Raw genomic sequence first — 229,185 nt, 5'->3', positions numbered from 1 at the left:
TGCTCAAACTGCGGGCCGGCGGAGTGGAGACCGACGAGAGCGCGATCGGCGCGCTGGAGCTGCGGGTGGACACCCGCGACCCGTCCTTCCCCGCGCTGTGGGAGGCCGTCCGCGACCGCCGCGCCGTCCGCTTCGACTACCGTACGGCCGGCAGCGGCACCGTGCGGACCCGCACCCTGGAGCCGTGGGGCGTGGTCAGCCGCCGCGGCAGATGGTACGTCGTGGGCCACGACCGCGACCGGGGGGAGTCGAGGGTCTTCCGGCTGAGCAGGATCGCCGGTCCGGTGAGCCCGATCGGCCGTCCCGGAGTGGTCGAGGTGCCCGAGGCGGTCGACCTGCGCGCCCTGGTCGGCTATCGCGACGACCTCGCCCTGCCGGAGCGCCCGGCGCTGCTGCGGGTCCGTGCGGGCACCTGCGAGGGCCTGCGCCAGCTCGCCCAGGCGGTACGGCCGGGCGCGGACGGATGGGACGAGGTGGAGCTGGTCTTCGCCGACCCGGAGCGGCTGGCGGGCTGGATCGCCAGCCTGGGCGCCGACGTCGAGGTGGTCGAGCCGTCCGACGCGCGCGACTCGGTGATCCGCCGTCTCAAGGGAGCGCTGGCATGAGTACGGCCGACCGTCTGCCGAGGCTGCTCGCCCTGGTGCCCTACCTGATGTCGCACCAGGGGGCCACGGTGCCCGAGGTCGCGAAGATCTTCGGGCTCAGTGAGAAGCAGCTCATCGACGACCTTCAGCTCGTGTGGATGTGCGGACTGCCCGGGCACACGCCGGGCGACCTCATCGACGTCTCCTGGGACGGCGGCGAGATCCTCATCGACAACGCCGAGACCATCGCCAGGCCGCTGCGCCTGGCGACCGACGAGGCCAGCGCGCTGCTGGTGGCGCTGCGGATGCTGCAGGAGTTCCCCGAGTTCGCCGAGGTGGGCGATCGTGACGCGCTGGCCCGGGTGATCGCGAAGCTGGAGCGCGCCGCGGGCGAGGGCGCGGCGGCCGTCAGCAGCCAGGTGGCCGTGGAGATGGACGCGGCCCCCGGTGCGCTGGCGGCGGTCAACGAGGGGTTGAGGACCCGCCGGCGGCTGTCGCTGACCTACTACGTCCCCGGCCGGGACGAGGTGACCCCGCGTGACGTCGACCCGATGCGCCTGGTCGTCGCCGACGGGCGCTCCTACCTGGAGGGCTGGTGCTACCGGGCCGAGGCGGTGCGGCTGTTCAGGCTCGACCGGATGCTCGACGTCCGCATCCTCGACGTGGCCGCCGAGCCGCCCGAGGACGCGGAGCCGCTCGACGTCGCCCAGGGCGTCTTCCGCCCCTCGCCCACCGACGAGCTCGTCGAGCTGGAGGTGACCCCGGCCGGCCGCTGGGTGACGGAGTACTACCCGTGCGAGGAGGTCGTGGAGCTCGGCGACGGGCGGATGCGCGTTTCGCTGCGGGCCCGTGACCAGGGCTGGCTGGTACGGCTGGCGCTGCGCCTCGGCGACACGGGACGAGTGGTCTCGCCGCCCTCACTGGCCGGTGCGGTCCGCGAGCAGGCGTCGGAGGCACTGGCGCGATACGAGGAGTGCACGGGGTGAACAACGGCTCCACCTGGGCATTCCTCCTGGCCGGGCTGGGCGTCGCGGGGCTGGTGCCACTGGCGGTGCTGTCGGTCAGAGTGGTGACGGCCGCGCGGCTTCTCGGACGTGAACTGGAGAGAACCCGATCCTGTCTGGCAGTCAAACGGGACGCGTTGGGGCAAAATGAGAAAGAGATCAAGGTGCCGCGGGGGTGAGAGCACGCCTCTGGCAGCGTACGATCGGTCAAGGAAAGCACGTCGTTCGGCGTAAAGGATGAGACATGCCTAACTTGGGACCCACAGAGCTGATCATCATTGCGGTGGTCCTGGTGATGCTCTTCGGGGCGAAGAAGCTGCCCGAGGCCGCTCGTGGCATCGGCCGTTCGCTGCGCATCTTCAAGTCCGAGACCGCGAAGCTCCGCGACGACAATGACGACCCCAACGCACAGCAGGTGAACACCACCGTCGCTCCCGCGACGCCGCAGCCGGCCCCCGCGCCGGCGCCGCAGCTCCAGCAGGCAGTGGTGCTGACCCCCGAGGAGCAGGACAAGATCCTTCGGGACCGTGAGCAGACCCGCGTCCGCGCCGACGCCGGGGTGCAGCAGGACAAGCTGAACTGAGCGAAGCCACGCCCCTCCCCACTGTCCGCCTCGCCAGATCAGGGATCCCCAGATGGCTCTGCTCAAATGGCCCAAGCCGAGTGCGAACGGGTCGGCTCCAGCCGCCGACTCGGAGGGCCGGATGCCGCTCATGGCCCACCTCCGCGAGTTGCGGAACCGGCTGGTCGTCGCGGTGCTCGCGCTGGTCGTCGGGGTGGTCATCGGATTCCTGTTCTTCGATCCGGTCTGGGACTTCATCAAGGCGCCCTACTGCGAGACCGCCGCGGCGCAGCAGCTGAAGCCGGGGGAGTGCAGCCTCGCGATCGGCGGCATCTTCCAGTCCTTCTTCCTGACCCTGCAGGTCGCGGCGATGGTGGGCGTCATGCTGTCCTCGCCTGTCTGGCTCTACCAGATCTGGGCGTTCGTCACCCCTGGGCTCTACCGCAACGAGAAGCGCTACACGGTCGCCTTCATGGCGCTGTCCATCCCGCTCTTCCTCGTCGGCGGGCTGCTCGCCTATCTCGTCATGGACACGAGCCTGGCCATCCTGCTGGGCTTCGCGCCCGAGGACACCGTCGCCCTGATCCAGATCGACGAATATCTCAACTACACGCTGATCATGCTGCTCGTCTTCGGCATCTCCTTCGAGCTGCCGTTGTTCCTCGTGTTCCTCAACATGATCGGCGTGATCTCGCATGCCTCGGTCAAGAAGCACCGGCGCATGGTCATCTTCATCATGTTCGTGTTCGGCGCAGTCGCCACCCCCGGCGGCGATCCCTTCACGATGATCGCGCTGGCCATCCCCATGGTGCTGCTGTTCATGCTGGCCGAGGGGTTCATGTATCTGCGCGAGAAGCGGAACCCGTCCGAGGACTTCTCGTCGCTGTCCGACGACGAGGCCTCACCTCTCGATTTGGGCACGACGGACGCCGACGCTCCGAAATAGCTGGATAGCAGGATAAGTTCCGGGTTGTGCCCGCTGGTGAGATCGCCCTGCTCGTGAATCCGGCCGCTCGCGGAGGCCGTTCCCTGCGCCTGCTGGCGCCCGCACTACGGCGCCTGCGGGCCGGCGGCCGGGAGGTGTCCGTGCTGGCCGCCACCACCGCGGGCGAGGCGCTCGAACTGGCCTGCACCGCGGTCGCCGAAGATCCCGCCGCGCTGGTGGCCTTCGGCGGCGACGGGCTCGTCCACCTGGCCGTGCAGGCGACCGCGGGCACGGCCGTGCCGCTCGGGATCATCCCCGCGGGCACCGGCAACGACATCGCCACGGCGCTCGGCATCCCGGCACGCGACCCGGCCGCCGCGGCGGCCACCGTGCTGCGCGGCATGACGCGCACGATCGACGCCGTCCTCATCGACGGGACGGAGTGGTTCGCCGGCGTGCTGGCCTGCGGCTTCGACTCCCGGGTCAACGAGAGGGCCAACGCGCGCACCTGGCCGCCGGGAATGGCCAAGTATCTGGTGGCCGTGGTCCAGGAACTGCGGGCGTTCCGGCCGATCCCGTTCACGATCACGCTCGAGTCGCCGGCCGGGCGCGAGGTGATCGAGCGGGAGGCGATGCTGGTGGCGGTGGGCAACACCGGCGCGTACGGCGCGGGGATGCGGGTCTGCCCGGCGGCCGACCCGGGCGACGGGCTGCTCGACGTGATGGTCCTCGGCGCGATCCCCAGGGGCGAGTTCCTGCGCACCTTCCCACGTGTCTACCGGGGCACCCATGTCACCCATCCGGCGGTGACGGTCCGCACCGCGACCCGGGTGGAGATCTCGGCCCCCGGCGTGGTGGCCTACGCCGACGGCGAGCGAATCGGTCCGGCCCCGATCACCTGCGAGCTCGTCCCCGGGGCGCTCCACGTCCTCACCTGATCTACTTTGTAAAGGGCCGCACCTGCGAGTGCCGGCCGTACGCGCACACCGCCACGACGGATGACCGGCAGCAGGAAGCGGCTCCGGCGGCCCGGATCCGAAACGGCCGGGACCGTCGGCAGGACCGACCGGAATCCCGATATCGGTAGGCTGAAGGGCATGACCACCCCAGCGGAACGCTACGCGGCCTTCCGTCAGAGCCTCACCGACGACGGGCCCGCCATCAGGTCGTTCCGTGAGCTGTACGACTTCTCCCTCGACGAGTTCCAGATCGACGCCTGCCGCGCGCTGGAGGCGGGCGACGGCGTGCTCGTGGCCGCGCCGACCGGCTCGGGCAAGACCGTGGTGGGGGAGTTCGCCGTCCACCTGGCCCTGGAGCAGGGCCGCAAGTGCTTCTACACCACCCCGATCAAGGCGCTGTCCAACCAGAAGTACAACGACCTGGTCAAGCGGTACGGCACCAAGAGCGTGGGCCTGCTGACGGGCGACAACAGCGTCAACGGCGAGGCGCCCATCGTGGTGATGACCACCGAGGTGCTCCGCAACATGCTCTACGCCGGGTCCGGCACCCTCGCCGGCCTGGGTCACGTGGTGATGGACGAGGTCCACTACCTGGCCGACCGCTTCCGCGGCGCGGTCTGGGAAGAGGTCATCATCCACCTGCCCGAGTCGGTACGGCTGGCCGCGCTGTCCGCCACGGTCAGCAACGCCGAGGAGTTCGGCGAATGGCTGGGCGAGGTCCGCGGCGACACCACCGTCATCGTCGACGAGCACCGCCCCGTCCCGCTCTGGCAGCACATGATGGTCGGCAACCGGCTCTACGACCTCTTCGTGGCCGAGGACGACGGCGACCGGCCCCGCGTGAACCCCTCCCTGGTCCGCATCGCCCGCGACGAGGTACGGCTGGCCACCACGCGCGGCAAGCGCGGCTACACCCGCCCCCGCGGCTTCCGGCCGCCCAACCGGGCCGACGTGATCGAGCGGCTCGACTCCGAAGGGCTGCTGCCCGCGATCACCTTCATCTTCTCCCGCGCCGGGTGCGACGCCGCGGTGATGCAGTGCCTGTACTCCGGGCTCCGCCTGACCACCGACCGCGAGCAGCACGAGATCCGCCAGATCGTCGACGAGCGCACCGCCCACCTGCCCGACGAGGACCTGGCCGTGCTCGGCTTCCTGGAGTGGCGCGACTGCCTGGAGCGCGGCCTGGCCGCCCACCACGCGGGCATGCTGCCGACCTTCAAGGAGGTCGTCGAGGAGCTGTTCACCCGGAACCTGGTCAAGGCCGTCTTCGCCACTGAGACGCTCGCGCTGGGCATCAACATGCCGGCTCGCTCGGTGGTGATCGAGCGGCTCGACAAGTGGAACGGCGAGTCCCACGCCGATCTCACCCCGGGCGAGTACACCCAGCTCACCGGGCGGGCCGGGCGGCGCGGCATCGACGTCGAAGGCCACGCCACGGTCATCTGGCAGCCGGGCATGGACCCGGTCTCGGTCGCCGGCCTGGCCAGCACCCGCACCTACCCGCTGCGCTCCAGCTTCCGGCCCTCCTACAACATGGCCGTCAACCTGGTGGGCCAGGTCGGCCGGGGCCGCGCCCGCACCCTGCTGGAATCGTCCTTCGCCCAGTTCCAGGCGGATCGGGCGGTGGTCGGCCTCGCCCGCGAGCTGCGCCGCCACGAGGAGGCCCTCGACGGCTACCGCGAGGCGATGACCTGCCACCTCGGCGACTTCCCCGAGTACGCCGCGCTGCGCAGGCGGCTGTCCGACAGGGAGTCCGAGTTGTCGCGCCAGCGCGGTGCGGCCCGTCGCGCCCAGGCGTTGCGGTCGCTGGAGGCGCTGAAGCCGGGAGACGTCATCCGGGTGCCGGGCGGACGCAGGGCCGGTCTCGCGGTCGTGCTCGATCCCGGGCTCAACTCGCGCGGCGAGGGTCCCTCGCCGCTGGTGCTCACCATCGGCAAGCAGGTCAAGCGGCTCTCCACGGGCGACTTCCCGGTGCCGATCGAGCCGGTGGATCACCTGCGCATCCCCAAGAACTTCAACGCGCGCTCGCCGAAGGAGCGTGCCAACCTCGTCTCCACCCTGCACGCCAAGCTCGGCGACCGCGACCTGGGCAAGCCCCCCAGGGCCCGTGACCACGCGGTCGAGGACGAGGAGATCGCCGAGCTGCGGCGGCAGCTTCGCCAGCACCCCTGCCACGGCTGCGACGAACGGGAGGACCACGCTCGCTGGGCCGAGCGCTACTACAAGCTGCTGCGCGAGACCGACGGGCTGCGCCGCCGCGTCGAGAGCCGGTCCCACGTCATCGCCCGCACCTTCGACAAGGTGTGCGGCGTGCTCGACCAGCTGGGCTACCTCGACGGCGAGACCGTCACCCCGCTGGGCCGCCGCCTGGCACAGCTCTACACCGAGCTCGACCTGCTCACCTCCGAGTGCCTGCGGGCCGGTCTGTGGGACGCGCTGGATCCGGCGGAGCTCGCCGCGTGCGTCTCCTCGCTGGTGTTCGAGTCGCGGCAGGCCGACGAGGCCAGGAGGCCGAAGATCCCCGCGGGCGAGGCCACCCAGGCGCTGGCCGCGATGGTCCGGCTGTGGAGTGAGCTGGAGGGCGTCGAGGAGCAGCACGGCCTGTCCTTCATCCGCGAGCCCGACTTCGGCTTCGCCTGGGCGGCCTTCCGCTGGGCCAGGGGCCACAACCTCGACGCGGTGCTGCTCGACGGCGTCAACGGGGGCGAGCTCGCCGCCGGCGACTTCGTGCGCTGGACCAAGCAGCTGCTCGACCTGCTCGGCCAGATCGGCGACGCCGCGCCTCCGGGCAGCCCCGTGAAGCAGAACGCCGGCAAGGCGATGGACGCGATCAGGAGAGGCGTGGTCGCCTACACCTCGGTGACCTGACCTGACCTGGGCACGCCCCGACAGAGGGGGCGGCGGACCTGGCTCAGGCGAGGGTGAAGCGGACCTCGCGGGTGGCCGGGTCCGCTTTCGCCAGCCGTACCCTGACCTGTTCGCCCAGGGGGAGCCGGTCGCCTGCGCAGTGCGCGATCACGGCGGGCTCGGCGAGCTGGACCTGCCCGCCTCCGTCGTGCTCGTGCGCGTCGATCACGACCGCGTCGAAGTCGTGGCCGATCCGGCGGCGCAGCACGAACGCCTCGACCAGGTCGACGCAGGCCCGTTCGACCGCGTTCGCCCGGCGGCCGGTGACGGCCATCGCCTCGGGGAGCCCGGCGAGCGCGTCGTGGACGGGGTCGGGCACCGGCTCGCCCGCCGCCACGGCCAGGCACACCTCCGTGGCGTATCTGTCGGCCAGGCGCCGCAGCGGCGCGGTGACGTGCGCGTACGGCCCGCCGACGGCGGCGTGCACGGCGAGGGAGGGCGGCGCGCCGTCGAAGGCGGTGTAGCCCGCGCCGCGCAGCAGCACCGTCGACTCGTGCAGGAACGCGGCGTGGGCGGGGAGCTTCGGGTCGAGGGCGTGCACGACCTCGCCGTACCCCGCGCCCGTCGGCCAGGGAACGCCGAGGGCCGCGGCGACCCGGCGGACTCGTTCGATCCTCTGCTGGGAGGCGGGCGGCAGCACCCGCAGCACGCCGATCTCCGCGTCGAGCATCAGCGTGGCCGCCGCCATCCCGGTGAGCAGCGAGATCTGCGCGTTCCACGCCTCGACGGGCAACGGGGTGCGATATTCGACCTGGTGGCCGTCCGCGCCGGGGACGATCTCCTGCTCGGGGATGGGCAGCGTGACGCCGCCGCGCTCACGTTCCAGGGCGAGGCGCAGTTCGCCGATCACGGGCAGCAGCCGCAGCGTGCCGTGGGCGGTGCCGGTGTCGACGGCCGCCTGCGCGTAGTCGTGGTCGAGCCGTTCACGGCTGCGCACCAGGGCTCTTGTCACGTCGACCCCGGCGATGCCGCCCTCCTCGTCGAGGTCGACGCGCCACAGGGCGGCGGGCCTGGTCTCGCCCGGCAGCAGGCTGGCCGCGCCTTCGGACAGGATCGTGGGGTGCAGCGGCACCCGGCCGCCCGGCATGTAGATCGTCTCGCCCCGGCGCCGGGCCTCGGCGTCGATCGCCCCGCCGGGTCGCACGAACGCGCCCACGTCGGCGATGGCGTACCACACCCGGTAGCCGTCCGGCCGGCGCTCGAGGTGCATGGCCTGGTCGAGGTCCAGCGAACCCGGTGGGTCGATGGTGACGAGCGGCAGGTCGGTCCGGTCCTCGCGCGGTGAGAGGGGCCCCGCGGCCATCCGGGCGGCCTCCGCCAGCGCCGCCTCGGGGAACGGTCCCGGCAGGTCGAACTCCTGCCCGATCCGCTCGAACCCGTCGATCAGCCGGGGATCGAGGTCTCCGGGAACGCGGATGGTTGTGTGCGGCACCCGCTCAACCTATCGGTCGCCAGACCAGTCGCCGAGGCGGCCGCCCGGCGGGCCACAGCCGACGACGTCGACGACTTGCGCCGGCCGCTCGACGAGATGGTGCAGGCCAGCGGGCAGGGCGACGACCAGCGGTCGGCCGAGGCCGACCTGGAGTTCCACCGCCGGCTGTTCGTCATCGTCGACAACCCGATCTTCACGGACCTGTACGACGGGCTGAGTCACGCGTTGCGCAGCGAGATCGTCGAGCGCCGCCGGCTCGCCATCGAACGTCCCGCGTCCGCGCCGGGGCAGAGCCGGGTCTTCGACACCGTGCATTACGGCATCGTCGAGGCGATCGGCGAACGCGACGCCGACGGCGCCCGTACGGCAATGAACCGGCATTTCACCGTGTGGTCCTCGCTGGTCACCAACCCCTAGCACGACCTGGCGGACCTCGCTTCACCTGGGCCGGGCGGCGGATCGCCGCGCAGCGCGGGCGGTCACTGTCCGGGTCCTCCAGGCAGGCAGATCAGCGTCTGCTGGCCGGTCGCGATGAGGTCGCGCTGAGCGTCGGCGACGCCGAAGACGTCGAGCCGGCACACCGTGAGGGTTCGCCCTGCCTTGACGACCGTCCCTACGGCCTCAAGGTGATCACCTGCGGCGGGTGCAAGGAGGTTGATCTTGTACTCGACAGTCAGCACCTCTGCCGTCCCCGGGAACAGGGTGAGTGCCGCGTAGCCGCCTGCGCTGTCGGCGATGGCGCTGGTGGCTCCCGCGTGGATGTAGCCGTGCTGCTGGGTGACTTCCGGCCTGCTGGGCAGAACGATCTGAACGTGTCCCGCTCTGATCTCCGACAGGCGGGCGCCGAGGTGGCGCATCAGTCCCTGGCGTTCGAAGCTGGCACGGATGCGGGCCTCGATCTCGGCGGTCACCTGTTCGGGCTGTGTCTCTTCTTTCATGTGTCCTCTATCGTGCTCACTGCCGGTACCAGGACATTCCGCTCCCCTGGCGACATCTCCAGGCTCCCCTGCTGGGGTGCGCGGTTAACCGACCGCCTGCTCTACCAGCAGCAGCACACCGATCGTCACCATCGCGGCGCCGGAGATGCGGCTCACCATCCGTGCCGCCGCGGGATGCGCTCGCAGCACTCGCCGGGCCCCTGCGCCCACTCCTGTGTAGACCACGGCGCAACTGGCCACGTGAACCAGCCCCAGCACCGCGATCTGCACCGCGACCGGGCACGCCGCGTCCGGGTCGGCGAACTGCGGCAGCAGCGCCAAGAACAGCAGGAACACCTTGGGGTTGAGCCCGCTGATCCCCGCGCCTTTCACCAACTGCCGCATCCACGAGTCGGCGGCCGGCTCCGCGCCGGCTCGCGGAGCCGAGGGTCGAGCGAGCGTGCTGATCCCCAGCCACACCAGATAGGCCGCGCCCGCCACGGTCAGCGCGGTCATCACCAGCGGCGAGCGGGCCACCAAGGTGGCCACGCCGACGCCGGGCTCCCCGTGTCGATCGTCGGTGATGACAGGCGACGCCGGTGCCGGCGGCTAGCGGGTGGACAGGACTTCGAGCAGGCGGTTGAGGGGGTTGTCCAGACCGTAGCGGTCGGCGAGGGCGACGAGAGCGGCGGGGTCGCGGGGTTTGGCGGGGATGGTGGGGTCGTGGGCCGGCAACGGCGCGTCGAGGGCGACCTGCACGACGGTGGGGGCGACCGACAGGTAGTCGCGGGCCGCGGCGAGCTTGTTGCGACTGCCCGCGGGGAAGCCGTCGGTCTGGCCGGCGTCGAGGGCGGTGAGCAGGGCGTCGAGGGTGCCGAACCTGGTGATCAGCGCGGCGGCGGTCTTGTCGCCGACCCCGGACACTCCGGGCAGGCCGTCGCTCGGGTCGCCGCGCAGCGTGGCGAAGTCGGCGTAGGCACGGCCGGGGATGCCGTACTTGGCGGTCACCGCCGCCTCGTCGACGATCTGGATGTTGCGGATTCCCCTTACTGTGTAAAGGACGCGGGCCCGGCGTGCGTCGTCCACGAGCTGGAACAGGTCCCGGTCTCCGGTCACGATGTCGACCGGGCCGCTCGCGTGCGCCGCGAAGGTGCCGATGACGTCGTCGGCCTCGTAGCCCGCGACGCCGACCCTGGCGATGCCCACCGCGTCGAGCACCTGCTCGATGATCGGCACCTGGGGGACCAGCGTGTCGGGCACCTCCTCCTCATGGCCGTGGGCCACCCGGTGCGCCTTGTAGCTGGGCAGCGCGGCCACCCGGAAGGCCGGGCGCCAGTCGGCGTCCATGCAGGCGACCAACTCGTCGGGGGAGTGGGTGCGGACCAGTGTGGCGATCATGTCGACCAGCCCGCGCACGGCGTTGACCGGCATGCCGTCGGGGGCGGTCATCGACTCGGGTACGCCGTAGTAGGCGCGGAAGTAGAGCGAGGCGGTGTCGAGAAGCATCAGGCCTGGCATGTGACCCATCCTGGCAGACCGCGCGGCCCGGCAGGTCCGTCATCCACGGGTCACGCGCCCATGCGCACCGCGAGCAGGCAGGTGTCGTCTTCCGGGTTGGGGCCGCCGATCGCCTCCAGGAGGCGGTCGAGGCCCGTTTCGAGACTGTCGGGGCCGAGGTCGCCGGCGGCCGCCAGGGTCATGGCCAGGCCCTCGTCGATGTCGCGGTGCCGGCGCTCGACCAGGCCGTCGGTGAACAGCAGGAGCAGGTCGTCGGCACGCAGGGTGAGGGTCGCCAGGCCGTAGGGCCACTCGCCGGCGCCGAGCAGCACCCCCTCGGGCGGGTCGAGCCGGCGGGCCAGGCCGTCGCGGACCAGGATCGGCGGCAGGTGCCCGGCCTGGCTCCAGGCGAACTCGCCGGTCACCGGGTCGAGATGACCGACCACGGCGGTCGCGGTGGTGCCGTCGAGGCGGTGCAGCACCAGGTCGTTGAGCCAGGCGAGCAGGCGGTCGGCGGGCTCGCCGGTCATCGACAGGCCGAGCAGGGCGTGCCGGAGTTGGGTCATCTGGGCGATCGCCTCCAGGCCGTGCCCCGCCACGTCGCCGATGGCCAGCAGCACCCGGCCGCCGGGCAGCGGAGCCGCTTCGTACCAGTCGCCGCCGAGGCTGGCCAGCTTCTCGGCGGGCACGTGCCGCACCGCGATACGGGTGCGCGGCAGCTCGGCCGCGGTGCCGGGCTCCGGCAGGATGGCGTCGCGCAGGGCCACCGTGACGTGGTGCTCCTCGGCGGCCTGCTCGCGGACCTCCAGCAGCTGCCTGCGCGACTCCGACATGATGTGCTCGGCCCGGCGGCGGTCGGTGATGTCCTGGATCAGCCCGTGCATGCCGACCGCTCCCAGCTCGTCCGCGACGGGTTCGAGCACGGCGCGGACGTGCCGGATCTCGCCGTCGCGGCGGACCCGGAACTCGGCGTTCACCGGATCGTCGCCCTGGGGGACGCGCCCGAGCAGGTGGTCGAGCACAGGCAGGTCGCCGGGCTCGACGTGGGCGGGCAGTTCGGGCAGCGCGATCGGGCCCTGGGCGGGCGAGCGGCCGAAGATGACGTAGACCTGGTCCGACCAGAACGCCTCACCGGTGCGCAGGTCCCACTCCGCCCATCCCATGTCGCCCAGCCGCTGGGCGTGGGCGAGCAGGTCGAAGGCCCGTCCCGGGTCGGCGCGCCGGTCGGGGCCGTGGGTCAGCCGCCGGACCATCTCGGCGGCGTAGGTCGTGTCGGGAGGAGCGTCGGTCAACGGGTCGTGCGCGGGATCGTTCGGCGAGGGGAAGGGCGATTGGTCCAGGACGACCATGGTTCTCGCTCTCGAATGGGATATTTGGGGCATATGCACAACGGCATGTGATTGACCTGAAACGGAGTGTAGCGGTGTCGTGAGTGTGTGGGAGAGCCTTTTCGGGAACCCGTGACCGCCGGACCGGGGAACGTTTCCCTGCCCACTCCGGCGGCAGCCCGTAGATTGGCCCCGTGACCTCTGACCTGTATCCCGTGAACCGCCTGGCCGCCGTCCGCGAGGCGACCGCCGCCGCCGGGCTCGACGCCCTGCTGCTCACCCCCGGACCCGACCTGCGCTATGTCACCGGCTACGAGGCGCTGCCGCTGGAACGGCTCACCTGCCTGGTGGTGCCCGCCGCGGGCGACGCCTTCCTGATGGTCCCCCGGTTGGAGCTGGCCGCCGCGGAGCACTCGCCCGCGTCGCGGCTCGGCATCGAGTTCGTGCCGTGGGACGAGACGGACGACCCCTACGCCCACGTCGCCAAGCGGCTGGGCCAGGTCGCGACCGTGGGGCTGGCCGACCGCATGTGGGCGATGGCCTCGCTCCGTTTCCGCGACGCGCTGCCCGCCGCCGGGCAGGTGCTCGCCGGCCGGGTGCTGCGAGGGTTGCGGATACGCAAGAGCGCCGCCGAGGTCGCCGCGTTGCGCGAGGCGGGAGCCGCGATCGACGCCGTGCACGCCCAGGTGCCCGATCTGCTGCGTGCGGGCCGTACCGAGCGGGAGGTCGGCAGGGACATCGCCGACGCGATCATCGCGGCCGGTCACCGTACCGTCGACTTCGTCATCGTCGGGTCGGGGCCCAACGGCGCCAGCCCGCACCACGAGCTGTCCGAGCGCGTCATCCAGCCGGGGGATCCCGTCGTCGTCGACATCGGCGGCCAGATGCCGAGCGGCTACTGCTCCGACTCCACCCGCGTCTACTCCGTCGGCGAGCCGCCGCCGGCGTTCGCCGCCTACTACGAGGTGCTGCGCCGTGCCCAGGAGGCCGCGTGCGCCGCCGTACGGCCGGGCGTCACGTGCGAGTCGGTGGACGCCGCCGCGCGCGAGGTGATCACCGAGGCGGGTTACGGCGAGCGCTTCATCCACCGCACCGGCCACGGCATCGGCCTGGAGACCCACGAGGAGCCCTACATCGTGGCCGGCAACACCGAGCCCCTCGCGCCCGGTTTCGCCTTCTCCGTCGAGCCCGGCATCTACTTCCCCGGTGACCACGGCGCCCGCATCGAGGACATCGTCATCTGCACCGAGGACGGCGGCCGGCGCGTCAACGACCGGCCGCGCGAGCTGATCGTCGTCTGACCTCGGGCCGCCCGCCAGACGCCGCCGAGTGGGAGGATTGCCGCATGACGGTTGACCGGATGTTGCCCTCGGACGAGGCGCGGGAGCTGATGGGGCTGGTCGGGGAACTGACCGCCAAGGAGGTCGCACCACGGGCGGCGGGCGAGGAGTCGGCCGGGCGCTTCCCCCGCGAGGTCTTCAGGACCCTCGGGGCGGCCGGCCTGCTCGGCCTGCCCTACCCGCAGGAGTACGGCGGCGCGGCGCAGCCGCAGGAGGTCTACCTTCAGGTCGTCGAGGAGCTGGCCGGGGCCTGGCTGGCCGTGGGACTGGGCGTCTCGGTGCACACCCTGTCCTGCTTCCCGGTGGCCGCGTACGGCACGCCGGAGCAGCGGGAGGAACTGCTGCCCGGCATGCTCGGCGGCGACCTGCTCGGCGCGTACTGCCTGTCCGAGCCGCAGTCGGGCTCCGACGCCGCGGCGCTCTCCACCAGGGCCGCGGAGGACTCCGGCGGTTTCCTGGTGGACGGGGTGAAGGCGTGGATCACCCACGGCGGGGTCGCCGACTTCTACACCCTGATGGCGCGCACCGCGGACGACGGCGCGAGAGGCGTCTCGTGCCTGCACGTGCCCGCCGGGGCGGCGGGCCTCTCGGCCGGCGTCCCCGAGCGGAAGATGGGGATGCGCTCCTCGCCGACCGCCCAGGTCAGGTTCGACGGCGTACGGCTGCCGCCCGAGGCGCTGGTCGGCGAGCGCGGCGAGGGGTTCAGGATCGCGATGGCCGCCCTCGACGGCGGCAGGCTCGGCATCGCCGCGTGCGCGGTCGGCGTGGCCCAGGCCGCGTTCGACGTGGCCGTCGGCTATGCGGGGGAGCGGCGGCAGTTCGGGTCCAGGATCGCCGACTTCCAGGGGATGAGCTTCATGCTCGCCGACATGGCCACCCAGATCGCCGCCGCCCGTGCCCTCTACCTCGACGCCGCCCGGATGCGTGACGCGGGCCTGCCGTACGGGACGAAGGCGGCGATGGCCAAGCTGTTCGCCACCGACATGTGCATGCGGGTCACCACGGACGCGGTCCAGGTGCTCGGCGGGTACGGCTACGTGGAGGACTTCCCGGTGGAGAGGTACATGCGGGAGGCCAAGGTGCTGCAGATCGTCGAGGGCACCAACCAGATCCAGCGGCTGGTGATCGGCCGCGCCGTCACCAAGCCCGACCCGGCGTGAGACCCCGTCACCAAGCCCGATCCGGCGTGAGACCCCGTCACCAAGCCCGATCCGGCGTGAGATCTCCGCACGTCGGCGGGCGGGCGGCAGCGTGATCGATCCGCCTGCCGGTCGTTCCCGGCCGGTCTCCGTTCTTTCGGGGATCGGCCGGGAACGCCGCGGCGTGCGGTGCGGTCACTGCCAGGGCGCGGTGGGGAACCAGCCGTAGCCGAAGCGGGCGGGCAGCCGCAGGTCCCAGTAGAGGAAGGTGAAGGCGCCGACGACCAGGAAGGCCACGGCCGTGATCGTCGTGACCCGGGACGGCGTGGCGGTCATCCAGCGGGTGAACCGGCCTCCGGTCGCGTGGATGAGGACGAGGAAGAGCAGCGCCACCAGCGTGATGTTGCCGATCGACTGCAGGATGAAGACGGCGCCGCCGTAGAACGGGTTGTGGGTCTGGGCGGCGTACTCGAACAGCTTGCGGAACAGCGGGAACGGCCGGCCGACGAGGAACCCGCCGATCAGCGCGCCGAGGACGACCAGGCGGGCGTGCGGCAGCCGGCGCGACAGGCGGGCGAAGGGGTCGGGCACCACCCGCAGCGCGGCCAGGCCGAGGTAGACGAAGGCCAGCCCGATCACGCCGAAGACGATCGACGCCTGGATCAGCCGCGGGGACAGACCCGCGCCGGTCGCGGTGGAGAGCTGGGGCAGCCGTTCGCCGAGCAGGGCGCCGACGGCGCCGTAGACTCCGGACACCACGATCATGCCGAGCGCGAGCCAGCCGAGGGGCCGCAGGGTCGCCCTGATCCCGCCGGCGCGGACGCCGCCCTTCGTGCCGGCCATCGGCGCGATCGCGCCGAACGCGGCGATGTTGCACGCGGTGAAGGTGCCGGCCAGGCCCGAGACGAACGCGAAGACGGTCCCCGCGATCAGGCCGCCGATCTCCGTCTCCTTGGCGTCCCGGCCGAGCAGCGTGTTGGCGACGTTGTCACCGATCACACCGTCGACGAACTCGAAGGACCACAGCGCGGCGATCACCGCCCCGGCCAGCACGCTGAGGAGGACGACGAGGCCGCGCCGCCGGGGCAGATCGGCGGGGTGAACATCGGGCGGGGAGGCGGGGACAGGAGCGGTTCGAGCCATACGACGCCTTTCTCGAAACGGCCACACGGGCCCGGCACCGATGATCGGTGACCACGGTGGAGCGATCGGCCCGACAATCGCTGATGATCGTTGTGCGGTCGCCCGCTGTCAACGGCCGATCGTGCTGAGAGCTCGCCCGCCACGGCGGCGCCCGGCCGGCGGTGAACGGCCGGATGACGAGAAAGGGCGCCCCTGGAGGGGGCGCCCTTTCCCGGGATTCCTAGGGGGCCGTGTTCGTGGCCAGGGCGACCGGTGTGGAGCCGCCGCCGAAGGCGAGGTCGGCGTCGCTGAAGATCGGGTGGGACGGGTTGATGTCCGCTTCGCCCGCGCCGCCGTCGCAGCGGCGATCGGGGTTGAAGATCAGGTACGTCCCCGCGCCGCACGCCGTGGACGGTTCGGCGTCGCCGCCGATGACCACGCTGCCGCTGAGGTTGGCCCCGCCCTGGACCAGGGCGCTGTTCTTCACGACGGCGTTGCCGGTGACGGTCGCGCCGCTGTTGACCCAGGCCAGGTCTTCGATGCGGGCGTTGCCGCTGACCGTGCTGTTGCCGTACACGGCGGCTCTGGGGCCGACGTAGGCGGTGGCGGCGACGTTGGCCCGGTTGTCGACCCAGCCGCCGCCGTTGGAGTGCCAGCGACCGTTGCCCGGTGCGGCCGGCCGTACGTGGCCCGGCTCGAAGCCCCACGCGGTGGCACCCTGCAGGCGGAACTGGTAGGGGTAGCGGTGGTTGCGCGGGTAACCCTCGAGGAAGGCGTACTTGTGCACGGTCCCCGGTGCTCCGGTGACCACGAGGTAGACGTCCTTCTCGCCCGGCTGCGTCTGGAAGGTCACCTCACCGTTCGAGGAGTTGTGGATGGCGCTGTACCGGGGTGTCCCGTTCCGCACCGCGACGAACCCGTACGACCATCCCGACTGCGCCGCGGCGTTGACATGGCCGCGGAACCGCATCCGGATGAGGGCGCCGTCGCTGCTCGGGACGAGCCGGATCTTGTTGTAGCCGTAGTCGGAGGGAGCCAGGGCGTCGGAGATGCGGAAGTGGCCGGCCGCGGTGTTGACCGGTACCGGCGCCACCCCGTTGTAGGCCGTGACGAAGGGATAGAGGCTGTTGATGAACGGCATGAAGTCGGCGCGGTTGCTGTAGTCCCACGTGACGTTGCGCTGGGCGTACTCGCCCAGCCGCCGGTTGAGCTCCGCCTGGTCGATGCCGGCGACGCGGCGGTAGACCTCCAGCGGGTGTTCGGTGTTCCGCGCCTCGTTCCAGATCCGGTTGACCATGGCCAGGCCGTCGCGGTCCTTGATGTACTGCAGCAGCATCCAGGCCCCGTAGTGGTGCCGGCTGCTGCTGTAGGCCAGGTTCTCCGTGCGGATGAACCGGGTGAGGTCGCCCGCCGCGGTCCGTGGATAGACCTGCATCGCCATGAACTCGGCGGTCGCCTCCCAGAAGGTCCCGGAGCTCGGATGGGTGAAGCCGTAGCCGGGTCTGCCGAGGAAGGTGTAGTTCTGGAACACGTGACCGAGCTCGTGCGCCAGGCCCCAGGAGCCGGGCAGCGCGGCCGCGGGGGCGATGTTGATGACGCCGACTCTGCCGTCGGTCGAGCCGCCCGTGGCCCACGCGTCGAGCGGTGCGTTCGACCACGTCCGGGTGATGATCACGATGATCTTGTGCTGTGCCAGCAGGCCGGTCTCAGGGGTGAACCGCATGGTGTTCACGTAGAAGGAGTAGAGGTTCTCCAGCTGGCCGAGCACGTTGTCGGGGTCGAATCGGTACTGCGAGGGCGCGTTCCTGGGGTCGGTGCCCGACCGGTCGCCCCATAACAGGATGAAGTTGGCGGATTCCTTCGTGCGGGCGCTGACCCACGGCACCTCGCCGGTGCTCGCCCAGCGCGACGGGATGTAGACGGTCTTGGCGGCCGCGACCGCGGGAGACGCCGCGAACAGCGTGCAGAGAAGGCAGAGGACCGCCACGATTCTAGCGATCATGACGCCTCATCAAGTGGCTGCGGGTGTCGTCCTTGATCGCCGTGACGCCTCCCGGGGGCGAGGTGCGGGACGGCGCCGGCAGCGCGGTGCGGGCCGGGTCGCCGGCTCCCGCCGCTGGTGCCGGTGACGTGGGGAGGAGCGGAAGGGGGGCGGTCGCCGCCCACTGTCGTCTCATTCGGGTTCCTCCGGTGATCGGGCGACTGTGACGGTCGCGGGTGTGTGGCGCGGCCGGAGGCCGGTGTCACCTGCGACCGGCGCGGCGGGTCGGCGGTGAGACGGCCTCGGCCTGATCCTCGTGATCGCGCCACCTGCTCCAGCCGCGCTCCGGGCCGTGACCACCAACGACGACACCTCTGCAGCCATTGTTAGCGCTAACGTTCTGCGGCGGGATCAGGTGACATGTCACATGGCCCAGAGTGTCGGCGGGGCCACCGCCCATGTCAAGACTCGATTCGCCGCCGGCAAGGATCGCGGTCAACGACCTGCGGGCCGCCACCGCCGCGGCTGAAAGTTACACGTCCGGGGCCGTACGGCAGGCGCCGCCGCCTGCCAGCCGTCGCGCACTTTCCGCGGCGGCCCGCTGGGAGGCCGGCAGGCTCACCGGCGCGGCGGCCCGCTGGGAGGCCGGCAGGCTCACCGGCGCGGCGGCCCGCTGGGAGGCCGGCAGGCTCACCGGCGCGGCGGCCCGCTGGGAGGCCGGCAGGCTCACCGGCGCGGCGGCCCGCCAGGAGGCCGGCAGGCTCACCGGCGCGGCGAGCCTGCCGTACGGCCCGGGTGGCGGGTAGGCCTCCGGGTTCGTCTCGGGCCGTGGCCGTCTTCAGAGTGCGGGCCGAGTTCGGCACCGTCACGCCAGGTGTGTGGTCAGGCGTGCCGGGCCAGCCACCGGGCACGGTGCCGTTCCGCCGTCGCCCTGGCCCAGGAGCGGGCCTCGGCGGGGACCGGTTCGCCGCCCCAGTCTTCGAGGACCTCCAGCATGCCCTGCGCGAACAGCCGTCCCGTGTGCGTGAAGCGGCCGGCGGCCAGCAGCCGGCGTACCGCGTCGAGCGTCACCCGCCGCCAGAGGGCGAACCGGGCGGCGGCCGCCGGATCGTGCCCGAGCCTGCGTCGCCAGAAGGCGGTCACGCCCAGGTGGGCGTACGCGCCGTGGAAGAGGGCGGTGAAGGGCCGGGGATCGGGCCGCCACGGGGCGTAGTAGAGCTCGCCCGGTGCGGGCTCGGCCAGGTCGAACATCGTCATCAGGGCGTTGAGCTTCAGGTGCTGGGTCTCGTGGACCAGCGTCACGGCCGCCACCGCCGCGTCGCCGGGGGTGGACAGCGCCACACACCCGAAGGCGGCGCCGGCGCTGGCGCTCGCGCCCCCGGAGACCTTGGGCATGATCGGGGTCAGCATGGTGACGGCGGCGCGCACCTCCTCGGCGGCCTCCGCGTGGCCCTCGGCCAGGATGCCCCAGCCCGCGTCCAGCCGGTCGCGCAGCCTGGCCAGTTCGGCCCGGTCCAGCCTGGGCCGTCGGCCGGCCTCGCGCGGGAACCGGTAGGGATCGACGTCGTCGAGGGCGACCCGCCACTGCCCCGGCCCGGGGCCGAACCGCCATCTCCGCACCCCCCGCCACGCCCGCCGGCCGGGTGCGTCCCCGGCGACCTCGACCCGACCCTCGCGGGCCCGGACGGCGACGGGGGTGCGGTCCGGCGCGCCGGGCAGCCACAGCCCTCCGACGGAAGGGACGGTGACCCTGCCACGTTCGCTGAACAACGTCAGGGTGAGGTCCTCCCGGGCGTGGACGCAGATGGCGAGCGCGAGTGCCGCCATCCGTTCGGGCCGGGCGCCCGCCAGGTCGCCGGCGCGCAGCGAGCGGAGCGTGGTGAGCGCCCACAGGCCGACGGCCGGGTAGCGCACCACGTGCTCCGCCGCCCGTGGCGCGGCGCGGCCGAGCCGCCTGACGTGGTCGTATCCCACCTCGGCGGCCTCGGCGGCCGGGCCGCCGAGGCGGGCGCTCTCCGCCATCAGCCCGTGCAGGAGCAGCAGGTGCTTGCTGCGTTCGACCGCGGCGAGCGCGTGGACGGCCTCGGCGCCGCCGCCTCCTCTGGACAGGTCGCGGAACAGGCCGGCCGGCAGCGTGTGCGGGCTCGGGGTCACCGGGCGACGCCCTTCAGGGCGACCAGATCGGCCCGCACCCGCCGCCTGACATGGCTGATCAGCCGGTAGAGGTCGGGGCAGTAGACGGAGGCGTTGGCGAAGCCGGCGCCTGCCCGGTACCGGTGGGCGTACTGCCCTCCGCCGCAGGCACGGCGCAGCGTGCAGGCCCGGCACGGCGGCGCGAGCGCGGCGGGGCCGAGCTGCTGGGCGACGATCTGCGGGCGGAGCAGCGCCCGGTCGAACGGATCGGCGGCGACGTTGAGACGGCTCCGCCGCACGCTCCCCCGGGAGGTCTTCAGGACGTCGCCCTGCTCGATGCCGCCGTCGGTCTCCACCACGACGGTCTGGACGGGGGCCAGCCCGGCGCCCTGGACCGCCGACGTGCCGCCGAGCAGCAACTCCAGGAGGTTGTCGAACATCCGCACGCGCGCGGGCGTGCGGGCCGCGCCGTACCAGAGGTCGAAGATCGTGATCAGCCAGTCCGCGTACGGCGTGGCCGGGTCGTCCGCGAGGCGGGCGGGCGGCGGGCTCGACCAGTGCCCGTGCGGAAGCAGGAAGTCGATCATGGGAGGTTCGAGGTCGAGCAACGCCCGGTAGACGGCGGCCGGGTCGGAACGGGGGTCGACCACGCACAGCAGCCCGCCGTACAGGTGCCGGTAGCGGGGGGAGCCCAGCCGCCGCACCGCGCGGGTCACGGCGGTGTGGCTGCCGGCGCCCCGCGCGGTGCGGCGGTGCCGGTCATGGGTGGCGGCGTCGCCGTCGAGGCTGATCCCGACGGTGACGCCGAGCCGGTCGAACCGGTCGAGGTAGGCGTCGCCGAGGCGCAGGCCGTTGGTCTGGACGCTCACCTCGACTCGGGTGCCGTCGCCGGCGGCCCGCCGGATCGCGGTCACGGTGCGGGCGAGGTCGTCGGGCGGGCACAGGAGCGGCTCGCCGCCGTGCAGCACGACCCGGACGCGATCCAGTCTGTGCAGCCGGGCGTGCTCGGCGATGCGGGCGGCGGCCAGTTCGGTCACCGCGGGTGACATGGCCCGGGGGAGGTCACGCCAGCGCTGGTCGGCGAAGCGGTAGACGTAGCAGTAGTCGCAGGCGAGGTCGCACCGGCCGTGCACCTTGAGGACGAATTCCCGAAAAGGGAAGGGCTGCCAGCCGTCCGCCAGCAGGGCTGAGATGTCTAGATTGTCCGGCCATTCCGGTTCGGCTTCCCCGTCCGATCGATTATGACCGATATTCAAGGACCCTCCTGGTAAGAGCCGTGCACACACCGGGAAAGCGTCGTCCTCCCCGAAATAGGGCGGCAATCCGCTCTACAACGAAAACCAGAGGATTACGGGTTGTCAACAGATCGCGCTTTCGTATCATGTAAACGGTGGTCGCGCCCCGGTGCTCGCACGCGGCCAGGCGACCCGCCGGCGCCGATCGGACACGGCGTGGGCGGCGGGCACACGGGCGAGTGCCGACACGGAGGCGGGCGGACCGCGATGGAGGACGAACGCGACGATCTCGTCGCCGAACTGGTCGACCTGTCCAAACTGAGGCCCGGCGAACTCGACGCACTGCCCTCCGAGGCGCTCGCGCGGGCGCTGCGGCGTCTGGTGGAGGTCGACGGCAATGCGGAACCCCGCTGGGTGGGCCATCAGGACAGCACGTGACACCATTATGGTGAAGAGGCCAGGTGTTCGGGCTGAATAACGGTGCGCGACCTTTTTGTGATGTTTCATCGCATCTATACTTCCAACCCTCTCGTGTGCAGCCACTGGATATCTTCCGGATCGCACGGGAGGATCTGTCACAGGCGTGGCGACAGCGAAACGGAGCGCAATGGGCGACGTATCCCCGGTTCCCACTCCGGCCACCGTCATCGCGTGGCACTCCCGCAGAGACGGTGTGGGCCGTACCACCACACTGTGCAACGTCGCCCTGCTCCTCGCGGCCGACGGGCATCGCGTGCTCGTGTTCGACGCCGCCCCCGGCACCCCCAGTGCCCTCTCCTACCTCGACGGATTCCTCCCCGCCGGGGCTGTTCCGGGGGACGGCCCGGCCGGCGCGGTGCGGCTGGACCTGGGCATGCGGGGGAGCGTCGACGTCGCGCGGCCGGCGGCCGAAGGCGACGAGGACCCCGCCCGGCTGCGCGCGGAACTGGCCGCGTACGACTACGTCATGCTGGACGGCCCCGCGGCAGGGGGCCGGGAGTTCGTCGCCGCCGTGGCCGACACGGTCGTGCTGTGCTACTCCATGTCCCCCAGGTCGGTCGAGGAGGCCGCCGCGGAGATCGTCCTGCTCCACGAGGCCGCCGCGGCCCATCCCGTCATCGTGCCCCTCGCCATGCGGGTCGACCTCGCGGGCGGCAGCGGCCTCGAACAGGCCAGAACCCTGGCACGGACGCGTTTCGGCGCGCTCAGACCGGGCCTGGAGATCCCCTACCGGGCGGAGTACTCGGTGTCCGAGACGCTCGCGGTGCTCCGCGAGCCGCCCGGTTGGGCCGGCGGGCTGCGCGACTCGTGCGAGCGGCTCGCCGGAGTGCTCACCGAGGGCCGGGTCACCCCGCTCCGCCGGGTGTCGATCGTGCACGCGCCGCGCCGCCGCGCCTGGGCCGAATGGCTCGCCGCCCAGAGCACCCGGTACGGCACGCGCGCCGACCTGGTGACGCAGGACCGTCTGGGCAGCCTGCCCCCCGCGACCGGGCACCGCATCCTCGTGCTGTCCCCCGGCGACCTCGACGAGCCGTCCCTGCGCCGGTTGGACCGCCTGACCGGCGCCGTCGTGGTGAAGGTCGGGGCGGCGGATCCGGGCGGCCACGGGACACCGGGCACGCCCGGCGGGAAAGCGGCCGAGACACCCGGCCGGAGCGACCGCGCGACCGTCGGCCTGAGCGGGCACGAGGTGCTCGATCTGACCGGGCTGAGCGAGGAGGACGCCTTCGGTGCGCTCCGTTCGACGCTCGGCGCCGGGCCGGTCCCCGTGCCCTGGCGGGCCGGCACCGCCCGTTTCCCCGGCGTCCCGCCCGCCGTCGTCGCACTGCCGTCCCGCGAGCGCCCCTTCCTCGGCCGCGACCCCGTCCTCGACGGCCTGCGCGCCGTACTCGGGCCGAACAACAGCGGGCGGGCCGTGCTCACCGGTTCGGGGGGCATCGGCAAGACGCAGGCGGCGCTGGAGTACGCCACCCGGTTCCTGCCCGCCTATGACCTGGTCTGGTGGCTGGACGGCTCCGGCGCGGACGCGATCGGCACCGGCCTCGTGCTGCTGGCCGAGCGGCTCCGCCTGCCGCCCGGCGGTGACCCCCTCTCCGCCGTGCAGGCCCATCTGGTCTCGGGTCAGGTGCCACGCTGGCTGCTGATCTGCGACGACGTGACCGACGCGAGCGCCGTGGCCGACCTGATCCCGATCCCCGCCCAGGAGTCGGCCTGCACCGGGCATGTGCTGGCCACCACCAGGGAGAGCGGGCTGCTCGCCGGTTTCCGGCCGATCGAGCTGGGGCCGATGGACGTCGCGGAGGCCGCCGGGCTGCTCCGCACCCGGGCGCCGTGGGTCACCGGGCCGGCCGCCACCGCGGTGGTGGAGACGACCGGCCGGCTCCCGCTGGCGGTCGACCTGGCCGGCGCGTGGCTGGCGCGAGAACTCGGGGAGTCCGGCGCGGCGCGCGGATCGGCGACCGCCGACTCGGGCGACGACACGGTGACCGCCTTCACCACTCTCTTCGCCAGGGCTCCGCGTGCGCATGCCGGAACCCCCCGGGACGATTCCCAGATCTACGGCGTCATGGTGGAGCTCGCGTTACAGAAGCTGATCGCCGGAGCGGCGGGCCGGGCCGGGCCGTGGCTGGTGGAGGCGTGCGCGTTCCTGTCGCCGCGGGGAATCGGTCTCGCCCTGCTGCGGTCGCCTCCCATGATCCGCGAGATCGAGCGGGCCCAGCAGGCCGGCGAGGCGGCGACGATCGAGCCGACGCTGATCGACGCGGCCGTCCGTGAGGCCGCCGGGTACGCGCTGATCCAGGCGGAGCTCGGCAGGCCCACCCACCCGGTGCGGATGCACCGGGCGATCCAGGACGTCCTGCGCGGGCGGATGCGCCGCGCGCAGACCTTCGACACGCGCCGCACATCGGTCTCCCGCGCGCTGGCGGCCTGGGCTCCCCGTTACTTCGAGGGGATGGACGAGTCGGCCCGGGCGGCGATGGTGGAGCTCGACCGGCACCTGGAGCCGTCGGGGAACATCGTTTCCCCGGCCTCGCCCCAGGTCCGCCACTGGGTGCTCGACCAGCTCCGCTTCCTGCTCTCCGCCGGCCACCGCAGCGCCTTCGAACGCGCGGGCCGGCTGGCGGAGCAGGCGTACGAGCTGACCGGCAAGCCCGACAGCGAGTGGGCCCTGAACCCGGGGACCGTGCGTGAGGAACTCCTCATGGTGATGGCCCGGATGCATCTCCGGCTCGGTGACGGCAGGAAGGTCGTCGAGCTGTCGGAGGCCGCGATGCCCGGGTTGACCAGGGAGCTGGGCACGAGGCATCCGATGGTGCTCGAAGGCACCGGGGTGCACGCCGCCGGGCTGCGGGCGACGGGCGAGTTCGAGCTGGCCCACGACCGCTCCGACGCCGCGCTCCAGGGCCTGCGGGCGCTGTTCGGCGCCAACCATCCGCAGACGGGCCGGGCGATGAACAACTACGCCGTGTCCGCGGCCCTGATGGGTCACCTCGGCGACGCGCTCAGGGTCGCCGAGGACCGCTTCAGACGGCGCACCGACCTCTACGGCAAGGACGACAGGCACGCCTGGGGCACGGCCTGCAACATCGCCTACTACCTGCGGGAGCTCGGCGAGCTCGACCGGTCCCGCGAGCTGCTGAAGGAGGCCGTGCAGCGGCTGACCTATCTGGAGCGGTCCAGCGGGATCGAGCTGCCGATGGCGCAGCTCGGGCTCGCGATCACGGATCGGCGGCTGGGCCGCCTGGTCACGCTGCTCGACCGTGACCGGCAGACCCACGCGGCGCTCACGGCCGGGTACGGCCCGGCGAACATCGTCACGATGAGTTGCGCGGTGAGCCTGGACGCCGACCACTACGCGTTGCGCGAGTTCCACGAGGCCGCCGAAGGAGGACGCAGGACACTCGCCGACTTCGAACGTGAGATGGGTCCCGATCACCCGTTCGCACACATCTGCCGGATGAACCTCGGCGTCTACCTCCGTGCGGCGGGCGACCCCGCGGCGGCGGCCGGGCACGGCGAGCGGGCCATGACCGCGCTGCTGGACCGGCTCGGCCCGCTGCACCCGCTGTCGCTGGCGGCGACCGCCAACCACGCGGGCACGCTCGCCAGGCTCGACCGCCGCGTGGAGGCGCTCACCCTGGAACAACAGGCACTCGGCGGGCTGAACACCCTTTTCGGCCCCGAGCACCCGAATACGCTGACGGTCGCCGCGAACATTCAGATCACCCAGTCCGGCGATGAGAACCTGAGAAAAGCGATAGACGTCGAGATTCCGAGCTACTGACAGTAGAAAGGCAGCACGCAGATGGCTCCAGAGAGCGTCTCGGGCAACGCATGGGAGACGTCGCCGGAGGCACGCGGCCACCCGCTCGCCGAGCACCTGGTCATAACCAGGGCGGACCACTCCCAGCCGCCGTCGCACAACGTGATGATCGGGCACTGCGCCCGAGCTTTCGCGGACCTGTCCGGACCGCACTGCCTCGCGCACTTCGAACGGGGTTTCCGTGACTTCACCGTGGACGTCCTGGACGATCCCCGTGTCTCCGGCCGCGGCGCGGGGCCGGCCGACCGGGAGGCCTACGCGCGCTCGTTCCGCCAGTTCATCCTCGGCACGGAGCGTTCCGGCCGGGCCCTGGACGCGCTGCAGAGCGGCGAGCTGATGCGGACCGTCCTGGAGACTCCGGACGGCGCGGTCCACTGCGGGCGGGTCCGCCCCGGGCAGTACGTCGTGGGGTCCGTCACGGGCGTGGAGAGCGTGGACGTGATGGACGAGCGGATCTCGTTCCTGGTGAGCGACCTCCGCGTCAAGGTGTACCGGCTGTCCGACCAGGATCCGGGCGGCTACCACCAGGTGGTGGCCGTCGGCGGCGGCGACCGCGTCTACAGCCATCGCAAGGGCGCCGCGCCGCGGGACGTCCGCCTCGAACTGCTGAGGGCGTTGTTCGAATCCCACCTGAGCCTGGACGACCTGCACTACGTCGCCCTCTACCAGGGGTGGCGGTTCGCCGGCTCCACCGATCTCTTCGACAGCGAGAACCTGGGCCCCTGGTTCTACGGCATCTCGGCGAACCGGCGCAGGGATCTCTACGAGGGCATCTCCCAGTATCTCCGGGCCGAGCTGGCCCAGCTCGGCCGGGCCGTACAGCGGCTGATCGGCGGCCCGCCGCGGCGGCTGGTCCTGGACGTCGAGGCGGGGGCCGTGTACCTGCACTTCCTGGGCGGCGACGGCGACTTCCTGCTCGGCGTGACGCTCGACCAGTCCGCGGTCTTCACCGCGGAACAGCGGCTGCGGAAGATCGTCGGCTCGGTCCGGGAACTGCTCCAGCAGAATTGAGAAGCCCCACATTTGCCGCGCACGGAACCATCGGGTAATAGCGGTCGCGAGATATAAACAATGACTTCCTCGTCCCTTGGTTCTCGTTTATGATGCCTGCGGGTAATCAGTAATCCCGCGAGCGTTCCGTGCAGCACCGCCACCTATGGACGACGCTCACCCGACGCAGGGAGGCTCGTTGATTACCGTGGCGACGGGGAGGTCCGCTCTGGGGCCTCCGGTCCGGCGGTTGCTGTTCGCCCTCGCCGCCGCCGCGGCGGGGTTGCTCCTCTCGGCGCTGTTCGACCTGCACGCCCTCACGGACTCCTCCGCCTACATCGCCGGAGTCACGCTCCTGCTGGCCGTCGGCCTGTACGGCAGCGCCGCCGGCATCCCCGCCGACGCGGTGCGCGACGTGCGCCGGGTCGTAGTCGCGGTCACGATCGGCGTGCTGCTCAAGGCGGCGCTCATCGCGGCCGTCATGTTCCTCTTCTACCCGGGCCCCGCGTCGCTCATCCTGGGTGTGGCGGTGGCCCAGATCGACCCGCTGTCGGTCGCCGCCATGATGGCGCATTCCCACATGTCGCGGCGGGCCAAGGGGCTCCTGCTCGCCTGGGCGTCCTTCGACGACCCGATCACCGCGCTGCTGACGATCTACCTGTCGGTCTTCGCGCTCACCGGACCGGGTGACGGCGCCTCCGTGGTACGGCTGGAGCCGAGCCTCGGGCCCTACCTGGCCGGCCTCGGTCTCAACCTGCTGTTCGCGCTGGGGGCCTGGCTGCTGTGGCAGGCGCTGAACCGGCTGCCGATCAGCAGGACGCTCTTCCAGGTGCTCGCCGTGACCGGACTGGTAGGGCTCGGTGCGCTCGCGGTGTGGCAGTTCCTCATGCTCGGCGTGGCGCTGCTCGGCCTCTTCTACCGGCCCGCGCTGGGGCGGATCATGGACGGGTTGATCACCGTTGCCTTCTACCTGGCCGCGGTGGCGCTCGGCGTGCTGCTGATGGGCGGTGTGCAGCTCGCGGCGGGCGTCGTTCTGGGGGTGGCGGCCTTCGCCGCCCAGGTGGTCGTCGGAGGACTGCTCATCGCGCCGCGCCGGGCCGGCATCACCGACCGGGTCTACCTGGCGCTGGGGCAGCAGAACGGGATCACCGCGATCCTGCTCGCGCTCAGCCTGCAGCCGGTGTTTCCGGAGGCGATCCAGATCGTGGCCCCGGCGATTCTGGTGATCAACGTCCTGCACATCGTGACCAACGCCGTCTGGGATCGGCGGGCGGCCCTGCCCCGCCTGCTCAGCAGCGTCGGCACGTCGCCGGAACGCCCCGCCCTCGGCAAGGTGGCCCAGGTGTCCGGCGTCGCCGACATCGCGCGGCGCAGCTCCAAGCGGTTGGAGGCCGCGCTGGAGAAGGAGGCCGGCGGGTCACCGGAGTGGTGAGCGCACCTGGTCGAGCAGGTCCGACTCCACCTTGACGCCGAGTCCGTCGAGCGCCTCGACGAGTTCTCGCTGCTGCGCCGAGGCCACCACCTGATCGGTCAGCGCGGAGGACTCGCCACCTCCGCTCCCGTCGACGAGCCGGAACAGCGGGAAGTAGTCGGCGTTGATCTCATAGCGCTCGCAGATGACTTCGAGTTCGTGGATCTGGGGCGGGGTCAGGTCGCCCCGCTCGCGGGGGCCGACCTGGTCATACCAGCGGATCACCGCCTCCATGAAGGTCTCCACCAGCCGCTGGAACACGATCGCGATGCCGACGGTCTGGAACAGGTCGCGGGAGAGCCCGGGTTGCGTGTTCAGGGCGGGCAGCGGCGAGGTCGCGAAGACCCCGTCGTAGAGGGATTCGACGCCGCTCAGCGTCCTGAGCGCGGACAGGGCCCGGTCGAACCGGCGGCGAACCCGTTCGGGCAGCCTGTCCATGGCGCGCGACCGCTCCGCCGCCTCGCCGCCGGGCGCCGCTTGAGCCCGGCCGACGTTCCCGGCCAGCCGTTCGAGCATGCTGTGGGTGTAGCTCTGCTGGACGCTGACGCGGAGCACCTCGTCGCGGATGCTGTCCAACACCCCCTCGCGGCCGGCGTCGTCGAGCCGCCGGCGGGCCTCGATCATCTGTTCCCGCAGCCGTTCGCGGAAGCCGTGATGATCGAAGGTGAGCGGCTGCCGGGAGATTCGGCCGGCGACCTGCCGGCGGTCGGCGGGATGCAGGTAGCCGTTGACGACCAGGATCACCTCCTGGCCGCCCTTTCGCGCGAGGACGGCGTCGATCCGCCGGAGGATCCGCCGGGTGTCCTCGTTGCCCAGCAGCGAGTCGGTGACGATCACCGTGACCGCCGCGCCGTCGGCCGCCGCGGGTACCCGGAAGGCGTCGTCGTCCTCCGGGAGGTGCACCCAGCCGCCGGTCTCCAGCACCTGACGGACCTCGCCCAGGACCAGGGACGTCCGGGACATCTCGAACTTGGCCCGGATCGCCGCCCGGACCGTCGCCGCCTCGACCTCGGTCCGGGCGCCCGGCCGGAAGGTCGACTTCCAGCTGCCGTCGCACAGTTCGAGGATGAGCCGGGGATTGCCGTTGCTGAGCTCGACGATGGTCTTGACCACGTCGTTCGGGAACACCACGGGCGAGTCGGCGGGAAGGTACTGCTCGATTAGGGCTTTCGCCTGGTCCGCGTTGAATGGGTCGAGGGAGAGCACCCGCAGCCGCTGGTGGAACCCGGCGGAGAACCGGCGCAGGCTCTCCGGCAGCGCGCAGAAGACCACCAGCCCGCCCGTGTCGATGAACACGTTGACCAGTTTCTCCAGCGCCTGGAGGTTCTCGGTGCGCCAGGAGGCCGAATTCACGGGATCCTGGAGGAGCTTCTCCACCTCGTCGATCAGGAGCACGAACGGCTCGCCGGCCCTGCCGTACAGGAAGGTGAGGGTGGCGAAGGCGTTGAAGGCCTTGATGTCGTCGTCGATGGGCTCGTCGATGCCGCGCTCGACCAGTGTCTGGTCGGGGAACTTGCCGCTCAGCCACTCCCACACGGCGTGGGGTTTCTCGGTCAGGTCGAGGAGGGCGAGGTGGGTGGCCACGTCGTCGGAGTAGGTGACCCGGCGGAGCTCCTCGCGCATGGCGCGGCTGATGTCGTGCTCGGAGAGCCGGTAGTGGCTCGCCACCTCCGCCGCCGCCACCGTTCCCTCGCGCACCGCGGAGATCAGGTCCTCGGGGGCGTTGAGACCGGTGAGGACCTGGGCGGTGGCCGCGGCCAGGTGGAACTCGACGACCTTGGGGAACCGCTGGACGTCGAGCTCGCCGATGAGCTGCTGCCGGTACACGCTGAGGAAGCGGACCGGGGAGCTGACGGTGGAGAAGACGTGTGGCACGAAGGCGCCGGACGTGGGCGGGGGGAGGTGGGCCACGTCGCCGGTCAGGATCCGCAGCAGGTGGCTCTTGCCGGCGCCGAACTCCCCGCTGACGGCCACGCAGATGCCGCTGCCGCCGGACCGCAGATCCGTACGGGTCCGGGCGCCGCCCGCCTGAAGGTAGGCCTGGACGTAGGTGCGGCTCACGTTCAGCGCGTCGGTCCAGACCGTTTTGAGCCGGCGGAAGTCGTCGGGGACCACCACCGGAGTGGGCGGGAAGGGGTTCTTCGGGTCGTTCACACGACATCACCGTCCGGCCGCTGTAACGCTTTCCACGTTTGGTCCCCGTTGAGGAGATAAGGCGCGAAATGCTCGTGCTGAAGCCTGTCCAGATCCGCCGACTCGAAGATCTCGTTGAGGATGTCGCGCCACTTTCCAATGCTAGCCAGGTCGGGGCGCTGGTCGCGGAAATCGTTCACCGCATTCTCGTCCACTTGCACGGAACTTTTGGCCTTGCGCAGCTTCTGCCGTATGTAGCGGAGGTAGTCGTCGGGTTTCAGGGGCCCCACGTGCATATGGAAGAAGTACCGGTCGGGAAAATCCGTCAGGTCCTTGGGCAGCGCCGCGCCGATCTGCCGTGGATCGTCGCCGGCCGTCGTGGTCAGCTTCTCCAGGAGGGCGGGGGAGCTCTCGGCCAGGAACACGATCCTCCTTCGCGCGAATCGCATGTGGTCGCTGAGGCGCTGGAGCGTGTCGATGGGCGGCAGCAGCACCACCACGTAGTTGTTGTACTTCTGAAGATCGTTGCTGAGGGCCGCGTATCCCTCGGCCGCGTCGGCGGCCACCCGGCTCCCCGCGGAGAGCTTCACCCCCCTGTTCATCAGGTAGCCGGTCACCTCCCTGTAGCGTTCCCGGTCGTCGGCGTTGTCGAACCTGAGCCCGCCGACGGTGATGACCCAGACCCGCGGCAGCGGGCGGGGGCGGGGCCCTCCCGCCGCCCTGATCCGAAGGATCTCCAGGTCGGCCCGTCGTTGCAGATAGGCGGCACAACCACCGAGCAGGGTGGACTTGCCGTGGTTCTTCCTGCCGGTGACCAGGACGAGGTGGCCCGCGTGGTCGAGGTCGCCGAGGTCGCTGAAGTTCCTGCAGAAGGTCGCGTACATCCGGACCATGTCGTCGACCAGCACGTAGGCGTTCCGGTGACCGGGGAACCGCCACGGGCGGAGCGGGTCGCCCTGATGGACGAAGCGGCCGCCGCCGGGGTAGCCGAAGGGGTTCATGGCGCCGGATCACCCGAACCCTCCTTCGCCGGCCATCTCGGCACCAGCCGTTCCACCGTGGCCGCCAGGTCGTTCGCCCGATCCGCGACCCGGCCGATCGCCTCGGCGCACCTGGTCCTGAATCCCTCCCTGCCGCCGGTCTCGTCCGTGGCGGCGTGCCACTCGCCGGCCGTTCCCCAGGGCACCTCCCGCTGCCCTCTCAGCTCGCCGAGCAGCCGCCGGCTCCGCGCCGCGCCGCGCAGGCGCATCGCGCAGACCAGGGAGAGCTGTGTTTCAAGATCCAATAGGGCGCTCCTGACCTGTGTGTCGACCGGCTGATCCCCCTCGTCGGCCAGCCATTCGTCCATGTACTCGCCCGCGGCCCTGCGGTAGGCGACCGCCGCGGTCCGCAACTCCGCGGCCACCTTGGCGGTACGGTCCCTGCGCACGTGCCAGGAGGTCGCGGCCAGCGTGAGCAGCCCGCCGATCACCACCGGCACCATCCCGCCCACGATCCCCGGCCACGGCCCGGCCGGCTCCTTCAGCTGACTCGGCACCGCGCCGATCAGCGCGGCGCAGGCCCGGGCGAACGCCGAAGGGCTGGCCGTGCTCCACACCTGCGCGGGCACGGGCGTGCCCGACATCATGACGTGCCCGTCGAACGACGGCGACGGGGCTGGAGAGGGGGACGGCGACGGGGACGGCCGGGCGGGGGAGGCGGGACGTGGCGCGGGGCTGGGCCGCGGCGGCGGGCTGGGTGCGGGCGACGCGAGCCGGAGCGCGGCCGCCGCCTGGATCAGGTCGGCGCGGTGTTTGGCCTGCAGGCAGTAAACCGTGCGCGCGTCTTCCAGTCTCCGGTCGTCGTCGGCGTGTGCCGTGCCGGCCCCGGTCAGTGCGATACCGGTGACCCACACACCGAGAGCCAGCAGTCTGGCGACCCAATCGACCATGCCACCTTCCCGAGTGCACCGCAGGTGACCCTAGCCCAATGGCACCATATAAAACGTACCCTTCACATCACGCTATGTCATCGAATCCATTCGCGCCCTTTGTGCGCGGAAAGATGGGCGGCGATATTCACTTCGGTCCTTCCGAAAACGGGTTATCCGACCGTCACCGTTACGCTGCTTTCCCCGATGTCCGGCGATCGTGATCAGGCCGTCCGCCTGCGGGCCGGGCAGTAGGAACGATCCGGGGCGTCGCGGGTGGTGGCCGGTGGCGCTACCTTGTCTCAGGTGGAGGAGATCGATCGCAGGATAGTGACGCTGCTGGCGCTGGACGGCCGGATGAGCTTCACCGATCTGGCCAGGGAGACCGGGCTGTCGGTGTCGGCGGTGCACCAGCGGGTCCGGCGGCTGGAGAAGCGCGGGGTGATCCGGAGCTACGCGGCGGTCGTCGACCACGACGCGGTCGGGCTGCCGCTGACCGCCTTCATCTCGATCAAGCCGATCGACCCGGCCGCCCCCGACGACGCCCCCGAACGACTGGCCCACCTCGGCGCGATCGAGGCGTGCCACAGCGTGGCGGGCGAGGAGAGCTACATCCTGAAGGTGCGCGTCGCCAGCCCCGCGGAGCTGGAGGAGTTGCTGCAGCAGATCCGCGCCGCCGCCAACGTGTCCACCCGCACCACGGTCGTCCTCAGCACCCCCTACGAGCACCGGGCCCCGAACTTGACTCCGGAAGAAGCCCCGCCAGGCGGCAGCCCCTGAGCGGGCGTCCTCAAACCGGATGCCGGGGTGGTTCACCCGGCCGGGCCAGCAGGGTGCGCACCCTGGCCTTGGCCGCCTCGGGCGCGCCCAGGTGGTCCAGGCCGAGGACGGCGGCGCCGACGATCGGCGGCACGTCCGCCAGCACGGTCTTGGCCTGCGGCGCCCGCTGTGCCAGCCCGTCCTCCACGAGGCGGGTCAGCAGCGGGTCGCGGGCGGTGAGCACCCCGCCGCCGAGCACCACCTCCGTCGCGACGCCGAGCAGGTCCAGGCGGCGCATCGCGACCTCGGCCAGCACGACGACCTCCTCGGCGAGCCGTTCCACCAGGGAGGTCGCCACCGCGTCGCCGTCCGCCGCGGCCCGCAGCACCCAGGGCGCCAGCTCGTGCAGCCGGGTGGGCGACAGGTCGCCGAAGTGCACGGCCAGCACGACCTCCTCGACGGTCGCGGTGCCGAAACACGAGCACACCGAGTCCGCCAGGGCGGTGGCGGGCCCGCGCCCGTCCATCGCCCGTACGGCGTGCCAGAGGGCCTCCTCGCCCAGGCCGATTCCGCCTCCCCAGTCACCGCTGAGCCTGCCCAGCGCCAGGAAACGGGTGATCCGCCCCGAAGGCGACACCCCGACCGCGTTGATGCCCGCCCCGCAGACCACCGCCACCCCCCACGGCCCGGAGCCCCCGGCTCGCAGCGTCGCGAACGTGTCGTTGCCGACGACGACGTCCGGCGCGAAGGCGCGTCCGAGCAGCTCCTGCCGGAGCCGCTCCTCCTCCACGGGCAGGTCCGCGCCCGCCAGATAGGCGGCCACGTGGTCGGCGTACGGCGGGGCGGCCCGTTCGCCGAGCGCTCGCCGTACGGTCTCGGCCACCACGTCCACGGCGGTGGCCACACCCGCGCTCTGCGGCTGGAAGGGCCCGCCACGGCCGCCGGCCAGCACCGATCCGTCCACGCCGACCAGTGCCACATCGGTCTTGCTGTTGCCCGCGTCGATCGCCAGCACGGTCTTCACGCCTGCTCCTCGCGACGGCGCGGGGTCTCCTCGTCCAGTGGCGGGACCTGCTCGCGACGGTCCGGCGCCTCAGGCATGGGTCTCGTGGTGCCGGCGCTGGTCCGGGCCCAGGGCAGGTGGGCGCGGTTCGCCTCGACCAGGCGGGTGGCGAGGCCGGCGGCGAGCGTGGCCTGGCCGACGAGGGGGTGGGCGAGCAGGGCGTTCTCGACCCGGTCGACGCCGCCGTGCAGGGCGGCGTCGAGGGCGAGCCGCTCGTAGGCGCCGACGTGTGCGATCAGGCCGGCGTACAGCGGCTCGACCTCCCGGACGGGCAGCGGGACCGCGCCCGCGGCGGTGACGGTGGCCGGTACCTCGATCACCGCGTCGTCGGGCAGGAACGGCAGTGTGCCCGCGTTGCGCAGGTTGACCACCTGCGGGCCGGTCGGACGACCGTCGCCGAGCAGCGCGGCGATCAACGCGACGGCCGCCTCGGAGTAGAACGCGCCGCCGCGGCGCCCCAGAAGATCGGGCTTGGTGTCCACGGCCGGGTCGGCGTACATGGCGAGCAGCCGGGCCTCCATGGCGGCGACCTCGGCGGCCCGCGACGGTTTGGACCGCTGCTCGGCCACCACAGCATCATGCTCGTAGAAGAAGCGCAGGTAGTAGGAGGGCACCGTGCCGAGGCGGTGGAGCAGCGACGGGTGCAGGCCGACCTCGGCGGCGATCTCCTCGCCGTGTGCCGCCAGCAGGCCGGGCAGCACGTCGCGCCCGTCGAGGTGGACGGACCGCTCCCACGTCAGGTGGTTCAGCCCGACGTGCCCGAGGGAGATCCGCCCGGGGTCGACGCCGAGCTTCGCCGCGAAGCGCCGCTGGAAGCCGATCGCCACGTTGCACAGGCCGATGGCGCGGTGCCCGGCGTCCAGCAGCGCCTTGGTGACGATGCCGACCGGGTTGGTGAAGTCGACGATCCACGCCCGGGGCGACGCCCGGGCGATCCGCTCGGCGAGGTCGAGGACCACGGGAACCGTCCGCAGCGCCTTGGCCAGGCCACCCGCCCCGGTCGTCTCCTGCCCGACACAACCGCACTCCAGCGGCAACGTCTCGTCCACCGCGCGGGCGGCCTGCCCGCCGACGCGGAGTTGCAGGAGCACGGCCTGCGCGCCGGCCACGCCGTCTTCGACCCGGCTCGCCGTACTCACCTTGGCCGGGTGTCCCGATCTGGCCAGCATGCGGGTGGACATGCCCGCGACGAGGGCCAGCCGGTGCGCGTCCGGGTCGATGAGGGCGATCTCGGTGAGGGGCAGCACGTCGCGGAGCCGGGTGAACCCGTCGATCAGCTCCGGCGTGTACGTCGAGCCGCCCCCTACTACGGCGAGTTTCACCCGTCGGCTCCCTTCGGAGTGGCGCCCTTGGTCGGTCGGTGCACCGCCGGCGCCTTGTGTTAGGAAAGTTTCCTAATTCGTGTCGAAGGTAAGGACTCCCTTCGAACGCCGTCAAGAGGGGCGGCCAACCTGTGACGCCGCCCGCTGGTGAGAGGGGCGAGACGGCGGACATGGTCTCTCCTGCTCGGATGGGCGGCAGAAGAGACCGTGACAGATGGTGGTGGACGATCCTTTGGTCCTACTTCTGGTCCTACTTCGCCGACTGGCGTGCTCGCCGTACCGGCTTGGGGGCGTCGACCGGAGTGGCCAGATCCCCGGCGGCCAGGCGGTTCATGACTCGCAGGAACACCTCCCGCTCGTCCGCGGAAAGCGCCGCCAGCGCCTCCCTGTGGACGCGGTCGACGACCTTCTGGCTTTGGGCCGCGACCCGTGCGCCCTCCTCGGTGACCGCGATGATCCGGGCCCGCCGGTCCTTCTCGGAGGGGCGGCGTTCGGCGAGGCCGGCTCTTTCCAGGGCGTCGACCGTCACGACCATCGTGGTCTTGTCCATGTCGCCGATCTCGGCGAGCTGGATCTGGGTGCGCTCCTCCTCCAGGGCGTGCACCAGCACACAGTGCATACGCGCGGTGAGCCCGTTCTCCGCGAGCGCCGCCGACATGCGGGTCCGGAGCACGTGGCTGGTGTGGTCGAGCAGGTAGGACAGGTCCGGTTCGCTGCGGGTGGGCGTCAGAGCGGTCATGGCAGCAGCATAACAATTTGGTTCGTGACGGATTATCTGGAAGCGATCTGAATGTGGCGCGATGGGCTGGGCCGGTTCGAGGTGCCGTCATGCCCGTCCGGGCTGGCTGGGGGCCTTCGGTGGCGGGCGACCCTCGCTGCTCTCGGGTCTGGTCATGCCAAGCCCGGTTCAATTCCTTTTTGTCCGGTTTATGTCTGATTATGTTTTTGTGTCTGATTGTCGGGCATGGGTGCGTACGGCAGGCACGTCAGCTCTCGTCGGTGACTCCCGTGTGCCTGATGGGTCTCGAGGCGGGGGGATCCGGACAGGGGACGATGATCATGAAAAGCGGAGCGAAGGTGGCGCTGGCCGTCGCGGCCGGCTACTACCTCGGCCGACGCCACAAGCTGCGGCTGGCGGCTGCGATGGCGGTCGCCGGAGTGGTCAGCCGGCGGGGGAAAGACAAGGGCGGACTGCTTCAGCAGGGGGTCAAGGCGCTCGGATCGCCGGAGTTGGAGGAGATCACGGGTCGTCTTCGCGGCGATCTGGCCGCGGCGGGTAAGACGGCCGCGGTGGCCGCGACGAGCAAGCAGATCAACGCGATCAGCGACAGGCTTCACGAGCGGACCGAGATGTTGCGGAACCGCGACGCCGCGGTCGATGGCGCGGAAGGTGCGGATCAGGATGCCGGTGCGCCGGAGGGCGCGAAGGAGAACGGCGGTGACTCGGAGGGCTCGGAGCCCAAAGGCGGCGACAGTTCGGAGGGTTCGGAGTCGAACGACGGAGACCGGCAGGACGATTCACCGCGGCGGGAGACGCCTGAGGCTGCCGCTCAGGAACGGAGGTGACGGGGGATGGGTGACGACTCGAAGGTCAAGCCGGTGCGGGCGGTCGTCGGCGCGTTGCCTCTTGACCGGCTGGCGAAGGAAAGCCGAAGTCTGGTCGGGGCCATGATGGAAAAGGCGCTTTCCGCCATGGCGGAGAAGGCCGGTTCGATGACCGGCCGGCTCACCGAATACGCCGAGAACGGCAGCGGCAAGACGGGTTCGGCGGAAGAGACGAAGCCGGAAGAGGCGAAGTCGGACGCCAACGATTCAGGAGGCCAGTCTCACGGGCTTCTGGACCGGGCGGGAGAAAAGGCGAAGAAGGCGGTCGGCGGTGGGCGCGGTAAAAGCAGCGATAAGGGGGGTAAGAGCAGCGGTAAGGGGGGACAGAAGACACGAGTGACCAATGTGGTCGAGTCGATCGACATCGGGGCTCCGATCCGCATCGTCTACGACCAGTGGACGAGGTTCGAGGATTTCCCGACTTTCATGAAGAAGGTCGAGAACGTGGAGCAGGAATCGGAAGAACAGCTCAAGTGGACGGCGCAGATCTTCTGGTCACATCGCAGCTGGACGGCGGACATCGTGGAGCAGGTGCCCGACGAGCGGATCGTATGGCGCTCGGAGGGAGAGAAAGGGCACGTCGACGGCGCGGTGACCTTCCACGAGCTGACTCCCAATCTCACCCGGGTGATAGTCGTGCTGGAATATCATCCCAAGGGGTTCTTCGAGCACGTGGGCAACATGTGGCGTGCCCAGGGCCGGCGTGTTCGCCTGGAGTTGAAACACTTCGGACGTCACGTCGTGACGCACTCCGTGCTCCATCCGGATGAGACCGAAGGATGGCGTGGCGAGATCCACGACGGCGAGGTTGCCGAGGGAAAGGAACCCGCTGAAGAAGGAGAGAAGTCGCAGGATGATGCGCGCGCGGCCGAAGAAAAGCCGGTCGAGTCGCCATGAGGGCTCCCGGTGCCGTCGTGTGAGAACCGCTTGATGTTTGTGCGGCGATCACGGTCGCCTTCGTGTTCGGAGTTGTGTTAATAAACTCCGCACTCCATTTGTAGCTTTCTGAGTACCGTTTTCTTGAACCCCTTCGACTGGGGGAGAGGGAAGGACGGCGGAATGGCCGATGAACTGCCGGAGACGGCTGCGAACCATCCTGGCTCGCCGCCCCGCGAAGATGACGATGGTCGCCGGGCCGCTGGGCATCTTGACCCTGACGTCTATCTCGACGTGCCGGTCGTCAAGGTCGACAAGATCAGCTTGGATGTGGAGGACCTCCGGGCGCGCGTCTCGCTGGAGGCCGACGTGCTGGATCTGCTGAGGCTGCATGTCGGTGTGGACGTGGCGCTGGGAAGGGTGAACCTGGAGATCACGGGTGTGGAGGCTCAGGCACTGCTGAAGGTCCGGCTCGACAACGTCGCAGTGATCATCGCGAATGTGCTGAGAACGATCGACAACAACCCTCAGATCTTGGAGAACGTCACCAGGAATGTGGGGGCGGCGGTCCGAGACGTGGGTGCGGGCGCCGGCAGGGCCGTCGAGGGTCTGGCCGGGGACGCGGGCACCGCGCTCAAGGACACCACCGGCGCGGTGGGGGATGTCGCCCGCGAAGTGGTCCCGCAGGTACCGGCCGTGGCCGGGGAGGTCACCCGGAGCGCGGGCGCCGTGGCCCGGGACGCCACGGAGCAAACAGGTGCTGTGGCCCGGGAGGCCACTGGACAAACGGGCGCTGTGGCCCGGGAGGCCACTGGACAAACGGGCGCCGTTGCTCAGGAGGCCACTGGACAAGCAGGTGCCGTGGCCCGGGGCGCCACTGGACAAACGGGTGCCGTGGCCCGGGACGCCACGGAGCAAACGGGCGCTGTCGCCAGGGACGCCACTGGACGAACAGGCGCCGTCGCACGCGGGGCGGGCCCGGCGGAGCCCGGCACGCACCCCGAAGCCGCGCCGGCCGCCGAGCCACGACCGGCCGCCGAAGCCGTCCGGTCACCCGAACCGGACGCCGGTCGGCGACCTGGGCCGGAGGCCACCGAGCCTCGCGAACGTGAGGCCGGGCAGCGGTCCGAAGCGGAGACCACACCCGAGCGTGACGCCGTGCAGCCTCCCGAACCGGGGACTGCTGAGCCTCGCGAACGTGACGCCGGCGAGCGGCGCGAAGCGGAGACCACGCCCGAGCGTGAGGCCGGGCAGCCTCCCGAACCGGAGACCGCTGAGCCTCGCGAACGTGACGCCGGCGAGCGGCGCGAAGCGGAGACCACGCCCGAGCGTGAGGCCGGGCAGCCTCCCGAACCGGACACCACCGAGTCTCCCGAGCGTGACGCCGGGCAGCGGCCCGAAGCCGATGGCGACCAGCCCTCCGACGAGGACACCGGCCAGAAGGCCGGCGACGGCGAGACGAAACCGGAGAAGCCCGCGGACTCGGGGAAGGTGACCGGTCGCGACCTCGGCAGAGCCGTACGTGACCTGGGCAGGGCCGCACGGCAGGCCGGCATGCGCCGGTTGCGGGACAAGCTGAACGAACGCCGCCGGCACTAGGTCGAGGAGAGGGCGGGCATGAGCGACAGGCGTCCCGAGGCGCGGCTGACGAACTCCGCGGACATCGTGATCTCCGCGACGGTGCGGGCCGAGAAGACGCGGCTCGCGGCGGGGTCTCCCACGCGGGTCACGTTTCGCGGGATCCCCGGTGAGGAGTCCGCGTCGGGCAGTCGCCGTATCGGCCTCCCGGATCGCGTGCGAGAAGGAGTCGTCTACCGCGAGGTCCAGATCGATTACGTCGTGGCGTCCAGGCTGGTCGCGCCGGACGCCGGTGAAGTCCCCGGCCCGGGTTCCCGTGCGCGGGAGCACCCGGGGAGCGGCGTGAAGGTGAGCGGCGGTCGTGGCACCAGGGTGCTGACCCGGCGAGACCGAACAGGAGCGTGGCGGGCGAGGTGTCTCCGGGCGGAGTCGGATGGCCGAATGGGGGCGTACGGCGGGCGGCGGCGCGGATGAGGGCTCGCCGGACACCGCAGACCGGCAGTCGGCGACCGGCGCGTTGCCCGGCGAGACCTCAGGAGGAACCACAGGCCCGGAGGGCGTCGGCGACCCGCCGAAGTAGCCGCATCACCGACGACTTGGAGCTGTTAGGCGCAGTTAACATTGGATGTCTGGGACCCGTCAAGGCCCCAAATCGCGACGGTGAGGAAACCGCCGGGCGTTCCGTCGCAGACCGTAGGCCAGGTCTCTCTTCGAAGCGGCTTCGTCAGACCTCGGATGTCTAAGGGCGCGCCCCAACGCTCTCCTGGCGACAGGGGCCGGCCGAATCCGACCTGTTGACTCTTTCGACTACCAGTGTCATTCTTTCGGCATCTGAAGGCAAAAGTACCGTCAGATCTCGCAGAAGTTTCACCGGTGCGGCGGCGCGCTCCTCTCTCTCCCCAAGGGGTGACGCCTTCCATGTCCCGGTATCCCGCGTTACTTCGGATCGCCCTCGCACTCGCTCTCGCGTGCTCGGCGATCCTCGCTCTCCCGGTCACGGTCTCCGCCGCGCCGTTGACCAAGATCCTCGTCTTCACCAAGACGGCCGGTTTCCGGCACTCCTCCATCCCGCTCGGCATAGCGGCGATCCAGCGGCTGGGCTCGGCCAACGGGTTCACCGTCGTCGCCACCGAGGACGCGACGGCGTTCACCACCGCCAACCTCGCGCAGTACCAGGCCGTCGTCTGGTTGTCGACCACGGGCGACGTGCTGAACGACGCCCAGCAGGCCGCGTTCCAGTCGTACGTGGCCGCGGGCGGCGGTTACGCCGGTGTGCACGCGGCGGCGGACACGGAATACGGCTGGCAGTGGTACGGCGAGCTGGTGGGCGCGTACTTCGACTCCCACCCGGCCACCCAGCAGGCCACCGTACGGGTCGAGGACAGGGCGGGCGCGTCCACCTCGCACCTGCCGGCGGCCTGGACCCGCACCGACGAGTGGTACAACTACCGGGCCAACCCGCGCGCGAGGGTCAAGGTCCTCGCCAGTCTCGACGAGTCGTCCTACTCCGGCGGCAACATGGGCGACCATCCGATCACCTGGTGCCACGACCGCGCCGGCAGCCGGGCCTGGTACACCGGGCTCGGGCACACCGAGGAGTCCTACGCCGACCCCGCCTTCACCAGGATGCTGCTCGGCGGCATCCAGATCGCCGCGCGCGCCAAGCCGGCCGACTGCCGTCCGGAAACGGGTTACACGCCGCTGTTCGACGGCACCCAGACCAGTCTCGCGAAGTGGCGTCAGGCGGGTCCCGGCGGGTTCACCCTGGCGGACGGGACTCTGACCTCCGTGGGCGGGATGGGCCTGCTGTGGTATCCGGGCGCCACCTTCGGCGACTACTCGCTCAAGCTCGACTGGATGATGCCGGGCGATGACAACGGCGGCGTGTTCATCGGTTTCCCCGATCCGCAGGGCGACCCCTGGAAGCCGGTCGACCAGGGCCACGAGATCCAGATCGACGCCACCGACGCCGACCCGTCCCGCACCACCGGCAGCGTCTACGGGTTCAAGGCGCCCGACCCCGCTCTGCGCGCGGCGGCGCTCAAGCCGCCGGGTGAGTGGAACACCTACGAGATCGCGGTGCACGGACGACTCGTCGAGGTCCACCTGAACGGCGTGAAGATCAACGACTATACGAGCACCCGGGACATCGCGAACGGCCACATCGGCGTCCAGAACGACGGTGCCGGCATGGACATCCACTACCGGAACATCCGGATCAGGCAGGACTCGACCGCCGTGACCGACCTCGCCCTGCGCCGGCCGGTCACCGTCTCCAGCGTCGAGAACGGCCAGCACCCCGGCCCCAACGCCGTCGACGGGAACCCGGGCACCCGCTGGAGCAGCGCCTACGCCGATCCGCAGTGGATCACGGTCGACCTGGGCGCCGCCCGGTCGATCAGCCGCGTGAAGCTGACCTGGGAGACCGCGTACGCCAGGGCGTACCAGATCCAGACGTCGGCGGACGGCGCCACCTGGACGACGGTCCACGCCACCACCACCTCCGACGGCGGCGTGGACGACATCGCCGTCGCCGGGACCGGCCGTTACGTGCGCGTTCACGGCACCCAGCGCGCGACCGGCTGGGGTTACTCCCTCTGGGACCTCAACATCTACGGACGCTGAACACCCGCGCCCCACGTTCCGGCCGCGGCACCCCCCTGCCAGGAGACCCCCCATGATCCGTTTCGCGCGCCTCCGCACGTTCGCCGGCACGATCGTGCTCACCCTCATCGCGACCGCCGCGCCCGCCGCCCAGGCGGCCGCGGTCCACCAGGCCCCGCCCGTGGCCCGCCCCGCCCTGTCCGCGCAGGCCGCGGCGCCGCCCCCGGCCAGCGCCTTCGAGAAGGTCAAGCTGGACGGCGGACTGTCGATGGGCGAACCCATCGAGCTGTCCGTGCTGCCCGACGGCAAGGTCCTCTACATCAACCGGGGCACCAGCACGGGAGGCGGCCAGGTCCGCCTCTACAACCCGTCGACCAAGTCCACCACGGTGGCGCTGACGCTGCAGCTCGACGCCCGGTTCGAGGACGGGCTCATCGGCATCACCGCGCATCCCCGGTTCGCCGCGAACCACTGGGTGTTCCTGTTCTACTCGCCGAAGGTGACGCCGCTGGTCAATCGCATCTCCAGGTTCACCTTCAACACCGCTGCCAACGTCCTCGACCCGTCCAGCGAGGACATGATCGTCGAATGGCCGACCGAACGTGACCTGTGCTGTCACTCGGCGGGCTCGATGACGTGGGACAGCGACGAGAACCTGTACTTCGCGGTGGGCGACAACACCAACTCCGGCGGCGACTCGGCCGGGATGGCGCCCATCGACGAACGTCCCGCCCGAAACCCGCAGTACGACGCGCAGCGCACGTCGGGCAACACCGCCGACCTGCGCGGCAAGATCAACCGAATCCACCCCGAGGACAACGGCACGTACACCATCCCGGCGGGCAACCTCTTCCCCGCGGGCACGGCTGCCACCCGGCCCGAGATCTACATCATGGGCAACCGCAACCCGTACCGCGTCTGGGTCGACAAGAAGGCCGGCGACACCCTCTACTGGGGTGAGGTCGGGCCGGACGCCGGAGCGACCATCGCCAACCGGGGCCCGGCGGCCTATGACGAGTTCAACCGCGCCACGGGTCCCGGCAATTACGGCTGGCCGTACTGCGGTGGCCCCAACGTGGCCTACAACGACTGGGACTTCGCGGCGAACGCGCCGCGCGGCTGGTTCCCCTGCGGCGGCTCGGCGGGCCCGGTGAACAACTCGCCGCGTAACACGGGCCTCCAGCAGCTTCCGCCCACCAAACCGGCGCTGGTCTGGGAGCAGCACGGCGGCAGCAAGGAGTGGCCGGCCCTGGACACCCCGGGAGGCTGCGGCTCGCCCAACCACACCGAGGTCTACCACTACGACGCGACCCTCGACTCCCCGAACAAGTGGCCGGCCTACTACGACAACAAGTGGTTGATCTCGGAGTACTGCCGCAACTGGATCAAAGAGGTGCAGTTCGGCAACGGCGACCCCGCCACCGGCTCCCCGACCGTCATCGAGCCGGTCCTGGCGGGGATGACCCTGGTGCACCCCATCGACATGGAGTTCGGCCCGGACGGCTCGCTGTATCTGCTGGAGTACGGCAGCGGCTACTTCTCCGGGGCCGCGGACGCCGGCCTCTACAAGATCAACTATGTGCAGGGCGGGCGGTCACCCGTCGCCAAGGCGACCGTCGACAAGGACAACGGCCTGGCCCCGCTGACCGTCGCGTTCACCAGCGTGGGCAGCTCGGACCCCGACGGCGACCCGCTCACCTACGCCTGGGACTTCGACGGCAACGGCACCACCGACGCGACGACCGCGAACGCGGTGTTCACCTACACCACCAACGGCGACAAGCGGGCCCGGCTCACCGTGAACGACGGCACCGGCCGGAGCGGCACCACGGTGATCCCCATCGTCGTGGGGAACGACCGCCCCACGCTGACCCTGTCGGGCCTGCCCGACGGCGGCGTATTCGGCTGGGGCGAGAACCTCACGGCGACCGCCGGCGCGACCGACCCGCAGGACGGCGCCGTCGCCTGCGGCGGCGTCGTGATCCGCGCGGCGCTCGGGCACCAGGACCACGCGCACGAGCAGGGGCAGGGGATCGGCTGCGGCGCGACCTTCAACACCGGCCCCGTCCACTCCGGGCCGGACGCGGTGCAGTTCTTCGTGCTGCGCTCCAGCTACACCGACAAGGGCGCGCCGGGAACGGTGCCGCTGACCGGCGAGAAGGAGATCACCCTCTGGCCCAAGCAGTGGCAGGCGGAGCACTACGTCCAGCTCAACGGCCCGAAGGTGATCGACCAGGCGCAGGCGACCGGAGGCAGACGGCTGGGCGACATCCAGAGCGGCGAATGGGTGCGGCACCACGCCGTCAGCCTCAAGGGTGTCACCGGGGTCAGGGTGCGCGTCTCCTCCGCCAACTCCGGCGGCACGCTGTCCTTCCGGTTCAACTCGCCGTCCGGTCCCGAGGTCGCCCGGGTCGCCGTCCCCGGCACCGGCGGCTGGGACGCCTACACCGAGGTGACGGCCCCGGTCACCAGGCCGGATGACGGCACGCACGACCTCTACCTCGCCTTCAGCGGGACGGGCGCCGGCGCCCTCTACGACGTCGACGAGTACACCTTCACCGGCGCCGGCGTCAGCACGCCGCCCGTGGCCAGGACCGGCGAGATCAAGGCACTGGGCAAGTGCGCCGACATCTCCGCGAGCGGCACCGCCGACGGAACCAGGATCCAGACCTACGACTGCAACGGGACGGCCGCCCAGCGCTGGAGCATCCAGGCCGACGGCACCATCAGGGGCCTCGGGAAGTGCATGGACGTCAAGTCCAGCGGTATGACCAACGGCACCCCGATCCACCTGTGGACCTGCAACGGGACCGGAGCCCAGCAGTGGACGATCCAGGGTGCCGGCCAGGGTGTGGGCAGCCTGCGCAACCCGCAGTCCGGCCGCTGCCTGGACATCCCCGACGCCAACCCGGCCAACGGCACCCAGTTACGCATCTACGACTGCGACGGCAGGGCGGCCCAGACCTGGACCCTGCCGTCACCGAACCCCGCGACCACACCGTGAGGACACGTATGCGCACGCCGGTAAGACGACTCGGGGCCGCCCTCGCGGCCGCCGTCACCCTCCTCACCTGCCTGCACGGACAGCAGGCCGCACCGGCGCAGGCCGCCGCCGCGCCCGACGACCTGACCCTCTGGTACGACAAGCCGGCCACCGACTGGGAGACCCAGACGTTGCCCATCGGCAACGGGGCCCTCGGCGCGAGCGTGTTCGGCGGGGTGACCACAGAGCAGATCCAGTTCAACGAGAAGTCGCTGTGGACCGGCGGTCCCGGATCGCCCGGCTACAACGCGGGGAACTGGACCAGCCCCCGGCCGAACGCCATCGCCGAGGTCCAGGCGCAGATCGACCGGGACGCGCGGATGACGCCGCAGGCCGTCGCGGCCAAACTGGGCCAGCCGAAGACCGGCTTCGGCGCCTACCAGACCTTCGGCGACCTGTGGCTGGACATGCCCGGCGGCACCGTCACCGGCTACCGGCGCGAACTGAGCCTGCGCGAGGCGGTGGCCAGGGTCGGCTACACGGCCGGCGGCGTCGTCCACTCCCGTGAGTACTTCGCCAGCCACCCGGGCAACGTCGTCGTCGGACGGATCTCCGCGAGCCAGGCGGGCAAGGTCTCCTTCACCCTGCGGACCACCTCGCCCCGGAACGACAGGCAGGTGACGGTCTCGGGCGGCCGGCTGCGGATCCGGGGCACGCTCGCCGACAACGGCATGCGGTTCGAGGCCCAGGTACAGGTGATCACGCAAGGCGGCAGCCGTACGGATGGGGGTGATCGGATCACCGTGAGCGGTGCGGACAGTGCCGTGTTCGTGCTCTCCGCGGGTACCGACTACTCCCCGGCGTACCCGTCCTACCGGGGCGCCGACCCGCGGGCGAAGGTGACCGCGGCGGTCGACCAGGCGGCCGGCAGGTCCTTCGACCAGCTCAAGCAGGCCCACCTGGACGACTACCGCGCCCTGTTCGACCGGGTGCGGCTGAACATCGGGCAGCAGACGCCGACGATCCCGACCGACCAGCTCAGACGGGCCTACACGGCGGGCTCCTCCGCGCAGGACCGGGCGCTGGAGGCGATGTACTTCGCCTACGGCCGCTACCTGCTGATCGCCTCCTCCCGGGCGGGCTCGCTGCCGGCCAACCTGCAGGGCGTGTGGAACAACTCCACCAGCCCGCCCTGGTCGGCCGACTACCACGTCAACATCAACCTGCAGATGAACTACTGGCCGGCCGAGCAGACCAACCTCGCCGAGACCACCGTGCCCTACGACCGTTACGTGCAGTCGATGGTCGCGCCGGGCAGGAAGACCGCCCAGGAGATGTTCGGCTCACGCGGCTGGGTGGTGCACAACGAGACCAACCCGTTCGGGTTCACCGGCGTGCACGACTGGGCGACCTCGTTCTGGTTCCCCGAGGCCGGAGCGTGGCTGGCCCAGCAGATGTACGATCACTACCGCTTCGGCGGCGACGTCGCCTACCTCAGGGACGTCGCCTACCCCGTGATGAAGGGGGCGGCGGAGTTCTGGCTGGACAACCTGCACACCGACCCGCGTGACGGGAAACTCGTCGTCTCACCCAGCTACTCTCCCGAACAGGGCGACTTCTCCGCCGGCGCCTCGATGTCGCAGCAGATCGTCTTCGAGATCCTGACCGACAGCCTGGCCGCGGCCCGGACGCTCGGTGTCGACACGGGTTTCCAGACCGAGGTGCAGACCGCGCTGTCCAGGCTCGACACGGGGCTGCGAGTCGGCTCCTGGGGCCAGTTGCAGGAGTGGAAGACCGACTGGGACGTCCAGAACAACGACCACCGGCACGTCTCGCACCTGTTCGCCCTGCACCCGGGGCGGCAGATCGCGACCGGGACCGCCTTCGCCGCCGCGGCCAAGGTGTCGCTGACCGCGCGCGGCGACGGCGGCACCGGCTGGAGCAAGGCGTGGAAGATCAACTTCTGGGCCCGGCTGCTCGACGGCGACCACGCGCACAAGATGCTGGGCGAGCAGTTGAAGTCCTCCACGCTCGACAACCTGTGGGACACCCACCCGCCGTTCCAGATCGACGGCAACTTCGGCGCGACCAGTGGCGTCGCCGAGATGCTGCTGCAGAGCCAGCACGACGTCGTGCACGTGCTGCCCGCCCTGCCGGCCGCGTGGCCGTCCGGCTCGGTCACCGGGCTGCGCGCCAGGGGAAACGTGACGGCCGACGTGTCCTGGCGTGATCGCAAGGCCGATCGGATCACGCTGCGTGCCGGTACGGCGGGCACGCTGAGGGTACGCACCGAACTGGCCACGCGCGGTCATCGCGTGCAGGACGACCAGGGCGCGACCATCACGCCGGCCCGCCAGGGCGACACCCTGACCTGGAGCGCGCAGGCCGGCCGGACCTACTCGATCATCGCCGACGGAGGCACCGGACCATGCGCCGCGCCGCCGTCCGACCGCCCGGTCGTCGCCTGGGATCCGGTCTCGGGCACGACCGTCGCCGACGCCTCCGGCAGCGGCCGGCCGGCCACCGTCACGGGCGGCGCCTCCTACGACTCCACCGCCCCGACCGGCAGCGGGCTCGTGCTGACCGGGTCCACCTATCTGTCGACCGCCAACACCACCCTCGGCCACCTGCGTGAGGCGACGTTCGCGGCCGAGGTCAAGATCGCGGGCAGCGGGTACCGGCGGCTGTTCGACTCCCAGCCGTCGGGCGACCCGGGCACCGACGGGGTCCTCATCGACGTCACACCGTCGGGCAACCTGCGGTTCATCGGGGCGGGACGCGGGGTGACCACCGACGCCGTGCTGCCGACCGGCCGCTATCTCGACCTCGTCGTCACGCTGGCGCAGAACGGGACCATCACCGTCTACGTGGACGACGTCAGGGCCGGCGGCGGCACCGCGACCTCCACCGGAATCGTTGCCTGCACCGCCCGCCCGCTGCGCTTCGCCGTGGACCAGAACGGCGGGCAGCGCCTCACCGGAGCCGTCGACCGGATGGCCGTCCTCCCTCGTGCCCTCACCGCCACGGAGGTCCGCACCTGGCAGGACATGGCCTTCTGAACCGATTCCCCGGCGGGCCACCCGCCCGCCGGGGATACGTGAGTCACGATGATCAACAGGGTGGACGCGCCGTTCACCTGGACGGAAAAAATAGGCATGCTATATCTGTATATGTCGGTTTTGTCATGCTAAGAGCGTTTTAATGAGACTCAAGGGCTCTTTTACCTCTATTGGATTGCCTGCACCGTTAAATGCGGGTCTACTAGTCAATGTCAGCCTTCAACCGCTAAGGCTGGCGACATATCCGATATCAACAGGAAAGAGCTGAAATGCTCAAGCAGCTTATAGTCGGCGGCACCCTGATCGCAGGGTTCACCGGCCTCGGCCTGAACGCTCCGGCCCATGCGGACGGCCCTTGGCCGGGGTGGCCGCCCGGCTTCAACAACGTGAACAATGCCATGCAGTCCAACATCGTGAATGCTTGTGGGAACAGCGGTATTGGCGACATCGGCCTCAATCTCCTCAACGTTGCTTCGCCGATCACCAGCGCTCACAGCGAATCCGTGGGTTGCAATTCCTTGATTTCGCAGGAGTAGCTAAACCACGAGCTTCTCTAACTCCTGATCCCGTTCGGGCGGGCGTCGTGGCCAACGGCCACGGCGCCCGCTCTTCGTTGTCCAGCACCTCGCCGCCGCATTCGGCGGCTGGGGACACGTTCGGTTGCGACATGAGGTCGCACGCTTTGAGTGATTACGTGTAAGGAGGCTGGACAATGTCGATCCTGGTAGGCGAGCACTCCGGAGTTGCATCTCAGGGAACGACGCAACGGGGTGCGGCCCGCTCGGCCGCACCCCGTCCGGGTGGTCGTCAGGCGACGTAGACGCTGTTGCCGAACTCTTGGGTGGTGTGTCCGCCGGGCGGGACGACAGCGATCACCGGGCCCGTGCAGTAGGGCCCGCTGTAGACGAGCGCGTATTCGTTGGTGTCGTTGTGCAGGATCAACGGCCGCAGGTGTGGCTCAACGCAGCCGGAGGGATTCTCGACGACCTGACCCCCGCCGAACACGAACCGCCCGTACGCGGCCTCGGCGGTGGCGGCGGGCAGAAGGATCAGTGCTGCCGCGGTGAGAGTGGTGAGTATGTGGACGCTACGTCGCATGATGGGCTCCCTGTTCGAGACGAGGCGGTGTTCCGCCGTTGCGATAACCCGATCATGCACTCTCGGTAATCGTGAGACTACTTATTGTGTCGGCATGTTGGTGTAGCCGTAGCCGGTATCGCGTCGGCCCCGGGCACGCGGTTAGAAGATGTCCGCGCCGGTGAGCTGCGCGTGGCGGCGCTCGGCCTGGTCGCGGCGCGCCGATATACCGGATCGTGCGCGAATAACCGGTTGGTACGGCGTCGCCGGATTCGCTAGAACGGACGGCATGCTCCGCAAGTATCCACGAACCCGCCATCTCGCCGGCTCCCGGCTGCAACCGGGTGACTCCGACCTCGCGGCCGTGCCGTACGAAGAGGTCGCCGGGCGGTTTCTGGTGGTGGAGGAGAAGCTGGACGGGGCGAACGCGGCGATCAGCTTCTCGGCCGACGGGGAGTTGCGGTTGCAGAGCCGTGGTCACTATCTGGCCGGTGGCCCGCGGGAGCGTCAGTTCGGGCCGCTGAAGGCGTGGGCGGCGGCGGTCCGGCAGCAGTTGTGGCGGTGCCTGGGCAGCCGGTACGTGATGTACGGGGAATGGATGTACGCCAAGCACACCGTCTTCTACGACGCGCTTCCGCACTATTTCTGCGAGTTCGACATCCTGGACCGGCAAGGGGAGGTCTTCCTGTCGACGGCGCGCCGCCGGGAACTGCTGACCGGCGCTCCGGTGGTCTCCGTGCCGGTGCTGCACACCGGGACGATCGCGCGACTGGACGGGCTGACCTCGCTGCTGGGCCCGTCGGCCTGCCGTACGGCCGGCTGGCGGGAGGCGCTGGCCGAGGCGGCGGGGGACAGCGGGGCCGATCCGGCGCGGGTGCTGGCCGAGACCGACCAGTCGGAGGAGATGGAAGGGCTCTACGTCAAGGTGGAGGAGGGCGGCGAGACCGTCGGGCGGTACAAGTGGGTCCGGCCGAGTTTCCACACCGCGGTGCTCGACTCCGGCAGTCACTGGCTGGATCGGCCGATCGTGCCGAACCGGCTGACCGATCCGGGAGTCCTCTATGCAGCTGTTCGATGACCTTTGCCCGGCTCCGCCGCGGTGGGTCGTGCCGTGGCCGGAGATCGAGTCGGCGTTCGGCTGGGTGCGGAGGCTGGCCGGTGTCCCGCAGGACGCGGTCCACCATGGCGAAGGTGACGTCGCCGTGCACACCAGGATGGCCTGCGAGGTGCTCGCGGAGCTGCCGGAGTGGCGGGAACGGCCGGCGGCCGAACGGGTGCGGCTGTTCGCGGCCGTGCTCCTGCACGACGTGGCCAAACCCGACTGCACGAAGGAGGACGCGGAGGGGCGGATCACGGCGCACGGCCATTCGCGGCGCGGTGATCTGATCGCCCGCCGGGTGCTGTGGGAGCTGGGCGCGCCGCCGGCCTGGCGGGAGCACGTGGCCGCGCTGGTCCGGCATCACCAGGTGCCGTTCTGGGCGCTGGAACGGCCCGACCTGCGGGAGATCGCGTTCCGGGTGAGTCTGCTGGCCCGCAACGACGATCTCGCGGTACTGGCGACGGCCGACATCCTCGGCCGGATCTGCGGTGACGCGGCGGAGGTGCTGGAGAACATCGCCCTGTTCCGGGAGTACTGCGCCGACCAGGACTGCCTGGACGCGCCCCGCGTCTTCCCCTCCGACCACGCCCGCTACTGGTACTTCCGCAAGCCAGGCAGGGACCCCGGCTACGCGGCGTACGACGACACCCGGATGACGGTGACCGTGATGTCGGGGCTGCCGGGTGCGGGCAAGGACCACTGGATCGCCGGGAACCGGCCGGGTCTCCCCGTGGTCAGTCTGGACGCGCTGCGCGCCGAGCTCGGCGTACGGCCGGCCGGCGACCAGAGGCCGGTGGTGGCCGCGGCGCACCGGCTGGCCCGCGAGCACCTGAGAGCGGGACGGCCGTTCGTGTGGAACGCCACGAATGTGACCCGGCAGGTGCGCGAGCAGTGCGTCGGCCTGGCGGCCGGCTACCACGCCAGGGTCGAGTTGATCGCGCTGGAGGCGCCGCCGCGGATATTGCGGGAGCGCAACCTGGCCCGGTCGCATCCCGTGCCGGACGCCGTCGTCGACCGGTTGATCGGCCGCTGGGAGGCCCCGGACCCGACCGAGGCCCACAGCGTGACCTGGATCGACAACGGCTGAGCCGGATCTGCCACCGGCAGCCGGGGGTGACGATCCGCCGGAGCGGACCCCGGATGGCCGCTGACCTCCTTCCCTTATGCCAGAGCATCCCTTATGTCTTGTTGTTTCGCCTGGGTTCGCGGGCTAGTTACGCCAAATGTTACGGAACTTCTGCTTGACCGTCGTCATAAGTCATTTTACGATCCCGAAATATGGAGGAAACAGGCCGCGAGCCGGCGGATCCCGACCGTCCACTTCGATCAGGCGTCGTCGGTACCGGCTTCACAGGCACCGTGCACGCCCACGCCGGTGTCGCCGGCTCGACCCTCGAACGCGCCCGCCAGGCCGCGCCGGTCCTGAACTCCCGGGTCGATCCGCTGGATCTGCGGCCCGGCGGCCCGAGCCGCGTGGTGGGGCCGGTATGACGCTCCTCGGCATGCGGGGGATCGGCAAGCGGTTCCTCGGCGTACGGGTCCTGTCCGGCGTCGACCTCGACACGGCGGCGGGCGAGGTGCACGCGGTGGTCGGCGAGAACGGCGCCGGCAAGTCGACCCTGATGAAGATCCTCGCCGGGGTGCACGTCCCCGACGAGGGCACGATCGAGATCGACGGCAGGCCCGTGGCGTTCGGCCATCCGCTTGAGGCCCAGCGGGCCGGGGTGGCGATCATCTACCAGGAGTTCAACCTGCTGCCCGACCGCTCGGTGGCGGAGAACGTCTTCCTCGGCCGTGAGCCGGCCCGCCGCGGCCTCGTCGACCGGGCGGCGATGGAGGCCGAGACCCGGCGGCTGCTCGACGAACTCGGCGAGACCTCGTTCGGGCCGCGTGACGCGGTGCGTCGCCTCAGCGTCGCCCAGCAGCAGGTCGTGGAGATCGTCAAGGCGCTCTCGGTCGACGCGCGCATCATCGTGATGGACGAGCCCACCGCCTCGCTCGCCGAGCACGAGGTGGAACTGCTCTACACCCTGGTGCGCCGGCTCCAGCGGCGTGGTCTCGCGGTCCTCTACATCTCCCACCGGCTCCGCGAGGTGTTCGACCTGGCGCAGCGCGTCACGGTCCTCAAGGACGGCGCCCGCGTCACGACGGTGCCCACCGCCGAGGTCGGGCCGGACGAACTGGTGAGACTGATGGTCGGCAGGGAACTCCGCGACTACTTCCCGCCCCGCGCGGCCCCGGGCGAGATCGGCGAGGTGCGCCTGAGCGTGCGGGGCGGAGGCAACGGCAGGCTGCGCGGAATCGACCTCGACCTGCGGGCCGGCGAGATCACCGGCCTGGCCGGGCTGCAAGGCTCCGGCCGTACCGAGCTGGTCAAGGCCCTGTTCGGCGCGGAGCCGTTCGCCGAGGGCCGGATGGAGCCGCGCCGCCCCCGTTCGGTGCGCGACGGCGTGGCCGCGGGCATCGGCCTCGTCACCGAGGACCGCAAGGCCGAAGGGCTCGCGCTGCGGCAGTCGGTACGCGACAACGCCCTGCTGGTCGCGCGGGCCACGGCAGGGCGCCAGGCGCGCGGCGACGTCCGGGCCCTCCTGGAGCGCGTACGGCTGTCGCCACCGGACCCCGAGCAGGAGGTCAGGTACCTCTCCGGCGGCAACCAGCAGAAGGTCGTGCTGGCCAAGTGGATGACGGTAGGGCCCGCCGTGCTGCTGCTCGACGAACCGACCCGGGGCGTGGACGTGGGCGCGAAGGCCGCCATCCACGACCTGATGCGGCAGCTCGCCCGGGACGGCACGGCCATCCTGATGATCTCCTCAGAACTGCCCGAGCTGATCGGGATGAGCGACCGCGTCGTCGTCATGCGCGACGGCCGGATCGCCGGCGAACTCCCCGCCGGTTCGTCCGAGGAGGCCATCATGCGGCTGGCCGCGAGCGGGGAGGCGACATGAACGGGCAGAGCCTGAAGCAGGCGGGCAGACCGGCGCGGCCGGCCGTGGCCGCCCTCAGGGAGATCGACCCCACCAAGGTGATCTATCTCGCGCTGGCCGCCACCCTCGTGATCGGCTGGGTGCTCGTCGCCGTGGACGGCGGCGACTTCCTCACGGTCGAGACCATCGTCGGCATCCAGCAGCGCTCCGCCGCGCTCGGCATCGTCGCCGTCGGCCAGACGCTGGCCATCCTGGCCGGATCGCTCGACCTCTCGGTCGCCTACCTCATCAGCCTCTGCTCGCTCGTCGCGGCCGAGACCATGGCCGGGCGGGACGGCGGGATCGCCGCGGGCGTCGCCGCCGTGCTGGCGGTCAGCGCCCTGGTCGGGTTGGTCAACGGGATGGTCATCACCCGCCTGCGGGTGCACGCGTTCATCGCCACGCTCGGCACAGCGCTGATCATCAAGGGTGTCGTCGACCACCTCTACGACGGCCCGGCCGGCAGCGTGCCCGACTCCTTCCAGCGTCTGGGCTACGACCGGATCGGCCCGGTGCCGGTCTCGGCGTTGCTGTGGGCCGCCGTCGCCGCCGCCGCGTGGTTCCTGCTCCGCCGTACGCGCCTCGGTCACCGGATCTACGCGGTCGGCGGGGACGAGGAGGTGGCCAGGCTGTCGGGGGTGCGGACCGACCGGGTGGTGGTGCTCACCCATGTGCTGTGCTCGGTCTGCGCGGGTGTCGCCGGACTGCTGCTGGCCGCCCGGCTGGGCGCGGGCGCGCCGACGGTGGGCACGGACGGCGGTTACGACCTGGAGTCGATCGCCGCCGTGGTGCTCGGCGGCACCGCCCTGGCCGGGGGCAAAGGCGGCGTGGCGGGGACCGTCGGCGGCGTGCTGCTGCTGGCCGTACTCGACAGTGTCTTCAACCAGCTCGAAGTGAACTCCTTCTTCAAGGACGTGGTCAGAGGCCTGGTGATCGTCATCGCGGTCGCCGTCTACGCCCGCCGCAGGAAGGGGCGACAGATATGAAGAGGACGCTCCCGATTCTGGTGGTGCTGGCCGTACTGCTGGCCGCCATCGCGCTCGTCAATCCGTTCTTCCTGGAGCCCGCGGGTTTCCTGGCCTTCGTCAAACGCGCCGCGCCGCTGGTCATCCTGGCGGCCGGGCAGTACTTCGTCATCGTCTCGGGTGAGTTCGACCTGTCGGTCGGCTCCCTGGTGACGGTGGAGGTGGTCGTCGCCGCCCGCCTGATCGACGGGCAGGAGTCGGCCACCTGGTGGGTGCTCCTCCTCCTGATCGCCGTCGGGCTGCTCGTCGGCCTGCTCAACGGGGTCGTCACCACCGCCCTTCGCGTGCCCTCGTTCATCACCACGCTCGGCATGATGCTCATCCTGTCCGGTGCGGTGTTCCTGTGGACGGGCGGCGCTCCGCGCGGCGCGCTCTCCGAGGCGTTCCGCACCTTCGGCAGGGGCAACCTCGGCCCCGTGCCGTGGTCGGTGCTCATCCTGCTGGCAGCCGGCGCGGCGGCGATCCTGCTGATGCGCTCCGACTTCGGCAGGAGACTCGTCGCCACGGGTGACAACGAGCGCGCCGCGGCACTGTCGGGCGTCAGGGTCGCAAGGACCCGGATCCTCGCGTTCGTGCTGTCCGGCGCGGCGGCGGCGATCACCGGCATCCTGCTCGGCGGCTTCGCGGGCGTCTCGGCCCAGGTCGGGCAGGGGCTGGAGTTCTCCGCGATCACCGCGGTCGTTCTCGGCGGGGTGGCGCTCGGCGGCGGCCGGGGCTCCGTAGTCGCCGCGATGGCCGGGGCGCTCACCCTTGAGGCGCTGTTCACGCTGCTCAACCTGTACGGGATCTCGGGGGCGCTGGAGTTCACCGTGCAGGGCGTCATCATCATCGCCGCGGTCGCGGTGGGCGCGTTGCGTCTCCCCGCGTGGCTCGCGAAACACCCCCCAAGGAAGCAAGGAGACACCCATGTCGCGTAACCGGCCACTCGTGGCCCTCGTGGTGACCTCGACCATCGTGTTCGCCGCCGGGTGCACCAGTGACAAGCCGCCCGCCGCCACCGGACAGTCCGCGTCCGCGTCCGCCGCGCCCGCCGCGACCGGCGCGGGCACCGGCGAGCAGTCGAAGTTCTTCGTCCAGGCCGACTTCGACGCCCAGCTCGCCATGCGGACCAAGACCCCGCAGGGCGACGCGAGCAGACCGTGGGAGCAGGCCATCGATCCGCAGATGGTGAGCACGGCGAAGTACAAGAAGGACGGCGGCGTCCACCTGTGCTTCTCCAACGCGGCCGTGAACAACCCCTGGCGGCAGGTCGGCTGGAAGAGCATGCAGGCCGAGGTCGCGCTGCACAAGGAGATCACCAAGTTCACCGCGCTCGACGCGGAGGGCAAGGACGACAAGCAGATCTCCGACATCGCCGAGCTGCAGGGCCAGGGCTGTGACGCGCTCATCGTCTCGCCCAACACCACCGCCACGCTGACCCCGGCCGTGAAGGCGGCGTGCGGCAAGGTGCCGGTCATCGTCTTCGACCGCGGCGTCGACACCGACTGCCCGGTGACGTTCATCAACCCCATCGGCGGTTACGCCTTCGGCGCGGACGGCGCGGAGTTCCTGGTCGAGAAGGTGCCGGCGGGCGGCAAGGTGCTGGCCCTGCGCATCCTGCCCGGCGTCGACGTACTGGAGACCCGCTGGTCGGCCGCCAAGGCGACCTTCGACAAGAGCCAGGTCCAGGTGGTCGGCGTCGAGTTCACCGACGGCGACGCCGCCAAGACCAAGAGCGTCGTGAGCGACTACATCCAGCGTCACGGCAAGATCGACGGGGTCTGGATGGACGCCGGGGCCACCGCGGTCGCGGCCGTCGAGGCCTTCGAGGACGCCGGCCAGCCGGTGCCCGCCATGGTCGGCGAGGACCAGCAGGACTTCCTGCAGAAGTGGAAGGACGGCGGCCTCACCGCGATCGCGCCGACGTACCCCACCTACCAGTGGCGCACCCCGGTCATCGCCGCCCTGAAGATCCTTGCGGGCGAAGAGGTGCCCAAGACCTGGAAGCTGCCCCAGCCGAAGATCACTTCCGACACGCTCGACACCTACCTCCGGCCGAACATGCCGCCGCTGCACTACGCCCTCTGCGGCTGCGAGGAGATGCCCGGCTTCCCCGAGAACTGGGGCGGCAAGAAGAGCTGACGGTTCCCCCGGCGGCGGCCCCGCACCGCCGCCGGCAACCCCCGCACGAGAGGAGCGAGACATGTGGCCGATCGGCGTGAACACCTGGGTGTGGACCTCCCCGCTCACCGACGACGACCTCGTACGGCTGGCGCCGCGGATCGCGGCCTGGGGCTTCGACGTCATCGAGCTGCCCATCGAGCGGCCCGGCGACTGGGAGCCGCGCAAGGGCGCGGCCGTGCTGGCCGAGGCCGGGCTGCAGGCGTCGGTGGTGCTGGTCATGCCGCCCGGCAGGGATCTGGTCGCCGCCTCCCCGCAGACGGTGGCGGACACGCAGGAGTATCTGCGCACCTGCGTTGACGTGGCGGCGATCGTGGGCTCGCCGGTCATCGGCGGGCCCGCCTACGCGTCGGTCGGCAGGACCTGGCGGATGTCGGCGGCGGAACGGCTGCGCCTGTACGCCGAACTGCGCGAGAACCTCGCCCCGGTCGCCGACTACGCCGCCGCGCGTGGCGTGCGGATCGCCGTCGAGCCGCTCAACCGCTACGAGACCAGCCTCCTCAACACCGTCGAGCAGGCGCTGGAGGCGCTCGACGGACTGCCTGACGAGGGCTGCGGCCTGGCCCTGGACACCTACCACCTGAACATCGAGGAGAAGGACCCGGCCGCCGCCCTGCGCATGGCGGGGGAGCGGGTGGCGCACGTGCAGGTCTGCGGCACCGACAGGGGGGCGCCGGGCGCCGACCACTTCGGCTGGCCGGGCTTCGCCGACGCGCTGCGTGACATCTCCTACACCGGCCCGCTCATCATCGAGTCGTTCACCGCGGAGAACCAGGCCATCGCCACCGCGGCCTCCATCTGGCGTCCGCTCGCCCCGAGCCAGGACGCTCTCGCCACCGACGGGCTCGCCTTCCTGCGAACCCTCTGACACCCATCCGCCGACCGGGTCCCCATCGGGGGCGGCCCGGCCATCTCCGCATGCCTCTCACCCCAACGGAGAAACTCCATGCGACGCCTGATCGCTCTCGTCCTCCTCCCGATCCTGCTGTTAGCCGCCGGTCTGAGCCAGGCTCAAGCCGCCGCCACCCGGGCCGCCCCCGCCTTCCGCGCCCTGCTGTTCACCGAGACGGCCGGCTACGTCCACGACTCGATCCCCGCGGGGATCACGATGGTCCAGAGTCTGGCCGCGGCCAACAACTTCGAAGTCGTCCAGTCGGCGAACTCCAGCTCGTTCACCGACGCCAACCTCGCCACGTTCGACGTCGTGATCATGCTGCAGAACTCCGGCATGGTGTGGGACAACGACGCCCAGCGCCAGGCGATGCAGCGCTACGTCAACGGCGGCGGCGGGATCGTGGCCGTCCACAACACCACCGACATGAACATCGAGGCCGACTTCCCCTGGTGGGACCAGCTCATCCAGGGTGGCGCGCACATGACCGCGCACTCCTCGATCGTGCAGGGCACCGCCAAGGTCGCCGACCGCAAGCACCCCTCGACGGCCGGTCTGCCCGAGCGCTGGACCCGGTCGGAGGAGTGGTACAACTTCGACAAGAACCTGCGCGGCGACGTGCACGTACTGGTCACGGCCGACGAGACCACCTATGACGCGGGTCCCAGCAAGATGGGCGCCGACCACCCGATCTCCTGGTGCCGCGACGCCGAGGGCGGGCGCGTGTGGGCGACCGCGATGGGCCACCAGGCCTCCTCCTACACCGAGACGAACTTCCGCAACCACGTGCTCGGAGGCGTCAGGTGGGCGGCCGGCGACGCCCAGGGCGACTGCGGCGGCACCGTGTGGAACAGGTTCCAGAAGGTGACCCTCGACAGCGCCCCCGACCAGCCGATGCAGCTCGACGTGGCAGCGGACGGGCACGTCTACTACATCACCCGCACCGGCAAGCTGATGGCCATCCACGAGGACGGCGAGATCGTCACCACCGGCACGCTCAACGTCTACACCGGCGGTGAGGACGGCCTCATCGGCATGGTGCTGGATCCGGGCTTCGCGACCAACCACTGGGTCTATCTCAACTACTCCCCGGCGGGCGGCCAGTCGATCAACCAGGTGTCCCGCTTCACGCTCAACGATCACACGCTCGACCTGGCGAGTGAGAAGAAACTGCTGGCCATCCCCGCCACCAGAGTCGACGAACCGGGGCACACCGGCGGCCAGCTCGCCTTCGGCCCCGGCGGCAACCTCTACATCGGCGTCGGCGACGACATCAACCCCTTCTCCTCCGACGGCTACGCGCCGATCGACGAGCGGGCCGGCCGGGCGAACTTCGACGCCCAGAAGACCAGCGCCAACACCAACGACCTGCGGGGCAAGATCCTGCGCATCCACCCGGAGAGCAACGGCACCTACACCGTCCCCGCCGGGAACCTCTTCGCGCCCGGCACCGCGCAGACCCGGCCGGAGATCTACGCCATGGGGTTCCGCAACCCGTTCAGGTTCGCGGTCGACAGCGAGACCGGCTGGATCTCGATGGCCGACTACGGCCCCGACGCCGGCGGTCCCAACGCCAACCGCGGTCCTGAGGGCACCGTCGAGTGGAACCTCATCAAGACGCCGGGCAACTACGGCTGGCCGTACTGCGTCGGCAACAACACCCCCTACAACGACTACAACTTCGCCACGTCCACCTCCGGAGCGAAGTTCAACTGCGCCGCGCCGGTGAACAACTCGCCCAACAACACCGGCCTCACCAACCTCCCCGCGGTCAAGGCCGCGACCGTCTGGTACACCTACCACCTCACGCCCGAATGGCCCGAGATGGGCAGCACCGGCGGCGCGGCCCCGATGGGCGGCCCGTTCTACCACTACGACGCCGCCAGCCAGTCGGAGACGAAGTTCCCCGCCTACTTCGACGACACCCCGTTCTTCTACGAGTGGAGCCGCAACTACCTCGGGGAGATGCGGCTCGACAGCGGCGGCAACGTGCTCAAGGTCAACAGGTTCCTGTCCAACCTGGGCTTCAAATCGCCGATGCACATGAAGTTCGGGCCCAACGGCTCGATGTACCTCATCGAGTGGGGCGCGGGGTACGGCGGAGCCAACCCCGACGACGGCGTCTACCGCATCGACTACGTCAGCGGCTCGCGTGCGCCCGTCGCCAAGGCGAGCGCCACGCCCAGCTCGGGCAAGGCCCCGCTGGCCGTACAGTTCTCCTCGGCCGGTTCCAGCGACCCCGACGGCGATCCGATCAGCTACGCGTGGGACTTCACCGGCGACGGCAGCACCGACTCCACCGCCGCCAACCCGAGCTTCACCTACACCGCGAACGGCAACTTCACCGCCAAGCTGACCGTCACCGACTCCCGTGACAAGTCGGGCACGGCGACGGTGCCGATCGTGGTGGGCAACACGGCCCCCGTGGTGCGGTTCAGCTCACCGTCCAACGGCGGGGCGATCCAGTTCGGCGACACCGTCGACTACACCGTGCAGATCACCGACCCGGAGGACGGGACGGTGGACTGTTCGAAGGTGCACGTGGTCTCCGCGCTCGGGCACGACACGCACAGCCACGACACCGGTCAGTACACCGGCTGCACCGGCAGCGTGACCACCACGGCCTCGGGACATGACGCCGACGCCAACACCTACTACGTGCTGACGGCGACCTACACCGACAACGGCGGCCTCGCGGCCAGCGCGAACGTGATCCTGCAACCCAAGCAGAAGCAGGCGGAGTACTTCACGGGCTCCTCAGGCGTGCGGATCATCGAGCAGGCCGGGGCGCAGAACGGCAGGCGCGTCGGCGACATCTCCAACAACGACTGGGTCTCCTTCACCCCGGCGAGCGTGCAGGGAATCAACTCGATCTCCTACCGGGTCTCCTCACCGGTGGGCGGCGGCACGATCGAGCTGCGCGCCGACTCGCCGACCGGGCAACTGCTGGCCACCACCAGCGTGCCGAACACCGGCGGGTGGGACACCTATCAGCAACTCGCCGCGACCAACGTGGCCACGCTGACCGGCAGCCATCCGCTGTTCCTCGTGTTCAAGCACCCGACGGCCAACCAGTTCGACCTCGACTCGTTCACGCTGAACGGCCAGGGCGTCACCGTCCCCGGCGGTGTGCAGGCCGGCGGCGTCTACACGCTCGCCGCGGTCCACAGCGGCAAGGTGGCCGACGTCGAGGGCCAGTCCTCCGCCGACAACGCCAAGATCGTCCAGTGGGGCGCGAACAACGGCACCAACCAGCAGTGGAGGGCGGTCGACAAGGGCAACGGCGCGTTCGCCCTGACCTCGGTGCAGAGCGGCAAGTGCCTGGACGTGCCCGGGGCCTCCACCGCCGGCGGGGTCCTGCTCGTCCAGTGGACCTGCAACAACGCAACGAACCAGCAGTGGAGGTTCACCCCGGCCGGCACCGCCTACAAGATCACCGCCGTGCACAGCGGACTGTGCCTGGAGGTGCCGGGCTCCTCGGCAGCCGACGGCGCGCAACTCGCCCAGGCGACCTGCGGCTCGGGCGCCAACCAGCAGTGGCGGCTCACCCGCCTGCAGTGAGGCTCTCCGACAGTACGGCGGAGCCATCGTCGCTCCCCGTCTGAGAGCGTGATCGGGAGGATTCGAGGCGCACCGGCGACGGCCTCGGATCCTCCCGTCCGCCCCCTGCCGTGGACGGTCACCACGTGCTCCGGCGTTCACGCCGGAGGTGAAGCGGGCTCTCTCGGGTAGCGGGGCGGGAACAGCCGTCTCGCCGCCAAGGCGGAACGGCGCCTGGTACATGGATCGCGTCAGGTACCGCCGGACGGGCGGGAACGGGGCCGGAAGGCTCGAAAGCCTGTGGAGACCCGGTAAGACCATCTCGGTGGCTCGGGGTCGGTGCAGCAGGAAGCCGCAGAAGTGCCGCATGTGCCCTTCGGCATTCATGCCGGAGAGCGCGTCGATCAGTGCCCGGTCCGGTGGGATGGCCCCCGACGACGTGTGGGACGCCGGGTCGTTCCCACCGGAGGGCGGCCGGATCAACGCCTCGCCGGACGGCGCGTCAGCAGGTGGCCAGCAGGGCGGTGATGACGAGGCAGCGCTTCACGGCGTCGTCGTTGGCGGCGTTCGGGTCGGCGGGGGTCGAGGTGGTCCGGGTGGCGGTGGTGGTGACCGTACCGAGGCTGAGGAGGGACACCCACACGCGGAAGGTCTTGGCGGCGCCGGCGCCGCTGTTGATGGAGCCGTAGGTGCAGGTGACCTTGGCGCCGGCGGCGGTGCAGCCGCTGCTGAGGCTGTGCGCGACGACGCCGGGGGGCAGGGTGGCGGTGAGGGTGGTGGCGCCGGCGGTGGCGGGGCCGTTGTTGGTCGCCGTCATGGTGTACCGGATGTAGGCCGGGATCGACAGGAACGGGGAAGCGGTGAGGCCGACGGCGATGTCGGCGGAGGCCGCGACGGCGGCGGGACCGAAGGCCACTCCCTGCGGGGCCGTGCCGACCGTGACCGTGGCGGTGACGGCGCCGGTGGCGGTGTCGATCACGGTCGTCCCACCGTCGTTCGTGGTCGTGGTGTACACCTGGGTGGCGTCCGGGCTGACGGCGATGCCGTAGGGAGCGTCGCCCACGGCGATGGTGGCGGTGACGGTGCCGGTCGCGGTGTCGATCACGGACACCGAGTCGCCGCCGAAGTCGGCGGTGTAGGCCCGGCTGCCGGCGGGATCGATCGCGATGTCGCGCGGCGCGTCGCCCACGGCGATGGTGGCGGTGACGGTGTTCGTGGTGGTGTCGATCACCGACACCGAGTCGTCACCGACGTTCGCCGTGTAGACACGGCTCCCGGCTGGATTCACGGCGAGGCCGAAGGGCGCGTCGCCGACGGGGATGGTGGCGGTGACGGTGTTCGTGGTGGTGTCGATCACCGATACCGCGTCGTCGTTGAAGGTGGCCACGTAGACGCGTGTCCCGGCCGGGTCGACCGCGACGCTGACCGGTGTGTCGCCTACGGGAACGGTGGCGGTGACGGTGTTCGTGGTGGCGTCGATCACCGACACGGCGTCGTCGTTGAAGGTGGCCACGTAGACGCGTGTCCCGGCCGGGTCGACCGCGATGCCGGCCGGAGCGTGCCCGACGGCGACGGTGGCGGCGACCGTGTGGGTGCTGGTGTCGATCACCGACACCGAGGCGTCATTGGTGTTGGCGGTGTAGGCACGCGTCCCGGCCTGGTCGACGGCGATCCCTGACGGGGCGTTCCCGACGGGGATGGTGGTGGTGACGGTGCCGGTCGCGGTGTCGATCACCGATACCGAGTCGTCGGTGTTGTTGGCCACGTAGGCGAGGCCGTCGGCGCCCGCCGCATGAGCGGGTAACGGGGTGAGCGTCGCCACGATGAGTAAGGACCCGGCGATCGATGTGAGAGTCGCGCGTCGTCGCCGCGTCCGCGCAGGCAGGTAAGGCATGAGCGTCCCTGGGGTTCGGTGGGTGACTTGAGGCCGAAAGCTGGATATTTAAGTCTTTCGGCTGGAAGGACTTAAATGTCGGTCATATGTCCTCCGCATGGAGGATAGCGGCGGGCCTAAGTCACGTCAGCCGCCATCGATGTCCAAAAGTGGACACTGCCTGCGAAATTTCATCTTTTAGCATGACATTGGATGTTATAGAGATCTGCGGCCGATATTGACGGTTAATGATTCAGATATGCCTGCCCGGGACCGTAAGCGGGAATCCGTCGACTCGGACCGCCGGGGTGGCCCCCGGGGGGAGGCCGTCATCGGGCGACCCCGGGAGCGGCATCCCGCCGTACGGGACTCGGTCAACGTCACCATCAAGGAGCCGTCGGGCACGACGTGGGGCTGAGCCGTCCCGCCATGGCCCTTCGCCATGGTGGCCCGCGAGAGGAAACCCCGACGGGGTGGATGTCACATTTCGCGGCCGTCATCCGTCATCTGATGGGTAACACAAGCGATGCGAAAGAGGAGACACGTTGACCTCCGAACTGAACGACCTGGCGACCCGGCTCCGTGACCTTCACACGCCCGGCACGCCGCTGCTCCTGCCCAACGTCTGGGACGCCGGGACCGCGACCGTCGTCGTGGAGGCCGGGTACCCCGCGCTCGCCACGGCCAGCGCCTCGATCGCCGCGATGCTCGGCTACCCGGACCACGAGGGCGCGCCGGTCGACGAGATGCTGGCCGCCGCGGGCCGTGTCATCCGCGCCGTACAGGTGCCGGTCACCGTGGACGCCGAGGCGGGGTACGGCCTGCCCGCGGGAGACCTCGTCGAACGGCTGATCGCCATCGGTGCGGCCGGATGCAACCTAGAGGACAGCGCCATCGGGGGGAAAGGCCTGGTCAGCGTCGGCGACCAGGCCAAACGCATCGCCGACGTGCGAAGTGCGGCGACGGAGGCCGGCGTCGACCTGGTGATCAACGCCCGGGTCGACGTGTTCACCGGCGGAGCGCAGCCCGCCGACGTGCTCGACGAAGCCCTTGAGCGCGGAACGCGCTACCTGGAGGCGGGCGCCGACTGCATTTATCCGATCATGGTCGCCTCCGAGGACGCGATCTCCGCGCTCGTCTCAGGGCTGGCCGGTCCGATCAACGCGAACTGCCTTCCCGGCGGGCCGAGCCTCGGCCGGTTGGCCGAACTGGGAGTCGCCCGTGTCTCCTTCGGGCCCATGCCGTACATCACCGCGCTCGACGCCGTGAAGAGGATGGCAGGGCGGATCCTCGCCCACGAGGACCCGTACGGGTCCTGACCCCGGGTGCGACCCGGTCGCATGTCGTGGCCAGGCGGGGTTCGTCGGAGAACCGGCGCAAGAAGGCTGAGGCGGGCCCAACCGAGGGCCGCCTCAGCCTTCTGCGCGGTGACCGCGCCGATGCGAGCGCCGACCTCGGCGGACTTCTGCGGCCGGTCCGAGCGGAGGGAGAACGGTCCCGGCCAGGCGCGCCGCGTTCGGCCGAAGCCCTGATCTCCTTGTGGTTCGACCTGGCGGGCCGGACGGCGTCCGTCGTGACGATCCACGCCGGCCCGGCTGTGCATGCCGACACCTTCGCCAGGATCACGGAAGGGCGAATGCAAGGGATAGGTCGTGCTTTCCCTCGTATATGCACGACTGTGCTAACTATTTGGCCGCTTCTGCGTGTGGAACGGCAAACGGTGGGCAATATGTGATGGGCGGCCCCCCGAGGGGCCGCCCAGGCGAAGGAGGCCTGGATGCCGCACACGTCCATCGAAGTCTCCACGGTGGCTGCCGGGCGGATCCGGCTCGCCGGGGATCTGAGCGCGCCGAAAGTGATCAGTGTCGACGAGTTGCGGGCGCTGCCGCGTCACGAGGTCGAGGTGACCTTCGCCTGCCGCGTCACGGGGACGCGGCGGCACCGGTTCGCGGGGCCGCTGCTGGTGGATGTCGCGCGCTCCGCCGAACCGGCCTTCGACCCCGCCGCGCGCAAGGACCGGTTACGGTTCCTGGTGTCGGTGCTCGGCCGTGACGGCCATCACGCCGTGTTGTCGTGGGGGGAGATCGATCCGGAGTTCGGCAACGTCGGGGCTCTGGTGGGGGTCTGGATGGACGGGTTCGAGCTGGACGATCTGGCGCCGCACCTGGTGGTGCCGGGGGACCGGTGCGGTGGGCGGCACATCAGCCGCGTCGCGGAGATCTGCGTCTGGGCTGACGACCGCCTGTGGGCCGTCGACCGCCTGTGGGAGCGGGCAGGGTGACGGCGGATCGGCCCGCTGCCGGTGTCCGGTTGCGGTCAGGTGAGCCCGCCACCGCCATCACCAGCAGAGGTTGCGAGCGTTCTCGCGACCGACCTTCGGCCACGCACACCTCTTCGCCTGCCGTACCAGGTCACGCGTGTCTGAGCCCGGAGTGGCAGGCGTCTCGTGGGCGGCGACGGGCTTGTGACACGGTGGCACGGCGCTCCCCGGGCACTGTGCTCGTGCCCAGACGGCGGCCGGACATCGCAAATGTGATCTAGGCGCGGAGGGGCTCTGACCGGTAAGTTTCGCAGCAGTCGACGAGGACTTGTCACGGGGAACTCGTCGCGTCGGGGTGTGCCCCGGCACGGCGCAGGCCCGCACCATACTGGTGCGGGCCTGCGTCGCGTGGGCCCCGCGACCTGCGGATCGCCGGGCGATGAGCGAGCCCATGGGACAAGGGATAGGGTCACCGCATGTCTGATCTGCAGAAGACCGCCCTTGTCGTGATCGACCTGATGCCCCGGATCGTCGAGCTGGACACCGCGCCGTATCCGGGAGCAGAAGTCGTACGGCAGTGCACTCGTCTCGTAGAGGCGTTTCACAAGGCGGGATCGCTTGTCGTGCAGGTGCGCGTCGAGCGGCCGGGCACGGTGGAGCAACCTGCGGGGAGCGTCTTCGTTCCCGAGATGGAACCGCAGGACGGTGACCTGGAGGTCGTGAAGCGGGCGATCAGCGCCTTCCACGAGACCGGGCTGCACGCGACGCTGCGGGAGCGCGGAATCACCCGCCTCGTGGTGGCCGGGATCGCGACGAACTGGGGGGTGGAGGGGACGGCTCGGACGGCGTCCGACTACGGCTACGACGTGGTGTTCGCCGAGGACGCCATGACCGGGCTGAGCGTGGACCAGCACCGATTCGCCGTCGAGCACATCTTTCCGAGGCTTGGCACGATCACCAAGGTGGACGAACTGCTCACCGAGTTCTGAGCAGGGCAGCTCCGGACGGCGGCTCGCTCCGAGCGTAGGCCCGCTCCGGATGGCGGCGCGCTCCGGATGGCGGCGCGCTCCGGATGGCGGCGCGCTCCGGATGGCGGCGCGCTCCGGATGGCGGCGCGCTCCGGATGGCGGCGCGGCCGGTGGCTACCGCGCTCGCGGCTGACGATCTTCGAGGTGGCGGGCGGTCTGCCCACTGTCGCCCGATGCCGCGTCGATCACTTCGTCCAGGACGTCCCGGGAGCGGATGAGGTCGGTCATCATGCGGCTGATGCGATCCCGTTCCGTGGCGAGCTCGGTGACCAGCCGCGGGGTGGCGAGCTCGGACGGGCCGCCGTCGGCGTCTCGCATGCAGGGCAGCAGCCGCGCGATCTTCGAGCTGGAGAGCCCCGCCGCGAAGAGTTCCTGGATGCGGATGACCCGGTCGACCGCGCCGTCGCGGTAGTCACGATGGCCGCCGGCCGTGCGCTCGGCCGTCAGCAGCCCCTGCTGCTCGTAGTAACGCAGCGAACGCTCGCTCACTCCGGTGCGCTGAGCCAGTTCACCGATTCGCATTTCCCACCTCGTATGCCCACCCAGGACTTGAACCTGACATTGATGGCAACTCCTACCGTACCGGCATGACGAACCCGTCACCTCGACGATTCACCGACATGCCCCGGGGAGCTCATGTCCATCCCAGCGTCGTCCGCGAACATGCCGCATCGGCCTCGTCGCCTGGGGTGGATCCTGGCCCTGCTGGCATTCGCCCAGTTCATCATCGCCGTCGACTACAACATCGTGTACGTGGCGCTGCCCGAGATCGGGCAGGACCTGGACTTCTCCGGCCAGACCCTGCAGTGGGTGGTCAGTGCGTACGCGGTCGCGCTCGGCGGCTTCATGTTGCTGGGCGGGCGGGCCGCCGACCTGCTGGGGCGGCGTCGGATGTTCATCCTCGCCCTCGTCCTGTACGCCGTCTCCTCGCTGGTCGGCGGGCTGGCCGAGAGCCCAGGACTGCTGGTCGCGGTGCGTGCCGTACAGGGATTGGGCGCGGCGCTGCTGTTCCCCGCCACGCTGTCCCTGATCGGCACCACCTTCGCCGAAGGGCCTGAGCGCAACCGTGCGCTCGCGGTGTGGGCCGCCATGGGAGGCAGCGGTCTCGCCGGGGGCGCGCTGCTCGGCGGGGTGCTCACCGAGGTCTTCGGCTGGGAGTCGACCTTCTACATCTTCGTGCTGCTCGCCTGCGTCGCCCTGCTGGCGGCTTTCCCCCTCCTTCCCGCCGACGGGGCCCGAGCGGGCGCCGCCGTACCGGGACGCCGCTTCGATCTTCCCGGTGCGCTGACCGCGACGGCCGGAATCACGCTGCTGGTCTTCGTGTTCGCGCAAGGTCCCGAGTGGGGATGGACCTCCGCGCCCATTCTGACCGCCTTCGGCCTCGGCGTCGCGCTGCTCGTGCTGTTCGCGGTGATCGAATCCCGTAGCCGGGACCCGCTCATGCCCCTGCGGATGTTCGCCAACTCCAGCCTGGTCGCGGCCATGGCGATCACGGCGGTGTTCGGGGCCGGCCTCGGCGCCCACTACTACCTGCTCACCGTCTACCTCCAGGACATCCTCGGCTACGACCCCCTGCGGACGGGCCTGGCGTACCTGCCGCTGACACTGCTCAACATCGTCGGCACCAAGGTCGCCGAGCGCCTGGTCACCCGTGCGGGCATGCGGACCGCCCTGTCCATCGGCCTGCTGATCGGTACGGCCGGCCTGGTCCTGCTGGCCCTCGCCGTTTCCCCGGACACCCCGTTCATCGTCGTGTTGCCCGGCATCATGGTGACCGGTTTCGGGATGGGCATCGTCTGGACCTCGATGTGGATCGCCGCCGGAAACGGCGTCGCGGCGGCCGAGCAGGGCGTCGCCTCCGGGATGGCGTCCGTGACCCACCAGACCGGGCTGGCGATCGGCACCGCCCTGATGGTGGCCATCGCCAACGCCGGAATCGGCGGTCTGAACGGCGACGCGTTGCGGCGGGAACTCACCCAGGGCCTGAGCACGGCGTACTACATGGCCGCCGGCGTGACCCTCCTCGGCGTCCTGGTCGCCGGCCTCGCCCTCGGCCGGCGCCGGCCGTACCGGACCCCCGCCCGGCCCCTCCGCGAGACCACGGTCGCGCCGGCCGACGACGTGTGACGGCTCCCCTCTTCCTGCAACGGACGGAAACGCATCGGGCGCGGGGGAGCCCTTCGTCCATGTGGCGACGGGCTTCTTCGTCCGCGTGGTGGCCGACGAGAGTCCGACGCGGATCGAGGCTGATCGCGTATCCGGGATGGTGGGCGTCCAGATTCCGGGCGCCGGGGAGGAGGATGGGACCGACCTTTGGGGTGCCGAGCGGGTCGTTCTTCGGCCTGGTCGGTCCCAACGGAGGGGCAAAACACCTCGTTGGCGATGGCGGTGGGATGGACGTCCCGGGGCCGGAGCCCGCCACGGCACTCCGGTGGTTTGCTGGGCTTCGGGACCTCACATGTGGTCCATTGACGAAATCGCCACTGCCATATCCCCGGCGCGCTGCCTAACTTGGGAGGGGTCCGGCAATCAGGCGAGGAGTGATCCATGGCTGTCCCGCGAGCGAGTCGCCGCGGCCGGGACCCCCGGACCGCTCACCGGCTGAGCCGTTCCGGCACCACGTCCTCCATCCCATCCTTCGGCTCCAGTTCCCACCGAGGAATCCAGACATGTCACTACATCGCCTTGTCTCCGTCACCATGGGAGTCCCGGACGTCGCCGAGACGGCGTCCTACTACACCGAGTTCGGTCTGCGTCCCGAGGCGGACGGATGGCTCAGCACCCGCGACGGGGGACGCCAACTGCGGATCGTCCCGGCCGCCACCCGCCGGCTGGTCGAGGTGCGGATCGGCGTCGACACCCCCGACGACCTCGCCGCCGCCGCATCCCGGCTGCACCGCCAGGACATCGCCGCCGAGAACACCGGCACCGCGCTGACCGCCTGCGAGAAGGCGACCGGCGTCCGCGCCGTCCTGGAGGTCGCTCCCCGGGTCGTCCAGGAGCCGGCGCCGACCGCCCCCTGCAACGGTCCCGGGCGCGACGAGCGGATCGACGCCCGCGCCGCCGCCGTCCTGCGCTCCGGGCCGGTACGGCCCCGCAAGCTCGGCCACGTCGTCGTCGGCACGCCCGACTTCGCCGTCACCACCGCCTTCTTCCGCGACGGTCTGGGGTTCAAGACCAGCGACCTGATCAAGGACGCCGGGGTCTTCCTGCGCTGCTCGACCGACCACCACAACCTGCTCGTCCTGGCGGCGCCGGTCGCGTACCTGCACCACACCTCGTGGCAGGTCGACGACATCGACGAGGTCGGGCGGGGCGCCGGCGCGATGCTGGACGGCCGGCCCGAACGCCATGTATGGGGGCTCGGCCGTCACCACGCCGGTTCGAACTTCTTCTGGTACCTGAAGGACCCGGCGGGCAACTTCACTGAATACTACGCCGACCTCGACTGCATCCCCGAGGACAGTCTGTGGACCCCGGAGGTCCTGGAAGGCGCCAAGGGGTTGTTCAACTGGGGACCGCCGCCTCCGCCGTCCTTCCTCGCCCCCGAGGACCTGGCGGCGCTGATGACCGGCGCGCACCACGCGACGAGCTGAGGCAGGTGAACCCGCCCTTCCCGGTTTCTGGCCCGGAGATGCGGTGGCGGCGGTGGTCCGGCGGGGGCATCGAGGCGGGCGAGCCGGTCGCGGCATCCGTTTGCGGCGGTCACCGCCACGGGCGGCTTCCCCGCCAGCGCCACGCCGGGTTCGGTCCCGGCGCACGCGAGGGTTTCGCGTCGGGCCGACGCGAGGGTTTCGCGTCGGGCCCGCCCTGCCCCTGATCGCCGGTCCGCCGGGTCCGTCGGGTCCGCCAAGGGGACTATGCCTTTCGTGCCAGCCCGCCGTACATGAGCCGCTGACCCACGGTCAGGGTGTCCGGGACCGCGCCGTCGGGCCGCCAGTGGGGGAGCGGGACGACTCCCGGTTCCAGCAGTTCGAATCCGTCGAAGAAGCCGGTGATCTCCTTCTGCGAGCGGAACCGGCCGGTGCCGAGCAGCGCGAGGAACTTCCGCTCCGCGTCGCGCGCGTCCTGGGTGGCGCCACAGAAGTGGGTGATGAAGAGGTGGCTGCCCGGCGGGACCGCCGCCATGTAGCCCTCGACGATTCCACGGGGGTCTTCATTGTCATGCAGGTGGTGCAGGATGCCGACCAGCAGCACGCCCACCGGCCGTCCGAAGTCGATGAGCTGCTTGACGGCCGGGTCGGCCAGAATCGCGGCAGGGTCGCGCAGGTCGGAGGTGATGACCGCGGTCCGGTCGTTCGCCCCGAGCAGCGCCCGTCCGTGAGCCAGGACCATCGGGTCGTTGTCGACGTAGACGACTCGGGAGTCCGGGTTCGCCCGCTGTGCGACCTGGTGAGTGTTCTCCACGGTCGGCAAGCCCGAACCAAGGTCGATGAACTGGGTGATGCCCTCGTCGATCAGGAAACGTACGGCTCTGCCCAAGATCGCCCGGTTGTAGGTCGCGACATCGTAGATCTCGGGAACGACCTTCACGATCTCCTGGACGAAGGCGCGGTCGACCGCGAAATTGTCCTTGCCGTTGAGGACGACGTCGTAGGCCCTGGCGATGCTGGGCCGGGTCGTGTCGATGCCGTTGTTCCACTCGTGGGTCGTGTCAGGCACAGAGGGGGTCCTTCCTCATGTTTCGGGCAGCCGAAAATGATCATATGGCCAGCTGGGCCGGGCCATACGGGCTTTCCGCGTAAACATGGGGGTATTCGCCGTGGGAACCACCCGGAGCAAGGTGGGCATCACCCCGGGGGGCTCGGCCGTACGCCCCCGTCGGAGGCTGTGCCCACGCCAGTGATCCATGTGCCGGAGTGTCGGGGCGGACCGTGCTCGACCCGGCGAGCGCGCCGGTGGTGGCTCCCTGTGGCGACCTGATCGACCCTGAGGTCGCCACAGGGTCGACCACGGACCTCGCCTCGCGTTGCTTCTGAGCGGTGGGGCGTGCGGTACGTCCCGGAACGCATCGAACGGTGTCCACGTCTCGGCGGGTCTGATCGTCGTCGGTGACGGCGAGGCCGAGGTGGCGAACCGGGACGTATCCCGCCTCGCGGTGGCTACTTCCGGCAGCCCGCCCAGTTGTGCTGGTGCAGCGGGTCACCGGGCACGGGCGGCTGGCCGCCCCACGTGATCTTGTACCAGTAGGTGCCGTTGTCTATGTGGGAGAACGTGGCCTTCGTCTGGGACGGCCCGTCGTAGTACCAGGAGGCGCCGCACCTGCCGTTGAAGGGGAAGTTGTAGGCGTTGGCCGTCCCTGCGGCCGCGGCTACGATGGCGGCGCTCATGACCAGGGTGGCCGCTGCGGCAAGTATCCGCCTTGCGATCATGTTTCCTCCCATGTGAACCAGGCCCAGCCGATCTTCTCGACTGCGTAAAGTGACTATACCTTAACTTAGAGTTATCGGCGGAGTCCTTCGCACCTGCGTTCGCCGCCGCCTGCACCCGGTCGCGAGCCGTGGAGGTGTCAGCGAACCTGGGCCTGCCAGGCGGCGGCGATGGGCAGTCCGGCCGGCACGCCGCTGGTTCCGGCGACAGTGATGGCCGTCGGGATCGGTGAGTTCGGCCAGAGATCTTCGAAGACGTCGCTGCGCCCCAGTGGTCCTTTGCCGCCTCGGCCCCTGGCTTGCGCATCTGGTTGTGGCGACGAGTCACGGGCAGTTGCGCCCCGTCTGAGTGAGACCGCCCTCGATGGGCATGGTGGTGCCCTCGCCGCCACGTCCGCAGGGCCGGCCCCAGCCGCCGTCCCCGCCGATGGTGACGAGTTGGTATCGGTCGCTGTCGATCCGCAACGGCCGGGTGTTGCCGACGCCGCCATGACCGCCACCGCCGATGTCACGTGGGCCGGCGTTCCCTCCGTTGCCGCCGGTCATCTTCACCCGAGCGGCAACCGTGATCGGATGGTCGTTGCCTATCCCTCCCTCCCCACCTTCACCCCGTGCCTGCCCGGCCCCGCCGTATCCTCCGGCGATGTCGACGGTGTTGGTGATGCCCTCAAGCACGATCGTCTGAATGAGGCTGGTGTTGCCGACGCCGCCGACGCCGCCGTCTCCATCCGCGCCGTCTCCATCGCTGTTGGCCTCGTCGGCGTCCATGGCGGTGCCGTGTCCGCCATTTCCGCCTGCCACGGTGACGGTGCCGGCGCAGCGGATGGTGCCGACGTTCCCGGCGCCGCCGATACCGCCGTCGGGATCGCCTTGGATGCTGAGGCTGTCGATGCCCTGCCCTCCCGTGCCGCCGACAGCGGTGACGTCGTCGTTGCCGCCGCCGCCCTCGATCGCCCCGGCGTTGCCGTCGCCGCCCTCGCCCGCGTCATGGAGACCGCTGCCCAAGCCCCCGTCGCCGCCGACGGCCTTGATGGCATCGTTGCCCGGCCCGCCGTCGATGCGACCCTCGTTGCCGGAGGCGCCCCTTCCGCCGACGAGATTGGAATGGCCGCCACGCACCATGATGGTGTCGTTCCCGGTGCCGCCGTTGATGGTTCCGCGGTTCCCGATCTTGTTCGCGAACACCCCGATGATGATCGTGTCGTTTCCTGCCAGGCCGTCGACGGTGACGCCTGCGGGGATCGGGTCGCACAAGATCCGATCATCGCCTGCCGTACCGTGGACCACCATGTCGATGACGCGAACACCGTCGACCAGGCAGAACCCACCCGCTGCCCAATCTGTGGAGTTGATCGCGATCAACCCCACAGCGCATATGGCCACAGCGGCGGCCAAGCTGACCGAGTAGTGCATTCGCCACTTGGTCCGGGATCGGTGAGGTGGCGGCGAGGGCACTGGAGATGTCGGGCTATCCATGGCTGTCCTTCTGCTCTCCATGTGTCAGACCCGGCCCAGGACACTCCATGTTGCACCTCGCCTACAGAATGCGACCGTCAGGTGTCGCAAACGTGGTAGTCGCAGGGGGGAGTTTCAGCGCCTCCCGCATCAGTGGAAGGTGCGCGCTCCGGTCTCGGTGATGGTGGAAACCGGTGCTCTGGGCCACTTCGGTGATCAGCTGTCGGCGAGAACGATGAGGATGTCGTCCGCGCCGCAAGCCGGCGTCGTCTATGACGGTTTGAGAGTCACTCCATAGGAGGGTGACCGGTCGCTGCGGTGTTTGAGCCGCCGGCCGATGGCGGCTGCATCCCGTCGCCGGCCCTGGTTGGCCGTCGAGGGTTCGGCGACCATCGTGAACTCTTCCTCCGACCAGCCCGGCAAAGGGGTGCGGCCGCGCTCGATGAGGCGTGAACGGCCTTTGCTCAACGGACCGATCCGATTCTCCAGCCCGATGATCAGCACGCCGATGAGCGCGCTGAGGATGAAGATGCCCCCCACGCTGACCGTGAGCATCAACGCCGGAAACAGCGGCGTTCCAGCGTCGCCGCCCATGGTGCCGGGACCCAGAGTGCGGAGCGGGCTTGGCCACGCGACGCCCAGTCCGCCGCTGTCCCATGTGTCCTGGCCGGTCAGGGCGACCACCAGTGCGGTGACCGGCGCGATCAGTACCGCGGGCGCCCTTCTCGGCCAGCCGATCGGAGGGAGTGTGCCGCGATCCATCGTGCCGTCGAACCGGTACCGCAGACGATCTCGCCATCCCATCCGCACTGCTGCCACTCCTCGCCCGCCCCTCGCAAACCCGCTGTGCCGGGCATCACGTTACTGACCCTGAACAGGTCGAGATGACCAGACGCAGATAACCGCCGGCACATAGGAGACCAGAACCAGATGGCCGAGGCGGTGTTGTGCGCCGGTGGCCCGGTCCGCACACTGGTCGGGCAGGCGCTGGCGCCCGAGCACCGCCGTGGCCACGGCGGCTTGTACGACGCGATCAATCATGGCCGCATCGAGATCGCCCGGCTGCGGCGGGCACTGGCCACGGTGCCACCGCCTCGTGCGGCGGGCGGGCGGATCGTGCTGGCCGCCGATGTCACCCCCCTGGCTGCGCCCGGATGCGCCGACCAGCCCGCAACGGCTGTTCTGCCACACCTATGGCCGCCGTAAGGGCGACCACCAGATGATCCCGGGCTGGCCGTATTCGATCGTCGCCGCGCTGGAGACCGGCCGGTTTCGGCACCTGCGCCCGCGACGGCCTTTACCGGCTGGCGCGCCGAAACCCACCCGGCCCGGCCCAGGACGGCCTTTCGGCTCCAAGAACCGGGCTCGCGCCCGCCATCACGAGATCGGCAAGACCACCAAACGCGCCGAACCCTCACCGAACACCGCAGTCGCAAGGGTTAAACCTCAAGCTTAGACGACGCAGCTTCCGTTGCGCTTGAGGTACTTGTTGTTGACCCAGGGTCCGCGGTTGTCGGAGCCGCCCGCGGCGATCATCCGGCGGTACAGGGCGCCGTTGGGCTTGAGGTATTTGTCCAGGCCGAAGTTGTAGGTGCGGCCCTTGGACAGTTTGCCTTCGGAGTCGAACTTGGTGCCGGTCCAGGAGCGTTTGGTGACATCGTTGGAGATCTTGTAGGGGCATACCTTGGTCGGGCGGCTGTAGCTGCAGGCGTGGCTGATGAGAATCTGGCGACCGCCGTCGCTGCCCAGCGAGCGGTTCTTGCCGTTGAAGTACGGGCGGACCTTCGTCCACTTGCCGTTGACCTTCTGCTCCTGCTGGTAGTGCAGGTGGGGCTTGCCGGTGCCGACAGAGCCGATCTTGCCGATCGTGTCGGCGACCCCCACCGTGGAACCGTTGCGGGCGCGGTTGGTCATGTGCGCGTACATGGTGCGCCAGGTGGCGTCGTGGACGACATACATCGTGTCGGTCGAACTGCCGGACAGATACTGCACCTTCCCACCGACCGAAGGGCGGACCTTGTGGCCCTTGGCGCTGTAGCCACCGGTGTAGGGGTTGCTGGTGTTGGGATACATGTCCAGTGCGGTGGCCTGATACCCGTCGTGGGAATCGGCCGAATCCATGAACACCGACACGCCACAGGCAATGGGGATCTGGAACTTCGGCCGGGAAGCCAGCGTCTCGACCGTTTCTTCGGTTCCCCCCTGCGCAGCGGGAGAGGCCGTCGGATCAGCCGACGCCGGCGCGGGGGAGGTGAGTCCAAGGCCCAGCACCAGGCCGGAGACGACCAGCGGGGACAGGCGCCTCGGGGAGGCGAGTAGCGAGTTCTGCACGGACAGTCCTTTCGATGACTGACTTCGGGTGAGGGCAGGAACGGCATGCCGTCGGTCGGGGTAGGTGGGGAAGTCCATCCACTTCTGCACGCCCTTTAGGCGATGACGTTCTTCCACCCGAAACACTCGGCGTCGGCCACCCCCACCTTCGAGCGGCACACCTGGATCTTCATCCGGCGACCTTCCTTGAGATCCCAGTCGCCCCAGTAGCCTGCGTTGTACCAGCCGTTGTTGCCGCCGTACGGCCGCCATGCGCCGTCGTAGCAGTACTGCACGCGGCCATAGATGACGTGTTCGTCACTGGTGAAGACGTCGGTGACAGAGAAGATCTCGCTGTACTCATAGAATTTGACCAGGCCGTGCACCTTGTCGTCGACATTGGGCGCGTATGCGGTCCACGCCTTGCCGTTGTAGGCGGCCGGGTCCGACACCACACAATCGACCCTCGAGCCGGTGGCCGCGTGGGCTGTGTACTGCGTCGCCGTGGCCGCCAACACCGACACGCTCGTCGCTGCCACGGCCAATGATCTGATCAGACCTGTCATGGCCCATACCCTGGGCGCTGCCGCTATTTTCTCGATACACGCGCCCTATATAGCGACCTTGCACGCCCCGCCCGCCACGACCAGCACATGGCCGGGCCCTAGCTACCGGTAAGCCCCTTATGCGCGAAGAATCGCGATAACGTCAGAGGCGCTAGCTTCGGCCAGAACGAAGGGCGAGCCTCATGAACCGCGACGATCTCCGGTACGGGCCGGGTGCCTTGCCGGCGCAGGACCTTCTTAAGGCCACGCCATGGGGCTGCACTGGGTGTAGGCCGCGAGGCTGAGCGGTGCGCTCCTCTCCCGCATCTGTCCTGGAGGTCCGCGTCCTGGGGCCGGTGGAGCTGCTGGCCGAAGGCTGCCCGGTGCCCCTGGCGGGCCGGCCCGCCGCGGTGCTGGCGCTCCTGGCGCTGGAAGCGGGCCGGTTGCTGAGCGTGAGCCGGCTCATCGATGAGATCTGGGGAAGCGACCCGCCCGCCACGGCGCGCGTCCAGATCGCCATCCATGTCTCCACGCTGCGCAAGGTGTGTGGGCAGGCCGAGGTGATCGAGACAGTGGGGTCGGCCTACCGGCTACGATCCTCGGCCATCCGACTTGACGCCGACGAAGCGGTACGGATGGTGCCAGGAGCCCGACAAGCCCAGGACGCCCATCAGTACCGGCAGGCCTTCCAGTTGTGGCGGGGCCCTGTTCTGGCGGGCCTGCCCGGCCCTCGACTCGAAGCGGCCCGTCAGCGGCTGGAGGACCTACGCCTGACCATCCTGGAGGAGTGGGCGGCCGTGCGCTCAACGGCCGCCGAGCGCGAGCAGATGATCAACCGGCTGAGCGCGGCCGTCCCTGACCATCCCCTGCGGGAAACCCTGCGTGCACGGCTGATGGAACTGCATTGGCATTCGGGTCGCCCAGCCGACGCCCTGGCCATCTACCGCGAAGGCCGCCGGGCCCTTGTCGATGAGCTGGGCATGGAGCCCGGCCGGCAGCTGCGCGACCTCCACGAGCGGATTCTCCGCGAGGACGCCCCGCCGGCCGATCCGCCGTGGCCGGCTCGCGAGGCGGCACCATCGGGTCGGCCGAGCCAGTTACCGCCGTCGATCCCGGCATTCGCGGGCAGGAAGACAGAACAGGACGTGCTGGACGGGCTGCTGGCGACCTCGACCGGTCATCTTCGGCTGGCGGTCGTCAGTGGCATCGCGGGTGTCGGCAAGACGACGCTCGCCGTTCGATGGGCGCACCGGGTGGCCGATCGTTTTCCCGATGGTCAGCTTTTCGCGGACCTGCACGGTTACGACCAGCACGCGGCTCCGGCCGCCGCCCACGAGGTGCTCGATCGGTTCCTGCGCGCTCTCGGCGTACCCGGACAGCAGATTCCCGCTGACACCGAGGCGCGGGCGGGCCTGTTCCGTAGCACGTTGCAGGATCGCCGAGTGCTCATCCTGCTGGACAACGCGGCGTCAAGCCTTCAGGTGAGACCTTTGCTGCCGGGCACACCCGGCTGCTGCGTGATCGTCACAGCCAGGCGCCGGTTGGAGGGCCTCGTCACAGCTCACGGCGCGGCCAGTGTCTCGGTCGAAGCCCTGGGCACGGAGGAATCCACCGACCTCCTCACCCAGGTGCTCGGCGCCGAACGGGTCTTCCAAGAGCGAGAGGAGGCGGGCAGGCTCATCCAGTTCTGCGAGGGGCTGCCGCTGGCCTTGCGCATCGCGGCCGCCCGGCTGGCCACCCGCCCCACCACCTCGCTCCGTGAGGTGGTGACTCGTCTTGCCGACGAACACCGCCGACTCGACCAGCTCACCGGCGAGGGCATGTGCGTTCGCGACAGTATCCGCCTTTCCTACCAGGACCTCCCGGCCCAGACCGCCTCCGCGTTCCGGCGGCTGGCGCTCGTGGACGCGCCCACCGGTTACGCCCCTTGGCTGCTGGCCGCCCTTCAGGAGGATCCCGACCTCACCAGGGCCGAGAATGTGCTGGAGGACCTCCTCGATGCCCAGCTCCTCCAGCCTCTCGGAGCGGACGCGGCTGGGCAGCCGCGATACCGCTACCACGACCTCACCCGGATTTGCGCCCTTGAGCAGGCCAACATCCACGAGTCACCGGCCGAGCGGGACAGCGTTCGGACCCGCGCCTTCAGCGCCCTGCTCGGGCTGGCCGAGCAGGCCGTCAACCGGTTCCGGGGTGTGGTCTGGGACAACGTCCAGGGATACGCGCCGCGCTGGCTGCCCGACAGCAGTGAGCGATTGCTTCTCGAGCCGCTGGATTGGCTCGAATCCGAACGCCTCACCATAACCGCCGCGGTCCGGCAGACGGCGGCGGCAGGTTGGGCGGAGCACTGCTGGGAACTTGCCGCGACCAGCACGATCCTTCACCTGAAGCGGGGATATCGCGAGGATCGCAGAGTGGCCAACGAGACGGCGCTCGAACTGTGCCGCCGCGTTGGCGACCAACGGGGACAAGCCGCGGTGCTGCTCGGTCAGAGCGACTACCTGATGAACAGCGGGCACATCGCCGAGGGAGTTCACGCGGCCGAGTTGGCCGCCCGGCTGTTCGCACTGGTGGGGGACAGTCGTGGTCAGGCGCTCGCCCTGATCGACATCGGCGTCGCCCAGCGGTTGCAAGGTGACTGGGAGGGCTCGCTGGGGTCGCTGGAGCGCGCTGTGACGATCTTCCAGGAATCTCAGGACGACTTCGGTACGGCGCACGCGATGAGTCACATCGGTCTCGCCCACCTGAGACGGCAGGATCCGGTCCAGGCCGAGCGTGCCGCCGAGCAGGGGCTGGCGGTCCTTCCCTCCGGCGCCAGGGACCTCGAACTCATGCTGCTCAGACTGCTGGCCGAGTCCCAGCTGCGCCAGGACCGTCACACCCAAGCCCTGCGGCTGTTCGAGGCGGTGCTGCAAGAGGTCCGTGCGCGCGGCGACCTGTTCATGGTCGCGCTGACGCTGCTCGGCGTGGGGGAAGCAAGACTCGCAGGTCGCAGTACCCAGGAGGGCATGTCGGCGCTGCACGAGGCGCGAGACCTGGCGCGGAACCTGGGTCATCGGACCCTCGAGGGCCGGGTCCTGCTTGCCATCGGCGGACACGACGGTGGCAAGGAAGTCCTGCAGGCGGCGGCCGAGTTGTTCGAGGAGGCCGGAGCCGATGCCTGGCACGCGACGGCCCTGGCCGACCTGCCCGGAACTCACTCCCGGCCGACCGGTAAACGGCCCGCTGCTCGGCGCCTTCCACCGGTGGCTGCTGGTCCACCACAGCCTCACCCAAACGATCAAGGCGAGCGTGAACTGGCCTGGCGTCTGTGCTGTCAATCCCCTCTTAACGTAGAGACGGTCCTCTGCCACAGCGGCCCTCAGCAGTGCGCCCGCCGATAATGTCATCCGCGAGCCGCGCACAATGAATTAGTGGCAGTTGTGGGCAGCCGTGGGCAACTGGTGGTCCTACTGTTTGCATCGCGCGCTTGAGCTGAGACGCAAGGCGGCGCGATGCTGCACCGTCCATGGCATGGCGAAGGCAACCCTCTCAAAGGGCTTGGTCGAGCGGCTCGCCGCCGGGCCGGTACGGCGCAAGGTTGAGGCCGTCACTGTGGCGGCGGAGCGTGAGACGCGGGATCGTGCCCCGGACGCGAAGACGTGGGTAACGGATGGTGGGGAGAACGTCCGCCCCGCGCATGCCGCCGTGAACGGGCAGACCAGCCCGGGCAACCTGTCGTACAAGCTGCCGAGGATGGTCTACGTGCGGAAGGGCCGCGGCCCGGTATCCCACCCGTATCGTGGAAGCGTCATGCACCAGATGAACCGGGTCGCCATCGTCGGCTCCAGCGGCAGCGGCAAATCCCACCTCGCCCGTGAATTGGCTTCGATACTGGGCGCACCGGTAATCCACTTGGACGCCGTCTACTTCGACGAGGAATGGGAACCTCTGCCGGCCGAGAAGTTCGAGGCGGCGCAGCGCGCACTGGTAGCCGATCAGCGGTGGGTCATCGACGGCAACTACAACTCCACCTTGCGGGTGCGGTTGGAAGCGTGCGACACCGTGGTCATGATGGACGTGCCGACGTGGGCAGCGCTGTGGGGAATCGTCTCGCGGCAGGTCCGATACGGCAGGGGCCAGCACGGAGCCGGGGTCTACAACCGTATCCACTGGGGCGTGGTGAAATACGTGGCGACCTACCGGCGGCAGATGCGCCTCAAGGTCCTGGCCAAGATCGAACGCTTCGCACGTGGCAAGACCGTCATATATCTGACCAGTCGGCGGCATACCCGCAGGTGGCTGAAGCAGGTCACCGCCGAGAGCTAACCCGCCCACCCCTTGCCCAGGTGGCCACCTCTTGGCGGGGATCTTGATGCCAAGCCATAGGGGTTATCTGGGGCTCGTTCGGAGCTTCAGGCATATGTCCCCGCAGGAGACGTTCGCGCGATGACGACCACGGAGATCGATGGCACCCCGGTCATCGTGACAGGCGCCACGGACGGCACCGTCCACGTCTGGGACCTGGGTCGCTTCTAAGGGTTGACGAACCCGAAGATCAGTCGAGCCCTACATGGTGGACGCCGCTATCAGCGGCTTCTCACCCATATCGCCACCTGAGCGACGTGACAGGTGCACGCTGGTCAGCACCTGAGCAGGATGCTGATCTGCGAACCGAACTCCCGGAAACCGAGCGCTCGGGCCACCCGTCGCGACGGCTCCGGCCGCGCCCTCCACCGCGGCACCAACCCGTTCGCCCGCCGCCGAGACCACCTTGACACGACCTCGGCGACATACCGCCGCTATACCGCGCTTCCCTAAGGTCTTGGAAAGCTGTCAGCAGCGGTAGAGCCCGGAAGCAGCGGGTCGAGCTCCGACCACCGTGTATGGCGGCGCACGTGAGCCGGAGGTAGGGATCCCCGTGAAAGCTGCGAAACCGCGTATTGCCATCGTGGGTGCCGGAATTGGTGGACTGACGCTTGGACTGCTCCTGCGTAAGCATGGCGTGGAGGCTCGAATTTACGAGCAGGCTTCAGAATTGCGCGAGGTGGGAGCCGCTGTCGCCCTGGCTGCAAATGGCACAAGAGTGCTTCGAAGGCTTGGCCTCGGCGACAAACTGAAGGAGTCTTCGGTAGAGCCGACAGATGTCGTCTATCGGCGCTGGTCAAGCGGAGAGACGATCGCATCGTTTCCTATGGGCCCGACATACAACACGCGATACGGGGCTGAGTTCTTCGGTATCCACCGGGTGAATCTGCAGCGTATCCTTGCCGATTCCTGGGGCCGCGACGGCCTGAACTTGAACTCGCGCTTGCAAGACCTGGAAGAGCGTGAGGATGGTATTCGACTACATTTCGCCGAGGGAGACCCGGTGATGGCGGACGTCGTGGTCGGAGCGGATGGTGTTCGCTCGGCCGTTAGAAACTGGGTGACCGGTGGTGAACCAGCTCCGACGTACTCCGGAGTTTCCGGATTCCGGGGTCTGGCTAATGTCAGCACTCTCAGTGAGATGCCTGACCAAATGACGATCCAACTCTGGCTGGGGCCGGGCGCCTATTTCATTCACTACCCGATCAGTGAAAATACCATCAATTTCCTGGCAGCCCTGCCCGGTCCTACGCCCTGGCCGTCTTCCACCTGGATGACCGAAGAGCCTTCCGGCACTGCGCTCGCGGCCTTCGAGGGCTGGCATCCTGTCGTTCGCGAAATGGTGGCTTCCGTCGAGCAGAGCCCACGGTGGGCGTTGTTCTCGCTACCTCCGTTGCAGCGCTGGACTCGCGGGCACACAGTCTTGCTGGGTGATGCCGCACACGCGATGCTTCCGCACCAGGGCCAAGGCGCAAACCAGGCTATTGAGGACGCTGCTGTGCTCGCGGCACTCCTGGCCGATACCGATCGGTCCGACCTGGGTGATGCCTTGCGTCAGTATGAGGTGTTGCGGCGCCCTCGGACCCGCCAGCTGCAGCGATCGTCATGGGAAAATTCGGAGATCCTCCGCCTTCCGGACGGCCCTGACGCCGAATCGCGAGACCGGAAACTGAGTACTCTTCCGGACCAGCTGGACTGGATTCACGGATATGACATCGATGATCTGGTGGCGCCGGGTAGATCGCTACCTTTCTCACCATCCCCGGAGCACCGTACTTCGCAGACGAGACGCGGCGGAATGCCGAGTTTAAGTCTCCTGAGTTGAGAGCTCCTTTCGCCGTATAGCACCCACACGACGCCGGGCGGCGTTCGCGATCGCCTGGATACCGGCGATCCTTGATGGCTGCTTCTTCGCAACCGAGTGAAGTTTCAGGCGGCCGGCTTGAGGCGTGCTCGATGGACGTCGGCGGCGTCGTGGCAGTCGATGCGGAGCGCGTGGCGTGCGCCCGCACCATCGTCTCGCCCGGCTCCACGCGTGCGCTCCCGGCAGTGACCGTCACCACCGATAAGAAGGCCTCTGATGACCGATGAAACGCTCCCCTCAGCCGTAGGTGCAACAGTCTCACCCGAGCCGCTGATGCAAATGATGCAAGGCATGCACGTGACAGGAATCGTGCAGGCAGGCGTAGAGCTAGGCATCTTCGATCAGATCGCCGGCGGGAACCGGCTGGCAACCACCATCGCCTCCGCCGTGTACGCCGACCCTCGGGGGACGCGCATCTTGCTGGACGCACTGGCCGCTCTCGGGTTGCTGGAGCGCCATGACGGCTATCACCTGACAGCCCTGGCCGAAACGTACTTGATCTCCGGCCGGTCAAGCTATCTGGGCAACATGCTGAACATTTTGGCCGGCCCCTGGGCCTGGGAGGGGTACCCGCGTCTGGCCGAGGCGGTCCGTCGCGGCACGACCCTGGCTGAACGGCCTTGGGAGACGCCTGGACACGAGTTCTGGGAGACCTTCTCCCCGTCCAGCGTGGGAGCAGTCGCCGGTCCCGGGTCGCAGGTGCTCGCCGAGTTGATCGAGCCATGGGCCGGCCCACGCGACAGTCTGGACATCCTCGATGTAGCTTGCGGCAGCGGTTTGTTCTCGCTCACGCAGGCAGCTCGGGATCCGAAAGCACACGCAACGCTCCTCGACTCGGCGGAAGTCTTGGACCTCACCAAGGACGCGATCGAGCGACTGGATCTCGCCGAGCGCACCAGCTTCATCAGAGGTGATGCTTTCGAGGTGCCGCTGGCCGGGCCCTACGACCTGATCATCGTCAGCCACCTCTTCCATCACTTCTCAGAAGAACGCTGCTTGACGCTCCTGTCCCGGCTTGCCACCGCACTCAAGCCAGATGGTCGGCTGGCGATCCACGAGTTCATCTCAGGTGCGGCTCCGACCACGACACCCTTCCCGTACCTCTTCTCGGTGATCATGCTCACGAGCACCGGGGAGGGCGAGGCTCACTCCCTCGATACCTATGAGCGGCTGCTTCGCGAATCGGGGTTCACGTCGCCTGAGGTTCATCCCAGCCAGGGAATGCCGAGCCATTTCTTGATCGCTGGGCGGGCGGGATAGGTTCGCCCCGCCGTCCTGACCGGCACCCCCGAGACGCCTATCTCGCGCCCCTGCTGAGGGCGACGCCTGCGGACGCCTTGCGGCGGCGACGCGGCGCGCCTCCAGCGGGGGCATGGCGGTGTGTGAGAACGGCCAAAACACCCGCCTAGGACGCGCCGTCTGCTGTCTACCAGTGCCGCCTGCAGCTGTCCACCAAGACCATCACCCTGGTCGCCGACCTGCTGCGCGGCCACCTCAGAGCGATCGGCTCACGGTGGCGGAGACTCCCGCCCGCCACAACAAGATCACCACCTGGCTCCGCCGCTTCGACCTGGATGAGGTCGTCGGTGCGCAGGGTTGACGCGCTCCGGTTGACGCGTATCTTTCGATTAGGAAAGTTTCCTAAGCATTCTCTCTGTTGCACATCCCGGAATGAGGCGTGAACCGGGGCGTACGACGGTCATCCGCCACCAGTACATAGGAGAGGGTATGAGAAGAACCCTGCGCGTCCTCGCCGCAACCGTGCTCGCGGCGGGAGCCGTTGCCGTCGGATCGAGTGTGCTGAGCCCGGCGTCGGCGGCGGTCAATGACTGTGACTACACCATCGGTCAGAACTCGTTCTCCGCCCGATGCGCGACGAGCGGTCCCGCGTACGAGTTTCGCGCGTGGGTCCAGTGCGTCAACGGCCGTAGGGACGGCGGCTGGATGACGACCAACAGCGGCCAGTGGAGCATCGCGAGCTGCGGTCCCTGGTGGATCGACCGCCTGAGCTACGGCATGGACGTGCGCCCGCTCTCCTGACGCGGGTACGGCGGCACCGCACGGGGGGCGGTACCGCCGACGCGGTCGGCTGCGGTGCTTCCAGTGAAGAGCAGGCCGACGCCGAGATGATCGGCCTGCCGCCGGTGTCCCCGGTCGGCCGGATCAGGATCGCCCCGCTATGAGGCGACGGGCTCATGACGCGGTGTTTGCATTTGTTTGCGTCACCACCGCTTCTCGCCTGAGGGGTACTTCTCCAGTGCTCGGCTCGGTGAGGGCGGGGAACCGCTCCCGGGGTGGGCGCAGTGGTCCGGAGCAGGGCGAATGTGAGCGGGTGTGAAGTGTGTGGCACGTCACCTTCCGTGCTCCGAGGAAGTAAAGAGCAGGATGGTACTATTTAGTTCCATATAACAGGAACGGTGGTGAGGGGGCGTCGTGACCTTCCCCCCTGCCCGTTTCCTGAAGGCGCTGCTCGCCGCCACGCTGTGCGCGCTCACGTTCGCAGCCGGGCTCACCGTCCCCGACGGCGCCCCGCACGGGGTCGTGGTGGTCACGGCCGAGGCGGGCAGGGAACCCGCCCGGATCTTCATGCCGGCGATGAAGCCCAGCCTGCTGCTGACTCCGGGGCAGGGACTGCCGGGCGATCACCGCAGGCTCGCCGAGCCGGACATCCCCGGCGGCCAGCACGTCCTCGCGACCGCCGCGGAAGGCGCGGTCGCCCCGTCCGGCGGCCCGCGCCACCAGGTGTACGAGGCGTCCTTCGGGAGCCATGCGGTGGCCGTCGGCACCCGTGAACCCCGCGCGCCCCCTTCGATGAGCTGACGAAGTAACTCACCGGCGGCCGATCGGCCACCGGTCTCTTCTCATCGGAGGGTCCTTCCGTGTATCGCGTACTCGCGGTGCCGCCATGCCGGCGCGCACCCAACTCGACGGCATCACCGCACATCTCCGTGACCCGCGTGGCCTGCGCCCCGCACGCCGGACCGCCGGGCAGGCGCCGATGACCGCCGTCGCAGCTCTGATGATCTTCGTGGTGGCTTTCATCTTCATCGCCACGGAGAAGGTGGACAAGGTCAAGGTCGTCCTGATCGCCGCGGGCCTGATGGTCGCCCTCGGCTTCGCACCCGGTTCGGAGATCTTCTTCTCCGAACACGAGGGCGTCGACTGGAACGTCATCTTCCTGCTCTTCGGCATGATGGTCATCGTCGGCATCATCAAGCAGACCGGCGTGTTCGACTTCCTGGCCATCTGGGCCGCCAAGAGATCGCAGGGCCGGCCGTACCGGCTCATGGTGATGCTCATGGTGATCACCGGCGTGGCCTCCCCGTTCCTCGACAACGTCACCACGATCATGCTGGTGGCGCCGGTCACCATCGTGGTGTGCCAGCGGCTGGACCTGCCGGCCGCGCCGTACCTCATCGCCGAGGTGCTCGCGTCCAACATCGGTGGCGCGGCGACCCTCATCGGCGACCCGCCGAACATCATCATCGGCAGCCGGGCCAACCTGACGTTCAACGACTTCCTCGCGCACATGGCGCCGATCGTCGTCGTGATCTTCGTCCTCTTCACGCTGCTGACCTGGGTGCTGTTCCGCAAGTCGTTCCGCTACAACCCAGAGAGGGTGGCGGAGGTGATGGAACTGCAGGAGCGCCGCGCCATCAAGGACGGGCGGCTGCTGGTCCGCTGCCTGGTCGTGCTCGGCCTGGTGGTCGTGGGGTTCGGGCTGCACTCGGTGCTGCACGTCGAGCCGGCGATCGTGGCGCTGATCGGCGCCGGGGTGATGATCCTGGTCTCGCGCACCGAGGCCGCCGAGTATCTGGAGGAGGTGGAGTGGCCGACCCTGGTGTTCTTCATGGGACTGTTCGTCATGGTCGGCGGGCTCGTGCACACCGGCGTCATCGCCACGATCGGCGAGTGGGCGATCGGCGCGGTGGGGGACAACTACTTCGGCGCGGCCACCTCGCTGCTGTTCGGCTCGGCCGTCTTCGGGGCGTTCTTCGACAACATCCCCTATGTCGCGACCATGGCCCCCATCGTCGAGGGGCTGGTGGCCGAGGTCCCCGACCCCGCGACCGGGCAGGCGCTGTGGTGGGCCTTCGCGCTGGGCGCCGACTTCGGCGGCAACGGCACGGCGGTCGCCGCGAGCGCGAACGTCGTCGCGCTCGGCATCGCCCGCCGGAACGGGATCCGGATCAGCTTCTGGGAGTTCACCAAGTACGGGATCGTGGTGACGGTCTTCAGCGTGGTGATCGCCTGGGGCTACGTCTGGCTCCGCTACTTCATGTGAGGGGCCTGACCGCCGCGCCGCCGCACGCGGCGCGGCGGTGCTCTCACACGAGGGTCTTCAGAAACGCATGGGTACGGCCGGCACTCCCGCCGCCGCTGTAGTCGTTGGCGACGAAGTCGGTGACGCCCGCCCCGGCCAGCTCCTCCACCTGGGCGGCCACCGACTCCTCATCGCCCACGAGCGCGACGTCGGCCGGCCCGGCCGCCCCCTCACGGTCGAGCATCGCCCGATAGGACGGCAGGTCGCCGTACCCCGCGAACACCTTGGTGGCGCGTTCCCTGGCCGCGTCCACGTCGTCGGTGACGTACACGGGCAGCGCGCAGACGATCCGCGGCGCGGGCCGCCCGGCCTCCCGGGCGGCCGTCGTGATCGCCGGCGCGATGTGCCCGGCCACCGTGTTCGGGCCGGTCATCCACAGCACCGTGCCGTCGGCCAGTTCGCCGGCGAGCTTGAGCATGCGCGGTCCGAGCGCCGCGACGAGCACCGGCATGTCGCCGGTCCCGGGGGCGTTGAGGCCGACCCGTGAGCTGAGCGTCTCCCCGGTGAACTCGACCTTCTCCCCGCGCAGCAGCGGCACCAGGACGGAGAGGTACTCGCGCATGTGCCGGGCGGGCCGCTCGAAGCTGTAGCCGTAGAGGTCCTCGATCACCACCTTGTGCGACAGGCCGATGCCGAGCGCCAGCCGTCCGCCGAGCGCGGTGTTGACCGTCAGCGCCTGCTGGGCCAGGACGGCGGGGTGACGAGGGTAGGTGGGCACGACGGCGGTGCCGAGTTCGATCCCCGGCACCTGGTTGCCCGCCACGGCCAGCGCGGTCAGTGCGTCGAGGCCGAATATGTTGGAGATCCAGGCGGAGGGGAAGCCGTCGTCGGCCGCCCGGCTCAGCCGGTCACGCAGCCGGTCGACGGCGTCCGGCCCGTTGGATACGTTGACGAGCAATCCTGTGCGCATGGCTACAGAACTCTATTCTGGTGACGGGATCCCGTCCAGCTCCCACGCCGTGACGATCAGGGCGAGACGGTGGAGCCGAACACCTCCTGGCGGGTGGCGGTGAGCGCGAGGTCGAGCGCCCCGGCGAGCACCGGGTTGCCCTCGACCGTGGACAGCCGCAACCGCGGCCGGGGCAGCGTCAGGGCGTGCAGTTCCCGCTCGACGAGCGCGCGCAGCGTCTCGCCGCCGGCGAGGAGGGTGCCGCCGGTCAGCACGACGAGCCCCGGGTCGACGACCGCGGTGATCGCGGCCAGCCCCATGGCCAGCCGCCCGGCCACCTGACGCAGCCCTTCCGCCGCGCGCTCGTCGCCCGCCTCCGCCGCCCGCACCGCGTTCCGCACCGCCTGGGCGGGCCCGGCGCCGCGGACCCCGTGCGAACGCAGCAGGGCCCGTACGGCGGCGCCTCCGCTCAGCGCCTGGTAGCCGTGGGTGGCGTGCCGGCCCACCTCGCGGGCGCTGGGCGCGCCGACGGCGGGCATGTAGCCCACCTCGCCGGCGCCGCCGGTCGCCCCTCGGTGCAGCCGCCCGCCGAGCACCAGCGCGGCGCCGAGACCCTCGCCGGCCCACAGCAGGACGAAGTCGTGGTGGCCCCTGGCGGTGCCGTGGGCCTGCTCGGCGAGCGCGACGAGGTTGACGTCGTTCTCCACGGCGACGGGGACGCCGAGGCCCTCCCGCAGGGCGGGGAGCAGTTCGGGGATGTGCCAGCCGGGGATGTGCGCGGCGTAGCCGAGCCGGCCGGTGCCGGGGTCGAGCGCGCCCTGGATGCCGATGACCACCTGGTGCGGAACCGCGCCGGGGAGACCGGTCAGCGCGCCGTCCAGGGCGGCGCGGACCTTCGCCACCACGTCGCCGCGGGACCGGGGAGTGGTCAGCCGGTGTTCGCCGACCACCGTGCCGGTGATGTCGGCGACGGCGACCTCGATCCGCGCGGGGGTGACGTCGAGCGCGGCCACGTGGGCGGCGGCCGGATTGAGCCGGTAGAGCTCCGCCGTACGGCCGGGCAGGCCCTCTCTGATGCCGTCGGCCACGACCAGGCCCACGGCCTGGAGACGGGTGAGGAGCTGGGAGGCGGTCGGTTTGGAGAGACCGGTCAGCGCCCCGAGCTCCGGGCGGGTCAGCGGGCCGCTCTCCAACAGGGCCTGCAGGGCGGCGCGATCGTTGATCGCCCGCAGCAGGCTCGGCGTCCCCGGTGTCGGCCGCGTCACGATCCGCACCCTTCGAATGGTCGCGTCATGGAGTTAGGAAAGTTTCCTAACTCGCCCGAGTCTAACCGTCGCCCGGGCAACGCGGCGACCGTGTGCGGCATGAGATGATGACGGAGTTCTCAACGGACCTGATACTCTGCTTTGTCGTTAGAAACACAAAAATGGCCCGGAGTGTCCCATTAACACAAATACTAGTGGAGCGGCGGCCCGGCGTCAAACCGAGCTCGCCAAAGAGCAGGACTTCGTGTCGCGGCTCTACGACCGGCTTGACGCGCTGCGCGAGCACACCCAGCGGCAACTCGACGGCGTGCTCGCCCAGGGAGGGAAGGGCACCCGCCAGAACGTCATCGAACGCGACTCGTTCACGGAGATGTACACCCAGCGGCTGGCCCGGCTGTGGGCGGTGGAGAACGGCCTGTGCTTCGGCAGGCTCGACCACGCCGACCACACCTCCCTCTACATCGGCCGCATCGGGCTGTCCGACGACGAGGACCGCCTGATGATCGACTGGCGGGCCCCGGTGGCGCAGCCCTTCTACCGCGCCACCCCGGCCTCGCCGATGGGCGTCACCAGGCGGAGGCACCTGCAGACCAGGGCCAGACGGGTGGTCGGCGTCGACGACGACCTGCTCGACCTCGACGGCCTCGCCGACGCCGACCGCGCCACCCTCAACGGCGAGGCGGCCCTGCTCGCCTCGCTCGACGCCAGGCGCACCGGCCGGATGCGCGACATCGTGGCCACCATCCAGGCCGAGCAGGACCGGGTCATCCGCTCCGACCTGAGCGGCGTCCTGGTGGTCCAGGGCGGTCCCGGCACCGGCAAGACCGTCGTCGCCCTGCATCGCGCCGCCTATCTGCTCTACACCCACCGCGACAAGCTCGCCCGGCGCGGCGTGCTCATCCTCGGCCCCAACCTGACCTTCCTGCGCTACATCGAGCAGGTGCTGCCCTCCCTGGGCGAGACCGACGTGCTGCTGTCCACCGTCGGCGAGCTCTACCCCGGCCTCACCGCCACCGCCCGGGACCCCGCCGACGTCGCCGCCGTCAAGGGAGACGCCCGGATGGCCGAGGTCGTGGCCCGTGCCGTACGGGACAGGCAGCGGATGCCGCGCAAGCCGATCGAGATCAAGCTGAGCGACCACACGCTCACCCTCGACCAGCGCACCTGCGAGGCGGCCCGGAACAAGGCGGCCCGCTCGCGCCGCCCGCACAACCAGGCCCGCGCCCCCTTCGTCCGCCACCTGCTGAACGCCCTGGCCCGGCAGTCGGCCCGGCGGCTCGGCCGGGGAGCGATCGAGGAGGACGAGCTGGCCGACATCCGCGAGGAGTTGCGCACCGAACCCGCGGTGCGCACCGCGCTGAACCGGCTGTGGCCCTATCTCACCCCGCAGCAACTCCTCATCGGCCTCTACACCTCCGCCGAGCGCCTCGACCGCGCCGCGGCCGGCCTGACGTCCCACGAGCGCTCGCTGCTGCGCCGCGACCCGCCGCGTGGCGGCGGGGAGTGGTGGACCGAGTCCGACGTGCCGCTCCTCGACGAGGCGGCCGAACTGCTCGGCGAGATCGACGAGCACGTGCTGCGGGCCAGCGCGTGGATGGCGGAGGAGGAGCGGGCGGCGAGCCAGAGCGCCGAGCGGGAGGAGCGCGAGCTGGAGCTGAAGTACGCCAAGGAGGTGCTGGAGATGACCGGCATCGCCGACGTGATGGACGCCGAGCGGTTCGCCGCCAGGCACCGCGGCGGCGACGCGTACCTCACCACCGCCGAGCGCGCCGCCGCCGACCGGACCTGGTCCTTCGGCTACGTGATCGTCGACGAGGCGCAGGAGCTGACGCCGATGGCGTGGCGCACCCTCATGCGGCGCGCTCCCGCCAGGGCGATGACGGTGGTCGGGGACATCGCCCAGACCGGCCTCGCCGCCGGTCCGCGTTCCTGGGACGAGGTGCTGCGGCCCTATGTGCAGGGCCGCCACCGGGAGGAGACGCTCACCGTCAACTACCGCACCCCTGGTGAGCTGATGGCCGTCGCCGCGGACGTGCTCAAGCTGGTCGACCCCGCGCTCACCGCCCCGGACTCGGTCCGCGACACCACCGAGCACCCCTGGTCGCTGAGAGTGACCTCGCTCACGGAGTCCGTCGGCGAGGTGGTCAGGGCGGAGATGATCGAGGGCGGCCGGTTGGCGGTGCTCGTGCCCGCCTCGCTCGCCGGGGAGGTCGGCGCGGCGGTGACCGCCGCCGTCGAGGGCGCGGTGGCCGGGCCGGGCGCGGCGGCGCTCGACTCGCCGGCGGCCGTGCTCGCCGTCGCCGACGCCAAGGGACTGGAGTTCGACGCGGTGATCGTGGTGGAGCCCGCGCTGATCCTCGAAGAGTCCCCGCGCGGGCCAAGCGATCTTTACGTGGCGCTCACCCGGGCCACGCAGAGGCTCGGCGTGGTCCACACGGGGCCCTTGCCGGCCGCGCTTTCCCGACTTTCCCCCCGCTCGCCGTGACATGACATCTGCGGCATTGAGCCACGCTGCGGGGACATGTCCTAGCTGCGAAAACTTGATGTCGCCGCTGATCGGGACACGGTTGACATCTGAGCTGAGGTCGGTAGTTTGCTGCCCAGTCCAGCACGGGACTGGCCGGTTGGCCGTCGTCGACATCGTCGGATCCTGCGCCCGTGACGGAGCGTGACTTCGTCCGTACAGCCAGGCGCAGGGCCGGTGATCCGTCGGGTCGGGGCACCCCAGCCGGGCGGGGGGTTGGACCCGGGACGGGCCCGGACGCCCAGTAGACAACGGAATTCCGCGCTCGCCGCCGACGGGACGGATCCGGTCCGAAGGGTTTCCGGGCCCTCTTCCCGTTCCGTGCCGGTCACCGCACGTGCCGGGTGGCCCCCGTGGCGAACCGTCCGCCACGGAGGCCACCCGTCTGTGTCCCTCGTGCCGCCGCCCGCAGACGTTCGCGCTGAGCCGCTTACGCAAAGGCGATCTTGGCCCGCTCGCGGCCAGGGCTTGTGATCGGCACCGGCTTGTTGCGTTGGGGGTGGGCGGGACGGGGCGGTAGCGTTTCGGGAATACGGTCGGAGCGTGCGAAGGTGGGCTCCGAGCCAGTTGAGCGCAAGGAGAGCCCCGTCCCGTGGTCCAGGACAAGATCAGTGTGCCGGTGGCCGCGGCGGCCGCCGAACCTTCACCGGAGGGCACGCCCGCCGGCGTGCCGCCTGCCAAGGACGGCAAACGGGTCCTGGCGGGACGGATCGCCGCCGCGCTCGCCGGGGGAGTGGCGCTGTTCCTCGCCTTCCCGCCCATCGACGCCTGGTTCCTGGCGCCGATCGGGGCGGCCCTGCTCACCCTGTCGGTGTACGGCTGCCGCCCGCGCAGAGCGCTGTGGCTGGGCTATCTGGGCGGGGCGGTGTTCCTGCTCCCCGCGCTCGCGTGGGTGCGCCCCGTCGGCGTTGACGCCTGGCTGGGCCTGATCGCCGTCGAGAGCCTCTTTCACGCCGCGCTCGGCCTCTGCACCGCCCTCGTGCTCCGGCTCCCTCTGTGGCCGTTGTGGACCGCCGCGCTGTGGGTCACGGCCGAGTGGGCGCGCGGGATCTTCCCGGTCGGCGGATTCCCGTGGGCGCGGGTCGCCTTCAGCCAGGGCGAGTCGCCGCTGACGCCGTACGCGTCGCTCGGCGGCGCACCGCTGGTGACCTTCGCCGTCGTGCTGTGCGGCTGCCTGCTCGCGCTGCCGGCCGTGCGGTGGGCGGGAGGTCCCCGGGCTCGGCGGGGCGGGTGGCGGGCCTCGGCGCCGTTCGTGGCGCTGTCCCTGGCCGGGGCGCTCGCGCTGCCGGCGCTGGCCTTCGCGATCCCCGGCCACGGCGACGAGGGCAAGAGCGTCGTCGTCGGCATCGTGCAGGGCAACGTGCCCGGCAGAGGGCTGCACCCGCTGGGCGACGAGCCCGCCGTCGTGCTGCGCAACCACACCGCCAAGGTCCACGAGATGGCGCGGGCCGTGCGCGCGGGCACCCTGGCCAAGCCCGACCTCGTCGTGCTGCCGGAGAACTCCACCGACATCGACCCCTACCGCAACGAGTTCGCCCACCGGGCCATCGACGAGGCGGTCAAGGACATCGGCGTGCCCGTCCTGGTGGGCGCCGTGGTCGCGATCGGCGACGAGCACCGGGCGACCAGGAGCCTGGTGTGGGATCCCGCCACCGGGCCCGGCGCCTACTACGACAAGCAGCAGCTCGTCCCGTTCGGGGAGTTCACCCCGTTCAAGGAGATCGTGCTCGCGCTGTTCGAACGGGCCAACCTGGTGGGCAGGCAGTCCGTGCCGGGCACCCGCGACGGCGACCTGCGGATGGGGCCGGTCACGGTCGGCGCGGTCAACTGCTACGAGATCGGCTACGACGGGGTGGTCCGCGACACGGTGCGCACCGGGGCCACGCCGCTCGCCGTACAGACCAACATCGCCACCTACGCCACGACCAACCTGGGGCCGCAGCAGCTGGCCATGTCCAAATTGCGGGCAGTGGAGCACAATCGACCAGTGATCACCGCCGCAATCACCGGAATATCGTCCTATGTCACCCCCGAAGGACGGGTGGCCTGGAGCACGCAGGAGCTCGTCGACGACATGACCGTCGTGACCGTGCCGATCCGCACCGAGCAGACCGTCGCCACCAGGGTCGGAGCGGTGCCCGAGTGGGCATTGATACTGGTGAGCGCGGGTGCGGTGGCCGCCGCCGCCTGGCAGGGCAGGAGGCGCCGCCCGGTGGACCGAAGTGAGGGCGGGGATTCATGATGGAGCGGACGCCGGGCCGGGTGCTCGTCATCGTCCCGACGTACAACGAGCGTGACAGCCTGCCCGTGATCACCGCACGGGTGCGGGAGGCCGTGCCCGAGGCGCACCTGCTGATCGCCGACGACAACAGCCCGGACGGCACCGGCGAGATCGCCGACGCGCTCGCCGCGGACGACGACCACGTCCACGTGCTGCACCGGCCCGGCAAGAAGGGCCTGGGCGCCGCCTACATCGCCGGCTTCCGGTGGGGGATGGAGCAGGGCTACGACGTCCTGGTCGAGATGGACGCGGACGGCTCGCACCAGCCCGAGGAGCTGCCCAAGCTGTTCGACGCGCTGGCCGACGGCGCCGACCTGGCGATCGGCTCGCGCTGGGTGCCCGGCGGCAAGGTCGTCAACTGGCCGACCTCGCGGGAGTTCCTGTCCCGCGGCGCCAACATCTACACCCGGATGGCGCTCGGGGTCCCGGTCCGCGACTCGACGGCGGGCTTCCGCGCCTACCGTGCCGCCGCCCTGGAGAAGATCGGCCTCGACGACGTGGAGTCGCAGGGCTACTGCTTCCAGGTCGACCTCACGATGCGCACCGTACGGCACGGCCTGCGGGTCGCCGAGGTCCCCATCACCTTCGTCGACCGCACCGTCGGAGCGAGCAAGATGAGCAGGGGCATAGTGGCCGAGGCCCTGTGGCGGATCACCGTCTGGGGCGTCACCGGCCTGCCCCGCCGTTTCCGTCGCACCCGCTGAGGAACGCGCCGCCGCCTCCGGGCGTTGTGCACGGTGTACGGCTCGCCGCGTGATTGAGGAAGAGATGCGCCTACTGGTGTTCCTTGGGTTCCTGCTGGTCCCCGTGCTGGAGATCTGGATCCTCGTCCAGGTGGGCCAGGCCGCAGGCGGCCTGGCGGTCATCGGCCTGTTGCTGGCCGGCGCGCTGCTCGGCGGATGGCTGGTGCGCCGGGAGGGGCGGCGGGCGCTGGCGATCCTGCGCGAGTCGGTGCAGACCGGGCAGATGCCGGAGCGGGAGCTCGGCGGCGGCGCGATGACGATGGCGGGCGGACTGCTGCTGATCGTCCCCGGCGTCCTGACCGACCTGGCCGGTCTGGCCATGCTGTTGCCGTTCACCCGCCCCCTGGTGCGCGGGCTCGGCGCCCGGCTGCTCGCCAGGCGGCTGCGGAGGCTGGCCGACCAGCCGTCCCCGCTCGGCACGCCGTTCGGGGGGCACCCGTTCGGTGCGCCGGGACCGGTCGCCCCCGACGGCCGGGGCCCGGTCATCCACGGGCAGGTCATCCGCGAGGAGCCGCGCCAGGACGACCCCCGCCCGCCGGTGCGCAAGGAGCTGTGACCGGCTTCGGCCGAAGTCGCGCGGCCCGCTGCCGTTCGTCGCCGGGCTTCTCGGGCGGTGCTGCCGTCCCGCCCGCGGCGATCGGCAGGGCCGCTGTCCGACCACTGATCAGCTGATCGGTACCGCGGCGAGCGCGGCCGCTCGACCGCGAGAGGGGCGGGCATGACGACGCCCCCGGTGCCGTGTTGGGCGGCGCCGAGGGCGTCAGGTGGTCGGGTCAGGCGCTCTTGCGGCGCTGGGCGCGCAGGATCGCCAGTCGCTCGTTGAGCACCTCTTCCAGATCTTCTATGGTGCGCCGTTCCAGCAGCATGTCCCAGTGTGTCCTCGGGGGCTTCAACTTCTTGGTCTGCGGCAGCTCGCCGTCGACCCGCACCCCGACGGCACCGCAGCTGCGGCACTCCCACGTCGCGGGAATCTCGGCCTCGGCGGCAAGTGGCACGTCGAAGTGATGGCCCTTCGGGCAGGTGTAGGACACCTCCTGGCGCGGAGCCAGATCGGTGTTGCGGTCGTTCTCGTAGCTCGTGGCGCCGAGCCGAGTACCGCGAAGCGCACGCTCGCCCATGTTTCAATGCCTCCTGAGGGCCCCGTCGTGAGGGGTCTGTCTCCCACGGCGTACAACGCTTGATACCGTGGATGGATTCCCACACATGGGGTGATCCAATCGCGCTTTTTGTCGCGAGAACCTCAGGTGATCACTTTGGCGGGCCCGGAGGCCCCTGAATCAGGGGGTTCCCGCGCGCCGGGAATCGGCGATGAGCGGCACCAGCGTGCGGTCGCCGAACCGGGTCAGGAAGGCCAGCGGCCTGATGGCCGCGGCGGCGAGGACGGCCAGGATCGGGCGCCCGCCCAGCCGGGCGAGCCCGGGGCCGATGGCCAGCATGGCGGCGGTGATCGCGGGCAACGGGCGCATCCACATCGTGATCTCGGTGATCCGGGCCTCGTCGTCGAGCTCGAGCAGCATCGTCTCCTGGAGGTCGTGGCCCTTCACCGTCGCGGTGGCGACCAGCACCCGGGTGTGCTCGTCGCCCAGGTCGCGCTGGAAGCGGTAGGCGGTCATGGCCGGCATGGCGGCGCGCAGGAGAGCGCCCACCTGCTCGGGCCCTTCGAAGCGGACCCTCGCCGTGAGCGGTGAGTGGAAGATCACGCCGGGGGCGAGCGTGGACAGCATCGCCTCCAGATCGTAGGACTCGGCCGCGGTGCGGTAGCGCAGCGTGGTCGCCCGCGCGCGAGCGAGCGCCTCGGTCTCGTGGTCGGTGGCCTGTCCGGATGCCGTCATGGTTTCCCCCTGAATTAGTGGATCCAGATTCTGAACTCGCCCATGACGGTAGGAGAGGTGAGTTCATAAAGTCAACTGACTATGCTGGGGGGATGACGAGGGATCGCTTCGCCGAGATGCACTGTTCGATCGCCCAGACGCTGACCGTTCTGGGGGAGTGGTGGACTCCGCTGATCCTGCGCGACGTCTACCTCGGGCTACGCAGGTTCGACGAGCTGAGCGCGGACCTCGGCATCTCGCGCAACCTGCTGGCCCAGCGCCTGGAGCACCTCGTCGAGGCCGGCGTCCTCGCGCGGGTGCCGTACCAGGAGCGACCCCCCAGATTCGAGTACCACCTCACCGAGGCGGGTCACGACGTGGTGCCCGCGCTGCTGACGCTGATGGCGTGGGGCGACAAGTGGAAGACTCCGCCGGGCGGCCCGCCGGTGCGGCTCGTGCACGACGCCTGCGGCCGGGATTTCGTCCCCCAGGTCGCCTGCCCGCACTGCGGCGGCGGGATCGACGGGCACGGCATCAGCGTGTACGCCGGGCCGGGCGCCGCCCAGGGCCCGGGCACCATGCTGCTCGCCCGCCCCCAGAACGCGCCCCAGAGCGAGCCGGAGGGCGGTCTTGACGGCGGGCGAGAAGGCTAGATCTTCTCGGGCACCTCGTTGCCCGCCGCCCGGATCGCCTTGGGCAAATTCACCAGGGCGAGCCCCACGAAGCCGAGCACGAAGAAGATGATCAGCGAGGCGATGCCGAGCCGGTAACTGCCGGTGAACTGCAGGGCCAGGCCGAGGGTGAACGAGCCGAGGAACGTCGAGCCCTTGTCGCTGATCTCGTACAGGCTGTAGTACTCCGCCTCCTTGCCCTTGGGGATCACGTGCGAGAACAGCGACCGCGACAGGGCCTGGGTGCCGCCCATCACGATCGCGATGGCGAACCCCAGCGCGAAGAACGCCGCCGCCGAGCGTTCCGGCAGGAAGTAGGCCACGACCACGACCAGGGTCCACGCCACCAGCGCGCCCATCACCACCCGCTTGGCGCCGTACGTCCTCGCCACCCGGCCCAGCAGCAACGCGCCGAAGAACGCCACGAACTGCACCATCAGGATCGCGGCGATGCTGACTTCCGCGTCCAGCTTCAGTTCCACGTCCGCGTAGGTGGCCGAGAAGGAGATGACGGTCTGCACGCCGTCGTTGTAGATCAGGTAGGCGACCAGGAAGGCCAGCGTGAGCGGATAGCGGCGCAGGTCCCTGATGGTGCGGCCGAGTTCGCGGAAGCTCCGGCCGACCGCCTGCCCGGTGCTCTCCGCCTCGCGGGGCAGCGCCCGCCGGTTGCGCAGCCGCAGCATCGGAATGATCGTGAAACCGCCCCACCACAGCCCCGCCGAGGCCAGCGCGATCCGCGGCGCGAGGTCCCCGTCCAGGCCGAGGGCCTCGGCGTTGAGGAACAACCCCAGGTTCACGGCGAGCAGCAGCCCACCGCCCAGATACCCGAACCCCCAGCCCGCGGCGGAGACCCGGTCACGCTCATCAGGCGTGGCGATCTCCGGCAGGAACGAGTTGTAGATCACGAACGCGGAGGCGAACCCGACGTTGGCGATCAGGAACAGCCCGCCGCCCAGCAGGTACCCCCCGTCGGAGACCAGCCAGAAGCAGACCGTGGCCGCCGCGCCGAGGAACGCGAACGCGCCCATCAGCTCCTTCTTGCGGCCCGTGTGGTCGGCCAGCGCTCCCGCGATGGGCATCAGGATGATCTGCAGGATCGCCGCGGTGCCGACGACGAACGGGTAGTAGGCGCTCGGCTCCATGTCGATGCCCAGCACGTCGACGAACTTGCTGCCGTCGCGCTCCGCCGAGGCCTTGGCCACCGACGTCAGGTAGGGGCCCAGGAAGACCGTCAGGACCGTGGTGGGGAACGCGGAGTTCGCCCAGTCGTACCAGTACCAGCCGCGTTGCTCGCGGCGGCGGGCCGCGGGGGACTCGTCGAGGACGGCGGGGGCAGTCATTGTTCTCCTTGCGCGGGGGGTGGAGCGGAGATCAGCCGGCGATCCTGCCGGGATGCCACATGTCCCGGGCGCCGAGCACGTCGCGCAGGCCCGAGATGTTGTCGGTCATGATGCCGTCGACGCCCAGGTCGAGCAGTTGTTCCATGCGGTCGGTGTCGTTGATGGTCCACACGTGCACCTGCATGCCGAGGGCGTGCGCGGTGCGCACCAGCGCCCGGGTGGTGATCCGCAGCCCGCGGAAGCCGACCGGCACCTGCGCGCACGGCACCCCGGCGCGGGCCAGGCCGGTGAGCAGCCTGCCGTACGCGGAGGTGGCGGCGGCGGCGCGCAGTGCGGCGACGCCGCGGGGGCCGAGGGCGGAGCACACGTCGTCACCGAGCGCCGCGCGCGCCCTGGCCAGGCGTTCGTCGGAGAAGGACGTCAGGCAGATCCTGGTGTGCGCCCCGGTGCGCCGCACGGCCTCGGCGAGCGGGCCGATCGCCCCGGCCGACTTGACGTCGATGTTGAAGCGGGCCTGCGGCCAGGTGCCGAGCAGGTCCTCCAGCAGCGGGATCTCCTCCGCCCCGCCGATGCGCGCCTGCCGTACCAGCCGGTAGGGGAGTTCGGCGAGCCTGCCGCGCCGGTCGGTCACCCGGTCCAGGGTGTGGTCGTGGAAGGCCAGCAGCACGCCGTCGGCGGTCGCGTGCACGTCGGTCTCGAGGTAGGTGTAACCGAGCTCGATCGCTCGGTTGAACGCGGCGAAGGTGTTCTCCCGCCCCTCGCCGGCTCCGCCGCGGTGGGCGAAGGCCAGCGGGCCCGGATGGTCGAGGAAGGCGTAACGGCGCTGCACGTGGAGGAGTATGCCTGTTATGGGCGGTAGCCGTCAGCCCAGAGGGTGAACGTTTGGATCACCCAAGCGACGACAGCCGGTTGTTGGCTGTTCCAGGGAGTCCATGAAACGCCAGGTAGACGAGAAGTTGAGGCCCAGGTGGGGGTAGCGGATCACGATGGTTCGCGATCCTTCCGTTTCCATCGCGGTTGCATCACGATGGTCAGAAGGGGTGTCCCTCCCCGGACAGGTGCCGAGGAGAGCCGTGGGCCGTTCGGCCTTTTGGATCAGCGGTTCGGTCGCGACATGTCCCGGTGACTACCGGAAGTCGCGGAAGGCCGCGCCGGGGTGGGTGTCCGGGAGCCGGTGCAGGCCCGGACCGAGGAGGCGCTCGCGCAGCGTGGTGTCGTCATAGGACGTGCGGTACCTGCCCCGCCGTTGCAGCTCGGGCACGACCAGTTCGACGAAGTCCTCGGCGGTGCCGGGGGAGAGATACTGCATGAGGTTGAACCCGGCCGCGCCGGTCTCGTCGGCCCAGCGCTCGATCTCGTCGGCCACCTGGCCGGGCGTGCCGGACGCGAACAACGGGCCCTGGCCGACCCTGCCGATGGAGCCGAGCACGTCGCGCACCCGCAGGTCCCGCCCCACCAGGTGACGTACGGCCCGCTCGGTGAAGTCCCCGCCACGGGCCACGAGGTCGTCGATCCGGTCGTCCGGGTCGTACGCCGCGAAGTCGATGCCGCTGCCGCGCTGGGCCAGGAACCCCTCGGGCCGGATGTACCGCTGCAGCTCGGCGACCTTGGCCGCCGCCTCCTCCTCGGTCCTGCCGACGATCACCGAGGCGCCGGGGAAGACCTTCACGTGGCCGGGGTCGCGGCCGTGCCCGGCTGCCCTGCGCCCGATGTCGGCGATCTCCTCGCGCAGTTCGGCCAGCGTCGGCGCCCCGGTGAAGATCGCCTCGGCGTGCCGGGCCGCGAAGTCCTTGCCGCGCTCGGAGTTGCCCGCCTGGTAGATCACCGGGGTGCGCTGCGGCGACGGCTCCGACAGGTGCGGCCCGGCGACCCGGAAGTGCTTGCCGACGTGGTCGATCGGGTGCACCTTGGCCGGGTCGGTGTAGACCGCCCGCTCCCGGTCGCGCACCACCGCCCCGTCCTCCCAGCTCCCCTCCCACAGCTTGTAGAGCACCTCCAGGTACTCCTCGGCGATCTCGTACCGCAGGTCGTGCTCGATCTCGTCGTCCAGGCCGAAGTTCCGCGCCGCGCCGCGCAGGTAGGACGTCACCACGTTCCAGGCCACCCGGCCCTTGGTCAGATGGTCCAGGGTGGACATGCGGCGGGCGTGCGCGAACGGCGGCTCGTACGTCGTGGAGAACGTGACCGCGAACCCGAGGTGCTCGGTCACCGCGGCCATCGCGGGCACCAGGAGCAACGGGTCGTTGGCCGGCACCTGCACCGCCTCGCGGATCGCGGTGTCAGGGCCGCCCTGATAGCGGTCGTACAGGCCGACCACGTCGGCGAGGAAGACCGCGTCGAACAGGCCGCGTTCCAGCAGCCTGGCCAGGTCCGTCCAGTAGCCGATGTCGGTGTACCTGTGCCGGTTGTTCGCCGGATGCCGCCACAACCCGTGCTGGATGTGGCCGACGCAGTTCATCTCGAACAGGTTGAAGTGGATGAGGTCGGTCGTCGAGGTCACTGCGCTGCGCTCCGTACGTGGCTGGGGCGGGCGGGGGCGATGCCGTTGAGGTGGAAGTCGCCGACGTCGTGCACCTTGAGCCGGCGGGGATCGTGAACGGTGTGGGTGCGGGCGTTGCGCCAGTGCCGGTCCAGGTTCAGCGAGCGCAGCGACGCGCCCGCCCCGGCCAGCTCGAACCACTCGGCGGTCACCCGGTTGGCGGCCGTGTCGGCCTGGACCCGGGCGGCGGCCATCGCCACCGCCGCCTCACCCTCCCAGCGGTCGGCCTCCTCCGGGTCGCCGGCCTGCGCGATCGCCTCGCGGGCCTCGTCGATCACGTCGCCGGCGGACTCCAGAAGCGCGCGGGCCGCGCGTACGAGCACGGCCAGCTCGCCGAAGCGCTGCACCACGACCGGGTCCTCCACGACTCGCTGCGCCTGGTTGCCCGGCCAGCCGCCCTTGGTGTAGCCGCGCAGGTAGCGGGCGGCGTCCGCCAGCGCTCCCTCGGCGATTCCGGTGTCGATCGCGGCGTGCATCAGCAGACCGAAGCTGCGGAACGTGCTCGCCCGCTCGTACGTGCGGTGGCTGGGGATCAGCCGGTCCTCCCGCACGGCCACGTCGTCGAGCACGACGGTGCCGCTGGCCGTCGTGCGCTGTCCCATGCCGTCCCAGTCGTCGATCACGGACAGGCCGGGGGCGTCGCGCGGCACGAGCGCCGTGTGGTGCCGCTCCTCCTCGTCCAGCACGATCACTGGGATCCAGTGCGCGAACAACGCGCCGGTGGAGTACACCTTGCGCCCCGAGACGAGGTAGCCGCCGCCCTCGCGCGGGCGCAGCCTGGCCCGCAGCCGGGAACCGTCCGGCGCCCGGTCGTCCACCGCGGCGTTGCCGAGCCGCCGGCCCGAGAGCACCTCGCGGAAGAAGAATTCCCGCTGCGCGGGCGTGCCGTTCTCCCTGATCGCCTCGACGTACCAGAAGTGGTTCTGCGGGATCTGCCCGATGCTGCCGTCCGCCGCCGACAGCTCCCTGATCACCGCGCCGAGCGTCGCCGTGCGCACCCCCGCGCCGCCGTACGCCCGTGGCACCGTGATGGCCAGCAGCCCGCTCGCCGACAGCGCCTCCACCTCGGCCGCCGGCAGCACGCGCTCGGCGTCGCGCCGCGCCGCGCCCTCGGCGAAGCCGCGGGCGAGCGAGCGCGCGACCTCGACGGCCTCCTCGTCGGTCTTGATCACATGTGTCACAGCCGCCTCCTCACGCCGTCGTCAGTCTCGGGATCGCCGCGATCAGCTCGCGGGTGTAGTGATGCTCCGGCTCGCGGAAGACCCGCTCCACCGGGCCCTGCTCGACCACCTGGCCGTCCTTCATCACCAGGACCCGGTCGCACGCGTGGTAGATCACGCCGAGGTCGTGCGAGATGAACAGGTACGCCACGCCGGTGCGCCGCTGCACGTCGTCCAGCAGGTCGAGCACCTGCGCCTGCACCGATACGTCCAGCGCGGACACCGGCTCGTCGCACACCAGCACGGCCGGCTCGGGCGCGAGCGCCCTGGCGATCGCGACCCGCTGCCGCTGCCCGCCGGACAGGTGCAGCGGCCGGCGGCGCAGGTGCCGCTCGTCCAGCCCGACCAGTTCCAGCAGCTCGACGGATCGCTCGCGGCGGCGTTCGCGCGGCACCCCTGCCACGGCGAGGGCCTCGGCGAGCACCTTGTCCACCGTGTAGCGCGGGTCGAAGGAGGCCAGCGGGTCCTGGTAGACGACCTGGATGTCGCGGCGCAGCGTGCGCGCCTCCGCCCGGCCGAGGCCGGCCCAGGCGCGGCCGCGCACCTCGACGGAGCCGGTGTCCGGCTCGGTCAGCCCGAGCGCGATCCTGGCCGTCGTCGTCTTGCCGGAGCCGGACTCGCCGACGATGCCGACGGTCTCGCCCGCGCGGAGCGTGAACGACACGTCCCGCACGGCCGCCCGCGCCACGCCGTCCGGGCCGCGGAACGACTTGCCCGCCCCGTCCACCCGGACCACGACGTCGCCCGGTTCCGGGCGGGCGAGCCGCACCGCCTCCGCCGGGCCGGACAGGCGGGTGCCCTTGGTGTGCTCGGCGGGGATCGCGGCCAGCAGCGCGCGCGTGTACGCGTGCTCGGGCGCGCGCAGCACCCGGTCGGCCGGGCCCTGCTCGACGATCCGGCCGTCCTTCATCACCGCGACCCGGTCGGCGAGCCTGGCGACCACGGCCAGGTCGTGGCTGATGATCAGCAGGGACCTGTCCTCGCTCTTGATCCGGGCCAGCAGGTCGAGCACCTGGGCCTGGATGGTCACGTCCAGCGCGGTGGTCGGCTCGTCGGCGATGATGAGCTCCGGCTCGGCGGCGATCGCGGTCGCGATCAGCGCCCGCTGCCTCAGCCCGCCGGACAGCTCATGGGGGAGCTGTCTGGCGCGCAGCTCCGGCTCTGGCACGCCCACCTCGGCGAGCAGCTCGGCGACCCGCGCCGTGCGCGCCGCGCGGGACAACCCGGTGTGCGCGGCCAGCACCTCGGCGACCTCCCGGCCGACCGGGCGCAGCGGGTCCAGGGACACCAGCGCGTCCTGGAGCACGAATCCGATCCTGCCGCCGCGGATCCGGCGCCAGGCGCGCTCGCGCATGCGGCGCAGGTCTCGTCCGGCGAAGCTCAGTTCGCCCGCCTCCACCGCCGCCCCGTCGCCGGTCAGCCCGACGAGCGTACGCGCGGTGACGCTCTTGCCCGAGCCGGACTCCCCGACCAGGGCCAGGCACTCGCCGCGGCGCACCTCGAAGCCGACACCGTCCACGACCGCGGTGCCGCCGAAGGCGACGCGCAGGTCCTCCACCTTGAGCAATGCCGTCACCAGGTCCTGCCTTCCGATCGCAGTCGAAGCGCGCGGCCGACGACGGTCACGCTGATCACGGTGAGCGTGATCGCCGCGCCCGGGAACACGCCGTACCACCAGGCGCGCGAGATGAAGGCGCGCGCGGTGGAGAGCATCGAGCCCCACTCCGGCTCCGGCGGCGGCGTGCCGAGCCCGAGGAAGCTCAGCGCCGAGCCGGCCACCAGGGCCGTGCCCACGCCGATGGTGGCCAGGATCAGCACCGGCTTGACCGCGTTGGGCAGCACGTGCCGGAACACCACGCGCGGCCCGGACAGCCCGAGCGCGCGGGCCGCCTCGACGTAGGTCGAGCGGCGGATGGACAGGGTCTGGGCGCGCACCACCCGCGCGTAGTTCGGGATGTTCGCCACGCCGATGGCGAGCACCGCGTTCGTGGTGCCGCCGCCGGCCACCGTGATCACCACCAGGGCGAGCAGCAGCTCGGGGAAGGCCAGCCCCACGTCGGAGAGCCGCATGATCAGGTTCTCCACGAACCGGTTGCCGAGCCCGGCGGCCACGCCCAGCAGCCCGCCGGCGGCCAGCGCGATCGCGATCGCGCCGAACCCGAGCAGCAGCGAGGCGCGGGTGCCGTAGACGATCCGGCTGAACACGTCCCTGCCGTTCTCGTCGGTGCCGAGCAGGTGCTCGGCGCTGGGCGGCCGGAGCGTGGCGCCGCTGTCCACCGTCAGCGGGTCCTGCCCCGTGAACAGGTACGGCAGCGCCGCGGCCAGCACCAGCAGCGCCAGTACCAGTGCGGCGAGCCAGACGCCCGGCCTGATCCTCCTCATGCGGAGCCCTCCACGGCGGTACGCGCGGCCGGCGCGGGCGCGTCGCGCAGCCGCGGGTCGATCACCAGGTAGAGCAGGTCGACCAGCAGGTTGACCAGCACGTAGATCCCTGCCGACAGCAGCACGACGCCGAGCACCACCGGCAGGTCCTTGGCGTTGACCGCGCCCAGCAGCAGCCGCCCGATACCCTGCCGGGTGAACAGCGTCTCGGTGATCACCGCGCCGCCGAGCAGCGCGCCCACCCAGTAGCCGGTCATCGTGATGAGCGGCACCAGGGCGTGCCTGAGCGCGTGCCGCAGTCGCACCGCCATGTCACCCTGCCCGCGGGTACGCGCGCTGATCACGAACGGCTCCTCCAGCACCTCCTCCAGCGCCTCGCGCAGCACATGGCCCAGCACCCCGGCGATCGGCAGCGCGAGGGCGAGCGCGGGCAGCACCAGCGACTGGAACCCGTGGCTGCCCGTCGCGGGGAACAGCCGCAGCCCGAACGAGAAGACGGTGAGCAGCAGGATGCCCAGCCAGAACGACGGGATGGAGGCGATGACCAGCTCCGAGCCCGAGGCCAGGCCGCGGACCCACCTGCGCCGCTTCGCGCTGGCGAGCGCGACCACCACCGACAGCGCCAGGGCGACGACCGCCGCGGCCGCGGCCAGCTCCAGGGTCGCGCCCGCCTGCTCGCCGATGGCCTGCGTCACCGGCGTGTGCAGCCGGTACGACGTCCCGAGGTCGCCGCGCACCACCCTGCCCAGGTGGAGCAGGTACTGGACGTACCAGGGCTCGTCCAGCCGGTACTCGCGGGTGACCTGGGCGATCACCTCGGGTGTCGGGGCCGCGTTCTCGCCGCCCACGATGGCCTGCGCCTGGTCGCCCGGGGTCAGGTGGAGCACCAGGAACGCCAGGGTGGCCGCGCCCCAGAGCACGCCCAGCCCGGTCAGCAGCCGCCAGCCGACCAGGCGCAGCGCCCCGTGCACGCCGCCGCCTTTCGCCGGCGTCGTGAGCACACGGCCGCCGCGCCCACCGGTTCGCTCGCTCACCGGTCCAGCCAGGTGTCGTAGAAGTACGGCGAGGGGTAGGCGGGGGTGAAGCTCAGCCCGCGCACCTTCTTCTGGTACGACACCGGCCGCGGGTCGTCGTAGAACGGGATGGCGGGGACGAGTTCGATCAGCCTGGCCTGGACCTGGTTGTACAGGTCGGCCTGCTCCGCCTTGTCGGTGGTCTCCCTGGCCTCCTGCACCAGCCGGTCCACCTCGGCGTCCTTCAGCCGGGCCACGTTCTGCCCGCGCCGGTCGCCGCTGGTGATGTTCTCGGAGGAGTACTGGATCCACAGCACGTCGGCGGTGTTGGTCGCCCACAGGCCCGAGCTGAGATCGTAGTCGCCGGCCAGGATGCGGTCGCTGACCTCCTGCGTCGGCGGGGTCTGGAGCTGGATGTCGATGCCCGCCCGCTTGGCCGCCGCCTGGGTCTGCACCGCGATCTGCATGCGCTGGGCGGGGAAGCTGGGGTCGATCGGGAAGTACGCGACCAGCCGCCTGCCGTCCTTGGTCCGGATGCCGTCGGCGCCCTTCGCGGTCCAGCCGGCCTCGTCGAGCAGCCGGTTCGCCGCGGCCTCGTCGTGCGTGATCGTGCCTTCCAGGCCGCGGGCGTAGTCGGGGGTGGAGGAGGTGACGAAGCCGGAGGCGACCTCGTACTGGCCGAAGGAGATGCCCTCGATGATCGCCTTGCGATCCACGGCGGCGAGCAGCGCCTGCCGTACGCGGACGTCGTCGAAGGGGGCGCGGGAGGTGTTCAGCCAGAACGACATCGGGTGGCCGGGCCGGATCGCGCTGAGGAAGCCCAGGTCCGGGTTCGCCTTGACCTCCTCGACGTGCTGCGGCGGGGTGAAGTCGATCGCGTGCACCTCGCCGGACACGAGCGCGCTGTAGCGGGTCGCGTCCTCGCCGAGGAAGCGGATCTCCAGCTTGTCGAGGTAGGCGGGCCCGGTGTGCGCGGCGCCTTTCGGCGCCCAGTCGTAGTCGGGGTTCTTGTGGTAGGTGACGCTCTGTCCCTTGGTCCACTTGTCGAGGATGAACGGGCCCGACCCGATCGGCTTCTCGCAGATCGTCTGCGGCGCCTCCTTGATCTGCTTGGGGGAGATCATGCCGAGGTAGCCCTGCGCGAGCACGTTGAGGAACGGCGAGTACGCCGAGGACAGGTGGACCTCCAGGGTGTGGTCGTCGATCACCTTGCTGTCCTCGTAGGGCGCGATGTACGAGGCCGCGAGCGGCGACTTGGTCGCCGGGTCCCGCATGTGCTCGAAGTTGGTCTTGAGCGCCACGGCGTTCCACTCCGCGCCGTCGTGGAACTTGACGCCGTGGCGCAGCTTGAAGGTGTATGTGCGGCCGCCGTCGGAGACGGCCCACGAGTCGGCCAGCCAGGACTGGATCTCGCCGCCCGGGGCGTACCAGACCAGCGAGTCCGCCACGGGCACGGTGGTGACGGGCCCGTCGGAGCTGGCGTTGCCGTGCGGATCGAGGCAGGTCGGCTCCTGCCCGTTCTCGCCGAACACCAGCGTGCCGCCGTTCCTGGGGGTGGTCGCGGTTCCGTCGGCGTCGTCGCCGCCGGAGCCGGAGCCGCAGGCGGCCAGGGTCAGCGCGGCGGCGGTTCCGGCGGCGGCCACTCGGATGGTGGTTCTCTTCAGCGTCATGTTCAGCCGATCCAGGTGTCGTAGAAGCCGACCGCGCCGTAGGCGTGGTCCCAGCCGAGGCCGCGTACCTTCTTCTGGAAGGACACGAGGCTCGGCCGGTTGTACAGCGGGATGGCGGGGGCCAGTTCGATCAGCCGGGCCTGCGCCTTGGTGTAGAGCTCCGCCCTGGCCGTCTCGTCGGTGGCCGCCCGCGCCTGGTCCAGGAATTCGTCCAGGTCGGCGTCCTGCAGCCGGGTGGTGTTCTGGCCGCGCCGCTCGGTCGTGGTGATGTTGTGGGAGGAGTACTGGATCCACAGCACGTCGGCGGTGTTGGTGGTCCAGATGCCGACGGAGATGTCGAAGTCGCCGGCCGCCGTGCGGTCGGCGGAGACCTGCGCGGTGACGTTCTCGATCTTGATCTCGATGCCGGCCTTCGCCGCCGCGGCCTGGGCCTGCACCAGGATCTGGGTGTTCTGCGGCACCGCCCCGGTGTCCAGCGCCACCGCGGTCAGCCGCTTGCCGTCCTTGGTCCGGATGCCGTCGGCGTCCTTCGCGGTCCAGCCGGCCTCGTCGAGCAGCCGGTTCGCCTCGGCCGGGTCGTAGGCGATCTTCTCGCTCAGGCCGTCGGCGTAGTCCGGGGTGGACGGGGTGACGAACCCGGTCGCCGGTTTCCACTGGCCGAAGGAGACGCTGTTCACGATGGCCGCGCGGTCGACCGCGAACGTGAACGCGGTGCGCACCTTCGGGTCCGCGAAGGGCGCGCGGGAGGTGTTGCGCCAGATGGAGAACGGGTGGCCGGGCCGGTCGACCGTGCTGAATCCGAGGTCCGGATTGGCCTTGACCTCCTCGACGTTCGACGGCGGAGTGTTGTCGATGACGTTCACCTCGCCGGACAGCAGCGCGTTGTAGCGGGTGGAGTCCTCACCGAGGAAGCGGATCTCCAGCCCGTCCAGGTAGGCCGGTCCGGTGTGCGCGGCGCCGGGGGGTCCCCAGGCGTAGCCCGGGTTTCTCCGGTAGGTGATGCTCTGCCCCTTGGCCCAGGCGCCGAAGACGAACGGGCCCGACCCGATCGGCTTCTCGCACACGCTCGCCGGGGCCTCCTTGATCTGCTTCGGCGAGACCATCGCGAGGTAGGACTGCGCGAGCACGTTGAGGAACGCCGAGTACGGCGAGGACAGGCGCACCTTCAACGTGTTCTCGTCCACGACCTCGCTGTCCTCGTACGGCGCGATGTACGACGCCGCGAGCGGCGACTTGGTCGCCGGGTCCCGCATGTGCTCCAGGTTGGCCTTGAGCCCGTCGGCGTTCCACGGCGCGCCGTCGTGGAACTTCACGCCCTCGCGCAGTTCGAAGGTGTAGGTCAGGCCGTCCTCGGAGACCGCCCAGGACGAGGCCAGCCATGGATGCAGCTTGCCCGAGGCGTCCTGCCACAGCAGCGAGTCGAAGATCGGACGGGTGACGACGGTCGTGTTGGTGGCGCTGAGCTGGTGGGGGTCGAGGCAGGCCGGCTCGTCGCCGTTCTCGCCGACCACGAGCGTGCCGCCCTTCACCGGGGGGCCGCTCGACGCGGTCGCGCCGGCGGTGTCTCCCGTGCCGCCGCAGGCGGTGAGCGCCACGAGGGCGAGGGACAGCACCGCGGCGAGCAACGGTCTTGAGGTGGTGCGCATGGTGGGCGGGGTCCTTACATCGGGGGTCGCACAGAGGCTCTTACCTGCGGGCTGACCTGGCCGGGAGCGGCGTTGTCAGCAAAGCAGATATTGCCTACCAGTTATACAGGGATTAGGGTGATCCTAACGTAACGCGCAGAACGGACACCAGTATGAGTATCGAAAGCGCACCGACCCGGGCTCCGGACCGGCCGAGCGCGCACGTGATCGCCGACGACGCCGAGGCGGTCGCCGCCGCCCGCACGCTGGCGGCGGAGTTCGCGCCCGGCGCCGCCGAGCGCGACGCCAGGAGACTGCTGCCCGTCGAGGAGCTGGAGCGGCTGTCCGCGAGCGGGCTGCTCGCGATCACCGTGCCGCGCGAGTACGGCGGCGCGGACGTGCGCGCGGAGACCCTCGCCGAGGTCATACGCCTGCTGGCCGCCGCCGACCCGAACATCGCGCAGATCCCGCAGAGCCACTTCGCCTACGTCAACGTGCTGCGCCGGCAGGGCACCCCGGAGCAGCGGACGTTCTTCTTCGCCGGGGTGCTCGCGGGCGACAGGTTCGGCAACGCGCAGTCGGAAGCCGGCACCAAGCACGTGCAGGACTACCGCACGCGGCTGATCCCCGACGGCGACGGCGGCTTTCTGCTGCGCGGCGTCAAGCACTACAGCACCGGCGCGCTGTTCGCGCACTGGATCCCGGTCCTGGCGCGCCGCGAGGACGAGACGCTGCACGTCGCGTACGTGCCGAGGGACGCCGACGGGCTCACCGTCGTCGACGACTGGGCCGGCATGGGCCAGCGGACCACGGCGAGCGGCACCGTGCGCCTCGACGATGTCCGCGTGCCCGCGAACCGTGTGGTGCCGCACCACCTCACCTTCACCGGGCCCCAGCTCCACGGCGCGGTGGCCCAGCTCATCCACGCCGCGATCGACGTGGGGATCGCGGGCGGCGCGCTGGCCGAGGCGGTGGAGTTCGTCCGGACCAAGGCGCGGCCCTGGTTCGAGAGCGGCCTGGAGAGCGCCGTCGAGGACCCGCTGTCCATCCAGCGGATCGGCGAGCTGACCGTCAAGGTGCGCGCCGCGGAGGCGCTGCTCGCCGCGGCCGGACGCGCGGTGGACGCGGCCTCGGCCGCGTTGACCGACGAATCCGCCGCCGCCGCGTCCATCGCGGTGGCCAGCGCCAAGGCGTACGTCGACCCGGTCGCGGTCGAGCTGGGCGGCGCGGTCTTCGAGCTCGGCGGCGCCCGCGCCGGCCTGGACGGGCTGAACCTGCATCGGCACTGGCGCAATGCCAGAACCCACACGCTGCACGACCCGGTCCGCTGGAAGATCCAGCACATCGGCCGCTACACGCTCAACGGACAGCTCCCGCCCCGCCACGGCCTGCTCTGATCATCTATGGGAAAGACGATGACGAACCTCACCTTTCACTGGTTCCTGCCCACCTACGGCGACAGCCGCGACGTCGTCGGCGGCGGCCACGGGCTGCCCGCCGGCGCGGCCGGCGGCGAACGCCCGGCCACGCTGGCCTACCTGCGGCAGATCGTGCACGCCGCCGAGCAGCTCGGCTTCGTCGGCGCGCTCACCCCTACCGGGGCCTGGTGCGAGGACGCGTGGCTGACCACCGCGATGCTCACCGAGACCACCGAGCGGCTGAAGTTCCTGGTCGCGTTCCGCCCCGGGCTGATCACCCCGACGCTGGCGGCGCAGATGGCCGCCACCTTCCAGCGGCACTCCGGCGGGCGGCTGCTGCTCAACGTCGTCACCGGCGGGGAGAGCCACGAGCAGCGCGCGTACGGCGACTTCCTGGACAAGGACGCCAGGTACGCCCGGAGCGGCGAGTTCCTGCACATCGTGCGGGCGCTGTGGCGCGGGGAGACCGTCGACTTCGCGGGCGAGCACCTGCGGGTCGAGGGTGCGAGGCTGAACCGGGTGCCCGACCCGGTGCCGGACGTCTACTTCGGCGGGTCCTCCCCGGCCGCGGGGCAGGTCGCGGCCCGGCACGTGGACGCGTACCTCACCTGGGGTGAGCCGCCCGCCGCGGTCGCGGAGAAGATCGCCTGGGTGGACGGGCTGGCCGCGGCCGAGGGCCGCGCGCTTCGCCAGGGCATCCGGCTGCACGTGATCACCAGGGACAGCGGCGACGAGGCGTGGGCGCAGGCCCGCAGGCTGCTCGACGGCATCGACCCGGCCACGGTGGAGAAGGTCCAGGCAGGGCTGCGCCGCAGCGAGTCGGAGGGCCAGCGGCGGATGCTCGACCTGCACGGCGGCAGCCGCGACGACCTGGAGATCTCGCCCAACCTGTGGGCCGGCGTCGGGCTGGTGCGCGGCGGCGCGGGCACCGCGCTGGTCGGCAGCCACACCGAGGTGGCCGACCGGATCGAGGAGTACGCGCGGCTCGGCATCACCGAGTTCATCATGTCCGGGCACCCGCACGTCGAGGAGGCGTACTGGTTCGGCGAAGGCGTGCTGCCCATTCTGCGCGAGCGTGGGCTCTGGCAGCACCCCGCGGCACCCGCGGCGGAGTCCGCGTCGATCCCGTTCGCGTCCACCGGGTCGAGCTGACCGATGCCGACCCGGACGACCACCGGTGTGGCCCGCCTGCTGGCCGGCGCCGAGCAGCTCCTCCCCGACCTGGCCGCGGGCGCGGCCGACCGCGAGCGGCTGCGCGACCTCCCTCACGCGCAGATCCGCGCGCTGGCGCGGGCCGGCCTGTTCACCTTCCGCATCCCGGACGAGTACGGCGGCGCGGGCTCGTCGGTGCGGGAGGTGATCCGCTTCGTCGTCGACCTCGCGGCGGCCGACTCCAACGTCGCCCAGGCGGTCCGGCCCGCGTTCGGCCGGGTGGAGGGGCTGCTCGCCGGGTCGGAGGAGGAGCGGAAGACGTGGTTTCCGCGCTTCCTGGCCGGCCATGTCTTCGGCAACGCGGGCTGGGAGACAGGCGGCGCCAACGGCGCCATCAGCTCCAGGATCACCAGGACCGGCGACCACTACACGGTCACCGGGACGAAGTACTACAGCACCGGCGCCCTGTACGCCGACTGGATCGGCACCGCCGCGCTGGGCGACGACGGCGAGAAGGTGTTCTTCACCCTCCCCCGCGACCGCGAGGGCCTGCGGCTGGCCGACGACTTCGACGGCATCGGCCAGCGGCTCACCGCCAGCGGCACCACCGAGCTGGACGGCGTCACCGTCCACCCGGAGGAGATCAGCGCCCGCGCCGCCGGGGACGGCCGCTCGCCGGTGACCCCGTTCCTGCAGCTCTACCTGGCGGCGGTGGAGGCGGGCATCGCCAGGAACGCGCTGGCCGACGCGGTGTCCTTCGCCCGCGAGCGGGCCCGGCCGATCCAGCACAGCAGCACCGGGCGTGCGGCCGCCGACCCGTACGTGCGGCACGCGGTCGGCGAGATCGCGGCGCGGGCGTACGCGGCGGAGGCCGCCGTGGATCGCGCGGCCGGCGCGATCGACCGGGCCTGGGAGGCGGGGCTGACGCAGGAGACGCTGACGACCGCGTCGATCGAGGTCGCGCAGGCGCAGTTCTTCGCGGTGGAGGCCGCACTGAAGGCCGCGGAACTGGTGTTCGACGTGGGCGGCGGATCGGCCACCGCGCGGGTGCACAACCTGGATCGGCACTGGCGCAACGCGCGCACGGTCGCCAACCACAACCCGCGCTACTGGAAGGCCGGTGTGGTCGGCGCGTACTACCTGGACGACGCCGCTCCTCCGGCGAACGGCCTGTTCTAGGCACGCTAAGCTCAGTTACCTATCTATTTGGTAGGTTTAATAGGCATAATTGAGGTGGTTGAACATGCGCACAAAGCCGCGCCATCCCCGCTCGGTCCGTGCCCTCGTCGGTGTGCTCCTCTTGCTCGCCGCGGGGACCGTCGCCTGCGGTGGAGACGACTCCGGGGCCACGGCCGACACCCCGCTGCGGATCGGCTACCAGCGGTTCGGCGGCCTTTCCCTGGTCAAGGCGCGCGAGGCGGCCCCCGGCGTCACCTGGTCGCTGTTCGAAAGCGGCCCGGCGCTGACCGAGGCGCTCAGGGCCGGCTCCATCGACCTCGGCGGCACCGGCGAGGCGCCCCCGATCTTCGCCGCCGCAGGGAAGACCGACTTCAAGCTCGTCGGGGCCTCGGAGGAGGTGCCGCAGGGCGAGGCCGTACTGGTCAAGGAGAGCAGTGGCTTCACCGGCTTCAAGGACCTCAAGGGCAAGAAGATCGGCCTGAACAAGGGTTCCAACGTCAACTGGCTGCTGGTCCGGCTGCTGGAGACGAACGGGATGACGATCGACGACGTGGATGTCAAGTACCTCAAACCGGCGGAGGGCCGTCCGGCGTTCGACAACGGGCAGATCGACGCGTGGATCATCTGGGACCCGTACTTCGCGCTCGCCGAGCGGCCCGGCGTCAAGATCCTCGTCGACGCGACCGGGCTGGCGGGCAACCGCGAGTACCTGCTCGCCGCGCCCGAGGCACTCGATGGCAAATCCGAGAAGATCAGGACATTTCTACGGACGCTGCACGAGGTCACCGCCTGGGGCATCGCCAACCCCGGGGAACGCGCGCGAGTGCTCGCCCCCGAGTTGAAGATTCCCCAGGACGTCGCCGAGCGAGCGCTGGCACGCAGCGCCAGGGCGACCGCGCCGGTCACCGCCGCGATCGGCGACGAACTGCAGCGCATCGCCGACGGGTTCACCGCGCTGCGGCTCATCCCCGGCAAGGTGGACATCAAGGGCCGCATCGACGAGAGATACAGCGAGGTCTTCCGGTGACCGCGGACGTCCGGGCGCCGGCGCTCCCGGCGGAGCGGACCAGGTCCGCCCGGGGCGACCGGCCGCGCAGGTCGCCGGGCCCGCGCCGATGGCGGCGCGCCGTCACGCCGGTGCTCATCGTCGTGCTGTGGGAGGGAGCGGCCCGGCTCGGCATCCTCCCCCCGGAGAAGCTGTCGCCGCCCAGCGACGTGCTGAGCGTCGGGCTGCGGCTCACCCTCGACGGCACCCTCGGCCTGCACCTGCTCCACTCGCTGCTGCGGGCCTTCGTCGGCCTGGCCGTCGGCGGCGTCCTCGGCCTCGCCCTCGGCGCCCTGGCGGGCCTCATCCGGCTCGGCGACGACCTCGTGGACCCGACCGTGCAGATGGCCAGGATGCTGCCGCACCTCGGCCTCGTCCCGCTGCTGCTCATCTGGGTGGGCATCGGCGAGCCCCTGAAGATCTCCCTGGTCGCCCTCGGCGCGTTCTTCCCCATCTACCTGAACACCTACACCGGCATCCGCGGCATCGACGAGCGATTGGTGGAGGCCGCCCGGACCTGCGGCCTGTCGGCGGCGGCCCGGGTGCGCCACGTGGTGCTGCCGGGCGCCCTGCCCTCGCTGTTCCTGGGAGTACGGCTCGCCTTCGGCGCCGGCTGGCTCAGCCTCGTGGTCGGCGAGCAGGTCAACGCCGAGACCGGGATCGGATTCCTGATGATGGAGGCCCGCGACTTCAGCCAGACCGACGTGGTGGTGCTGGGCCTGCTCATCTACGCACTGCTCGGCATGCTGTCCGACTTCGGGCTGCGCGTGGCGGAAAGGAGGGCCCTGGCATGGCGGCAAGGGCTGCAGGCGAGTTGACCACCGGCCTCGCCGATCCGGTGGTCACCGCCACCCGGATCCTGCGCGCCTTCGGTGACCAGACGGTCCTCGACGGTGTCGACCTGCGGATCGGCCGGGGCGAGGTGGTGGCCCTGCTCGGCGGCAGCGGCTCGGGCAAGAGCACACTGCTGCGCATCCTGGCCGGGCTGGACTCCGGGGCCACCGGCGAGGTGAGCACCAGAGGCCGTACGGGGGTCGTGTTCCAGGAGCACCGGCTGCTGCCGTGGAAACGCGTCACCGACAACATCGCGCTCGGCCTGCGCGGCTCCGATGTCCCCGGACGGACGGCCGCCGCGCTCGCCGAGGTCGGCCTCGCCGACCGTGGCCGCGCCTGGCCGGCGGAGCTGTCCGGCGGTCAGGCGCAGCGGGTCGCCCTGGCCAGGGCCCTCGTCAGGGAGCCCGACATCCTGCTGCTCGACGAGCCCTTCGCGGCCCTGGACGCGCTCAACCGGCTGCGGATGCAGGCGCTGTTCGGCCGGTTGCGCGCCGAGCACGGCTTCGCCGCGCTCCTGGTCACCCACGACGTGGACGAAGCCCTGCTCCTCGCCGACCGCACTCTCGTCCTGGAGGACGGCCGCATCGTCGAGGACACCGCCGTCACCCTGCCCCACCCCCGCGCCGCCGACCACCCGGGTTTCGGCGACCTGCGCCGCAACCTGCTCACCCGGCTGCGCGTCCCGACGAGCCCGGACGAGTCCTGACCCCCTGGGTGCTCATCCAGGCGCCGGGCAGATGCCATCTGCCCGGTCAGCCGTCGGTGACCGTTCGGGTCACTGCGCGGTCCACTCCTGGCGTCGCGCCTCGGCCAGCGCGATGGCGGCCGCCACCGCGACGTTGACCGACCCGACCCGGCCCACCTGCGGGATGTAGCAGACCCCGTCGACGGCGTCGAGCAGCGCGGGGGAGCAGCCGTGGTCCTCGCTGCCCACCACCAGGCACACGGAGCCGGTCAGCCGAGCCTCGTGCAGCGGCACGGCGTCGCCGGTGAGCTCCACGGCCAGCACGGTGAACCCGTCGTCCTTCGCCGCCTGTACGGCCTGCACGGCGGGCACGGGGTCCTTCCACGCGACCAGCCGGTCGGTGCCCAGGGCGGTCTTCTGCGCCTTGGCGTTGGTCGGCGGCGTGGAGTTGCCGGCCAGCCAGATGTGGTCGACGCCGAACGCGGCGGCGGTGCGGAAGATGGAGCCGACGTTGAACGGGCCGGTCACCGACTCCAGGATCAGGGCGAGCCGGTTCTCCGTGGAGCGGCGCCAGGTGCGGTTGAGCCGCTTGACGTCGGTCGGTCGCAACTGCCTGCGGGTGCTCAACGGGCCTCCACCTTCAGAATCCGGTAGGACGACCTGGACGCCGCGCGGGTCGTCGGCCAGCCCTGGTCGGTCAGCCAGCGTTGCAGCGAGTCGGAGCCCAGGTGCTTCTGCACCACCAGGTAGGCGGTGCCGTCGGGGGTGAGCCTGGACAGCCAGCGGGTCAGCATCTCGTGCAGCGCGGGCTTGCCGATCCGGATGGCCGGGTTGGACCAGATGGCCCGGAACCGGATCTCTGGCGGCACCTCGTCCACATGCACTGACCTTACTTTGTCAAGGGCGGCGGTCCGGGCGTTCGCCTCGCACAGCTCCAGCGACCTGCGGTTGACGTCCACCGCCCACACCGTCGCCCGCGGCGCCCGGGTGGCCATGGTCAGCGCGATCGGACCGTAACCGCAGCCCAGGTCGAGCAGGTCGCCCTCGGCGGGCGGCGGCGGCACGCTCTCCAGCAGCACCCTGGTGCCCTGGTCGACCCGCTCGGGGGAGAACATCCCGCTGTCCGTACGCAACCGCAGGTGCAGGTCGGGTAGGACGAGGGTGACCGTGCCCGGCCTGCTCTCGGCCTCCGGGCGCTCCTGGAAGTAATGTGCCACGGACACCGACGTTACCAACGTCTAGGGCAGCCGCGAGCCGAGCACCATGGCCGCGGCGCCGACGAGCAGCCCGACCAGCACCCCGCCGACGACGAACCACTGCCCGACCTCCTGGTGCACCACCTTGTAGCCCAGCGACGTGCCGATCTGCTCATAGACCTCGCGGAGCTGGGTGCCGGACTCGGCGGAGTAGGCCCGGCCGCCGGTGCCGTCCGACAGCGACTGCAGGGTCGCCTTGTTCACCGGCACCTGCACCGGGCGCCCGTCGATCGTCACGGTGCCCTCCTGCGTGCCGTACGCGATGGTGGAGACCGGCACCCGTGACTCCAGGGCTGCCTCCACGGCCTCGCTCACCTGCCGGCCCGAGGTGTTGTCGCCGTCGGACAGCAGCACGATGGCGGCCGGCGGCGGATCGGTCACGGCCCGCTGGTCGAAGGAGCGGATGGAGTCGAGGGAGTTGAAGACGGCCTCGCCGATGGCGGTGCCCGGCCGGGTGGTCAGGTTGCCGATCGCCGTGACGACCGCCAGGTGGTCGGTGGTGGGGGAGATGACCACGGCGGCGGACCTGGCGAAGGAGACCAGGCCGACGTTGAACCGTTCGGGCAGGTCCTGGACGAACTTCTGGGCCGCCGCCTTGGCCGCGCGGATCCGGTTCGGCGGCACGTCGCCGGCGTCCATGGACAGCGAGATGTCCAGCGCGATCATGATCGTGGCGCGGTCGCGGGGCACCCGCACCGCGTCGGCTGGGCGCGCGGCGGCCAGCACCATCAGCGCCAGCATCAGCAGGAACAGCGCCGGCGCCACGTGCCGCCGCCACCCGGGCGCCGACGGCGCGACCAGCGTGAGCAACGGCAGGTTGGTGAAACGCACGGCGTAGCGGCGCCGGGCGAACTGGACCGCCACGTAGGCGCCGGCCAGCAGCGCCAGCGCGGCGAACAGCCACAACCAGACGGGCGAGAGGAAGGTCATTTCGCTCCTGAGGTCGGGTGGCGGTGGGTCAGATGGGCCATCCGGCGCTGCCGCAGCACGAACTGCGCCACGTCGAACACCCAGTCACGGTCGGTCCGCAGCACCAGGTGCGCCACGCCGCTGCGGCGCAGCGCCACTTTGGTCCCCTCCCGTTGCAGTGCCGCAGCCGCCGCGTAGTCGGCGCGCACCTTGGGAGACAGGTGGATCTCGCGGGTGCGGCCGGTCTCCGGGTCGGTGAGGGTCAGCATCCCCACCGCCGGGAGCTCCAGCTCACGCGGGTCGATGACCTCGACCGCGAGGACCTGGTGACGGGCGGCGAGGCGCCGGATGGGCCGCTCCCACGGGCGTTCCACGCCGGGGTCGAGCGTGGGGGAGTCGTCGATGAAGTCGGAGACGACGACCCGCATGCCCCGTCTGCGCCTGGCGGAGGCGAGGACGTCGATGCCCTCGCCCAGGGTGGGCCGGTCGGGCGCGGGCCGGGCGCGGGGGGCGTCCATCAGCGAGTGCAGCAGGCCGTACAGGGCGGGCCTGCCCGCGCGGGCGGGCATCCGGTGCAGGTGGGACTCGTGCAGCACGTAGGCGCCGAACCGGTCGCCGACCCGCCCGGCCAGGAACCCGATGGCGCCGACCGCGGCCACCACCAGGTCGCGCTTCTCCATCTCGGCGGTGCCGAAGTCCATGCTCGGAGACAGGTCGGCCAGCGCCCACGTCTCCAGCTCCCGGTCGGCGATCAGGTCCCGCACGTGCGGGACGGTGGTGCGGGCGGTGACCGCCCAGTCCATCCGCCGTACGTCGTCCTCGCCCGGGACGTAGACGCGGCTGTCGCCCATCTCGCTGCCGGGGCCCGGCAGCAGCCCCTGGTGCGCGCCCTGGAGCATCCCGTCGAGCCGGCGCACGATCGTCAGCTCCAGCCGCCGCAGCGCCTGCTCGGCCGTGTTCATCGCGCCCGCCCGCTCATCTCTGCGCCTGGTTCCACACCACGAGCGGCGGGGGGACGGCGGCGAGGATCTGCCTGACCACGTCGTCGGCGTCGACGCCGTCGGCCAGCGCGTCGAAGGTGAGCATCAGGCGGTGCCCCATCACGTCGACGGCCACGTCGCGCACGTCGTCGGGCAGCAGATAGTCGCGTCCGCGCAGCAGCGCCAGCGCCCGGCCCGCGGAGACCAGGCCGAGCGTCGCCCTGGGGCTCACCCCGATCTCCACGATGTCGGCCAGCTCGGGCATGCCGTACTCGTGCGGCCTGCGGGTGGTCATCACCAGCCGGACCACGTAGTCGGCGACGAGCTGGTGCACCGACACCTGCTCGGCGAGATCCTGCAGGGAGGAGAGCCGCTCGGGGTCGAGCACCGGCTGGGGGGTGGGCGGCCTGACGCTCATCCGGTGCAGGATCTCCAGCTCCTCCTGCGCGTCGGGATGCCGCACCCTGACCTTGAACAGGAACCGGTCGCGCTGCACCTCGGGCAGCGGGTAGACGCCCTCCGACTCGATCGGGTTCTGGGTGGCGAGCACCACGAACGGCCTGGGCAGCGGATGCGTCTCCCCCGCCAGCGTCACCTGCCGCTCGGCCATCACCTCCAGCAACGCCGACTGGACCTTCGCGGGAGCCCGGTTGATCTCGTCGGCGAGCAGGAAGTTGACGAACACCGGCCCGAGCTCGACGTCGAAACGCTCGCTGGAGGGATGGAAGACGCGGGTCCCGACGATGTCGCTGGGCACCAGGTCGGGCGTGAACTGGATGCGGGCGAAGCTGCCGCCCACCACGGTGGCCAGCGTCGAGGCGGCCAGTGTCTTGGCGACCCCGGGCACGCCCTCCAGCAGGCAGTGGCCGCGGGCCAGCAATGCGACGAGCAGCCGCTCGACCATGTGCTCCTGCCCGACGATGACCCGCCTGACCTCGGCCAGGGCCTGGCGCAACACCTCGGCGTCGGTACCGCTCGGAACTTCTTCGGCGACGGTCATCTGCGATGCGGCGCGCTCCGCCGTACGGTGGCGCGCGCCTCTCCTTTCGCTCGCTGACGAGACTGGGTTCCCCTGTGGTTGTTATTCCACCAAACGTGCGGGCAACCTGCGTCGGACGGGTGTGCTTTCATGATTGATGTGGCCAGCCCGCTTCAGCACGGAGACCCGCCCCAACTGGGGCCCTTCGTCATGCAGGCACGCCTCCGGGCGGGCCCTGCCGGGCTGGTCTACCTGGCGCAGGCCCCCGACGGCCGTGCGGTGTCGATCGCGCTGCTGACCAAGGGCGCGGCCTTCGACGCGGCGGCCCGCCAGCGGTTCGTGGCCGCGATCCGCGACTCGGCGCCCGAGCGCGGCGTGCGCGGCTGGGTGTCGCGGCGTACGGCGCGCGGGCGCACCCCGCTGCCGGATTCGATGCCGCCGGTCGTCGCGATGGACGTCGGGCCCGCGCCGTGGGTCGCCACGCCGTACGCGCACGGGCGGCCGGGCGCCGAGCGGTTCCTGGAGCCGGTGCTGGTCAGCGGCACCCTGATCGGGGAGAGGCACGGCCCCGACTTCGTGCCCTTCTGGGTCGGCGACCGGATTCCCGCCCTGCCCGCGCCGCCGCTGCCCAAGCCGCCGCCCACCGAGACCAAACGGGCCGTCGTCGTGGCCGGGGCGGTGCTCGCGCTGATGCTGTCGCTGCTGACCGTGGTGGCGTTGCTGGTCTTCGGCCGGTCGGAGGACCTCCGGCAGCCGCCCAGGCCGCTGCCGGCCACCGTGTTCGTGCCGACGCCGCCGCCGATCCCGATGACCCCCGTCCCGCAGGACCCCACCCCGACCCCGTCGCCGGGGGAGACCGGTCCCGGCACGCCCGCGCCCGACGGCGACCAGGGCGGCGGCGAGGACATCTGAGCCGGTCACGGGGGTGCCGCGGGTCGCGCGACGGCGGGCGCCGGTAGCAGCGTCACGCCGCGCCGCGTCTTCCGCGCGGCCGGTCACCGGGGTGCCGTGAAGCGCGCCGCGGCGGGTGTCCGCTTGTCGATCGGCGTCACGCCGCGCCGCGTCTTCCGTACGGCCGGTCACCGGGGTGTCGTGAAGCGCGCCGCGGTGGGTGTCCGCTTGTCGATCGGCGTCACGCCGGGCCGCGTCTTCCGTACGGCCGGTCACCGGGGTGACACGAAGCCGGATTCGAAGGCGGTGATGACCGCCTGGGTGCGGTCCCGGGCGGCGAGCTTGTCCAGCACGTTGCCGACGTGCGTCTTGACCGTCTCCTGGCCGACGACCAGCTCGGTGGCGATCTCCCCGTTGGACAGGCCGCGGGCCATCAGTTTCAGCACCTCGCCCTCGCGGGCGGTGAGCCTGCCGATGCCCGCCGCCGGCCTGCTGTGCCCGCCACGCGCCACCAGGGCGCGGATCGCCTCGGGGAACAGCAGCGAGTCCCCGTCCGCCACCAGTTTGACGGCGCTCACCAGTTCCTCGGGCCGGGTCCGCTTGAGCAGGAAGCCGCTCGCTCCCGCCCGCAGCGCCTCGTAGACGTAGTCGTCGTTCTCGAACGTGGTGACCACGATGATCTTGGGTGGGTCCGGCATGGCGACCAGCCTGCGGGTGGCCTGGATGCCGTCCACGGCGGGCATCCGCACGTCCATCAGCACCACGTCGGGTCGTGTCTCCCGCACGACCGGCACCACTCGCGCCCCGTCGGACGCCTCGCCCACCACCTGGAGGCCGGGTTCGGAGTCCACGATGATCCGCAGCCCCGCCCTGATCAGATCCTCGTCGTCGGCGATCACCACACGCACGGTCATGCCCAGGACGGTACCGTTCCCGGCCGTGCGGGAAGCACACGGCGCCGGTGGTCAGGAGTGCAGCGGCAGTCGTACGGGGTACGTGGCGCCGGTGGTCAGGCGTGCAGCGGCAGCCGTACGTGGACCAGCCAGTGCTCCTCCTCGGCGCCCGCGCGCAGCTCACCGCCCAGCAGGGTGACCCGTTCGCGCATTCCCGCCAGCCCCCGGCCGCCGCTCCTGGCCGGTGACTCCCGCCGCGTGACCGGGTTGCGCACGGAGATCTCCAGATGGTCCGCGTCGACGATGACGGACAAACTGGCCGGGCCGTCGCCGTGCCGGATCGCGTTGGTGAGGGATTCCTGGACGATGCGGTAGCCCTCGCGGGAGATCGGCGGGGACAGGGCGTCCAGCTCGCCGCGGACCGTCGCGTCGGCGCCCGCCGGGCCGGTCAGCTCGGCCAGGTCGGCCAGCGACCGCCCGGTGGCCCGCGGCGCTTCGGGACCTCCTGCGCCGTTCTCCTCGCGGAGCACGCCGAGGACGTGGTCCAGCTCCTCGAGGGCGCCGCGGGCCTGCCGCTCGATGGCCGCCAGCGCCTGCCGTACGGCGGGCGGGTCGCGGTCGAGGATCCGGTTCGCGGCACCCGCCTGCACGGTGACCACGCTGAGGGCGTGTCCCACCGAGTCGTGCAGCTCGCGGGCGAGCCGGTTGCGGGCGGCCAGGTCGCGCGCCCGCTCCTCCGCGGCCGCGAGCCGGTCGCCGGCCGAGGGGCCGAGCAGCCTGGGCGCGGACCAGGCGAGCAGGCGGCCGACGCCGGCGACCAGCTGGACGAGCGCGAACGCGGAGGCCACCGCCGCGGGGAGCGCCCACACGTCGCTCCACCAAGCGGGGAGCAGGGCCGCGGCCGGCGCATCGACGCCGTCGAAGAAGGGCAGCGCGACCAGCCAGATCACGAACGGGATCACGGCGAGGGTGATCGCGGCCAGCATTCCGCCCAGCCCCAGATGCAGCGTGAACCAGGCCGCCGTCCGCCGCCGCTCCGCCCACGTGCGTCGCGCCGTCGCCGGCAGCGGGCCGATCTCCGCGCCGAGCAGCCCGCGGGCCGCCGTGATCTCCAGGGCGCGGACCGGCAGGACCAGCCCGGTGAGCGCCACCAGCGGCAGCACGCACACGAAGACGAGCGGCTGCATCAGGGCGAGCAGGCTCCCGTCCTGCGGAACCGCCCGCAGGATCCCGGCCACCACCGCCCCGGCCATCATGTACGGCATCAGCAGCGCGCCGCCCAGGATCAGGCACGCCCAGCGCAGGTAGGTGTCCCGGCTGGTCAGCGGGGCGAGCAGACGACGCATGACTCCGATCCTGCCAGCCGGGGCCACCAGGTCGCCTCCCCCTGGAAGGGGATCGGCCGGCATCCCAGCCGGATCACGTCTGCCCAGTCGGCGGGCCAGGTGGCGCCCCGGGCTGGACGACGGCGAGGTAGGCGTGGATGGCGTCGCGGTTGCGGGCCAGGCAGTCGATGCGCTGCTGGATCCGCTCGGCTTCACCGCGGAGCAACGCGGCGGTCTCCGGGGTCAGGCACTCCGGGTGGAGGTGGATCTCGTCCGGCTTGTTCAGGAACGGCAGGATCCTGCGGATGATCTCGGTGGTCAGGCCGGAGTCGAGCAGCCCACGGATCTGCTGGACCCGGTAGACCGCCGGCTCGCCGTAGACGCGGTAGCCGTTGCCGGTCCGTTCGGGGTGCAGGAGGTCCTGCTCCTCGTAATAGCGCAGCATCCGGGTGGGGACACCGGTTCGCCGGGACAGCTCGCCGATCCTCATCGTGCTCCTCGGACAGCACAGTTGCCTTCACATTGATGTGAACGTTTCACCATGGTCGCATGTCGAACACATCGGCTGCCAAGGCCGCCGCTCCGCCTGCCGCCGCGACGGCGAGACTACCGCTGTGGGGGCTGCTGGCCCTGTTCACGGCGGCGTTCACCGCCGTGCTGACCGAACTGCTCCCAGCCGGCCTGCTGCCGCTGATGAGCGCGGATCTGCACGTGCCGGAAGGGAGCGTCGGATTCCTGGTGACGGGCTACGCGGCCGCCTCCGTGCTCGCCGCGATCCCCCTCACCGCCGCGCTGCGCGGGGTGCCCCGCCGTACGGTGCTGATCGGGGTGCTCGCCTGCTTCGCGCTCGTCAACGCGGTCACCGCCCTGTCCTCCTCCTACCCGCTGACCTTCGCGGCCCGGGTGCTCGCGGGCGCGGCGGGCGGCACGCTGTGGGCGATGCTCGCGGGCTACGCGGCCCGGATGGTCCCGGCCGCGCGCCGCGGCCGTGCCATCGCCATCGTCCTGGCGGGGATCACCGTCGCGCTCTCCCTGGGCATCCCCGCCGGTACGGCGACGGCCACCGCCTTCGGCTGGCGCGCGGCCTTCGCCGTGCCGGCCGTGCTGGCGGTGGTCCTGGTGGCCTGGGTGCGCTGGAAGGTCCCGGATTTCCCCGGCGAACCGGCGGCCGCGCGTGTCCCGCTGCGCCGGATCGGCGTCCGGCCCGGCATTCGCCCGGTGCTGGTCGTCACCCTGGTCCTGCTGCTGGGCCACCAGGTGATGTACACCTACATGTCGCCCGTCGCCGGGCGGGCCGGCTTCGGCCAGGCGGGTCTGGTCCTGTTCGTGTTCGGAGCCGCCACGGTCGCCGGGATCTCGCTCGTCGGCGTCCTCGCCGACCGCCACCTGCGGGGGTCACTGCTGGGCGCGACGGCCCTGATCGCGGCCGCGATGCTCGTCCTGGGGCTCGCCGGCGACGTCCCGGTGGTTCTGCTGGTCGCGGTCGCCCTGTGGGGCGCCGCCTTCGGGGGAGCGCCCACGCTGCTGCAGACCGCACTGGTCGACGCCGCCGGGCCGGGCGACGCGGACGTGGCGACCTCCCTGCAGGCGACCGTCTACAACATCGGCATCGCCGCCGGGTCGCTGACCGGCGGCGTCATCCTGGAGAGCGCCGGAACCGGAGCCCTGCCCTGGGTCGCGCTGCCCCTGGTCGCCGCCGCCCTCGCCGCCGTCACCGCGGCCCGCCGCCACGCCTTCCCCGCGCGCCGCCCGATCGGAGCCGCCGACCTGTCATAGCGGCCCGGACGGCAGGCGGCCCGGACGTCCCCGGTACCCTTCGGTCGGTCGTATCACGAAATATCGGGGGATCGGGTGGACGCGGCGCAGATCGTGCTGCTGCTCCTCGCGGCGGCGGGCGCGGGGTGGATCGACGCCGTGGTGGGCGGGGGAGGGCTGGTGCAACTCCCCGCACTGCTGCTGGCGGACGTTTCCGCGGTGCAGGCGCTCGCCACCAACAAGCTTTCCTCCATCTTCGGCACCGGCTCGGCGGCGATCACCTACGCGCGGACCACCAAGGTGGACGCGGGGGTCGCCGTCCCCGCCGGAGTGATCGCGGTCCTGTCCGCCGGGCTCGGCGCGACGCTGGCCGTCACCATCTCCAAAGCCGCGCTGATCCCGCTGGTCATGGTGGCTCTGGTGGGGGTCGGGTTGCTGGTGACCCTGAAACCGGGCTTCGGGTCGCTGCCTCATCCCCACCTCCGGACCCGAGGCAGGGTGCTGGCCGCGATCCTGGCCGCCGGAGTCGGGATCGCCTTCTACGACGGGTTCATCGGCCCGGGCGCCGGCACCTTCCTGATCATCGCGTTCACCTCGATCCTCGGCATGGACCTGGTGCACGGCTCGGCCACCGCGAAGATCATCAATATCGGCACCAACCTCGGGGCCCTGATCGTCTTCGCCTGGCAGGGGCACGTGCTGTGGGCGCTGGGACTGGCGATGGCGGTGTGCAACGTCCTCGGCGCCCAGGTGGGCGCGCGGATGGCGTTGCGCAGGGGATCGCGGTTCGTCCGGATCGTGTTGCTGTGCGTGGTGACCGCGCTGGTGGTCAAGCTTGGATGGGATCAGTTCGCGGCTTAGGGGCACGCAGCGCCGGCGCGGCCAGCGCCACGAAGAAGGCGAGCACGGCGGGGACGGCCAGCGCCGTCGGCAGGCCGATCAGTTCGGCGGCCCCGCCGATAAGCACGGGGCCGCTGAGAAAACCGATGTAGCCGAGGCCGGCGACCCTGGCGAGCGCCTGTCCCGCGCGGGCCGGGTCACGGTGCCCGGCGGCGGAGAAGACCTGCGGCACGATGCACGACAGCCCCGCGCCGAAGCACCCGAAGCCGATCACGCCCGCCATGGGGTGCCCGATCAGCAGCGCGACGCCCAGCCCCGAGGCGGCGAGCACGCCGCAGCCGCGCACCAGCCGGACCACGCCGAACCTGGTGGCCAGCCGGTCCCCGGCCAGCCGCCCGGCCGTCATCATGATCGAGAACGCCGCGTAGCCGGCGGCCGCGAAACCGGCGGAGCCGGCGAGGTTGTCACGAAGGTAGACCGAACTCCAGTCGGCCGCCGCGCCCTCACCGACCAGGCAGCAGAACGCCAGCACCCCCAGGAACACCACCCCGTTCCAGGTGCCGGACGCGCGCTGTGCGCCGGCCCCGTCCGTCGCCTCGGTCGCGGCCGGCCTGGCGGGGAGGGCCCAGCGGCCCGCCCAGACGGCCAGCACGGCGATGAGCGCGCCCGAGGTGAGGAAGGTCAGGGTCGCACTGAGATCCGCGTACGCGAAGAGACCGCCGAGCACGGCCCCGGCGAACCCGCCCAGGCTGTAAACGGCGTGGAAGGACGACATCATCCGCCGTCCGGCGGCGCGTTCGACGTCCACCGCACCGGCGTTCATGGACACGTCGAGCGTGCCGTGCACGACGCCGAAGACGAAGAGGGAGATCGTGAGGGTCAGCAGGTCGGGCATCAGGGCCGGGAAGATCAGGACCACTCCCTGCACCAGCGCGCTCCCCACCATGATGCGGCTCGCTCCGTACCGGTCGACCAGCGGGCCGACCACCTGCATGCCGGCGATCGCCCCGGCGGCGATCCCGAGCAGCCCGACGCTGAGCAGGCCGTCGCTCAGGCCGAGTCCGGACTTGATGGCGGGGAGCCGCGCCGTCCAGGTTCCGATCGCCATCCCCGCCAGGAGGAACAGCAGGGAGACGGCGACCCGGGCATGCGCCGTATCGGCCCGGCCGGGAAGGGGGAGGGTCATGTCGCTCCGATTTCAAGAGGGGCCGGCGCCGTACCGGGTGCTTGTTCCACTCGGCGGCGGGATCCGGTTCGGGTGCGGGGCGAGGGTCAGACGAGGTGGACGGTGATGCCGGCGGCGGTCAGCTGGTCGTGCTGCTCGGGTGGGATGGCCAGGTCGGTGACGATGACGTCGAGGTGGTCCAGGGGGCAGACGGCGCCGAACGCGGTGCGGCCGAACTTGCCGGAGTCCGCGACGGCGACGACCCGGCGGGCTGAGGCCATGGCGGCCTGCTTGACGGCGACCTCGGGGAGATCGTGCGCTGTCATGCCGTGCTCGGCGGACAGGCCGCAGCAGCCGATGACGGCGGTGTCGAAGCGCAGCGCGCGGATGGAGCTCTCGGTGAGCGGGCCGGAGAAGTTCAGCTCGCCCTGCCGTACCTCCCCGCCGGGCATCACCAGGCGGACCCGCGGCGCGGCGGCCAGCTCGATCGCGGACTGCATGGCCAGCGGCAGGACGGTCACCCGCCGGTCGCGCAGCGCCCTGGCGACCTCCAGCGCGGTGGTGCCGCCGTCGAGCAGTACGGCCTCGCCGTCGGCGATCAGGGCGGCGACCTGGGCGCCGATCCGCCGTTTCGCCTCGACCGCCTCCCGTTCGCGGACGCCGAACGGCGGTTCCTCGCCACTCAGCAGCAGGCTCATCGCGCCGCCGCGCACCCGCCGGACCACGCCCTGCTGGGCGAGGTCGTCGAGGTCGCGGCGGATCGTCATCTCCGACACGCCGTGCTGGGCGGCGAGGTCGGCGACCGACACGGTGTCGCTGGCCCGCAGCTCGTTGACGATCCCTCTGACCCGATCCGGACTATCCATGTGTTCATATGAACACACTGCATGTTCATATCGCAAATACAGCACACTTGGACGTATGCGTGCCAGTCGCCTGCTCTCGCTCCTCCTGCTCCTGCAGACCAGGGGGCGGATGACCGCGCCCGAGATCGCGGGGGAGCTGGAGATCTCGGTCCGCACCGTCTACCGCGACGTGGAGGCGTTGTCCTCCGCCGGGGTGCCCGTCTACGCCGACCGCGGGCCCGCGGGAGGGTATCGGCTGCTCGACGGCTACCGGACCAGGCTGAACGGGATGACCGCCGAGGAGGCGTCCACGTTGTTCCTCGCCGGGCTGCCCGGGCCCGCCGCCGAGCTGGGGCTGGGGGAGGAGGTCGCGGCGGTGGAGCTGAAGCTGCTGGCGGCGCTGCCGCCCGGGCCCCGCTCGCACGCGGCCCGCATGCGCGACCGGTTCCACCTGGAGATCCCCGGGTGGTACCGCTCCGGCGACGAGGTGCCCCATCTCGGGGTGGTGGCCGACGCGGTGTGGCACGAACGCCCGCTGCGGATGCACTACCGCCGGTGGGGGCCGCGCGACGTCGAGCGGGTGGTCCATCCTTACGGCCTGGTGCTCAAGGGCGGCGGCTCCTGGTACATGGTGGCCGGGGCCGACGGGGGAGCGCCGCGCACCTACCGGATCTCGCGGATTCTCTCCATCGAGCCCCTGCCCGGCCGCTTCGAGCGTCCGGGGGAGTTCGACCTGATCGAGTACTGGCGGACGTGGTCGGCGGAGTTCCGCGACCGGATGTACACCGCCCAGGCCGATCTGCGGCTGGCGCCCGGCGCCGAGGGCCTGCTCGGCCACACCCTGGGCGCCGAGGTGGTCACCGCCGCGCTGGCGGCGGCCGGCTCGCCCGACGAGGACGGGTGGATCACCGTGCGGGTGCCGGTCGAGTCGATCAGGCACGCCCGCTGGCTGCTGCTGAGGATGGGCGGCCAGGTCGAGGTCCTGGGCCCGCCGGAGTTGCGCGAGTCGGTCCGGGAGAGCGTCGCCGACCTCGCCCGCCTGTACGGCGTGTCGTGAACAAAAGGATTTGCGGCCTGATGGCGGTCAGGCCACGATGAGCGGATGCCAATTCTGCTGGAGGCCTGATGAGCCTCGCCTATGACGATTCCCTCGACGGCGACAAGGTGGTCGTGCTGCTTCACTCCGGCGCGGCCGACGCACGCATGTGGGATCCGCAGTGGGGGCCGCTGACGGAGCGGTTCCGAGTGATCCGCCCGGATTTCCGGGGCTACGGCCGCACGCCGTACGCCGCGGATGAGCCCTACTCCGACCCGGGCGACGTCGCGGACCTGCTGGCGGCGCTCGGCCTGCGGCAGGTGACCCTCGTCGGCGCCTCGTACGGCGGGCGGGTGGCGCTGGAGCTGGCCACCTCCCATCCGGACCTGGTCTCGGCGCTGGTGTTGCTGGACGCCGGGGGCGGCCTGCCGCCGACGCCGGACCTGCGGGCGTTCGGCGCGGAGGAGGACCGCCTGCTGTCGGAGGGCGACGTCGAGGGCGCGGTGGAGCTCAACGTGCGCACCTGGCTGGGCCCGGAGGCCGACGAGCAGACCCGGGAACGGCTGACGCAGATGCAGCGCCACGCCTTCGAGGTGCAGCTCGCGGCCGATCCGGAGCCCTCGCAGTTCGCCGGCGAGATCGACCTGGACAAGATCGAGGTGCCCGCCCTGGTCGTGTCCGGCGCCCACGATCTGCCCTACTTCCAGCAGACGGCCGACCATCTGGCGGAGCGGCTCTCGGGGGCGACGCGGGTGCACCTGGAGTGGGCGGGCCACCTGCCGGGGATGGAACGCCCGGCCGAGATCACCGAGCGTCTCATCCATTTTCTTACTTAGTAAAGGCGGCGGCCTGCTTTTCGAGCAACCTCTCCAGCAGCGAATCCCACTCCGCCCCGATGACGTCGACGTCGTATTTCTGCACGCTTTCCATGGCCGCCGTGCCAAGGCGGCGGCGTAGCTCTTCGTCCTCGATGACCCGGCGGAGTCCTTCGGCCATGCCGGCGGTGGTCTTCCGCTTGATCAGCAGCCCGTCGACGTCGTTGGTGATCATTTCCTTCGGCCCGTGCGGGATGTCGTAGCTGACGATCGCCAGGCCCTTGCTCATCGCCTCCAGGATCGTCATCGGGAAGCCTTCGTGGCGGGAGCTGAGCGCGTAGATCGAGGCGGCTTCGAGTTCGGCCGCCACGTCGGTGGTCGGTCCCATGAGGAAGGCTCGGTCGCACAGGCCCCGGTCGTGGATCTCCTTGGTGAGGTTCTCCTCCTGGGGTCCGGCGCCGAAGATCCGCAGCGACCACTCCGGGTGGTGGGGAGCGACCTCCTGCCAGGCGGCGATGAGCTTGTGGAAGCCCTTGATCCTGGTCAGCCGGCCGATCGCGATCACGGTCTTGGCGGTGAGCGTGGACGGGGAGCCGGCCATGGGGGGTACCGCGTTGGGGATCCGGGTGAGCACGTCCGGCCGGTGGCGCAACAGGGTCCGGTAGCCCTTGTGATCGGCCTTGGTGAGCGTCACCAGGGCGTTCAGGCGGCGGTAACGGCGTTTGATCATGCTCTGGATGCCCTCGGAGTGGCCGGCCAGGCCGACGTGTTCCTGCCCGATCGTGATCACGCCGGGCGGCGCCAACTGGGCGGTGGCGAGGTTGAGGCCGGGCCGGGTGGCGATCAGCACGCCGGTTCGCATCCGGCGGATGTAGCGGACCAGTTTGAGGTCGGTCCACAGCGTGAAGCGATGGTAGGCGGCCTCGTCCTTCGGCATCAGCCTGCTGGGCATCCGTGACAGGAGCCGGCGCAGAGGTCCCTTGAATCCGCTGACCCGGTCTTCGAGGTAGGTGATCCGCACGCCCGGTGGCACGGTGAAGAACGGGTCGAGTTGCTCCCGTACGACGCTGACGACCTCGACGTCGCGCTCGCGGGCGAGGTAGCCGGCGAGGTTCAGCACGGTCCTGATGGTCCCGCCCATGCCGTTGGCGTGGAGCAGCAGGATCCTGATGGTGTCGGTGGTCGGTGGTGGCGCCTTTCTCGATCGCCTTCTGTTGGCCGCTTCCAGCAGCCGGACCGTCCCCCGGGCGATAGCGCTACGCACTGTCGAGTGTCCCCTTCCTCGCGGTGGACCGTCGTCACCCTCTGCCGAGTTTCGACGGCGCAAAACCATGGCCGGTGGTGAGTTGTATGTCACCACCGGCCGGTAAATGCGTACTGCGCGACAGAAGTCCGAATTCCCCGTTCTGCCCCACTGATCGTTAGACGCTCGAATGCCCCTGAAACGTTGCTTTTCTGTGCGAATTACTTTCAGCGAGGGGGGAGCAGCGGAGCGGTAAGGCGTGGCCGATCAGCGGGGTTGGGGGTGTGCGGGGGGTACATGGCCAGTCGTTCGAGCGCGACCTCGATGGCCCGGTCGAGCTGGGTGTCAGTGCCCCGGGCGTAGTCCTGCGGGGTGATGTCCACCTCGATGTCGGGGTCGGTGCCGTAGTTCTCCACCCGCCAGCCCACGTCGTCGAAGGCGAAGGAGAACTCGGGCTGGGTGGTGACGGTGCCGTCGGCCAGGCGGTGTCGTGGCCAGATCCCGATCACGCCGCCCCAGGTGCGTTTGCCGACGAGCGGTCCCAGGCCGAGCAGCTTGAAGGTGTGGCTGAAGATGTCGCCGTCCGAGCCCGCCCACTCGTTGGTGATCGCCACCAGCGCGCCGCGCGGGGACTCCGGCGGGTACGGCTCGGGCACGCCCCAGCGGGGGAAGTCGTAGCCGATGCGGCGCCGGGAGAGCTTCTCCAGGAGCAGGGAGGAGACGTTGCCGCCGCCGTTGAACCGGACGTCGACGATCAGGCCCTCACGGTCGTACTCGGCGAGGAAGCCGCGGTGGAACTCGGCGTAGCCTTCGGGGCCCATGTCGGGGATGTGGAGGTAGCCGACCCTGCCGCCGGTCCGTTCGTGGGTGCGGGCGCGGTTCGCGGAGACCCAGTCTCGATAGCGTCCCGGTTGTTCGTCGGAGACTGCCTTGACGGTGACGGTTCTGGTGGTCTCGCCGCGCCGTACGGTGAGTTGCACCTCCTCGTCGGCCTGGTTGACGAGGCGTTCGCCCGGGGTGACGGCAGGGCCGATGGGCTGGCCGTTGATGGCGAGCACGGTGTCGCCCGGCCGTACGTCGGCTCCCAGGCGGTTGAGGGGGGAGGTGGCTTCGGGGTCCCAGGGGTCGCCGTCGACGATGGAGGCGATGTGGTAGGCGCCGTCTTCGTAGCGCCAGTCGACGCCGAGCTGGCCCTGCCAGTAGTGGGGGCGGGGGCGGTATTCGCCGCCGCTCTCGTAGGCGTGGGAGGTGCCGAGTTCGCCGAGGAGTTCCCACAGGAGGTCGGAGAATTCGCCGCGGGTGGTGATCCGGTCCACCAGGGGGAGATAGCGGCGGTAGACGTCGTCCCAGTCGACGCCGGCCATGTCCTCGGTCCAGAAGTTCTCTCGTTGGAGGCGCCAGGCTTCGCGGAACATCTGGCGCCATTCCGCTTCCGGGCAGACGGACACCTTGATCCGGGTGAGGTCGATCCAGCCGGCCGTCCGGGTGGTGTCGTTGTCGTCGGGGGGTTCGTCGCCGGCTTTGACGACGCGGAGTCGTCGTTCGGAGCGGTACAGGAGGGTCGTGGCGTCGCGGCCGAGGCGGAAGTCGGTGACGTCGCTGGTGAGGGTTTCGCTGCACTGCTTTTCGAAGTCGTAGCAGTGCAGGGTGCCTGACGAGGTCTCGGCGAATTCGTCGCTGCGGCTGCCTTCGACGGGGAAGGAGGTGAAGATCGCTTTGCCTTTGACGCCGGCGATGCGGTGGTAGCGGCGTTCGGGGACGGGGAAGACGACGATTCTGCGGTCGAGGCCGTCGGTGTCGATGGTGGTGGTGTCGTCGGTGGTGGTGGTGGCGTCATCGTCGGTGTCGTCGTCCTTGTCGTCCTTTTTGGCGAGAGGGCGTGGTTCGGGGACGAAGGGGGAGCCGATGTCGGGGCGTAGCGCGATGGCGTAGGGCCGGCTGCCGAGGGGGAAGCCGAGTTCGAACTGGAGGGCGTCGTGGACGGGGTTGAACACGCGCTGGCCGATGAAGTAGAGGTAGCGGCCCTCGGGGTCGAAGGAGGGGCTGCTGTCGCGTAGGACGGGTTTGGTGGCGGTGAAGCTCTGGCCCTGTTGGGTGTCGTGCAGTTTGATGGCGGTGGTCTGCGCGCCGGTGGGGTAGGCGTAGGCGATCCAGCGGCCGTCGGGTGACCAGGTGAGGTCGTCGATGGCGCCGAATCTGCTGTGTTCGACGATGGTGACGCGTGGTTCGGGTTCGAGGTCGATGATCAGGAGTTCGTTGCGGTGGTTGGCGACGGCGACGCGGTCGTGCCGGGGGGAGACCTCCAGTTCGATGGCGCGGCCGGTGTCGAGCATGTCGAGCCGCTGGGGAGGGGCGGTGCCGTCGGCGGTGAGGAGGACGAGGGTCTCGCGGTCGCTGTCGTCGCTGGCGGCGGCGATGAGGCGTTTGCCGTCGTTCAGCCAGGTGAGGTGCCGGTAGCGGACGCCGTCCTGTTCGCCGTGCTGGCGGACGGGGCCTTCCCAGGCGGCGAAGGAGTAGGCCTTGCCGCGGGTGGTGACGGCGAGGCCGCTGCCGTCGGGGCTGAGGGTGGCACTGTCGAGGTAGCGGGCGGCGGGGACGAAGCGGCGGTTGCGCTGGGTGCGGGAGCTGGCTAGCCGTACGTCGACGCGGTGTGCTTCGCCTTCGGCGGGGTCGAGGAGGTGGAGTTCGCCGCCGGCGTGGTAGACGAGGCGGGTGCCGTCACCGGAGAGGTTGCGGGCGTAGTAGTCGGTGTGGTCGGTGTGTCTGCGGAGGTCGGCGCCTTCGGGGGTGCAGGAGTAGACGTTGCCGATGCCTTCGTGGTCGGAGAGGAAGTAGATCCGGTTGCCGGCCCAGCAGGGGCCGGCGAGGTTGCCGGGGAGGGCGATGAGCCGTTGGAACTCGCCGTCGCCGGTGCGGTCGATCCAGAGGTCGCCGACGGTGCCGCCGCGGTAGCGTTTCCAGCGTGCGGGGTCGGCGGTGTTGCGTCCGAGCACGATCTGGTCGTGGGGGCCGTGGGAGATGGTGTTGGCCGGCCCGTACGGCAGGCGTTCGGGCGGGCCGTCGGCGTCGGGTGTGACGGCGTGCAGCCATTTGCGTCGTCCGAATGGCTGGGCGGCGTTGCTGGCGTAGATGATGGAGTCGCCGTGCCAGCCGGTGACGGTCGACTGTGCGCCGTGGAAGGTCATCCGGCGGGCGGCGCCGCCGTCGGCGGGCATGACGTAGACCTCTTCCGGGCCTTCCTCGCGTCCGGCGAAGGCGAGTTGGTCGCCGTGTGGTGAGAATCTGGGATATCCGGCTTCGGCGACGCCTGCTGTCATCCGGAAGGCTCGTCCTCCGGTGGCGGGGACCATCCATAGATCGTCTTCCGCCGCGAAAACCACTACGTCCCGATATATCGCCGGAAAGCGCAAATAAGCTGGCATTCGACCCCTCCCGCTCACATGATCGCTCCATCCTCGCATCGGGTGAGGGGACACGGCCTGCCGTACGACGGCGGGACGCCGCCGTACGGCGGCTGAGGCCGAAGGGCTACTCCTCGACCTCGGGGCGTTTGGCCTGCTTCTTGGCCTGCTTGGCGCTGCGATTCGCCTTGATCGCCGCCTTCTTGGACTTCGCCGAGGTTTTCGCCGGTTTCTTCCGGGTGTCTCCCATGGTCCCCCCTGGTCCCCGTGGATAGTGAGATATCGCCTGATTAGGTGACACCTGAGTGGTTGATACCCGTATCGGCCGTTATTCACTACATTCCTGCGCATACCGGTGGCTCGCCAAGGTCCGCACTGGGCGTACTAGCAAGGGGCCCGGCGGCGCGGCCGCGAAGGAGCCGCCCGCGCCGTCCAGTCGCCGGGTGCCGCGCGCGGCCACCGGGCTGCGGGCCGGTGCTCCGGCCTTCAGGCCGGGTCAGGACGGAGGGGATGTCAAAGGAGTGTGAGTTGCTCGTCGCCCGGTGGCGGCGGCGGAGTGGTGGCGCGGACCCGGCGGAGGCGGGCGGTGGAGGCGGACCGGCCCACTCCGTGTCGCCTGGCGAGCTCGCCGACCTGGTCGGCGATCCGCCGCTGGTAGGACTTCGGGGCGTAGGCGCCCCTGCCGTACAGCTCCTGATAGCGCGGGACCAGGCGTGGGTGTTCGCGCGCGAGCCAGGACATGAACCATTCGCGGGCGCCGGGCCGCAGGTGCAGCATGATCGGGGAGACGCTGGTCGCGCCGGCGGCGGCGATCTGCCGCACGGCGGCGTCGAGCGCGTTGGGGGAGTCGGTGAGGTAGGGCAGGATCGGGGCCATCAGCACGCCGCACGGGATCCCGCTGTCGGTCAGCGTGGCGCAGACCTCCAGGCGTTTGCGGGGGCTCGGGGTGCCGGGTTCGACCGATCGCCACAGCTCCTCGTCGACGAAGCCGGTGGACACGGCCGTGCTGACGTCGGTCACCTCGGCGGCCTGGGTCAGCAGGTCGAGGTCGCGCAGGATCAGCGAGCCCTTGGTGAGGATGGAGAACGGGTTGGCCGCGTCGCGCAGGGCGGCGATGATGCCGCGCATCAGCCGGTAGCGGCCTTCGGCGCGCTGGTAGCAGTCGACGTTGGTGCCCATCGCGATGTGGTGCCCGCCCCAGCGCGCCGCGGCGAGTTCCTTGCGGACCAGTTCGGCGGCGTTGACCTTCACGATGATCTTTGAGTCGAAGTCGTGGCCGGCGTCGAGGTCGAGGTATTCGTGGGTCTTCCTGGCGAAGCAGTTGTGGGAGACGACGCCGCTCGCGATGAAGTCGCCGGTGCCGGTGGTGATGTCGAACATGGGCAGCTCGAAGCCGAGTGGCTCGACGGAGACGACCTGGAGGTCCGGGGTGCCGGCGGTGGTCTGCGGGGCGTCGGCGAGGTCGCCGGATCCGATGAGGCGGTCGGCGCGGGTGAGGAAGGGGCGGTGCGGGTGGCCGGGTCCGGCGGCGGTGACGTGTTTCCAGCCGCCGGCGGTGAGGAAGCGGTGGTCTCCGCTGGCGACCAGCCTGGTGCCGTCGGCGAGGGTGAGCCGGTGGCCCGGTTTGACGGTGGGCCAGTGGGCGAGGACCTCGGTGACGACGTGGCGCGGGTGGCCGTCGTGTGTCCGGGTGCCGTAGACGCGGTCACCGGCCTGGAGGGCGGCGATCGGCCGGGTGCCGCCGTCGGCCATGAGGATCGGGGTGTCGCCCAGCAGGCAGTAGGAGCAGGCGTGGGTGCAGCCCCGGTAGGGGTTGACGGTCCACTCGAAGGGGACGTGGGAGCCGCCGGGGACGCGGTTGATGATGGAACGGGCGTGGATCTCGTAGAAGGTGACGCCCCGGAATTCGGGGGTGTCGAAGGTGCGGGTGACGGCTCCGCGGGCGAAGAGCGGCGTGGCGGTTTCGACCTCGCCGGTGTCGGTCAGTCGGAGGTTGTCCCAGCGCATCGCCCGATTAGAACAATAGTTCGAGCAAGATCGCAAGTCCAAAGACACGGTAATTACCTGTTCTTGGTATGGCTAATGATCTTCACGATGGGCAGAACTCCGGAACATACCTTGCGTTGCGGGGAGGTGCGGCATGGCCTGGTCGCAGGACGAGGAGCGGGTGCTGGCTCAGATCGAGCGCCAGCTCGTCGACGATGATCCGCGCCTGGCCGCGCGGCTTGAGTCCTTCAACGAACGTGTGCAGCGCAAGGAGACCGGCTCGCGGAGACGGGAGCCGCGCGCGGAGCGCGGGCGGTTGCGTCGTCTCCGGCGGTCCACTGTGATCATTTTGCTGAGCTGGGTCCTCATCGCCACCTTGATCGCCACGTTGCTCCTCATGGTCCTGCGTCACGAAGCGGCCGCCGCGCTTCCGCTGTGATCCCTCGCCTTGCCGGAGCGGCCCTGAGCGCCCGGGGCCCGCTCGCCGTGGCGGACGCGGCTTGACGGGAGAGGGTGCCGGTGCCCTGGAGCGGGGCTCAGGAGAGGGCGCGCAGGAAGTCGGCGCCGACCGGCGCGGCGACCTTGCCGCCTCCGCCGCCGCCCTCGACCACCACGGAGAAGGCGACGTCGTCGCGGTAGCCGATGAACCAGGCGTGGGAGTCGAGCTTGTCGCCCGTGCCATACTCGGCGGTGCCGGTCTTGCCGCGGCTGCCCTTGGGCAGGCCGGCGCCCTTGGCGGTGCCCTTCGTGACGACGGCGGCCATCATGGCGCGCATCGGGGTGGTCACCTCCGAGGGCAGTTCCTTCGCCTCGGCCTTCTGCTTGATCGTGGTGACGAGGGTCGGCGGGCGCCAGGTGCCGTCGGCGATGGCGGCGGCGACCGAGGCCATCACCAGCGGGCTGGCGGTGATGCGCCCCTGCCCGAAGGACTCGGCGGCGAGTTCGGAGTCGCTCTTGGCCTTGGGGAAGCTGGCCTTGGCGGCGGGGACGCCGATGTTGAGCGGCTGGTTGAAGCCGACGTTCTCGGCGGCGGCAAGCAGTTTCGCCGCGCCCAGCTTCTCGGCGGCGAGCGGCGCGAACGTGGTGTTGCAGGAGTGCGCGAAGGAGTCGGAGAAGCTCAGCGAGCCGTACTCGGCGTGTTCGGAGTTGCGGATCCGCAGGCCGCCGATGGTGACGTACTTGGGGCAGGTGACCCGCTCGGTGGCGGTGACGCCTTCGGCGAGGAGGCCGAGGGCGGTGACGGCCTTGAAGGTGGAGCCGGGGGGATAGCGGCCGTCGAGGGCGCGGTTGAAGCCGCCGCGGTTGTTGACCACGGCGAGGATCTCGCCGGTGGAGGGCTGGATGGCGACCAGAGCGGCGGGTTTGTCCAGGTCGCGGACCGCGTCGGCGGCGGCCTGCTGCACCTTCAGGTCGAGGGTGGTCTCCACCGGCTCGCCGTCCTCGCCCTTGACGGCGCCCAGCACCTTGACCCGTTTGCCCCCCGCGTCGAGGAGTTCGATCTCGGTGGTGGGCACTCCGGCGAGCCGTTTCTCGAAGGTGGCCTGGAGGCCGCCGCGCCCGACGGCGTCTCCCGGCTTGTAGGCGGCGCCGAGGTCGGCCACGTCGTCCTTCTTGGCCTTGTCGAGGAAGCCGACGAGTTGCTGCACCGAGCCGCCGTCGTCGCCGTCGTCGATGCGCTCGCCGTCGGCGGTGGTGAGCGCGGCTCTGGTGGGCCAGGTGGTCTTCAGCGCGAGCTTGGTGGCCGGGGTGAGGTCGGGGTGGACGGCGGCGGGTGACCAGTCGACCTTCCAGTGGCGGTCCTTGACGACGAGCCTCAGGGTGCCGTCGTAGGCCCACTCGCCGCCCGATTTGAACGTCTGGACGGTGGAGAAGGCCGCGGTCGCCGCGTCGTCGGCCTCCTTGACCCCGGCGAGGGAGACGCTGGTGGCCGCCACGCCGAGGGTCTTCTTCAGCGTGGCGTAGGCGGTGTCGAACGCGGGGGAGGGGGCCGCCAGTTCGGCGCGCATGGCGGCGAGGTCGCCGCGTTGCCACGCCTGGGTGAAGCGCTGCGCGGTCTCGGCCGGGGTGCCCCGGGTGTGCAGCACATAGTAGGCGCCTCCCGCGGCGGCTCCCAGCGCCAGGACGGTGGACACGGAGACGATCGCGATTGTACGGCCACGCACGGTTACCCCCTGGTCAACGGCCTTCGGGCAGTCGAGCTTAGTGCGATGGGGCGCCGCCGCACGCCCGTTACCTCCGTGATCTACGTCGTGGTCACGCGGCCTCGCTGAGCCGGGCCTTGTGCGTGGCGGCGTACGTCGCGACGTATTCCTGGCCGGACAGCCGCTGGATGGCGGCCATGATCTGGTCGGTCGTCTCGCGTCTGGTGCGGGCGTGCCCGGCCTCGCCGGTGAAGGAAATGGGCTCGCCGATCTTGATCCCGATTCTGGCCAGGCGGGGGACGGACGAGCCGGGGGGCAGGACCTTCTCGGTGTTGGACATGGCGACCGGGATGACCGGGATGCCGGTCGTCAGGGCGAGCCAGGCGACGCCGATCTTTCCCCGGTAGAGGCGGCCGTCGGGGGAGCGGGTGCCCTCGGGGTAGATGCCGAACAACTCGCCGGCCTCCAGGACGCGTACGGCGGCGTCGAGCACCGCCTGGGCGCCGGCGGCGCTCGCGCGGTCGACGCTGATCTGCCCGGTGGCGCGCATGTAGGCGGCCATCAGCGGGTTGCCGGTGAAGTATTCGGACTTGGCGACGAAGGTCACCTTCCGCGGCAGCATGAGGGGCAGGAACGTGGAGTCGAGGATCGACAGGTGGTTGGAGGCCAGGATCGCCGGGCCGTCGAGGGGGACGTGGCCGACTCCGCTCACCTCTGGGCGCCACAGCAGGTGCAGGAAGGGGGAAGCGATGATCTTGGTGACCTCGTAGAGCACGGACTCTCCTCGCGCTGTGCTGTGGACCCGACAACCCTACCCCGCACGTGCATGAGGGGCCCCGCTGGTGCGGGGCCCCTCATGATCAAGCTAAGGCCGATGTGGCGGTCGCCTCCTCGGCGAGAGGCACAACACGGCTCCAGCCGAACGGTATTCCGTGAAGGCGGTAATTTGCGGCCCGGGGGACACAGACCACATCGGCCCTACGACTGTAACGGACGTCCAGCACTCCTTATTCCAAGGGGTTCTACCGGCGTGTCCACGTAGGCTGGGCGACGTCGGCGACCCGCAGGTCACCGCCCCGAAGCGCGACCTCGGCGAACTGCCAGAGGATCGCCCCGGTGGGGGCGTGGATCAGGATTCCCGGTCCGAGCGGCATCTGCAGGAGGCTCCGCCCGTCGCCGCCGGTGGTCCAGCGGGGGACGCCTTCGGCCAGGAAGCGTTCCAGCGGGATCCGGTGGATCGAGGCGACCTCCCGGGGGTCACGGCGTGCGGTCTGGGTGCCGCCGAACGCCACGACCGGGGTGATCACGAAGCCGGAGTCGGCGACGTAGTCGTCGAGGAGGCCGGCCACGCTCACCCCCGTGACGGCCGTCTCCTCGGCCAGTTCGCGCAGCGCCGCCGCCACGGCCTCCTCGCCGTCGTCGAGCCGCCCGCCCGGCAGCGCCCACTGCCCGGGGTTGCGGCCCTGCCGTACGCGTTTGATCACGATCGTGTACGGCCGGCGTTCCGCGTCCTCCAGCACGCAGATCGTCACCGCGGCCTGCCGGTGCCCGTCGGGTACGGGCACGCCGCGACGGCGGAACACGGAGAGGTTCTCGGTGATCCGCTCGCGCAGTTCGTCGATGGGGGGCAGCATGACCGCCACGATCGCACACCAGGGCGGCGGCGGGGCGGGCCCGCCCGTGAAACGGGGAGGAGGAGCGGGATCGGTCGCTGCAAGTCTTGGCGTGGCCGGCCGTCCCCGCGCTAGAGGGAACGGGCTTCGGGCAGGGTGAGGCGGTCGACGGCTTCCCGGCGGCGGTGTTCGGGGCGGCGGTCGTAGCGGGCGGTGGTGGCGGGGGAGGCATGGCCGACCAGGGCCTGGGCGGTGGCCAGGTCGACGCCGGCGTCGAGGAGTTCGCCGATGAAGGTGCGCCGGAAGTCGTGCGGGGTCTTCCGGCCGGCGCCGGCGGCGGCGAGCCTGCGGGTGAGGATGTCGGCGACGGCCTGGCCGGTCATCGCCACGGGGACGCCGTCGCGGATGCGCAGCCGCCCGTTGCGGCTGATGGGGCAGAACAGGGCGCCGGGGGCCTGGCCGCGGATGGCGAGCCAGCGTTCGAGACGGCCGATGGCGGGGCCGGTGAGGTAGGCCATGCGTTCGCGGTCGCGTTTGCCGCGCACGCGCAGGGACCGGGCGCCGGGGTCGTAGTCGGCGAGGGTGAGCCCGGCGATCTCGGCGCGGCGGCAGCCGGTGGAGTAGAGGGCGGCGACCAGGGCGGCGTCGCGTGGTCCGGCGGGGGTGTCGTCGTGTTCGCAGACGGCGAGGACGGCTCCGACGACCTCGGGCGGCACGTGGCTTCCCGCGGGGAGCCGGTCGTGCCGGAGGGTCGGCAGGTCGGCGGCCCGCTGGTAGTCCTCGGCGGTCATCTTGCCCAGCCGCCACGATTCCCGCAGCACCCGGCGCAGCGCGACGAGGTGTTTGTTGACGTGGGCGGGCGACCAGCCCTGCCCGGTGAGGATGGCCCGGATCCGTACGGTGTGCTCGTAGCGGAGCAGGTGCCACGGCTGCCCGGCCCCGGTGGCGTCGTCGTCGCCGGTGAGGACCCTGGCGATCCTGTCGAGGCAGCCTGCCATGGTGCGCCTGGACTCCGCGCCGGCCAGCGAGTCGAGATAGACCCGGTAGGGGTCGGTGGCGGGCGCGATGGCGTCGGCGGGAAGGGCGGGCATGGCGGGAAGGGCGGGCATGGCGGGAAGGGCGGGCGCGTCCACCCGCTGATCCTAACGGGGGCGGCTCACCACAGTTCGAGCTGGCGGACGATGGGGGTGATCGCCTCGTTGAGTTTCCTGACCAGCAGGGCCACCGTACGGCGTGCGGTCTCCTCCAGGTCGTCGAGCGGTTCCTGGGGGGCCTCCGGCAGGCCGTCCAGCGGGATGGGGGTCTGGATGAGGAGCATGGCGCGGAGGTAGGAGGTCTTGACGAGGTCCTGCTCGGAGGGTTCGAGGAACTGGCCGAAGGTCTGCGGCCAGTCGCGCCATTCGCGGTCGCCCTGCCAGTCGGGGGTCCAGGTGAGGGTGGCGGGCCGGGGCGAGACGAGTTCGACCCGCGCCGACAGCGTGCCGTCCCACTGGTTGCGGACGCAGACCGCGGTCAGGATGCGGCGGTGCCAGCGGACGTAGCCGGGGGACAGGGCGGGGGAGGTGGCGATCCGCCAGGCGGTGCAGGCGAAGGCCACGGGGGCGATGTCGCCGAGTGAGTCGGAGAAGTCGCCGGTGTTGTCGCGCAGGTGCTCGCCGTACCGGCTGATGCCGTCGCGGGCGCGTTCGCGGTCGTACTCGTGGTCGATCCAGAAGGCCACAGGTTCGCTCATGTGTCATGGACCTCGCGCGGGCTGTGGGTGGATGGCGGACCACCGTGGGGCAGGGCAGGTTCACTCTACGCCCGGCGATCAGGCGGGTCGTAGATTTGACGTGGTGGCGTAGGGAAAGGAAGAGGTGGCGTTGTGGGCAGGTGGGTGACGGCGGTGTGCCGCAGTTCGGAGTACACGTTCGCCAAGCCGGTGTGCGAGAGCGTGCGGCTGCTGGCGGGGCTGGGGGTGGAGGGTGACGCGCACCTGGGGGTGACGGTGCGGCATCGGAGCCGGGTGGCGCGTGATCCGAGCCGGCCCAACCTGCGGCAGGTGCATCTCATCCACGCCGAGTTGCATGAGGAACTCGCGGCGGCCGGGTTCCCGGTGACGGCGGGGGAGATGGGGGAGAACGTGACGACGCGCGGGGTGGACCTGCTGGGGTTGCCGGTGGGGACCCGCCTGCGGCTCGGCGGGGAGGCGGTGGTGGAGGTGACGGGGCTGCGTAATCCGTGCCTGCAGCTCGACGCGTTCCTGCCGGGGTTGATGGCGGCGGTGGTGGGACGTGACGAGCGGGGCGGCGTGGTGCGGAAGGCCGGCGTGATGGGGGTCGTGGTGGCGGGCGGCGAGGTACGGCCCGGCGACGAGATCGGGGTGGAGCTTCCGGCGCCGCCGTACCTGCCGCTGACACCCGTCTGAGCGGATCGGCCCGGGCGGAACTCAGGCCGGCAGCCGCCCGACGCCGAGAGTCGTCATCGGCGCGGCTCCCAGCGGAAGATCCGGGAGGCCAGCGCGACGGCGACGACGACCCAGCTCAGTGTGGGCGCCAGGAGGATCAGGGACTCGGTGACGGGGACGCCGCCGTTCCAGGCGTTGACGGCCAGTTCGGTGGCCGAGCCGCCGGGAAGCAGCCGCTTGAGCAGGGTGAGTTCCTCGGTGCCGGTGATCCCCACCCAGCTGGCCACGGCGATGGTGCCGAGGCTGACGGGCAGTGTGGTCACCTGGGCGTGCTCGGGGGAGTTCGTCAGTCCCGCCGTGGCCAGTCCCAGGCCGAGCATCATGATCACCATCGAGAGGACGGCCGCCGCCAGGAGGAAGACGTTGTCCGGCTCGCCCGTGACCACGGCCAGCACGGTCATGATCACGGCCACCTGGACCAGCGAGATGACGGTGATCGGGAGGAGCAGCCCGGAGAGGATGCCGGTGTCGCCGGCCGCGGTGGAGCGCAGCCGCTTGAGGAAGAGGTTCTGCCGGCGGGAGGCCAGCGTGGTCACCGTGGTGGTGTAGAGCCCGAACGCCCCCACGGTGAACATCACTATCGCAGCGATGTATCCGAGGCTGCCCAGGGCCGCGAAGACTTCGTGCTGGTAGATGAAGAACGCGCTGACCACTACGGGCATTACGAGACTGGTGACCAGAACCAGCCGGTTCCGGAAGATCTGGACCAGCTCACTGAGAGCGATCGAGAGCATGGCGAAAGTCCTTTGCTTGGATGGTTCGGGGAGTTCGGGGGAGTGGTCTAGTCGTTGTCGATGGCGCGGAAGACGTCGTCGAGCCGGGTCGGTCCGGCTTGGAGTTCCCGCAGCTCCACGGCGTGGTCCTGCGCCCAGCGGAGCAGGGTGTACAGGTCCTTCTGCAAGCCGAAGGTCTCGATGAGGAACTTCCCGTCACTCTCGCGGGTTGCCTGCAGCGGTAGCGCGGGTGCGGGTGCCGGCAGGGAGAAGCGGATGGCGGCGGGGAGGGTCTGCGTCAGTTCGGAGACGGTCCCCTCCCGGTGGAAGGCGCCTCTGTGCATGAGACCGATGCGGTCGGCGCGCTGCTGCGCCTCTTCCAGGTAGTGCGTGGTGAGAACGATGGTGGAGCCGTCTTCGCGCAGTTTGTCCACGGCGTCCCACAGATCGTCCCGGGACTGGATGTCCAAGCCGGTGGTGGGCTCGTCCAGGAAGATCAGCTCAGGCGCTCCGTACACGGCGGTCGCGAAGTCCAGACGCCGCTTCTCGCCGCCGGAGAGCTGGGACACCTTGGTGCCGGCCTTGCGAGTGAGATCCACAACGCTGAGCACGCGTTCGACCGTGTCGGTGCGCTGGGTGAGTTTTCCGATCAGCCGGACGGATTCCTTCACCGTCAGATCCGGCGAGAAGCCGCTCTCCTGCAGCATGATGCCCATCCTGGGCCGCACCGCCCGCCGGTCGCGCGGGCTCTGCCCGAAGACCCGCACGGTGCCCGAGGTGGCCGTACGGTGGCCTTCGATGATCTCCAGGGTCGAGGTCTTCCCCGCCCCGTTCGTGCCGAGCAGCGCGTAGAGCTCCCCGCGCCGCACCTGGAAGGACAGGTCCTTCACGGCGTGGAAGTCGCCGTAGGTGAGGTTCAGACGTTCGACGTCGATGACTGGTGTAGAGGACATGCAGTCGATCTCAGTCGTTCCCGCGCACATCTGCCAGTGCGACCATGTCATCACCTCGCCATGACATTCCTGCAGGTGAACGCATGACGCAGTGTCACTGGTGTCACCGCGGGACCGGCAGAATACTGGGCAGACTCTGCCGTTCGATCCCGGAGAGCCACCTATGGACACCGAACCCCTGCGCATTTCCGCTGACCGTCTTCCTCCTGGTCTGCGCAGCGTTCTTCCTCCACTACCTCAGCGGCGATTTGCCTGACGGCGTGGAGTCGTGGTCGGAGAACAACCGGTGGACAACCGCGGCCCTCACCGTGGCGAGCGCTCTGGCGGCCCCGCTCCCGAACTCCGGGGGCTCGCTACCCTCAGGGAACGCGTGGCGGGCCATGGAGGCGAGCTGACGGTGGAGCAGAACGACGGGCGTTTCCTGACGGCTGCGGCATTCCCACACGGCCGTTCGGACGCCGCCCTCCAAGCATGGAAGGACGACCGATGACAACCGTGGTGCTCGCCGACGACGAGGCCCTCCTCCGCAAAGCGCTGGCGTCGTTGCTCCCGCTCGAGGGCGACATCACCGTGCTCGCCGAAGCAGAAGACGGCGAGGCGGCCGTGCAGGCCACGCTGCACCACCGGCCTGATGTGCTCGTCATCGACCTGGAGATGCCCGGCGTGGACGGACTCGGTGCCGTCGCGGAGATCCGCCGGGTACGGCCGGACCAGGTGATCCTCATGCTGACCCGCCATGCCAGGCCCGGCGTGCTCCGCAAGGCGCTGAAGCTCGGAGTGCAGGGCTTCGTCAGCAAGTCCGCGGAACCGGCGCACATCGTGTCGGTCATCACAACTCTGCACGAGGGCAAGCGATGGATCGACCCGGACGTCTCCGCACTCGCCGTCGTCGACGACTGCCCGCTCACCGACCGGGAGATCGACGTGCTGCGGGCGACCGGCGAAGGCTACTCGGTCGCCGACATCGCCGCCCGGCTCCACCTGGCGGAGGGCACGGTGCGCAACTACCTCTCCAACGCCATGCAGAAGACCCAGACGCGGACCCGGCACGAGGCGGCGCGGTACGCGCGTGAACACGACTGGCTGTAAGCCGCCGATGGCGACTGCCCCGTGTCCGGCAAGGCCTTCCCAGAGCGGACGACACTCCCGCCGAACTTGGCGAAACCTGCCTCGATGATCGCGCCGAGTTCGAACGCCTTCTTCTCCATCGTGGTGACGCTGACGTTGCCGGGGTCTTCCCGGATCTCGGCGAACACGTTCGCGCCCTCGCTGTCCGGCGCGTCGCCGTAGCCGAGGGCGCCTGTGTTCGCCGACGTGGTGAGCCTGCCGGCGATCCGTCTCGCGGGCCGGTCCGATCGCTCTCAGTACGGCGGCCCGCCGGGGTTCAGGCGGCGGAGTAGAACTCGGCGACCCGGTGGAAGGCGGCCTTGGGCTCCCAGCGGTAGCCGCCGTCGTCGCCGGGGATGACCTTGACGAGGCCGTAGCCGGCCATGTCGAGGTCGTGGCGGGGGTCGGCGGAGTGCGGATGGCCCGGTTCGATGAACTCGAAGACGAAGGCGCCGTGCAGGTTCTCCGCCTGGTAGACGGCGAGCAGTTCGGCGATCTGCCCGGCCTGGACGTGCTCGTCCCTGACGTGGTCGCCGGTGATCTCGCCGGTGACGTGGTCGATGATCTCGTGGGCGGAGGGCCCGAGCCGTACGGCGTCCTCGTAGGCGGCGCAGCCGAACTCGACGATGACCACGGGCTTGCCGTGTCTGCGGAGTTTGCGCAGGTTGGTGACGTAGCGGGAGCGGTTGTAGGGGACCCGGTAGTAGTCGAGGCCGATGACGTCGAACGGCTCCCAGCGCACGCCCTCCCACAGTCCGGCGCCGTAGGTGATCCGGCCGCCGAACCGGGAGCGCGCGACCGCGGCGGCCTTGCCCAGCAGGTCGTTGAGCCTGCGGTTGATCCACGGGAACTTGATCCAGGTACGCGGGGAGCTGAGTTTGGCGCTCCGCTCGCCGTAGTCGTCGCCGTCGATGATGCCGTGCGAGAAGACGCTGAGCTCGCAGCCCACGTTGAAATGGACGTCCGGGTGCTCCTCGCGCAGGGTCTCGGCGGCGCGGGCGGCCGTGTCGAGGTGGTCCAGGGTGTCGGCGGCTCCGGCGTCGATGAGGCGGGGCTGGAGCCAGACGTGCAGGCCGTGCTCCAGCGCGACCCGGGCGGTCTGGGTGAGCCGGTCGATGTCGGTGCCGTAGACGCCGACGGAGGTGCAGTGCAACTCGTCGCGGATGGCGGCGATCTCCTGGCGCATCGACTCGGGCCGCCACTCCTGCCTGGACAGGGCGCCGCCCGGCAGGTAGTTGGTGCCGACGTCGTAGTTGACGCCCCGGTGGGTGAGGGTCACGGGGTGCTCCTGGTCGCGAGGTCGAAGAGGGTGACGAGTTCGGCGGCGCAGGCGTCGAGGTCGGTGGCGGGGTCGAGCGCCCACTGGCCGAGGACGCCGACGAGGGCCTGGCTGACGGTGAGCGCGACGATCCGCGGGTCGAAGGCGCGGAAGTCGCCCTCGTTCTGGCCTTGGCGCAGGATGCCGGTCAGCACGCCGATGCCGGTCTGCTCGCCGACGGTCTCGAAGCGCGGGGTGCCGTCGGGCGCGCGGTGGCTGCCGGTGATGTCGGCCACGGCCAGCAGCCGGGATCGGTGGGACTTGAGGTAAGTGAGGTTGGACTCGATGTAGGCGCGCAGTTTGGCCGGGCCGCCGGTGGCGGCCTCCAGCCGGGGGGCGATGGCGGCCCACGCGTCGTCGTAGATCTGTGTGACGACCTGTTCCAGGAGGTCGTCCCTGCTGGTGAAGTGGTAGGAGATGACGCTTTTGCTGGTCTGCGCCCGCTCGGCGATCCGGGCCAGCGAGGTCTGGGCGTAGCCGAGCGTGGCGACGGTCTCGATGGTGGCGTCGATGATCTGGGCGCGGCGGGCCGCCTCGATGATCGGATTACGTTTTCGTCCGACTGGACTGCTATCAGGCCGCATGGCCTGACATTAGCACGATTGGCCTGCTTTGCGATCGCGGCCGCCGCCGATTTGACGTCAAGTCCACTTGAGGTCCTAGCGTTCTCGTCACACACTGTGACCACTACTTGGGGGGATCTCATGACTGGTGGTGTTCCGTCGAAGGCGGGACGGCGCGAATGGATCGGGCTTGCCGTACTGGTTCTGCCGACCCTGCTGTTGTCCATCGACATGACCGCGCTGTTCCTCGCGGTGCCGCAACTGAGCGCGGACCTGGCGCCGAGCGGGGCGCAACTGCTCTGGATCACCGACATCTACGGCTTCCTGATCGCCGGATTCCTGATCACGATGGGCACGCTGGGCGACCGGATCGGCCGTCGCCGGCTGCTGCTGATCGGCGGCGCGGCCTTCGCGGTCGCCTCCGTCGCGGCGGCCTACTCCACCAGCGCCGAGATGCTCATCGCCGCCCGCGCGCTGCTCGGCGTCGCCGGTGCGACCCTGATGCCCTCCACGCTGTCGCTGATCCGCAACATGTTCCACGACCGGACGCAGCGCACGCTGGCCATCAGTGTGTGGATGACCGGGTTCTCCGCCGGCTCGGTGCTGGGCCCGCTGGTCGGCGGGGTGCTGATCGAGCAGTTCTGGTGGGGCGCGGTGTTCCTGCTGGGGGTACCGGTGATGGGACTGCTGCTGATCCTCGGGCCGCTGCTGCTGCCGGAGTACCGTGACCCGGGCGCCGGGCGGCTCGACCTCCTCAGCGCGCTGCTGTCGCTGGCCGCGGTGCTGGCCGTGATCTACGGGCTGAAGGAGATCGCGGCGTACGGCGTGACCGTGCCCGCCACGCTCTCGACGGCCGCCGGGATCGTGCTGGCCCTCGTCTTCGTCCGCCGCCAGCGCGCCCTGCCCGACCCGTTGCTGGACCTGCGGCTGTTCGCCGTGCGCTCGTTCAGCGCCTCGCTCGGCACGTTGGTGCTCGTCGTCCTGGTCGGGCCGGGCGTGGGGTTCCTCACCGGGCAGTACCTCCAGCTCGTGCTGGGGCTCTCCCCGTTCGAGGCGGGCCTGTGGTCGCTGCCGCCGGCCGTGGCGATCATCGTCGGCTTCATGCTGGCCCCGGCGCTGGCCCGGCGGATCCGGCCGGCCTACGTGGCCGGTGGCGGCCTGGCGGTCGGCGCGGGCGGCCTGGCGCTGATCGCCCTGGCCGGCGACCTGTCCGGGCCGGCCGCCGTGGTGATCGGGCAGGTCGTCTTCTTCGCCGGCGCCGCGCCGCTCATGGTGCTGGGGATCGACCTCATCGTGGGTTCCGCGCCGCCCGAACGCTCCGGGTCGGCCTCGGCGCTGTCGGAGACCGGCCAGGAGTTCGGCGGGGCGCTCGGGCTGGCGATCTTCGGGAGTGTGGCCACCGTCGTCTATCGCGGCCGGCTCGTCGTCCCGGAGGGTGTTCCACCGGCGGCCGCCGAGGCGGCCCAGGACACCCTCGGCGGCGCCGCCGCGGCGGCCGCGCGGCTGCCGGAACCGCTCGCCGGGGCGCTGCTCGGCCCGGCCCGAGAGGCGTTCACCAGCGGGATGCAGGTCGCGGCAGTGGTGGGCGCCGTCGTCGTCGCGCTGGCGGCCGTCCTCAGCACGCTCCTGCTGAGACATCTCCCGGCGGGGCACACGGCCCACCCCGAGCCTGAGAAGGTGACGGCGTGAGCCGGCCGGTCGCGGTAAAACGAGTTGACTTGAACCTTTGTTCACCATGCAGGCTTGCGGCATGACGAATACGACGGGGGAGAAGAAGAGCGGTCTGCGGGTACTGGCCCGCATGCTGCGCGCCGGTCTCCGCCCCCATACGAAGGCGATCGCCGGGGTGATGGCGCTGCAGTTCGTGCAGACCCTCGCGGCCGTCTACCTGCCGAGCCTGAACGCCGACATCATCAACAACGGCGTGATCGGCGGCGACACGGGTTACATCCTGAGCACCGGCGGGCTCATGGTCGCCATGGCGTTCGCGCAGATCGTGTGCGCCGCCGGGGCGGTCTACCTGGGGGCGCGTGTCGCCACCACGCTCGGCCGCGACATGCGGGCCGTGATCTTCGGGCGGGTCCAGGAGTTCTCGGCGCGTGAGATGGGGCACTTCGGCGCCGCGTCGCTCATCACCCGGACCACCAACGACGTGCAGCAGGTGCAGGTCCTGGTCATGACGGCGCTGACCATGATGATCTCGGCGCCGCTGATGTGCCTGGGCGGGATCGCGATGGCGCTGCGGCAGGACGTGCGGATGTCGGCGCTGCTGGTGGTGGTCCTGCCGGCGCTGGGGGTGGCGCTCGGCCTGATTCTGCGCCGGATGGGGCCGCCGTTCCGGGCCATGCAGGAGCGCGTCGACCTGGTCAACCGGGTGATCCGCGAGCAGATCACCGGCATCCGGGTGATCCGCGCCTTCGGTCGTGAGGAGCGGGAACGGGATCGCTTCGCCGGGGCGAACACCGCGCTGATGGAGGTCTCGCTGCGCGCGGGACGGCTCATGGCGCTGATGTTCCCGGCGGCGATGCTGGTGGTGAACGTCTCCGCGGTCGCGGTCGTGTGGATCGGCGGGCACCTGGTCGACGGCGGATCGATGGAGGTGGGTACCATGATCGCGTTTCTCAACTATCTCGGGCTGATCCTCGGCTCGGCGATCATGGCGACGTTCACGTTCCTGATGGTGCCCCGGGCCGAGGTGTGCGCGGTGCGGATCCAGGAGGTGCTGGACACCTCCTCCAGCGTGGCGCTCCCGGCGGCCCCGGTACGGCGGCTGACCCGGCGCGGGCACCTGGAGATCCGCGGCGCCGGTTTCCGCTACCCCGGGGCGGAGGAGCCGGTGCTGCGCGGCGTCGACCTCGTCGCCCGGCCGGGTGAGACGACGGCGGTGATCGGCTCCACGGGCAGCGGCAAGTCGACCCTGCTGAGCCTGGTGCCGCGGCTGTTCGACGTGACCGAGGGAGCTGTGCTGGTGGGCGGCGTCGACGTCCGCGAACTGGACCCGGCGGTGCTGTCGGCGGCGATCGGGCTGGTGCCGCAGAAGCCGTACCTGTTCACCGGGACGGTCGCCTCCAACCTGAGGTACGGCAAGCCCGACGCGGACGAGGCGGAGTTGTGGCACGCGCTGGAGGTCGCCCAGGCGCGTGACTTCGTTGAGGCGCTGCCCGAAGGACTGGACGCGCCGATCTCGCAGGGCGGCGGGAACGTCTCCGGCGGGCAGCGGCAGCGGCTGGCCATCGCCCGTGCCCTGGTGGCCCGGCCGGAGATCTACCTGTTCGACGACTCCTTCTCCGCCCTGGACTACGGGACCGACGCGGCGTTGCGGGCCGCGCTGGCGCGGGAGACCGGCCAGGCCGCGATGGTGATCGTCGCGCAGCGGGTCTCCACCATCAGGCACGCGGACCGCATCGTCGTGCTGGAGGAGGGCCGGGTGGCCGGTATCGGCACCCATGACGAGCTGATGGCGGCCGGTGGGCCCTACCGGGAGATCGTGCTGTCCCAGCTGACCGAGGAGGAGGCGGCATGAGCGGCCCGGGCATGATGCGCGGGGCGCTGCCCGCGGACAGGTCGATGGACTTCGGCGGATCGGGACGCCGTCTGCTGCGCACGATGCGCCCCGAGCGGATCCTGCTGGTCGGGGTGCTCGTCCTGGGGGTGGCGAGCGTCACCCTCTCGGTCCTCGTGCCGCGGATCCTCGGGCAGGCCACCGACCTGGTCGTCGCCGGGATCGCCGGGAACGGCACCGACTTCGGCGCGGTCGGCCAGGTGCTCGCCGGTGTCCTGGCGCTCTACCTGGCCGCCTCCGGATTCGCGTTGGCACAGGGGCGGCTCACGGCACGGATCGTGCAGCAGACGACGTTCCGCCTGCGCGGGCAGGCCCAGGCCAAGCTCGACCGGCTGCCGCTGGCCTACTTCGACGGCCGGCCCCGCGGGGAGGTGCTGTCGCGGGTCACCAACGACGTCGACAACATCGCCCAGACGTTGCAGCAGACCCTCAGCCAGATCGTGACCTCGCTGCTGACGATCGTGGGCGTGCTGGTGATGATGGTCAGCGTCTCGCCGCTGCTGGCCCTGGTGGCGGTGGTGACCGTGCCGCTGTCGGTGGTGGTGGCTACGTTCATCGGCAAGCGGGCCCAGCCCCAGTTCGTCAAGCAGTGGGCCGCCACCGGTGACCTCAACGCCCATGTGGAGGAGATGTACACCGGGCACTCCCTGGTGAAGGTCTTCGGCAGGAGCGAGCAGTCCGCCGCCCGGTTCGGGGAGCACAACCAGGCGCTGTACGCCTCGGGGTTCCGGGCGCAGTTCGTCTCCGGGCTGATGCAGCCGCTGATGATGTTCATCGGCAGCTTCAACTACGTGCTGGTTGCCGTGATCGGCGCGTTGCAGATCACCTCGGGCGCGATGACGATCGGCGGGGTGCAGGCGTTCATCCAGTACTCCCAGCAGTTCGGGCAGCCCATCAACCAGGTCGCCGCGATGGCCAACCTGCTGCAGTCGGGCGTGGCGTCGGCCGAGCGGGTCTTCGAACTGCTGGACGCCGGTGAGCAGAGCGCCGACCCGGCGCTGCCGCGCGCGCCCGAGCAGGTGCGCGGGCGGGTGGCGTTCGAGCGGGTCGGCTTCCGGTACGAGCCGGACACGCCGCTGATCGAGGATCTGTCGCTGACGGTGGAGCCGGGCAGCACGGTGGCGATCGTCGGCCCCACGGGGGCCGGCAAGAGCACCCTGGTCAACCTGCTGATGCGGTTCTACGAGGTGACCGCCGGGCGGATCACGCTGGACGGAGTCGACATCGCCGGGATGTCCCGGCGGGAACTGCGCGCCCCGATCGGGATGGTGCTGCAGGACACCTGGCTGTTCGGCGGCACCATCGCGGAGAACATCGCCTTCGGGGCGGGCGAGGTGTCCCGCGAGCGGATCGTCGAGGCGGCGCGGGCCACCCACGCCGACCGTTTCATCCGCACCCTTCCCGACGGCTACGACACGGTGCTGGACGAGGAGGGCGGCAACGTCAGCGCGGGGGAGAAGCAGCTGATCACCATCGCCAGGGCGTTCCTCACCGAGCCGGTGGTCCTGGTGCTGGACGAGGCCACCAGCTCCGTCGACACCCGGACCGAGGTGCTCATCCAGCGGGCGATGAGCACGCTGCGGGCGGGCCGCACGAGCTTCGTCATCGCGCACCGCCTGTCCACGATCCGCGACGCCGACGTGATCATCGTCATGGAGGCGGGGCGGATCGTGGAGCAGGGCGGGCACGCGGAACTGCTGGCCGCGGGCGGGGCGTACGCGCGGCTGTACGCGGCGCAGTTCTCGCAGGAGGTCACCAGGCCGGTGTGACCGGCCGATGCGGTCGGCCGGTGCGGTCGGGAGACGTCCCGGCCGCAAGGGCTCGGCGGTGCGGTACCCCGCGGCGGCCAGGAGCCGCCGCGGGCTTCAGCGACAGACGAGGCCGCCGCCGTGGTGGCCGCCCGCGGGCGCGGGCCGGGCGCGCGCGGCGGCGCATGCGCGCGCGCGGCGGGTGATGCGTGCGCGCGCTTCATGCGTGCGCGCCGGCTTGTGCGTGCGCGCCGGCTTGTGCGTCCACGTGGCGGCGTCATGACGTCCACGCGGCTCCGGCCGCGTCCACGGTGGTGTGTGGGCGAGGCGTCAGCGGCGCAGGGCGAGGCGGAACTCGCAGCCGTCGCCGGCGGGCCCCGGCGATCTCACCGTGAGATCGCCGCCGTGGGCCAGCGCGACCTGGCGGGCGATCGGCAGGCCGAGGCCGGTGCCGTCCACGTCGCGCCGGCCGCGCCAGAAGCGCTGGAAGACGTGGTCCTGTTCGTCGCCCGGGATGCCGAGGCCGTGGTCGGTCACGACGACCCGCGCCTCGCCCGCCGTGACCTCGACGTCGACCTCCACCGCCGAGCGGGCCGGCGCGTATCTGATCGCGTTGTCGACGAGGTTGGCGACCGCTCGTCTCACCGTGGGCTCGTCCACCGCGCACACGGCGGCCGACGGCCCGCTGATCGACAGCCCGATCCCCTTCGTCGTGGCCGCCACCCCGGCCTCCTTGACGACCTCGCGCACGATGGCCACCAGATCGGCCGGTCGCCGGTCGATCGTCCGGGCCCGACCGCGGGCGTCGGCGAGCAGCGCGTCTATGGTGGCCTGCAGGCGTGCGGCCGCCCCCCTCGACCGTTCCAGTCCCTGCCGGTAGACCTCGATGGTCGGCGCCGGGTGGGCGAGCAGCACCTCGGCATTGGTCACCAGCACCGACAGCGGTATGCGCAGATCGTGGCTGGTCTCCTCGATCAGCCTTCGCTGCGTTTCGGCGGCCCGCTCCAGACGGCCGAGCATCGCGTCGAAGCTGGCGGCGAGCGACACCATCTCGATCGTGCCGTGATGGAGCCCGATCCGCCGGCTGAGGTCGCTGCCCTCGATCTCCTCGGCGACCGCTCGCACCCGGTCGAGCGGGCGCACCGCCCGCCCTGCCCACCACCAGGCCAGGACGGCGGCGGCCGGGGCGAGCGCGAGGACGGTCCAGGTGACCCAGAAAGACCGGTGGAACGTCGTCTCCCGGACGTACTCGACGTCGTCCCGCACCTCCGTCGCGACCTCGATGTCGGTCACCAGGATCACGCCGAACAGCAGGAGAGCCGGCACGTAGATCGCGAGGAATCCGAGTAGGGCGAGCCGTACCCGCAGGGACCGCCAGGCGCTCTTCACGATCTGACCTTCAGCTGGTAGCCGACGTTGTTGATCGTGACGATGGGCGGCGGATCACCGAGTTTTCTCCTCAGCCGGCTGAGGATCACCCGGACCGACGAGGTGAAGGGGTTGGCGTGGGCGTCCCACACGTGTTCGAGGAGATCCTCGGCCGACAGCACCTCGCCGGGGTGGTGCATGAAGTAACGCAGCAGTGAGAACTCGCGCGGGGTGAGATCGAGTTCGGTGCCCGCCCGGCAGGCCCGGTGCGCGGCGAGGTCGAGTGTCAGTTCGCCGACCCGCAGCGTCGATCCGTGATCGTCACCTCTGCGCCCGAGCGCCCGCAGTCGGGCGACGAGTTCGGCGAAGTGGAACGGCTTGACGAGATAGTCGTCGGCGCCGGCGTCGAGCCCGGCGACCCGATCGGCCACGGCGTCGCGGGCGGTCAGCACGAGCGAGCGCCGGGGCCGGCGGAGGTCCGGATCCTGCGCGACCCGGCGAACGAGGTCGAGCCCGTCGCCGTCCGGCAGGCCCAGGTCGAAACACACGACGTCGTAGGCGGTCATCCGGAGCAACTCCTCGGCGTCGGCGTAGGTGGCGGCCAGGTCGACCGCGTACGACTCGTTGCGGAGCCCGAGGGCGACGACCTCCGACAGGTCGGGGTCATCCTCGATCAGCAGGATGCGCATGGCGGGAGCCGGTCAGCCGGCCGACCGGGCCACGGTCGTCCCTCCCGGCCCGGAGATGGTCATGCGGCCGGCATCGAACGCCACGGTCACCTCGGGTCCGGTGCCGGTGGGGTCGTCCGGCCGGTAACGGTCGTCACCGGCCGGCACGAACGGCAGCGCCGGACCCTTCGCGGGGATCTCCACCGCGTTGACGCCGCCCGCCGCGTTCACCGAATACCACCCGGTGATCGATCGTTTGCCGGTGGCGACGGTGACGTAGGTGCGCGGCTCTCCGTGGCTGATCACGGTGCCGGCGAGTGCCACGCCGCTGATCTGCCCGAACGCCGACTCCAGCGCGTCTCGCTCCTTACGGCCCTCCTGGGACTGCCCGGAGAGGAGTGTCAGCACGCGCCTCTCGTGGTCGCGGAGGTCACCGGGCCGGACGGCGCCGCGTGGCGGGAACAGGGCCCCCACGGCGTCGGCGCCGCTGGCGGAGATCGCTAGCCGGTTTCCGGTGGCGGTCACCTCGAACGAGCCTCCCTCGTCAGGCTTGTACGTTCCGACGATAGCGGCCGGGTCGGCGCCGCGGGCGGGGGCCGCGGGGGTCGGCAACGGGTCGCCGGCGACGAGCGAAGGACCCACCGCCTTCAGTAGCTCCTCCGCCGTCACCTTGGGCCTGTTGGACATGATCACGATCACCTGCCGCTGCTCGGGGACCCACACGACGACGGCGTTGTGGCCGACGTCTCCGCCGCCGCCCGCGGTCGTGAGAAACGGTTTCCCGTAGACCGAGTCGTCGAACGCCACCCAGCCCGCCGTCTCCGACCGGCCGTCGCCCAGGGGAAATCCGGGGCCGGTGACGGCCTTGACCGATTTCGGTGACACCAGCTCTCCGGTGAACAGAAGGTGTGTCCAGGACGCCAGGTCCCTGGCCGTCATGGCGAGCCCGCCGTTGCCGTCGATACCCCAGTGGGGTCCGGGGAAGTCGCCCCGTCTGCCCGTCCTTCCGTCGTCGTGGTAGCCGACGGCGCGGGAGCCGGGCGCGGCGGGCTCACCGTTCCAGAATCCTCCCGCGGTGTGGCCGCCGGGAAGCGGCAGGATCTTCGCTGCCATGTGGTCCCGGTAACTCGTGCCGGACACCTTCTCGACGATGAGCGCCAGCAGGGTGTATCCGGCGTTCGAATACAGGTGGGTGGAGCCCGGTTCGAAGGCCGGTTCGAGCCCGCTGATCGCCGCTATGGCGGCGTCACGGCCGAGTGGCCGGTAGTCATCGCCATGCGATCCGTTGATGCCGCTCGTGTGCAGCAGGAGTTGTTCGATCGTCGCCTTGGCCGCCGCGCCGCGGAGCGCTGGGAGGATCTCGCCCGCTCGATCGTCGAGCGAGAGCCTTCCGGCGTCGGCGAGATCGAGAACGGCGGCTGCGGTGAAGGCCTTGGTGACGGACCCGATGTCGAAGACGGTGTCCGCCGTGTTCGGTGCGCCCGTGGCGTCGTCCGCCGATCCGTAACCGGCGAGACAGTCGAACGTGCCACCGGTCGAGATGGCGATCGAGCCGCTGAATCCGGCCTTCGCCCATGCGCTGAACGCCTCGTCCAGCAGTTGGTCGCATCGCACCGCGGCGCCGGACGCGACCGGTCCGCGCCGCGGGCCGCCGGGGGCGGCGGTGCAGGCGGCCACGATCGGCAGCATCGCCGCGAGTATCGCGAGGGACTTTCTCATGGGCCGAACGTACGGAACCCGCTGAGAACCCGATGTTAACGACGCCCGTCGGTCCCCACCCCCAGCACCGGGAAGAGACACCCCTTGCTCACCGTCCGCATCTCGGCTCTTCTCCCGCCCCGCCCGGGGACAGCTGAATGTAAACAGAAAGTAATAGTGAGATGACTCTCCGTTACGAGATGGTGTTCTGGCTCTGATCAATCCCCCCCAGGAGACACCATGTTGCTTGCTCGCCATCTGCTGGCCGGCGCCGTCGCCATCGTCGCCGTGAGCACGGTCACCGCCCTGCCCGCCGCGGCCTCCGCGCCCGCTTCCCGAACCGCTCTCGCCGGGCCCCCGGTGTGCGTCGACGCCACCAACTCCCGCGCCAACGGGAGTCAGATCCACCTGTGGCAGTGCGTGGCCAACCACACCAACCAGAGGCTGGTGGTCGACGGCGGCCATATCAAGGTCGAAGACACGATCGGCACCGGCCGGGAGGTGTGCCTGGACGCCACCAACTCCCGCGTCAACGGCTCGCGAGTCCACCTGTGGCAGTGCGTGAACAACCACACCAACCAGCTCTGGGTCGTCAAGGGGGGCGCGATCATCGTCAAGGACACCCTCGCCTCCGCCAATCCCGTGTGCCTGGACGCCACCAACTCCCGCGCCAACGGGAGCAAGATCCACCTGTGGCAGTGCGTGACCAACCACGCCAACCAGACATTTGTGATCGACGACGCCCAGATCAAGGTCAAGGACACGCTGTCCTGACCACCGGCCACGCCGGAAGCGCAAGAGGGCGGAGAGCCCGCCCGGCAGGTGACCGGTGAAACTCTCTGACGCACCACAGGTCAGAGGCACGGCCCCCTGGATGAGCCCCCGCCCACCTCTGGCGTCGTCGCACCACAGTGATCACCTACTGGTGAAGAGAAGATAGCGAGACGCTCGGCTGGGACACCCGGCCGAGCGTCTTTCGCGGGGCATTGAATATCAGGCCCAGGAACACGAACAGTAGCCACCACACAGACGGCTACTGATCACTCTTGGACGCGGCCATCCATGTGCTCCCGCCAGGGCCTGTCCGGAGTTCGGATCTTTGGGTGGGCTGGAGGCTTCGGATTCACAAGATGACGCCTCGCAGGTGGAGCGGCTCTCCGGGCTTCCTGAGATGGACGCAACATGCTCTAGATCAGCGGCAGTGACCCGGCCGCTTCCTACCGTTGGGAGGATGGCACGACCGATCTCCAGCAGAGAAGAATGGTCACGGTGACGACGGAGTACAGCGGCAGCGGGGACCCGGCGCGCAGCATCGAGCTGCTGTGGGGGCTTCAGGAACGGCCGAAACGGGGACCCAAACCGCGCCTGACGGTCGAGCGGATCGCCCGTGCGGCGATCGACCTGGCCGACGCGGAAGGGCTGACGGCGCTGTCGATGCGCCGCGTGGCCGAGGTGCTCGGCGTCACCGCCATGTCGCTCTACACCTACGTGCCCTCCAAGGCCGAGCTCATCGACGTCATGCTCGACACGGTGTACGGCGAGCCCGCCATGCCGGGAGACGTCCCCGGCGGCTGGCGAGGCCGGCTTGAGGTCGTCGCCCGCGAGAACTGGGCGATGTACCTGCGCCACCCCTGGTTGCTTCAGGTCGCCACGACGCGCCCGGTGCTCGGGCCCAACCTCGTCGCCAAGTACGACTACGAGTTGCGCGCCGTGGCGGGCATCGGCGTGACGGACGTCGAGATGGACCTGCTGATCAGCCTCGTCCTCGACTACGTTCACGGTGCCGTGCGCGGCGCGGTGGCCGCCGCGCAGGCCGAGCAGCGTACGGGCGTGAGCGATGAGCAGTGGTGGAGCGCCTACGCGCCGCTGCTGGAGAAGGTCTTCGACACCGACCGCCATCCGCTCGCGGCCAGGGTCGGCAGCGCCGCGGGGAGCGAGTTCGGCGCCGCCTCCGACCCGGCGCGCTCGTTCGAGTTCGGGTTGCAGCGGGTCCTCGACGGCGTGGCGGCGTTCGTGGACGGCCGCCAGGCGGAGAACGGTCCCCCGCCGACGGGGTCCTAGCCGCGGTGATCCGGCCGCAGCCGTGCCACACGCGCGGGCTGACCAGCGGGGCGAGCACCAGGGCGGCCGCCGTGCCCACCATCAGGACCGCCGGCACCTTGGACGACGATGCCCCCCAAGCCGCGGCCCCCACGACGCGCCCCACCCGCGCCTGATCAGCCGGTCTGTGTGGCCAGCAGTCCGCCGGCGGTACGGGCGGCCTGCCCGGCGACGCCGGGGATGCTTGAGGTGATGAACGGGCCGCCGCCGGCCAGGTCTCCCAGCACGTGCAGGCGCGGGTCGGCGGGGACCAGCCCGCCCGCCGGGTGCAGCGACGCCAGCCCGTCGGCGAGGAGGGACGCGACCAGCGGCTCGGCCGCGCGGGGCACGGCCTGGGGCGGCGGGTTCACGGCGTTGACGACGACGTCCGCGTTCAGGTCGCCGGCGTCGCCCCGCACCTGGAACCCTCCCTCCACCGCCTCGATCTTGCGTACGCCCGCGACCATGGTGAGCTGCCCGGAGTCGAACAGCCGCAGCAGGGAGGCGGCGTTCACCGGCACCATCGGCGAAACCACGCTGGTGGCCAGTCGGAAGTGCCGGCGCAGCCGTTCGCGGTCGGGCTCGGGCAGCAGCCGCCACGCGTACGGGCCGACGGCGTGCGCGCTCTCCTGCAGCGCACGCCGTCCGATCGCGGGGTCGTCGACGGCGGCCAGTTGCCGCCGCAACCGCGCTACGGGCTGCTCAGACCTCGCCGCCAGCAGTTCCGCCGTGAAGCGCGCGAAGTCCTCGCCCGTCTCCGCCAGTTCGGCGCGGAGCAGCCCGGCGAGGTCGTCGAGGGTGACGACGCCGTGCTCGCGACACAGCGCCTCCACCCGGTCAGCGGTCAGATGCCGCCACCGGCGGCCGAGGGGGCGCTGCCAGACGTGGGGCAGCGTGCCGCTCCGGGACACCAGGGCGATCCGCCCGGCATGGCCGCGCGCGGCGAGCGACACGACCACGTCGACGGCCGTCAGCCCGCTGCCGATCACCGCGACGTCGGCCTCGCTCGAGACCTGGTCGAGCGCGTACGCCAGCGGATACGGATCACCTACGAACCCGGGGGTGCCGTCCAGGCCGTAGAGGTCCTGGGGCGTTCCCCCGCCCACGCACATCACCACCTGGTCGGCCTGATGATCGTGCCCGTCCTCGGTGCGCAGCGCCAGCCGGGGGCCGCCACCGGAGCGGGCCACCGCGACGACCCGGTCGGCGACGACCCGGGTCCGCCACCCTCGCTCCCGCAGCCCGGCCAGCGCGGCCTCGGCGGTGTCGGCCAGGTACTCGCCGTAGACCGCGCGCGGCACCAGCGGCTGTCCCAGCAGGTCGTCCAGGTGGGCGGCGGCACGCTCCGGGCGCAGCCAGGAGGCGTAGTGCCCGAAGTCCAAGTGGCGGATCGACATGATGGCGGGCGGGGAGTTGACCAGCACGCTGTCCAGGTCCGGCCCGTACGGGCGTCCCCGCCACAGGTGCACGGACGGCTCGAACACGGTGACCTCCCCCGCCTCCGCCTCGCTGACGGCCAGCGCGTCCAGCAGGCCGACCGCAGCGGCGCCGGCTCCGACGATCGCGATACGCATGACGTTCTCCCTCAATTCGTCCAGCTCGTTTTCGTCCAGCTCGTTTCGTCCAGACGGTCCTTCCGAGCCTCGTGGACACCGGAACCGCGCTCCATTCCCCGCTTGCGGCTGATCGTCGAGGAATGACCCCCTCAAACGAGGGGTTGGCGAAGGAGGGGAGAACAGGCAAAACTGACCCCGCGTCCAGCCCTCGAAGGGGCCCGGCACCAGGAGGCTCGATGACCCGCCCGTACCGCCACGCCGAGATCGTGTCGGCCGCCGAGCGGGCGACCGACGCGCTGGACTTCTTCAGCCGCGCCTCGGCCGGGCTGCGGCGGCTGATGCCGTTCGACGCCGCCGTGTGGTCGGCCACCGACCCGGAGACGGGCCTGGTCACCGCGCCCATGCTGGTGGAGAACCTCGGCTCCGGCGACGGGTGCGCCGCCTACTGGGAAAGCGAACTCCTGGAGGAGAACGTCCTCCCGTTCCGTGACCTCGCCCGCGCCGCCGTACCCGCGGCCGGTCTGCGCGCGGCCACCGGCGATCTGCCCGCGCGCAGCGCGCGCTTCCGCCACCTGCTCGGCGACAAGGGCGTCGACGACGAACTGCGGGCCGTGCTGCGGATCGGCGGCCGGCCGTGGGGCTCGGTGAGCCTGTTCCGCATGCGGGGCGCCCCCGCGTTCGGCCCGGACGAGATCGCGCTGCTCGCCGACCTGTCCGGACCGCTCGCCGACCGGCTGCGCCGGTTCGCCAGCCCGCGCGAATCGGACGGCGCGAGCGGCGCCTCCGCACCCGGCCTGCTGCTGTTCGACGAGTACGGCGAGGCAACGTCGATCAACGAGGAGGCGCGGCGGCACCTCGCGTTGTTGCCGGACGGGCCGTCCACGCCGTCGGCGCTCGGGCTGAGACTGCCCATCTGGTTGATCGGCACGGCTCTGCAGGCACGGGCCATCGCCCAAGGTCGCGATCGCGGCAGCGCCCGGATTCGCATCCGAACCCTCGACCGGTGGTGGCTGACCTGCCGCGCCTCATGCCTGACCGGTCCCGGGGGGCGGCCGGGTCCGACAGTGCTCGTCATCGAGCCCGCCGCCCCGGCCGACCTGGCGGTCATCGTCGCCCAGGCGTACGGTCTGACGCCGCGCGAGTTCGAGATCGCGCAGCTCGTGGCACGCGGCCTGCCCACCTCCGAGATCGCCGCGGCCTTGTTCATCTCCCCGCACACCGTTCGCGGTCACCTCAAGGCCGTCTTCGGCAAGGCGGGGATCTCCAGCCGCGGCGAGCTCGTCGCACGGCTGTTCGCCGAACGCCTCCAGCCGCCGACGCCAGAACCAGTCGCCATCTCGGCGAAGCCGTAGCACCGTCGTCGGCCCGCCCTGCCCGGGCCGGCCGCGACACGGGTCCGCACCCCCACAGGCACCTGCCATGGCAAAAGGACCGCAGTGTCATCACGCGTGCGGGCCGACGGTCACCGTGCCGACCGTGAGGCTCGGCGTGGCCAGCATGATCTCGCCGACCCGCGCGACCTGCTCCTCAAGGCCGCGGAGCCGCCGCGAGGTGAGTGCCTCCAGCGGCTCCACCGTGACGTCGATCCTGCGGCCCGAGCGGCGCTGGTGCCACACCCCGGCGACGGTCCCGCCGACGAGCAACACGGGAAAGTTGCCGCCCTGGCCGCCGGCCAGGGCACGCTCCGCCGCGCGGCCGGGGAAGAGCAGCTCACGCGGATGGCAGCCGACCGTGTAGGCGTCGAAGTACGGCAGCAGCCGTACCCCGTCCGGCGCCGGCGGCTCGCCGGGGGCGGTGTCCCCGGCGTTCACCCACGCGGTGACGCCCTCCACCTCGACCCGTTCCAGTTCGCCGGAGAGTGAGTCGAACAGTTCCCCCGCCCACCGCGGGGAGGCGGCCAGCCACTTGGCGAAGTGGGCGGGCGTGGCCGGGCCGTACGCGTGCAGATAGCGGCGCAGGACCTCGGCCTGGGCGGTGCGGCCGTCGGCGGGGCGGAAACCCGGCAGCCAGCGGTGCGGATTGGTGTAGGTGACCCGGCGGCCCCGGTTGGCTCCGAAGCACAGCGCGCCGCGGTGGGCGGCGACGGCGGTGGCCATCCGCCAGCGCGGCCACATGCCCTGGAAGGCGGGCATGACCAGGTCTCCCGCCCACGGTCCGGTGGCGGCGACGACTTCCTCGCCCAGCTCTTCGGCCGTGAGCTCCGCGGCGGCGAGGGCGGCGGCGATCGCGGCCACGACCTCGTCGGTCTGCTCCGGCGTGAGCCGCACGTCCTTGGCGTGGCCGTTGCCCGGCGGGGGGAGCGCCGACAGCGCGCCGGTCCACATGGGCAGGTCGCGCGTGGGCAGCAGGTGCACGGTACCGCGCGGACCGAAGGTCTTGACCAGGGTGCGTCCGGTCCACAGGGCGTCGCGGACCTCGTCACGGGTCGCCCCGGGCAGCCGCAGGCCGACCGACAGCTCGGCCGCCGACAACACCTGGGCGTGTGCGCCGCAGATCGCGCCGACCACGTCGGCGGGCCCGGCTCCGGCGGCAGGGCCGGCCAGTGCGTGCCGCTCCAGCCGTCTGGCGCACACCTCGGCCCAGGTGAGGCGGGGCGTATCGGCCATCGGGATCTCCTTCGCTCGACGTCCCGACACTAGGCGGAATATAGGACAGATCGTGGCCCATATGGCTGGGCTGGATTCACCCGTCCCCTTGCGCGTACATCACCCCTGACCTGCGTCTACCCGCGACACGCGGGGTGCCGTAAACGCGGGGCGCGGCGACCGCGGCTCCCTATTCTCGAACGACAGGGGGATGACTTCATCGGGGGAAGCGTGATGAGTGATGACTTCGTGCTGGATGTGACCCGGATCCGGGCGCAGGCACGCGAGAAGATGTCCGACGGCTCGGTCACCGGCACCTACGGGAAGGACCGGGCGCGGGTCATCGAGATCCTGAACGACGTGATCGCGACCGAGGTGGTCTGCTGGCTGCGCTACACGCGGCATGCGATCTCCGCGATCGGCGTGGACCGCGCGCAGGTGGCCGCCGAGTTCACCGAGCACGCCAAGGAGGAGATGGAGCACGCGCTCCGCGCCGCGGAGCGCGTCTCCCAGCTCGGCGGAACTCCCGACTTCGACCCCGCCGGGCTCGCGGAACGCGCCCACACCGACTACACCACGCCCGCCGAGCACGACCTGCAGCAGATGCTGAAGGACAACCTGGAGGCCGAACGCATCGTCATCGGCACCTACCAGGAGATCGTGCGATGGCTCGGCGAGGGCGACCCCACCACCCGCCGGCTGATGGAGTCGATCCTGGCGCAGGAGGAGGAACACGCCGACGACCTGCTCGACCTGCTCGGCGGCTGACCCGAGGCCCCGACACGCGCGTTGTTCCACCCGCGCGCCCCGTTCGCGCGGGAGGGCCCGGCCGGGATAATCCGGGGACATGTGGCAGGACCTGTGGGAACTGGGCATCCCGGCACCCGAGAAGATCATTCGCACGGTGCTCGTCTACGCCGCGATCGCCGTGCTGCTGCGCCTGGCGGGCAAGCGGGAGCTCGCCCAGCTCAACACGCTGGACCTGGTGGTGGTCCTGCTGCTGTCCAACGTGGTGCAGAACGCCGTTATCGGCCCCGACAACTCGCTGGTCGGCGGGTTGCTCGGCGCCGTCGTACTGGTCGGGGTCAACGCCGTCACCGTGCGGTTCTCCGTGGTGGCCACCGAGCGGCACCCGCGGCTGGCACGCTGGCTGGAGGGCACCCCGACCATGTTGATCCGCGACGGCCAGATCGACGCCGCGGCGCTGTCGCGGGTGGGCCTGCGCCGCGGCGACGTCCTGGCGGCGCTGCGCCGCCAGGGCGCGGAGCACATCAGCGACGTCGAGGCCATGGTCCTGGCCCCCGGCGGCACCCTCCTGGTACGGCTGAAGCCGGAGGAGGAGGCCGCCGACCGGGCCGACATCGACAGCCTCCGGCACCAGCTGGCCCGCATCCAGGCCACGCTCGACGACCTGCAGGCCAGGGCCCTCCACCGCTGACGGCGCCCGGTTCACCGCCGCGGTCGGCGGCGTGGGCATCCTCGGTCCCGTCGTCAGGATCGGCGTCGGCCACCGGCGGACCGATCGGCCGGCCACGTACCCATGGCGACCGGTTCGGCCGGCGAGTAGCGCGGACGCTAGCGCAGTCGTCCGCTCAGACGCTCGAACATCACTTGGACCTGCTTGGTGAGCTGCGCCTTGACCAGGTGCTCCGCCATTCTCGGCACTCCGTCGAGCTCCAGGTGGAACTCCACCGCGCATCCCTGCCCGGCGGGCCGTACACCATAGGACTGCGTGACGCCGGGCCGGGTGCCCGGCGCGGTCCGCAGAGTGATGCGTTCGCCGGGCAGGTACTCGGTCACGGTGAGGCTGACCTCCGTACGGCGGCCCATCACCTGACGCACCTGGGCGACGGCCGCACCCTCGCGCAGCGGTCCGGTCAGGTGGGCTTCCAGGACGTCGGACTGCCAGGCGGGGAAGCCGTCCAGGTCGGCCAGCACGGCGAAGACCTGCTGAGCGTCGTGCGGGTAGGCGACCTCGTGGTCAACAGTGATCATGAGTCAGTTGCTCCTCAGCAGGTGCGCGGTGAAGGGATTGAGTTCGATCGGGTCGTCCTGGCCGATGACGACGGTGCCGCCGAGGTTGGCCAGGCGGCCGCCGATGACGGCGTTGGGCTCGAAGGCGAACGTCATGCCAGGAGCCAGCGGCAGTTCGCCGCCCATGGTGGGGACCTCGAACAGCCGGCCGTACCCTTCCGCCTCCGGCAGCCGGCGCAGGCCCTCACCGAAGCCGCAGACCGGCCCCATGGGGTTGAGGGTGTGCACGAGCGGGTGGACGTTCCAGGCGTCGGCCGCCAGCAGCGGTGCTCGCATCGCCTCCACGAGGTCACCGAAGGTGTTGCCCGGCCTGGCGGCGGCCAGACCGGCCGCGTAGCTCGCGCGGGCGACCTCGGCGCCCCGTTCGATGTCGGGGTGCGGGTCGCCGACGGCGATGGCCACCTGGTGCTGGGTCTCCTTCATGCCGAACCGGCAGAACACCTCGGCCATGACCACGTCGCCGTCCTCGATCACGCGCGGCGCCTGCGGCCGGTAGGACCAGGCGGGCGGGCCCCAGGAAACGAAACCCGGTCCGGAGGACAGCAGCATGCCGGGCGCGGCCAGCCCGCGCCGGAAGGCCGCCGCCATGCCGGCCGCGTACACCTCGGCCTCGCTGACGCCGGGCCGGGCCGTTTCCAGCATGGCCTGGGCCATCGCATCGCCCGTGGCCGCCGAGTGCCGGATGACCGCCAGCTCTTCCTCGGACTGGCAGATGGTGGCGAACAGGTAGCTGAGCCCGACCGGGCGGAAGCTCACCTCGGGCAGTTCGGCCAGCACCTGGCTCCACAGCCCATGCGGCATGATCGGGTTGATGTGGAAGGGCGGGTAGGGGTCCAGGCCGAGCACGCCGACCGCCGCCGACTCCAGCCGGTGCTCGCGCAGGACCTCCACCACTCCGGTGGCGTGTTTGGCGACCCGGATGTCACGCGGGGCGATCCATCGCCGCTCGCCGCGCCTGCCCGCCTGGATGTGGTCGGCGATGGGCAGGGTCGACCAGGTCAGTTCGATCGGGTCGGCGTCACGGCAGAAGATGACGATCGCGCCCGGCCGGTCATTGGTGAAGTACACGTCGGGGGCGAACGGTGCGAGATCGGCGCACTCGTGCTCGCCGTAGACGATGAGCGCCTGCACGCCCTCGGCGTCCATGATCTCTCGCGCCAGCGCCCAGCGGCGGTCCCGCTCGGCCAGGGAGTAGGTGGGAATGTCCATGCCGGCGACGCTACGGACGGACGACCCGCCCGCTCCTCCGTCATCCGACGGTAGCCGCGGGCACGGTGACGCGGCCCGCTTAGGTCAACGCCAGCCTGGCCAGCTCGGCTCTGGCGGAGATGCCCAGCTTGGGGAAGGCCTTGTACAGGTGGTAGGCGACGGTGCGCGGGCTCAGGAACAGCTGGGCGCCGATCTCGCGGTTGGAGGCCCCGGCCGCGGCCAGCCGTACGACCTGTAGCTCCTGCGGGGTGAGCATGGCCAGCGGGTCTCCGGCGCGGGCTCGCGCGGGGCGGGGGAGGCCGGTGGCGCGGAGTTCGGCCGCGGCGCGGCCCGACCAGGGGGTGGCGCCCAGCCGGTCGAAGGTCTCCATCGCGGTCTCCAGGTGGGTGCGCGCCTCGGCGCGCCGCTGCTGCCTGCGCAGCCACTCGCCGTACAGCAGCCGGGTACGCGCCTGCTCGAAGGGCTGGTCGCCCTCCTGGTGCAGGGCCAGCGCCGCTTCGTAGCGGGCCGCCGCCTCATCGCCGGGAGTCATCAGCGCATGGCACCGGTGCAGGACGGCCAGCGCCCACGGCTGCCCGACGGCTTGGGCCCAGGCGGCGAAACGGGCCAGAGCAGGCTCGGCGCGCCGCGGGGTGCCGGCGCGCACCGCCGCCTCGATGTAGTCCGGGCATACGTAGGACCAGATGAAGGCATGCCGCGCCGGGCCGAGAAGAGCCCGATCCACCCGGTCGAGCATCGGCTCGTACCGGCCGAGCCCCAGGTCGAGGGCGGCCAGCGCGCATTCCGCCCAGCAGACGCCCGGCATCCACGCCCGATCTCCGGCCAGCTCGGCGGCCTCGGCGGCCAGCGCCCGGCACTCCTCCTGCGCGCCGGCGACCGCCGACAGCCAGGCCCGCACGCCGGCGAGGTAACTGCGCCAGGAGGGCTGCCCGACGTCGGCTGCCAAGCGCAACCCTTCGGCCGCACCGGCTCGGGCGGCCCGGTGCCGGCCGCTGATCAGCTCGGCGACCGAGAGCAGCATGAGGGCCTGGGGCATACGCCCGATCCGGCCCTCCGCGCGGCACTCCGCCACCAGACGCTCGGCGTCGGCGCGCATCGCGTGCTGGTCGCCGCGTGCGAAGCCGAAGTAGACGGCGAGCACTCGCAACTCGAAGGGAAGCGACATCTGGGATCCCATCCCGGCCGGGATCGCGGTGGCCCCGGCCACGTCGCCTTCGAGCAGGCCGCGGATGGCGCGGTTGATCGTGTGAACCGCGCCGAGCGGACCCGCGATCCGCGGCGTCAGCTCCTCGGTACGGCGGGCCAGCTCGATCTGGTCGGGGTGACTGTCGCTGGCCCAGGCGTACATGCCGGCCAGCCCCATCAGCGTCAGGGTCGTGGCCGGATCGCTTTCACCGAGCGCCGACACGCCTTCGTGCAGCAGCCGAACGGCTTCCAGGGGCGTCCCCGCCTCGAAGGCCAGTGCCGCCCGGGTGCGGGCCAGCTCGGCCGCGACGGCCGGCTCCGACGGCTGCCCGGCCCGCCGGGCCAGGTCGCCGGCGCGGTCCCACAAGCCGGCGTCGAGCGAGGCGGTCGCGGCCGCCGCCCACCGCCGTGCTCTGGCCGCCGGCTGCTCCGACAGCTCCGCCGCCCGCGCGTAGGCCGCCGACACCGCCATCTGGCCGCCGCGCAGACGGGCGCGCACGGCGTTGCCGTCCAGTTCCAGGGCCACCCGTTCGTCCGGGCTGGTGGTCACCGCCGCCAGATGCCAGGCTCGCCGGTCGTCGTCCACGGCCCCGGCCAGGACGCGGTGTGCCGCCATCCGCTGGGCGACGTCGCTGGTCTGGCGCGCCGCCGTACGGGTCAGGGGGTGGCGGAAGACCACGCCGGTGTCGGTGAGGTGGATGAGCCCGGCCCGTTCGGCGGGGGCGAAGTCAGCCAGGGACGCGCCCATCGGGGCGAGCGCGCGGGTCAGGGTCTCCAGCTCGCTGCGGTCATCCAGCGCCGCGACCAGCAGGCAGGCCCGGGTGGCCGCGGGCAGTACGGCGATCTGGTCACGGAAACCGGCCAGTACCCGGTTCGAGACCGGTTCGGCGCCGCCGGCGGAGAAGGCGAACGGGGTCAGCGCCCCCATCCGCTGCTCGGCGCTGAGGGTGCGGGGCAGTTCGCGCAGAGCCAGCGGGTTGCCTCTGGCCTCGGCGACGAGCTGATCCCTTACCGCCAGTGCCAGCCCACCGGACCGTTCGGCCAGCAACTCTCCCGCCGCCACCGCGTCCAGCCCGGCCAGCCGCAGCTCCGCCAGCCCGGACGTATGAGGGAACCCGCCGTCCTCTCGGGCCGCGAAGATCAGCGCGATCGGCTCGGCGTGCAGGCGGCGAACCGCGAACAGCAACGCGTCGGCCGACTCCCGGTCCAGCCACTGGGCGTCGTCCACCAGGCAGAGCAGCGGACCGGCCGCCGACAACTCCATGAGCAGGCTCAAGGTGGCGAGGCCGATGAGGAACCGGTCGGCGGGGGGCGCCGCCCCCAGGCCCAGCGCGGCCGACATCGCGTCGGCCTGTTGCCCCGGCAGGGCCTCAAGATGGCTCAAGACCGGCAGCAACAGCAGGTGGAGGGCGGCGAAGGGCAGCCCCGCCTCCGATTCGACGCCGGTGACGCGCAGCACGCGGGCCTGCGTGGCGGCCCCCGCGTACTCCAACAGCGCCGACTTGCCGATCCCGGCCTCGCCGCGCACGACCAACGTGCCCGGCCGGCTCTGCATCAAGTCGGCGAGCAGCTGATCGATCGTCGCCTGCTGAGCCTGGCGGCCGTACAACATGAATTCGTGCGCCAATCATCGGTGGCCACCGCCTCTCGGGGCCGGAATCACCCTATGGCAGCACTGTCCGAGGTCACCGGGCTAGTGCGTCCGTGTTGCCACGCCTGCCGAAGGGTGCGAACTTCTACCACTCTTCGAGGTCCATTGCGGGGAATCTTCGTTGTCCGGCCGCCTTGCGGGTTCGGGCGAAGATCGCAAGTGCTGCGGGGTGCCATCCCTGAGGGCCTCTGGAGTACCGCGAGGGACGGCTCGTCTTTTAACGGTGCGTTAGGACTCTCGCAGCGTGCTGCTATCGCCGCGGCGGGCAACCTTGGGGTCATCACCGACAACAAGTGTGCTGGAGGATATTCATGCGCAAGCCACTGATCATCACCACGGCCGCCCTGGTCGCCGCGCTCGCCGCCTTCGGGGGCGTCGCCCTCGCCGACGAGACTCCCTCCCCGGTCTCCGCTCCGAAGGTCTCTCTCGACCAGGCGGTGAAGACGGCGCTCGGGACCGTTGCCGGCGGCTGGGTGGAGTCCGCCGACTTCGACCGCGACGGCGACCGGCAGGTCTGGGAGATCGACGTGATCACCGCCGATGGCGCGGAGCGGGAACTGGCCGTCGATGCCGCCACCGGCAAGGTCCTGTCCGCGAACGACACCGACGGTGACGACGACAGCGACGACGACGACCAGGACGACTGAGGGTCGCCCCGGCCGCTCGCGACACGCCGAGCGGCCCGGGCTCCCGAGAAGACGCGGCTCCCGTATGAGATGGGTGTGAGCTGATCGGCAACCGTGCGTGTCACGGAATCCTTCGCCGGTCCACACCCGCGACGAAGGGAGAGCGACGATCCCGCACATCCTGGCCGCACCGGAGTTCTCACCGACCAGGCAGGATCAGGGCGTGGTCAGTGACCCGAGTGCATGGCGTGCTGCTGGGGTTTGTCCGCCACCCACTCCCTGGCCTTCTCGGCTCGATCTCGAAGGCCGGCCAGCAGGGCGGCCAGTCCCTCGTGGTCCATGTAGGCGGTCTCCTCGATGGCGGAGGTGTGGGCCGCCAGTTGGCCGGCCAGAGCGCTGATCTCGCTCAGGGCCTCGACGATGTCACGACTTTCCTCGGAATTCAGGTCGCACATGGCGATAACGTATGCCGGGCCGGGCATGCCGTACAGGAGCGGGAGGGGCCGAACCTCCTTGCCTGACCGCGCCTGAGGTCTGACAGTGCCGTCAGATGCCTGAGGTCTGACAGTGCCGTTAGTCCCGTCACATGGGTCGGCGGAGGCGCAACGAAGCCGCATTCCGCCGTGGGTCGTCCTCGGCGGTCCGTCTCGCACACCTGACCCGCGCGGCTGCCGGGCAGACCACGATGAACGCGTGCCTTGCACGCTGTACCCCGCTCATCCCCGGCACCTCCGGTTCACAAAAGCGTGGAGCCCTGCTCGAAGGCGAGCAGGTAGTGCTTCGTCGCCAGGCCGCCGCCGTAGCCGGTGAGATTGCCGGTGGAGCCGACGACGCGATGGCAGGGGACGATGATGCCGATCGGGTTCTTGCCGTTGGCCAGGCCCACCGCCCTGGCCGCGGTGGGCTTCCCGATCCGATCGGCGAGCTGGCCGTAGGTGACGGTCTCGCCGTACGGGATCTCCAGCAGGGCCGTCCAGACCGTGTGCTGGAAGGGCGTGCCGGCGAAGACCATGGGCAGGTCGAAGACGGCCCGCCGCCCCTCGAAGTAGTCGCGGAGCTGGCTCGCGACCTCGGTGAAAGGTGCGGCGTCGGGTTCGCCGAAGATCTCCTGGGGTGGCCGGTGTCGCTGCCGGTGCATGTAGAGACCGGTGAGGGTGCCGTTGTCCGCCACCAGGGTGAGCGGGCCGACGGGGCTGTCGACCACGGTGTGCGTCCGGTGTTCCATCGGGTTCCTTCGCGGGGCTCAGGCGGCGGGGAGCCGGTTGACGGGGTGGTCGCTGGTGGCCCAGAGGTACTGGACGGCGTAGGCGCGCCAGGGCCGCCAGGCGGCGGCGCGATGGGTGAGCGCCGCCGGGGTGTCCGGCAGGCCGATGTCACGGGCGGCGAGGCGGATGCCGAGATCGGTGGGGACGAAGGCGTCGGGGTCACCGAGCGCGCGCATGGCGATGGTCTCGACGGTCCACGGTCCGACTCCCGGCAACGCGGAGAGCTGCGCGCGGGCCTGCCGCCAGTCCCCTCCGACGCTGAGGTCGATCTCGCCGCCCGCCAGCGCGTCGATCATCGTGATCAGCGTGGTACGGCGGGCCTGGGGGAGGGCGAGCGCCGCCGGGTCCAGCGAGGCCAGCGCCGCGGGGCCGGGGAAGAGATGGGTGAGGCCCCCCGCGGAGTCCTTGATCGGTTCGCCGTGCGCGGTCACCAGCCGGGCGGCGTGTGTGCGGGCCGCCGACGTGGACACCTGCTGCCCGAGCACCGCGCGCACCGCGAACTCCGCCGCGTCGACGGTCCGGGGCACCCGGCGGCCGGGCTCCTTGTCCACCAGGGGGGCGAGCACCGGGTCGCCGCGGAGGAGGTCGTCGACGGCGACGGGATCGGCGTCGAGGTCGAGCAGCCGACGGCACCGGCTGATCGCGGTGGACAGGTCACGCAGGTCGGTGAGGGCCAGCCGACAGCCGACGTGGCCGGCCAGCGGTCGCAGGGTGGCGATGCCGTGACCGTGCGGGAGGCGCAGCGTGCGGCGGTACGCGCCATCGCGCCACTCCTCGATTCCGGGTACGGCCGTCGCCGCGAGGTGCCCGAACAGGTTGCCGGGGGAGAGCGGGGCGCGGAAGGGGAGCCGGAGCGACAACACGCCCGGGGTCGCCGCCGGCCGGCCACGGGCGACGCGATCCCGCAGCTGGGTCGGCGTCAGGGCGAAGACCTCCAGCACGGTGTCGTTGAAGGTCCGGATGCTGCCGAATCCGGCGGCGAACGCGACGTCGCCCATCGGCAGGGTGCTCGTCTCGATCAGCAGCCGGGCGGTCTGCGCCCGCTGCGCCCGGGCCAGCGCGAGCGGGCCCGCCCCGAGTTCGGCGAGCAGTTGCCGTTCGATCTGGCGGGTGCTGTAGCCGAGCTGCGCGGCGAGACCGGGCACCCCGTCACGGTCGACGACGCCATCGGCGATCATGCGCATCGCCCGCGCCACGATGTCGGCCCGCTGGTTCCACTCCGGGGATCCGGGGCTGGTGTCGGGCCGGCAGCGCTTGCAGGCGCGGAACCCGGCCAGCTGCGCCGACGCGGCGCTGGGGTGGAAGCGCATGTTCTCGTCCTTGGGCGGCACCACGGGGCAGCTCGGCCGGCAGTAGATCCCGGTCGTGATCACCGCTGTGAAGAACCACCCGTCGAACCGGGCGTCCCTGGACCGCACGGCTCGTAGACACCGCTCCACGTCATCATGCATGTCCCCAGCATCGCCGGTGGCCATCATGGCGGGCTAGCGGGAATCCGACATGGTCCCCGAGGGCGCGCCGCCGGCCGTTCGACGGACCGCCGTTTGACGGACCACCGGAAGGATGATGCAATCCCGTCTCAGCGTCGCAGTGCACCCGGCAAGGAGACAGTCGTGGGCATGGAGGCGCCGAATCATGGGACGACCATGGAAACATCCACCGAGCCGGACGACCGCCTCACGGCGTTCGGCAACCAGTTGATCGAAGTTCACATCTGGCTCCGTGAAGAGCTGGAACGGGTCCGCGCGGACGTCGACTCCTACGCCGAGGGCCGTGGCGAGCGGCCACGGGAATTGCGGGCGCACTGCCTGGCCTTCTGCTCGGCGCTGACCCGGCACCACACGGGTGAGGACGACGGGGCGTTCCCCGTCCTGGCGGAGCAGTTCCCCGAGTTGCGGCCCGTGCTGGAGGAGCTGACGCACGACCACCACGTGGTGACCGGGATCCTGCGCAGGGTTACGGAGCTGGTCGAGGGTCTCGAGGCTGATCCGGCCGAGGCGAGGCGGGTGGCGGGGGAACTGGACGGCCTGACCGCGCTGCTGGAGTCGCACTTCGTCTACGAGGAGAAGAAGCTGGTCACGGCGCTCAACTCAATGAGCGCCACGGATCCGGCTGACTGAGGCACACGGGGAGACACCGGGCTTTTCGAAGTTCCGGCCCGGCGTCATGGCCTGGCCCCTTCTGCGCCGCCCCCGGGCACCGCGGAAGGGGCCGGGTCGTGCCCACGGACGAATCCAGGGGACGACCGGAAGCGCCGCCGATCGGAGGCGAACGCGAGACCCGCCAGGCAGGCCCCCCGCCGAGCTGCGGGATGGCGGGATCACCGGCGAGCGATGGCTATCATCTGGGGACTCCTCTCCCCGGTTGGTGATCTTGCTTCGTACATCCGTGGCCGCCGGTACGACGGCCGACTCGGGGCGGCGCGTGATCGCGGTCCTGGTGTGCGTGCAACTGGCCGCCTCGCTCGGCTACTACGCGGTGATGGCTCACTTGGTGGCGCATCTGCGGGACGACGTGGGCCTCCTCGCCGGAACGATCTCGCTGGCGCTCGGCCTGCGCATCGCGGTGCAGTACGCGCTGTTCCTGCCGTTCGGTCCACTGATCGACCAGATCGGGCCGCGGCGGGCCGGGATGCTGGCCTGCGCGCTGAGAGCGATCGCCTTCGGCCTGCTCGGAGTCGTCGACGGCCCGGGGACGCTCCTCGCCACGGCCATGCTGCTCGCCATCGGCGGGGCGTTGTTCCACCCCTCCGCGCAGTCGATGCTCGCCGGGCTGCCGTCACAAAGCCGATCTCGTGGCTTCGGGGCCTACGTGGTGACCGGCCAGATCGCCGCGGTGGCGGGTCCGCCGGTCGGTCTGGCGCTGCTGGGAGGAGGTTTCGCGTTCCTGGCCGCCGCCTCCGCGGCGGTGTGGGCGGTCGCGGCCCTGCTGTTCGGCCTGTTGCGCCAGGTCGCCGGGCCCACCGGACGAGCCGGGCTCGGCATGCTCCTGAGTGGCGTCGCAGACGTGGCCCGCGACCGGCCGTTCCTGCGCTTCGCCGCCGTCACCGCCCCCAGCACCCTGCTTATCAGCCAGGTCGTGACAGTGGTCCCGCTGAGCGTCGCCGACGCCGGCCAGGCCACGTTGTTCTTCTGCGCGGTGGCCGTCGCCGCCGCCGGAGTCCAGCCGTTCGTCGCCAGGGACGGGCGGGGAGGACATTCCTGGGTGCTACGCGTCGGGTTGCTCTGCGCGGGCTTCAGCTATCTGCTCCTGGCGGCGTTCCCGTTCGCGGCCGACTGGCGGATGGCCGCCCTGATGACGGCGGCCGTTCTGAACGGGCTCGGCACCGGGCTGCTGCAGCCGGCGTCCTTCCAGATGGTGGTCCGCTGCGCGCCGGAGGGCCGGGTCGGCTCCTACAACGGCCTGGTCCACTTCATGTCCGGGATGGTGGCGTTCGCGGGCGGCCTGGTGGTCGGGCAGCTCTTCGACCAGGGGGCCGTGACCGCCGCCCTGGTCGGCCTCGCCGCGGTCGGCACGGTGTCCGCCGCCGCCCACCGGCATCCGCGCGGCCCCCAGCAGGAGCAGACCGTTGTTCAACTGACCGCGTCGCGTGGGTGAGGCGACCGGGGCGATGTACGGGCGGGAGGTCTGTGACCGGACACCGCCGGGTCCGGGACCGGGCCGGTGCGGTACCGCACCGGCCGTGTCCTACCCCTTCCAGCCACACCTGCGAACTCAGCCGGCGGCGGTGCCGAACCACCGAGGCAGTCGGTCGAGCAGATCCTGCTGATCGTCACCGACCCACGCCACGTGGCCGTCCGGCCGCAGCAGCACGGCGGGCACGTCCAGTTCCTCGCTGACGTCGACGACGTGGTCGACCCGATCCGCCCACCCCGTAACCGAAAGCCGGCCGGTCTGGTCGAGCAGCAGCCCCCGGCCGCCGTGTGTCAGCTCATACAAGCGACCCCGCTTCAGCCCCACGTCCCGCATCCGCCGGCCGAGCAGGTCATGCCCCTCGCCGAAGTCGTAGCGGACCCCGAGCGCGACGATCTTCTCGATCAGGTACCGGTTCACCTCCTCGAAATCCATCAGCTCCGCCAGCAGCCGGCGCACCGCCTGCGGCCCCGGCTCGGTGGACACCAGCACCATCTGTGCGCGGGTGTTGTCCAGCACGTCGGCGGCCACCGGGTGCCGTTCGGTGTGGTAGCTGTCCAGCAGCCCCTCCGGCGCCCAGCCGTTCACCTCGGCGGCCAGTTTCCAGCCGAGGTTGAACGCGTCCTGGATCCCGAGGTTGAGTCCCTGCCCGCCCATCGGCGGGTGGATGTGCGCCGCGTCGCCGGCCAGCAGTACCCGGTCGACCCGGTAGCGCTCGGCCAGCCGCGTGGCGTCGCCGAACCGGGACAGCCAACGCGGCGAGTGCACACCGAAGTCGGTACCCGCGGTCACCCGCAGCCGCTGTTTGAACTCCTCCAGGGTCGGCGGGACCAGGCGGTCCTCAGCCACCCCCGCGGCGGGCACGACGACGCGGTACGCCCCGTTTTCGAGCGGCCCGGCGCCGAACCTCAGCTGGGTCTTGCGGACCTCCGCGACGATGGCGGCGAGCGCCGCCGGATCCTCGGTCAGCTCCATCTCGCCGAGCAGCGTGTCGACTCTGGAGGGCTCGCCGGGGAAGCCGACGCCGAGCAGCTTGCGCACGGTGCTGCGGCCGCCGTCGCAGCCGACGAGGTAGCGCGAGCGCAGCTGCGTGCCGTCTGCCAGCTCGGCGGTCACCCCGTGCTCGTCCTGGCCCAGCCCGACCAGTTCGCAGCCGCCCCGGATCTCGGCGCCGAGCTCGGCGGCGTGCTCGGCCAGCAGGCGCTCGGTGATGGTCTGCGGGATGCCGAGGACGTAGCCGTGCGCGGTGTCCAGCCTGTTGGGGGAGGGCTTGGTGATGCCGGCGAAGAAACCGCCGACCGGATACCGCCGGCCGTGGGCGAGGAACCGCTCCAGCAGGCCGCGCTGGTCCATCACCTCGATGCTGCGCACGTGCAGGCCGAGCGCGCGGACGTACCTGGTCGGCTCCGCCTCCTTCTCCAGCACGAGCGCGTGCACGCCGTGCAGCCGCAACTCACTGGCCAGCATCAAGCCGGTCGGTCCGCCCCCGGCAATGATCACGTCGAACATGAACCACCCATTCACTGAGGTTGTGCTTCGGCCGGCTGGTCCGCGCGGTGCGGAGGCGCACACCCGTGAGCACGCGTATGTCGCGAATCCCTGATTTCCGCAGGTTCTGGCTCCGGCGGTAGATTCTGCGGCACGACCCGGGTCTTGCCGCAAGACCCCCAGTGCGCTATAGGTTGAAAGTGGAAGGGGTCGGCCCCCTTCTTGCCTTTGCGTCCGGCGCGGACGGACAAGCTCCTCTCGAAGCGGTGACGCGCCACGCACGGCGATGCCGGCGGTCCAGAAGGACCCCCATGAGCATGTGGCGTCACCCTCTTCCAGCTTGGCCGGCTTGAGCGGCCGCTCGGCTCCATGACGTGCTGGAACGACTGCTCGCCGCCGGACGGCGCCCGGCCGTAGCCCAGGCATCCCCGGCTTCAGTCGGGTGCGGGCGGTCCAGGCCGGCGTGGCGACGGATCTCATTGACCAGGACGAGTGTCGGTTTTGCCGCGTACCAGGGTGGTGGCGCGCCTATCAATCGATTGAGTGACCAGGTCCCGGTGGATTGATCTGTCGACGTACCTGGCGTCATCAGCGATGCCCTCGGCTTGACCAACGTCGCCGCCAATAGTTCAATGTCTGTCAATCGATCGATTGGGAGCGATTTATGAGACTTGAGGAGATCCAGCAGGCGGCGGTTGGCCTGTTCGCGCAGAAGGGGTACGCCGCGACCGGCATTCGGGAACTCGGACGTGCCGCGGGCATCAACTCCGCGACCTTGTACCACTACGCCGGGGGCAAGGAGGAGATCCTCTCCGGCGTCATGCGGACCTGCCTTGAGCAGTTGCTGCGCTCCGCGATCGACGCGACCAGCTCGTCCGCCGACCCAGGAATCCAGCTGGCGCGCCTGGTGCGGGGACATGTGGGGCTGTGTGCGCTCAACCCGCTCACGGCAAAGGTGACCGATCAGGAGATACGCGCCTTGGGGTCGCGGGATCAGGAAGCGCTCATCGGCATGCGTGACGACTATGAGTCGGTTTTCGCCAAGGTCATCGAGCGCGGCGCTCGTACCGGTGTCTTTCAGCTCACCGATCTGCGCATCGCCCGGCTGGCGCTTCTGGAGATGTGTAACGGAGTCGCCAACTGGTATCGGCCTGACGGGCGGCTGGACGTCACCGAAGTTCAGGATCGGTTCGTCGAGTTCGCCTGCCGTCTCGTCGGGATATCGGTCGTGAGCCGGGAGGAGTCGGGGGATCTGCCTCCGATCCGGTTGGCCTGTGAGCCTGTCCCCGTTCACCTGCGCGGGCAGAACATGGGGGCCGCGGGATGAGCGTCATCGATGCCCGGGTACGGCTCCCGCAGGAGCTACGCCCCAGCCCCACCTATGCCGCTCCCAGGCGGCAGGTCGAGCAGTACGACAAGGTGCTGCAGTTGACCGACAAGATCAACGCCGGCCGTTTGGCCGACCTGCTCAAGGTCATGGATACCGAGGGCATCAACCGAGCCGTCATGCACGCCGAGTCTGAGGGTGGCGAATCAGCTGACCTGCTCAACGAGGCGCTGTGCCAGGTTCTGGCCGAACATCCCGGCCGGTTCACGGGAATCGGATGTGTCGACATCGCCGATGCCCGGCCGACTCAGATCGCCCGGCAGGCAACCTCGATCGCCGGCCTCGGGTTGCGCGGGGTCACACTCCAGCCGGCGTTCTTCGGACTCGACATCGACGACCGCCGCCTTTACCCGATGTACTCCCGGGCGGAGGAGCTCGGCCTGGTCGTCGCGGTGCACACGGGCATCACCTACAGCCGCATGCACCCTCTGCGTCACGAGCGACCGGAGCTGCTGGATCAGGTGGCCTGCGACTTTCCCGACCTGACGCTGATCGCCTGCCACGCCGGCTGGCCCTGGGTGACGGAGTACTGCGCGGTGGCACGCCGTCACCCGACGGTCTACCTGGAGTTCGGCGCCCTGGCGCCGAAGTACGTCGCCAAAGCCGGGACCGGATGGGACACGCTGTTCGGCATGATGCCCAACGTGCTGAGGGATCAGGTCCTCTACGGCAGCGACTGGCCCATGATCTCGCCAGTTCGTGCCATCGCCGAATGGCGCGCATCGGGACTGCCGGATGCGGCGCTGCAAGCACTCTTCCATGACAACGCCTCCCGCCTCTTCGGGCTCGCATGACGGTCGCAGCGATGCGAGGATCCGGCATCACCGCGATGCTCGCCCACGCGGCGGCCCGTACCCCTGACGCCGTCTTCCTCCGCACCCATGAAGGCGACCTCACCTACCGCCAGGTCGAACAGCGGTCAGCCGGCCTCGCCGCCGCCTTCGCCGCGGCCGGGATAGGCCCAGGCAGAGGTGTCGCCTTGCTGATGCACAACAGCCTCGAGCAGGTTCTCGTCTGGTTCGCCCTAGCGCGCCTCGGTGCCCTCCATACTCCGCTCAACACCGCCCTGCTCGGGAATCATCTGATCCGCGCGCTACGGGTGGCCGAGGCTTCGGTTCTGGTCGCCGACGCCGAGTTCCTTCCCGTCGTCATGCCCGTGCTCGATCAGCTTCCTGAGCTGCGCCGGGTCGTCGTCAACGGCCTCGCAGGCGAACAGCGGTTCGACGATCTGGCCGACTATCAATGCCGCACTGACCCGTACCCGCCTGCCGAGATCGACGATCTCGCCGCGGCCACCCTGCTGTTCACTTCGGGCACGACCGGCGCCTCCAAGGCGTGCGTGTTGTCCCACCGGTACCTGGCCAGGCAGGGACAGTTGCACGCCACCCACATGGGCCTGCGCACCGACGACGTCCTCTACTGCCCCTTCCCGCTCTTCCACATCGACGCCGCCACCCTGACCGTCGTGGCTGCCCTGGCCTGTGGGGGCACCGCCGCGCTCGGCCGCCGCTTCAGCGGCTCACGGTTCTGGGACGACGTCAATGCCCTGGATGCTTCCGTCTTCAATTTCATGGGTGCGACGCTGACGATCCTGTGGAAACAGCCGCCCAGCGAAAAGGACCGCGCCCACCGTGTCAGGCTGGCATGGGGAGTGCCCGTGCCCGAGTGGCGACAAGGCTGGGAAGAGCGTTTCGGCATCCCGCTCAGGCAGGTCTATGGCCTGACCGATGGCGGTGTGCCCGTCTACGACCCCCTCGAAGGCCCTCAGAAGCCGGGTACGTGCGGCAAGGTGATCCCCGAGTTCGACGTTCGGATCGTGAACGACTCCGGACACCCGCTGCCCAGCGGACACCCTGGCGAGATCGTCGTGCGCGGCCGAGAGCCGGGGCTGTTGATGAACGGCTACCACGCCATGCCCGAGGCTACCGCGCAGGTTCTGAAGAACGGCTGGCTGCACACCGGCGACCTCGGCACACTCGACGATGAGGGATACCTGACCTTCGAGGGCCGGCTCAGCGACTCCATCCGCCGGCGAGGTGAGAACATCTCCGCCTACGAAGTGGAACAACTACTGATCAGGCACCCGGAGGTACTGGAAGCGGCCGCTGTCGGCGTGCCCAGCGAGCTCACCGAGGAGGACCTCAAGGTCGTCGTCGTCGCCAGGCCCGGCGCCAGGGTGACCGCCGAAGAGCTGCATGAATTCTGCCTCGCCACCGCACCGGCCTTCATGGTGCCCCGCTACATCGATCTGGTGCCGGCACTGCCGAAGACCCCGACGCAGAAGATCGAGAAGTTTCGCCTGAAGCAGGACGGAATCACCCCGGCGACATGGGACAGCCAGGCACAGCAGACCCCTCGCTCGTATCAGCAGAGTGGTTGAGCCTCATGTCGCGAATCGTCCGTCACGTGCCGTTGACCATGCGTGATGGTGTGCGCCTCGACAGCAACATCTATCTCCCAGATGAGGACTCCTCCGACGTCTGGCCGGTCATCGTGGCATCCAACCCGTACTCCAAAGACGCGTGGTTCGGGCCACGAACCACGCCACAGCTGGAAGGGTTCACCGCCGCCGGGTACGCCGTCGCCGTGGTCGACTTTCGCGGGACCGGGTCCTCGGAGGGCGTCAAGTCCGATGCGTTCGAAAGGATCGAGCAGGACGACATCTACGACATCATCGAGCAACTCGCTGATCAGTCGTGGTGCACCGGACAGGTGGCCGTGTGGGGCCTGTCATACGGTGGCATCACGGCCCTACGCGCAGCGACCAGCGGGGCTCCGTCACTGCGAGCAGTGGCGGCGATCGAGGGATCGACAGACCCCTACTCCGGCGAAGTGGCGCGCAGAGGCGCCCTCGGACTGGCCATGATCATTGGTGAGTGGTCAACGATGATGCTCGCCCTGACCGCCCTGCCCCCCACGGCTCCATGGCTCGATCCTTCGGCGTTCACCGCACGTCTCCAGGCGGTGAGACCCTGGCACGACGTGTGGGCCAGACATCCACACCGCGACCATTACTGGCAGGGGCGAGAGGCCGACCCGGCCACCATCGATGTGCCCACCCTCATCGTCACCGGCTGGCGAGACACCAATTTCTCCGGCGCGTGGCGCGACTTCGCGGCCATCAACGCACCTCGCCGCATCATCTGCGGGCCATGGCTGCATGGCATGCCGGAAGGGCAGGAGCAGGCGCCGGTCGACTCCGTGGCCTTGACCATCGACTGGTTCGACGAACATGTGCGCAACATCCGACCCCAAGGCCCTCCCGCGCCGACCGTGTCCACCTACATCATGGGCGCTGAGCGGTGGGAGTTCGCCGAACACTTCCCTGCCGCGCCCTCCGTCGATCGTGCCCTCCACCTCTCCGACAGCGGACTGACCGCCGGACCATCAGTGCCGCCGGGCCGTGTTCCGGTGGCCTTCGACGCAACGGCCGGAGTCGCCGCAGGTCTAGGTATGGCAGCAGCTCCGCGGGATCAGACACGCGATGTGGCCCGATCCGCCGCGTTCACCTCCGACGTACTCGACTCACCCCTCGACATCGCCGGAGCACCCCGCATCAGCCTCTCCTTGGTCGTCGCCCACCTCGATGTGGACATCGTCGCGAAGCTCAACGACATCGCGCCAAACGGCCACACGACGCTGATCACACGCGGCTTCCAGCGCCTGTCCAACCCGCCGCCCTACACCGGGATGCCCGAATCACCAGACGTGGCCGATACGAGCCATCACATCGAGCTGGACTTCGACCCCACCCGCTATCAGCTGAAGTCCGGACATCGCCTTCAGCTGACGCTCAGCGCGGCAGACTTCCCCGAGTACTGGCCTCAGCTCTCCGCCGCCGGCTATGAAGTGCTCCTCGGCTCCGCGCACAGCAGCATCCTCCATCTGCCGACGGTGCCCGCTCCCCACGAGATGGCAGTCTCCTTCGAACTACCTGTGGCTGCCCGCGCCATGGAAGACCGCCGGATGGCCGATCAGCAGATGACCGTGACCATCGAGGAGAACACGGACAACACCGAAGTCGTCGTCCGTGGCGGCCGGCGGTCAAAGGGCCGCACCGTAGAAGACGAACCCATCGAACTCCTCCACACATACGAGATTTCCACGCACGCTCACCATCCCTCGGCAACACGGCTCGCCACGCAGACCGACATCACCGTAGGCACGACCGGTGAAGTGAGGACCGTCCGCGTGGTCTGCTCCCTCAGCTCGTACGGTTCGAACTCCGCACTGCGGGTCATCGGCAACGGCATTGACGAGGATCGGAGATGGCATACCCCATGGCAAGCCTGATCGGCGTGGTCGGACCTGCAGCCGGTCACGGTTTGGCCGGCTGCCGGTAGCGGACATTTCGGTTGCCCTCGAAGTCGGCAGGTCGGACTCGGGGTTGCCGCGTCCCTCCCGATACGTACATGAGTACATTTGATGTGTACGCTTGTACGTATGATGTCTGACTTCGATGGCCGCTCGATGCGTGAGCGGATGCTCGCCGGTGACCTGTACATCGCCGATGACCCGGACCTGGCCGAGCACAACCTTCGGGCCATGGATCTGATGGACGCGTTCAACGCGACGTCGGCCCGTGATCCGCAGGAGCGGCGCCGCCTGCTCACCGAGCTGCTCGGTGCGGTCGGTGAGGGCACGGAGATCCGGCCGCCGCTGCGGGTCGACTACGGCAGCCACATTCGCATCGGCGCCCGTTCGTTCGCCAACTTCGGTCTCGTCGCTCTGGACGTCGCGCCGATCACCATCGGCGACGACGTGCAGATCGGGTCCTACGTACAGCTCATGACGCCGACACACCCGGTCGATCCGGAGCCCCGCCGGGCGAAATGGGAGGCCGCGAAGCCGATCACCATCGGCGACAACGTGTGGCTGGGCAGCGGGGCGATCGTCCTGCCCGGCGTCACGATCGGGGAGAACACCGTCGTCGGCGCCGGAGCGGTGGTCACCCGAGATCTCCCGGCGAACGTCGTCGCGGTGGGCAATCCCGCCCGCGTGATCCGCACGATCGACCCGGGTACGGCATGAGCGGCTCCACCCCGCGCCGCCCGCGCCGACACGACCCCGGTCGACGGGACCGGCTGATCGACGCCGCCCTCACCGTCATCCGCGAGCGCGGCGTCGCCGGGACGACGCACCGGGAGATAGCCCGCACCGCGGACGTGCCGCTGGGCTCGATGACCTACCACTTCGCGTCCCTGGACGAGGTGCTCGCCGAGGCGTTCACCCGGCACGCCGCCCTGGTGGCCCGCGTCTTCGACGAGCGTCTGAGTGCCGCCCGGGACCGTGACGCGGCGGTCGAAGCCGTCATCTCGCTGGTGTCGGACGACCTGCTCGGCTCACAGCACGACCTCGTCCTCTCCGTGGAGCTGTACGTGGCCGCAGCGCGTAATCCGGCCCTGAGGGCCGTCACACAGGCCTGGATGGCGCGCAGCCGCCAGGCGTTGGAACGCCACTTCGACGCCACCACCGCCCGGGAACTCGACGCGCTCATCGAAGGGCTCGTGCTGCACAGCGCCCTGTCGACCGACCCGATGACGCCCGGACAGATCCGCCACGCCATTTACCGGTACCTGAGCTGATCCCACCCGCGTCTGCGCCTACGTGATCGGAAAAACCGATGCCCCCGGCGCACCCACCCAGCGACGCCGTCACCACCGCCCTGGCCGGCGACCCGGGGTGGGTGATCCACGCCGCGGCGCGGATCAGGACCGGTAACCTGTTCTTCGCCGACTCCGGTCCTGACGGCGGTCGCTGCCTGGCCCCGCCCACCGGTCCGGTGCGGGTGCGGATGTGGACCACCGTGCCCGACGCCGAGGCCGTCTGCACCCGGGCGATCGCCGCCGGCGCCAATCCGGGCATGGAGGTCACCGCCCAGGACGACGGCACCAGGATGGGCTGCTTCGTCGATCCGTTCGGCACACTGTGGTGGGTCCGCACACCCGCCTGAGAATCGACCCGGAGGAACACCATGTCGGCGGTCCGCCTTCTCGTGCTCGGCGCGATCCGCCGCCATGGCCGTACCCACGGCTACCAGGTCCGCGCGGACCTGGAGTCGTGGGGCGCCCACCAGTGGTCCAGCGCGACCTCGGGCTCGGTCTACCACGCGCTCAAGGCGATGACCGGACAGGGCCTGCTGCTCGCCCATGAGACCACGCCGAGCGCGGCGGGCGGACCGCCGCGCATGGAGTACGAGCTGACCGAGGAGGGCGAGACGGCCTACTTCGCCCTCCTCCGCGGCGCGCTCACCAGCCGCGATCCCCGCCTCGACCTCCTCGCCGCCGCGGTGGGCCTCATCGACGACCTCCCCCGCGCCCAGGCGATCGACCTCCTGCGGCAGCGCACCCAGGCGATGGAGGAATGGCGGGACGGCATCGCCGCGCAACTCCCACCGGACACCGACCTGGATTCATGGGGCCCGACCGGCGAGGTCATCGGGCTGTGGCTGCACACCGCCGAGAGCCGCGCGCAGTGGACCCACCAGCTGATCCACCGCCTGGAACAGGGCACCTACCGCATGGCCGACGACGAGAGACGGCCGGATTAACACGTCCCCGGCGGGTGCGCGGTGAGCCGATCGGCACGCTGAGGCCCGGGAGCAGGCGAAGGCGCGGGTGCGGCCGGGGGTGGCGGGATCACGACTTGTCGGCCAACCGCCATCGAGAAGTGCTGGCGCGATATATCTCGGCTGCCGAAGATCTGTTCTGGCGCGGTGTGACCGATGTGCCGCCCGGGACAGGGAGGAACCTCAGGGATGCGTTTACTTTCACGCGTCGTCGCGGTGACGGCCGGTGCGGTCGTGCTGGCCTCGGGGCCGGCCGTACCGGCCGGTGCGGAACCGGGGAAACCACCGGTGACGCCGCCCGCCTCAGCCGTGTCCAAACGTACGCTGACGCTGGTCACCGGTGATGTCATCGACGTCCAGACCTACCCGGACGGCCGCCAGGCCGCCACCGCGCGGCCGGGGACCGCCGGGCGGCCGCAACCGGCGTTCAAGACCGTGACCGAGCGCGGCGACCTGTACGTGATCCCGGACACGGCCCGGCCGATGCTGGCGGCCGATCGGCTGGACCGGGAGCTGTTCAACGTCACCGACCTCATCGAGGCGGGCTACGACGACGCCCATCGCGCGTCGCTCCCGCTGATCCTCTCCTACGGCACGGACGTGAAGCAGGCCCTGGCCGACCGGCCGGTGCCCGCGGGCGCCCGCAGGACCCGGTCGCTGCCCAGTGCGGGCGCCACCGCCGTCGAACGCGCCCCGGCCCAGGCCGCGGACTTCTGGCAGGCCCTCGGCGACGCCGGGCGTGACCGTTCCGCCGCCGCGCCGTACGCCAAGGTGTGGCTCGACCGTCCGGTGAAGGCGACGCTGGAGACCAGCGTGCCGCAGATCGGCGCGCCGGCCGTGTGGCAGGCGGGATACGACGGCAAGGGGGTGAAGGTGGCGGTGCTCGACACGGGTGTCGACGCCACGCACCCCGATCTCGGCGGCCGGGTCGCCGAAAGCGTCAACTTCTCCGACACGACCGACGCCGCCGACCACAACGGTCACGGCACGCACGTGGCGGCCACCATCGCGGGCAGCGGTACGGCGGCCGGCGGCAAGCGCAAGGGCGTCGCGCCCGGCGCCTCCCTCTACGTCGGGAAGGTCCTCAACGACCAGGGCTCCGGCAGCCTGTCCTGGATCATCGCCGGGATGGAGTGGGCGGCGGGCAAGGACGCCGACGTCATCAGCATGAGCCTGGGCACCAACGGGCCCACCGACGGCACGGACCCGCTGAGCCGGTCGCTGAACACGCTGACCGCCGAGACGGGCGCGCTGTTCGTGGTCGCGGCGGGCAACGCCGGTCCCGAATCCGGCACGGTGAGCTCGCCGGGTTCCGCCGACGAGGCGCTCACCGTCGGGGCGGTCGACAAGGCTGACGCCCCGGCGGACTTCTCCTCGCGCGGTCCGCGGGCCGGCGACGACGCCCTCAAGCCGGAGATCAGCGCGCCCGGGGTCGGCATCGTCGCCGCCCGTGCCGAGGGCACCTCGCTGGGCAGCCCCGTGGACGACGACTACACCTCGCTGAACGGCACGTCGATGGCCACCCCACACGTCGCGGGTGCGGCCGCGCTGCTCGCCCAGCGGCACCCGGAGTGGACCGGCCCGCAGCTCAAGGCGGCGCTGGTGAGCGCCGCCAAGCCGGTGGAGGGCGCGATCGACGTGGTCGGCTCCGGACGCGTGGACGTGGCCAGGGCGGTCGCCCAGCCGGTGCACGCCGTCCCGGCGACGGTGAGTGTGCCCACGGTCACGCCCGAGGGCGCGAAGACCGCCTCGACCGTCGAGATCGTCAACTCCGGCACCACCCCGATCACCCTCGACCTCGCCCTCGACGTGCGCGAACCCGGCGGCGAGCCGGCGCCCGACGGCATGTTCACGCTGTCCGCGGACCACGTCGAGGTGCCCGCGAGCGGCCGGGTTCCCGTGATCGTCACCGCCGACCCCGCCAAGGGCACCCGAGGCCGGTACGCCGGGCGGCTGCGCGGCACCGCCGAGGGCGTGTCGGTATCGGTGGCGATCGCCCAGACCATCAGCCCGGTGAAGCATCGCGTCGAGATCCCGGTCGGCTACCGGGACGGCGGCGCGCCGGGCGCCGAGTCCAGCCTCGACGTCCTGGACCTGGACACCGGCGAGTTCCGCGACCTGCCGATCCCGGAGGACGGCAGGCTCGTCGCCGAGCTTCCCGCCGGGCGTTACTCGATGATGGCCACGATGCTGGAGCGCAGGCAGGCGGGCGCGCAGTCCTCCGAGATCGTCTTCGCGGGTGACCCGGACGTGACGGTCACCGGCCCCGCGACCGTGCCGATCGACGCCCGCCGCGCGAGCCGGATCCGGCTGGACACGGCCGAACGGGTCGATCACTCCCAGGTCACGATCGGGCACATCAGGAGTGGCGCGGTCCCCGAGGCCAGCCTGTCGTCGTCGTGGATGATGACCCCGGCCACCGAGCGCGCCTACGCCGCACCGATCCCGAAGGCGGAACTCGGTCATTTCGAGATGTACCACCACTGGGATCTGTACGCGCCCATCGCCAGGGCGCGGACGGTGCCGGGCGGCAAGGAGGTCCGGCTGATCCACATGGAGTACGGGCCGAGGTTCGACGGGCGGCGCGACCTGCCCGTGTACGACGCCGGCGCCCGCTCGGACTTCACCGGCGTCGACCTGCGGGGGAAACTGGCGCTGCTGACGTTCCAGCCGGACCGGGACGCGTTCGAGGCTGTGGAGTCCGCCATCGAGGCGGGCGCCCCGATCGTCGTGCTCGCCATGAACGAGGCGCCTGGCGCCCTGGCGTACTGGGGTAACGGGCTGGCCGTCCCCTCGTTCACCACGGGGCACGAGGAGGCGGCGGCGCTCCGCGAGGCGGGCCGGGTCCGGTTGGACGGCACCTCGGTGAGCCCGTACTGGTACGACGTGCTGCGGTGGCACGACAAGGTGCCGGGCGACCTGCGGTACGAGATCTCGCCGAAGACCATGACCCGCATCCGGGCGTACTACCACGGCACGTCCGACGAACAGGGGTACGGCACGCGCGCGAGCTTCCGGCCCATGGTGGGCGGCATGATGATCAAGCCGTCGCCGATCAGCGGTGCGATGGAACGTGAGGAGTGGACGACACCCGGTGACCTGACGGTGCGTGCCCGGTTCCAGCGCTCCATCGAGGGCGGCGCGGAGCTGATCACCGGCGACCGGACGTACCGGGCGGGCCAGTCGCTCACCGAGCACTGGTTCGCACCCGGCGGCCCCGGGCAACCCAGGAGGCTGTCGAGCGCGTACGCCGAGTACGGCCTGCCCGCGCAGCGCACCGGGGACACCGCGCGGTTCATGGTGCCGGAGTTCGGCGACTCCGACCCCGACCACTTCGGATTCCTGTACGGCTCCGCCGACCAGGCCGCCGTCCGGTTGTACCGGGGGGACACGCTGATCGGCGAGGGCACTCAGCTGTACAACACGACGGTCGCCCTCCCGGCCGAGCGGGCCGTGTACCGGCTGGAGCAGTCGTCGACGCGTACCGCCGAGTGGTGGGGGACGGGCACGAAGACGGCCACCACCTGGACGTTCCCGTCCGCTCACACGGCGAGGCGGGAGGTACTGCCGCTGCTCAAGATCGACTACGAGCTGGGCGTCGACCTGCGCAACGCCGTGCCCGCCCGCGGGCGCCACACGTTCGCGTTCACGGTCCGGGCTCCCACCGGCGCCGAGTCCCGCCCCGTCAAGGGCGCGACCGCGCGGATCTCCTACGACGACGGCGCGACGTGGGCCGAGGTCCGGGTCGACCGGCGGGACGATGGCACGTACCGGGCGCGGGCCGACCACCGGGGCCGCACCGGCCATGCGTCCTTGAAGGTCACGGCCTGGGACTCGGCCGGCGCCAAGGTCGAGGAGACGATCACCCGGGCGTTCGCCCTGAGGTGACCGGCCGCCTGCGGGACTCCGCCGCCGAGCGTAGTCCCGCAGCCGGTAGACCTTCTGCGCCGCCCTCCTGCTCGCCATCACCCAGGTGAGCCGGATCATCGGGGCGATCGGCATGAAGTACGCGGCGATCGCGGGCCTGCTGTGCACCGCGGCGGGTGTCGGCCGGCTCGCGAGCGTAGATCCCCATTTGGTACGTCAGCGAGCACTCTTCGAAGCGACGTCGGTCGGCGGGAACAACTCGTCGGACCGGGCATGGCTCGCGCGCCAGCCCTGCAGGCCGGGGACGGTGAGGAAGGCGTCGAAGGCCGACTCCATGGCGCCGATCAGTGGCCCCCGCCGGTCGAGGGTCGAAGGAGCGATCTCGGCGGGCCGGGGCCTGCGGAAGGCCATCAGGCCGGCCAGGTAGGCCGCCTCGATCTCGTCGCGGGCCAGGGCGAGCAGGTCCGTGCCCATCCCCGAGAGCGTCACCACCCGTGGGTCCAGTGCGTTGACCAGGGCGCCGATCCCCATGCCCAGCGCGCGGGCGTTGACGGCCACCGCCTCGACAGCCGCGGGGTCTCCCCGGGCGGCGTCGGCCAGGATCCGCTCGGAGACGCTTCTGCCGCGCCCGCCGCCGGTCGTGAGGCCGAAGTGGTCAAGCAGCGCGTTGCCGCCGACCTGGAGGCTCCAGCAGCCCTGAGCCCCGCACGCGCAGTGCCTCCGCCGGTCGGCAGGCATCCCGGAGGGGTCCGCCAGTGGCATGTGGCCGAACTCGCCCGCCGTACCGGAACCGCCGGCGAGGGGCGTGCCGTTCACCAGGAGGGTGCCGCCGGGGTCGAAGTCGACGTGCAGGTGCAGGCCGAGGTCCACGCCGCGAAGGCGGCCGCGTCTGGCTTCGGCCAGCCCGGCGAGGCGGGCGTCGTTGCCGATGTGGAGTGGCGCGTGGCCGACGGCTAGCAGTTCGGCGACGTCCACGTCGCGCCAGCTCAGGTGGGCGATGTCCACGATCCTGCCCGAGCGGACCGGGCCGGCCACCGCCACTCCCACTCCGACGACGCGTGGCCCGAGCTGTGCGCGTATCGCGTCGCCCAGAGGTGGTAGCGCGCCCGTGGGGGAGCCGTCGTGCGATCTGCTGTCCACCACCGTGGTCCGGCCGCCGATCTCGCAGACGGCGAGGTCCCACGCGTCCTCGCGCAGGTCCGCCGCCAGCACGAGGGGCCCGTGCGGATGCGGCCCCGGGACCTGGGTGGGACGGCCCCTGGCGTGCCCTGGGGTGGGCGACTCGGACACCAGGTCGTCATCGATCAAGCCGGTCACCAGCACCGACGCGGTGCCCCTGGCCAGGTCGAGGTCGCGGGTCAGCTCCGATCGGGTACGGCCGGCGCCGCACTCGTGCACCGCCCGCAGCAGCCGAACCCGGTTGTGCGCACGCAACTCGACGCTCGTCCTCGCACCGTCCACGCGTCCATTGTGCAGCACCCGGTGCATGATTATGCTTTCGCCGTGAACAAAATAATTCCCCCTGATCGGGTCGCTGTCCGAGCCCGCGTCGGCGTCTTCGGCTACTTCTGCCTCCTTGGACTCACCGTGGGCATGTGGTCGGCGGGCCTGCCCGCGCTCAACGACCGCCTCGACCTCGGACCGGCGCGCCTGGGCACGGCGCTGCTGTTGGTCTCGGCCGGAGCGCTGGCCGCCATGTTGCTCGCCGGGCCGCTGGTCGAGAGATGGTCGAGCAGGAGCGTGTGCTGGTTCAGCGGGCCCGCCTCGGCCGTACTGCTGCTCGGGCCCGCCCTGGCCCCGTCATATCTCTGGCTGGCCGTGCTCGCGGTGTTCTTCGGAATGGGCATCGGCATCCTGGAGGTGGGGATGAACACCCATTCGGTCGAGGTCGAGCACCGGTACGGCCGGCCGATCATCTCGGCGTTCCACGGCGTGTGGAGCCTGGGCGGCGCGGTCGGCGGAGCGCTGACCGCCACGGGACTGAAGGCCGGGGTCGACGGGCAGGTGCTGCTCGTCGGCGCCGCGGTCGTGGTCCCGTTCGCCTATCTGCCGATCGCCCGGCTGCTGCTGCCCGCTCCCGCACGCTCCGGAGACGTGCAAGGGGCGTCGCTCGCCGACTCGACCAGATGGGGGATCGTCGCTTTGCTGGGACTGGCGGCCTTCGGCGGGCACCTGTCAGAAGGCGCGGCGATGGACTGGGCCGCTCTGCACGCGCGCTGGGTGCTGGACACCGATCCGGCCCTGGCGCCGCTGGCGTACACGATCTTCTCGGTGGCGATGACCGTCGTGCGACTGCTCGGCGATCCGCTGCGGGCCCGGCTCGGCGCGGTGCGCACGATCCGCCTCGCGGGGATGTTCGCGACCGGTGGATACCTCCTCGTGCTGGGTTCCCAGGCGGCGCCCGAGGTGCTCCGGGTGGTCTGCGCGTGGACGGGGTGGGGACTGGCCGGCGTCGGACTGGCCACCGTGGTCCCGGTGATCTTCAGCGCGGTCGGCGCGTCCGGCGGCTCCGTCAGCCGCGCCCTGGCGTTGGTCACCGCCTGCGGCTACACGGGGCTGCTGGCCGGCCCGGCCGTCCTGGGCTTCGTCGCGGAGTCCTTCTCACTGCCCGTCGGCCTGGTGATTCCCGCCGTGTTCGCCGCGATCGTCGCTCTCGCCGGGGTGCCCGGCATTCGCGCCATGATCCCTGCGAAGCAGGACGAGCCGCCCCTGCCGAGCCGGGTGGCCTGAGCCGCTTCGACCACGTGCCGAGGGTCGGAGGAGACCCGCGGCCAGCCGACCGAGGGGTCCGGGTGGGGGGTCATGACGGTGGGGGGACTCGAACCAATTGCACACGCGTTCACGCTGACCACGCGGTTCCTGCTGGGGCAGGGGTGAGCGGGGATGGTGGGTGTGTCGGGGGAGCGGTGGATCCGGCGGACGACGACGGGCAGCGTGCTGATCGTGGCGTTGGTGGCGGCTGTGGTGTCGTTCCGTCATATGCATGAGCTCGCTCTGCGGCATGGGGAGGATGGGCTGGCTGCGGCGCTCATTCCGTTGTCCGTTGATGGCACCATCATCGCCGCGTCGATGTCTCTGCTCTTGGCCAGTCGTAACGGTAAGACTGGTGGGCGTTTGGCCTGGGCGCTGCTGGCGGTCAGCAGTCTGGCCAGTCTCGGTGCGAACGTGGCGGTCGCCGAGCCGTCGTTGATCGGCCGTGTGATCGCAGCCTGGCCCAGCTTCGCGCTGATCGGCGCCTACGAAATGCTGATGAATCAGGTCCGCCGTGCTGCTGGACAGGAGGGTGTGATCGGGCGTGAGCTTGGAGCGCTCCAGGAGCCGAGCGTTGATATTGACCCTGGCCAGTCCGACCCCCGAACTCGGCGGGGTGACGGGCAGAGGTCGCTTCAGCGTCTGGCATGGCAGTGGGCGGAATCCAATCGCAGGCCCGATGGGGGACTTCCGACGGGGGATGCCATTGCCCGGCAGTTCGAGCGCTCGCACCGGTGGGGCAGGCTCGTCAAGCGAGCCGGAGTCGGTGGCGAGTTAAGCTAGAGGGCTTTGCTGTATCGGTGTGAAGAAGCGGCCGTCGGGTGCGCTCGGAGGTTCGGCGGCCGAACCGCGATCACGGAGACGCATCCTGGCTGGAATGTCACACTGCGGTGGTCTGGATCATTGCAAATAGCAGGAGGCTTGGATTGGTGCCTCGATCATCCCCTGTGGATTACCGACAAACCCCGACATTCACATCGCCGCAGGTCACTCGTATCTTGGCAGGTCACGAAGCTGCTCCCCACGCCCGTGGGGGTGAACCCAGCCACGACGCGGCGGGTGACCCACTCGATGCCTGCTCCCCACGCCCGTGGGGGTGAACCGCTGGTCGTCACCTGCAACCGCGGGATGAGCGCCTGCTCCCCACGCCCGTGGGGGTGAACCCCTGCGTGGGAGACCACACGCGGGCCGGGTCACCTGCTCCCCACGCCCGTGGGGGAGAACCGGGGCCATCAGATCGAGGAAGACCATTGCCAACTCGCTGGAGGACGCGCTGCTAAAGGTCCGCCAGTGTCTGTGGCCGCGCACGTATCCGTCGGGCACGATGAGCGCATGGCGATCGATGACGACAGGCGAGCGGCGCTGCGTCTGGCCGGCCAGACCCACGAAGTGGGGCGCGCGTCCGGTCGCGAGCCATGGCGTGAGGTGCTGCAGTGGCTCACCCGGGGGCGACTCGGCAGGCGGAATGGCTGGCCGGTCATCCCCCTATTGGACACCCCATGGCAGGACACCATCTCGGCTGAGCGGACTGGCTGGCGCAGGCGTGCGGCCAACCTTGATGGCGAGTTTGCCTTCGCCGTCGACTACCAGATCTGCCGCCGTTGCGGGCTCGGCTGGGTCGAGCACCCGTACACCCTGCCGCGGTATCAACGGTACGGGCTGGCTACTGCGGGGCTCGCTGCGCTGCGCGCTGAAAACCCCGGCCTGGGCGGCTGGCACACCCTCGGCGGCCACTTCGCCGAGTCACGGCCGTTCTGGGCCGCCGTCGGCACCGGCATACCCGGCGGCTACCAGCAGCGTCCGCTCTGCCCGCATGTCAACGCGGGGTGACGGGCACCCCTTCTGCGGTAAACGGACAGGCGCTGCGGCGAGTGTGGCGTGCTCGATCGGGACAACGAGGCGATGGCCCGCGGCTGCGGGCCGACCTTCGGAGACACGCCGAAGACCGGCACGGATGCACGGATCATGCCGCAGGCCGACGTACACGTCAGCATTTGGAGCCGGCGCCGGCCTCGACTCAGGTCGAAGCGCGCTGGATGACGTGAGGAGACAACGAGGTGAGGGTCAGGCGCGGCTGGCGGCCTGACAGGCTCGCCGCGACTGCCTCGACCAAGGAACGACCCACCTTCTGGGCGCCATTGTCGTCGACCAGCAACGCCATCGACCGCAACAGACCGCCGGCGGGGCGGTGTGGTCGTGGTGACGCAGCAGCACCCGCGTGCCCACGCGACGCCGGTGGGTGTAGCGGTGCTCTCGAGCGAGACCGTGGTCGACAGAACGTCCCCTTCTGTCCTCTCAGGAACAGGTTAGGACGATGGCGCCTGGCCCAGCATCCAGGTGCCTGGGTCGCCGGGATCGTTGCTGGTGAAGATCGCGCGGAGACCCGTGACGAACTCCTGCTGGGAGATCCCGCCGTCGCCATCGGTGTCGAGCCGGGTGAAGGCATCTTCCCCGATCTGGTTGTCCAGGTTGATGGCCGTGTAGAACCGGACGTATTCCGGGAGGGAGATGGTTCCGTCGGCGTCGTTGTCGACCGCGTTGAACATCGGGATGGCCAGGGCGATGACCACTTCGGCAAGGTCGTCGCCGGCGTTTCCCGCCTGGGTGCGGACCGCGGCCAGGTATTCCTTGGGGCTCACTGAGCCGTCGTGGTTGGCATCGGCGCTGGCTCGCAGGTGTTCCCACCAAGCGGCGAAACCTCGCTGGACATCCTGGTGAGCGGCGGAGGTGGGATCAGGCGCAATGGCGGCGCACATCTGGTCGGCTCGCATGGTGAAGTCAGCGGCGCTGAGGCGCCCGTCTCCGGTGGTGTCCAGCGCCGCGAATACGAGGGCGAGGTTGGATTCGGTCAGCGGCACGGACATTTACTGCCTCCGGTCGTGGATGGGGAACGGGGCTTCCCTCCGAGCTTTCTACTTACAGTAATCGTATGGCAACGTGCAGTAAAGAGCGTGGCATGGGCCGGTCAGGCCACGCCGGCTCCGGGCGGAATCCCATCGCGGGCCCGATGGGAGACTTCCGACGGGGGTTGCCATTGCCCGGAAGTTCGAGCGCTCTCACCGGTGGGGCAGGCGGTCACGTCCGTGGACGTGACCGTTCACCCCCACAGGCGTGGGGAGCGGGTCACCCCAGTCGAATTGTTCTTCGACCTGGTCGGTTCACCCCCACGTGGGGGTGAACCGGCGATCGAGGCTCAGCGCGCGGACCGGGCTGACTGCTCCCCACGCCCGTGGGGGTGAACCGGTCGGGCAGATGTCCGCCGCTCGTGCGGGCGGGCGAACCGGGTGAGCTCGCGCATGTCGTCCTGGGCCCGGCGGGAGCGAACCGTGCCCGCGTCGGCAACCGCGCGTTCGCCGATCTCGGCGGCCTCCTCCGGGTCACCGGCCACCATGGTCAGGGAGGCGAGTTTGATGCCGCTGATCGCGCGGGACCGGACGTAGGCGGCGGTGTGCCCGGCCACCGCGCCGGCCAGCCGCGTCGACGCCTCGCCGACGTACGTGGCGCTGACCGCCTCGTCGCTGACCTGCCCGTCGATGACCTTGCCGACAAGCCGCTCGTCGATCGCCAGGTCGAACACCGCATGCCCGGTGTCCCCCTGGTGCTGGGCAGCGTCGTAGTACCGCATCCACGGCTTCTCCTCGATGGGGCGGATGCGGTGGAACTCCATGTCGGCGTCCTTGATGGCCTTCCAGGTGGTTTCCGACACGCGGCCCAGCTTGGCGAACGCCCGAGCCTGAGCAGACCGCAGCATGGCCCGCTCGCCGGCGGTTAGCCGGTCGGCCCGCACGAGAGCGAACTCCACCAGTGTGAGCCCGTTGTCGGCATCCCCCCACCCAGATGGCTTGCCGCGCCATGCTGGAGAGCACCTTGGCCCGCAGGTGCCAGTCGTTCGCCTCCTCGGCGCAGGCGAGCGCGAACGCGAACATCTTCCGGGCGTCGTCGTGGGCGTAGGCGTCGAACGCCATGAACGCGGCCGCCCCACTGCCGAGTACAGCGGATCGTGCAGCTTGGTCGAGCACCTGGACCTCTTCAGCATCCCCTCCGCGAAGCGCAGCTGTGCGGCGACCGCCTCCCGAACCAAGCAGCCGCCGTAGGTGTTGTCCCAGGTGGTGAAGATGTTGGCGATGTCCAAGCAGGTCTCCGCGCTGGCCGCCGCCGGATACGTCATCGTCCGCAAGGACCAGGACAAGCGGGCGCGGCGGACGTACGTGCAGCTCACCCCCAGGGACGGCTGGCCTTCGAGCGGCACGCGGCGGCCCTGGAGCGGATCGTCGCCCTCGCCCGCGATTCCGCCGGCCAGCCCACCACCGACTAGAAGCGACTAGAAGTGCGCTGAGGATGTTGGGTGCCGGTCCGCTTGCGGGGTGTTCCTGCTCCGGTCCACGACTCGAAGGCTGTCCTGGTCGACCCCGCCGCCGGCTCGGCGAGCCGGGCCTCCGGACCGGCATCGGCTCGTCCACCAGCTCAGTGCATCATCGCCCTTCAGCTGCGCCAAGCTCGGGCTCGACCAGTCCACCTCGTGGCCCAGGCCACTTGCCACACATGACCGACTACTTAGAGTCACCCAGGGTGGCGATGGCGTCGGTGGTGTCGAGGCTGATGGCGGGCATGACAGCTGGTCAGGCTTGCCGGATCCTGAGAAGTGACCGCGCCCATCTCCGGTGCGGGGGTCTCCCGTGCCAGCGAACATTGAGCGATGCCATCGAAGCCTGAGTGGCTGACCTCCGATTCAGGGCGCAGGCGCGATCTCGCCTCCTATACCTGTTTCGTTGCCGTCGGCGTCATGGAAGACCCATTTGCAGACGTTGCCGTGCTGCTCCATGTCCACCGGCTGCAGCCCGCGGGCTGCGATCCGGTCCACCTCGGACACCGGATCGTCCACCCAGATCATGCCCACGCCGCCTCCGGCCCGAGCGGCGTCCTCGATGACGTACACATACCGGTCCGCCGCCAGCTGCCACACCGCTTCGACGTCGTTGGGCCAGAACGCCGGTTCCTTGCCGAGGAGCCTGATGTACCACTCCACGGCGCTCTTGCAGTCGCGGACAGGGATGCCCGCGAAGATCCCCACTGTCACGATCGGATCTCCTCTCCGTTGGAGCCGGAAAGGTCCGGCTCATCAAAAGGAATAGACTCAGCACGTCCGCAAAATCACCGCGGCCCGCGCACGTCCGGACAAGATCCCGCACGACCGCGCCCGGTCCGGCCTCCACCAGCCTGGTCGTCAGCCAGGAACCGTGGCGGAACACCTGAGCCGGCGCGATATCCGCACGCTGCGTGAGTGCGGGGCCCATGGCCTGGCGGAGATGATCGCGTACGGCGTCGGGCATCGGAAGGATGTTCCGGTCGGGGGCGCCAACAGTCCCAGCGCGCTCCTGCCGGTCAGGAGGACCGCGACATTGTCCGCGGCGAACTTCGCGATCAGCCCGGCCTCCTCCGGCCCGACATCGTCGAGCACCACCAGCCGCTGCCGGACCGCGAACTCGGGATCGGGCTTCCAGAGCAGGCCGGGTGGATCGCCTCCCACCGTTACCCAAAAGATCCCCTCCGGGAATCGTGCGCGCACCTCTCTCCCAGAGAGCTTGGCAGCGCCCGCGAGCCGCGCGCAAGGACATGGACCGGACATCCGCGCGCATGCACGGCGAGGCTACCGCCGGATGACAGATGTCACGAGATCGAGTGACATCTCCACGCCCGTCGGTGCGGTTTCGGCGCTGTATAGCCCTGTCCGCCCGCCCTCAAGCTGGACCCCATGGATACCCTTACCCCGTACACGGAAGCCACCTCCACCCTCGTACGCACCAGCTGGATCGCCTGGTTGAAGCGGCGCTGGCCGGCCGGGCTGGCCCTAGCGGCGTCGGCCGTCATCGGATCCGGCGGCGGAGCGGTCGGGCTGGCCCACGTTCTGTCGCTACTGCCGCTGCTCTACCTCGCCATGTCCAAACTGGGCAAGCGCCAGGCGACCTGGCCGGGGCTCGCGCTCGGCGTCATCCGCGCGCCGGCGGCGCCACCACCCTGGTCGAGAACGGCGTGCCGACCGGGAAGATCGCCGAACAGGGCCGATGGAAGGCCACCTCGCCCACCGTGCACGGCTACGTGCGCAGCGGCACCCGGTACGGCGAACACAACCCGATGACCAAGGGCGGCCTGTGACCGGATTGTAGGTTCTCAACTTTCATGTCACTTCTGGCTCGTTCAACGCGGCACTGTCGAGTTCCTCCAGGCCGGAAACCATGAAGATCGTCTCCACGCGGGCCAGGATCAAATAATTTTGCTGACGTGAATCGGCAGGTCGACTGACATCAACGGGACATTGCCAGGACAGTTCTACTGACACGCTGGTGACGAAGCCGGCGTCAGCTGATGACGAAACACCTGGAAGACAGCTACTTCGTCATCAGCGCGTCAGTAGGAATCGTCAGCTAATGACAGTGAGCGTCTACTTCCGGCCCGGAACATGAGACCTTGTCGCGCTATGGTCACAGTCAGCGACTGGTGCCCTGACCTGGGCGAAGCGGCCGAAGACGTCAGATCAGGGCAGCGCCACTGACAGGAAGTGGCGAATTGCCCGTCAGTACGTGACGAACCTCCAGGTCAGCGCAATGACGAATTGGGATCTGGCCCACATCTCGTGATGGATACTGCGCCGTAGCCCGATGGCCTGGGACGAACATGTGCCACGTGGGAAAACATGATCTTGGGATGTTGCTGCCGCATCTGGCCGGAGTCGAGGTCGAGCGGGTCGAGCAGACAGCCGGTGGGGTGTGGATCTGGGCGCGGACACGGTCAGTGGCGGTGACCTGCCCGGGGTGCGGTTCCTCCTCGTCCAGGACTCATAGCCGGTATCGGCGTCGGCTCGCCGACACCGCGGTGGGCGGCCGGGAGGCGACGATCGTGCTCCAGGTCCGCCGCCTGTTCTGCGATGAAATGCCCTGTGATCGCAAGACGTTCGCCGAGCAGGTGCCCGGTCCGACCGTCCGGCACGGCCGCAAGACGCCGCTACTAGTGGAGTTCCTGCGCAACATCGCGGTCGCGGTGGCCGGGCGGGCGGGGGCACGGCTGGCGGGTGCGTTGCGGGCGGCGGCTAGCCGCTCGACGCTGTTACGGCTGGTCATGGCGATCCCCGATCCGGCCGCCCACGCCCCGCGGGTGCTGGGCGTCGACGATTTCGCGATCAAACGTGGTCACCGGTACGGCACCGTGCTCATCGATTGCGAGACCGGCGCGCCGCTGGAGTTGCTGGAGGGCCGGGACGCCGCGGTACTCGCGGACTGGCTGACCGCGCATCCCGATGTCGAGGTGATCTGCCGGGACCGTTCAGGCGCCTACGCCGAGGGGGCGCGCACCGGGGCGCCACAGGCCATCCAGGTCGCCGATCGCTGGCATCTGTGGGCCAATCTGGTCAAAGCGGTGGATAAGTGCGTGGCCGCGCACCGCTCGTGCTTGCCCGAGCCCGTGCTGGAAGAGCCCGGCGGCGTCCGGGAGTTCTCACCGGTTACGCCACCTGATCCAGTGCCGCCGGAGCCGACCGGGAAGTTCGCCGAGCGGGCCCGGCGGCACCATGCCCAGGTGCACGCGCTGCTGGCCGAGGGGTACGCGATCCGGGCGATCGCGCGGCATCTGGGCTGGGGACGGCACACCGTGCAGCGCTATGCGCGCGCCGCGACCTGGCAGGAACTGGTCGACGGGCGCTGGCAGGCACCGCGCGCCAGCATGCTGGACCCCTTCAAACCGCACCGGCACCAGCGTCTGGACGAAGGCTGCAGCAACTTCGCCGAGTTGTTCCGGGAGATCCGCGCACTGGGTTACACCGGCAGCTACTCCAACCTCCGCGATCACCTGGCCGGACACCGTCCGGCCAAGGCGCCGCTGGCCGCGCCTCCACCGACCGTCCGCGAGGTCACCGGCTGGCTCACCCGCCATCCCGACTCCCTCACCGAGGACGAACGGCCCCCAGCTCAAAGCCTTGCTGGAACGCTGTCCCGAACTGGCTGCCGCAGACCAGCACGTTCGCGTCTTTGCCGCCATGCTCACCCAGCTGACCGGCCACGATCTCCCCCAATGGATCAGCGACACCCACTCCGCCGGCCTGTCCGGCATCTCCTCCTTCGCCAAGGGCTTGGAACAGGACCTCGACGCCGTCACTGCTGGGCTGACCAGCCGCTGGAACTCCGGCCCCGTCGAGGGCCGCGTCAACCACATCAAGATGATCAAACGGCAGATGTTCGGCCGCGCCGGGCTTCCGCTGCTACGCAAACGGGTCCTGCTCACAGCGGCAGGCCATGCACTCATTGCCCGCAACGGCGTCGGACTGGGACCATCCCAGCGTGCTGATCACGGGCTATGAGAACGATCCGCTGGTCGACGGCTCCGCACTCCTCATCGACCCGGTCTTGTGGGCGCTCCACGCCATGATGGTCGGGGCCACCGGGCTCGATGACCCCCAGCGCGACTTCGGCGTGGACACCGAGGACGCCGAAGAACTCTGCGAGCAGTTGTTCGACCCCGACCACTGGCCCGTCTTCACGGTCCCGCTTCACAGCGGAGCCGCCCTCCACGTCATCTACCGCAACCTGGCCGACGACATGGGCCTGGACTACCTGCTCTCACATCCGGACTGGCCACACGATCTTCAGTTGGCCGCCGTTGAGGGCTCCTTCGTCGGGCCAGGACTCTCCTGGCACGAACTGATCACCATCGCCCACCAACCACCCACCTCCGCCCCAACCAGCACCGGGGACCCTGCCAGGCGGCTCCTCCTGCTGCTGCCCGCTCTGGGAGATGCGGACCTACCCGACAGCGCAGTACCCGCCCTCATCGCGGCGCTGACCCACACCACCGCCAGCCCAGCACCCCAGCACGTCGCCGAAACCCTGCTCCGGAAGAACCAGGCCTACTGGCAACCCGCCCACTGGGCGAAACTGGCCAACGGCGCCCTGGTCTGCGACGAACGCTACAGTCGCCGATGCCCATGGCACCCCCGTGCCTTCACCCCCGACCAAGCCCTTGCCATCACCCAAGCACTCACCGGAACCTGATCACAGCCGGGCCCCAATCAGCCGACGCCTTCACGAGATTTGGGCCAGATCCCACTTGTCACCCGTAGAACCACCGCCCGCCCGGCTGTGGTGTGCATGAATACCGTGGGCAGTGCGGCCACGGGTGGGCTGGCAGCGAGACAGCCTCTATACGCGAGCAGGCCCGCCGGGACTCCGGCGGGCCTGCTCTCTTCTTTGGGATGAGGTAGCCCCCGAGCGGGGGTGGCGTTTGGGGGACGCCGTCGGGGGCCAGGTCCGGTCGGAGGCCACGGGGGTGTTCCTCCGGCCAGACGTTCACGAGGTGGCGGCCCCGCTCCGAGTGCCCCTTGCCCCTGGGCGGGACCGCCAGGTGGTAAGCCGTGCGCTCCGCCACGACCACCACGCTCCCGCCCAAGCCCGGCACCTGATCCACGACGTGCCGCAACCGGGTCGGCGCCCAGCGAGACATGCTCGGCGGGCGATAACGAGTTTGCGTCGTATGCGCGCTGGACGTGGTCGCAGCGTCACGCTGGAGGAGTGACGGCCTCCCCTCCTCAGCCGGGTGAGCCACGGCCTCGGCGCTGGCCGTGGGTGCTGGCCTGGATGACGGCCCTGGTGACGCTGCTGGCCGGCATGGCCGGGTTCTTCCTTGCTGACCCGCTGAACCTCCCCACAGATCTGCTGGACGTGCTCGACAAGCGTGCCAGCGTGATCAGCATGGTGGCTGGGCTGCTGCTCGGTGGGCTAGGGGTATGGCTGCAACGACGTCCGCCTTCCGCTCCCGCGTCCTTACCGCCGGAACCGAGCAAGGCCCTGGAGCCAGCGGACATGACAGCGCCACGGACGCCCGCTCGACCGTTCCATCTGATGCCGCGCCCGCTGTACCTGGTCGGCCGTGATGAGACGCTGCCCAGCCTGCACGACCGCCTGACCAACGCCTCGACATTGCCCTACTGGGTGGCGGTCCATGGCCTGGGCGGCATCGGCAAGACTAGCCTGGTAACCGAATACAGCCACCGCTACCAGCACGAATACCAACTGGCATGGCATCTGCCCGCCGAGGATCCCACCGTGTTGTCGGCCGCGTTCGCCGAGTTAGCCGCCCACCTCGGCGCGCAGGAGGCTCACCGGGCCGATCCCGTACGTCAGGTGCACGCTGTACTCGACGCCCATCCTGGCCGATGGCTGCTGATCTTCGACAACGCGCCCGACGCCGACGCCCTCCATGGCCTCCTGCCGCCCACCGGCTCCGGGCATGTCCTGATCACCAGCCGGTCGGGAAGCTGGCCGGACCTGCATGGCCTGGAGTTGCCCGTTCTGGACTCCGGTCCGGCCAGCGCCTTCCTGCTGGAGCGCAGCGGTCGCGAGGATGCGCAGGCGGCGGCCGCCGTGGCGGCCAAACTCGGCGGCCTGCCACTGGCGCTGGAGCAGGCTGGCGCCTACATGGCCGAAACCGGCACCGACCCCAGCAGCTACCTCGACCTGCTGACCCGCCACCGGCCGGCGCTGCTCGCCGAGGGCAAGCCCTGGGGTTATGCCGAGAAGGTCACCTCCACCTGGCAGGCCGCCTTCGACCAGCTCACCGGCACCCACCCGCAGGCGATCGCCCTGCTACGGCTGCTGGCCTGTTACGCGCCTGAGGACATCCCTTACCACCGTTTGCTTGACGACCTCACTGTTGACTCGCTCGTCGGACTCGGTGACGGCAAGGGCGCCAAGAAGCAGCTAAGTCTGCTCCCCGCTGGACGCCTGCAGGTCAACACTGCGATGGCCGCGCTGCGCCGCTACTGCTTGATCAGTCGACCGCATGACGGGCTGGTCTCGATGCACCGCCTGATCCAGGCCGTCACCCTCGATCGGCTCACCGACGGCCAGCGCAACGCTTGGTCTGCCGTCGCCAACACCATCCTGGAGCAGGCCCTGCCCGGCACACCCTACGTACCTGCCGCCTGGCCTGATTACCGGCGCCTGCTGCCGCATGGCCTCACCGTCCTGGCTCCCGGGTCTGATGCCCTTCTCGAAATCTCCACGTATCTCGGCGCCGCTGGCGACGCCCGGACCGCTCGCGCTTTGGCCAGGCAGCTGTGCGACCACCGCACCGAGCACCTTGGCGCTGAACACCCCGACAGCCTGACCACCAGGCACAACCTCGCCGAGTGGACGGGGCAGTCGGGGGATGCGGCCGCTGCCCGCGATCAGCTCGCCGCCCTGCTCCCCATCCGCCAACGCGTCCAGGGCGCCGACCACCCCCACTCCTTGGAGACCTCGCATCATCTCGCCATCTTCACCGGGCTGGCGGGGGATGCGGCTGCCGCCCGCGATCAGCTCGCCGCCCTGCTCCCCATCCGCCAACGCGTCCAGGGCGCCGAATACCCCGACACCCTAAGGACCCAACACGACTACGCCGACTGGATAGGGGATGCAGGTGACGCGGCCGCCGCCCGCGATCAGCTCGCCGCCCTGCTCCCCATCCGCCAACGCGTCCAGGGCGCCGAGCACCCCGACACCCTCAGGACCCGACACAATCTTGCCCATTTCACCGGGTGGGCGGGGGACGCGGCCGCTGCCCGCGACCAGTACGCCGCCCTGCTCCCCATCCGCCAACGCGTCCAGGGCGCCGAGCACCCGCGCACGTTAGACACATGGCACCAGCTCGCCTACTTCACCGGGCTGGCGGGGGACGCGGCCGCTGCCCGCGATCAGCTCGCTGCCCTACTCCCCATCTGCGAACGCGTTGAAGGCCCTGAACATCCCGAAACCCTGACCGTTCGACACGCCCTCGTCCGCTGGACGGGGCAGGCGGGGGACCCGGCGGCCGCCCGCGACCAGCTGGCCGCGCTGCTGCCCATCTGTGAGCGAGTCCTGGGCACCGACCACCCCCACACCTTGGCCAACCGACACGACCTCGCCAACTGGACGGGGCAGGCGGGGGACCCGGTCGCCGCCCGCGACCAGCTGGCCGCGCTGCTGCCCATCCGCGAGCGAGTCCTGGGCGCTGATCACCCCGATACCTTGGTTACACGGCACGACCTCGCCAACTGGACCGGGCGGGCTAGGGCGTAAGGTCCGCCGGTAAATGGCCGGGAATCTCCGGAGTTATTTGGCCGGATGCTCGAGCAGGTCCTCTAACTCCCAGTCACGTCGCATGCCCGCACCCTTTCTCCCGATCTCCAATGGAGGGTCAGGAGAAACATGGTTTGTAACCACTCGGCTACCGACCGGTATGCCCGAGCCGTGATCACGACATAGCGGACCTGAGACGCAACGCTCAGTTACCTTGCCCTGCCTCAAGCTGGCTTTCCATACCGCGAGCCACGCGAACAACGATTACGCAGAGCTACTTTTCCTCTGATGGCGGCGACCCGAGTGGGGGCCTCGGTGGCCGTCATCGGCACCGAGGCCTCCGACCACTTCCCCATCGTGGCCGACCTCGAACTCCCCCACCCCTCGCCCTGACCTCCGGCGCCCGCCGTCTCTCGCGACGGCGGGCGCCGAGCGGTCCGGATCAGATGACGCCGCTCTGCCCGACGCAGCTCGTGACACCCTTCCTACCGGCCAGCTTCACGAAGACCCGATGCGCCATCGGCCGGGTCGCCGAGATCGCCCTGCTGCCGGAGTTGCCCGTGATCACGGTCGCCAGGAACTCGGCGTCCGGAAGGCCGCCCCGATCCTGGACGAGGCTGACCTTGACCGTGGTGGGGCCTCCGGAGGCCGTCCAGTGGACACGGCTGAAGCGGTGCCCATACGTCGTGTTGATGTAGGTGACGGTCACCTTCAGCCTGTAGGACCCCTTCGAACAGGTCGCGACGAGGGCCTTGGCTGCCGACGTGGTCACCGACGCCGCCGGCGCGGACGCCGAGGCGGACGCGGTCACCGACGCCGACGCGGGCGCGGGCGCGCCCATCATGGCCACGGCCCCCATGGCCCCGACGACGACCGCGGTACGCATGATCTTCATATGGTTCCCTCCGTTGATTTCCCGTCGAGGTGAGACCATACGGAGACGCGGTATGGCGGAGGTATGTCCCAACAGGCCACTCGGAGCGCGCTAGTGGGACGCTAGTCAGACGCTAGGTTTTCGACGACCAAGCAGCCGACGACCAAAGTCCGCACGGCTGCCGGCCGAACTGTGTCCAAGGGATCTGTCGCCTGACTCAACCCTTGACCCATGCTCCTTCTCGGCAAGCACCAGAACCCGCCCCGACAGAAGGAGCATCATGAAGAAGCTGCTCAAGACCGCCGCCATCGGCGCCATCGCGATCGCATCGAGTTTCGCCCTGGCACAGCCGGCAATGTCCAGCTCGCTTTCGTGGAACGTCAGCGACGGAGTTCGAGGAGCTCAGAGAGTCCGAGCGGCTTGAACAGGATCTGAAGGACCTCGGGGTGAACGCCGACATCAGCTTTGTCCCGCGCGGCCAGACGTGCGACCCGGAGCGGGGAAAGCGGATTCACCTCAAACCACGTGAACTCCTCAATCCCAGCAGGAAATGGGTTCAACCTCGACCCGCGGCTCCTCGGTCCTGGGCGGACCCTGCTGGTGGACGTCATCATGATGGGCGGTCCGGGCTGGGCGTTCTCGGGCGGGCTGATCGAGGGCCCGGTCAAGCCGTGCGTGCTGATCCCGCTGCCGCCCGGCAGCTAACGCTTCGGGTCCAGCACCGGTGGCAGGATTCTCTGGCAGGACTGGTCCTGAGGGCTGTACTCCTGCCGTCAAGAGATCATGTCCGGCCGAGTAGCTCCGGAGATTCCCGGCCATTTACTGCCGGAACTTACAACGTCAGGTGAATGATTTATGTCGGGGTAGGTCGCGGGCGCTATCCAGCCCGCTGACCTGCGGCTATCAGTCCTCGGATGCTTCCTGATTAGATGGGGAGGTTATTCGGAGGGATGATGGGAGGGGTAGCGAGAAGGCCAACGGCAACTATGGTCGCCTTGCGATGAGCTGCCTAGCAGGCTTCTGTTCGCCGTCATCGTGTGCTGCCCCTTGCCGGAGATGTTATTTCAGAGCGGCGCACGCCTCATGGAAATGCTGTCGGTAGCTACGAGAGGAGACGCGGACACGCGTCATGTCCGTGACCGAGCGGGTCGGATTCCGACCCAACACGCTGCCAGGGCCTCCTGGCCGGGCGCACGTACAGAGCGGACCTGGTCGCATGCGACAGCCGGGAGTCGGCGCGCGCATGACGAAGTCTCCCGCGCCCGAGGCCCTCTTGGTGAGTAGTTGAAGAATGGCGGCGCACGTTCCCGCTTTCATATCGCCATTCTCACGCGACCGCACCAGGTCGCTGGCACTCGGCGCGGTCGAGGCGGCGATGCGGGCTGCGCTGGTGGAGAAGTACAACACGGTGCGCCCGTTCCTGCGGCTGCTGGGCCAGTCGAAGGCGCTGGCGGCGGCACCGGGCGGGCGGCGCGTGGTGGCCGCGGTCCGCCGACTGCCGGAGCTGCCGCGGCGGCGAGTGAGCAAGAGGCCGCTGCTGGGGAGAACACCTCCACCCTGCTCGCCTACTCCGGGCACAGCTCGGTCGCCTCGCTGACCCGCTGGCAGAAAGGCCTTGCCCCGGCAGCGCGCCGCCGCTGACCTACATCTCCACCCCTTCGCATCTCAGCGCCCTCCGCATTCGGATTCCGGACTGGGTGCCGATTGTGGTCGAGAGCACGCAAGGGAGCACGATCCATGCTGGCCGGGTGGGAGCTCCCTCGTGAGGGTTTACCTGTCCTTGCTGACCGCTGACGTACCGTATCCGCTTCCCGCGGTGCCCGTTCCAGGCTGCCTGAAAGGCTGGACAGCGGCGTGATCGCCGGTGGCGATATCAGGGGCGAGCCGACCAGGAGGAGGCCATGATCAAGCCGGGTGCGGCGCGAGGAGGGCGGCGCGCCGCCGAGCTGCCGCGATCGGTCCGGGTGCTGCTGGCGCCCGCGAACGTGGCCCGGGCCGGGCTCGCGCTGGCGGCCGTCGTCGGAGCTGCGCTCTTCGCGCACTTCGTGCTGACCGACGCAGGCTGGCTGGTCATCCTGCTGATACTGGCCTGGTTCGTCTCCCTGGCGATGGAGCCGGCGGTGCGCAGGCTGTCCAGGTGGATGCCGAGGGCCAGGGCCACCCTGGTGATGATGGCAGGGCTCATCCTGGCGGCGGTCATCTTCCTCGCGTTGTTCGGCAATCTGTTCCTGGAGCAGGCGGCGCAGCTCCTTCGCCACCTGCCCGCCGTCGCCGAGACCGTCACCTCCTGGGTCAACACCCGACTCGGTACCCAGTACAAGGTGGCCGACATCCTCGCCTCCATCAACCTCACCCCCGCGCAGGCCGCCGAATACGCGCAAGGCGTGCTCGGCGGTGTGCTGAGCCTGCTGGGAACGGTGACAAAAGCGGTGTTCAACCTGGTCACCATCCTGCTGCTGGCCTTCTACCTCTCAGCTGACGGTCCCCGCCTGCGCCGGTGGATCGCGCGCCTGCTGCCGCACCGGCCGCAGCACGTCTTCAGCCGGGTCTGGGAACTGTCCATCGAGAAGACCGGCGGCTACGTCTCCGCCCGGCTCATCCTGGCCACCATCAACGGAAGCCTGTCGGCCGTGGTGTTTCTGCTGATCGGCATGCCGTCGTGGCTCGCGCTCGGCGTGTGGACGGGGGTGGTTGCCCAGTTCGTCCCCACGATCGGCACTTACATCTCCATCGCTCTGCCCACCCTGGTGGGGTTGGCCTCGCCCCAGCCCTGGACGGGGATCGCGGCGCTGGCCTGGGCGATCCTGTATCAGCAGGTCGAGAACCTAACACTGGAGCCGAGGATCAGCGCGCGGTCGGTCGACCTCCACCCCGCGGTCTCCTTCACCGCCGTGCTCCTGGGCGCGGCGCTGTTCGGTCCGGTGGGCGCCCTGCTGTCTATCCCTGCCACGGCCATGCTGTTCTCGCTCGTCGACACGTACGCGGCCACCCGGCCGGAGCCGGCACCGTCAACAGCACGGTGAAGAGGGGGCAAGGAGAGGTTCACGGGCGGGTGAAGGTACGGGCCGGTGCGGGCGGCAAGAGCCGTCTGCGGGAACGAGTTCAAGACCAAGGGCCCGGCCTATCGAACCACGGTGCAGACCACGCTGCGCGCCTCCTACATCAACCACTACCGGCGCGGCCTGATCGCGCTGCTGGACACCCTAGAGTTCAAGAGCAACAACACCGCCTTCCCGCCGGTGATCGAGGCGCTGAAGTTGATCCGCCGCTACGCCAAGGCGGGCAACACCACCTACTACCCGCGCGGCGAGGTGGTGCCCGAGCATCGCGGCACGGCCGGGGAGTGGGAGGACCTGGTGTTCAAGAACGACAAGCTCGGGCGTCGGCGGGTGGTGCGGATGGTGTATGAGATCGTCACCTTCCAGGCGCTGTGTGAGGCCCTGCGGTGCAAGGAGATCTGGGTGGTCGGCGCTTATTCCTTTCGCGATCCGGAGGAGGATCTGCCCAAGGACTTCGCCGCCCGCGCCGCGTGGAGAACTACGCCGAGCTGCGCAAGCCGCTGGACCCGAAGGACTTCATCGCCGAGTTGAAGGCCGAGATGCGCGCCGAGCTGGAGGCGCCTTCCCCCGGAGTGGATCGCCGGCCTCACGGCCGGCAGCATTCTCCTCACAGCCGTCCTCGTGCTGGTGTCATATAGATCGACGGGTCATCCCAAGCGACGGTCCCGCAGGTAGCCCCGTTTCGTCCCTAGGCGAGCGGCGACGTCTCTTCGAAGGGCGTCGCCGCGCCTGTTGGCGCCGGGAGAATCCGGGGTGATCGTTCTCCGGAGAGGAGCGGTAGCGCACTGTCGATAGCGCAACCGCGCTTCGCACTGTCCATGCCGTGCCGCTGACCAGGGGTGGAGCTGGGTGCCGCAGCGGGCCGCGGAGGCCTTGTCGGCGATGAACTCGGCGCCGATCCCGTGCGCGATGGCCTTCTCGGCGACCAGGCACGGCCAGACAACCATCTGGTCGGCGATGGTGGCCTTCGCGTCCTTGGTGCAATTGACGCAGGCGATGCTGAGGCCGAAGTCGATCAGGGGGAATTGGGCCGGCCAGTGCTCGGCGAACAGGCCGTGGAGGTCCGGCCGGTCCGGCCGGACCGGCCGGTCGGGGCGGTGATGGGCGGCGGGTCGGTCGCGATAGTGACGACGCGGGTCTAGGCGGGGTGGCCGGGGATCGCGGCAGCCGGCGCGGCGCTGCCGGCGTCGGGTTCGCCGACGAGGGCGAGCAGGGTCTTGCGGGTGATCTGCAGATGCTCGGCCGCTTCTTGCAGCTCGCGCAGCCGCGCGGTCAGGGTGTCGATCTCGGCCTGGGTCTGCTCGATCTGGCGGGCCACGGCCTGCTCGCGGTTGTCAATCTTGTCCAGTAGCCACGTGCCGGGATCTGGCGCCTGCCCGTCGGACGTGGTCATGCCGAGCGCCAGGAGGGAGCGGCGCCCGGGCGGGTGCGGGCCATGTTCGCGGCGGAGTGGCTATGACGGCTCCGGCTGGGATCTGGCCCACTTTTCGAAAAGTGGGCCAGATCCCACTCCGGCTGAGCGAACAACTCAGTGCAAGGCCGCCTACCGTGACGATCGTGAACACGAACGCACGCACCCTGCCCGTCGCAAAGTCTCGGACCTTGCGCACACCAGTTCCGAGAAGCCGACAGGTATGCAGGAGGGCCTCCTGATCGCGGCGGATAGGGCCGCTTTGCAGGACAGCAACGGTGCTACTGGTTCCGCTCAGACTCGCGCTGCTGGTAGTCGCGCGGAGACAGTCCGTGGAAGCGGGAGAAGGCCGCGCTGAACGTGGGTAGGTGGGCGTACCCGATCCGGCGCGCGACGGCGCTGGGCGGGGCGCCCCCGGCGAGCAGGTCGCGAGCGATGCGCATGCGGGCGGCATAGCGCCAGCGACCCAGTGTCATACCTGTCTCGTCGCGGAAGGCACGGTGGATCTCAGCGCGGACATCAACATCATGCGTCCCGCCAGGCTCGCCGATACGACGCAAGCACTCCATCGCGACAGCACGCGCGCGCGGATTGGTGGGCATCGGCACCGACAGCGCTCGCTGCGCGGCAACCTGTTCCGCGAACAGGTCGAGGATGTGGCGGGGGTTGTGGTCGTCGGGACGCAGTCCGGACCGGGCGCTGATCGAGCAGAACATCAAGTAGTCGTCCCACGCAGGCGAGAACCGCACCTGCAGCGGCACTGTCAGTTGGAGGTCGCCGGTACTCGCGTTGCCCAGCGGCAGGGAGACGGAGTTCTCGCGGAGGCCGGTGACATGCTCCATTTCTGCAGGGATCCAGGTCGCCACCCCTCGCTCCCGCTCGTAGCGTCGGTCGCCGATGTCAAGGTACCCGCTGCCTCGATACATCCAGCTGAGGACGTGGATGTCGTTGGTGTGCGACGGCGTGCTGGCCGCGGGCAGCATCTCAGGCGCAGCGGGAGTGTCCATCTTGCGCATCATCCGGATCAGGTCGTCGGTCTGCCGTGCCGCCGCTGCCCGTTGCGTCAGCCCACCGGCGCCGGGTCGGGCGGAGAGCTCCCGTCCGAACTCGTGGGGGGTCAGTCCGAACCGTCCCTTGAAGGCCCGCGTGAGGCCGTTGCGGCTGGCGAAGCCCACTCGAGCGGCCACCTGGTCCACGTCGTAACCGGCAGCGAGGAACTCCACGGCGGCGCCGAGCCGGCAGAGCAGCCGCCACTGCTCGAACGTGAGCGCGGTGTCGGCGAGGAAGTCACGGCGAAGGGTGCGCGCGCTGGAGAGCACCCGCGACGCCCATTGCTCGACCGTGAGGTCAAGCGCGGGGTCGCGAATCAGTTCCTCGGCGACTGCTCTGGCGCCGCGGGCTTGCGGCATCGCCGGCGAGGCGAATCCCTCTGAGGTCGGATTTCGCCCGACCTCGACGGGCACCGGCGAGCGCGAGCCAGGACGCCGAAGGAGCTCCTCGATCGCCTCGGGGGAGTACCCGCGGCCGCTGAACGGAGTGACCTGCAGGTTGAAGAGCTGGATCAACCAGTCCTGCCAGCCGCTGGGAACGTCGAACCGCGTCAGTTCCGACAACCCCCAAGCGCCGACACTCGCGTGGGGCCACAGCGGGAAGGCGACAGTGCCTGGCTCAGTGGTGATCGCCCGCTCTGCCCAGCCATCTGCGGGAATCCAGGCGCCTTCGCCAGCCTTGAGGTGGAGCACCGGCCCGCCGTCGAGGCGCACGTGCGCCTCGCCAGCGCGAACCCAGAGCAGCAGCGGTCGAACGGGCGCATCTGTCGAACCCAACCGCGCGTCCGGAATCGGCGGCGGGTCGCCGGCGCCCGCGGCGAACGACGAGGGCACCACCACGTCCTAACCATACGGCAGTCTGCGCACACTATTGCAGGTGAGGTTTGCCTAACCTTACCAATGCGCGCCCTCCTGATGCCGGCGCGCTGCCTCTGCCCTCGAAGCGACCGGAAAGTTGAGTTCCCCGCATGCCCAAGACCTCGCGCCGGCTGACCGTGCACCCGCCGACCCTGCGTGAGGTCGAGGTGGTCCGGACTGTCGACATCACCCCGGGGATGCGGCGGGTCACGCTGAGCGGCGAACAGTTGGGTGCGTTCACCACTGCGGACGGCTTCGTACGGCCGGCCTTCGAGTCCTCGGGCTTCGACGACGACCTCGGGTTCTACTTCCCGTACCCAGGTCAGCGCGACCCGGTGCTCCCGGTCCAGGGCGAGGCCAAGTTGATCGTGCCCAAGGATCCTCGACCGCTGTCGAGGGCCTACACGGTTCGCCGGTGGGACCCCGAGGCCGGCGAGCTGGACGTGGACTTCGTCAAGCACGGGGTGGGCGCGGGAACGACGTGGGCCTATCGCACCCAGCCGGGTGACCGGATCCACCTCAGCGGCCCGAGCACGTCCAAGGCGTTCCCGGCCGGCGCCGACTGGTTGCTCGTGGCAGGCGACGACACCGCACTCCCCGCGATCGGCCGCCTGCTCGACGAGCTCCCGCCCGACGCCCGGGCGCAGGTGTTCATCGAGATCGCTGAGGACGCCCACCGCCAGGAGCTGCGCGAGCTGCTAGGGGTGGACGTGACGTGGCTGGTCCGCCCCGGCGTAACGGCCGGGACCGTGTCGCTGCTCACCGAGGCCGTCCGCAGTGCGGAGTGGTGGCCGGGCCAGGCGTTCGCGTGGCTGGCCGGCGAGCACACGGCCGTCCGGGACATCCGCCGGCACCTGGTCGAGGACCGTGGCGTGCCCAAGGAGGACATCGACTTCGCCGGCTACTGGCGTCGCTCCGAGGTCGTCGCCCTGGAGACCGACGGGGCGGTACCCGACCCGGACAGGACAGTCACCCCGTTCCAGAAGCTCCACGACCTGACCGAGCTTGTCGCGCCGATCGCGATCCGCACTGCCGTCGAGCTGGGCGTTCCCGATCTGGTCTCCCGCGGCGTGACCAGCGTGACCGAGCTGGCCGCCAAGGCCGGCGCCGACGAGCGCGCTCTGGGCAAGCTGCTGCGTTACCTGCACACCCTGGACGTGGTGACCGAGACAGAACCGTGTCACTACGCCCTGACGCCGGTCGGCGATGTCCTCACTCTCGAGTTCATCGCCGACCGGCTCCACTCCGCTGGGGTGGTCGGTCGCGAGATGCTCGGGATCCACGGCCTCACGGAGTCGGTCCGCACCGGCCAGCCCGCCTACGCCTCGGTCACCGGCCAGACCTTTGCCGACGTGCGAGCCGAGCAGGACTACGAGGACCGTCACCTGGAGCGCCTGGCGAAGTTCCAGCCCGCACTGGCCGAACCGATCGCCACGTCCGGCCTGCTCGCCGGAGTCCAGCACCTGGTGATCCACTCCGGTGGTGCCGGCGCCCACGCCCGTGAGTACGTCGCAGCCCACGAGAGCCTGCGCGTGACGATCTGCGCCCTGCCCGCTCAGGCCGACTGGCTGCGCCGCGACCTGCCCGCCACGATTCCCGACGAGCGGCAACGCACGCGGGTCAGCGTGCTGGAGCAGTCCGTCTTCGAGCCCAGCCCAGCAGCCGACGCCGTGCTCATCAGCCGCGCCTTCAAGACCCTGCCCGACGCCGACGCTGCTCACGCACTACGCCGGGCGGCCGAGAACCTCGTCCCCGGCGGACGGGTGCTGCTGATCGAGGAGGTCTTCGACACCGACGACCTCGACGAGCACGACGGCGAGGAAGACCTGATCGGCCTGGTCTGCCACGGCTCCGGCCTTCGCACTGCGGCGGAGCTGGACGCCGTCATCGCCCGGGCCGGCCTCACGCGCAGGTCGGCGCACACCGTCGGCCTGGGCGCCACCGTCCACGAGCTCCTCCGCTCCACCGCCGACTGAACCCCTGCACCCCCGGGAAGACAGAGAAAGAAGCGAACACCCATGAGCAACACCTCCCTGATGAGGCGCGGCGCAGCCCTTGCTGCCGCACTGATGAGCGCGTCGCTCGTCCTCACCGCCTGCGGCAGTGACGGCGGCGACACCGGCGACAAGGCCGTGGAGACCCCCAGCGTCGAGGCCGCCGAGACCCGCAGCGTCAAGGCCGAGAACGGCACCATCGAGGTTCCCTTCGCCCCCCAGCGGATCGTCACGATCGGCAACACGAACCTCCCCTTCATCGATCTGGGTGGCAAGCCAGTGGGCGTCACCGAGGTGTCCGACTCCGACCTCGACGTGCTGCCGAAGGAACAGAGGACTGTGTACGAGGCAGCCGAGATCGTCGGCAGCAGCGGTGGTGAGGTAGACCTCGAGAAGCTCGCCAGCCTCAAGCCGGACCTCATCCTGGTCCAGTTCCACTCGAATGACTGGGACAAGATCGGCAAGCGACTCGAGGCGATCGCCCCGACCGTGCTCTGGGGGCTCGACACCGAGTGGAAGGCCTTCGCCGACGCCATCGCGGAGGCCGGCAACGTCGCGGATGCGCTCAGCCGGCAGAAGGCGGAGTTCAAGGAAAAGGTCGCCAAGATTCAGGAGACCTACGGCAAGGTCATCGACGGCACCTCGTTCGTCGACGTCTCCCGCGGAGACTGGAGCGATCCCGGAACGTTCTACATCGCGGACATCGGTTGCTCCGAGATTGCCCGGGACGACGTCGGCCTGGACCTCCCTGAGGCGGCCGAGGGCAAGGACCCCTTGGCCTACGAGTCCTTGCCGTTCGAGCAGATCGGTGAGCTGTCCAAGTACGACGTGATCACCTACCCCGTCGACGCCGCGGGCCAGCCGACAGAGCCCTTCGTGCCGGTGGTCGAGACCAACACCTGGAAGGCGCTGCCTGCCGTGAGCTCCGGTCGTGCGCTGGGAGTCTTCTGCCCCAGCAACAACTCCTACGGGCCCGTCATCCGGTACCTGGACTCGCTCGACAGCGCACTGGCGACCCTCCCAGCCAAGAAGTGACAGCCCTCGCCCTGCGGCAGGACGGTCCGGGCACCGAGACGGTGCCCGGACCGCGTCGTCGTCTGCTCGGCCTGGTCGTCGCGCTGGTGGTGCTGGTGGTCCTGCTGGTGCTGAGTGTCATGATCGGGTCGACGGCGATCGCGCCGTCAGTGGTGTGGGACGCGCTGTTCCGCTCCTCTGCCGGCATCGACCAGTTCGCGATCCGCGACTTCCGGCTGCCGCGCACGATCGTGGGTCTGGTCGTCGGCGTCGCACTCGGTTTGTCGGGCGCGTTGATCCAGGCGCTCACCCGCAATCCCTTGGCCGATCCGGGTATCCTCGGCGTCAATGCCGGTGCGTCCTTCGCGGTGACGGTCGCCGTGGGCTTGCTCGGCGTCCGCGACGCCCAGGGCTACATGTGGTTCGCGTTCGCGGGGGCACTGATCGTCACGCTCCTGGTGCTCGCCCTTGGGTCGACACGGCAGGGCTCCTCGCCGGTGGTCATAGTGCTCACCGGGGTCTGCGTCGGCGCCGTGCTCGGCGGCGCCAGAGAGGCGCTCCAGTTGACCAACCCGGACGCCTTCGACGCGATGCGGTACTGGAACGCCGGGTCGATCGTGGGTCGCCCGCTCGAGGTCGTGTGGCCGATCCTGCCGTTCTTCGCGGTGGCACTCATCCTGGCCTTCGCGGTGTCGGGCCCACTCAACGCTCTGGCTCTGGGTGACGAGCTGGCGGTCGCCCAAGGGGTCCGGTTGGTACGCACCCGTGTGCTTGCGGTGATCGCACTCACCCTCCTGGCCGGTGGCGCCACCGCGATCGCCGGACCCATCGCATTCGTCGGACTCATGGTGCCGCACGTGGCCCGCTGGATCGTCGGCCCGCACCAACGCTGGATCTTCGCCTACAGCATCCTCCTCGCCCCGAGCCTGCTGCTGGTCTCCGACATCCTCGGCCGCATCGTGATGAGACCCAGCGAGATCCCCGTGGGTATCGTCACCGCCTTCGTCGGCGCTCCCGTTCTCGTCGCGCTGGTGCGGCGGAAGAAGGCGAGCGGACTATGAGCACGCACATTCCGCGGGTGGACTTCGGGCGGCGGGTGCTGGTACTGCGGCGCCGGCGGATCGCGGTACGGCTCCAGTGGCGCTCGGTCGTCGTCTGCGCGCTGCTCGCGGTCGCGGTCGCCGGTACGGCGGTGCTCGCGCTGATGACCGGCTCGTACCCGCTGAGCCCCGGGCAGGTGCTCTCCGCACTGACCGGCCGGGATACCGGCATCGTCCACGACATCGTGGTCGAGTGGCGGCTGCCCCGGGTGGCCGCGGCGCTGGTGTTCGGCGCAGCTCTGGGGGTGAGCGGGGCGGTCTTCCAGTCACTGTTGCGCAACCCTCTCGCCGACCCCGGCATCATCGGGTTCTCCCAAGGCTCCTACACCGGCGCGCTGATCGTGATCCTGGTCGTCAACGGCACCTACGTGCAGCTGGTCGGCGGGGCGTTGCTGGGCGGGATGGCCACCGCCGTGGCCGTGTACGTGCTCGCCCACCGACGAGGGGTGCAGGGGTTCCGGCTGATCATCGTCGGCATCGGCGTCTCGGCGATGCTCGGGTCGCTCAACACCTGGCTGATCCTCAAGGCCGACCTGGACCAGGCGATGTCCGCGGCCGCTTGGGGTGCCGGGTCGCTCAACGGCGTGTCCTGGGAGCAGGTCGTCATCGGCGGCGCCTGCATCGCCGTACTCCTGCTGCTGGCCGGGATGTTGAGCCGGCCGATGCGGCAGATGGAGCTGGGTGACGACGCGGCCGCCTCGCAAGGGGTACGGGTCTCGCCCGCACGCCTCGCCCTGATCCTGGTGGGAGTGGCGCTGACGGCGACGGTCACGGCCGCGTCGGGGCCGATCGCGTTCATCTCCCTGGTCGCCCCGCAGATCGGACGCCGACTCGCCCGCACCGCCGGGACCACCCTCGCCCCCGCCGCCTTCGTCGGCGCGCTGCTATGCCTGGCGTCGGACTACCTCGCCCAGCACGTCGCCCCCACCCCGCTGCCGGTCGGCATTGTCACCGTCGTGCTCGGCGGCGGCTACCTCGGATACCTGCTGTTCACCGAAGCCAGGAGACGCCTATGAGCGCGACCCCGCCCGACACCGCGCGCCTTCGTGTGGAGTCGGCGACGATCGGCTACGACAAGCGGATCATCTCCGAGCGCCTCTCAGTGGCGATCCCCGACGAGTCGTTCACGGTCATCGTCGGCCCGAACGCGTGCGGCAAGTCCACCCTGCTGCGCGGCCTGTCCCGACTGCTGAAGCCGTCGGGCGGGCAGGTCGTCCTCGACGGTGCCGACATCAACTCCTACAAGACCAAAGAGGTGGCGCGGCGGGTCGGACTGCTGCCGCAGACCTCGATCGCCCCGGACGGGATCACCGTCGCCGACCTGGTGGCCCGGGGACGGTACCCCCACCAGGGGTTCATCCGGCAGTGGACCGAGGACGACGAGCAGGCCGTGCTCAGGGCGATGCACCAGACCTCGGTCACCGACCTGTCCGGGCGCCTGGTGGACGAGCTGTCGGGCGGGCAGCGCCAGCGCGTGTGGGTGGCGATGGCGCTCGCGCAGCACACCGACATCATGCTGCTCGATGAACCGACCACCTTCCTCGACATCACCTACCAGATCGAGCTGATGGAGCTGTTCACCGACCTGCACCACGTCGGCCACACCCTGGTCGCCGTACTGCACGACCTGAACCACGCTGCCCGCTACGGCACCCACCTGATCGCCATGAAGGACGGCGCCGTGGTCGCCGAGGGCACTCCGGACGAGGTCGTCACGGCCGAGCTGGTCGAGGAGGTGTTCGGTCTGCGCTGCCTGGTGATGCCCGATCCGGTGGCCGGCAGCCCTCAGGTGGTGCCGCTCGGCCGCGAACGAACCCGACAGAGGTCCGCTGATGATACCGACGTAGAGAGCGCGAGAAATGGCTGATCCGTTTGTCGAGAAGTTGTCGACCGGTGAGTGGAGCCCGGAAAGATTCAGACGACATCTCGAGGAGATGGGTGCACCGCTTGTCGAGCGGGTCTCTGCGGACGAGGTGGAGGTGACGTTCGTCGACGAGCCCGGAGACGACACGACGGTCACCCTCTCGGTGGTGATCGGCCCCAAAATCGGCTTCAACCCGATCGACACGGAGTTCGCCTCGGTGGCGGGGGCGCCGTTCCGCGTTCTCACCCTGCGGATACGTTCCGACCTGCGCTTCTCGTACGTGTTCGCACGACGTGGGCCGACGGGTGAGGGCGAACAGGTTCCGGACCCGTTCAACCCACCACCGAGGTTCTCGGAGTGCTCGGTGGAGCGGTTCTCCGGGGCCTCGGTGGCAGTGCTGCCCGACGCAGCGCCGTTGCCCTGGCTCGATCAGGCCGAAGCGCGGCCGGCCCCGGCAGTGGAAACTGCCGTGCTGGCGAGCGAGCTCCTGGGAGACGAACGCCGCATCTGGGTCTCGATGCCCGCGGGAGAGTTCTCGGACGAGAGCGCACTGCCCTTCGTGATCCACCTGGACGGGACGCCGGACCACAGCGCGCCGAGCGTTCGTGACGCCCTGGTCCGGGCGGGACTGGTCCGACCCTGCGTGGTGGTCCTCGTCGGTCAGCCCGCACTGCAGCGCGACAAAGAGCTGCTCTGCAACTCGGCGTTCTCCCAGATGCTGGTCCAGGAACTGCTGCCGTGGCTCCACCACCGGTATCCGCTCTCGCGGGACCCCGGTGACGTTGCGCTGGCCGGCGAGAGCTTCGGCGGTCTGTGCGCTGGCTGGACAGCGCTCCACCACCCGACGACGTTCGGCAACGCCATCCTCCAGTCCCCGTCGTGCGGGTACCACCCTGACCTCACGTGGGGCACCGGGTCAGGTGAGCTGCTGCGCCGCACCCCCGTACCGACACTGATCGCCGACTACCTGGCCGCAGAAACGGCACCGATCCGCATCTTCCACGACGTTGGTGAGCTGGAGAGCTCGAACACCCACAGTCGCTGGTTGGACCATGTGCTCACCGGGAAGGGCTACGACACCCTCTACAGAGAGTTCGCCGGCGGACACGACTACGCATGGTGGCGAGGAATCTTTGCCGATGCCTTGCTCTGGTGCTTCCCGCTCAGGAGCAGGGACCGGAGCCAAGCGTGAGGAACTCCTCGCGTTTCTCGGGCGCCGACACCGCAGGGCTGGGGCGAGGACCACTGACCCGCCGGCTGCCAGTGCTCCTGCTTGCTCCCGCCGAGCCGCTCGATGCTCGGCCGTTCGGGTCCGGGCCGGGGATCACCCCGGGCCGGTTCCTGCTGCGCGTGATCTTCTCGGTGAGGCGGGTCAGCGTTCCCGCGATGCTGCTGGCGATCGTGTGGCAGGTGGGCGAGTCCGCGGTCCCGGTGGTGATGGGACTCGCGATCGACCGGGCCCTGGCGACCGGGGATGAGGGACAGCTGGTCCTGTGGCTCGGCGTGCTGGTGGCCCTCTACGTCGCGCTGACGTCGACGGCGAGGCTCTCGCTGCGGCTGACCGCCTATGCGGTGCAGGTACTGCAGCACCGACTCCGCGGCACCCTCTCCACGGGCGTGCTGCACTCGGTCGGCGGCACCGCCCGTGCGCCGGACGGCAGCGTGGTCTCGGTGATGACGAACGACGTCGCGCGCCTGTCCAACGCGGTGATCCTGATGATTATCCCGGTCTCGAGGATCACGGCCATCGGATTCATCGCGGCATCGCTGCTGGCGACGCACTGGCTGCTCGGACTCGTGGTGCTGTTCGGGGCGCCTGTCGCGGTCTGGTCGATGGGCGTGCTCAGCGAGCGGCTCTCCCGGGACACCCGCGAGTACCAGGAGCTGCTGGCCTCCACGGTCGGACAGGCCACGGACCTGGTCGCCGGCTACCGGGTGATCAAGGGGGTGCGTGCCGAGGCCGAGGCGACCAGCCGGTACCGGCAGGCAAGCCAGGAGACCCTTGTCGGCGCCAGGCGCAACGCGGGCCTGCTGGGGAGGTTCCTTGTGGGCTCGGGCGTGGTCAGCGGCACGTTCGTCGCCGCGGTGATGGGGCTGGCGGGCTGGTTCGCCGTGGACGGACAGCTCAGCATCGGCGAGCTGATCACCGCCGTCGGCCTCACCCAGGCACTGCTGCCGCAGATCCAAGCGATCGCGAGCACGTCCATCCCCAATCTCGCCGGTGCCCGCGCCTCGTCCGCGCGTGTCCTCGACGTGCTGCGGGACAACGCCACGTCGACGGCCGAGCCCGATGACGCGACCCGGCGGGAGGTCACCGCGCTGCCGGAGCTGGACGTGGTCGTGCCGAGCATCTCCGGGCCCGGCGTGACAATCCGGGTCGAGCCCGGCGAGCTCGTGGGCGTGCGCGCCGACGACCGGACCGCCGCCCGTGTCGTCGAGGCGCTGCTGGACCCGCGGGCCGAGGGAGGGGTCGAGGCGCGGCTCGACGGGATCGCGGCGCGGGAGCTGTCCCCGGTCGAGTACCGCTCCCGGGTCACCGTCGCGCCGCACCGCGCCACGCTGTTCAGCGGCACACTCCGCGACAACGTCGCCGTGATCGCGGGCGCGCCCGAGCGGGTGGACGCCGCGGTGCGAGCCGCCGCTTGCGACGACTTCGCGGCCGACCTCGACGTCCCGGTCGGCGAGGGCGGCAACCGACTCTCGGGCGGCCAGCGCCAGCGGGTCGCGCTCGCCCGCGCCCTGGCGAGTGACGCGCCGGTGCTCGTGCTGCACGACCCGACCACCGCAGTCGACTCGGTCACCGAGCACACGATCGCAAGCCGGCTTCGCGGTGTCCGGGCAGGCCGCTCGACGCTGCTGATCGCCTCGACCCCGGCGCTGCTCGCTGCCTGCGACCGCGTCGTCGAGCTGCCTGACGACGTACCCGCGCCCTCAAGGACGGCGCGGTGAGCGGCACCTCCGCCGTGCCCGAGACTGCGGCTTCCGATGCCGGGCTGCCCGGGCTGCCGGTCGCGAGCGGCCGCGAGACGGTCAGGGAGGTGTGGCGGCTCAGCCACGGGTACCGGCTCCGGCTCGCCGCGACCGGGGCGCTGGGGATCGTCAGCACCGGCGTCGACCTGATCGTTCCCGGGGCGATCGGATTCCTCGTCGACCGCGTGCAGGCCGGCACCGCGGACCTCGCCACAGTGCTGACGGTCACGGTCGTCATGGCGCTCTCGGCAGTCCTCGGTGCCGCGGGCACCGCGCTGACGATCGTGCTCGCCACCCGCGTCTACCACTCCATCCTCGCCGCGCTGCGCGAGCAGCTCGTGGGCCACGCGATGACGCTCCCACAGCACCTCGTCGAGCGCGCCGGCACCGGAGACCTGATCTCGCGGTCCAGCGACGACGTCACCGCGGTCGCCGACGCCGCCCCCGCCGTGATCCCGGTGCTCACCGTCACCGCCTTCACCATCGTCGTGTCGCTGGGCGGGCTCGCGGCACTGGAATGGCCCTACGCGGCCGCCTTCGCCGTCGTGCTGCCGGTCTACGTGCTGGCCGTGCGCTGGTACCTGCGCACCGGACCAGGGGTCTACCGCGCCGAGCGCACGGCGATGAGCGCGCGTGCCCAGCAGATCCTCGAGTCCCAGCGCGGCTACGCCACCGTGCTCGGCTTCGGGCTCACCGAGCAACGACACCGGGCTGTGATGACGGACTCCTGGCGCGTCGCGGGGCAGTCGCTACGCGCACGCACCGTGCTGAGCATGCTCAATGCCCGGCTCAACCTCGGGGAGTGCCTGAGCCTGGCCGCCGTACTCGTCGTCGGCTTCGTCCTCATCGACCACAACGCATCGACCGTCGGCGGCGCCACCACCGCCATGCTGCTCGTGCTACGCCTGCTCGGACCCGTCAACCAGCTGCTGCTGGTCATCGACACCCTCCAGTCCGCCCTCGCATCGCTGAGCCGCATGATCGGGGTCGTCACGATTCCGTTCAGCTCGTCGGATGTCCCGTCACAGGCCGCGAGCACCGCCGTACAGCTCGACGAGGTCTCGTTCCGTTACGGCGAGGGGCCACGGGTGCTCGACGACATCACCCTCGACATCCCGTCCGGTCAGCGCGTGGCCGTCGTCGGCGTGTCCGGGGCGGGCAAGACCACGCTCGCCGGCGTGGTCACCGGCACCCACCTGCCTGAGGCCGGTAAGGTGACTCGCCCCAGCCGTACCGCGATGATCACCCAGGAGGTCCACGTCTTCGCGGGCACCCTGCGCGACAACCTCACCCTCGCCGCCCCCGGGGCCACCGACCGCGACCTCCATGCAGCGCTGGAAGCCACCGGCGCTGCATCGATCCTCGATGTTCTCCCCGACCGGTTGGACACCCTGCTAGGTGTCGGCGGACACCCGCTCACCGACGCACAGGCGCAGCAGCTCGCCCTCGCCCGCCTGCTGCTCACCGACGCTGATCTGGTGATCCTCGACGAAGCGACCGCCGATGCCGGCTCCACCTACGCCGGACAGCTCGACCGCGCTGCCGATGCTGTCCTCGCCGGGCGCACCGCAGTCGTAGTCGCGCACCGTCTCTCCCAAGCAGCGACCTGCGACCGGATCATGGTGATGGCGCACGGCCGGATTATCGAGACCGGCACCCACGGAGAGCTGGTTGATGCCGGTGGTGTGTACGCCGGGTTGTGGACGGCCTGGGAGGCCGCTCAGTGACAACAGCACGACCAGGCCAGGATTCGCCGCAGTCCGCGGAGCTTGTCGTCCTGGGTGAGTCGGTCGGGGTGGCGGGTCAGCCAGGCGGTGACCTGACGGACGGTCGGCCGGGGCGGCTCGGTCGGGGCCGGGGCGGTGCTGCTGCAGGTAGTCGCGGACGCGATGGTAGCTGCCCTGGAACCTGGCGAGGTGATCTCGCGGTGGATCTGGCGGGCGTTGGTGCAGCCCTCGTCCCCTCGCTGGTGGATGTGGGGGGTTGCGTCCACGGGAGTGGTGTACGGGTTTGACCTGGTCAACAGATGTGGCGCCGTGAAATGAGAACGGCCATCGCGTGATCCTTCGTAGCAACGATTCCAAGAAGGAGAACGGCGATGACCGCAGACAACAGTGTGACGCCTGAGCGGTGGCCGGCGCAGCAGATCGAGACCGGTGATCCGAATCTGTTGCGATCCATGGAGATCGTCTGCTCTCCCTGGGCGGGCAGGCCGCTGGCGCCGAGCACGTTCGGTGTGGTGTAGGTGCCGGAGGCGTCGACGACCGCCCGCGCTGTGATCTCCTGGCCATCTGCCAGATGGATCAGGAACGGGGCCTGCTCGCGGCCGGTGGTGCGGACCCGGTCGTAGCCGAGGCGGCTGATCGCGGTCACCCGCGTGCCCAGCCGTACCCGCTCGCCGAACGTCTTCGCCAGCGGGGCGAGGTAGTCGCCGATCAGCTCGGCACCGGTCGGCAGCCACTCCGGGTCCGGCTCCGTCCACCCCGCCGCGGTGAGCAGGCGGCGGGCGGCGGCGTCGATGTTGTACTTCCACGGGCTGAACACCCGCACGTGCCCCCACCGTGCCACGGAGGCCCCGACCTGCCGCCCGGCCTCAAGTACCAGGAAGTCCAGGCCGCGCTCGGCCAGGTGCGCGGCGGCGGCCAGACCGACCGGCCCGGCGCCGATCACCACGATCGGCAGGTCGTCCGGCCGGGACGCTCAGGTCGGCTTCGACGGCGTCGGGGCCACAACATCCACTCATGACGTCCTCCTCACTACGGCTGGACCGCCGGGTCCCTCCCGGCGGGTGGCGCGGGCCTACGCCAGGCCGGTCGCCAGGCTCTGCCCGCACGCTTGATTTGAAGCTTGTCTAAGTAAGTCCTGTGTAGGATTCCCTTCTGATTAGAGACCTGTCAAATCAGGCTGTCGGCTAAGCAGAGGGGCCGTGCGCTCAGGCGCGCGTGGACGCCCGGCTCGCGCGCAGGTGGGCGGCGAGCCGGCGGACCAGATGACGGGCGTCGGCTCCGACGCCGCGCAGGCTGTTGGAGGAGGGGGTGCGCTGCCATTCCAGCCCGAGATATCCCAGTCCGGGGTGGGTGCTCGACAGGCCGCCGGCGTGGCGGGGGAGGCCGCCGGCGTCCAGCGCGCCGAGCGGGGCGAGGTAGTCCAGGTCGGGCCGGTAGCCGGTGGCCAGCAGTACGGCGTCGACCCGCTCGCGGCGGCCGTCCGCCCACTCCACCTGATCTCCGGCCAGGCCGGTGAACATCGGGCGGCGCTCCAGCCTGCCCTCGCGCAAGGCCTCGCGGTAGCGGCCCGGATCGAGTACCGGCTGGGTGGGCGGGTTACCGGCGCGGCGCAGCGGCAGTCGGTCGAAGCCGGTCACGCGGAACCAGAAGTGCACGTCGCGGCCCAGCGGCCGCTGCGGGACAAAGCGGACCGCGTCCCGGCTGGCCAGCGTGACCCGGGCGTGCCCGGCCAGTTCGTAGGCGATCTGCACGGCGGAGTTGCCCGCGCCGACCACGACCACGCGCCGATCCGCGAGCGGTTCGGGGGTGCGGTATTCGGCGGCGTGCAGGATCTGGCCGGTGAACCTCTCCTGACCGGTCAGCGCGGGACGGTGAGGGCGGGCGAAGGAGCCGGTCGCGGCGATCACGCTCCGCGCCTCCAGGACCTCGCCGTCGGCCACCTGGACGGCGAAGCTGCCGCCTTCGGCTGCGGCGACTTCGCTGACGCGCGCCCCGGTGCGGATCTCGGCGCCGAGGCGTGACAGGTCGCGGGCGTAGCGCTCCAGGTAGGCGACCACCTCGTCACGGCGGGGGTAACGCTCGCCGTCGCCGCCGAAGGCCATGCCTGGCAGTGAGCTGTAGCGGGCGGGCGAGAACAGGCGCAGGCTGTCGTAGTAGTGCGGCCAGGACCCGGCCGCCTGGGCGGAGGCCTCCAGCACGATGGGCCGTAGCCCCGCCTGGAGGGCGTGGTGAGCCGCGGCCATGCCTGATTGCCCAGCTCCGATGATGACCACGGGTCCGGTGAGAGAAGACATGACCAGGAACGTATCCTCATTTCATAATATGTCAATATGATGATGTGTGGATAGAGTGCCCTGCAGGAGGGACGTGAACATGACCGATACAGCAACCGATCGCCCAGGAACCGGTCCGCAGACCGCTCCCACCTGCCCGCCGTCCGGCACAGAGCAGGACCACGGCACCAGCGACACTTGTGCGCCGCCGCCCCAGCTCGCCGAGGCCACCCACGATTTCCTCAAAGCGCTGGCCAACCCGGACAGACAGCGCATCATGCTGCTGTTCGCGCGCGGCGCCGAACTGTCGGTCGGACAGATCGCCGAACAGGCCGGCATCGGCCAATCCACCGCCTCCCAGCAACTGGCCCTGCTCCGCCGCGGCGGGATCGTCACCTCCCGCCGCAACGGCAAGATCGTGCTGTATCGCGGCGACAAGGAACGGACCGCCAAGGCCCTCGCCGACCTGCAGAGCTATCTGCGCTTCTGCTGCTGACACAGCTCCCTGAAGATCCTTAGTGGCGAAACAACCAATGGGGGCCGACGGCCAGCAGATGCGACGGTTGACCTGGCTCACCTCGGTCTTACTGGATCCCAGTGCGTGATCAATGTGATCGCGGACGGACGGCCGGGATGCCGAGGTCGGTCCGGCTGCGCTTGTCGAGAGAGGCCAGTTTTGCCTGCGCGGCGTCCAGACTGACGCGCAAGCCTTGGGCTTCACCGAGCCAGCCGCGTTGTTCGGCTTCGGTGATCCTGGCGCGGAGGTTCTCGGTGATCTCGCCCGGGCGGGAGTGCTGTCGCGGGTCAACCTGGAGCATCGGGCGAGGCTGGGTACAGGAACTGGCCTCGTTCCGACGCTTCTACCGCGGCTTCGACCGGATCACCACCGCACTGGGCCCCCGCAGCCCGACCCGGCGCCCGCATCCGCGTTGTACTGGCTGACCCCGAAGACGAGCGCACCGTCTCCGTGCTGGCCGACCGCTTCGACCGCACCGTCGCCGAGCTGGCCGACCGCTTCGACCGCACCGTCGCCGAGCTCCAGCGGCGCATCACCGACACCCGGGCCGACTACGCCGCGCTGCGCAGCCAGGCGGGCGCGACGATCGAGATCTACTACCGGCCCGGTGATCGCATGTTCTCCTTCTACCGGCTCGACGACACCGCTGTGCTCGGGTTCTACAGTCACGCCCGAACCCGAGCCGCCAGCGTCCCCGTCTTTGTGTGTGAACGACCAGGTGACCTATTCGACTTCATCATCGAAGAGTGGCAGGCCATCATCCGCGACAGCCGACTCGCCTGAACCACCGGCCGACCGTGGCCAAACGTTCCTACGGCGCGGCGGCCGGCGCTCATGATGGGATCCCGCATCCACGACGAGAGGCTCCCGCCGATGACCTCGAACCTGCTTGCGAACCGGACGCTTGGACGGACCGGCATCACCGTCCCGGCCCTCGGCGTCGGCTGCTGGGCGATCGGCGGGCCCGATCACAACCTCGGCATGCCGATGGGCTGGTCCACCGGCGCTGATGAGAGGGCCGCCATCGCCGGGCTGGAGACAGCTTGGGAACTGGGCGCTCGGCTGTATGACACTGCCGACGTCTATGGCCACGGCCTGTCCGAACGGCGGCTGGGACACCTCATTGCCCAAGTCCCGCGTGAACAAGTCGTCTTGTCCTCCAAGGTCGGATACTTCGCAGGCACCGCCGCCCACGGCTTCGACCCTGCCCACATGCGCCGCCAGCTCGGCCAGACCCTCGACAATCTCGGCACCAGCCACCTCGAGATCTACGGGCTGCACCACCACGACTTCGGCGAAGACGACCGGTGGTTGGATCCCGCGATCGAAGCCATGCACGCCTTGCGATCAGCCTGCGCGGCCCACACCGGTTCGCTCCCGACCGGCTCTCCACCCCACCTGCCCTGCGCGGCAACAAGATCGCCCGGTTCCGGGCGCTGTTCGACCAGGTACGACCAGCCCTTGGCCTCCTGCGGAGTCGCGACATGAGCTGCCTGGAGCTCCTGGCCCTTGGACGACAGCGATTCAGTTGAACTCCCCTCTATGGAACAAGATCCATTGTCGGGGGTGTCCTCACCTCGGGGGGAACCTCATCCGAGAGGGTCCGTAACGAGCTGCAGGCGCACCCGTCATGAGGGCCCAGTACCGGTCGCCATAGGACCAGTGCCACCACTCGGTCGGGTAGTTCACAAACCCTGCCGCGCTCATGGCGTCGCCGAGCAGACGCCGGTTGGCCCAGGCTTCCGGGGAGATCTCTGGATGGTGCGTGTAGCATGCGCCGCCGCTCTCCTCCGGCCCGGCGTTGACCGGCGTACCCATGTTCACCTCGGTGCCGTCGGCGGCGGCCAGCGTGAGATCGACGGCGGCTCCGCACACGTGCGGGGCCACCTCCGGCGGCGCCAGGGAGCGGCTGGCCTGGATGTGCACGAATTCCTCGGTCCACGTGGGATTGGCCAGGCGCAGTTGAGCGGCGTACCGGGAGAAGTAGTGCTCCTGCAGCGCGAGCGGCCGGTAGCCCTCCACGATTAGCAACCGCATCCCGGCGGGAAGCCTGCCCTGCGCGATCAGCAATCGGTCCACCAGACCTACGCGCAGGTGCGTGTAGGCTCCGGCCGGGTCGGCCTGGCGATCGTCCACGAGCACAGACGGCACCCTGCGCAGATCAAAGAGCGGTTCGCCGCACTCCATCGCGGGGATGGCCGATACCCGGCGATCAGACATCAGCACGATCGGTTCATCTGTCATTCGCGTGGGGGACCCTTCCGCTGAGTCTTCATTTGTATGATCATGAGGCGGCTCGCTATAAGTTCTCTGCAAGTGCCCTCCTGCGAGGTAGCAGTGGAATTTCGCCTGCTCGGACCGGTCGAGGTATGGAACGGTGATCATCGGGTAGCGCTGGGCGGTCCCAAACCACGCGCGCTACTGGCCGCGTTGCTGCTGCGGGCAGGACAGGTGGTCTCGATCGATCGGCTGGTGCGTCTGGTCTGGGGCGCTCATGCTCCTGACAGCGCTCGCGGACTGGTCCAGACCTACGTGTCTGCCCTGCGTCGGAAGTTGGGCGGCGATCTGATCGAGACTCGGTCTCCCGGATACCTCGTGAGACTCCACCACGGGGTACTCGATGTCCAGGCGTTCGAGCGGCTGGCCGACGACGGCCGGCGCGCTGTTGCGGAGGCGCGGCACGAGGATGCGGCGCGGTCGTTGCGCGCCGCAGAAGGGCTGTGGCGCGGTCCCGCTCTGGACGGGGTCGGGGAGGCACTCAGCGCCGATGCGGCCCGGTTGACCGAAGTGCGGCTGACCGTCGTTGACGAGCGGATCGCCGTCGAGCTGCAGCTGGGCCGGCAGAGCGAGGTAGTGGCGGAGCTCACCTCGCTGGTGGCCGCGCACCCGGCCCGCGAGCGGATGCGCGGCCACCTGATGACGGCGCTCTACCGGCTGGGCCGATCCTCCGAAGCGCTGGCGGTCTACGAGGACGGCCGCAAGGCCCTGGCCGAGGAGCTCGGAATCGACCCCGGTCCCGATCTGCGCGCGTTGCATCAGGCAATCCTCCGCGAGGATGTCGCTTTGCTGGGCTTCGTCCCGCTGGCCCAGCCGGCCTCGGAGGAGCACGGGCTGGTCATCCCCGCGCAGCTGCCGGCGGACGTGCCGGACTTGGCAGGCAGGGCAGCTCTCATCGCCGACCTCACGCCCCTGCTTGACATGAACCACACCGCGCCGCCGGTCCTTGTCATCTCCGGGAAGGGCGGAGTGGGCAAGACCGCCGTCGCGGTGCATCTGGCGCGCCAGGCAGGCCATCGGTATCCGGACGGCCAGCTTTTCGCGGACCTACGGGGCACCACCGACAGCCCGGCGACGGCAGAGGAGGTCCTCAGCAGATTCCTGCGCGCGCTCGGTATCCCCTACGCCTCTCAGCCCGAGTCCGCGCAGGATCGGGCCGATCTCTACCGCAGCCTGCTGGCGCGGCGCCGGGTCCTGCTGGTCCTCGACGACGCTCGCAGCGAGCAGCAGATCCGCCCGCTGCTGCCCGGCGGGACCGGATGCGCGGTCCTGATCACCTCGCGGGGACGCCTGGCCGGGCTGGCCTGCGCCCACCTGACCGACCTGGATATTCTGGACACAGAAGGCGCGCTTGCGCTCCTCGGCTCCATCCTTGGTGAGGATCGCCTGGCCGCGGAGCCGGGCGCCGCCGCTGAGATCGTCCGGCTTTGCGGTCTGCTGCCGCTGGCCGTACGGACTGCCGGAGCCCGGCTGGCTACCCGGCGGCACTGGACGCTGGCCACCATGGCCGGACGCCTGGGCGTAGAGCACCGCAGGCTGGACGAACTCGTCGCCGGGGACGTGGCCGTCCGGGCCAGCGTCGGGCTCAGCTACCGATTACTGGACCAGCGGGCCCAGACGGCGTTCCGCCGGCTCGGTCTGCTCGGCACCCCCGACTTCCCCTCGTGGATCGTCGCCCCGCTGCTGGATATTCCCGCCGATGACGCCGATGACGTCGTCGAACGGCTCGTCGACGCCCAGCTCGTCGATCACGTCACGATCGACGCGGTCGGTCAGCCCCGCTTCCGGCTGCACGATCTGCTGCGGGTCTTCGCCGCCGAATGCTCCGAAGCCTGCGACACCGCAGCCGAGCGAGATGCGGCCATCTCCCGTACGCTGGGCAGCTGGCTCCAGTTGATCGTCGAGGTCGGCTCCCGGGTGCCGTCCGGCGAGGTCGAGCTGCGCCGTCACTACGCTTCCGCGCATCCCGTGGACGACCACGTCGCCAGGCGAGTCGTGGCCGACCCCGAGGCATGGCTGGAAGCTGAGACGCCGGCCTTGATCGTGGCGGTCGAGCGTGCCGCCTCTCTCGACCGCGACGTGGCCGCCTGCGATCTGGCCACGGCGCTCTCCTTCTCCCGCGTCTTCTCCGCCAACCGGCTGGCCGAATGGCACAGCAGCCACGCTGCGGCGCTGGCTGCGACCCGTCGCGCGGGCAACCGGCTCGGCGAGGCGGCCCTGCTGGCCGGGCTGGGCCAGATCCACTACAGCCTCGATCACTTCGACCAGGTGCGTGAGCACCTGTCGCGGGCGCTCACCATCTTCATCGAAGCCGGAGACCGCAGGGGCGAGGCCGTCGCCCTGGCCGGTCTGGGTAGCGCCTGCCGGGAGCAGTGCCGCCTGCGCGAGGGCTTGGGGCTGCTGTCCAGGTCGGCGGAGCTGTTCCGCCTGCTGGGTGACGGCATCGGCATCGGCGCGACCTGCCGTCTGTCCGCCGCCATCCACCTCGAGCTCGGCGAGTACGACGCCGCGTGGCCGCTGCTCGACCAGGCCCTCACCGCCTACCGGCGCGCGGACAGCGGGCGCGGCGAGGCACTGACTGTGCGGACCAGAAGCCTGGTCCACCGTGCTCTCAGCGACTACGTTCAGGCCGGACGGGACAGCACCGAGGCCCTCGCCATGCTGCGGGCCTCCGGCGAACAGCTGATGATCGCGTTCGCGGTCCAGTCGTGGGTCAAGGTGGAGATCCGGCAGGGCCGCGGCGCCGCGTGCCTGCCTTCGATGGTCGATGCTCTCGAAGCGTGCAGAAACCATCTCGACCGGTACGGCGAGGCTCTGATGCTGCGCACCATCGGCGAGCTCCACCTGGCCGAGGGCGAGCTGGACCTGGCAGAAGCCCATCTGATCGAGTCCATCTCCATCTCACAGGAGCTCGGCACCGCGCTCCCGGCAGCTCGGGCCAGACGCGACCTGGCAGCCGTCCTTGCAGCGCGCGGCGACAGCGCCGCCGAGGCGATGCTCGCCACCGCGCTGGAAATCTTCTTCGAGCACGAGGCCCGAGAGTTCGCCGAGCTCACGCACACTGCCGCCGCGTGCCTGCCACCGCTTCGACGTCCTCAGACCACAGGGCTGGAAAGGGCTTAGAGCGAACCTGCAGCGCGCCTTTCGATGCTCCGATCATGAAGATTCTCAAGGGCCTGCTAGCGGTGCTCGTCCTCGCGCTAGGCGTGGTCGCCATCTCGTCGGCGCCTGCATTGGCGGTGGCGCGTTCGTCCATCGTCTCCGTGGCGCAGGACGAACTCAACAATTCAAGCCGCAACTACCAGACCTCGTCGGAGTGCAACTTCTACACCGGGTACTTCCGGGGCGGCTGGAAGGACACCTCAGGGTGCCCGAGCACCGACGGCGTGAAGTGGGCGAAGAGCGAATGGTGCGCCGACTTCGCCAAGTACGTCTGGAAGAAGGCCGGCGTCACCTACGCCGACGTGGCCGAGGGCGGTCCGTACGGTACCCTCACCGGCTGGGCGCGATCCTTCAGGGAGTACGGCGAGGCGCACGGCACTTGGCACAGCCGCGGCAGCGGCTACACGCCCCAGCCCGGCGACGCGATCGTGTTCGACTGGGACGGCGGCGGCATCGACCATGTCGGCCTCGTGACCTCCGCGAACTCCAACACGGTCTATACGATCGAGGGCAACACCGACGGCGGCCACACCAGAACCCACTCCCGCTCCCGCTCCAGTTCCGACATCGTCGGCTACAGCGAGCCCGTCGGCGCGACGGATCGGCCGAGCGGCCGGGTGTCGATTTACGGGGTGCTGTCGGATGGGAGCCTTAGCTATACCGCCATGGATGCCGCGACCGGCAAGCGCACTCATGGTGCGATCCATGGTGCCCCGCTGCCCTTCACGCCCAAGGCTCTGGCCACCCTCGACTTCAACACCGTCCTCATCACCGACACCACCGGCAAGCTCTACCGCATCAACGTGATCTCCAACGGAGGGGAAACTCTGGTTCACAATCCGCCGGTCCTGCTCGGCACCGGTTGGACGCACGACCTGCTGGCCTTTGACAGCACCTACCTGTACGGCATCGCCGACGGCGCCCTGCGCCGCTACACCCTCAACGCCACCGACACCCTCACCGCAGGCGGCATCACCAACAACACCCTCATCGGCGACGGCTTCACCCTGAAAACCCTCACCGCCACCAGCCAAAAGTGGATCCTCGGCACCACCGCCGGCGGCGCCCTCATCAGCTACCGCATCAACGGCGCAGGCTCCTGGGACCGCTACCAACTGCGCGATACCACCTGGCAAGTCTTCGACCACCTACTGTCTCCCGGCGCCGGCGTCTACTACGGCCACCGCCCCGAGGGATCCCTCCACGGCTACTTCGACGCCAACCCCTACGACGGCCGAGGCGACGACCTCAGCGGCCAGGGCGCCATCGACACCGAAGGCTGGACCCAGACCCTCCTTTCCGCCCAGCCCAACTCCGCGAGCGTCTGAGATGAGACACCTTTCCCGCCGCACGCTCCTGCGAGCGACAGGCACGGCCGCCCTGGGGGCCGCCGCGGGCCTGACGATCGGCTCGCCCGCCGCAGCCGCCGTACGGCTCGGCATCGACTACTCGTGGGGCCGCCCCCGGCCCAGCGCGATCGTCTCCGCCGGATACTCCTTCGTCTGCCGCTACCTCAGCTGGAACGACACCGGCAAGGTCCTCACCAGGGCGGAAGCGGACGGCCTGCGCGCCGCCGGGCTCGAGATCGTGAGCAACTGGGAGTACCAGCCGAACGAGGCCAAGCGCGGTTACTCCGAGGGCGCCCGCAACGCCGAAGAGGCCGATCGCTTGGCGATCGCCTGCGGGATGCCCCCCACGCGGCCGATCTACTTCAGCGTTGACTGGGACGCCTCCGCGAGCGAGCAAGGCGCTATCAACGACTACTTCGACGGGGTGGCCTCGGTCATCGGACCCACGCGCACCGGTGCCTACGGCGGCTACTACGTGATCAAACGGCTGCTGGACGCAGGCAAGATCGACTGGGCCTGGCAGACCTACGCCTGGTCAGACGAGAAGTGGGATTCCCGGGCACACCTGCGCCAGGTGAAGAACGGCATCACGGTCGACGGCGCGGACTGTGACCGCAACGAGGCCCACGCCACCGACTTCGGGCAGTGGGGCCAGAACCAGAAACCAAGCGGCCGGGTGTCGATTTACGGGGTGCTGTCGGATGGGAGCCTTAGCTATACCGCCATGGATGCCGCGACCGGCAAGCGCACTCATGGTGCGATCCATGGTGCCCCGCTGCCCTTCACGCCCAAGGCTCTGGCCACCCTCGACTTCAACACCGTCCTCATCACCGACACCACCGGCAAGCTCTACCGCATCAACGTGATCTCCAACGGAGGGGAAACTCTGGTTCACAATCCGCCGGTCCTGCTCGGCACCGGTTGGACGCACGACCTGCTGGCCTTTGACAGCACCTACCTGTACGGCATCGCCGACGGCGCCCTGCGCCGCTACACCCTCAACGCCACCGACACCCTCACCGCAGGCGGCATCACCAACAACACCCTCATCGGCGACGGCTTCACCCTGAAAACCCTCACCGCCACCAGCCAAAAGTGGATCCTCGGCACCACCGCCGGCGGCGCCCTCATCAGCTACCGCATCAACGGCGCAGGCTCCTGGGACCGCTACCAACTGCGCGATACCACCTGGCAAGTCTTCGACCACCTACTGTCTCCCGGCGCCGGCGTCTACTACGGCCACCGCCCCGAGGGATCCCTCCACGGCTACTTCGACGCCAACCCCTACGACGGCCGAGGCGACGACCTCAGCGGCCAGGGCGCCATCGACACCGAAGGCTGGACCCAGACCCTCCTTTCCGCCCAGCCCAAC

Annotated in this window: 202 protein-coding genes and 2 pseudogenes (1 of these 204 only partly in view); 116 read left to right on the top strand and 88 right to left on the bottom strand. The window is 70.4% G+C overall.

Annotated elements, in window-relative coordinates; all coding sequences use genetic code 11:
* The 7 genes from MBA17_RS16580 to MBA17_RS16550 form a co-directional block, all read left to right on the top strand.
* Positions 1–605: the 3' portion of a helix-turn-helix transcriptional regulator gene (locus tag MBA17_RS16580; RefSeq protein WP_238497370.1), read on the top strand. The gene continues 346 nt to the left of window position 1, outside the view; only the last 605 of its 951 coding nucleotides appear in the window; its start codon lies beyond the left edge, outside the window; the stop codon is at positions 603–605.
* Positions 602–1,570 carry a helix-turn-helix transcriptional regulator gene (locus tag MBA17_RS16575; RefSeq protein ID WP_238497369.1) on the top strand — a complete coding sequence of 323 codons (969 nt, stop codon included), beginning with the start codon at positions 602–604 and terminating at the stop codon, positions 1,568–1,570. Before MBA17_RS16580 ends, MBA17_RS16575 begins: the two co-directional genes overlap by 4 nt.
* Positions 1,567–1,767: a hypothetical protein gene (locus MBA17_RS16570; protein ID WP_238497368.1), complete on the top strand. Its 201-nt coding sequence runs from the start codon at positions 1,567–1,569 to the stop codon at positions 1,765–1,767. Before MBA17_RS16575 ends, MBA17_RS16570 begins: the two co-directional genes overlap by 4 nt.
* Before the next feature lie 65 nt (positions 1,768–1,832).
* Positions 1,833–2,171, top strand: a complete 339-nt coding sequence (gene tatA, locus MBA17_RS16565; protein WP_238497367.1) for a Sec-independent protein translocase subunit TatA — start codon at positions 1,833–1,835, stop codon at positions 2,169–2,171.
* Positions 2,172–2,223: 52 nt separating this feature from the next.
* The gene (gene tatC / locus MBA17_RS16560; protein ID WP_238497366.1) at positions 2,224–3,096 is read left to right on the top strand and encodes a twin-arginine translocase subunit TatC; all 873 of its coding nucleotides are present in this window, start codon (positions 2,224–2,226) and stop codon (positions 3,094–3,096) included.
* A gap of 26 nt (positions 3,097–3,122) precedes the next feature.
* Complete coding sequence (locus tag MBA17_RS16555; RefSeq protein ID WP_238497365.1) at positions 3,123–4,013, top strand: diacylglycerol/lipid kinase family protein; 891 nt, start codon at positions 3,123–3,125, stop codon at positions 4,011–4,013.
* 159 nt (positions 4,014–4,172) lie between these two features.
* A complete protein-coding gene (locus MBA17_RS16550) occupies positions 4,173–6,902 on the top strand; it encodes a DEAD/DEAH box helicase (protein ID WP_238497364.1) in 2,730 nt (909 codons plus the stop codon).
* Positions 6,903–6,945: 43 nt separating this feature from the next.
* Here the strand turns inward: MBA17_RS16550 and MBA17_RS16545 are convergent, their stop codons facing one another.
* Positions 6,946–8,373: an RNB domain-containing ribonuclease gene (locus MBA17_RS16545; RefSeq protein ID WP_238497363.1), complete on the bottom strand. Its 1,428-nt coding sequence runs from the start codon at positions 8,371–8,373 to the stop codon at positions 6,946–6,948.
* Here MBA17_RS16545 and MBA17_RS16540 point away from each other — a divergent pair.
* On the top strand, positions 8,365–8,790 hold the full coding sequence (locus tag MBA17_RS16540; RefSeq protein WP_238497362.1) for a FadR/GntR family transcriptional regulator: 426 nt from the start codon (positions 8,365–8,367) through the stop codon (positions 8,788–8,790). The two genes, MBA17_RS16545 and MBA17_RS16540, sit on opposite strands and share 9 nt — an antisense overlap.
* A gap of 62 nt (positions 8,791–8,852) precedes the next feature.
* Here the strand turns inward: MBA17_RS16540 and MBA17_RS16535 are convergent, their stop codons facing one another.
* From MBA17_RS16535 to MBA17_RS16520, 4 genes are all read right to left on the bottom strand, one after another.
* Positions 8,853–9,311 (bottom strand): PaaI family thioesterase, encoded by a 459-nt coding sequence (locus tag MBA17_RS16535; RefSeq protein WP_238497361.1) that lies wholly within the window; start codon positions 9,309–9,311, stop codon positions 8,853–8,855.
* An 84-nt stretch (positions 9,312–9,395) separates the two neighbouring features.
* The gene (locus MBA17_RS16530; protein WP_238497360.1) at positions 9,396–9,839 is read right to left on the bottom strand and encodes a LysE family translocator; all 444 of its coding nucleotides are present in this window, start codon (positions 9,837–9,839) and stop codon (positions 9,396–9,398) included.
* A 60-nt stretch (positions 9,840–9,899) separates the two neighbouring features.
* On the bottom strand, positions 9,900–10,808 hold the full coding sequence (locus MBA17_RS16525; protein ID WP_238497359.1) for a 5'-3' exonuclease: 909 nt from the start codon (positions 10,806–10,808) through the stop codon (positions 9,900–9,902).
* 50 nt (positions 10,809–10,858) lie between these two features.
* Complete coding sequence (locus MBA17_RS16520) at positions 10,859–12,136, bottom strand: PP2C family protein-serine/threonine phosphatase (protein ID WP_238497358.1); 1,278 nt, start codon at positions 12,134–12,136, stop codon at positions 10,859–10,861.
* 173 nt (positions 12,137–12,309) lie between these two features.
* Here MBA17_RS16520 and MBA17_RS16515 point away from each other — a divergent pair, with 173 nt between their 5' ends.
* Together MBA17_RS16515 and MBA17_RS16510 are read left to right on the top strand one after the other, a co-directional pair.
* Positions 12,310–13,416: a M24 family metallopeptidase gene (locus MBA17_RS16515; RefSeq protein ID WP_238497357.1), complete on the top strand. Its 1,107-nt coding sequence runs from the start codon at positions 12,310–12,312 to the stop codon at positions 13,414–13,416.
* A gap of 44 nt (positions 13,417–13,460) precedes the next feature.
* Complete coding sequence (locus tag MBA17_RS16510; protein ID WP_238497356.1) at positions 13,461–14,615, top strand: acyl-CoA dehydrogenase family protein; 1,155 nt, start codon at positions 13,461–13,463, stop codon at positions 14,613–14,615.
* A gap of 174 nt (positions 14,616–14,789) precedes the next feature.
* Here MBA17_RS16510 and MBA17_RS16505 read toward each other — a convergent pair whose 3' ends face one another.
* Both MBA17_RS16505 and MBA17_RS16500 read right to left on the bottom strand, forming a co-directional pair.
* A complete protein-coding gene (locus MBA17_RS16505) occupies positions 14,790–15,737 on the bottom strand; it encodes a hypothetical protein (protein WP_238497355.1) in 948 nt (315 codons plus the stop codon).
* 220 nt (positions 15,738–15,957) lie between these two features.
* On the bottom strand, positions 15,958–17,718 hold the full coding sequence (locus tag MBA17_RS16500) for a DUF6055 domain-containing protein (RefSeq protein ID WP_238497354.1): 1,761 nt from the start codon (positions 17,716–17,718) through the stop codon (positions 15,958–15,960).
* A gap of 437 nt (positions 17,719–18,155) precedes the next feature.
* Here MBA17_RS16500 and MBA17_RS16495 point away from each other — a divergent pair, with 437 nt between their 5' ends.
* Entirely contained in the window at positions 18,156–18,503 is a 348-nt protein-coding gene (locus MBA17_RS16495) for a hypothetical protein (RefSeq protein ID WP_238497353.1), read from the top strand.
* A 76-nt stretch (positions 18,504–18,579) separates the two neighbouring features.
* On the opposite strand, the gene MBA17_RS16490 is transcribed toward MBA17_RS16495, so the two are convergent.
* A complete protein-coding gene (locus MBA17_RS16490; protein WP_238497352.1) occupies positions 18,580–19,851 on the bottom strand; it encodes an aKG-HExxH-type peptide beta-hydroxylase in 1,272 nt (423 codons plus the stop codon).
* Positions 19,848–21,086, bottom strand: coding sequence for an FxsB family cyclophane-forming radical SAM/SPASM peptide maturase (locus MBA17_RS16485; RefSeq protein WP_238497351.1), 1,239 nt, complete (start codon positions 21,084–21,086; stop codon positions 19,848–19,850). The genes MBA17_RS16490 and MBA17_RS16485 overlap by 4 nt, the downstream gene beginning before the upstream one ends.
* 246 nt (positions 21,087–21,332) lie before the next feature.
* On the opposite strand from MBA17_RS16485, the gene fxsA reads away from it, so the two are divergent.
* From fxsA to MBA17_RS16465, 4 genes are all read left to right on the top strand, one after another.
* Positions 21,333–21,503, top strand: coding sequence for an FxSxx-COOH cyclophane-containing RiPP peptide (gene fxsA, locus MBA17_RS16480; RefSeq protein WP_238497350.1), 171 nt, complete (start codon positions 21,333–21,335; stop codon positions 21,501–21,503).
* Positions 21,504–21,672: 169 nt separating this feature from the next.
* Complete coding sequence (gene fxsT, locus MBA17_RS16475) at positions 21,673–25,329, top strand: FxSxx-COOH system tetratricopeptide repeat protein (protein WP_238497349.1); 3,657 nt, start codon at positions 21,673–21,675, stop codon at positions 25,327–25,329.
* 21 nt (positions 25,330–25,350) lie between these two features.
* Positions 25,351–26,379 (top strand): hypothetical protein, encoded by a 1,029-nt coding sequence (locus tag MBA17_RS16470; RefSeq protein ID WP_238497348.1) that lies wholly within the window; start codon positions 25,351–25,353, stop codon positions 26,377–26,379.
* A gap of 178 nt (positions 26,380–26,557) precedes the next feature.
* Complete coding sequence (locus tag MBA17_RS16465) at positions 26,558–27,790, top strand: hypothetical protein (protein ID WP_238497347.1); 1,233 nt, start codon at positions 26,558–26,560, stop codon at positions 27,788–27,790.
* Here MBA17_RS16465 and MBA17_RS16460 read toward each other — a convergent pair.
* Genes MBA17_RS16460 through MBA17_RS16450 form a run of 3 tightly spaced genes read right to left on the bottom strand, consistent with a single transcriptional unit; the run spans position 27,776 to position 31,892 of the window.
* Positions 27,776–29,983 (bottom strand): BREX system ATP-binding domain-containing protein, encoded by a 2,208-nt coding sequence (locus MBA17_RS16460; RefSeq protein WP_238497346.1) that lies wholly within the window; start codon positions 29,981–29,983, stop codon positions 27,776–27,778. The two genes, MBA17_RS16465 and MBA17_RS16460, sit on opposite strands and share 15 nt — an antisense overlap.
* A complete protein-coding gene (locus MBA17_RS16455) occupies positions 29,980–30,963 on the bottom strand; it encodes a hypothetical protein (protein WP_238497345.1) in 984 nt (327 codons plus the stop codon). The genes MBA17_RS16460 and MBA17_RS16455 overlap by 4 nt, the downstream gene beginning before the upstream one ends.
* Positions 30,960–31,892, bottom strand: a complete 933-nt coding sequence (locus MBA17_RS16450) for a hypothetical protein (RefSeq protein ID WP_238497344.1) — start codon at positions 31,890–31,892, stop codon at positions 30,960–30,962. The genes MBA17_RS16455 and MBA17_RS16450 overlap by 4 nt, the downstream gene beginning before the upstream one ends.
* A 285-nt stretch (positions 31,893–32,177) precedes the next feature.
* On the opposite strand from MBA17_RS16450, the gene MBA17_RS16445 reads away from it, so the two are divergent.
* Complete coding sequence (locus MBA17_RS16445; protein WP_238497343.1) at positions 32,178–32,651, top strand: Lrp/AsnC family transcriptional regulator; 474 nt, start codon at positions 32,178–32,180, stop codon at positions 32,649–32,651.
* A 10-nt stretch (positions 32,652–32,661) separates the two neighbouring features.
* Here MBA17_RS16445 and MBA17_RS16440 read toward each other — a convergent pair whose 3' ends face one another.
* From MBA17_RS16440 to MBA17_RS16430, 3 genes are all read right to left on the bottom strand, one after another.
* The gene (locus MBA17_RS16440) at positions 32,662–33,654 is read right to left on the bottom strand and encodes an N-acetylglucosamine kinase (RefSeq protein ID WP_238497342.1); all 993 of its coding nucleotides are present in this window, start codon (positions 33,652–33,654) and stop codon (positions 32,662–32,664) included.
* Positions 33,651–35,015, bottom strand: a complete 1,365-nt coding sequence (locus tag MBA17_RS50445; RefSeq protein WP_238497341.1) for a family 4 glycosyl hydrolase — start codon at positions 35,013–35,015, stop codon at positions 33,651–33,653. The genes MBA17_RS16440 and MBA17_RS50445 overlap by 4 nt, the downstream gene beginning before the upstream one ends.
* Before the next feature lie 250 nt (positions 35,016–35,265).
* A complete protein-coding gene (locus MBA17_RS16430; protein WP_238497340.1) occupies positions 35,266–35,754 on the bottom strand; it encodes a MarR family winged helix-turn-helix transcriptional regulator in 489 nt (162 codons plus the stop codon).
* A 278-nt stretch (positions 35,755–36,032) separates the two neighbouring features.
* On the opposite strand from MBA17_RS16430, the gene MBA17_RS16425 reads away from it, so the two are divergent.
* The 3 genes from MBA17_RS16425 (at position 36,033) to MBA17_RS16415 (ending at position 39,095) form a co-directional block, all read left to right on the top strand.
* On the top strand, positions 36,033–36,581 hold the full coding sequence (locus tag MBA17_RS16425) for a hypothetical protein (protein WP_238497339.1): 549 nt from the start codon (positions 36,033–36,035) through the stop codon (positions 36,579–36,581).
* A 6-nt stretch (positions 36,582–36,587) separates the two neighbouring features.
* Positions 36,588–37,517: an SRPBCC family protein gene (locus MBA17_RS16420; RefSeq protein ID WP_238497338.1), complete on the top strand. Its 930-nt coding sequence runs from the start codon at positions 36,588–36,590 to the stop codon at positions 37,515–37,517.
* A 162-nt stretch (positions 37,518–37,679) separates the two neighbouring features.
* Positions 37,680–39,095, top strand: coding sequence for a hypothetical protein (locus MBA17_RS16415; protein ID WP_238497337.1), 1,416 nt, complete (start codon positions 37,680–37,682; stop codon positions 39,093–39,095).
* On the opposite strand, the gene MBA17_RS49475 is transcribed toward MBA17_RS16415, so the two are convergent.
* A complete protein-coding gene (locus tag MBA17_RS49475) occupies positions 39,092–39,226 on the bottom strand; it encodes a hypothetical protein (RefSeq protein ID WP_274385505.1) in 135 nt (44 codons plus the stop codon). The two genes, MBA17_RS16415 and MBA17_RS49475, sit on opposite strands and share 4 nt — an antisense overlap.
* Positions 39,227–39,507: 281 nt before the next feature.
* Between MBA17_RS49475 and MBA17_RS16410 the strand changes: the two genes are divergently transcribed.
* The 5 genes from MBA17_RS16410 (at position 39,508) to MBA17_RS16390 (ending at position 48,256) form a co-directional block, all read left to right on the top strand.
* Positions 39,508–39,654 (top strand): hypothetical protein, encoded by a 147-nt coding sequence (locus tag MBA17_RS16410; protein ID WP_238497336.1) that lies wholly within the window; start codon positions 39,508–39,510, stop codon positions 39,652–39,654.
* A 338-nt stretch (positions 39,655–39,992) separates the two neighbouring features.
* A complete protein-coding gene (locus MBA17_RS16405) occupies positions 39,993–41,699 on the top strand; it encodes a ThuA domain-containing protein (protein WP_238497335.1) in 1,707 nt (568 codons plus the stop codon).
* A gap of 52 nt (positions 41,700–41,751) precedes the next feature.
* The gene (locus MBA17_RS16400; RefSeq protein WP_238497334.1) at positions 41,752–44,682 is read left to right on the top strand and encodes a ricin-type beta-trefoil lectin domain protein; all 2,931 of its coding nucleotides are present in this window, start codon (positions 41,752–41,754) and stop codon (positions 44,680–44,682) included.
* An 8-nt stretch (positions 44,683–44,690) separates the two neighbouring features.
* Positions 44,691–47,720: a glycosyl hydrolase family 95 catalytic domain-containing protein gene (locus MBA17_RS16395; protein WP_238497333.1), complete on the top strand. Its 3,030-nt coding sequence runs from the start codon at positions 44,691–44,693 to the stop codon at positions 47,718–47,720.
* 269 nt (positions 47,721–47,989) lie between these two features.
* Entirely contained in the window at positions 47,990–48,256 is a 267-nt protein-coding gene (locus MBA17_RS16390) for a hypothetical protein (protein ID WP_238497332.1), read from the top strand.
* 271 nt (positions 48,257–48,527) lie between these two features.
* Here MBA17_RS16390 and MBA17_RS16385 read toward each other — a convergent pair whose 3' ends face one another.
* On the bottom strand, positions 48,528–48,818 hold the full coding sequence (locus MBA17_RS16385) for a hypothetical protein (protein ID WP_238497331.1): 291 nt from the start codon (positions 48,816–48,818) through the stop codon (positions 48,528–48,530).
* A 268-nt stretch (positions 48,819–49,086) separates the two neighbouring features.
* Here MBA17_RS16385 and MBA17_RS16380 point away from each other — a divergent pair, with 268 nt between their 5' ends.
* The 9 genes from MBA17_RS16380 (at position 49,087) to MBA17_RS16340 (ending at position 60,497) form a co-directional block, all read left to right on the top strand.
* The gene (locus MBA17_RS16380; protein ID WP_238497330.1) at positions 49,087–49,875 is read left to right on the top strand and encodes an RNA ligase family protein; all 789 of its coding nucleotides are present in this window, start codon (positions 49,087–49,089) and stop codon (positions 49,873–49,875) included.
* Positions 49,859–50,983, top strand: coding sequence for an AAA family ATPase (locus tag MBA17_RS16375; RefSeq protein ID WP_238497329.1), 1,125 nt, complete (start codon positions 49,859–49,861; stop codon positions 50,981–50,983). The genes MBA17_RS16380 and MBA17_RS16375 overlap by 17 nt, the downstream gene beginning before the upstream one ends.
* Before the next feature lie 191 nt (positions 50,984–51,174).
* Entirely contained in the window at positions 51,175–51,387 is a 213-nt protein-coding gene (locus tag MBA17_RS16370) for a hypothetical protein (protein ID WP_238497328.1), read from the top strand.
* Positions 51,384–52,841: a sugar ABC transporter ATP-binding protein gene (locus MBA17_RS16365; protein ID WP_238497327.1), complete on the top strand. Its 1,458-nt coding sequence runs from the start codon at positions 51,384–51,386 to the stop codon at positions 52,839–52,841. The genes MBA17_RS16370 and MBA17_RS16365 overlap by 4 nt, the downstream gene beginning before the upstream one ends.
* Complete coding sequence (locus MBA17_RS16360; protein WP_238497326.1) at positions 52,838–53,845, top strand: ABC transporter permease; 1,008 nt, start codon at positions 52,838–52,840, stop codon at positions 53,843–53,845. The genes MBA17_RS16365 and MBA17_RS16360 overlap by 4 nt, the downstream gene beginning before the upstream one ends.
* A complete protein-coding gene (locus tag MBA17_RS16355; protein WP_238497325.1) occupies positions 53,842–54,801 on the top strand; it encodes an ABC transporter permease in 960 nt (319 codons plus the stop codon). Before MBA17_RS16360 ends, MBA17_RS16355 begins: the two co-directional genes overlap by 4 nt.
* The gene (locus tag MBA17_RS16350) at positions 54,791–56,005 is read left to right on the top strand and encodes an ABC transporter substrate-binding protein (protein WP_238497324.1); all 1,215 of its coding nucleotides are present in this window, start codon (positions 54,791–54,793) and stop codon (positions 56,003–56,005) included. The genes MBA17_RS16355 and MBA17_RS16350 overlap by 11 nt, the downstream gene beginning before the upstream one ends.
* Before the next feature lie 61 nt (positions 56,006–56,066).
* Positions 56,067–56,912: a sugar phosphate isomerase/epimerase family protein gene (locus MBA17_RS16345; protein WP_238497323.1), complete on the top strand. Its 846-nt coding sequence runs from the start codon at positions 56,067–56,069 to the stop codon at positions 56,910–56,912.
* Positions 56,913–56,990: 78 nt separating this feature from the next.
* Positions 56,991–60,497, top strand: a complete 3,507-nt coding sequence (locus MBA17_RS16340) for a ThuA domain-containing protein (protein ID WP_238497322.1) — start codon at positions 56,991–56,993, stop codon at positions 60,495–60,497.
* Positions 60,498–60,978: 481 nt separating this feature from the next.
* Here the strand turns inward: MBA17_RS16340 and MBA17_RS16335 are convergent, their stop codons facing one another.
* The gene (locus MBA17_RS16335) at positions 60,979–62,298 is read right to left on the bottom strand and encodes a YVTN family beta-propeller repeat protein (protein WP_238497321.1); all 1,320 of its coding nucleotides are present in this window, start codon (positions 62,296–62,298) and stop codon (positions 60,979–60,981) included.
* 310 nt (positions 62,299–62,608) lie between these two features.
* Between MBA17_RS16335 and MBA17_RS16330 the strand changes: the two genes are divergently transcribed.
* From MBA17_RS16330 to MBA17_RS16315, 4 genes are all read left to right on the top strand, one after another.
* Positions 62,609–62,767, top strand: coding sequence for a hypothetical protein (locus tag MBA17_RS16330; protein ID WP_238497320.1), 159 nt, complete (start codon positions 62,609–62,611; stop codon positions 62,765–62,767).
* Between the two features lie 127 nt (positions 62,768–62,894).
* Positions 62,895–63,668 carry an isocitrate lyase/PEP mutase family protein gene (locus MBA17_RS16325; protein ID WP_238497319.1) on the top strand — a complete coding sequence of 258 codons (774 nt, stop codon included), beginning with the start codon at positions 62,895–62,897 and terminating at the stop codon, positions 63,666–63,668.
* A gap of 458 nt (positions 63,669–64,126) precedes the next feature.
* Positions 64,127–64,630, top strand: a complete 504-nt coding sequence (locus MBA17_RS16320; protein ID WP_238497318.1) for a molybdopterin-binding protein — start codon at positions 64,127–64,129, stop codon at positions 64,628–64,630.
* Between the two features lie 455 nt (positions 64,631–65,085).
* Positions 65,086–65,598 carry an isochorismatase family protein gene (locus MBA17_RS16315; RefSeq protein ID WP_238497317.1) on the top strand — a complete coding sequence of 171 codons (513 nt, stop codon included), beginning with the start codon at positions 65,086–65,088 and terminating at the stop codon, positions 65,596–65,598.
* 153 nt (positions 65,599–65,751) lie between these two features.
* Here the strand turns inward: MBA17_RS16315 and MBA17_RS16310 are convergent, their stop codons facing one another.
* Positions 65,752–66,159, bottom strand: coding sequence for a MerR family transcriptional regulator (locus MBA17_RS16310; RefSeq protein ID WP_238497316.1), 408 nt, complete (start codon positions 66,157–66,159; stop codon positions 65,752–65,754).
* 114 nt (positions 66,160–66,273) lie between these two features.
* On the opposite strand from MBA17_RS16310, the gene MBA17_RS16305 reads away from it, so the two are divergent.
* Both MBA17_RS16305 and MBA17_RS16300 read left to right on the top strand, forming a co-directional pair.
* Positions 66,274–67,764, top strand: coding sequence for an MFS transporter (locus MBA17_RS16305; RefSeq protein WP_238497315.1), 1,491 nt, complete (start codon positions 66,274–66,276; stop codon positions 67,762–67,764).
* 542 nt (positions 67,765–68,306) lie between these two features.
* Positions 68,307–69,233, top strand: a complete 927-nt coding sequence (locus MBA17_RS16300; RefSeq protein WP_238497314.1) for a VOC family protein — start codon at positions 68,307–68,309, stop codon at positions 69,231–69,233.
* A gap of 262 nt (positions 69,234–69,495) precedes the next feature.
* Here MBA17_RS16300 and MBA17_RS16295 read toward each other — a convergent pair whose 3' ends face one another.
* The 4 genes from MBA17_RS16295 to MBA17_RS16280 all read right to left on the bottom strand — a co-directional run bounded on the left by MBA17_RS16295 (position 69,496) and on the right by MBA17_RS16280 (position 73,055).
* Positions 69,496–70,299: an SAM-dependent methyltransferase gene (locus MBA17_RS16295; protein ID WP_238497313.1), complete on the bottom strand. Its 804-nt coding sequence runs from the start codon at positions 70,297–70,299 to the stop codon at positions 69,496–69,498.
* Positions 70,300–70,739: 440 nt separating this feature from the next.
* On the bottom strand, positions 70,740–71,009 hold the full coding sequence (locus tag MBA17_RS16290; protein ID WP_238497312.1) for a hypothetical protein: 270 nt from the start codon (positions 71,007–71,009) through the stop codon (positions 70,740–70,742).
* 321 nt (positions 71,010–71,330) lie between these two features.
* The gene (locus tag MBA17_RS16285) at positions 71,331–72,374 is read right to left on the bottom strand and encodes a hypothetical protein (protein ID WP_238497592.1); all 1,044 of its coding nucleotides are present in this window, start codon (positions 72,372–72,374) and stop codon (positions 71,331–71,333) included.
* A 357-nt stretch (positions 72,375–72,731) separates the two neighbouring features.
* Entirely contained in the window at positions 72,732–73,055 is a 324-nt protein-coding gene (locus MBA17_RS16280; RefSeq protein WP_238497311.1) for a hypothetical protein, read from the bottom strand.
* Between the two features lie 336 nt (positions 73,056–73,391).
* Between MBA17_RS16280 and MBA17_RS16275 the strand changes: the two genes are divergently transcribed.
* Positions 73,392–73,667, top strand: a complete 276-nt coding sequence (locus MBA17_RS16275) for a transposase (RefSeq protein ID WP_238497310.1) — start codon at positions 73,392–73,394, stop codon at positions 73,665–73,667.
* A 246-nt stretch (positions 73,668–73,913) separates the two neighbouring features.
* Here the strand turns inward: MBA17_RS16275 and MBA17_RS16270 are convergent, their stop codons facing one another.
* Positions 73,914–74,792 (bottom strand): M23 family metallopeptidase, encoded by an 879-nt coding sequence (locus MBA17_RS16270; protein WP_238497309.1) that lies wholly within the window; start codon positions 74,790–74,792, stop codon positions 73,914–73,916.
* Between the two features lie 95 nt (positions 74,793–74,887).
* Entirely contained in the window at positions 74,888–75,337 is a 450-nt protein-coding gene (locus MBA17_RS16265; RefSeq protein WP_238497308.1) for a hypothetical protein, read from the bottom strand.
* A gap of 287 nt (positions 75,338–75,624) precedes the next feature.
* On the opposite strand from MBA17_RS16265, the gene MBA17_RS16260 reads away from it, so the two are divergent.
* From MBA17_RS16260 to MBA17_RS16230, 7 genes are all read left to right on the top strand, one after another.
* Positions 75,625–78,696, top strand: a complete 3,072-nt coding sequence (locus MBA17_RS16260; RefSeq protein ID WP_238497307.1) for an AfsR/SARP family transcriptional regulator — start codon at positions 75,625–75,627, stop codon at positions 78,694–78,696.
* Between the two features lie 130 nt (positions 78,697–78,826).
* Entirely contained in the window at positions 78,827–79,621 is a 795-nt protein-coding gene (locus MBA17_RS16255) for a P-loop NTPase family protein (RefSeq protein WP_238497306.1), read from the top strand.
* A gap of 592 nt (positions 79,622–80,213) precedes the next feature.
* Positions 80,214–81,485 carry an FAD-dependent monooxygenase gene (locus tag MBA17_RS16250; RefSeq protein WP_238497305.1) on the top strand — a complete coding sequence of 424 codons (1,272 nt, stop codon included), beginning with the start codon at positions 80,214–80,216 and terminating at the stop codon, positions 81,483–81,485.
* A gap of 255 nt (positions 81,486–81,740) precedes the next feature.
* Positions 81,741–82,784: a class I SAM-dependent methyltransferase gene (locus tag MBA17_RS16245; protein ID WP_238497304.1), complete on the top strand. Its 1,044-nt coding sequence runs from the start codon at positions 81,741–81,743 to the stop codon at positions 82,782–82,784.
* A gap of 468 nt (positions 82,785–83,252) precedes the next feature.
* Entirely contained in the window at positions 83,253–83,564 is a 312-nt protein-coding gene (locus tag MBA17_RS16240; RefSeq protein ID WP_238497303.1) for a hypothetical protein, read from the top strand.
* Between the two features lie 393 nt (positions 83,565–83,957).
* The gene (locus MBA17_RS16235; protein ID WP_238497302.1) at positions 83,958–84,344 is read left to right on the top strand and encodes a hypothetical protein; all 387 of its coding nucleotides are present in this window, start codon (positions 83,958–83,960) and stop codon (positions 84,342–84,344) included.
* 178 nt (positions 84,345–84,522) lie between these two features.
* Positions 84,523–85,809 carry an ArsB/NhaD family transporter gene (locus tag MBA17_RS16230; RefSeq protein WP_238497573.1) on the top strand — a complete coding sequence of 429 codons (1,287 nt, stop codon included), beginning with the start codon at positions 84,523–84,525 and terminating at the stop codon, positions 85,807–85,809.
* Positions 85,810–85,852: 43 nt separating this feature from the next.
* Here the strand turns inward: MBA17_RS16230 and MBA17_RS16225 are convergent, their stop codons facing one another.
* Entirely contained in the window at positions 85,853–86,758 is a 906-nt protein-coding gene (locus tag MBA17_RS16225; RefSeq protein ID WP_238497301.1) for an LLM class F420-dependent oxidoreductase, read from the bottom strand.
* A gap of 56 nt (positions 86,759–86,814) precedes the next feature.
* Entirely contained in the window at positions 86,815–88,011 is a 1,197-nt protein-coding gene (locus MBA17_RS16220) for an ROK family protein (RefSeq protein ID WP_238497300.1), read from the bottom strand.
* A 235-nt stretch (positions 88,012–88,246) separates the two neighbouring features.
* Between MBA17_RS16220 and MBA17_RS16215 the strand changes: the two genes are divergently transcribed.
* The 4 genes from MBA17_RS16215 to MBA17_RS16200 all read left to right on the top strand — a co-directional run bounded on the left by MBA17_RS16215 (position 88,247) and on the right by MBA17_RS16200 (position 94,106).
* Positions 88,247–90,487 carry a HelD family protein gene (locus MBA17_RS16215; protein WP_238497299.1) on the top strand — a complete coding sequence of 747 codons (2,241 nt, stop codon included), beginning with the start codon at positions 88,247–88,249 and terminating at the stop codon, positions 90,485–90,487.
* A 631-nt stretch (positions 90,488–91,118) separates the two neighbouring features.
* A complete protein-coding gene (gene lnt / locus MBA17_RS16210; protein WP_238497298.1) occupies positions 91,119–92,768 on the top strand; it encodes an apolipoprotein N-acyltransferase in 1,650 nt (549 codons plus the stop codon).
* Positions 92,768–93,511: a polyprenol monophosphomannose synthase gene (locus tag MBA17_RS16205; protein WP_238497572.1), complete on the top strand. Its 744-nt coding sequence runs from the start codon at positions 92,768–92,770 to the stop codon at positions 93,509–93,511. Before lnt ends, MBA17_RS16205 begins: the two co-directional genes overlap by 1 nt.
* 49 nt (positions 93,512–93,560) lie before the next feature.
* Positions 93,561–94,106, top strand: a complete 546-nt coding sequence (locus MBA17_RS16200) for an FxsA family protein (protein ID WP_238497297.1) — start codon at positions 93,561–93,563, stop codon at positions 94,104–94,106.
* 217 nt (positions 94,107–94,323) lie between these two features.
* Here the strand turns inward: MBA17_RS16200 and MBA17_RS16195 are convergent, their stop codons facing one another.
* Together MBA17_RS16195 and MBA17_RS16190 are read right to left on the bottom strand one after the other, a co-directional pair.
* Positions 94,324–94,668, bottom strand: coding sequence for an RNA polymerase-binding protein RbpA (locus tag MBA17_RS16195; RefSeq protein ID WP_238497296.1), 345 nt, complete (start codon positions 94,666–94,668; stop codon positions 94,324–94,326).
* A 159-nt stretch (positions 94,669–94,827) separates the two neighbouring features.
* On the bottom strand, positions 94,828–95,382 hold the full coding sequence (locus MBA17_RS16190; RefSeq protein ID WP_238497295.1) for a nuclear transport factor 2 family protein: 555 nt from the start codon (positions 95,380–95,382) through the stop codon (positions 94,828–94,830).
* A gap of 92 nt (positions 95,383–95,474) precedes the next feature.
* Between MBA17_RS16190 and MBA17_RS16185 the strand changes: the two genes are divergently transcribed.
* Complete coding sequence (locus MBA17_RS16185; RefSeq protein WP_238497294.1) at positions 95,475–96,014, top strand: winged helix-turn-helix transcriptional regulator; 540 nt, start codon at positions 95,475–95,477, stop codon at positions 96,012–96,014.
* Here MBA17_RS16185 and MBA17_RS16180 read toward each other — a convergent pair.
* From MBA17_RS16180 to MBA17_RS16140, 9 genes are all read right to left on the bottom strand, one after another.
* Positions 96,011–97,372 carry an MFS transporter gene (locus MBA17_RS16180; RefSeq protein ID WP_238497293.1) on the bottom strand — a complete coding sequence of 454 codons (1,362 nt, stop codon included), beginning with the start codon at positions 97,370–97,372 and terminating at the stop codon, positions 96,011–96,013. The genes MBA17_RS16185 and MBA17_RS16180 overlap by 4 nt on opposite strands.
* A 31-nt stretch (positions 97,373–97,403) precedes the next feature.
* Positions 97,404–98,201, bottom strand: a complete 798-nt coding sequence (locus MBA17_RS16175; protein ID WP_238497292.1) for a glycerophosphodiester phosphodiesterase family protein — start codon at positions 98,199–98,201, stop codon at positions 97,404–97,406.
* 297 nt (positions 98,202–98,498) lie between these two features.
* Entirely contained in the window at positions 98,499–99,872 is a 1,374-nt protein-coding gene (locus MBA17_RS16170; RefSeq protein ID WP_238497291.1) for an LLM class flavin-dependent oxidoreductase, read from the bottom strand.
* On the bottom strand, positions 99,869–101,092 hold the full coding sequence (locus tag MBA17_RS16165; protein ID WP_238497290.1) for an SfnB family sulfur acquisition oxidoreductase: 1,224 nt from the start codon (positions 101,090–101,092) through the stop codon (positions 99,869–99,871). The genes MBA17_RS16170 and MBA17_RS16165 overlap by 4 nt, the downstream gene beginning before the upstream one ends.
* A gap of 10 nt (positions 101,093–101,102) precedes the next feature.
* A complete protein-coding gene (locus MBA17_RS16160) occupies positions 101,103–102,707 on the bottom strand; it encodes a dipeptide ABC transporter ATP-binding protein (RefSeq protein WP_238497289.1) in 1,605 nt (534 codons plus the stop codon).
* Positions 102,704–103,513 carry an ABC transporter permease gene (locus tag MBA17_RS16155; RefSeq protein ID WP_238497288.1) on the bottom strand — a complete coding sequence of 270 codons (810 nt, stop codon included), beginning with the start codon at positions 103,511–103,513 and terminating at the stop codon, positions 102,704–102,706. The genes MBA17_RS16160 and MBA17_RS16155 overlap by 4 nt, the downstream gene beginning before the upstream one ends.
* Positions 103,510–104,547 carry an ABC transporter permease gene (locus MBA17_RS16150; protein ID WP_238497287.1) on the bottom strand — a complete coding sequence of 346 codons (1,038 nt, stop codon included), beginning with the start codon at positions 104,545–104,547 and terminating at the stop codon, positions 103,510–103,512. Before MBA17_RS16150 ends, MBA17_RS16155 begins: the two co-directional genes overlap by 4 nt.
* Positions 104,544–106,196, bottom strand: coding sequence for an ABC transporter substrate-binding protein (locus tag MBA17_RS16145; protein ID WP_238497286.1), 1,653 nt, complete (start codon positions 106,194–106,196; stop codon positions 104,544–104,546). The genes MBA17_RS16150 and MBA17_RS16145 overlap by 4 nt, the downstream gene beginning before the upstream one ends.
* A gap of 2 nt (positions 106,197–106,198) precedes the next feature.
* The gene (locus MBA17_RS16140) at positions 106,199–107,842 is read right to left on the bottom strand and encodes an ABC transporter substrate-binding protein (protein ID WP_238497285.1); all 1,644 of its coding nucleotides are present in this window, start codon (positions 107,840–107,842) and stop codon (positions 106,199–106,201) included.
* 152 nt (positions 107,843–107,994) lie between these two features.
* Between MBA17_RS16140 and MBA17_RS16135 the strand changes: the two genes are divergently transcribed.
* From MBA17_RS16135 to MBA17_RS16110, 6 genes are all read left to right on the top strand, one after another.
* Positions 107,995–109,218, top strand: a complete 1,224-nt coding sequence (locus MBA17_RS16135; RefSeq protein WP_238497284.1) for an SfnB family sulfur acquisition oxidoreductase — start codon at positions 107,995–107,997, stop codon at positions 109,216–109,218.
* Between the two features lie 18 nt (positions 109,219–109,236).
* Positions 109,237–110,391, top strand: coding sequence for an LLM class flavin-dependent oxidoreductase (locus MBA17_RS16130; RefSeq protein WP_238497283.1), 1,155 nt, complete (start codon positions 109,237–109,239; stop codon positions 110,389–110,391).
* A 3-nt stretch (positions 110,392–110,394) separates the two neighbouring features.
* Positions 110,395–111,570, top strand: coding sequence for an acyl-CoA dehydrogenase family protein (locus MBA17_RS16125; RefSeq protein ID WP_238497282.1), 1,176 nt, complete (start codon positions 110,395–110,397; stop codon positions 111,568–111,570).
* A 64-nt stretch (positions 111,571–111,634) separates the two neighbouring features.
* Positions 111,635–112,597 (top strand): aliphatic sulfonate ABC transporter substrate-binding protein, encoded by a 963-nt coding sequence (locus tag MBA17_RS16120; protein WP_238497281.1) that lies wholly within the window; start codon positions 111,635–111,637, stop codon positions 112,595–112,597.
* On the top strand, positions 112,594–113,433 hold the full coding sequence (locus tag MBA17_RS16115; protein ID WP_238497280.1) for an ABC transporter permease: 840 nt from the start codon (positions 112,594–112,596) through the stop codon (positions 113,431–113,433). Before MBA17_RS16120 ends, MBA17_RS16115 begins: the two co-directional genes overlap by 4 nt.
* Positions 113,406–114,155, top strand: a complete 750-nt coding sequence (locus MBA17_RS16110) for an ABC transporter ATP-binding protein (RefSeq protein WP_238497279.1) — start codon at positions 113,406–113,408, stop codon at positions 114,153–114,155. Before MBA17_RS16115 ends, MBA17_RS16110 begins: the two co-directional genes overlap by 28 nt.
* Positions 114,156–114,224: 69 nt before the next feature.
* On the opposite strand, the gene MBA17_RS16105 is transcribed toward MBA17_RS16110, so the two are convergent.
* The 5 genes from MBA17_RS16105 to MBA17_RS16085 are packed head-to-tail and all read right to left on the bottom strand — an operon-like array spanning position 114,225 to position 118,279.
* Complete coding sequence (locus MBA17_RS16105) at positions 114,225–114,761, bottom strand: TrmH family RNA methyltransferase (RefSeq protein WP_238497278.1); 537 nt, start codon at positions 114,759–114,761, stop codon at positions 114,225–114,227.
* On the bottom strand, positions 114,758–115,351 hold the full coding sequence (locus tag MBA17_RS16100; RefSeq protein ID WP_238497277.1) for a class I SAM-dependent methyltransferase: 594 nt from the start codon (positions 115,349–115,351) through the stop codon (positions 114,758–114,760). The genes MBA17_RS16105 and MBA17_RS16100 overlap by 4 nt, the downstream gene beginning before the upstream one ends.
* A 21-nt stretch (positions 115,352–115,372) precedes the next feature.
* The gene (locus MBA17_RS16095; protein WP_238497276.1) at positions 115,373–116,320 is read right to left on the bottom strand and encodes a VWA domain-containing protein; all 948 of its coding nucleotides are present in this window, start codon (positions 116,318–116,320) and stop codon (positions 115,373–115,375) included.
* The gene (locus MBA17_RS16090; RefSeq protein WP_238497275.1) at positions 116,317–117,261 is read right to left on the bottom strand and encodes a DUF58 domain-containing protein; all 945 of its coding nucleotides are present in this window, start codon (positions 117,259–117,261) and stop codon (positions 116,317–116,319) included. The genes MBA17_RS16095 and MBA17_RS16090 overlap by 4 nt, the downstream gene beginning before the upstream one ends.
* Positions 117,262–117,274: 13 nt before the next feature.
* The gene (locus tag MBA17_RS16085) at positions 117,275–118,279 is read right to left on the bottom strand and encodes an AAA family ATPase (RefSeq protein ID WP_238497274.1); all 1,005 of its coding nucleotides are present in this window, start codon (positions 118,277–118,279) and stop codon (positions 117,275–117,277) included.
* Between the two features lie 129 nt (positions 118,280–118,408).
* On the opposite strand from MBA17_RS16085, the gene MBA17_RS16080 reads away from it, so the two are divergent.
* Positions 118,409–119,170: a hypothetical protein gene (locus MBA17_RS16080; RefSeq protein WP_238497273.1), complete on the top strand. Its 762-nt coding sequence runs from the start codon at positions 118,409–118,411 to the stop codon at positions 119,168–119,170.
* A 251-nt stretch (positions 119,171–119,421) separates the two neighbouring features.
* Here MBA17_RS16080 and MBA17_RS16075 read toward each other — a convergent pair whose 3' ends face one another.
* The 3 genes from MBA17_RS16075 to MBA17_RS16065 all read right to left on the bottom strand — a co-directional run bounded on the left by MBA17_RS16075 (position 119,422) and on the right by MBA17_RS16065 (position 121,857).
* Positions 119,422–120,063: a response regulator transcription factor gene (locus MBA17_RS16075; protein WP_238497272.1), complete on the bottom strand. Its 642-nt coding sequence runs from the start codon at positions 120,061–120,063 to the stop codon at positions 119,422–119,424.
* A gap of 95 nt (positions 120,064–120,158) precedes the next feature.
* The gene (locus MBA17_RS16070) at positions 120,159–121,388 is read right to left on the bottom strand and encodes a sensor histidine kinase (protein WP_238497271.1); all 1,230 of its coding nucleotides are present in this window, start codon (positions 121,386–121,388) and stop codon (positions 120,159–120,161) included.
* Between the two features lie 73 nt (positions 121,389–121,461).
* Entirely contained in the window at positions 121,462–121,857 is a 396-nt protein-coding gene (locus tag MBA17_RS16065; protein WP_238497270.1) for a MerR family transcriptional regulator, read from the bottom strand.
* 59 nt (positions 121,858–121,916) lie between these two features.
* On the opposite strand from MBA17_RS16065, the gene MBA17_RS16060 reads away from it, so the two are divergent.
* Positions 121,917–123,143 carry an MFS transporter gene (locus MBA17_RS16060; RefSeq protein ID WP_238497269.1) on the top strand — a complete coding sequence of 409 codons (1,227 nt, stop codon included), beginning with the start codon at positions 121,917–121,919 and terminating at the stop codon, positions 123,141–123,143.
* A gap of 75 nt (positions 123,144–123,218) precedes the next feature.
* Positions 123,219–123,983, top strand: a complete 765-nt coding sequence (locus tag MBA17_RS16055; RefSeq protein ID WP_238497268.1) for a TSUP family transporter — start codon at positions 123,219–123,221, stop codon at positions 123,981–123,983.
* Here MBA17_RS16055 and MBA17_RS16050 read toward each other — a convergent pair.
* Together MBA17_RS16050 and MBA17_RS16045 are read right to left on the bottom strand one after the other, a co-directional pair.
* Positions 123,952–125,148 (bottom strand): MFS transporter, encoded by a 1,197-nt coding sequence (locus tag MBA17_RS16050; RefSeq protein WP_238497267.1) that lies wholly within the window; start codon positions 125,146–125,148, stop codon positions 123,952–123,954. The two genes, MBA17_RS16055 and MBA17_RS16050, sit on opposite strands and share 32 nt — an antisense overlap.
* An 86-nt stretch (positions 125,149–125,234) precedes the next feature.
* Positions 125,235–125,993, bottom strand: coding sequence for a DeoR/GlpR family DNA-binding transcription regulator (locus tag MBA17_RS16045; protein ID WP_238497266.1), 759 nt, complete (start codon positions 125,991–125,993; stop codon positions 125,235–125,237).
* A gap of 55 nt (positions 125,994–126,048) precedes the next feature.
* On the opposite strand from MBA17_RS16045, the gene MBA17_RS16040 reads away from it, so the two are divergent.
* Complete coding sequence (locus MBA17_RS16040; RefSeq protein WP_238497265.1) at positions 126,049–127,029, top strand: helix-turn-helix transcriptional regulator; 981 nt, start codon at positions 126,049–126,051, stop codon at positions 127,027–127,029.
* A gap of 68 nt (positions 127,030–127,097) precedes the next feature.
* Positions 127,098–127,844, top strand: a complete 747-nt coding sequence (locus MBA17_RS16035; protein ID WP_238497264.1) for an alpha/beta fold hydrolase — start codon at positions 127,098–127,100, stop codon at positions 127,842–127,844.
* On the opposite strand, the gene MBA17_RS16030 is transcribed toward MBA17_RS16035, so the two are convergent.
* The 4 genes from MBA17_RS16030 to MBA17_RS16020 all read right to left on the bottom strand — a co-directional run bounded on the left by MBA17_RS16030 (position 127,837) and on the right by MBA17_RS16020 (position 134,474).
* Positions 127,837–129,087, bottom strand: coding sequence for a glycosyltransferase family 4 protein (locus MBA17_RS16030; RefSeq protein WP_238497263.1), 1,251 nt, complete (start codon positions 129,085–129,087; stop codon positions 127,837–127,839). The two genes, MBA17_RS16035 and MBA17_RS16030, sit on opposite strands and share 8 nt — an antisense overlap.
* A gap of 206 nt (positions 129,088–129,293) precedes the next feature.
* Positions 129,294–132,488 carry a S41 family peptidase gene (locus tag MBA17_RS16025; protein ID WP_475395188.1) on the bottom strand — a complete coding sequence of 1,065 codons (3,195 nt, stop codon included), beginning with the start codon at positions 132,486–132,488 and terminating at the stop codon, positions 129,294–129,296.
* A gap of 106 nt (positions 132,489–132,594) precedes the next feature.
* A complete protein-coding gene (locus tag MBA17_RS49470; protein ID WP_274385502.1) occupies positions 132,595–132,717 on the bottom strand; it encodes a hypothetical protein in 123 nt (40 codons plus the stop codon).
* 263 nt (positions 132,718–132,980) lie between these two features.
* A complete protein-coding gene (locus MBA17_RS16020; protein WP_238497261.1) occupies positions 132,981–134,474 on the bottom strand; it encodes an Rv2578c family radical SAM protein in 1,494 nt (497 codons plus the stop codon).
* A gap of 133 nt (positions 134,475–134,607) precedes the next feature.
* Here MBA17_RS16020 and MBA17_RS16015 point away from each other — a divergent pair, with 133 nt between their 5' ends.
* Positions 134,608–134,892, top strand: coding sequence for a DUF3040 domain-containing protein (locus tag MBA17_RS16015; RefSeq protein WP_238497260.1), 285 nt, complete (start codon positions 134,608–134,610; stop codon positions 134,890–134,892).
* A 97-nt stretch (positions 134,893–134,989) separates the two neighbouring features.
* Here the strand turns inward: MBA17_RS16015 and MBA17_RS16010 are convergent, their stop codons facing one another.
* The 5 genes from MBA17_RS16010 to MBA17_RS15990 all read right to left on the bottom strand — a co-directional run bounded on the left by MBA17_RS16010 (position 134,990) and on the right by MBA17_RS15990 (position 139,939).
* Complete coding sequence (locus MBA17_RS16010) at positions 134,990–136,615, bottom strand: penicillin-binding transpeptidase domain-containing protein (RefSeq protein ID WP_238497259.1); 1,626 nt, start codon at positions 136,613–136,615, stop codon at positions 134,990–134,992.
* 91 nt (positions 136,616–136,706) lie between these two features.
* Entirely contained in the window at positions 136,707–137,369 is a 663-nt protein-coding gene (locus tag MBA17_RS16005) for a lysophospholipid acyltransferase family protein (RefSeq protein ID WP_238497258.1), read from the bottom strand.
* A gap of 247 nt (positions 137,370–137,616) precedes the next feature.
* Positions 137,617–138,228 (bottom strand): NUDIX hydrolase, encoded by a 612-nt coding sequence (locus MBA17_RS16000; protein ID WP_238497257.1) that lies wholly within the window; start codon positions 138,226–138,228, stop codon positions 137,617–137,619.
* A 110-nt stretch (positions 138,229–138,338) separates the two neighbouring features.
* Positions 138,339–139,340, bottom strand: a complete 1,002-nt coding sequence (locus MBA17_RS15995; protein ID WP_238497256.1) for a tyrosine-type recombinase/integrase — start codon at positions 139,338–139,340, stop codon at positions 138,339–138,341.
* Between the two features lie 23 nt (positions 139,341–139,363).
* The gene (locus MBA17_RS15990; RefSeq protein WP_238497255.1) at positions 139,364–139,939 is read right to left on the bottom strand and encodes a hypothetical protein; all 576 of its coding nucleotides are present in this window, start codon (positions 139,937–139,939) and stop codon (positions 139,364–139,366) included.
* Between the two features lie 132 nt (positions 139,940–140,071).
* Here MBA17_RS15990 and MBA17_RS15985 point away from each other — a divergent pair, with 132 nt between their 5' ends.
* Positions 140,072–140,614 (top strand): MOSC domain-containing protein, encoded by a 543-nt coding sequence (locus MBA17_RS15985; RefSeq protein WP_238497254.1) that lies wholly within the window; start codon positions 140,072–140,074, stop codon positions 140,612–140,614.
* 53 nt (positions 140,615–140,667) lie between these two features.
* Here MBA17_RS15985 and MBA17_RS15980 read toward each other — a convergent pair whose 3' ends face one another.
* Positions 140,668–141,387, bottom strand: a complete 720-nt coding sequence (locus MBA17_RS15980) for an ABC transporter permease (RefSeq protein ID WP_238497253.1) — start codon at positions 141,385–141,387, stop codon at positions 140,668–140,670.
* A gap of 47 nt (positions 141,388–141,434) precedes the next feature.
* Positions 141,435–142,319, bottom strand: a complete 885-nt coding sequence (locus tag MBA17_RS15975) for an ABC transporter ATP-binding protein (RefSeq protein WP_238497252.1) — start codon at positions 142,317–142,319, stop codon at positions 141,435–141,437.
* A 486-nt stretch (positions 142,320–142,805) separates the two neighbouring features.
* Between MBA17_RS15975 and MBA17_RS15965 the strand changes: the two genes are divergently transcribed.
* Positions 142,806–143,408: a response regulator transcription factor gene (locus MBA17_RS15965; RefSeq protein WP_238497251.1), complete on the top strand. Its 603-nt coding sequence runs from the start codon at positions 142,806–142,808 to the stop codon at positions 143,406–143,408.
* A 295-nt stretch (positions 143,409–143,703) separates the two neighbouring features.
* Here the strand turns inward: MBA17_RS15965 and MBA17_RS15960 are convergent, their stop codons facing one another.
* The gene (locus MBA17_RS15960) at positions 143,704–144,705 is read right to left on the bottom strand and encodes a hypothetical protein (protein WP_238497250.1); all 1,002 of its coding nucleotides are present in this window, start codon (positions 144,703–144,705) and stop codon (positions 143,704–143,706) included.
* Positions 144,702–145,328, bottom strand: a complete 627-nt coding sequence (locus MBA17_RS15955; protein WP_238497249.1) for a TetR/AcrR family transcriptional regulator — start codon at positions 145,326–145,328, stop codon at positions 144,702–144,704. Before MBA17_RS15955 ends, MBA17_RS15960 begins: the two co-directional genes overlap by 4 nt.
* A gap of 120 nt (positions 145,329–145,448) precedes the next feature.
* On the opposite strand from MBA17_RS15955, the gene MBA17_RS15950 reads away from it, so the two are divergent.
* The 3 genes from MBA17_RS15950 to MBA17_RS15940 all read left to right on the top strand — a co-directional run bounded on the left by MBA17_RS15950 (position 145,449) and on the right by MBA17_RS15940 (position 150,638).
* Positions 145,449–146,996 carry an MFS transporter gene (locus MBA17_RS15950; protein WP_238497248.1) on the top strand — a complete coding sequence of 516 codons (1,548 nt, stop codon included), beginning with the start codon at positions 145,449–145,451 and terminating at the stop codon, positions 146,994–146,996.
* Positions 146,997–147,057: 61 nt separating this feature from the next.
* Entirely contained in the window at positions 147,058–148,830 is a 1,773-nt protein-coding gene (locus MBA17_RS15945) for an ABC transporter ATP-binding protein (protein WP_238497247.1), read from the top strand.
* Positions 148,827–150,638, top strand: coding sequence for an ABC transporter ATP-binding protein (locus MBA17_RS15940; protein ID WP_274385501.1), 1,812 nt, complete (start codon positions 148,827–148,829; stop codon positions 150,636–150,638). The genes MBA17_RS15945 and MBA17_RS15940 overlap by 4 nt, the downstream gene beginning before the upstream one ends.
* 309 nt (positions 150,639–150,947) lie before the next feature.
* On the opposite strand, the gene MBA17_RS15935 is transcribed toward MBA17_RS15940, so the two are convergent.
* From MBA17_RS15935 to MBA17_RS15925, 3 genes are read right to left on the bottom strand one after another with little or no spacing between them, the layout of a single operon-like run.
* Positions 150,948–152,006, bottom strand: coding sequence for a HAMP domain-containing sensor histidine kinase (locus tag MBA17_RS15935; protein ID WP_238497246.1), 1,059 nt, complete (start codon positions 152,004–152,006; stop codon positions 150,948–150,950).
* Complete coding sequence (locus MBA17_RS15930) at positions 152,003–152,674, bottom strand: response regulator transcription factor (protein ID WP_238497245.1); 672 nt, start codon at positions 152,672–152,674, stop codon at positions 152,003–152,005. The genes MBA17_RS15935 and MBA17_RS15930 overlap by 4 nt, the downstream gene beginning before the upstream one ends.
* A gap of 12 nt (positions 152,675–152,686) precedes the next feature.
* The gene (locus MBA17_RS15925) at positions 152,687–154,372 is read right to left on the bottom strand and encodes a serine hydrolase domain-containing protein (protein ID WP_238497244.1); all 1,686 of its coding nucleotides are present in this window, start codon (positions 154,370–154,372) and stop codon (positions 152,687–152,689) included.
* Between the two features lie 219 nt (positions 154,373–154,591).
* Here MBA17_RS15925 and MBA17_RS15920 point away from each other — a divergent pair, with 219 nt between their 5' ends.
* A complete protein-coding gene (locus MBA17_RS15920; protein ID WP_238497243.1) occupies positions 154,592–155,125 on the top strand; it encodes a ricin-type beta-trefoil lectin domain protein in 534 nt (177 codons plus the stop codon).
* 495 nt (positions 155,126–155,620) lie between these two features.
* The gene (locus tag MBA17_RS15915) at positions 155,621–156,412 is read left to right on the top strand and encodes a TetR/AcrR family transcriptional regulator (RefSeq protein WP_238497242.1); all 792 of its coding nucleotides are present in this window, start codon (positions 155,621–155,623) and stop codon (positions 156,410–156,412) included.
* Positions 156,413–156,567: 155 nt separating this feature from the next.
* On the opposite strand, the gene MBA17_RS15910 is transcribed toward MBA17_RS15915, so the two are convergent.
* A complete protein-coding gene (locus tag MBA17_RS15910) occupies positions 156,568–158,004 on the bottom strand; it encodes an FAD/NAD(P)-binding protein (RefSeq protein ID WP_238497241.1) in 1,437 nt (478 codons plus the stop codon).
* Between the two features lie 218 nt (positions 158,005–158,222).
* On the opposite strand from MBA17_RS15910, the gene MBA17_RS15905 reads away from it, so the two are divergent.
* Complete coding sequence (locus tag MBA17_RS15905; RefSeq protein ID WP_238497240.1) at positions 158,223–159,338, top strand: helix-turn-helix transcriptional regulator; 1,116 nt, start codon at positions 158,223–158,225, stop codon at positions 159,336–159,338.
* Positions 159,339–159,428: 90 nt separating this feature from the next.
* On the opposite strand, the gene MBA17_RS15900 is transcribed toward MBA17_RS15905, so the two are convergent.
* A complete protein-coding gene (locus MBA17_RS15900) occupies positions 159,429–160,592 on the bottom strand; it encodes a winged helix DNA-binding domain-containing protein (protein ID WP_238497239.1) in 1,164 nt (387 codons plus the stop codon).
* A 213-nt stretch (positions 160,593–160,805) separates the two neighbouring features.
* Between MBA17_RS15900 and MBA17_RS15895 the strand changes: the two genes are divergently transcribed.
* A complete protein-coding gene (locus tag MBA17_RS15895) occupies positions 160,806–161,339 on the top strand; it encodes a ferritin-like domain-containing protein (RefSeq protein ID WP_238497238.1) in 534 nt (177 codons plus the stop codon).
* Between the two features lie 79 nt (positions 161,340–161,418).
* Positions 161,419–162,009, top strand: a complete 591-nt coding sequence (locus MBA17_RS15890; RefSeq protein WP_238497237.1) for a DUF421 domain-containing protein — start codon at positions 161,419–161,421, stop codon at positions 162,007–162,009.
* 137 nt (positions 162,010–162,146) lie between these two features.
* Here the strand turns inward: MBA17_RS15890 and MBA17_RS15885 are convergent, their stop codons facing one another.
* From MBA17_RS15885 to MBA17_RS15875, 3 genes are all read right to left on the bottom strand, one after another.
* Positions 162,147–162,566: an SRPBCC family protein gene (locus MBA17_RS15885; protein WP_238497236.1), complete on the bottom strand. Its 420-nt coding sequence runs from the start codon at positions 162,564–162,566 to the stop codon at positions 162,147–162,149.
* Positions 162,567–162,569: 3 nt separating this feature from the next.
* On the bottom strand, positions 162,570–163,814 hold the full coding sequence (locus MBA17_RS15880) for a M24 family metallopeptidase (RefSeq protein ID WP_238497235.1): 1,245 nt from the start codon (positions 163,812–163,814) through the stop codon (positions 162,570–162,572).
* A 79-nt stretch (positions 163,815–163,893) separates the two neighbouring features.
* The gene (locus MBA17_RS15875) at positions 163,894–166,626 is read right to left on the bottom strand and encodes an AAA family ATPase (RefSeq protein ID WP_238497234.1); all 2,733 of its coding nucleotides are present in this window, start codon (positions 166,624–166,626) and stop codon (positions 163,894–163,896) included.
* 335 nt (positions 166,627–166,961) lie between these two features.
* Here MBA17_RS15875 and MBA17_RS15870 point away from each other — a divergent pair, with 335 nt between their 5' ends.
* Entirely contained in the window at positions 166,962–167,297 is a 336-nt protein-coding gene (locus MBA17_RS15870; RefSeq protein ID WP_238497233.1) for a PepSY domain-containing protein, read from the top strand.
* A 206-nt stretch (positions 167,298–167,503) separates the two neighbouring features.
* On the opposite strand, the gene MBA17_RS15865 is transcribed toward MBA17_RS15870, so the two are convergent.
* From MBA17_RS15865 to MBA17_RS15855, 3 genes are all read right to left on the bottom strand, one after another.
* Positions 167,504–167,731, bottom strand: coding sequence for a hypothetical protein (locus MBA17_RS15865; RefSeq protein WP_238497232.1), 228 nt, complete (start codon positions 167,729–167,731; stop codon positions 167,504–167,506).
* Positions 167,732–168,012: 281 nt separating this feature from the next.
* Positions 168,013–168,501: a methylated-DNA--[protein]-cysteine S-methyltransferase gene (locus MBA17_RS15860; RefSeq protein ID WP_238497231.1), complete on the bottom strand. Its 489-nt coding sequence runs from the start codon at positions 168,499–168,501 to the stop codon at positions 168,013–168,015.
* Positions 168,502–168,519: 18 nt separating this feature from the next.
* Entirely contained in the window at positions 168,520–169,992 is a 1,473-nt protein-coding gene (locus MBA17_RS15855) for an AlkA N-terminal domain-containing protein (RefSeq protein WP_238497230.1), read from the bottom strand.
* Between the two features lie 195 nt (positions 169,993–170,187).
* Between MBA17_RS15855 and MBA17_RS15850 the strand changes: the two genes are divergently transcribed.
* On the top strand, positions 170,188–170,661 hold the full coding sequence (locus MBA17_RS15850; protein WP_238497229.1) for a hemerythrin domain-containing protein: 474 nt from the start codon (positions 170,188–170,190) through the stop codon (positions 170,659–170,661).
* 268 nt (positions 170,662–170,929) lie between these two features.
* On the top strand, positions 170,930–172,138 hold the full coding sequence (locus MBA17_RS15845; protein ID WP_238497228.1) for an MFS transporter: 1,209 nt from the start codon (positions 170,930–170,932) through the stop codon (positions 172,136–172,138).
* A gap of 117 nt (positions 172,139–172,255) precedes the next feature.
* Here the strand turns inward: MBA17_RS15845 and rox are convergent, their stop codons facing one another.
* A complete protein-coding gene (gene rox, locus MBA17_RS15840) occupies positions 172,256–173,683 on the bottom strand; it encodes a rifampin monooxygenase (RefSeq protein WP_238497227.1) in 1,428 nt (475 codons plus the stop codon).
* Between the two features lie 643 nt (positions 173,684–174,326).
* Here rox and MBA17_RS15835 point away from each other — a divergent pair.
* The 9 genes from MBA17_RS15835 (at position 174,327) to MBA17_RS15795 (ending at position 185,505) form a co-directional block, all read left to right on the top strand.
* Complete coding sequence (locus tag MBA17_RS15835) at positions 174,327–174,989, top strand: TetR/AcrR family transcriptional regulator (RefSeq protein WP_238497226.1); 663 nt, start codon at positions 174,327–174,329, stop codon at positions 174,987–174,989.
* Positions 174,986–175,843, top strand: a complete 858-nt coding sequence (locus tag MBA17_RS15830; protein WP_238497225.1) for an amidohydrolase family protein — start codon at positions 174,986–174,988, stop codon at positions 175,841–175,843. The genes MBA17_RS15835 and MBA17_RS15830 overlap by 4 nt, the downstream gene beginning before the upstream one ends.
* An 11-nt stretch (positions 175,844–175,854) precedes the next feature.
* On the top strand, positions 175,855–177,429 hold the full coding sequence (locus MBA17_RS15825; protein ID WP_238497224.1) for an AMP-binding protein: 1,575 nt from the start codon (positions 175,855–175,857) through the stop codon (positions 177,427–177,429).
* 5 nt (positions 177,430–177,434) lie between these two features.
* The gene (locus MBA17_RS15820; protein ID WP_238497223.1) at positions 177,435–179,342 is read left to right on the top strand and encodes a CocE/NonD family hydrolase; all 1,908 of its coding nucleotides are present in this window, start codon (positions 177,435–177,437) and stop codon (positions 179,340–179,342) included.
* Positions 179,343–179,495: 153 nt separating this feature from the next.
* On the top strand, positions 179,496–180,080 hold the full coding sequence (locus tag MBA17_RS15815; protein ID WP_238497570.1) for a sugar O-acetyltransferase: 585 nt from the start codon (positions 179,496–179,498) through the stop codon (positions 180,078–180,080).
* Positions 180,077–180,634 (top strand): TetR/AcrR family transcriptional regulator, encoded by a 558-nt coding sequence (locus MBA17_RS15810; RefSeq protein WP_238497222.1) that lies wholly within the window; start codon positions 180,077–180,079, stop codon positions 180,632–180,634. The genes MBA17_RS15815 and MBA17_RS15810 overlap by 4 nt, the downstream gene beginning before the upstream one ends.
* 38 nt (positions 180,635–180,672) lie before the next feature.
* Entirely contained in the window at positions 180,673–181,002 is a 330-nt protein-coding gene (locus MBA17_RS15805) for a VOC family protein (RefSeq protein ID WP_238497221.1), read from the top strand.
* Between the two features lie 21 nt (positions 181,003–181,023).
* Positions 181,024–181,599, top strand: coding sequence for a PadR family transcriptional regulator (locus tag MBA17_RS15800; RefSeq protein WP_238497220.1), 576 nt, complete (start codon positions 181,024–181,026; stop codon positions 181,597–181,599).
* Between the two features lie 207 nt (positions 181,600–181,806).
* Positions 181,807–185,505: a S8 family peptidase gene (locus tag MBA17_RS15795; protein WP_238497219.1), complete on the top strand. Its 3,699-nt coding sequence runs from the start codon at positions 181,807–181,809 to the stop codon at positions 185,503–185,505.
* A gap of 195 nt (positions 185,506–185,700) precedes the next feature.
* On the opposite strand, the gene MBA17_RS15790 is transcribed toward MBA17_RS15795, so the two are convergent.
* A complete protein-coding gene (locus tag MBA17_RS15790; RefSeq protein ID WP_238497218.1) occupies positions 185,701–186,945 on the bottom strand; it encodes an ROK family protein in 1,245 nt (414 codons plus the stop codon).
* A 42-nt stretch (positions 186,946–186,987) separates the two neighbouring features.
* Here MBA17_RS15790 and MBA17_RS15785 point away from each other — a divergent pair, with 42 nt between their 5' ends.
* The 3 genes from MBA17_RS15785 to MBA17_RS15775 all read left to right on the top strand — a co-directional run bounded on the left by MBA17_RS15785 (position 186,988) and on the right by MBA17_RS15775 (position 190,065).
* Complete coding sequence (locus MBA17_RS15785; RefSeq protein WP_238497217.1) at positions 186,988–188,214, top strand: MFS transporter; 1,227 nt, start codon at positions 186,988–186,990, stop codon at positions 188,212–188,214.
* A 204-nt stretch (positions 188,215–188,418) separates the two neighbouring features.
* Positions 188,419–189,018 (top strand): DUF2637 domain-containing protein, encoded by a 600-nt coding sequence (locus MBA17_RS15780; protein WP_238497216.1) that lies wholly within the window; start codon positions 188,419–188,421, stop codon positions 189,016–189,018.
* Between the two features lie 549 nt (positions 189,019–189,567).
* Entirely contained in the window at positions 189,568–190,065 is a 498-nt protein-coding gene (locus MBA17_RS15775; RefSeq protein WP_238497215.1) for a hypothetical protein, read from the top strand.
* A 187-nt stretch (positions 190,066–190,252) separates the two neighbouring features.
* Here the strand turns inward: MBA17_RS15775 and MBA17_RS15770 are convergent, their stop codons facing one another.
* The 3 genes from MBA17_RS15770 to MBA17_RS15760 all read right to left on the bottom strand — a co-directional run bounded on the left by MBA17_RS15770 (position 190,253) and on the right by MBA17_RS15760 (position 192,037).
* A complete protein-coding gene (locus MBA17_RS15770) occupies positions 190,253–190,396 on the bottom strand; it encodes a hypothetical protein (protein ID WP_238497214.1) in 144 nt (47 codons plus the stop codon).
* A 145-nt stretch (positions 190,397–190,541) separates the two neighbouring features.
* Positions 190,542–191,099, bottom strand: a complete 558-nt coding sequence (locus tag MBA17_RS15765) for an EF-hand domain-containing protein (RefSeq protein WP_238497213.1) — start codon at positions 191,097–191,099, stop codon at positions 190,542–190,544.
* A gap of 329 nt (positions 191,100–191,428) precedes the next feature.
* On the bottom strand, positions 191,429–192,037 hold the full coding sequence (locus MBA17_RS15760) for an NsdA family TPR-like regulatory protein (RefSeq protein WP_238497212.1): 609 nt from the start codon (positions 192,035–192,037) through the stop codon (positions 191,429–191,431).
* Between the two features lie 313 nt (positions 192,038–192,350).
* On the opposite strand from MBA17_RS15760, the gene MBA17_RS15755 reads away from it, so the two are divergent.
* Entirely contained in the window at positions 192,351–192,560 is a 210-nt protein-coding gene (locus MBA17_RS15755) for a transcriptional regulator (protein WP_238497569.1), read from the top strand.
* A 404-nt stretch (positions 192,561–192,964) separates the two neighbouring features.
* Here the strand turns inward: MBA17_RS15755 and MBA17_RS15750 are convergent, their stop codons facing one another.
* Positions 192,965–193,312, bottom strand: a complete 348-nt coding sequence (locus MBA17_RS15750; protein WP_238497211.1) for a VOC family protein — start codon at positions 193,310–193,312, stop codon at positions 192,965–192,967.
* Between the two features lie 147 nt (positions 193,313–193,459).
* On the bottom strand, positions 193,460–193,762 hold the full coding sequence (locus MBA17_RS15745) for a hypothetical protein (RefSeq protein ID WP_238497210.1): 303 nt from the start codon (positions 193,760–193,762) through the stop codon (positions 193,460–193,462).
* A 503-nt stretch (positions 193,763–194,265) separates the two neighbouring features.
* On the opposite strand from MBA17_RS15745, the gene MBA17_RS49465 reads away from it, so the two are divergent.
* Positions 194,266–194,388: a hypothetical protein gene (locus tag MBA17_RS49465; RefSeq protein ID WP_274385498.1), complete on the top strand. Its 123-nt coding sequence runs from the start codon at positions 194,266–194,268 to the stop codon at positions 194,386–194,388.
* A gap of 22 nt (positions 194,389–194,410) precedes the next feature.
* Here MBA17_RS49465 and MBA17_RS15740 read toward each other — a convergent pair whose 3' ends face one another.
* The gene (locus MBA17_RS15740) at positions 194,411–194,572 is read right to left on the bottom strand and encodes a hypothetical protein (RefSeq protein WP_238497209.1); all 162 of its coding nucleotides are present in this window, start codon (positions 194,570–194,572) and stop codon (positions 194,411–194,413) included.
* Between the two features lie 335 nt (positions 194,573–194,907).
* On the opposite strand from MBA17_RS15740, the pseudogene MBA17_RS50440 reads away from it, so the two are divergent.
* The 4 genes and pseudogenes from MBA17_RS50440 to fxsT (MBA17_RS15725) form a co-directional block, all read left to right on the top strand.
* Positions 194,908–195,663: pseudogene (locus MBA17_RS50440) on the top strand (ISL3 family transposase); the annotation flags it as partial.
* Between the two features lie 133 nt (positions 195,664–195,796).
* Entirely contained in the window at positions 195,797–196,582 is a 786-nt protein-coding gene (locus MBA17_RS50435; protein WP_455432779.1) for a transposase, read from the top strand.
* On the top strand, positions 196,563–197,273 hold the full coding sequence (locus MBA17_RS15730) for a hypothetical protein (protein ID WP_238497207.1): 711 nt from the start codon (positions 196,563–196,565) through the stop codon (positions 197,271–197,273). The genes MBA17_RS50435 and MBA17_RS15730 overlap by 20 nt, the downstream gene beginning before the upstream one ends.
* A gap of 582 nt (positions 197,274–197,855) precedes the next feature.
* The gene (gene fxsT / locus MBA17_RS15725) at positions 197,856–200,315 is read left to right on the top strand and encodes an FxSxx-COOH system tetratricopeptide repeat protein (RefSeq protein ID WP_238497206.1); all 2,460 of its coding nucleotides are present in this window, start codon (positions 197,856–197,858) and stop codon (positions 200,313–200,315) included.
* Between the two features lie 442 nt (positions 200,316–200,757).
* Here fxsT (MBA17_RS15725) and MBA17_RS15720 read toward each other — a convergent pair whose 3' ends face one another.
* Complete coding sequence (locus tag MBA17_RS15720) at positions 200,758–201,210, bottom strand: hypothetical protein (protein ID WP_238497205.1); 453 nt, start codon at positions 201,208–201,210, stop codon at positions 200,758–200,760.
* A 259-nt stretch (positions 201,211–201,469) separates the two neighbouring features.
* Here MBA17_RS15720 and MBA17_RS15715 point away from each other — a divergent pair, with 259 nt between their 5' ends.
* The 6 genes from MBA17_RS15715 (at position 201,470) to MBA17_RS15690 (ending at position 205,390) form a co-directional block, all read left to right on the top strand.
* Positions 201,470–201,613, top strand: a complete 144-nt coding sequence (locus MBA17_RS15715; RefSeq protein WP_238497204.1) for a hypothetical protein — start codon at positions 201,470–201,472, stop codon at positions 201,611–201,613.
* Positions 201,614–201,714: 101 nt separating this feature from the next.
* Positions 201,715–201,894, top strand: coding sequence for a hypothetical protein (locus MBA17_RS15710; protein ID WP_183661106.1), 180 nt, complete (start codon positions 201,715–201,717; stop codon positions 201,892–201,894).
* A gap of 670 nt (positions 201,895–202,564) precedes the next feature.
* Positions 202,565–202,786: a hypothetical protein gene (locus MBA17_RS15705; protein ID WP_238497203.1), complete on the top strand. Its 222-nt coding sequence runs from the start codon at positions 202,565–202,567 to the stop codon at positions 202,784–202,786.
* A 304-nt stretch (positions 202,787–203,090) separates the two neighbouring features.
* Entirely contained in the window at positions 203,091–204,212 is a 1,122-nt protein-coding gene (locus tag MBA17_RS15700; protein WP_238497202.1) for an AI-2E family transporter, read from the top strand.
* A gap of 111 nt (positions 204,213–204,323) precedes the next feature.
* Positions 204,324–204,779 (top strand): hypothetical protein, encoded by a 456-nt coding sequence (locus MBA17_RS15695; RefSeq protein WP_238497201.1) that lies wholly within the window; start codon positions 204,324–204,326, stop codon positions 204,777–204,779.
* A 308-nt stretch (positions 204,780–205,087) separates the two neighbouring features.
* A complete protein-coding gene (locus tag MBA17_RS15690; protein ID WP_238497200.1) occupies positions 205,088–205,390 on the top strand; it encodes a hypothetical protein in 303 nt (100 codons plus the stop codon).
* Here MBA17_RS15690 and MBA17_RS15685 read toward each other — a convergent pair.
* Together MBA17_RS15685 and MBA17_RS15680 are read right to left on the bottom strand one after the other, a co-directional pair.
* A complete protein-coding gene (locus tag MBA17_RS15685) occupies positions 205,387–205,641 on the bottom strand; it encodes a hypothetical protein (RefSeq protein ID WP_238497199.1) in 255 nt (84 codons plus the stop codon). The genes MBA17_RS15690 and MBA17_RS15685 overlap by 4 nt on opposite strands.
* A 299-nt stretch (positions 205,642–205,940) precedes the next feature.
* On the bottom strand, positions 205,941–207,548 hold the full coding sequence (locus MBA17_RS15680) for a helix-turn-helix domain-containing protein (RefSeq protein WP_238497198.1): 1,608 nt from the start codon (positions 207,546–207,548) through the stop codon (positions 205,941–205,943).
* A gap of 128 nt (positions 207,549–207,676) precedes the next feature.
* Between MBA17_RS15680 and MBA17_RS15675 the strand changes: the two genes are divergently transcribed.
* The 8 genes from MBA17_RS15675 to MBA17_RS15640 all read left to right on the top strand — a co-directional run bounded on the left by MBA17_RS15675 (position 207,677) and on the right by MBA17_RS15640 (position 218,235).
* Complete coding sequence (locus tag MBA17_RS15675; protein WP_238497197.1) at positions 207,677–209,542, top strand: SIP domain-containing protein; 1,866 nt, start codon at positions 207,677–207,679, stop codon at positions 209,540–209,542.
* A 42-nt stretch (positions 209,543–209,584) separates the two neighbouring features.
* On the top strand, positions 209,585–210,595 hold the full coding sequence (locus MBA17_RS15670; RefSeq protein WP_238497196.1) for an ABC transporter substrate-binding protein: 1,011 nt from the start codon (positions 209,585–209,587) through the stop codon (positions 210,593–210,595).
* Positions 210,592–211,635 (top strand): FecCD family ABC transporter permease, encoded by a 1,044-nt coding sequence (locus MBA17_RS15665; RefSeq protein WP_238497195.1) that lies wholly within the window; start codon positions 210,592–210,594, stop codon positions 211,633–211,635. Before MBA17_RS15670 ends, MBA17_RS15665 begins: the two co-directional genes overlap by 4 nt.
* A complete protein-coding gene (locus MBA17_RS15660) occupies positions 211,632–212,690 on the top strand; it encodes a FecCD family ABC transporter permease (protein WP_238497194.1) in 1,059 nt (352 codons plus the stop codon). Before MBA17_RS15665 ends, MBA17_RS15660 begins: the two co-directional genes overlap by 4 nt.
* A complete protein-coding gene (locus MBA17_RS15655) occupies positions 212,687–213,541 on the top strand; it encodes an ABC transporter ATP-binding protein (RefSeq protein ID WP_238497193.1) in 855 nt (284 codons plus the stop codon). The genes MBA17_RS15660 and MBA17_RS15655 overlap by 4 nt, the downstream gene beginning before the upstream one ends.
* Before the next feature lie 67 nt (positions 213,542–213,608).
* A complete protein-coding gene (locus MBA17_RS15650) occupies positions 213,609–214,730 on the top strand; it encodes an alpha/beta hydrolase (RefSeq protein WP_238497192.1) in 1,122 nt (373 codons plus the stop codon).
* Positions 214,727–216,487 carry an ABC transporter transmembrane domain-containing protein gene (locus MBA17_RS15645; RefSeq protein WP_238497191.1) on the top strand — a complete coding sequence of 587 codons (1,761 nt, stop codon included), beginning with the start codon at positions 214,727–214,729 and terminating at the stop codon, positions 216,485–216,487. The genes MBA17_RS15650 and MBA17_RS15645 overlap by 4 nt, the downstream gene beginning before the upstream one ends.
* On the top strand, positions 216,484–218,235 hold the full coding sequence (locus MBA17_RS15640) for an ABC transporter ATP-binding protein (protein WP_238497190.1): 1,752 nt from the start codon (positions 216,484–216,486) through the stop codon (positions 218,233–218,235). Before MBA17_RS15645 ends, MBA17_RS15640 begins: the two co-directional genes overlap by 4 nt.
* Here the strand turns inward: MBA17_RS15640 and MBA17_RS15635 are convergent.
* The 3 genes from MBA17_RS15635 to MBA17_RS15625 all read right to left on the bottom strand — a co-directional run bounded on the left by MBA17_RS15635 (position 218,229) and on the right by MBA17_RS15625 (position 220,529).
* Positions 218,229–218,501 carry a hypothetical protein gene (locus MBA17_RS15635; RefSeq protein ID WP_238497189.1) on the bottom strand — a complete coding sequence of 91 codons (273 nt, stop codon included), beginning with the start codon at positions 218,499–218,501 and terminating at the stop codon, positions 218,229–218,231. The two genes, MBA17_RS15640 and MBA17_RS15635, sit on opposite strands and share 7 nt — an antisense overlap.
* A gap of 26 nt (positions 218,502–218,527) precedes the next feature.
* Positions 218,528–219,181, bottom strand: coding sequence for an FAD-dependent oxidoreductase (locus MBA17_RS15630; protein WP_238497188.1), 654 nt, complete (start codon positions 219,179–219,181; stop codon positions 218,528–218,530).
* Between the two features lie 259 nt (positions 219,182–219,440).
* Complete coding sequence (locus tag MBA17_RS15625) at positions 219,441–220,529, bottom strand: flavin-containing monooxygenase (protein ID WP_238497187.1); 1,089 nt, start codon at positions 220,527–220,529, stop codon at positions 219,441–219,443.
* Between the two features lie 79 nt (positions 220,530–220,608).
* Here MBA17_RS15625 and MBA17_RS15620 point away from each other — a divergent pair, with 79 nt between their 5' ends.
* Entirely contained in the window at positions 220,609–221,004 is a 396-nt protein-coding gene (locus MBA17_RS15620; protein WP_238497568.1) for an ArsR/SmtB family transcription factor, read from the top strand.
* Positions 221,005–221,113: 109 nt separating this feature from the next.
* On the opposite strand, the gene MBA17_RS15615 is transcribed toward MBA17_RS15620, so the two are convergent.
* Positions 221,114–221,326, bottom strand: coding sequence for a hypothetical protein (locus tag MBA17_RS15615; protein WP_238497186.1), 213 nt, complete (start codon positions 221,324–221,326; stop codon positions 221,114–221,116).
* A 149-nt stretch (positions 221,327–221,475) separates the two neighbouring features.
* On the opposite strand from MBA17_RS15615, the gene MBA17_RS15610 reads away from it, so the two are divergent.
* Entirely contained in the window at positions 221,476–221,808 is a 333-nt protein-coding gene (locus tag MBA17_RS15610) for a hypothetical protein (protein ID WP_238497185.1), read from the top strand.
* Positions 221,809–221,898: 90 nt separating this feature from the next.
* Positions 221,899–222,513: an aldo/keto reductase gene (locus tag MBA17_RS15605; protein WP_238497184.1), complete on the top strand. Its 615-nt coding sequence runs from the start codon at positions 221,899–221,901 to the stop codon at positions 222,511–222,513.
* A gap of 84 nt (positions 222,514–222,597) precedes the next feature.
* On the opposite strand, the gene MBA17_RS15600 is transcribed toward MBA17_RS15605, so the two are convergent.
* Positions 222,598–223,269, bottom strand: a complete 672-nt coding sequence (locus MBA17_RS15600) for a M15 family metallopeptidase (RefSeq protein WP_238497183.1) — start codon at positions 223,267–223,269, stop codon at positions 222,598–222,600.
* A gap of 36 nt (positions 223,270–223,305) precedes the next feature.
* Between MBA17_RS15600 and MBA17_RS50430 the strand changes: the two are divergent.
* From MBA17_RS50430 to MBA17_RS15585, 4 genes and pseudogenes are all read left to right on the top strand, one after another.
* Positions 223,306–223,605 (top strand): annotated as a pseudogene (locus MBA17_RS50430) (AfsR/SARP family transcriptional regulator); the annotation flags it as partial.
* A gap of 15 nt (positions 223,606–223,620) precedes the next feature.
* Positions 223,621–226,425, top strand: a complete 2,805-nt coding sequence (locus MBA17_RS15595; RefSeq protein WP_238497182.1) for a BTAD domain-containing putative transcriptional regulator — start codon at positions 223,621–223,623, stop codon at positions 226,423–226,425.
* Between the two features lie 35 nt (positions 226,426–226,460).
* The gene (locus MBA17_RS15590) at positions 226,461–227,792 is read left to right on the top strand and encodes a CHAP domain-containing protein (RefSeq protein ID WP_238497181.1); all 1,332 of its coding nucleotides are present in this window, start codon (positions 226,461–226,463) and stop codon (positions 227,790–227,792) included.
* Position 227,793: 1 nt separating this feature from the next.
* Positions 227,794–229,185: DUF1906 domain-containing protein (locus MBA17_RS15585; RefSeq protein WP_238497180.1), on the top strand; the 1,392-nt coding region annotated here is incomplete at its 3' end.

It is taken from the genome of Dolomitihabitans soli, from assembly GCF_022213955.1.
In the GTDB taxonomy this organism is placed as follows: Bacteria; Actinomycetota; Actinomycetes; order Streptosporangiales; family Streptosporangiaceae; genus Streptosporangium_A; species Streptosporangium_A soli.
This window is presented reverse-complemented; position numbering and strand designations above follow the sequence as displayed.

Coding starts and splice junctions, on each gene's coding strand:
- MBA17_RS15660 (WP_238497194.1), top strand. CDS start 211,632: ATGAGCACGCACATTCCGCGGGTGGACTTCGGGCGGCGGGTGCTGGTA.
- MBA17_RS15895 (WP_238497238.1), top strand. CDS start 160,806: ATGAGTGATGACTTCGTGCTGGATGTGACCCGGATCCGGGCGCAGGCA.
- MBA17_RS16340 (WP_238497322.1), top strand. CDS start 56,991: ATGCGACGCCTGATCGCTCTCGTCCTCCTCCCGATCCTGCTGTTAGCC.
- tatC (WP_238497366.1), top strand. CDS start 2,224: ATGGCTCTGCTCAAATGGCCCAAGCCGAGTGCGAACGGGTCGGCTCCA.
- MBA17_RS16395 (WP_238497333.1), top strand. CDS start 44,691: ATGCGCACGCCGGTAAGACGACTCGGGGCCGCCCTCGCGGCCGCCGTC.
- MBA17_RS15700 (WP_238497202.1), top strand. CDS start 203,091: ATGATCAAGCCGGGTGCGGCGCGAGGAGGGCGGCGCGCCGCCGAGCTG.
- MBA17_RS16155 (WP_238497288.1), bottom strand. CDS start 103,513: ATGAGGAGGATCAGGCCGGGCGTCTGGCTCGCCGCACTGGTACTGGCG.
- MBA17_RS16330 (WP_238497320.1), top strand. CDS start 62,609: ATGCCTGCCCGGGACCGTAAGCGGGAATCCGTCGACTCGGACCGCCGG.
- MBA17_RS16095 (WP_238497276.1), bottom strand. CDS start 116,320: ATGACCTTCCTCTCGCCCGTCTGGTTGTGGCTGTTCGCCGCGCTGGCG.
- MBA17_RS16035 (WP_238497264.1), top strand. CDS start 127,098: ATGAGCCTCGCCTATGACGATTCCCTCGACGGCGACAAGGTGGTCGTG.
- MBA17_RS15810 (WP_238497222.1), top strand. CDS start 180,077: ATGAGCGGCTCCACCCCGCGCCGCCCGCGCCGACACGACCCCGGTCGA.
- MBA17_RS15830 (WP_238497225.1), top strand. CDS start 174,986: ATGAGCGTCATCGATGCCCGGGTACGGCTCCCGCAGGAGCTACGCCCC.
- MBA17_RS16320 (WP_238497318.1), top strand. CDS start 64,127: ATGCCGCACACGTCCATCGAAGTCTCCACGGTGGCTGCCGGGCGGATC.
- MBA17_RS16305 (WP_238497315.1), top strand. CDS start 66,274: ATGTCCATCCCAGCGTCGTCCGCGAACATGCCGCATCGGCCTCGTCGC.
- MBA17_RS16090 (WP_238497275.1), bottom strand. CDS start 117,261: ATGAACACGGCCGAGCAGGCGCTGCGGCGGCTGGAGCTGACGATCGTG.
- MBA17_RS16060 (WP_238497269.1), top strand. CDS start 121,917: ATGTCGAACACATCGGCTGCCAAGGCCGCCGCTCCGCCTGCCGCCGCG.
- MBA17_RS15620 (WP_238497568.1), top strand. CDS start 220,609: ATGACCGATACAGCAACCGATCGCCCAGGAACCGGTCCGCAGACCGCT.
- MBA17_RS16080 (WP_238497273.1), top strand. CDS start 118,409: ATGATTGATGTGGCCAGCCCGCTTCAGCACGGAGACCCGCCCCAACTG.
- MBA17_RS16205 (WP_238497572.1), top strand. CDS start 92,768: ATGGAGCGGACGCCGGGCCGGGTGCTCGTCATCGTCCCGACGTACAAC.
- MBA17_RS16110 (WP_238497279.1), top strand. CDS start 113,406: ATGGCGGCAAGGGCTGCAGGCGAGTTGACCACCGGCCTCGCCGATCCG.
- MBA17_RS16405 (WP_238497335.1), top strand. CDS start 39,993: ATGTCCCGGTATCCCGCGTTACTTCGGATCGCCCTCGCACTCGCTCTC.
- MBA17_RS16125 (WP_238497282.1), top strand. CDS start 110,395: ATGCCGACCCGGACGACCACCGGTGTGGCCCGCCTGCTGGCCGGCGCC.
- MBA17_RS16360 (WP_238497326.1), top strand. CDS start 52,838: ATGAACGGGCAGAGCCTGAAGCAGGCGGGCAGACCGGCGCGGCCGGCC.
- MBA17_RS15925 (WP_238497244.1), bottom strand. CDS start 154,372: ATGAGAAAGTCCCTCGCGATACTCGCGGCGATGCTGCCGATCGTGGCC.
- MBA17_RS16185 (WP_238497294.1), top strand. CDS start 95,475: ATGACGAGGGATCGCTTCGCCGAGATGCACTGTTCGATCGCCCAGACG.
- MBA17_RS16500 (WP_238497354.1), bottom strand. CDS start 17,718: ATGATCGCTAGAATCGTGGCGGTCCTCTGCCTTCTCTGCACGCTGTTC.
- MBA17_RS16085 (WP_238497274.1), bottom strand. CDS start 118,279: ATGACCGTCGCCGAAGAAGTTCCGAGCGGTACCGACGCCGAGGTGTTG.
- MBA17_RS16355 (WP_238497325.1), top strand. CDS start 53,842: ATGAAGAGGACGCTCCCGATTCTGGTGGTGCTGGCCGTACTGCTGGCC.
- MBA17_RS15885 (WP_238497236.1), bottom strand. CDS start 162,566: ATGATCACTGTTGACCACGAGGTCGCCTACCCGCACGACGCTCAGCAG.
- MBA17_RS15800 (WP_238497220.1), top strand. CDS start 181,024: ATGTCGGCGGTCCGCCTTCTCGTGCTCGGCGCGATCCGCCGCCATGGC.
- MBA17_RS15825 (WP_238497224.1), top strand. CDS start 175,855: ATGCGAGGATCCGGCATCACCGCGATGCTCGCCCACGCGGCGGCCCGT.
- MBA17_RS15910 (WP_238497241.1), bottom strand. CDS start 158,004: ATGCGTATCGCGATCGTCGGAGCCGGCGCCGCTGCGGTCGGCCTGCTG.
- MBA17_RS15955 (WP_238497249.1), bottom strand. CDS start 145,328: ATGCGGCCTGATAGCAGTCCAGTCGGACGAAAACGTAATCCGATCATC.
- fxsT (WP_238497349.1), top strand. CDS start 21,673: ATGGGCGACGTATCCCCGGTTCCCACTCCGGCCACCGTCATCGCGTGG.
- MBA17_RS16120 (WP_238497281.1), top strand. CDS start 111,635: ATGCGCACAAAGCCGCGCCATCCCCGCTCGGTCCGTGCCCTCGTCGGT.
- MBA17_RS15945 (WP_238497247.1), top strand. CDS start 147,058: ATGACGAATACGACGGGGGAGAAGAAGAGCGGTCTGCGGGTACTGGCC.
- MBA17_RS15675 (WP_238497197.1), top strand. CDS start 207,677: ATGCCCAAGACCTCGCGCCGGCTGACCGTGCACCCGCCGACCCTGCGT.
- MBA17_RS16415 (WP_238497337.1), top strand. CDS start 37,680: ATGGCCGATGAACTGCCGGAGACGGCTGCGAACCATCCTGGCTCGCCG.
- MBA17_RS16045 (WP_238497266.1), bottom strand. CDS start 125,993: ATGGATAGTCCGGATCGGGTCAGAGGGATCGTCAACGAGCTGCGGGCC.
- MBA17_RS15605 (WP_238497184.1), top strand. CDS start 221,899: ATGACCTCGAACCTGCTTGCGAACCGGACGCTTGGACGGACCGGCATC.
- MBA17_RS16135 (WP_238497284.1), top strand. CDS start 107,995: ATGAGTATCGAAAGCGCACCGACCCGGGCTCCGGACCGGCCGAGCGCG.
- MBA17_RS16575 (WP_238497369.1), top strand. CDS start 602: ATGAGTACGGCCGACCGTCTGCCGAGGCTGCTCGCCCTGGTGCCCTAC.
- MBA17_RS16425 (WP_238497339.1), top strand. CDS start 36,033: ATGGGTCTCGAGGCGGGGGGATCCGGACAGGGGACGATGATCATGAAA.
- MBA17_RS16280 (WP_238497311.1), bottom strand. CDS start 73,055: ATGGGCGGCGACGCTGGAACGCCGCTGTTTCCGGCGTTGATGCTCACG.
- MBA17_RS15880 (WP_238497235.1), bottom strand. CDS start 163,814: ATGGACATTCCCACCTACTCCCTGGCCGAGCGGGACCGCCGCTGGGCG.
- MBA17_RS15670 (WP_238497196.1), top strand. CDS start 209,585: ATGAGCAACACCTCCCTGATGAGGCGCGGCGCAGCCCTTGCTGCCGCA.
- MBA17_RS15720 (WP_238497205.1), bottom strand. CDS start 201,210: ATGAAGATCATGCGTACCGCGGTCGTCGTCGGGGCCATGGGGGCCGTG.
- MBA17_RS15855 (WP_238497230.1), bottom strand. CDS start 169,992: ATGCATGATGACGTGGAGCGGTGTCTACGAGCCGTGCGGTCCAGGGAC.
- MBA17_RS16245 (WP_238497304.1), top strand. CDS start 81,741: ATGACCGATGAAACGCTCCCCTCAGCCGTAGGTGCAACAGTCTCACCC.
- MBA17_RS15770 (WP_238497214.1), bottom strand. CDS start 190,396: ATGGCGTTGCTGGTCGACGACAATGGCGCCCAGAAGGTGGGTCGTTCC.
- MBA17_RS16140 (WP_238497285.1), bottom strand. CDS start 107,842: ATGCGCACCACCTCAAGACCGTTGCTCGCCGCGGTGCTGTCCCTCGCC.
- MBA17_RS15590 (WP_238497181.1), top strand. CDS start 226,461: ATGAAGATTCTCAAGGGCCTGCTAGCGGTGCTCGTCCTCGCGCTAGGC.
- MBA17_RS16535 (WP_238497361.1), bottom strand. CDS start 9,311: ATGAAAGAAGAGACACAGCCCGAACAGGTGACCGCCGAGATCGAGGCC.
- MBA17_RS15815 (WP_238497570.1), top strand. CDS start 179,496: ATGTCTGACTTCGATGGCCGCTCGATGCGTGAGCGGATGCTCGCCGGT.
- MBA17_RS16040 (WP_238497265.1), top strand. CDS start 126,049: ATGCGTGCCAGTCGCCTGCTCTCGCTCCTCCTGCTCCTGCAGACCAGG.
- MBA17_RS16400 (WP_238497334.1), top strand. CDS start 41,752: ATGATCCGTTTCGCGCGCCTCCGCACGTTCGCCGGCACGATCGTGCTC.
- MBA17_RS15600 (WP_238497183.1), bottom strand. CDS start 223,269: ATGACAGATGAACCGATCGTGCTGATGTCTGATCGCCGGGTATCGGCC.
- MBA17_RS15890 (WP_238497237.1), top strand. CDS start 161,419: ATGTGGCAGGACCTGTGGGAACTGGGCATCCCGGCACCCGAGAAGATC.
- MBA17_RS16345 (WP_238497323.1), top strand. CDS start 56,067: ATGTGGCCGATCGGCGTGAACACCTGGGTGTGGACCTCCCCGCTCACC.
- MBA17_RS15650 (WP_238497192.1), top strand. CDS start 213,609: ATGGGTGCACCGCTTGTCGAGCGGGTCTCTGCGGACGAGGTGGAGGTG.
- MBA17_RS16290 (WP_238497312.1), bottom strand. CDS start 71,009: ATGATCGCAAGGCGGATACTTGCCGCAGCGGCCACCCTGGTCATGAGC.
- MBA17_RS16075 (WP_238497272.1), bottom strand. CDS start 120,063: ATGACCGTGCGTGTGGTGATCGCCGACGACGAGGATCTGATCAGGGCG.
- MBA17_RS15980 (WP_238497253.1), bottom strand. CDS start 141,387: ATGCTCTCGATCGCTCTCAGTGAGCTGGTCCAGATCTTCCGGAACCGG.
- MBA17_RS16180 (WP_238497293.1), bottom strand. CDS start 97,372: ATGACTGCCCCCGCCGTCCTCGACGAGTCCCCCGCGGCCCGCCGCCGC.
- MBA17_RS15715 (WP_238497204.1), top strand. CDS start 201,470: ATGAAGAAGCTGCTCAAGACCGCCGCCATCGGCGCCATCGCGATCGCA.
- fxsA (WP_238497350.1), top strand. CDS start 21,333: ATGGAGGACGAACGCGACGATCTCGTCGCCGAACTGGTCGACCTGTCC.
- MBA17_RS15975 (WP_238497252.1), bottom strand. CDS start 142,319: ATGTCCTCTACACCAGTCATCGACGTCGAACGTCTGAACCTCACCTAC.
- MBA17_RS15625 (WP_238497187.1), bottom strand. CDS start 220,529: ATGTCTTCTCTCACCGGACCCGTGGTCATCATCGGAGCTGGGCAATCA.
- MBA17_RS16190 (WP_238497295.1), bottom strand. CDS start 95,382: ATGACGGCATCCGGACAGGCCACCGACCACGAGACCGAGGCGCTCGCT.
- MBA17_RS16050 (WP_238497267.1), bottom strand. CDS start 125,148: ATGACCCTCCCCCTTCCCGGCCGGGCCGATACGGCGCATGCCCGGGTC.
- MBA17_RS16015 (WP_238497260.1), top strand. CDS start 134,608: ATGGCCTGGTCGCAGGACGAGGAGCGGGTGCTGGCTCAGATCGAGCGC.
- MBA17_RS16350 (WP_238497324.1), top strand. CDS start 54,791: ATGTCGCGTAACCGGCCACTCGTGGCCCTCGTGGTGACCTCGACCATC.
- MBA17_RS16525 (WP_238497359.1), bottom strand. CDS start 10,808: ATGCCAGGCCTGATGCTTCTCGACACCGCCTCGCTCTACTTCCGCGCC.
- MBA17_RS16510 (WP_238497356.1), top strand. CDS start 13,461: ATGACGGTTGACCGGATGTTGCCCTCGGACGAGGCGCGGGAGCTGATG.
- MBA17_RS16365 (WP_238497327.1), top strand. CDS start 51,384: ATGACGCTCCTCGGCATGCGGGGGATCGGCAAGCGGTTCCTCGGCGTA.
- MBA17_RS15705 (WP_238497203.1), top strand. CDS start 202,565: ATGCGGGCTGCGCTGGTGGAGAAGTACAACACGGTGCGCCCGTTCCTG.
- MBA17_RS16410 (WP_238497336.1), top strand. CDS start 39,508: ATGGCCGAATGGGGGCGTACGGCGGGCGGCGGCGCGGATGAGGGCTCG.
- rox (WP_238497227.1), bottom strand. CDS start 173,683: ATGTTCGACGTGATCATTGCCGGGGGCGGACCGACCGGCTTGATGCTG.
- MBA17_RS16230 (WP_238497573.1), top strand. CDS start 84,523: ATGACCGCCGTCGCAGCTCTGATGATCTTCGTGGTGGCTTTCATCTTC.
- MBA17_RS16550 (WP_238497364.1), top strand. CDS start 4,173: ATGACCACCCCAGCGGAACGCTACGCGGCCTTCCGTCAGAGCCTCACC.
- MBA17_RS16020 (WP_238497261.1), bottom strand. CDS start 134,474: ATGCGCTGGGACAACCTCCGACTGACCGACACCGGCGAGGTCGAAACC.
- MBA17_RS16380 (WP_238497330.1), top strand. CDS start 49,087: ATGCTCCGCAAGTATCCACGAACCCGCCATCTCGCCGGCTCCCGGCTG.
- MBA17_RS16240 (WP_238497303.1), top strand. CDS start 83,253: ATGAGAAGAACCCTGCGCGTCCTCGCCGCAACCGTGCTCGCGGCGGGA.
- MBA17_RS15820 (WP_238497223.1), top strand. CDS start 177,435: ATGTCGCGAATCGTCCGTCACGTGCCGTTGACCATGCGTGATGGTGTG.
- MBA17_RS16145 (WP_238497286.1), bottom strand. CDS start 106,196: ATGACGCTGAAGAGAACCACCATCCGAGTGGCCGCCGCCGGAACCGCC.
- MBA17_RS16065 (WP_238497270.1), bottom strand. CDS start 121,857: ATGAGGATCGGCGAGCTGTCCCGGCGAACCGGTGTCCCCACCCGGATG.
- MBA17_RS16495 (WP_238497353.1), top strand. CDS start 18,156: ATGTCAAGACTCGATTCGCCGCCGGCAAGGATCGCGGTCAACGACCTG.
- MBA17_RS16265 (WP_238497308.1), bottom strand. CDS start 75,337: ATGACAGGTCTGATCAGATCATTGGCCGTGGCAGCGACGAGCGTGTCG.
- MBA17_RS15615 (WP_238497186.1), bottom strand. CDS start 221,326: ATGCTCCAGGTTGACCCGCGACAGCACTCCCGCCCGGGCGAGATCACC.
- MBA17_RS15870 (WP_238497233.1), top strand. CDS start 166,962: ATGCGCAAGCCACTGATCATCACCACGGCCGCCCTGGTCGCCGCGCTC.
- MBA17_RS15765 (WP_238497213.1), bottom strand. CDS start 191,099: ATGTCCGTGCCGCTGACCGAATCCAACCTCGCCCTCGTATTCGCGGCG.
- MBA17_RS16390 (WP_238497332.1), top strand. CDS start 47,990: ATGCTCAAGCAGCTTATAGTCGGCGGCACCCTGATCGCAGGGTTCACC.
- MBA17_RS15950 (WP_238497248.1), top strand. CDS start 145,449: ATGACTGGTGGTGTTCCGTCGAAGGCGGGACGGCGCGAATGGATCGGG.
- fxsT (WP_238497206.1), top strand. CDS start 197,856: ATGACGGCCCTGGTGACGCTGCTGGCCGGCATGGCCGGGTTCTTCCTT.
- MBA17_RS16505 (WP_238497355.1), bottom strand. CDS start 15,737: ATGGCTCGAACCGCTCCTGTCCCCGCCTCCCCGCCCGATGTTCACCCC.
- MBA17_RS15835 (WP_238497226.1), top strand. CDS start 174,327: ATGAGACTTGAGGAGATCCAGCAGGCGGCGGTTGGCCTGTTCGCGCAG.
- MBA17_RS15905 (WP_238497240.1), top strand. CDS start 158,223: ATGACCCGCCCGTACCGCCACGCCGAGATCGTGTCGGCCGCCGAGCGG.
- MBA17_RS16455 (WP_238497345.1), bottom strand. CDS start 30,963: ATGAACCCCTTCGGCTACCCCGGCGGCGGCCGCTTCGTCCATCAGGGC.
- MBA17_RS16370 (WP_238497328.1), top strand. CDS start 51,175: ATGGAGGAAACAGGCCGCGAGCCGGCGGATCCCGACCGTCCACTTCGA.
- MBA17_RS16310 (WP_238497316.1), bottom strand. CDS start 66,159: ATGCGAATCGGTGAACTGGCTCAGCGCACCGGAGTGAGCGAGCGTTCG.
- MBA17_RS50435 (WP_455432779.1), top strand. CDS start 195,797: ATGCCCAGGTGCACGCGCTGCTGGCCGAGGGGTACGCGATCCGGGCGA.
- MBA17_RS16315 (WP_238497317.1), top strand. CDS start 65,086: ATGTCTGATCTGCAGAAGACCGCCCTTGTCGTGATCGACCTGATGCCC.
- MBA17_RS15940 (WP_274385501.1), top strand. CDS start 148,827: ATGAGCGGCCCGGGCATGATGCGCGGGGCGCTGCCCGCGGACAGGTCG.
- MBA17_RS16275 (WP_238497310.1), top strand. CDS start 73,392: ATGGCCGAGGCGGTGTTGTGCGCCGGTGGCCCGGTCCGCACACTGGTC.
- MBA17_RS16025 (WP_475395188.1), bottom strand. CDS start 132,488: ATGCCAGCTTATTTGCGCTTTCCGGCGATATATCGGGACGTAGTGGTT.
- MBA17_RS15920 (WP_238497243.1), top strand. CDS start 154,592: ATGTTGCTTGCTCGCCATCTGCTGGCCGGCGCCGTCGCCATCGTCGCC.
- MBA17_RS49470 (WP_274385502.1), bottom strand. CDS start 132,717: ATGGGAGACACCCGGAAGAAACCGGCGAAAACCTCGGCGAAGTCCAAG.
- MBA17_RS15755 (WP_238497569.1), top strand. CDS start 192,351: ATGTTGGCGATGTCCAAGCAGGTCTCCGCGCTGGCCGCCGCCGGATAC.
- MBA17_RS16000 (WP_238497257.1), bottom strand. CDS start 138,228: ATGCTGCCCCCCATCGACGAACTGCGCGAGCGGATCACCGAGAACCTC.
- MBA17_RS16070 (WP_238497271.1), bottom strand. CDS start 121,388: ATGCGTCGTCTGCTCGCCCCGCTGACCAGCCGGGACACCTACCTGCGC.
- MBA17_RS15965 (WP_238497251.1), top strand. CDS start 142,806: ATGACAACCGTGGTGCTCGCCGACGACGAGGCCCTCCTCCGCAAAGCG.
- MBA17_RS15930 (WP_238497245.1), bottom strand. CDS start 152,674: ATGCGCATCCTGCTGATCGAGGATGACCCCGACCTGTCGGAGGTCGTC.
- MBA17_RS16375 (WP_238497329.1), top strand. CDS start 49,859: ATGCAGCTGTTCGATGACCTTTGCCCGGCTCCGCCGCGGTGGGTCGTG.
- MBA17_RS15990 (WP_238497255.1), bottom strand. CDS start 139,939: ATGAGCGAACCTGTGGCCTTCTGGATCGACCACGAGTACGACCGCGAA.
- MBA17_RS15865 (WP_238497232.1), bottom strand. CDS start 167,731: ATGTGCGACCTGAATTCCGAGGAAAGTCGTGACATCGTCGAGGCCCTG.
- MBA17_RS15850 (WP_238497229.1), top strand. CDS start 170,188: ATGGAAACATCCACCGAGCCGGACGACCGCCTCACGGCGTTCGGCAAC.
- MBA17_RS16450 (WP_238497344.1), bottom strand. CDS start 31,892: ATGGTCGATTGGGTCGCCAGACTGCTGGCTCTCGGTGTGTGGGTCACC.
- MBA17_RS15795 (WP_238497219.1), top strand. CDS start 181,807: ATGCGTTTACTTTCACGCGTCGTCGCGGTGACGGCCGGTGCGGTCGTG.
- MBA17_RS16255 (WP_238497306.1), top strand. CDS start 78,827: ATGGCGAAGGCAACCCTCTCAAAGGGCTTGGTCGAGCGGCTCGCCGCC.
- MBA17_RS15685 (WP_238497199.1), bottom strand. CDS start 205,641: ATGACCACGTCCGACGGGCAGGCGCCAGATCCCGGCACGTGGCTACTG.
- MBA17_RS16420 (WP_238497338.1), top strand. CDS start 36,588: ATGGGTGACGACTCGAAGGTCAAGCCGGTGCGGGCGGTCGTCGGCGCG.
- MBA17_RS15805 (WP_238497221.1), top strand. CDS start 180,673: ATGCCCCCGGCGCACCCACCCAGCGACGCCGTCACCACCGCCCTGGCC.
- MBA17_RS16430 (WP_238497340.1), bottom strand. CDS start 35,754: ATGACCGCTCTGACGCCCACCCGCAGCGAACCGGACCTGTCCTACCTG.
- MBA17_RS16385 (WP_238497331.1), bottom strand. CDS start 48,818: ATGCGACGTAGCGTCCACATACTCACCACTCTCACCGCGGCAGCACTG.
- MBA17_RS15775 (WP_238497215.1), top strand. CDS start 189,568: ATGGCGATCGATGACGACAGGCGAGCGGCGCTGCGTCTGGCCGGCCAG.
- MBA17_RS15860 (WP_238497231.1), bottom strand. CDS start 168,501: ATGGAACACCGGACGCACACCGTGGTCGACAGCCCCGTCGGCCCGCTC.
- MBA17_RS16130 (WP_238497283.1), top strand. CDS start 109,237: ATGACGAACCTCACCTTTCACTGGTTCCTGCCCACCTACGGCGACAGC.
- MBA17_RS15655 (WP_238497193.1), top strand. CDS start 212,687: ATGAGCGCGACCCCGCCCGACACCGCGCGCCTTCGTGTGGAGTCGGCG.
- MBA17_RS16195 (WP_238497296.1), bottom strand. CDS start 94,668: ATGGGCGAGCGTGCGCTTCGCGGTACTCGGCTCGGCGCCACGAGCTAC.
- MBA17_RS16520 (WP_238497358.1), bottom strand. CDS start 12,136: ATGGTCGTCCTGGACCAATCGCCCTTCCCCTCGCCGAACGATCCCGCG.
- tatA (WP_238497367.1), top strand. CDS start 1,833: ATGCCTAACTTGGGACCCACAGAGCTGATCATCATTGCGGTGGTCCTG.
- MBA17_RS16225 (WP_238497301.1), bottom strand. CDS start 86,758: ATGCGCACAGGATTGCTCGTCAACGTATCCAACGGGCCGGACGCCGTC.
- MBA17_RS16470 (WP_238497348.1), top strand. CDS start 25,351: ATGGCTCCAGAGAGCGTCTCGGGCAACGCATGGGAGACGTCGCCGGAG.
- MBA17_RS15900 (WP_238497239.1), bottom strand. CDS start 160,592: ATGGCCGATACGCCCCGCCTCACCTGGGCCGAGGTGTGCGCCAGACGG.
- MBA17_RS16300 (WP_238497314.1), top strand. CDS start 68,307: ATGTCACTACATCGCCTTGTCTCCGTCACCATGGGAGTCCCGGACGTC.